Raw genomic sequence first — 229962 nt, 5'->3', positions numbered from 1 at the left:
GCACGGCTACTTCGCGCAATGACGCCAGCCGCAGAACAGCTGGTCCCAAGCGGTACTCGCGCGCGGCCCCGACCTGTTCTACAAATCCCTTCCGCTGCAGTTCGGTGAGCAAACGATAGGTGGTCGCCTTGTTGAGCCCAGCCAGTCGCGCCATGTCGCTCAACCCGATCAGCGGTTGTGCGTTGGAAAACTGCTCAAGCAATGACAATGCCTTGGCTACGGTTCCCACGTGGTGTTTCCCTTCTTGGCGCAACAACAGAAGTCAAAGGTGCAAGGGTTTCCTGCATAACCTAAGAAAACCGTTGCAGAGTTTCACACAATCTGTCAAGAAAAATAAACCAGTGGTTTGAATATCAAACCAAATGAATTTGCGGGAGGGGCGCTGCCAGACTAGTTCGCACTGGCCCCAACCAGGGAAGGGGTCTGTCAGTCATTTGGCGCAAAGACCGCGCCATCTAAACGTTGGTGGCCCTAATGGATTGCTCATCACGCCCCTCAACTTGGAGACGTGAACCGCGCCGAGGAGCCACGCTAAATCAAATGACCCTGAAAATGAGCGGGGCAATCCAACAATTCGCGACAATCGCTCCGAGCCCCATTTCGGATACGGCAGACGCATGCAATGTTGGTCGGCCCATGAGATCGAACGATGATGGACTTACAAACCTTGCCGCACACCTTCAGTGTGTAGCCATTTATTCCACGATATCAGTGGCGCTGGCGACCCCGGCAGGATTCGAACCTGCAACCTGCCCCTTAGGAGGGGGCTGCTCTATCCAGTTGAGCCACGGGGCCGCGCGCCGCCTTCATAGCGCCGGTTTCAGCCCCTGTCACCGGCAAGACGAATATCGAACCCCGAAAAACCACACACCGGCGCGCAACGCGCCCTGCGCCACGCTGGCAACTTGAACCAATGGCCTGCTTCGGGCTAACTGTGAGCGTAAACATACCGGGATCGTACCATTGACCAGCCCTTCCAACCGCCCGCTCACCCTACGCGACGTCTCTGAGGCTTCCGGCGTGTCCGAAATGACCGTGAGCCGGGTGCTACGCAACCGAGGAGACGTATCTGACGCCACCCGCGAGAAGGTTCTACAGGCGGCCAAGCGGCTAGGCTATGTGCCGAACAAGATCGCCGGTGCGCTGGCAAGCCAACGTGTCAACCTTGTCGCAGTGATCATCCCGTCAATGTCCAACATGGTGTTTCCCGAGGTGATGACCGGGATCAGCCGAACGTTGGAAGACACTGATTTGCAGCCGGTGGTCGGCATCACCGACTACCTTCCCGAAAAGGAAGAGAAGGTTCTTTACGAAATGCTGTCCTGGCGGCCATCCGGCGTGATCATTGCCGGGCTGGAGCACTCCGACGCGGCGCGCGCCATGCTTCAGGCCAGCGGAATTCCCGTGGTTGAGATCATGGACGTCGATGGCGATCCTGTCGACGCAATGGTCGGCATTTCGCATCGCACCGCCGGGCGTGAAATGGGAGAAGCCATCGCCAGGGCAGGATACAAGCGCATCGCTTTCCTTGGCACCAAAATGCCACTCGATCACCGCGCCCGCAAAAGATTCGAAGGCTTCACCCAGGCGCTCGCCAAGGCCGGGATCGAGATCGCCGATCAGGAGTTCTATTCCGGAGGCTCGGCGCTGGCCAAGGGCCGCGAAATGACCGAAACGGTTCTGAAACGCACACCGGACCTGGATTTTATCTACTATTCGAATGACATGATCGGCGCCGGTGGCCTGCTTTTCCTGCTGGAAAACGGGGTCAATATCCCAGCTGATGTGGGGCTCGCGGGGTTCAACGGGGTCGAACTTTTGCAGGGTCTGCCGATGCAGCTTGCCACGATGGACGCCTGCCGCTTTGAAATCGGCCGGAAAGCCGCGGAAATCATTCTTGAGCGCAGCCGCCGTGAAAACGGCGACGGCGCCCCGGAACATATCGAGCTAGCACCGACTCTGTCGATTGGCGACACGTTGCGAACATAAACCCAGCCACCCCGAGTTTATAAAACTCTACCATTAAGGTGCCGGTAATTTCTGGCTGCTATCGCTTGCCTCGGGTGAGTTAAAAAGGTGGTGGATATGAGCGCGCAAAGCAATGCCGCGCCAGTCATCATCAAGAGAAAGAAAGTCATCAGCGGCGGGAGGCATCATGGCGGTGCCTGGAAAGCTGCTTACGCCGACTTCGTGACGGCGATGATGGCCTTCTTTCTTCTGATGTGGCTGTTGAACGCGACAACCGAGAAGCAACGCAAGGGCGTGGCCGATTATTTCAGTCCGACCGTACCGATCAACCGTGTATCGGGCGGCGGTGAAGGGGCATTTGGTGGCGAAAGCGTCTTCTCCGAGAAAACCCTGCCCCAGAACGGCACCGGGGCGTCCAACAGGCGCCCGACCGAGGCCAACCAGGCCCGCGGCGAAACCGGTGTTGGCGACAAGGGTCAGGATGCGTCTCGTGGCGATTGCGACGCCGAGGCCTTCGAGCTTGTCGAAGAGATGCTGCTGGGACGTGGTGGCGAAAGCATGGCCACCGAAGAGGCATTGAAGCACATCATAACCCGCGTAACCGACGAAGGCCTGGTGATTGAGCTGTTCGATCTGGATGACGTGCCGCTGTTCGACCCCGACACCACCACGCCAACGCAGTTGCTGCACGATCTGGCCGGGATGCTGGCACGGGTCATCCCGCTGGTCGAGAACAAGGTGGCCATTGGCGGGCACACACGGTCCCAGCCCGTGGTTCTGGCCAACAATCCTATCTGGGACCTGTCCTCGGCCCGTGCCAATGCAATGCGCCTACTGCTCGAGAAACACGGTTTGGACAACGAACGGGTGCGCCGCGTCACCGGACACGCCGACAACAAACCTCAGGCGCGCAACCCGATGGACGTCCGCAACAACCGTATTGAGGTGATCCTTCTGCGAGAGCCATGATGAAAGTCTGATAGATTTTATACGTTAGCGCGCTGTTAAGCGGCAACCTTTATGTCTGTGTCCGACTTGATGGTTGATGCAGCAGAAAGGCGTATCCATGACGATTTCATCTTCGCTTAATGCCGGGGTGGCGGGACTTACCGCCAATGCCACAAGACTGGCGACAATTTCGGACAATATAGCGAACTCGGCCACTTTCGGCTACAAACGGGTCGAGGCGGATTTCCACTCGATGGTCATTTCGTCGATGGGCGGCACCTACTCCGCCGGGGGCGTGCGCACCACCACCCAACGCCTGATCGATCAGCGTGGCGCACTTGTGGCGACGTCGAACCCGACCGACCTTGCCGTGCGGGGGCGCGGCATGCTCCCGGTGGCGGCGATTTCCGAAGTGAATGCCGGCAACGGCAACCCGTAAATGATGCTATCGACCACCGGGTCGTTCCGCACCAACGAAGAGGGTTACCTCGTCTCCGAGGCCGGGCTTGTCCTTATGGGCTGGCCGGCGCTGCCCGATGGTACGGTGCCGACCTTTCCGCGTGATACCTCGGACGGGCTGGAACCGGTACAGATCAACGTCAACCAGTTTTCGGGTGAACCGACCACGGCCATCAACCTGGGCGTCAACCTGCCCGCGACCGAGACCGAGGCCGGAGCCGCTGGCACCACCTCGGAACTGTCGATCGAGTATTTCGACAACCTCGGCACATCCGAGAACATCACGGTCGAGTTTGCCCCGACCGTACCCGCCACCGGATCGTCCAACGAATGGACGATGACGCTTTACGACTCGGCCACTCCCAGCACGGTGATCGGCGAATACACCCTCACTTTCGATGACAGCCGCACGTCGGGCGGCACGCTTCTTTCGGTCACGGCCGTCAGCGGCGGCGCCTATGATCCGGTCACGGGCGCATTGGTCGTCAACGTCGCTGGCGGCCCGATGGAAATCAATATCGGCATGCTTGGCGCGGCCGACGGGCTGACCCAGCTCAGCGACAGTTTCGCCCCGGTTTCGATTTCCAAGGATGGTTACCCCGTCGGCAACATGACCTCGGTCGAAGTGGACGCAAACGGCTTTGTCCACGCCTTCTTTGACACCGGCGTGACGCGCACGATCTACCAAATCCCGTTGGTCGACCTACCCAACCCCAATGGGCTGGTCACCCTCGATCAGCAGACCTATCTGCCCTCGCCGGAAAGCGGATCCTATTTCCTCTGGGATGCCGGTGACGGTCCGACCGGTGACATCGTGTCCTTTGCCCGCGAGGAATCGACCACCGACGTGGCCGGCGAGCTGACCAACATGATCGAAACTCAGCGCGCATATTCGTCGAACGCCAAGGTGATCCAGACCGTGGACGAGATGTTGCAGGAAACCACCAACATCAAACGCTAACGTGACGCGGGGCTTTGTCCCTGCATCCTGATTTTGACCCCAGAAAGGATCGCGCATGTCTCTCTCCGGCGCAATGTCGAATGCCCTTTCCGGGCTGACTGCAGCCTCGCGTTCCGCGCAGGTCACGGCCTCGAACCTCGCCAATGTCATGACCGAAGGCTATGGTCGGCGCGAGCTGGAAGTCGGCGCGCGTATCCTCGGTGGAAATGGTGGGGTCACGGTCAACGGCATTGCCCGGCACGTCAATTCCGGTCTGATCGCCGAGCGGCGTCTGGCCGGAGCCGATCAGGCGGGAACCGCCCGGCTGTCGGACTATTTCACCCGGCTCGAAGCCTTAGTCGGCACCCCCCCGAGGGCGATTCCCTTTCCGCCCGGATCGCCGATTTCGAGGCCAGTCTGGTATCTGCAGCCAGCCGCCCGGACCTGGGCCCGCGCCTCGACCAGGTTTTCACCGAGGCCTCAGAACTCGCAAAGACATTCAAATCCGCTTCCGACGGCATCCAGGCGATGCGCAGCGAGGCTGATCGGGAAATCGCCGCCACAGTCGAACAGCTTAACGCTGCGCTTGGCCAGGTGCGCGACCTTAATGTCCATATCTCCCATGCCATCATCAACGGCCACGAAACCTCGGCCATGGAAGATCAGCGCCAAGTGCTGATCAACGAGATTTCAGAGATTGTCCCGGTTAAGGAGTACCAACGCGACCTTGGTGCGATAGCTCTGTTTTCGCCCGGTGGCGCCATTCTGCTTGACGGCAACGCCGCGCAAATCGACTTTACCGCCACCAACGTGATCGCCCCGCACATGACCCTTGCCGGCGGCCACCTGTCCGACTTGAGCATCGCTGGGCGTCCTGTTGATACGGCAAGCGGCACCAGCCCGATCCGAGGCGGCAAATTGGCTGCTCTCTTTGCCATTCGTGACGAACACGCCGTAGGCACCCAATCACAGCTTGATGCCGTTGCACGCGATCTCGTTGAGCGGTTCCAGGATGCCGGGTTGGACGCCACCCGCGCTCCGGGCGCGGCGGGGCTTTTTACCGACGGCGGCGGGCCATTCACAGCCGTCAACGAAACCGGCCTGTCCGGGCGCCTGGCCGTCAACGCCGCGATCGATCCGGTATTGAGAGGAGCCACGTGGCGCCTGCGGGACGGGCTCGGTGCAGCGGTGCCGGGACCCGTGGGACACTCGCAGTTGCTGCAGGATATGCAAACAGCCCTGACCGCGCCTCGCATCCCGGCATCAGGCAATTTCGGGCCGACAGCTCAGAGCACCACCGACCTGCATGCAACCTTCCTTGGCCAAATCGGCAGCGCCCGCGAGGTCAATGATCAGGTGGTCGGTTTTGCCGCGGCACGATACGACGCTGTCAACACGCGGGTGCTGGAGGACGGTGTCGACTCGGATCAGGAGATGCAGCGCCTGTTGCTAATCGAGCAGGCCTACGCCGCCAACGCGCGAATGATGCAGGTGGTCGACGAAATGATGGACGCTTTGATGAGGATCTGACCCATGCCCCTTTACTCTATCGGCGATCTTGCCAGCAGCTTCCTGCTGCGGCGCCAGAACGTGCATCTCAACTCGGAACTCGGCCGCCTGAGCCAGGAAATGGCCAGCGGTGTCGCCGCCGACATCCCCCGTCATCTTGATGGCAATTACAGTTACCTTGGCGATCTCGAACGCGATCTGCTTGTAAACGAAGGCTACACGACCGCTGCGACCGAGGCGGCGCTCTTTATCAGTGCGATGCAAACCACCCTCGACCGGGTGCAGCAAACCGCTACAACCCTGTCGTCGGATCTGATCCTTTCCGGCAATACAACCCTGCCCGAAGCGATGCAGACCGCCTCGAACAACGCGGCTGACCAGTTGCAATCGCTCTTGTCAGCGCTCAACACCAATGTCGCCGGGCGAGCGCTGTTCTCGGGTGCGGCCACCGACAGCTCCAGCTTTTCCTCAGCCAACGCCTTCCTTGCCAACCTTAAAACCGCCGTAGCGGGTGAGGTCACGCTCTCCGGCATCCTGACCGTAATTGACTCTTGGTTCGATGCGCCCGGCGGTGGGTTCGAAACCAATGGCTATCTCGGTGCCACCATCGATCTTAGCCCGTTTCCGGTGGGCACAGGCGAAACCCTCAACCTTGATCTTCGCGGTGACAACCAGACCATCCGCGACCTGCTGAAAAACACAGCCATCGCCGCAATTGCCGCCGACTCAACACTAGGCTATTCCTCCGAACTTCAGGGCATGTTGCTGGTCGAGGCTGGCGAAAACTTGATGACCTCGCAGGGCGAACTGACGGGCATCCGCGCCGATCTTGGCTATGCCGAAGCCAGAATCGAGGAAAGCCGCACCCGTCTCTCGGCAGAAAAGACCAGCCTTGAAATGGCACGAGGCGAGCTTCTGGGCGTTGACCTCTACGACACCGCGACCCAGCTCGAGAATGTCCAGTTTCAACTCGAAAGCCTCTACACCGCCACCGCACGCCTGTCGCAACTTTCCCTGGTGGAGTATCTGTGATGGCCAAACTCTTCACCGCCTTCCTTATCACGTCCTTGATCGCCCCATTTGCCGCCATGGCCAATTCGGTGCGGATCAAGGATCTTGTCGGGTTCGACGGCGTCCGGTCGAACGACCTCGTCGGTTACGGTCTGGTGGTCGGCCTCAACGGCACCGGCGACGGCATCCGCAACGCACCCTTTACCGAGGAAATCATGTCCAACATCCTCGAACGGTTGGGGGTAAACATCACCGGCGAACAGTTTCGCCCAAAGAACGTGGCCGCCGTCTTTGCCACCTCTACGTTGCCACCCTTTTCCCGCGCCGGAAGCAAGGTCGACGTAACGGTATCCGCCATCGGTGACGCCAAAAGCCTCCTGGGCGGCACATTGATCATGACACCACTCAACGCCGCCGACGGGCAGATCTATGCCGTGGCCCAGGGTACCATCATCGCCGGGGGTGCCGCCGCCCGGGGCGACGCTGGGGGCGTGGTTCAGGGCGTGCCAACCTCCGGCGTCATCCCCGCCGGGGCCCGGGTCGAGCGCGAGATCGAGTTCGACCTCAGCTCTCTTCAATCCCTGCGCCTGGCCCTGCGCGAACCCGATTTCACCACCGCCGCGCGGATCGAACAGCAAATCAACCGCGACTTCGGCCGCCGCGTTGCCTTGATGCTCGATTCCGGAACCGTACAGCTCGATATCGCAGGCACCCGCATGCGTTCCCCCGCCCACGCGCTGGGCCGGATCGAGAACATCCTGGTGCAACCCGAACGCAAGGCCCGCGTCGTGGTCGACCAACGCTCCGGCACCATCGTGATGGGCGAGGACGTGCGCATTTCCCGCGTGGCCGTCAGCCAAGGTGGTCTGACTCTGCGCATTCAGGAAAACCCTGTCGCCGTACAGCCCAACCCGTTTTCCGAAGGTCAAACCGTTGTCGTTCCTCGCACCCGGGTCGCCATCGAAGAAGACGCCGGCATCAGCCTGGCCGAGGTCCATCCCGGCACCACGCTCTCCGAAGTGATTGCAGGGCTCAACGCGCTGGGCGTTGCACCACGCGATATGATCGACATCCTAAAAAGCATCAAGGCTGCAGGCGCACTACACGCGGATTTCGTCGTGCACTAAGGTCAGCCGTCGACCAATTCGCCGGACGGGATGATTGGAAAAAACTCCCCGCTCGACCAAAGCCCGAACCAGCTTTGACCGTCGTGTTGAGCATGCGCCCCGATATCGACCAGTCGATAGAAACTCTTGCGATCGATCAGTGCTTCCAACCGGTCACGTACCAGCACGTAGGGCGATGGTTCGCCAGTTTCCGCATCGCGCACCACGCGAATCGGTGCCTCCGGCCCGGCAACTGTCACATCGCCCACATTGGTGTGAAAGCTCAAGACTTGGTTCTCCACCTCGCCTTCCACATCGAAATCCACCGCCACAAAAGGCACGTCGTCCACCGTGATGCCAACTTTCTCCACCGGCGTCACAAGGAAATACTCATCCCCATCTTTGCGCAAAATCGTTGAAAACAACCGCACCAATTCCGGTCGTCCTATCGGCGTTCCAAGGTAAAACCAAGTGCCATCGCGGGCGATCCGCATATCCAACGCCCCGCAGTATTCGGGGTCCCAAAGATGCACCGGCGGCAGGCCCTTACCTTTAGATACTGCCTTGGCCGCGGCGGCGATTCCTTCAGCCGAGGACTTCACGTTCATTTGTCCGCTCATTGCTTTTGCCATTCCCGTCCATAACGCTACACTTGGGCCAAGGCGTAACGCAACTCAAGGAGCATTGCCATGACCGACAGCACCGATCTCGTGGCCGAAATCGAAGAGCTGGAAGCCAAACTGGCGCAGGCCAAGGCCTCGATCACTAGGCGTTTTGTTGGTCAGGAAACGGTGGTCGACCTGGCACTGTCCGCCCTTCTTTGCGGCGGTCATGCCCTTTTGATCGGCCTGCCCGGCTTAGGCAAGACGCGCCTAGTTGAAACCCTGTCCACGGTTATGGGGCTTGATGCCAACCGTGTTCAATTCACGCCTGACCTGATGCCTGCTGACATTCTCGGCTCCGAGGTGCTGGAAACCGGCAGCGATGGCAGCCGCACCTTCAAGTTCATTCCCGGCCCGGTCTTCTGTCAGCTGCTAATGGCGGACGAAATCAACCGAGCCAGCCCGCGCACGCAATCGGCGCTGCTGCAGGCGATGCAGGAACGCCAAGTCACCGTTGCTGGGCAGGACCGCCCCCTTGATGCGCCCTTCCATGTGCTTGCCACCCAAAACCCGATCGAGCAGGAAGGCACTTACCCCCTGCCCGAAGCCCAGCTTGACCGATTCCTCGTGCGGATTGATGTCGATTACCCCGATCGCGCCACCGAAAAAGAAATCCTGATTTCCACCACCGGCGTGGCCGAGAACAAGGCCCGCAACGTGTTTACCCCCGCCGAGTTAGTTGCGGCGCAAACTCTGCTCCGCCGCATGCCGGTGGGTGACGCGGTGATCGAGCAGATCCTCGACCTGGTACGCGCCTTCCGCCCCGAAAGCCCAAATGCCAGCGAAGCCATCCGCGAACTGGTCGCCTGGGGCCCCGGCCCACGTGCAGCGCAGGCGCTAATGCTCACCGTGCGGGCACGCGCAATGCTGCAGGGCCGCCTTGCGCCTGATACCGATGACGTGATCGCCATGTCAAAACCGGTGCTTTCCCACCGCATGGCGCTCAACTTTGCAGCCCGCGCGCGCGGTGAAAACCTGTCCCATCTGATCGACACCACAACCGCTGCCATCCTGCACCAGGAGGCCGCCGCGTGAAAACAACCCCCTCTGCGTTGCGAGCAAGGGCCGAGGCCAAGGCCGCGCATTTCCCGCCGCTTCTGGCCCGGGCCGAACAACTGGCCGGTGCCGTCCTGTTGGGTGAACACGGTCGGCGGCGCGCAGGGCTAGGCGATGACTTCTGGCAATACCGTCCGATGCAACCCGGAGATTCGCGCCGCATGGTGGATTGGCGGCGCTCGGCCCGCTCGGACGCGCAATTCGTTCGCCAGAAGGAATGGCAAATCGCTCAAAGCGTTCAAATCTGGGTCGATCAGGCCGCCTCGATGCGGTTTTCCAGCGCATCGGATACCCCCGAGAAGGCCGACCGTGCAAGGATTTTGGCCCTGTCACTAGCGATCCTTCTTATCCGAGGCGGAGAGCGCGTTGGCCTGACTGGAGATACCCTGCCGCCCCGCCGAGGCGAGGTCCAGATCGATCGTCTTGCAACCGCACTTTCGAGTGACCACCCCGACGATTACGCAATCCCAGATTCGCGCGGCCTTCTGCCCCATGCCCGCGCACTGTTTGTCTCGGACTTTCTCGGCCACATCGATGGCGTCACCGCTGCCCTGACCAAGGCCGCAGATCGCGGCATCACCGGCGTCCTTTTTCAAATTCTCGACCCGGGTGAAGAGGCTTTTCCTTATCAAGGTCGCACCATTTTCCACAGCGTCGGCGGCACGCTCGCCCACGAAACACTCAAGGCCGGGGACCTGCGCAACCGTTATCTTGACCGGTTGGCCGCCCGCAAAGATACCCTGACCAATCTGGCCCGCGCTACCGGCTGGCGATACCATTGCCACCACACTGGCGACAGCGCCCAATCGGCGCTGCTCTGGCTTTATCGCGCTCTAGACGGAGATGCCGGATGACGCTGGGACCCATTGCATTCACCACCCCATGGTTGCTGGGCGTCCTGATCGCACTGCCACTTCTTTGGTTGCTTCTGCGTGCCATCCCCCCGGCCCCGATCAAACGCATCTTCCCGGCGGTGGTTTTGCTTCTGGGCCTGCGCGATGATGACAGCATCTCGGATCGCACCCCTTGGTGGCTGCTCCTGTTGCGCATGTTGGCTGTTGCCGCGCTGATCATCGGGCTTGCCGGGCCTGTGCTGAACCCGGCCGAGCGCCGTGCTCCTTCAACTGACCCGCTGTTGATCGTCATGGATGCCAGCTGGGCCAGTGCCCGCAACTGGGACGACAGGCTTGCCATGCTCGACAGCATCCTGGCCGAGGCCGGGCGCAATGCCCGCCCAGTTGCGTTGTCCCGACTAACCCAACCCGAGGTGCCGCAATTTCAATCCGCCGCCGACTGGCGCAAACGCCTTGCCGGGCTGAACCCTGCAGCCTGGACCCCGACAGATGCGATGATGCAGGGCTTTGCCGGAATGCTGCCCACCGACAACCGTTTCGAGACCCTGTGGATGTCCGACGGGCTTGCACATGAGGGCCGCGACACCCTGCTGCGATCCCTCGAATCCCATGGAGCCGTCTCGGTCGTTCAAGCCCTGACCCCGGTTGTGGCTCTCGAGCCCATGCGCTTTGCCGATGGCACAGTTCAGATCACCGTCCGCCGTGATCAGACCGCGACACCACAGGACATCACCGTGCAGGCCCATGGCCGCGACCCAACGGGCACGATCCGCGTTCTGGCCGAGCTGCCCCTCACCTTCCCCTCTGGTGCCGATGCCATCGAAGGCAATCTGACCCTTCAGGCCGAGCTGCGCGGCCGGTTGACCAGCGCCACGATCAAGGGCCACGACAGCGCCGGTGCCGTAGCGCTTACCGATGACAGCCTGCGCCGCCGTGAGGTCGCCCTGATCTCGGGCCGTGAAAACCGCGAGGGGCTCGAACTTCTGTCGCCACTGCACTACCTGCGTCAGGCACTGGCGCCCAATGCCGACTTGCTCGAGGGGCAAATCGAAGAAGTGCTGCCTGCCAACCCGGATGCCGTCGTGTTGGCCGATATCGCCACACTATCGCCCACCGAGGAAAAAGCACTTAGCGAATGGATCGACAAGGGCGGCCTGCTGCTACGCTTTGCCGGTCCCCGCCTTGCCGCCAGCGAAATCAGCCGTCGCGACGAACACCCGCTGATGCCGGTCCGCCTGCGTGTCGGAGGCCGCAGTGTCGGCGGCGCAATGAGTTGGGGCGCTCCGAAATCCCTTGCCCCTTTCGACAAAGACTCCCCCTTCTTCGGCTTGCCCGTACCCGTCGACGTGCGAGTCACGGCGCAGGTCATGGCCCAACCCGACCCGACTCTGGCCTCTCGCGTAATCGCAACGCTGTCAGACGGCACCCCGATGGTGACCCGCAAGCGGATTGGCCTTGGTCAAGTCGTCCTGTTCCACGTCACCGCAAATGCCGAATGGTCATCCCTGCCCCTTTCGGGGCTCTACATGTCGATGCTGGAACGGCTCTCGGTTGCCACCGCCATCACCACCCCGTCGATCGAGGAAATGGCCGGCACTGTCTGGCAGCCCCTGCGCATTCTCGACGGCTTCGGCACACTGGTACAAGGCGATGATCTGCCCGGCGTCTCAGGTGAAGAACTGTCGCAGGCTCCGCTTGGCCCGACGCTTCTGCCGGGTCTTTATGCTAGTGATGATCGCCAGATCGCTCGCAACACCTTGCGCCCGGGTGATGCACTCACGACGGCAGTATGGCCTACACGCATCCCGCAAATCGGGTTCACTACGGCAAAAGAGACACAGCTTGGCGGCTGGCTCCTGGCCTTGGCGCTTGGGTTGATTACGCTTGATATTCTGGCCTCCCTGGTGCTGACAGGCCGCCTGACCGCCCCTCGCGCCGCCTCGGCAGCAGGTTGTCTCATCACCTTACTCATGCTCCCGACCGACGGCCAAACCAATGATGTCCGCGCCGTCGACGCCACCGCCGAGGTAACGCTGGCCCATGTCCTGACCGGCAACAAACTAATCGACGACACTGCCCGTGCCGGGCTCTTCGGCCTGTCGGAAACGCTGTTCTTCCGCACCTCGGTCGAACCATCTGAACCGATGAGCATCAATCTTGAGACCGACGAGCTGGCATTTTTCCCGCTTCTCTACTGGCCCATCACTCTGGATCAACAACGCCCATCCGAAGCGGCCTACGACAAACTCAACCGCTACCTGCGCGGCGGCGGCATGATCCTGTTTGACACCCGCGATGGCGATATAGCCGGTTTCGGCGCCTCCAGCCCAAATGGTCGCAAACTGCAACAACTGGCCGCGCCGCTCGATATTCCTGCGCTCGAACCTGTGCCCGGCGACCACGTGTTGACCCGCACCTTCTACCTGCTTCGGGAATTTCCCGGTCGCCACTCAGGTCGCGATGTCTGGGTCGAGGCGGCCCCACCGGACGCCGAGAAGATCGAAGGCATGCCCTTCCGCAATCTCAACGACAACGTCACTCCGGTGATCATTGGCGGCAATGACTGGGCCGCAGCCTGGGCCATGGACCGGCGCGGGCAGCCCATTTTCCCGGTCGGTCGCGGTTTGGGTGGAGAACGCCAGCGCGAGCTGGCCTACCGTTTCGGCGTGAACCTCGTGATGCATGTACTGACCGGCAACTACAAATCCGACCAGGTCCACGTGCCAGCCCTACTGGAAAGGCTGGGGCAATGAGTTCGACACTCCTGTTCGATCCCCTTCTGCCCTCACCCGTACTTGGCGCCCTGATTGCGTTAGCCCTGCTCGGCACGGCGTTCGCCTTCTGGCGCGGCCTCTCCGGCTGGGCGCTGCGCGGGCTAGCGGCCCTCGTGATCCTGTTGACACTATCCGGTCCAGTCTGGCAACGCGAAGACCGCGCGACCCTGCCCGATATCGCCATCATGATCGTCGATCAAAGCGCCAGCCAAGGTCTGGCCGACCGCAGCGCCACTACTGAACAGGCAGCGGCCAACCTCGCCACCCGAATAACCGACCTGCCCGATACCGAACTGCGCCGCATCGACCTGCCCGATGGCGCCGGTGATACCGGCACCCGCGCCATGACGGCCCTCTCAGACGCGCTTGCGAACGAGCCGCGTGGGCGCATCTCCGGCCTGTTCCTGATCTCGGACGGGCGCGTGCATGACATCGAAAACGCGCCCGAGCTGCCTGCGCCCCTGCACCTTCTGATGACCGGTAAGCCCAGCGATTGGGACCGCCGGCTGATCGTCGAAAACGCGCCCTCGTATGCCATTCTGGGCGAGGAGTTTGTACTCACCCTTCGGATCGATGATCAGGGCAACGTACCCGAAGGCCTTGATCAGACTCCACTCGAAATCGCTGTCGACGGCGCTGAACCGATGATGTTCCACATCCCGGTCGGCAAACCGGTAGAGCTGCCCGTGACCCTGCCCCATGGCGGGCGCAACATCCTGCAATTCAGCGTGCCGGAAGCCGATGGAGAACTGACCACCCGCAATAACACCGCGCTGGTTCAGATCAACGGCGTGCGCGACCGGTTGCGGGTTCTGCTGGTCTCGGGCGAACCGCACCCGGGCGGGCGCACATGGCGCAACCTGCTGAAATCCGACAGTTCCGTCGACCTCGTGCATTTCACCATTCTGCGCCCGCCTGAGAAACAGGACGGTGTCCCGGTCAGTGAACTGTCGCTCATTGCTTTCCCTACCCGCGAACTGTTCCTGGAAAAGGTCAACGATTTCGACCTGATTGTTTTTGACCGTTACAAGCGGCGCGGCATCCTGCCGTCGCTTTATCTCGACAACGTCAAGGCTTATGCCGAGACGGGCGGCGCCATCCTGATTGCCGCCGGTCCAGATTTCGCCTCTGCCGACAGCCTATATCGCACACCGCTGGGCGACATCATCCCGGCCAATCCCACCGCCCGGGTGATCGAACAGGGCTTCCTTCCAACCGTCACCGACTTGGGCGAACGCCACCCGGTCACTGCCGGTCTGCGCTCGAATGAAGAGGACGCGGACTGGGGCCGCTGGATGCGCCAGATCGAGGTCACGCCTGACACTGGTGATGTGGTGATGTCCGGCCATGAGGGCACACCTCTTCTGGTGTTGAACCGGGTCGGCGAGGGTCGCGTGGCGCTACTGGCCTCGGATCACGCCTGGCTTTGGAGCCGCGGCTACGAGGGTGGCGGTCCACAACTCGAACTGCTGCGCAGACTGGCTCACTGGATGATGAAGGAACCCGAGCTCGAGGAAGAGGCGCTCTGGGCCGAACCAACCGGCCAGACCCTGCGCATCATCCGTCGAAGCCTGTCGCAAGAGGTTGGCAATGTAACTGTCACCACGCCTTCGGGCGAAACCGCTGAGCTGCCACTTAAGGAGGTCGAACCCGGTCAATTTGAGGTACTGTACGACGGCGCGGAAATCGGCCTCTACCGGCTTGCCAATGACGACAAACAGGCTGTGATTGGCCTTGGGCCCGCGGCCCCGCGCGAGTTTGTGGAAACCGTGGCCTCAGATGCGGTCCTTGCGCCGGTGATTGCCCCATCGCGCGGAGGCACGGCGTCATTGCATGACGGCATCCCAACGCTTCGCCATGTGCGCGCCGGACGCCCTGCCTCCGGTCGGGGTTGGCTTGGCCTTACCCCACGTGGCGCGTTCGAAACCACCGGCATTTCACAAACGGCCCTTCTTCCTGAATGGCTGGCCCTTTTCTTGTCGGCAGGTCTTTTAGTTGGCGCTTGGCTGCGCGAGGGTCGACGATAGCCCGCTAAAAATAGCTGCGCACCAGGTTACTTGCGATCAGACTCCAACCATCGGCAATCACGAAAAACGACAGTTTGAATGGCAATGACACAATGGCCGGAGGAACCATCATCATTCCCATCGACATCAGGATCGCTGCCACAACAAGGTCGATGATCAAGAAGGGCAGAAAGACCAGGAACCCAATCTGAAACGCGCGGGCTATCTCAGACAATAGGAAACTTGGCACCAAAACCGAAAGGGGCGCCTCCGGGCTCGGGGTCAGCTCGGTCACATCCGGACGCAGAGCTGCCATCGATGCAAATGTCTCCGGATCCAACCGCAATGCCATGAAGGTGCGGAAGGGCTCGACAATGCGCAGGAACGCTTCGTCGACCCCAATCTGCTCGGCCAGCATTGGCGCCACGCCTTGTTCCCACGCGACCAAAAACACCGGCTCCATCACGTAATATGTAAGGAACAGCGCCAAACTCACAATCAACATGTTTGGCGGTGACTGCTGCAACCCGATCGCCTGACGCAGGATCGACAGCACAGTTACGATGAACGGAAAACAGGTCACCATGATCGCTATGATTTGATATTCCTTTGGTCATTGGGCGCTTTGCACCCGTTGCACATCCCGCCCACTCTCCGGACGGATCCAAAGTCGTTCTGACAAGTGCAGCCCCGGATCGCCCCGTTGCCACGCCACCCAGGTTTTCCGGATGCAGGCTCACTCTTGGCGGACATGTCCTAACGAAGTGCTAAATTCACAGGTCAAACTAACCGGTATTTGATCCATTTTGCCCACATTTCGCGCTTTGTCCTGTGCCATCCCTGCACCCCGACATATGCGGGTCAAGATAAACGGCTCCCCCCGGCAAAGAAGGGGCACCCCCTAACCCATCGCCCATCAATCAAGCACGTTTCTCGACCTTAGGCTCGGCCAGACTTTCAATCGTGGTCTTGCGTCCACTTTCGTCATAGGTGTCCAACGATCGCCGGATCCGATGCAATGCGCTCATCCGGCTGGCTACGCTGCGGATCCCCTGCAACGCGCTGTCCAACAGCGCCTGATTACGCAGAACCTTAACCTGCAGCGCATTCAGCGGCTCACCCCCGGCGTCCTCGCATTCATTCAGTCGCTCGATTAGCGCCTCTTTTTCCTCCAGCTGGGTGACCAGATGCTCCAGATCCCCCTCCAAAAGCGCCTGCCGTTCCCGGTCAAGCAGCTTGTCCGGTGCTTCGATCGTCAGTTGGGAAAACTCAGAACGCATTTTCTTTCTCCTTCAGGGCTTGATACAGCGACTCGGCCAACCCGATACCGCCTGCCTTGACCATTTCCTCGGCCTGGGCCTGTCGCAGGAACGAAGCAAACTGCTCTTCCCCGGCTCCGCCGCCAAACGCCCCACGCGCCTTGCCCAGCCCGGCAGCCTTCATCATTTCCGCTAGGAAACTCGCCTCCATCTGCTGGGCAGCGTGACGCAGGGCACGATCCTTCTGGGTGGACTTAGCGGGTGGAGTCGCCACCTTGTCAGCACCACCCAGAGGTGGCAAAGGTGAAAATTCGGTCACAGGATTGCCTCCAATTCTTGGGACTTTCCCTTTTTTGCGCAGATACGGGTAAAGATTCTCTAACCAAGTTCAGAGAGATTGAGGCCACCGGAAGAACTCCTGAGGCCGAAATGGAAACTGCCCCCCCGCTCTTTTCGCTTGATCGTACCATCACACCCGTATCAGGGCTGGCAGACGGCGCCAATTGGCCCACAGCCGCAAGCCATGACACGGCCGAGGCCTCCTTGGTCGACGCCTCGCGTGGCGGGACATTTTCTCATCAAGCATTTTCAAGAGTTTTCGACTTGCTCGCGACTAGGCCCGCCACCGGATCGGACGGCCAAATCAACATGGCCACAGCTCAAGATATGCGCTCCAATCCCCTTGCATTTGCCGAGTTCTTGGCCGCACTTCCGCCCGACATCGCCAACGCGTTGTCTGATGCCAATGCGGATGCGAGCGCACTTTCCGAAATCATGACCCGGCTGATTTATGGTTCTCAGTCCGACGGCACCGATGTGATGCCTTCAACGTCCGAACTGCCGCAGCGCGCGCCAACCACTACGCCGACTGCAGGGCCACTTCACGACTGGGCGGGTGCATTCTCAACCATTCCCACCGCCCCGGTCGACATCGGCGCTGCGGATGAGGACACAATTCACGCACAGACCAGGACAGATGCCGACATATCGATAGATCGCTTCGTCACCGATCACACCGCAATTCGCACCGTGCCGGAAACCGTGGTCGATGGCCGCCCACATCATGCCACGGCAAACGACGTCACCCCTGCCTTCACGCCCGTCGAAATGGCCACCGGCGTAACCAACGTTCCGTCTCCACCTTCCGTACCTAGCAATGACAGCGGACCTGATGCCGGTTTTTCGGTTTTTGCATTGTTTTCGGGCCCAACGACGCCACCCCGCGGCGATGGCACCACAACCGAAGCGGTTGATAACCGCACGCAAACTCGAATTGAGCACGCACCGCCAAGTCCAACACCGTCCAACGATGGACGCAGTGCACGTCCAGGCCCCAATAATCCCGTCAGTCCGCCGCTGACATCTGGTGGACGCGCGCTGACCCTTATGTTTTCAGAGGCCCCAGCTTCCACAGCACACGTCACCAAGTCCGGCGCGCCCAACAGCCCGAATCCGTTTCCCAACACCCACCAAACTGCCGCGCCCCGGTCCAGCGCCAATCTCGACCTTGAGGTGAGCAAAACAAACGTTCCTGCGCCCTCCCCGCCCACCGGCTCACGTCCCAACACGGCCTTTCCACTAATGCCGGACCTACACCATTCACCCGGCATGCGAGCCAAGCCGGATCGGCAGCGCCTTGCACCTGCTGCAACCGTCGTCGCGCCAGGCCACAATTTCGAACCAGTTCCACCCAGTTTCGATGATCCCTCCCTGCCAGTGGTCCCGCGATCGACACCCATTCGATCCGGACTTCAATCCACCGCCTTGCCCGGCCCCCCTTCACCACATCAGGTTACGCCAACCTTCACGGTTGCCACCATGGGCACCCCTGTTCAAATCCTGATGCCGGGTCTCAATGAACAGCCTGGGCGCGACCATGTCGCGGCAATCCCCAAGACCGCGCTATCACCCGAGCTTGCCGCAACCGAAGCCGTTCATTCCGTCGGACCGACCCTTTTTTCACCTGCCACACCGGCCAAAGCCCCGTTGGCCGTGCAAATCGCCCAGCAGATCGTAACTGCAATACCGCATCCGAACGGGCAACCGATCGAACTTCGCCTCAACCCCGAAGAACTCGGGCGGGTCAACCTGTCACTCTTGCAATCCGACACCGCAATCACCGTCACCATCCTGGCCGAGCGCGGTGAAACACTCGACCTTTTGCGCCGTCACATTGCCCTTCTCGAGCGCGAGTTCCGCGACATCGGCTTTGAAAAAATCCAGTTCACCTTCGGCTCTTCGGACCACAGCAACACGAACCCGGAGGCAGAGCACGGCGATGATCACCCCGGAAACCCGACTACCGTCGACGCAGAAACTGACGAAGGGCTCGACCACACCACCTTGTCCGTGTCCGAGGGACTCGATCTGCGCCTCTGACCTCCCGGATTGAAACGAAAGGCCCCACCCATGGTTGACTCAGTCCAATCTATCGCATCGGCGACGGCCGGCGCCGCCGCCCAGAACGTCGCCGCAGAAAATGCCCGCAGCTCCTCCAATCAGGTAATCAGCTCAGATTTTCAGACCTTCCTCGAAATGCTAACGGCCCAGATGACCAATCAGGACCCGCTTAACCCGATCGACAGTTCAGATTACGCCGTGCAGCTTGCTACCTTCTCGTCGGTCGAACAGCAGGTCCTGACCAACGACCTGTTGAACGCCATGATCGCCCAGATGTCGCAGTCCGGGATAAGCGAGCTTGCGGGCTGGGTCGGTATGGAAGCGCGAAGCTCCGCCCCGGTCCATTTCGACGGCATCCCGCTGACTCTGTCCCCATTGCCCGCACTCTTGGCCGACGAAAGCTGGCTTGTCGTGCGCGACCAAACCGGCGCCGAAGTCAGCCGTAACGAGATCGGCACCTCAGGCGGCGATATCCAATGGGCCGGAACCGACAGCAATGGCAATCTTCTACCGAGCGGAGTTTATTCCATCGAGGTTGAAAACCATGCCAATGGATCTTTGCTTGGCTCGACACCGGTTGAACACTACGCCCACGTGACCGAGGCGCAGAACATCAACGGCCAGCTTCTTCTGGTTCTGGACGGTGTCGTGCCCGTGCTGGCGGCAGACATCAACGCCCTACGCGAACCGCTCTGATCCGGCCTAATCACAGCCGGGCGGCCGGTTTGAAACCCTTTGCCTGCTCGCGTACCTCGAATGGGATCCCGCCGTTGGAAAGGGCCGCTATCCTGGTGCAAGCAGCCCTATACCTCAAGATTCGAAAATGATCGACGACGCTGCAACGTTAACGGCATTGCTGGTCGAGGCCGGGATAGCCCAGCCAACGACCTGGAGATCAAGCTTTTTTCCCCAACGCCCGACAACCCGCTCTTTTCCAATGACCCCGCGGCCGAGGCTCGCCTTCTCAACCACCTGACCGGCACCGGCCTTGCACCGCGGCTACACGAAACGCTGGCAACGCCGCTCGGCTCGGTCGTGCTCTACACTCATGTCGCCGGATCGTCCTGGCGCAGCTACCCTGCCCCGGTTGGACGGGTTCTGGCTCGGCTGCACCGACACCCTGCTCCACCCGACCTCGACCTTGCACCATACGATAGCCGGGCGTTGCTTGCGCAGGGCCTCGACATTCTCGACCGGCGCCCGAATATTTCTGTTACCGAGCGATTGCGCAATCTGACGCCCAGCAGCGCGACCGCACCTTCGCGCATAGCCGCTCTGCTGCACGGCGACGTGGTTCCAGGCAACGTGATCCAATCTCCAATCGGGGACATTACACTGATTGACTGGCAATGTCCTGCTGTGGGCGCTCCGGTTCATGATCTTGCTATCTTCCTGTCGCCCGCAATGCAGCATGTGTATCGCGATACGCCGCTATCACAGGCGGAAGCAGTTCCTTTCTGAACGCTTATGGATGCACTGCAACCCTCGACCGTTACTGCGCGTTGGCGCTATGGTTTCACTGGCGCATGGCCGCCTATTGCCTGTGGCGAAGCGAACGTCGTGCGCCCGATTACCACACCGCTTTCGAGCTGGAGTGCGCCTGTATCAGCCCGGATTAGACACGCGGGTGGCACCCGGCCGCCCGCGTTTCAATCCCGATTCGATACCCGCGCCCCACGCAATAGGCTGTTCTGAACCGCAGACCTCCGCCTAGACCAGAAGCTTGTTGCAACCCCGCAACATTACCACATCTTTGGCGTTTTCTCGCCGATTGCAGCGGCACCCAGGGTTCATTTTTTTATTTAAACTCAAATAGTTATATAAAAATGCCCGCAGGACCAGCACAGGCATTGGATTTTGGCGGTTTTTTCGCGATCCCTGTTCCAACGCTGCCAAATCTATGTAATATTGGGAGTGGTCGCGCCGATTTCGGTCGGCTTAACTGTGGTTTGGAGAACAATTATGAAAAAGCTTTCGACCCTAGCAGCAGCTGCTGCTCTGGCCGCAGCAACCGCCGCACCGGTTGCCGCAGAAAATGATCCGTTTGTTTCGACCCAAGGTGGCTTGGGCGGCGCTGGCGCAGCAGTAATTGGCGCCGTGGCTGTCCTTATTTTCGTCAGCGCCTCGGACGGCACCTGATCACATCACTGGTCTCTGACCGGCTTGATCAGAAAGAAAAGAACCGGCGGACGCATGGCGGTCGCCGGTTTTTCTTTGGTTGAACTTCTTCATTCCGGGAAACGCGCGCAACTGGCTGGGCAACGCGCGTGCACGCCTCATTACCTGTGAGTCTGGAACACAATATAGCCGTTCGCTGGCCCCAACCATTGCCGCGACTGCAAAACCCGACCCCGGCCATCCACCAGATAGCTGTTGGTAAAGCTCGCATCACTTCCCGAACAGTTCTCGGTCATTTCTGTCGTGTTGACATTTTGCATCGTGGCATTGGTCACTTTCTTCCGACCGCCACGTGTTACCTGACAGTCAGCCACCGTCTCGACCGTCTGGTTCTCCCCGTTCAAATGACGCAGCACATGTTGGCCGCTGCCGGCTTTGCGCGCTTGGATCAACGACGCAATTTCACCGACCGACGATGACATGATGTCATTGCCCAACCCCCGCGTCGCCGTAATCATCCCTCCCGCCATGGTGATCGAGCGCCGTCCGCCGCCACCCCAGGTCTTGTAGGCACCGTTGGTCTCGATATGGACCATGACGGCATTGGCCTCACGATCAGGCATCGCAACAAACGCAACCGGAAGATCGGTATTGGCGAGCGCCGCCTGAATACCGGCCGCAGCCTGTTCTGGCGACATCGGCCCGGCTTGCACCGTCTCTCCCTTCACCCTTTGGGTCAGGGACTTCAGGAAAAGGTTCTCGTCCGTCTTGTTGCCGCATCCGGACAACCCGGCGACCCCGGCAATGGCGGCAAGAGCCGTTAACCCGCGCTTCACGCTCATCTCCAGAACCTCCCCCAGGTTTTCGCCATCTCAGGATGGTGCGCATCCCGCACAGCCTCATATAGCCGCCCGTTGACATTCAGCCGCGCGCCACCGTTTCGTGACAACGATTGCAACACGATCTTGTTTTTCTTACGCGTCGCCGACCCTATCGAACTGCTCAGCGGGATGGTGATGCGAATACCCTTGTCAAAGGATCCCTCGCCGAACGCTGCCGCCGAAACATTTGTCTTGGTCACATAGGCCCCGACGCGCCAGCCATTGTTGAACTCGCGGTCAACGGCAACCGTCGCCCCCCAATCCCCGGCAAGGTAACGGCCAACGTTCATTTCGCCGTGGAACCCGTTGCCAAAGTCATAGTAGGCCGAAACGTGACCGTTCCATTCGGGGATCAACCCGGCATAGCTGGTGATGCCCGTCGCCGGGTCGGTGATGAAACTGTGGCGTGTCTTCAGGCCAAGCCCCATGCTGTATTCACGCGGCCGAACATAGTTCAACTCGGCCCCAAAGGCCAAGCGGCTCGACGCCGGTTTCCACAGCACTTCTCCGGATGCCCCAGCATACATCGACTCAAGATAGCCCACCGTAACACGGGTATACCAATCCGGCCCCAAGCGGCCGTATTTCGCGATGGTCAGATGCTCGATCTTCGGATCGTTGCCCGCCGCATAGAGACGGCCATCCGACCGCACCGCCGGCAGTGTTCCAACCCCGGCCCCTGATCGGCCCGAGGGTGCCGCATCCAGGTTCCCGGTCAACTTGACACTGGCCGCCCCGGAAACAACCCAGCCCGGCGCGAAGTGGTAATCGGCGCTCAGCTTCAGCCCCACGTCCAGCTTTACCGGATTGTCGGGATCGAACACGCCCAGCTTGCCATAGGGCCCCAAGCTCCAACTTAGCCGCGGATAGGCGCCATCGACCGGGGCAACCCCGTCCCATGCCCCGGCGCCGCTGCTAAACACAGCACGCTGCAGGATATCGTGTGCCGGCGCATTTTCGAGCGCCTCGACATCGCTGCGTTTCAGCGTCACGGCCCCAGTCGGCATCCCTTGATAGGTCTGAACGACGGTGAATTCTTCGACGGATGCAGGCAGGTTCCGCGTCAATGCCCGCGCGGTGCGACCCACCGCCTGAGATTCGATATCGTAGCGGGTGTTGCGCATGACCACCCGAACACTTCGACCATCCAGCTTCATGCCTTCCAGCATGATGCCCTCTTTGGCCAGCGCATTGGCCACGTCGCTCTGCACCATCGCAGGTTTGCCCGGCAAGTCGGTCCAGCCCAGATCGCTTGCCGAATTCCGCGGCCGCACCGCAACCGGCAGAGGGGCGGCCTCCGAACCACCCGGCACCGCCGCACCCTTGAGATCGGTTGCAAGGGTCAGTTTCAGGCCGAATGTCGAGCCATACATGTAGGACGCACCCAGCGCGATGCGCGGGCTGATCTTGTAATCGGCTCCAAAATTCCAAGGGCTTTTGCGGGTAAACATGTTTGCGCCTGCATCCTGTACCGGCCCGCCGACAATCGCCCCGCGTTCTTCACTGTAATTGTCGGTCGAATACTCGGCCTTGAAACTCAACCGGTCATTTACCTGATAGCTCACACCTCCAAAAGCCGACATCGGCCCCTTGAACCAACGATCGGTGCGCAGATTGCCGCCCGCGCCGATGATGCCGATCCCCGGACGTGTGCCTGTGGTAGCGAAACTATTGAAACTGCCCATCCGGCCCCAGCCGACACCACCGGTCACCCGCAAACGCGAACCGATGGATTTGGTGGCCACGACGTATTCGGCTGAATAGAGACCCGTTCCGATGAAATCACGCATCCCGATTGCCACGGCAGGGCGGTACGTGCCCTCTTTCAGCACCTGGTATTTCAGGTCGAAGCTGCGGTCATAATAGCTCGAATTCGGATAAGGGGTCGGCCCGAACCTCCCGGGACGATAATTTTTCAATGCCGAGTACCGAAACGCGCCGGTCAGGCGCGGCAACAGCTGAAAGGTCAGCGTCGTCTTTGTGGTGCCGCCAAAATGCGAAAGGGTCGTGCTCAACTCTCCATCGGGCGCCACTTCGGCCGTGGGCATATCGATCAACCCGCCGGGCAGTCCGTACATGTTCTTGGAGTAGCTCAAGGTCGGTTCTGCCCCGACTGCCCCTGCACCAAGTATACTGGCTCCGATCACTGCCGCCGTGAAACGCATCCGCATGTTGAAATCCTGCCGCTCAAGTGCCTTTTGGCGCACTCTAAGGGGTTTGCCGCAAAAAGCCTAGAGGCTCTTGCCGCGTGCCGTGAACCGGCGGGATATGTCGCAAATTTGCCAATTCGGCGGTCAAAGAACAACTGCCAACGCCACGGCACCGCTCCCTGCAACCAACCCGCCCAGGAACATCAGCGCCCACATCTTGCGGTGCCCCCCCCGGTTGTGCGGCGCTTCTATCTCGCTTTGCCGGATGAGCGCCGCCTCGACCAACCCTGGCAGACGCGGTCCGAACCGCGCCATTACCGCGGCAGTCTTTGCCAAATCCCGCAACACCGCACGCGGCCCAATCGAAGTTTTGATGTAATCTTCGACGATCGGGTGGGCCACATCCCAGATATTGAGCTGCGGGCTCAGCGAACGCGCCACCCCTTCCACAACCACCATGGTGCGCTGTAAAAGGATCAGCTCGGTTCGCGTCTCCATTCCGAATCGTTCCGTGACTTCAAAGAGATAGCTCAACAGCCGCCCCATACTGATGTGGCTGGCATCCATCCCGAAAATAGGCTCCCCGACGGCACGCAACGCGCGGGCAAACTCGTCTACATCGCGGTCGGCAGGCACGTATCCGGCCTCGAAATGCACCTCGGCGACGCGTTTGTAATCGCGCTGGATGAACCCGAACAGAATCTCGGCATAAACCCGACGGGTGTATTCGTCGATGTAGCCCATGATGCCGAAATCATAGGCAATGATATCCCCGTTGGCGGCCACCTTCAGGTTGCCCTGGTGCATATCCGCGTGGAAAAACCCGTCGCGCAGCGCGTGGGACAGGAATAGCTGCAATACCCGCTCGCCCAGACGTGTGCGATCATGCCCCGCCGCGTCCAGCGCATCATTGTCGCCCAGCGGAACACCCTCGGCCCAGCCCATGGTCATCACCCGGCGCCCGGAATAAGCCCATTTCACATCCGGAAGGCGGAAGCCCTCATCCCCCACCGTATTGGCGGCAAATTCGCTGGCCGAGGCGCTTTCCAACCGCAGATCCAGCTCGCCCTTCACCACGCCCTCAAAATGGGCGATCACATCGCGCGGGCGCAGCCGCCGCGACGCCGGGCTCAGGAACTCGATCACGTCCGCCGCAAAATAGAACGCATCGACATCGCGCTGAAACGCCTTCTCGATCCCGGGGCGCAGCACCTTGACCGCCACCTCTTCCCCGGTTTCCTTCAGCCGCGCCTTGTGCACCTGAGCAATCGAGGCCGCCGCCACTGGCTCGCTGAATTCGTCGAACACGTCACGCACCTGCACATCCAGCGCATCGCGCACGCTATCCTTGGCCACATCGATGGGGAAAGGTGGCAACTTGTCCTGCAACACCCGCAACTGCACCGCCAACTCGTCGCCAACCACATCAGGCCGCGTACTCAGTACTTGGCCAAACTTGATATAAGCCGGTCCCAGCGCGGTCAGCGCCCGTGTCGCCGGCGGCATCGACGTGTCGCCCTTCATCCCCAGCCATTGAAACGGCCAGACCACGCCCCGCACCACCATGCGCAGCAGTCGCGGCGCCTCATAGGCGTCCAGAATGACTTTCATCGCCCCGGTCCGCTCCAGTGTCGCTCCGGTCCGGATCAACCGGATGATGTTGTGAGGCCCTCTCACAGCTTCCAACCCGAATGCAGACAGGCAATGCCCATCGTCAGGTTGCGGTACTTCGCCTGCTCGAACCCGGCCTGTTTCACCATGGTCAGAAAGGTCTCCTGATCTGGGAATTTCCGAATGGATTCAACAAGATATTGATAACTGTCGCGATCGTTGGCAATCATCTGCCCCATCTGCGGGATGATGTTGAAGGAATAGAGGTCATAAACCTTCTGCATCATCTCATTCGGGATCTGACTGAATTCCAGCACCATCAGCCGACCGCCGGGTTTCAGCACGCGGTAGGCCTCGTTCAGGGCGTCCTGTGGCCGGGTCACGTTCCGAATGCCAAAGCTGATCGTGTAGACATCGAACGTATTGTCCGCAAACGGCAGCGCCATCGCGTCGCCGACCACCCAATCGAGGCTACTCGCCATCTGATCGGCTTCCGCCCGCTTGCGTCCTTCGACCAACATCGGCTCGGTCAGGTCACAGACGGTCGCATGCCCATGGCCCGCGCGCTTGAGGAACTTGAACGAAATGTCCCCGGTGCCGCCTGCCACATCCAAGAGCTTCTGCCCGGGCCGTGGCGCCAGCCAATCCATCATCGCCTCTTTCCAGATGCGGTGGATGCCCATGCTCATCACGTCGTTCATCACGTCGTATTTGCTGGCAACCGAGCCGAACACCCCCTGCACCTTCCCGGCCTTCTGATCCTCGGGAATATCCTGAAATCCGAAATGGGTGGTTTTCTCGGTCATCTCATCTTGCCTTTGGGCTGTCCAAGGCACCTTATAGACCTCTCAACGGGCGACACAATGCGCCCTTTGTGCACGAGGATTGACACCAAATGCCTGAACTCCCCGAGGTTGAAACCGTCCGCCGTGGTCTAGCCCCGTCCATGGAGGGTGCCACGATCGCCCAAGCGCAAGTCAACCGCCCCGATCTGCGTTGGCCCTTCCCCGACAACTTCGCCCAACGTCTCACCGGGCGGCACGTGACCCAACTTCGCCGCCGTTCGAAATACATCCTCGCCGATCTCGACGGGAACGAATCCCTTCTGATCCATCTGGGCATGTCGGGCCGCATGACCGTCTCGGGCGACCCTCTGGGGCAATTTGTCCATGACCACCCGGCAAAGGAAAAACACGATCATGTCATTCTCGACATGGGTAACGGCGCCCGGATCACCTTCAACGATCCCCGCCGCTTTGGCGCGATGGACCTGATCGCCACGGACCAGAGTGAAACCCACCCGCTTCTTGCCAAACTCGGCCCCGAACCGCTGGGCAATACCTTTAGCGAATCCTACCTGGTCGACGCCCTCAAGGCTAAGAATACCCCGATCAAATCGGCCCTGCTGGATCAGCGTATCATCGCCGGTCTGGGCAACATCTATGTATGCGAGGCGCTCTACCGCGCCCATATTGCGCCCACCCGCAAAGCGGGCCGGATTTCCGCCGCCCGCATCGCTACCCTTGTGCCGATCATCCGCGAGGTGCTGCAACAGGCCATTGCGGCGGGCGGCTCCTCCCTCAAGGACTTCCGACAGGCCAGCGGTGAGCTGGGCTATTTCCAGCACAATTTCGACGTCTACGACCGGGAAAACCAACCGTGCAAAACCCCCGGTTGCACCGGCACGATTCGGCGAATCGTCCAAGCCGGACGCTCAACTTTCCACTGTTCGCAATGCCAAAGATAACTTGATCCGTACGGCCCAAATGGTAAGGAATCGGGCCTGAGATAAACAAGCGAAAGCGACCCCAATGGCCTATGAGACGATCATCGTCGAAGTAGAAGACCACATCTGCCTCATCAAACTGAACCGCCCCGATGCCCTGAACGCGCTGAATGACCAGCTCCTAGCCGAACTGGCCGACGCAATGACCGACGCCCAGAAGAACGACAAGGTACGCTGCATCGTGCTGACCGGCTCGGACAAGGCCTTTGCCGCCGGCGCAGACATCAAGATGATGAGCGAGAAAAGCTTTGTCGACGTCTTCACCGAAGACCTCTTCACCCCGGAAACCGAGGCCATCATGCGCGTCCGCAAACCGATCATCGGCGCGGTGGCGGGCTATGCCCTGGGCGGTGGTTGCGAATTGGCGATGCATTGCGACTTCCTGATTGCCGCCGACACCGCCAAATTCGGCCAGCCCGAGGTTAACCTGGGCGTCATGGCCGGCATCGGCGGAACGCAGCGCCTGACGCGCGCCATCGGCAAGGCCAAGGCGATGGACATGAACCTCACGGGCCGTTTCATGGACGCCGAAGAGGCCGAACGTGCCGGACTGGTCAGCCGCATCGTTCCTGCCAAGGAATTGATGAAGGAAACCATGACCGCTGCCGCCAAGATTGCCGAGAAATCCATGATCACCGTGATGGCAATCAAGGAATCGGTCAACAAATCCTACGAAATGACCCTGCGCGAAGGCCTAATGTACGAACGCCGCGTGTTTCACTCGCTGTTCGCGACCGAGGATCAAAAAGAAGGGATGGCCGCCTTCATGGAAAAACGCGAGGCCCAGTTCCGCGACCGCTGAAACCGAGAACCACTGCGGACCAAACGCCCGGCCTGTCCAACAGCGCCGGGCTTTTTTGTTCGCGAAACAGAGGCTGTCATTTGAGCACGCGCAGGCCGCCGCGCAATCTGGGCAGATCGACATCTTTCGATCGCAATCGTTCCAAATCGGTCTCGTCCAGCATATCCCAAATCTCGGATCGCAGACGCCGACTCAGCGCCCGTCGTTTGTCCTGATCGGTCTCGGACAACAATGTGTCGATCCGTCTTTGCACCTCATCGCTGCTCACAACACACCCGTTCGCATAAAACCCTCATACTACCGCCAGTTGACCACGCCGGGGACATGTGTCAAAGCTGACACCCGGAAATACACATATGTAGATTTTTTGAAATGAGTGTCGGCAACAACATTCTCAAAGCCTGCAAGGCGCGCGGCCTTTCGCTATCGCGGGCCTGCACACTGGCCGACCTGCGCTATTCCACATTGCATTCGCAAATCGCCAACGGGCGAGAAATCCCCTTTACCACCATCGACAAACTGTCGCTCGCGCTGAACATGCCGCTGGGGTATTTTTCAGCCCACGAACCGGCCATCCGGATCGAACCGGCGGTGAACGCATCCGAGGACCAGGTCGAATTCGCAAAAGAACTGGCAAGCCAGGTTCAACAGGAAACAACCGCCTTGTCGGATTGGGGATTCCAGATCGGGCTCGAAGAAGTGCTTGATTGGCTTTTGTCCACCGGCAACCGCCTTGTGAAACACGACTGGCTTATCGAAAAGGTCGACCTGTTCTACCCAGTCAAAAAGGGCGACACCATGCTGCACCCCTATAGGATCGGGTCGCAAAGCCTTGCCGCACGGTATTTCAGCCTGCTGGAGACAAAGGACTACAACGAAGTCGTCGGCAAGTTCGACCGGGACTTTCTGGACGGCCTGATCGAAGCCCACCTCGACGCCTCGAAGCGGCGCTATGCCATTACTGACGTGATGATCAACGAAACCGTGGATGGCGCGCGCATCACCGGCACCTACCGGCGCCTTTTGGCTCCCGTCACCGACGAACACGGCCAGAAATTTATGCTACTTTTCTCAAAACTTGCTCAATTCACCGCACGTTAGGAAGTGCTCGAAATCCCGTGCATTCACCCCGACCAAAAAATGATCCGACGCCCGCCCGCGCGGCTCTGGATCGGCCCATTTCACCGCCTGAGGCAGACGGTAGGTAAAGGCGTAGTAATCGGCAAACCGCGCCTGTTCGCGCGGCACGAACGCATAGATCCAGTCGAAATCGGGCCATGTCATTTTCATCAGGATCAGTGAAAGCCTGGCAAAGGCGGTCAGCACCCGCCGACTCCCACGTGCAGCTTCCGAAAAGAACAGCTCTCCCACATAGATCAGCTTGCCGTTCATCACTTCGGTTGCCGCCGGTGACACCCATTCGATCGCGGTCTGACCTCCGCCATATTGCCCACGCGCGGTCCGGATCATGAACTTGTCGAACCGCTCGCCCCGCAGATCCTGGCATTGCGCCGCCAATCCACCGACTCGCTCACCATCCTTCATCAGGAACGCCCAGAACGCCTGCCCCTTGGTGAAATCGTTGCGCAGATTTTCAAAAGGTGGGCTCTGAAACGGCTTGCCGAACTCAAACACCTTGTCGGGGATCGTGTCGAAATCATCCTCGGCCACGCAGTCGTAACCAAGATCGTTCAGCGTCTTCAGAATCTTCGCCGATTGAATGATGAGATCGTTTTGTATCATCCACTACCCCGGTCCTGCCCGGGCAAACCGCTATCACAGCCCGTTGGCGCATTTCCAGTTCATCGGCAACTCACCGCCAAAACCCCGCCCGCATGCGGCAAAAATGACTCGGATCACCTCGGCAACCGGCAAGAATCGCATTGCAATTCTCTGCCAAACCCCTATTAAGCGCGCCAGACATGCGCGTGATGCCCGCTTAAGGCTTGAGTTTACCCGTGACCCACGGGGCCCGATTGGGGAGGTTGCGCGCAATTTGTGAAACGAACCAGATGAAAGGGCCATCACCATGGCAAACTCGCCCCAGGCCAAGAAACGCGCACGTCAGAACGAACGCCGCGCCGCCGTCAACAAAGCACGCCGCTCGCGCATCCGGACTTTCCTGCGCAACGTCGAAGAAGCCATCGAATCGGGTGACAAGGACGCCGCCGCCAACGCGCTGCGCGCCGCCCAGCCTGAACTGATGCGCGGTGTGAACAAAGGCATCTTCCACAAGAACACCGCAGCGCGCAAAATGTCGCGCCTGTCGGCCCGGGTCAAAGCACTCGGCTGAATCGATTCTCGGATATGAACTGCAAATGGGGCGCCCGGCACCGGGCGTCCCGTTTTTGTTTTGACCCCTTATTTCCTTAGCTTTTAAGGGGTTCAGAGATTCTCTTTCGGAAAAAACCGAGTCAAGCGCGAAGTTTCGTTGAACCGGCCCGCGGGCTGTTGCTAATTTGCTTCCTGCGAGTCACATCGACTTGGGGGGACAAGCCAGCATCCAGGCTCATCCAACCTCGGCAAACCGAGGTGGTATAGACACGACGCATTGAAAGCTCGGGCTTTCGACTTGTCCTACTTGAATATTGCGCGTTGGCGCCGAATTGCAGGTCCGTTTCTGGGGAGTTTCGGAGGTTTTTGCAACTAGGCGCAATCGCTCTGACAGACCCATACCGGGATCTTCGCGCGCCGCTCTTGGCGGCGTCCGGGATGCTTATGGCCTGTCGTTGTGACCTGCCGCAACCGGGTTGGCAACCGGATGTGTGTGACGCCGACGTTTGGGACTTTTATTACGAGATCGGGGATCAGATGACGCAGAATCAATGGGCGCAGGTGCGACAAGCACTTCTCGAAACACTCGGGAAAAACAGCTTCAAAACCTGGATCGAGCCCCTTGAATTTGCCGGCATCGAAGACGGCGTTGCCACTATTCATGTTCCGACCAGTTTCCTAGGCAACTACGTGCGCCAAAATTTCGGCGACGTGATCCTGTATCAGCTGGGGGCTTTCGATGCCGCCGTGCGCCGAGTTCGCTTCACCGTCCCCGCCCATGGCGAGACCCGCAAGGCCACCGCCCCCAAACCCGCCGCAGGAAATCCCGCACCCGTACACCCGGCCACCACAGCCGGTGGCGCGCAGGCGCCGACGCCAGCGCGTTCCGATATTCTTCCGGCGGCTCCTCTTGATCCGCGCTTTACCTTCGACAGCTTCGTCGTCGGCAAACCGAACGAACTGGCCCACGCCGCGGCCAAGCGCGTCGCCGAGGGCGGCCCGGTCACCTTCAACCCGCTTTTCCTGTATGGCGGCGTCGGCCTTGGTAAGACCCACCTGATGCACGCCATCGCCCACGAGCTCCAGGCGCGTCGCCCCGATCTCAACGTGCTCTACCTGTCGGCGGAACAGTTCATGTACCGCTTTGTCCAGGCCTTGCGCGAACGCAAGATGATGGATTTCAAGGAACTTTTCCGTGCCGTCGACGTGCTGATGGTCGATGATGTGCAATTCATCGCCGGCAAGGACAGCACGCAGGAAGAGTTCTTCCACACCTTCAACGCCCTGGTCGACCAGAACCGCCAGATTGTCATCTCGGCCGACCGCGCGCCCGGTGAAATCAAGGACCTTGAAAACCGCATCAAAAGCCGCCTGCAATGCGGCCTCGTCGTAGATCTGCACCCCACCGACTACGAACTGCGCCTCGGCATCCTGCAATCCAAGGCCGAAGCCCAGCACGCCCAATATCCGAACCTTGAACTGGCTGATGGCGTACTTGAATTCCTGGCGCTGCGGATTTCGACCAATGTCCGCGTGCTCGAGGGCGCGCTGACCCGTCTCTTCGCCTTCGCCTCGCTCGTGGGTCGCGAAATCACGCTGGAACTGGCCCAGGACTGCCTGGCCGATATTCTGCGTGCGTCGGAACGCAAGATCTCGATCGAAGAGATCCAGAAAACCGTGTCCGAGCATTACAATATCCGCCTTTCCGAACTGATCGGCCCGAAACGTGTGCGCAACTTTGCCCGCCCGCGCCAGGTCGCAATGTACCTGTGCAAACAGTTGACCTCGCGCTCTTTGCCCGAGATCGGACGCCGCTTTGGCGGGCGTGACCACACCACCGTGATGCACGGTGTCCGCCGGATCGAAGAGCTGCGTATTAAGGATGCCCAAATCGAGGAAGACATCGAAATCCTGCGTCGCACGCTCGAGGCCTGAACCCGCACTTCCGCCCGCTCTCGGCAGATTGCAAAAGGCAATCACCTGTCGCGGCAACGCTTTTCAGGTGGCCTCGCGGTGCAACGCCTTGACCTCGCCTTCAATAGGCCCGAAAACTCAAAAAAAACTTGTGCCAATGGGGGAAACCGCTAGGGTTCCCCTCCCGGCTACGCATCACAAGGGAATGAGGGCATGAAATTCTCGATCGAACGCGGCGCACTCTTGAAGGCCGTCGCCCAGGCGCAATCGGTTGTCGAACGCCGCAACACCATTCCGATTCTAGCCAACGTGCTGGTCGAAGCCGAAGGCAGCGACGTGCATTTCCGCGCCACCGATCTTGACATCGAAGTGGTCGATAAGGCCCCAGCCCAGGTCGAACGCGCCGGCGCCACAACCGTTTCCGCGGTCACCCTGCATGAGATTGTCCGCAAACTGCCCGACGGCGCTCTGGTGACACTCACCGATGACGGCGCTTCAGGCCGCCTCTCGGTCGAGGCCGGCCGGTCGCATTTCAACCTTGCCACCCTGCCAAAAGAAGATTTTCCGGTAATGGCAAGTTCGGAATACAGTTCTAATTTCTCGGCCCCCGCGCCGATGCTCCGACGCCTGTTCGACAAATCGAAATTTGCAATTTCAACTGAAGAAACAAGGTATTACCTCAACGGCGTCTACATGCATATCTCGGACGCCGATGGAGGCAAAGTGCTGCGCTGCGTCGCCACCGACGGCCATCGCCTGGCCCGGATCGACGCCGACCTGCCCGACGGTGCCTCAGACATGCCCGGCGTGATTGTACCGCGCAAGACCGTCGGCGAGCTGCGCAAGCTTCTTGATGATGATGAAACCCAGATCGCTGTCTCCGTTTCGGAAACCAAGGTCCGCTTTGCCACCCCCGACATTACGCTCACCTCCAAGGTGATCGACGGCACCTTCCCCGACTACACCCGCGTCATTCCCTCGGGCAATACCCGCCGCCTAGAAGTCGACGCCGCCGAGTTTGCCCAGGCCGTCGACCGCGTCGCTACCGTCTCTTCGGAACGCTCCCGTGCCGTCAAACTATCGCTTGATGAAGATAAGCTGACCCTCTCGGTTAACGCACCCGACAGCGGCGCCGCCGAGGAAGAACTGGCGGTGGCCTATGGCGACGAACGTCTCGACATCGGCTTCAACGCCAAGTACCTGTTGGAAATCGCCAGCCAGGTCGACCGCGAAAACGCCGTCTTCATGTTCAACTCCTCCGGCGACCCGACCCTCATGCGCGAAGGCAATGACACCTCCGCTGTCTACGTCGTCATGCCGATGCGGGTGTGAGCGCGACGTCGCCCCGCGAAATCCGCCCAGCCCCTTCATTTGACCCAAAATACCTCGGGGGCGTGGGGGCTGGCCCCCACGCTTGCCACCGAACCGCTCGCCGAGGGCCCTATTCTTGACCCTCGCCCTCACCCATCTCTCCCTGTCGCATTTCCGTTCGCACAAACGGGCCGAATTCAATGTCGATGCCCGCCCCGTGGCGATCTACGGCCCTAACGGCGCCGGCAAGACCAACATCCTCGAAGCCGTTTCGCTATTCTCCCCCGGCCGCGGACTGCGCCGCGCCAGCGCCCAGGACATGGCCCGCCGCCCGGAATCCCTGGGTTGGAAACTGACCGGCCACCTGACCTCCCTGCACCAGATCCACGAGGTCGAAACCTACTCCGAAGGTGGCAACGCACGGCAGGTCAAGATCGACGGAAAAACCGCTCCGCAAACGTCCTTGGCCCGCATTGCTCGGGTGCTCTGGTTGATCCCGTCCATGGACCGTCTTTGGATCGAAGGCACGGATGGCCGCCGCCGCTTTCTCGACCGAATGACGCTCAGCTTCTTCCCGGATCACGCGGAACACAGCCTTGCCTATGAAAAGGCCATGCGCCAGCGCAACCAATTGCTCAAGGACATGGTCCGCGATGCCCATTGGTACACCGCGCTGGAACGGCAGATGGCCACATCCGGCGCCAGCATTCACGCAAACCGCCTTGCCGCCCTCACCCGCCTGGCCCAGGCTCAGTCAGAGGCCCAAACCGCCTTCCCCGCCGCCAACCTGGAACTGACCCAGACCGAAGGTTGCATGCCCGAATCCGAAGACGATCTTCACGATGCCCTGTCAGAGTCCCGATTCCGCGATCTGGCTGCAGGACGCACATTGGTCGGGCCGCACCGAACGGATATGTATGGTGTGTTCGCTGCCAAGGGTGTCCCCGCCCGCGACTGCTCCACTGGCGAGCAAAAGGCCCTTCTCGTCTCGCTGATCCTGTCCAACGCCCGCGCGCTGGCCCAGGATTTCGGCGCCCCACCCCTGCTGCTGCTGGACGAAGTCGCGGCCCATCTCGACGCCACCCGCCGCTCCGCACTCTACGACGAAATCTGCGCTTTGGGCGTCCAAGCCTGGATGACAGGCACCGGACCGGAACTCTTTGCCGAGCTGGGTGAACGGGCACAGTATCTTGAAGTCACGGAAAATGATGGAACAAGTCGGGTGCAAACAATTACCCCAACCGCATCCACATCACCCTGAACACCCCGGGCAAGCCCGCCCGGCGCAGGGCAATCGCCTGCCAGACCACAATCGCGCCACAGACCAACAAAACCGGCGCAAACAACTCTATCGCGAACATGTAGTTCCTACGCCCCAACAATAGCGCAAACCAGAACACTAACCCGGCCACGCTCACCACCACCTCGATCGGGTTCCACAATACCTCATCCGCCAACCACCACGGTGGATTGATCTCTTCTTCACCCGATGATTGGTTTGCCGGTAACGGCGGTGCGGCCAAATCGCTGGCCACCAGCATGTTGCGCATATCCGACCCTCCGTTGTCTCTCTGAAAATCCTGCCCTCAACCCATGAAGTACCGGTGAATCCTTCAAGGTAGAATCAAGGTATTTATCAACAACTCGAACCATCGCCCGCCGCCACAAAATATGGTGTCTGCACGTGACATTCCCCCCCGGAAAATGTAGAAACAGGGAGGAAAAACACAAACGAGACGCGCATGTCCGACAACGAGCAGACAAACTCCGAATACGGGGCGGATTCCATCAAAGTTCTCAAAGGGTTAGAGGCGGTTCGCAAGCGCCCTGGCATGTATATCGGCGACACCGATGACGGCTCGGGCCTGCACCACATGGTCTACGAGGTGGTCGATAACGGCATCGACGAGGCGCTGGCCAATCACGCTGACCATGTTTCGGTGACAATACTCGCCGACAACTCGGTTGCGGTCTACGATAATGGCCGCGGTATTCCTGTCGATCTCCACCCAGAAGAAGGCGTCAGCGCGGCCGAGGTCATCATGACCCAGCTCCACGCCGGGGGTAAGTTCGACAGCAATTCCTACAAGGTCTCCGGCGGTCTGCACGGCGTCGGCGTCTCTGTCGTAAACGCGCTTTCTGTCTGGCTTGAACTGCGCATCTGGCGCGATGGCAAGGAACATTTTGCCAAGTTCGAACATGGCGAAACGTCCGAGCACCTGCGCGTTGTCGGCGATGCAAATGGCCGCAAGGGCACCGAGGTCCGTTTCCTCGCCTCGACCGACACGTTTTCGAACCTCGAATATTCCTTCGAGACTCTGGAAAAACGTCTGCGCGAACTGGCCTTCCTGAATTCCGGCGTCCGCATTATCCTGCGCGACGAACGCCCCGCCGAAGCCTTGCAAACCGAGCTGTTCTACGAAGGCGGCGTAAAGGAATTCGTCAAATATATCGACCGGCATAAAACGCCGGTGATGGCAGAACCGATCTACGTGAAGGGCGAAAAGGACGACATCGGCGTCGAGGTCGCAATGTGGTGGAACGACAGCTACCACGAAACCGTGCTGCCCTTTACCAACAACATCCCGCAGCGTGACGGCGGCACCCACATGGCCGGTTTCCGTGGCGCGTTGACCCGCACCATCGGCAAATACGCCCAGGAAAGCGGCATCGCCAAGAAAGAAAAGGTCAACTTCACCGGTGATGATGCGCGCGAAGGCCTTTCCTGCGTGCTTTCCGTCAAGGTACCCGATCCGAAATTCAGTTCGCAAACCAAGGATAAACTGGTTTCTTCCGAGGTCCGTCCCGCTGTCGAAAGCCTGGTTGGCGAAAAACTCTCGGAATGGTTCGAGGAAAACCCGAACGAAGCCAAAATGATCGTGGGCAAGATCATCGAAGCCGCCTTGGCGCGCGAGGCCGCGCGCAAGGCCCGCGAACTTACCCGCCGCAAGACCGCGATGGACGTGAACTTCCTCGCCGGCAAACTCAAGGACTGTTCGGAAAAGGACCCGGCGCAAACCGAAGTCTTCCTTGTCGAGGGTGACTCCGCCGGTGGCTCTGCCCAAACCGGACGCGACCGCCGCACCCAGGCGATCCTGCCCCTGCGCGGCAAGATCCTGAACGTCGAACGCGCGCGGTTCGACAAGATGCTTTCCAGTCAGGAAATCGGCAACCTGGTGATGGCGCTTGGCACCGGCATCGGTCGCGATGAATTCAACATCGGCAAGCTGCGCTACCACAAGATCGTCATCATGACCGATGCGGACGTCGACGGTGCCCACATCCGGACCCTACTTCTGACCTTCTTCTACCGCCAGATGCCGGAACTCATTGAAAACGGCTACCTCTACATCGCCCAGCCGCCGCTCTACAAGGTGGCCCGCGGCAGGTCCGAGGTCTATCTCAAGGACCAGGCCGCGCTGGACGATTACCTGATCCACCAAGGTATCGAAGGTGCAATCCTGAAACTCGGCTCTGGTATGGAAATGGCCGGGCAGGACCTTGCCCGCGTGGTCGAAGAGGCCCGCCAACTCAAACGCGTTCTCGAGGCCTTTCCAACCCATTACCCGCGCCACATCCTGGAACAGGCCGCAATCGCCGGTGCCTTTGTCCCGGGTGCGGTAGACAGCGATCTCCAAGGCGTTGCCGACACGGTGGCCAAGCGCCTCGACCAGATCGCGGTGGAATACGAACGCGGCTGGCAGGGCCGGATCACCCAGGATCACGGCATCCGGCTGGCCCGCATCCTGCGCGGTGTCGAAGAGGTCCGCACCCTCGACGGCCCGATGCTGCGCTCGGGCGAGGCCCGAAAAACTGGCAGCTTCACCGCCTCCCTGCAAGAAGTCTATGACCAGCCGGCCACTCTTGTGCGCAAGGAACGTGAACAGCTCATCCATGGGCCTTTGGACCTCTTGGCAGCCATCCTGCAAGAGGGCGAAAAGGGTCTCACCCTGCAACGCTACAAGGGCTTGGGTGAAATGAACCCAGATCAGCTCTGGGAAACCACGCTCGATCCGGATGCGCGTACCCTGCTGCAGGTGAAAATCGACGACATGGTTGAGGCCGATGACCTCTTCACCAAACTGATGGGAGACGTGGTCGAACCGAGGCGCGAGTTTATCCAGAAAAACGCGCTCAGCGTGGAAAACCTCGACTTCTGATCAAATCCACGGCGGCACGAAGCACGTTGCGCCGCCCGAAAGCGGCGCAGGCCGGGTCTCTTGCTCGGGCGCAGCCCCCCTTTGGGCGTGCGTCTCGCCTTCCGCGGAACCGTTTCCCATGACTGAAAAGCAAAAAGCGTGCTGCCGCGCGGTTGTTCTTCGGCGCCAGATCAATACCAGCTTGGCGTCCATGTCATGCGCGTCCTTGGCGGATGTCGCGCGCATGCCGTTCTTTTCAAGAAAGCGCGATACACTCTCTCGAATTTCTTTGTGGTCATCGACCACCAGGATATGCGGTACCTCGGACATGTTTTTCCTTTTTAATCAGTGCCGTTTCAATAGGTCAGGGCCTTTTTTGTCACCAATTGTATCAACTCACGGGTCTTGCGACAGATCATTACAAATCGCTCCGTACAGACCGTTCAAATTCGGATTTTCATACCAAACTGAAAGTCATCGAAACCAAACACGTGAGGAAACAATGAAAAATATCTCCGTTCTTGCCGCCACTATCTTTCTCTCGACTACTTCGGCTGGCATGGCACTTGCCGATGCAAACCATGGTCATGGCGCCAACGCTCGCAAGGCCGAGCCGGGCATGGCGATGAATGGTGGCGGGCATGACATGATGCAGATGATGATGCGGATGCACGCCGGCATGATGGGTGGCAGTGGCATGGGCATGGTGGGTATGATGATGGGCAATGCCGGCATGCCGGGAATGTCCGGTCGGATGGGGCCAATGATGAGCAAATTCGATGCTGATGGGGACGGTGCGATCACATCGGAAGAAGCACACGGGCAACTTCAGGCGATGCATTCCAGCTTTGATGCGAACGGCGACGGCACGCTGTCGATCGAAGAATTCGAGACGCTGCACAGCGCCATGATCCGTGATGCCATGGTCGATCGCTTCCAGCATTTGGATGCCGACGGTGACGGTAAAGTGACCGCCGGGGAAATGACCGCTCCGGCCGACAGGATGGAGCGCGCCGCAATGATGCGCGGTGACATGAAGCCAGGTGCAATGATGGGTGGCGCTGACATGAGCAACGGCGAAAACTGATCCGCGCAAACGCGGTGTCCTCCTGCCCTGATCCAGCGTCTCCTCCTCTCGCTTGATCAGGGCAATTTGTTATCTGGAGTAACACAATGAGCTACACCTATGACCGGCTATTGGCCGGCGTTCACATTGATGACGCGGATATGCGCGTTCGTGAATCACTGAAGGAGAAGGGCTTTGGAGTTCTGACCGAAATCGATGTGAAGGAGACAATGAAAACAAAGATCGACGTGGATATGGATGGCTATCGCATTCTCGGGGCATGCAACCCGAATATGGCGCATCAGGCCCTCGGTATTGAGGCGCGGATCGGAGCCATGCTGCCCTGCAACGTGATCCTGCGAAGCCTTGAAGGCGGAACCGAAATCAGCGCCATCGACCCGGTCGCATCAATGGCCGCGGTTGAAAATCGTGATCTTCACGCGGTTGCCGGAAAGGTGCGCAAAATGCTGATTGAAGCCGTCGACAAAGCTTAGTTGATGAATTGAAGGAATCTCGCAATGGAATTTGATCGCCGGCAGGTCCTTGCGATGTCGGTTGCTTTCCCTGCTCAGGCATTTGCGACAACTGCGCTGGCACAAAGCCGTGAAGTCTGGTCTGCCATGCAGGCCCATGAAGCCTTGTTGGAAGACCGGCTCAGGCTGTTGGATATCCGGTCTCGCGAAGAATGGCAGGAGACCGGAGTGACTCGAGACGTAGGGTTGGTCAGCATGCATGAGAGCCGCTTCCCGGAGCGTTTGTTTGCAACTCGACGACTGGCGGAAGGTCGTGCCGTTGCCCTGATCTGTGCGACCGGTGGCCGATCCGGTGCCGTTATGCAGGCACTGTGGCAAGCAGGGCATGCTGGATTTGTAGATGTATCGGAAGTAATGCTGGGAAATCGTCTCGGCCCAGGCTGGATCGCCACGGGCCTTCCGGTCATAACAATGAGCGAAGCACCGGTCCTTCTGCCTGCCGCCCTCCTCTGATTTGAGTCAGGAGGCTACGAACTGCTAAGTTGAGAGAGTGAATCACTGATCCGGGCAACGCGTTGACCGAGCGAATTCGACCGATCCTGCCTTTACTGGCCCTTGTCGCTCTTGGAGCCCTTTTTGTAGCATGGGCGCCAAAGCAGGTCAGTCGATTTGATCGCGAAGCGGTCGGCCAACTTGTCTCAGACGCAGGCTACACAGGCCCGGTTCTCATAGTTCTCTTGATGATGATAGCAGTGGTCGCAAGCCCGATCCCGAGCGCCCCGATCGCGTTAACCGCCGGGCCTGCTCAGTGCAAAGGGGGTAAGTTTTTAATGCCGATTGACACGCAGCGACCAGTCTTAGTGTTCTGCCGATCCAAAAGCCGCATCAAAACAGCAAAACTGGCGCGCGTAAGAGGTGGTTGTTGCTGAGCCCGATGCTGCGCCACAAGCCATTTCTGCATCAAGTCTAGAGGCTTTCGCCTAGTCACCGTGTAGCCTTGCAGATGTCTTCCGCCCAATTCAGTTGGCGAGGCCTTCCACCCGGCCAACCGCCAGGTCGATTTTGTTGACCAGTTCGTCCACCTGAGTTTCCGTCATGATGAACGGAGGTGCCAGCAAAACATGATCCCCATGCTTGCCATCACGCGTACCGCTCATTGGATAGCACACCAGCCCGGCATCGAAGGCAGCGGATTTGATCCGCGCAGCAAGCTTGTCCTGGGGATTGAACGGACGCTTTGTCTCGCGGTCCTGCACGACTTCCAGCCCAACAAACAAACCACGCCCGCGAATGTCGCCAATATGGGGATGCTGCGAAAACCGCGCGCTCAGCGCGGAAAACAACTGCCCCGAGCGTTCGCGCACAGCATCCAGCAGACCCCGGTCAAGGATCGCATTGACTACGGCTACCCCCGCGGCGCAGGCAACCGGGTGCCCCATATAGGTGTGGCCATGCTGAAAGAACCCGGACCCGGCACCGATCACGTCATAGATCGTCTTTGAGCACAGCATCGCGCCGATCGGCTGATACCCGGCCCCCAACCCCTTGGCAATACACAGAATATCCGGCGCCACCCCTTCGGCCTCACAGGCAAAAAGATGGCCCGTCCGGCCCATGCCGCACATCACTTCGTCAAGGATCAGCAGCACGCCGTACTTGTCACAGATTTCACGGATCCGTTTGAAATACCCCTCGACGGCCGGTACCGCCCCCATGGTTGCACCGACCACAGGTTCGGCGACAAAGGCCATGACCTCGTCCGCACCAAGGCGCAGGATTTCATCCTCCAACTCCTGTGCGATCCGCTGACCATAGGCCTCGGCCGTCTCTTCCTCCTTGCGGTCAACATATTCATAGCAAGGGGAAATGTGGCTTACGTTGACGAGAATCGGTTCGAACTGGGCGCGCCGCCACTGGTTACCACCCGTTGCAAGCGCACCCAGCGTATTGCCGTGATAGCTTTGCCGCCGTGCGATGATATGGCGGCGCTGCGGCTGGCCGTTCTCGATATGGTATTGGCGGGCTAGTTTGAGCGCGGCCTCTATCGCTTCCGACCCGCCGGAAACAAAATAGACACGGTCAAGACCGGCGGGCGCGTGCTTGATCAACAGTTCGGCCAGTTCTTCCGCCGGGTCGCTGGTGAAAAACCCGGTATGTGCAAAAGCAAGCTTGGCAGCCTGGTCCTGAATTGCCGCAATCACTTCGCCATCCCCATGCCCCAGGCACGACACCGCAGCGCCGCCCGAGCCATCGAAGTAGCGTTTTCCAGTGTCGTCAATGATGTAACAGCCTTCGCTTGCGACGGCTTTGACCGGCGGCGTGTGAATCTGGCGGGGAAAAACGTGGCTCATGGGCTGACCTGTCTGGGATGGAAACCGATTTTGTCTGCTGCCTCGACGAGGCTCGCGACCGAGGTTGCGTTGTCCGGGAAAGGGATGCCGTTCGGGGCAAGGCGGTTGTTTTCGAATCCGATCCTGACGTTGCCGCCCGCATCAAGCGCAGCCAACAGGCAGGCCTGTTCGTTACGGCCAAAGGCGCAGGCCATCCAATTGAGATCGCTCTTCGGCATGGCATCGAGAAACGGGTCCAGATCATGGGGGAGCGAGGTTTGATCGGCAGAGTGCCTGCCCAGCACGAACAGTACGCGCCGCGACTGCTCCGGAATTTCCCGGCGGTCGAAATGGCCAAGCAAGGCGGTCAAATCGTCCGGGCTGTAGACGATATGTTGAACGTCCACGCCTTTGGCTGCGGCCCGGTGATAGGTCGCACTCAGGCCGTGTGATTCCCGCGCGATTTCCCGAAGCGCGACGCTAGCATCTCCTGTCGGCGCGGCTTCAAGGCAATTGCGTTGCGCCGCAACAGCGAACTTGTCCACGGCCTCGGTCGAGAATTGTACGCGCATCGACGAGCGGACACCGATCTTGTTGGCAAGGGCTCGATAGTTTTCCGGGTCGAGCGAATGGGAACCCGTCCGATCACGAACATGAGCATGCACCGCATTCGCGCCAGCCGCCTCACAGGCCAGTGCCGTTTTAGCGGTCTCATCGATGGTGATCGGGACCGCCGGGTGATCCGCCCGTGACAGGCGCGCACCATTCGGGGCCACCATCAGGTCGAATGCGTCGCTCATGACTTCGGCTCCTCGAAAAGCCCGCGCAGGAAAACTCGGGTTCCATCAAGCGCCGCAATTACAACTCCTGTCAATTCTGCTAGAAAAAAACAAATGTTTTGAAAACTTGCGGCGAATCATATGGATCCAACACTCAAGATCAAGATCATCGTCAGCCTCAAGGAACAGATGAAGTCGCTGTCACCGCAAATGCGCACAGCCGCGAAATACGTGATCGACCACCCCACGGATTTCGGCCTGGACTCCATTCGAGACACGGCGAGAAAAACCGGGGTAAGCACCTATGTATTCGTGCAACTCTCGAAAACAATGGGATTTACCGGCTATCGGGAAATGCGGCAGCCCTTTCGAAACGCCCTAGTGGATAGCCCTTCCATTCAAGAGCATAGCGAGCGTTTCGAAGATCAGATGGGCCAAGGCAAAGACGGTCGTATCTATGCGGATGCTGCACGAAACGCTTTGTCGATTGTCACCCGATCACTTGAACGGCAACAACTTGAAGAGCTCGTCAACATAGCCGACATGCTGATCTCGGCCCGGTCGGTTTACCTGACGGCGGTCAGATCAAGCTACGCTGTTGCCTACTACTTCCATTATGTCGGGCGCATGGCGCTGCCATCGCTTCAACTGATTCCGCGGCATATGAACAGCGCGATTGACGACTTGAACGATGCCCAGACCGGTGACGTATTAATCGCGATAACTGTCACACCCTATTCGATCGAAACGATCAAGGCGTGCGAGTTTGCCCGCAAACGCGGAGTTAAACTGTTGTTAATAAGCGATTCTGAAATCGTTTTTCCCCATCTCGATCCCGACCACACGCTGGTTTCCTCAGTTCTCAGTACGCATAATTTCGGGTGCTTCTCAGGCATGATGGCGGCGATCGAAGTGCTTCTGTCGATCTTGATGGACCGTGGCGGAGATGCCGCTCAGGCGCGAATCAGAACCTACGAAAAACTCCGGATCGAGAACAACGCCTACTGGGTCGCACCAAAAAAACATTAGTTTTATCGTGACATCGCCAACAAGTTTTAAGACGCTCTTTCCACCAAGGGTGCTGAGTGTGTGCACCGCATTAAATGGGAGAGCTCTATGAAACATATGAAAAAAATTGGCGGTGTCGTCGTCGCAGCAGCGATGGGTTTCGCTGGCGCCGCAGCGGCACAACAGCAGTTCATCTCGATCGGCACCGGCGGGGTGACCGGCGTCTACTATCCGACCGGTGGTGCGATCTGCCGGCTGGTCAACAAATCGCGCAAGGAACATGGTATTCGCTGTGCCGTGGAAAGCACCGGCGGCTCGGTCTACAACATCAACACGATAAAGGCCGGTGAGCTTGAATTCGGCGTGGCCCAGTCCGACTGGCAGTACCACGCGTTCAACGGCACCTCGAAATTCGCCGACAACCCATTCCCGGAAGTCCGCGCCATGTTCTCGGTCCATCCCGAGCCGTTCACGCTGATCGTTCGCGCCGATAGCGGTGTCGACTCCTTCGAAGGGCTGAAGGGCAAGCGGGTGAATGTCGGCAACCCGGGTTCGGGTCAGCGCGCGACCATGGAAGTGGTCATGGAAGCGTTCGGCATGGGCATGGACAGCTTTGCGCTTGCTACCGAGTACAAAGGCTCGGAAATGGCCAAGCAGATCTGCGACGACAATATCGACGCCATGATCTACACCATCGGTCACCCGGCCGCTGCGATCAAGGAAGCCACCACCACCTGTGACGTGAAACTCGTTTCGGTGACCGGCGCGGCGATCGACAAGCTGGTTGCGGACAACCCGTTCTACCGGACAGCTGTCATCCCTGGCGGCATGTATGCAGGCACCGACGGCGACACCACGACCTTCGGTGTGGGCGCAACCTTTGTCACCTCGGCGGACGTTCCGGAAGAGGTCGCCTATACCGTGGCCAAGGCCGTGATGGCAAACCTGGATGACTTCCGCGGCCTGCACCCGGCCTTTGCCAATCTCAACGCTGCCGAAATGATCAAGGACGGCCTGTCGGCGCCTCTGCACCCCGGTGCCGAGCGTGCCTATAAAGAATTGGGCCTGATGGAATAATCAGGAACGCATGAACCCGGTCAGCGCGGCCCAGTGCTGCGCTGACCTTTTTGTATATCGAGTACAGCACGCATCCAGGGGGGAGACAGGATGAGCGAGACAGAAGTCAAAAGCGCCGAGGATATGGTCGCCGAGGCCGACACAGGCGCGCGACAGGCCGGACCATTTGCCACGAAACTTGTCTTTGCGCTGTGCATCGCGTGGTCCCTGTTCCAACTTTACATCGCATCCAAACTTCCGGGCGTAGTCGCCCAGGCAACCGGGGTCGGCATATTTGCCAATATCGTGGCCCAGGCCCGCTATGTTCACCTGGCCTTTGCTCTGGTTCTGGCCACGCTTGCCTTTCCGATTTTCGGGCACCGCAACCGTATCCCGATCTATGACTGGATCCTGGTAATCCTCGGCGCATCGGCCTGTCTCTATCTTGTCGTGTTCCGGTTCGAAATCGCGGATCGCCCCGGACTTTGGACAACAACCGACATCGTCATGTCCGGCATCGGCATGGCCACCCTGATGATCGCGGTGTTCCGTTCGCTGGGCCTGCCGCTGGTGATCATCGGCTCGCTGTTCCTCGCCCTGGCGTTCTTCGGCGGCTATTCCGAGTGGATTGGCAGCATCACCAACTATGGCGGTGCATCGTTCAGCAAGGCCATGGGCCACTACTGGATGCAGACCGAAGGCGTCTTTGGCGTCGCCCTGGGCGTGTCCACCACGATGATCTTCCTCTTCGTCCTCTTTGGCGCGCTGCTGGAAAAGGCCGGCGGCGGCAACTGGTTTATCAAGGTCGCCATCGCCCTGCTTGGCGCCCTGCGCGGCGGTCCGGCCAAGGCGTCGGTCCTGTCATCGATGATGACCGGGATGATCTCGGGCTCATCCATCGCCAACACCGTTACCACCGGCACGTTCACCATCCCGCTGATGAAACGCATCGGCTTCTCACCGGAAAAGGCCGGTGCGGTCGAGGTGGCCTCGTCCACCAATGGTCAGCTGACACCGCCCGTCATGGGGGCCGCGGCCTTCCTGATGGTGGAATATGTCAACATTCCCTATATCGAGGTGGTCAAACACGCCTTCCTTCCGGCGGTGATTTCCTACATCGCACTGCTTTACATCGTGCACCTGGAAAGCCTGAAAATGGGGCTTCAGGGCCTCAAGAAGCCCGGCCGCCACATCGGCGTGGTGATGATCCTGTTCCTGATGATCTCGGGCTTCCTGGGCATGGCGGCAATCACCTTCATCGTCATCGCGATCCGCGCCATGTTGGAACCGATGATGCCCGGAGCGACCGTCTATCCCGCACTGGTGATGCTGGGGGCGGCCTATATCGGGCTGCTCTACGTGGCGTCCCGGTTCCCGGACATCGAGGTCGACGACCCCAATGCCAAGGCGGTGACGGCCCCACGCCTGACCCCGACCTTCCTGGGCGGTGCCTATTTCGCCCTGCCGATCTTTGTCCTGGTCTGGAACCTGATGGTGCGGACCGAGCACCTTGACCGTCTGTCACCGGCGCTGTCCGCATTCTGGGCCACCATCGCGATGATCATCGTCGCGCTGACGCACCACCCGATCAAGGCCGCCTTCCGTGGCGAAAGCGAAGTGGCGAACCAGATGAAGGCGGGCTTCCGCGAGTTTGTTGCAGGTCTTGAAGGCGGCGCCCGCAACATGATCGGCATCGGTGTCGCAACTGGTGCCGCCGGCATCATCGTTGGTACCATTTCTCTGACTGGGGCGCATCAAATCATCGGACAAGTGATCGAGGTGATCTCGGGCGGCAACCTGATCATCCTGCTTCTGCTGGTGGCGGTTCTGTCGCTGATCCTGGGCATGGGCCTGCCGACCACGGCGAACTACATCGTCGTGTCCTCGCTGATGGCACCGGTGATCGTAACGGTGGGGGCGCAATCGGGGCTGATCGTACCGTTGATCGCAGTGCACATGTTCGTGTTCTATTTCGGCATCCTGGCGGATGACACGCCCCCCGTGGGGCTTGCCGCCTATGCTGCGGCGGCGATTTCACGCGGCGACCCAATCAAGACCGGCCTTGTCGGGTTCAGCTATGACATCCGCACCGCGCTGTTGCCATTCATGTTCATCTTCAACACCGATCTGTTGCTGATCAATGTCGGCCCAGCCAAGGCGGTTCTCGTGTTCTTTGTCTCGCTGATCGCAATGCTGGTGTTCGCGGCTGTGACGCAGGGCTATTTCATCGCCAAATCCCGCAGATGGGAAAGCGCTGTGTTGATGGTGGTCGTGTTCATGCTGTTCCGGCCTGATTTCTTCCTCGATCAATGGCAGGACAAATACACCGAAGTCACCGGCCCTGCCGCGCTGACGGCGGTGGAAGAGCTGCCCACCGGCGGCAGCGCGCGCCTGACGATTTCGGCACCCGATTTCGATACCGGAATTGTTGGATCGACCACCGTTGTCCTCTCACCCGAGGCCGAAGGAAGCGGGATCGAGCGGCTGAGCGCTGCCGGATTGGGCGTGACCGAAACCAACGGCATCCTGGCGTTGGAAGAACCCTTCCCCGGCACGCCTTACTTCGAAAAGCTGGCCAATGATTACGATTTCTACGGTGATGAACCGGCCCAGATCGTTTCGGTGGCCATCGAAAATGAGCGAATGGCGAAGGAAGTCTTCTTCATCCCCGCCCTCGTGATTCTTTTGCTGATCGTTCTCTTGCAGCGTCGGCGTGCAACGCAACCTCCGTTCTGAGGAGACCTGAGATGTTCAAGAAAATCCTGATCCCCGTCGATGTGATGGATGAAGAGGACACCCAAAAGCTGCTCACCACCGCCAAGGCGTTGACCGAAAACTGGGAGTGCGATCGCCACGTGGTAACGGTTACCCCGAACATGGGCATGGCAATCGTCGGGTCGTACTTTGACGCCAATTTCGAGGCCGAAAGCCGTAAAGCGGCCGCTGAACAGCTTTCGGCGGCGATCGTACAGTCAGGCCTGGACGCCACGCAACATGTGCTGACCGGGACGGTGTATGATCGGGTGATCGAATTGGCCGCATCCCTTAAGGCCGACCTGATCCTTATCAGCGCCCAGCAACCGGACCTGCGTGATTACCTCCTTGGTTCGAACGCGGCTCGCATCGTACGCCATTCGAAACAGTCGGTGCTTGTCTTGCGAGGATAGCTCCGGTGTTGGGTTCCTTGATCGGCTTCTAAGTTACACTCGGCAAGGGTACGCGTGGTTAACTGTGATTGCTTCAATGGTTGTCAGGGGGGTGACTACGGGCTTCCGCCACAAGGCAGCTGATGCCGGTCAAGGTCAGGCTGTGCAAGAAGTCTTCCAGGTCTTTCATTTCTTCGACACTCAGCTCCAGCGGACGGGTACGCAGGTCCTGATCCGGGTGGTTTTCTCCACCGCGATTGTAGAACTCGATCACGTCCGCCAGCGTCGTCAAACCACCGTCATCCACAAATGGCCGGGTCACTGCCACATTGCGCAGTGAGGGTGTCCGAAACCTCCAGTGGTCGTCGGGGTTTTCCGTCACTTCGTAGCGTCCAAGATCAGCCTCATGTTTCTGTCCCGCCGCGGCAATCTGGGAAAACACGATTTCGTGGGACGCCCCCGGCGCCGCCAGAACCTGCATCGTCGACGGCGGTGTTTGTCGCAACGTCTCACGCTGCCAGCCATAGCCGGTGTCGTGAATTTCCATTTCGGTGAACAGCGCAGCAGAATCGCCAACCGAATGGCATCCGACGCAGTCTGCCCTACCGCCAAATAGCTCAAAGCCGTGTTTTTTGCGCTGGGCTCAGCGCGTCCTGATTGCCGCCATGATCCTCCCCAACTGAAGTGATCCAGCCCTATAGTTCGGAAACAGAGGATTTGGAACTCACCCCGTTTCTGGCCCGGCCTTCATGCGACCATTCGGGTTTCGTTCAGTTGGGCGGCAAATTCTCTCGGCATCAAGCTTCTGAGCGAAGAATGCAATCCGGGATCTTATGTCAGACCGGATTCGATCCGGTCAAACAGCCACAGCACCGCCTGATCACCATCAGTCCTGCGGTGGCGATAAAGAAACGTTTCCAGCGGCGGCACGACAACGGGTAGTGTCTTGCAGACAAGCTGTTGGGTCATGGCCCATTTGCTGGGCACGGTCATCAGGTAATCGGTGGCATGCAACAGCGACACCGCCGAAACATAGTTTTGAAGCCGAAGCGCAATCGCGCGGCGGCGCCCTTCTCGTCTCAGAACCGCATCAATCGCGGCCCCGCCGTCGCGCCGCCCGGACACATGGATATGGGCGAAATTCAGGTAGTCGTCCAACGTCAGCGAGACCTGCGCCAGCGGGTGGTCGGGCCGCATCGCACAGACGAAGGAATCGACAGAATACGGCACGCGGACAAGGCCACTTGCCTCCGGTAGGGCGATATCGACGGCGATATCAATCGCCCCCGCGGACAGTGCCGGAAGGATATTTTTTCGTTCCACGCGGAAGCTACGAAAGGACAGGTTCGGAACGACGCGGCCTTGCGTTCCAAGGAACGCGAACACCGTCACATCCAGCAGATCGATCACCGACAGGCGGAACACCCGCTTTGACCGGGTCGCGTCAAACCGCGAGGTTGCCTGGGCCGAGATCGTTAACAGCCGCAACGCCTCGCCGACACTGTCGCGGATGCTCTCCGCATAAGCCGTTGGACGCATGCCGGTCTGGGTTTTGACAAACAGCGGATCATCCAGCGCCTTGCGCAATCGCGCCAGCGCGTTGCTGACGGTTGGTTGCGTCAGCGACAGGCTTTCGGCCGCGCGGGTCAGGTTGCGCTCGGTGTATATCCTGTCGAAAACCACGAACAGGTTCAGGTCAAGTTGTGTCAATCTTTCTATCATTTTCAGCATCAATATAAGACATTCCAACTATCAAGTTCATAAATGATATTGTGCCTGCTAGCAAAGGGATGTTGCTTGATCTCGGCGCACCACGCGATGCCTCACTTCCGACCGCGACGCCGACGGCCTCAGATACCGAAAGGACACCGACATGCATTTCGCCTATTCCCAACGCTGCGAAGAAATGCGGCACAAGGTTCAATCCTTCATGGACGACCACATCCTGCCACGTATCGGCCAGCATAATCAGGAAATCCACGATGGTGCTTTCCCGGTATCCTTCATGGAGGACCTCAAGGCTCTGGCGCGCGAAGAGGGGCTGTGGAACATGTTCCTGCCGGCGCTGCGCGACGATGAACCGGGTCAGGCGCTGAGCAATCTTGACTATGCGCCGCTGGCCGAGATCATGGGCCGCGTGCCGTGGTCGTCCGAAGTGTTCAACTGCAACGCGCCCGATACCGGCAACATGGAACTGCTGCACATGTTCGCCACGCCCGCGCAACGGGAACAGTGGTTGAACCCGCTGTTGAATGGCGAAATTCGATCGGCCTTTGCGATGACCGAACCCGATGTCGCCTCGTCGGATGCCACCAACATCACCACCTTGATCCGCCGTGATGGCGATGATTACGTGATCAACGGGCGCAAGTGGTTCATCACCAACGCGTGCCACCCAAATTGCAAGGTCTTCATCCTGATGGGCAAAACCGATCCGGACGGCCCGAAGCACAAACAGCAAAGCATGGTGATCGTGCCCCGCGACACCGCTGGCGTCGAGATCGTGCGCAACCCCACGGTTTTGAACCACCACGCGCCCGAAGGCCACGCCGAGATCGTGTTCCGCGACGTGCGGGTGCCGGTCGAAAACCTACTGGGCGAGGAAGGTTCCGGCTTTGCTCTGGCCCAGGCACGGCTGGGACCGGGCCGCGTCCACCATTGCATGCGCTCGATCGGGGCGGCAGAACTGGCGCTCGAGCTGATGATCGAGCGGGTGAAAGAACGCAAGACCTTCGGCAAGTTCCTGTCCGAACAGGGCGTCATCCGCGAATGGATTGCCAAGTCGCGACTCGAGATCGAACAGGCACGCTTGCTGGTTCTGAAAACAGCCTGGATGATCGACGAGGTGGGCGCCCAGGCGGCGCGCAAGGAAATCTCGATGATCAAGGTCGTGGCGCCCCAGCTCCACACCCGGATCACCGACCGCGCAATGCAGGCTTTTGGCGCCATGGGGTTGACCCCTGATACCCCGCTGGCTGACCATTATACTTGGGGCCGCGCCCTGCGTTTTGCCGATGGCCCGGACGAAGTGCACCTGCAATCCATCGCCAAGCTGGAAATCCGCGGGCACCAGGCCGCAACATCGCTGAATCACCTGACACCGCCAGCGCGTTAACGCGCTCTCAGTTTCAACTTCGGCATCGGTTGGGATGGCTGGACCGGCTCAAACCCGGCAGCGTGCCAACCGAACCGGTCATCGCGAGAAGCTGATCACATCACGCTCGGTCACAAGCATATCCAGCGGTTGATCGGTGGACTCCAACGGCAGGTCTTCCGCCTCCTGCGCCCCGTAAGCAAAGCCAATCGCCAGAGTCGGGCGTCGGTCGCGCAACCGCTCAAGCGTGCGGTCATAAAAGCCGCCGCCATAACCCAACCGCCCGCCTGCGCGATCAAATGCCACCAACGGCACGATCACTATTTCGGGATCGAAGAAATCATCCACTTCCGGCACTTTCGCCCCGAACGGCCCGTTGCGCAGGGCGCATCCCGGCTCCCAGCGGGAAAACTCAAGCGGCTGACCTTCGCCCCGGATCACCGGTACCCCTACCGGCCCATGCGCGGCGGCTTCCTCCATTGCCGCCAGCGGGCTGATCTCGGTGCGGATCGGCATATACCCTGCAAGCGGCACACCGCGATACCCGGCCAGAACCTCGCTCAGCACGCCTGCGCGCCCTGGACCATGCGTCTCGTGCGCCGCCTTGCGTCGAGCAAAAGCAGCCTTGCGCGCCGCTTGTTTTACTTCCGTCAAACCCATGCCGCCACCGTAGGCCGGGTTTCAACCCGGCACCTTTCCAAACTCACAGCAACATAACCGCCGCCAACCCTAGGAAGGCAAAAAAGCCAACAACATCCGTCACCGTCGTGACAAACGCCCCCGACGCCAACGCCGGGTCGACCCCCAGCTTCTCCAGCGCCACCGGGATGACCGTGCCCGCCAACCCGGCCACCACCAGGTTCACCACCATGGCGATGCCGATCACCACCCCCAACATGGGCGAGCCGAACCAGATCACGCCAACGATCCCCATCACCACGGCGAAAATGACCCCGTTGACCAGCCCCACCAGCACTTCGCGTCGGATCACCCGCCAGACGTTCGATCCGGTAAGGTCCTTGGTGGCAATCGCGCGCACCGCCACGGTTAGGCTTTGCGTCCCCGCATTGCCGCCCATCGAGGCCACGATCGGCATCAGCACGGCCAGAGCCACAAACCCTGCGATCACGTCCTCGAACATCGCGATCACCAGCGAGGCCAGCACCGCCGTCACAAGGTTCACCGCCAACCATGGAATGCGCTGCCTTGTGGTGTCGATCACCCGGTCGGTCAGACTGCCTTCGCCCACACCAGCCAGGCGCAGGATGTCCTCTTCGTGCTCTTCGTCCAGAACCACCATCGCGTCATCAATGGTGATCACCCCGACAAGGCGTTCGTTCTCATCCACCACCGGGGCGGAAATCAGGTGATACTGGTTGAACGCATAGGCCACGTCTTCCTCGTCCTGATCGACGGGGATCGGCTGAAAACTGTCCTCGGTAATGTCGTGCAGCGGTTTTTCCCGTGCGCTTGCCATCAATTTGCCCAGGGTCGCGTACCCGGTGGGCCGGTGTTTCGGATCGACAAGGATCACGTGATAGAACTGTTCCGGCAGGCTCTCAGTGCCACGCAGGAAATCAATTGCCTGGCCGACGTTCCAATGCTCGGGCGCGCTGACCACCTCGCGCTGCATCAAACGGCCGGCAGAATCCTCTGGATAGGACAGCGCCTGTTCGACAACCACCCGGTCGGCGTCGTCCAGAACCTCGAGAATCGCTTCCTGCTGCGGCTCTTCCATGTCCTCGACCAGGTCGACAACATCGTCGCTTTCCAGTTCGCGCACGGCTTCGGCCAGAACCTCAGGCCGCAATGCCTCGATCACGTCTTCCCGGATCGACTCGTCCAGTTCCGACAGGATGTCCCCGTCGAACTCGACCCCGTACAGTTCGATCAGCCGACGCCGATCAAACTCGTTGATCTGCTCCAGAAGGTCGGCAATATCAGCCGGGTGCATCGGCTCCATAAGCCCGACCAACCGGTCGCGGTCGCCCACATCCACAGCATAGAGAACCGCCGCCACGTCGCGCCGGTTCAACTCGTAAACCTCGTCTTCAGAAGAAGTTTCGGGGGCGGTCTGATCGTCTGGCAGCAGGTCGTGATCGCTCATGCCGAGTCCCCCTTGATTGGTCTGCGCGACCATACGAGAGATGCAGCCGGAAAAACAATGGGCCGCAGGGGAAAATCCCGTAGGTGCGCCTAACAGCCGCCTTTAGATGTGCCCAGAACCATGACCCAGATATTGCCCGCCTGCCGGATCACACCGATCTCGCGCGCCTTGCGCAGCAGCATGTTCTTACGGTGCCCCTTGGACGTGGTCCAGGATTGCATCACCGCCTGAGGACTGCGCTGCCCCTTGGCGATATTCTCGGCAATCAGGCAAAACTTGTAACCCTGCCGTTTGGCCCGTTTGCCCACGCTCGACCCGTCAGAACCCGTGTGAGAAAAGATCCCCTTTTTCGCCATGTCACGCCCATGCACTTCGGCCACGGCCTCCAGCACCGGCGACACCGCCAACGGCCCCAGCCCGTTTTGCGCCCGGAACTGGTTGGTCAGTGTCACGACTTCACGTACCGGCTCGGCCCCCGCCGCGCCTGCCACAAAGATCAAACCCGCAATCAATGCTCTCATTAAATACTCTCCGCCAATCTCGCAGCCAGTTTGTTTTGCCGCGCGATCACGCCCGGCAGATCAACCGTCACCACGCGCCCATCCTGCACCACGCGCCGCCCTTCGACCAGCAAATCCCGCACCCGGGTCGGCCCCGCCAGGAGTATCGCCGCCGGGTCCCAGCTACCTGCACTCTCAATCCCGTTCACATCCCAAATTGCAACATCCGCCCGCTTGCCAACCGCGACCTGCCCACAATCGGGCCGGTTCAGCACCTCGGCCCCCCCGCGCGTGGCAATCTCCAAAGCTTCGCGCGCACTCATTGCGTCGGCCCCGTTGGCCACCCGCTGAAGAAGCATGGCTTGCCGTGCCTCGGCAACCAGGTTACCCGCGTCATTGCTGGCCGATCCGTCCACGCCCAGCCCTACCGGTACACCCGCATCGCGCATTTCGCGCAACGGCGCGATGCCGCTGCCCAGACGGCAATTCGAACACGGGCAATGCGCCACCCCGGTCCCGGATCGGGCAAACAGATCGATCTCCTTGCCATCAAGTTTCACGCAATGGGCATGCCACACGTCCTCACCGGTCCAACCCAGATCTTCGGCATATTGGCCCGGGCGACAGCCAAACATCTCTTTGCTGTATGTGATGTCCTCGTCATTCTCGGCCAGATGGGTGTGCAGCATCACGCCCTTGTCCCGCGCCAATACCGCCGCGTCGCGCATCAGCTCGCGACTGACCGAAAACGGCGAACAGGGCGCAACGCCGACCCGCACCATCGACCCGTCGCTGACATCGTGATGTGTATCGATCACTCGGATGCAATCCTCCAAGATTGCCGCCTCTTTCTCGACCAGCGAATCCGGCGGCAGTCCGCCATCACTTTCGCCGATGCTCATTGCCCCGCGCGTCGGGTGAAACCGCAGCCCAACCTCGCGCGCTGCCGCAATCGTATCGTCCAGTCGTGCCCCGTTCGGAAAAAGATACAGATGATCCGAACTGGTGGTGCAACCAGACAGCGCCAGCTCTGCCAGCCCCACCTGGGCCGAGACGAACATCTCTTCCGGTCCCATCCGTGCCCAGATCGGGTAAAGCGTCTGCAACCAGCCAAAGAGCAACGCATCCTGCCCACCCGGCACAGCCCGGGTCATGCTTTGATACAAATGGTGGTGCGTGTTCACCAATCCCGGTGTCACCACACAGCCCCCGGCCTCGATAACCTCGCCGGTGGTCGCCATGTCATGCCCCACACCGGCAATCACTCCGTCGCGGATCAGTATGTCTGCCCCGCGCAATTCCTCGCGAGTATCGTTCATGGTCAGGATGTGATCGGCATTGCGGATCAGGGTCTCGGGCATCTCAGCTCTCCAAAAGCTGCTATACCCCCCTCATCTCAGGATCGCCTGTGCGGTGGAAAAGGGGCTCAAGACCCGCACATAGGATCCAGTATCCCCAAGCCCCGCACTCAATCAAGTGGCATGGTCTTTAAAATTGCCAGCGCCGCCGCGTGCTGCTCGGGTCCCGCCGCCGCAACGGCGCGGCCCCCTTCATGTACCGGTCCGCCGCGCCAGTCGGTCACGATCCCACCCGCCGCCTCGATCACCGCAATCGGCGCCTGGATGTCATAGTTCGACAGCCCCGCCTCGATCACCAGGTCGATCTGTCCTGCCGCCAGCAAGGCATAGGCGTAACAATCCATACCATAACGCGTCAGTCGCACCGCCTGCGACACTGCCTCGAAGGCGCGTCTTTCCGGCCCGGTTCCGACTTCGGGAAAGGTCGAAAACAGGAAGGATTGGTCCAAGGGTCTCCCTGCCCGCGTCCGCAACGTCCTCTCACCCTGTGGCCCGGTCATTCGCGCTTCGCCGAATCCGCCCCAGAACCGCTCACCGATATAAGGCTGGTCGATCATGCCGAATTTTGGCCCCTGATCATCAGACAGGGCAATCAGCACACCCCAAGTTGGCGTTCCCGCCAGGAAGGCACGGGTTCCATCGATCGGGTCCAGCACCCAGGTCAGCCCACTGCTGCCCGGCTGTTCACCGTATTCCTCACCGATAATCCCGTCGCCCGGGCGCTGCTCGGCCAACACGTCGCGCATTGCCGCCTCGGCAGCGCGATCGCCTTCGGTGACGGGGTCGAACCCTCCGTCGAACACCTTGTCGCCCTTGTCTTCCGCCGCCAGCCCTTCGGCCCGGAAAAACGGCAAAACCGCCCGGCGGGCCGCATCGGCCATCGCATGGGCGGTTTTGGAAATGTCGTCGCTATCGAGCCCGGTCATGCGCCGTTCCTCCGCTGGTCCCCATTCGCAGAGGTATCCCGGCGCGCAGCCAGTCTCAAGCCCGTGTCAAAACCTGCCTCGGGTTCCCCCTCAGGCGACGTCCGACAGGACCCTGGCCAGATCGAACAGGCGCCGACGCTGGTTTTCCGGGATGGCATAATAGGACCGCACCAGATCAAGGGCTTCCTTATCGCCCATCAGGTCGGCGGGAACCGCGTCACCCTGGGCCGCCTCGGGCGCTGTATCCAGCCCTTCGAAGAAAAAGCTGACCGGCACGTCGAGTGCTTCGGAAATATCCCAAAGCCGCGATGCGCTAACCCGGTTTGCACCGGTTTCGTATTTCTGAATCTGCTGGAACTTGATACCGACCTGCTCGGCCAGCTGCTGCTGCGTCATGCCCACCAGCCAGCGGCGGTGGCGAATGCGTTTTCCAACATGAACATCTACGGGATGTGCCATAGAAAGACTCCTTGTAACCTTTGTTCTTTATCAAGCACTAAACTGCTCGCTTCCCCTGCAAGCCGTCTGTGCTTGTCGTCGCTGCCATGCTTCTGAGTGTAACAAAGGCTTGGTTAAATCTAGCATTTCAACACGTGATGCTGAAGTGAAATTACACTTAAAAGGCGATTTAATCACCCGACGAGTCAATCAATGCGGGCTCAACCCTCGGTAAAACAAGGAAAATCGTCTCTCTCGGGCACTTTCGGCTTTGACCTGCAAAAAAATCTGCGGCTATCAAAGACCTCCACATATATGGATTTTTCATGCTCACTTACACTGTTCCCGCTGCCGGAGAGGCGCCAAAACTGACACAACTTGAACAACCCGACCCTAGGGAAGGTGAGGTTCTCGTGCGAATCGCCGCCTGCGGATTGAACTTTGCAGACCTCTTGATGATCGCCGGAAAATACCAAGACACACCCAAGGCCCCTTTCACTTTGGGCATGGAAGTGGCCGGCACGGTCGAAGCGCTTGGCCCCGGAGTCGATGGTCCGCCGGTGGGGAGCCCCGTGGCGGTTTTCGGCGGGCAGGGTGGCCTTGCGGAATTTGGCCGTTTTCCCGCCGACCGGGTAATTCCTCTCGCCGCGGGCATCGATCCGGCCCAAGCGGCGGCGTTGCAGATCGCCTATGGCACCAGCCACGTAGCACTGGATCACAAGGCGCGGCTGCAACCTGGCGAAACCCTGCTGGTACTGGGTGCCGCCGGAGGCGTCGGCCTGACCGCGGTCGAAGTCGGCAAGCTGATGGGCGCTCGGGTCATCGCCTGTGCCCGAGGCCGGGAAAAGCTTGAAATCGCGGAGAAAGCGGGGGCCGATCATCTGATCGACGCAAAAACCCAGGACATCCGTGAAACGGTCAAGGCGCTGGGCGGGGCCGATGTTGTCTATGATCCAGTGGGCGGAGATCAGTTCACCGCTGCCTTCCGCGCCTGCAACCCCGAGGCCCGCATCCTGGTGATCGGTTTCGCCTCGGGTGACGTGCCGCCGATCCCGGCCAATCACCTGATGGTCAAAAACATCGACGTGTTGGGGTTCTACTGGGGCGGGTACCTGAAATTTCGCCCCAACGTCATCACCGACAGCCTTGCAACCCTGTTTGGCTGGCTGGCCGAGGGCCGGATCAAACCGCATATCAGCCACAAGCTGCCGCTGAGCCAAGTCGAAGAGGGCCTGGCCCTGCTACGAGAGCGCAAGTCCACCGGCAAGGTGGTGATTACGCCGACTTGACCAGGGCCGGTCCCGCTGCCTGCGCCCCGCCATAGCCCTGCCGGATCAGGTCCGACAGCTGGCGCATGACCTCGTCGCGGTTCATTGCGCCATATAAATTGATCTGCTGCACTCCCAGATCGGGTAGCGCCCCGCCCGGTGCGATCGCCTCCAGGTGCGGTGGAATACTGTCCTCCAACAGTGCCCCCACCGCCAGATCGGCACTAACCAACGCCTCGACCGCCCGGTCCTCGTCTGATTCCACAGCCATTTCCCACGCGATCCCCATCTCGTCCAGCTTGCGCGTCACGATGGGCCGGAAAATGCAGAATTTGCAAAATGCCAGCCGAAGCGGCCGCTTGCGCCATTCCTGCCCGTCATGCGCCCCGACCCAGCGCAGCGGCATCTCGGTCAGAGTTTCCCCCCCCGGTCCGGCGCTTTCCTCGGTGGTCAGAATGAGATCGATACTGCCCTTGCTCAGCCGTTCCAGCAAGCTCACCGTGCTGGACGAAATCAGTTGCACCTTCACCCGCGGATAGGCGGTGTTGAATGCTTTCAGCACCCGCGGGATCACCGGATAGACCACGTCATGCGGCACACCCAGGATGATCTCACCCTCGTAAAGGTCTTCGGTCAGACGTTCGACCACCTCGTCATTCATCGCCACCATGCGGCGGGCATAGGTCAGAAGCTGGTCGCCGCTTGATGTGAGGGCGATCTTGCGCCCGGTCCTGTCCAACAGGTCAATCCCCAACAACTCTTCCAGACGTTTGAGCTGCATCGAAACCGCCGATTGCGTCAGGTTCAGCATCCCCGCCGCCCGTGTCACGCCGCCATGATCGGCCACAGCCACAAACGACCTCAACGTCGTCAGATCCAGATTTCGCATATCCAACTCTCTCCCTGTCCCGCCACATCATCACGATAATTGATGTTAGGCACATCAAACATTCATTTTCAACATACAATGGCCAACGGTATATATCAACATATCAAATGAATCGAGGCTAACTCATCAAGATTGGAGAAGACGATGTCCAGAACTCATGCAATGTCCCGCGACGCAATCCGGCTGAACCGGCCTGTTCTCCTTGCAGCACGGTTTTCGACCCTTCTGTCGCTGCGCCGCCAGCGCTCCCGCCTGGCGCGGCTTGATGCAAAAGCGCTGGCCGATATCGGCCTCACCCGCGACGAGGCCATGACCGAAGCCAAACGTCCGATCTGGGACGTTCCGGCCACTTGGCGCTATTGAACGGCACTCAAAACTCAGTTTCCGGCCATATCCTCCCGGTTGTCCTTGAAAAAGACAGAAACATACCCGATATTTTCATCGAAGACCCCGGCGCACCCCGCGCCGGGGACCAAATGATGTAACTTCGGAGGAATTCGATGGCAGAGTTCGACACGGTCCGCGCCGGTATTGGTGCCCGCGCGTCCGAGATTGATGCCGGGCTTCGCGCCCACATGAACAAGGTCTACGGCACCATGTCCGTAGGCATGCTGATCACCGCCTTGGCCGCTTGGGCCATTGCCGGTCTGGCAACCACAACCGATCCGGCAAATGCGGTCGGCCAAATGGCCAATGGCACAATGCTGACCTCGTTCGGTGCGGCAATCTATACCTCGGCCCTGCGCTGGGTGGTGATGCTGGCACCTCTGGGCATGATCTTTGCCTTTGGCGCCGTGACCAACCGCCTGTCGGCAGGCGGCGCACAGCTGTTCTTCTGGGTCTTTGCCGCGCTGATCGGCGTCTCGCTCAGCTCCATCTTCATCTTCTACACGACCTTCTCGATCGTGCAGACCTTCCTGGTGACGGCCATCGCATTCGCCGGCCTGTCGCTCTGGGGCTACACCACCAAGAAGGACATCTCGGGTTGGGGCAGCTTCCTGATCATGGGCGTCATTGGCCTTCTGGTGGCGATGATCATCAACTGGTTCCTGCAAAGCCCGGCGATGATGTACGCGATCTCGATGATCGGTGTTCTGATCTTTGCCGGTCTCACCGCCTATGACACCCAGAACATCAAGAACAACTACCTGGCCCATGCCCACCACGGTGACCAGGAGTGGCTTGACAAGTCCGCCATCCATGGCGCGCTGAACCTCTATCTCGACTTCCTGAACATGTTCCAGTTCCTGCTCATGTTCCTCGGAAGCCAGGAATAGAGGACACAAAAAATCCAATACGAAAGGGCCGGTCACAACGACCGGCCCTTTTTTGTTGTCCCGCCTGCGAAATCTCTACCGGGGAATGCCAGTTTCGAAACTCGCCTTTTTGGTGTATACTGCCAGCATTACAATACCCTTTTGACACCAGACATTAAACAGGAGGATACCCCATGCCCGGGCTTCACGTCCTTATTGAAATCGAAGACGACAACGCCGGTGCGCTCGAAGCGTTTTCCGAAGCCACCAAGTCCAGCGCCGAGGCCGAACGGCAAGCGTCGCGCATTCTCGCCGACATCGGCGGCGAGGGAATTGAATTCGAGGAAGGCTTCACACCGGTGCCAATGTTTTCCGCCCCGGAGGCGCCCTTGCCGGAAGGTTTTGCGCTGGAAATGAGCCCAGGAGAAGCCAAAAGACGCCCCACAGGCCAGACCGTGGTGCTCCCGGCAGAGGTCAGCAGATCCCGCCTTGATGACTTGCAGTCCCGTGACGGGGTCAAGGTCTGGCCGAATTCCGCGCTTACCCTGTACGGTCACGATGCAGCGATCGACGATGCGCGCTCGGATGGCGGGGTTGATTGTCGCCCGTTCCGCGACCCGGTCGAGATTGACACGATCCGCGCTATGCTGGCGGTGGATGCGTTGTGGGACGACGGCTTTCGCGGCCAGAACATCGTCGTCGGCATTCTCGACGAAGGTGTCAGCGGACAGCACTACCCGGTAATCGGCGGGTTTGCCCGCCCGGAAGCCGGGCTTCAGCCCGGATCCGCCGCCGTGACCAGCCATGGGTCGATGTGCGCCGCCGACGTTCTGGTCGCCGCCCCTGCGGCGCGACTCTATGATTACCCTTTCCTGGGCATCCCGCGGTCCGGTGGTGCGATCCAGATGTTCCAGGCCGTGCTCGATCAATGGAACACCGATGGGACCCCACAGATCACCAATAATTCCTACGGGTTCGTGGGCATCCCCGATCCGGCGCAATTCCCCGATCACGAGGTCAACAACATCAACCACCCGGTGCATCGCAAGGTGCGTGAAGTCGTGACCGCCGGGGTCGCCTGTTTCTTTGCCGCCGGTAATTGCGGCGAAAACTGCCCGTCCGGCAATTGCCATCCCTCCGGCATCGGCCCGGGCCTGTCGATCCATGCCTCCAACAGCCTCGAAGAGGTCATCACGGTCGCAGCCGTCAATTCGCGTCACGAACGGGTCGGCTATTCCAGCCAGGGCCCCGGCAGGTTCGAACAGGTCAAACCCGATGTTGCAAGCTATACCCATTTCCTGGGGAATTACGGACCGGGCCGTCCAGCCGGCACCGCGGTCAGTGCGTTCGACAGCGGCACGTCAGCGGCCACGCCGGTCGCCGCAGGTGTCGCCGCCGCATTGCTTTCGGCGATCCCAACGTCAACCCCGCTGCAGATCAAGGATGCACTGATCAGCTCGGCGATTGACATTGGCAGTACCGTCGGCTGGGATCCGAACCATGGACATGGCGTGATCAACGCCGCCGCGGCGCTGGCCGCTCTCGAACGTTCTGGCGCCCTAGTCGGCTAACCGAAAACCAGCGCCCAACACAGGAAAGGGTCGACGACACTGTGCAATGGCTGATCACCTTCGGGCCTGACATCTGCTTTGCCGACCTTTCGGCCATGCTGGCGGCGTGCGACGTCGCGCCGCCAGCCGAGGCCCATTTGATCCCTTTTGACGACGGCTCCGCCACGGTCGAGATCACCGCAACAGAGGAACAGGCCGCCTGCCTGAAAGGGCAGACTGGCCTGCAGATTTTTCCGTCGTCTGAAATGTCACCTTATTGATCGGCTGCCCCGTCACGACAGCCGCTTGCGCATCTCGACCGCTGGAAAATACAGCCCCGGCTCCAGCCGTATGTCGATTTCCGCCTCCCCCTCGAACCCGAGGCTGCGATAGAATGGTATTGCCGTCAGGGTGCTGAGACAACTCAACAGCCCGATCCCGACTTCACGCGCCTGCTCCATGGCCGATAGCATCAGCTCCCGCGCCACACCCGTGCGCAAGCTGCCCGGGTCACAGGCCACGTGCCGCACGTGGCCTACCCTGTGCACTTCCCCGCCATAAGGATTCACCCGGCTCCACCCGCCAGCCGCCACGATTCGCCCGTCCCGCAGTGCGACCATGTAACCGGGCGAGCCCAGCAATTCGGGCCGTGGCCGCGTCAGGATCGGCAAGGCTCTCTGCAATAGGGTATCGCAATAATCCCCGCTCAGAAGCTGAGCGTAGGACCGGGTCAATACCTGCCCCACGGCGTGGGCATCGCGGGCACGGGCGGGTCTGATCTGCAGCTCTGGCATGGTGTGAACCTTTCTTCAGGGGTTTCCGCCCCCGATCCGTTCACGCCTGTTTGCCAAAGAAAAAGCCGCGTCCCGGACCGGGGCGCGGCTTTGTCGTTTGTCTCAAGGGGCGATCTTACTTGATCTTGCCTTCCTTGTACTCGACGTGCTTCCGCGCCACGGGGTCGTATTTGCGTACGACCATCTTTTCGGTCATGGTGCGTGCGTTTTTCTTGGTCACGTAGAAATGGCCTGTGCCCGCGGACGAGTTCAGGCGGATCTTGATGGTGGTCGGCTTGGCCATGTCACTTCTCCTGCAGCAGGCGGATTACGCCCGCGAAATTCTCATAGAAGCCTGCCTTTTAAGGATTGCGCCCCTCGAGTCAACCGGCATTCGTGCAATTGCAGTAAAAACAGGCGTCCCGCCGCCACTAGACCACGATCCGGCCCAGCGCCTCGGCCAGCATGTCCCAGACCTTGCGCACCCGCGGCGTATGGCGAAGCCCCTCATGGGCGGCCAACCACACCGGCAGCGATGGAATCGGAAAGCCCAGGTCGATCTCCAGCATCTCCGGATCGGCGCGCGCGACCATCGACTGCCCGAAGCCGATACCACAGCCCGCCCGCACCAGCTCCCAATAAACTGTCTGGTCGTCGCAGCGTACCGGGAAATCCTCACGACTCACGTCGACCCCGGCCTGCCGCATTCCCCGCACGATCAGTTCGCTGCGGTCATATCCGACAATGTCATGCCCGGCCAAATCACCTGTCCCGTCCGGCAAGCCGCGGTGATCAGCATAAGCTTTCGAGGCAAACAGCCCCAGTTTGATCTCACCCAGATACCGCGCCACCACCTCCAGCTGCTCGGGCCGGTACATCCGCACCGCGATATCCGCCTCGCGATAAAGCAGGTTCTCTGTCACATCCGTCGGCACCAGTTCCACCGCAACCTCGGGCAGCTCGATCCGCATCCGCGCGATCACCGGTGGCAACACATGGTGACACACCATTTCGCTCGCCGTGATCCTGACCGTGCCCTGCAGGTCCCCTTCTTGGCCCGCAGCAAACATTGCGATCTCGCGCATCGCCTCACGCATCGCCCGCGCAGGAGTCAGCAATGCCTCCCCCGCCTCGGTCAGCTCGAATCCCCGCGGGTGCCGCCGGAACAGGGCAAACCCCAAACGTTCTTCGATCGCCTTGATCTGCCGCCCCAGCGTCGGCTGGCTGCTGCCAATCTGCCGTGCCGCCGCGCTCAGCGAGCCGGTTTCAGCCACCGCCAGATAGGCTTGTACCAGCGACCAGTCGAGTTTTCCGATATCAAAATCCATTCATTATTGAATAGCAGAAAGCAAAATTCAGGCAATTCTCATTCGCATCCGGATTTCCGATACTCGAGGTAGAAATTCGAAACACGAAGCCCCACAGGAGGCAAACATGACCAAAACAGCTCTTATCCTCGGCGGTTCCGGCCGGTTCGGACGCCATATGACCCTGGCCCTCGACGCTGCTGGCTGGACCACACATCAATTCGATCGCAAATCCGACAATCTCACCACCGCGGCGCAAGGCGTGAATGTGATCGTCAACGGTTGGAACCCGTCTTACGAACACTGGCAGGTTCAGGTCCCCAAACTGACGCAACAGGTGATCGACGCTGCACAAGCCTCGGGCGCCAGTGTGATCCTGCCCGGCAATGTCTACAATTTCGGCGCCGATGCGCCCGAACTTCTGACCCCCGAAACACCGCAAGCGGCGCAGAACCCGCTTGGCCGCATCCGTATCGCCATGGAGCAGGCCTATCGCGCCTCGGGCGTCCCCATAATCATTCTGCGCGCCGGAGATTTCATCGACACCCAACCCACTGGCATCTGGTTTGACCGGGTGCTGACTGCGAAACTGCACAAGGGGGTGTTCACCTATATGGGTCGCTGGGATGCGCCCCATGCCTGGGCCTATCTGCCCGACCTGGCCCGCGCAGGTGTCATGCTGCTGGAGCAACGCGACCGGCTTGACACCTTCACCGATGTCACCTTTCCGGGCTATACCCTGACCGGTCACGACATGGCCCAGGCCTTTGAACGGGTACTGAATCGCCCGCTTGTACAGGCCAACTTCAACTGGACTCTGTTCCACCTGCTGAGGCCGTTCTGGCGGCTGATGCGCCACGTGTTCGAAATGCGTTACCTGTGGAGCAAACCACACCGCCTGGATGGCGCGCGATTGAACACATTGCTGCCCGGGTTTACCCCCACCCCGCTTGAAGAAGCCCTGCGCAGCGCCTTACCAGCCAACGTCAACCCAAACCAGCCGGTGGCGGCTGGCACGGGCGGCAAGATCATGGCCTGACTGTCCGGGCGCGGGCCAATAAACCCCCGCGCCCAGAACCTCCAGATCGGAGGAGGGCAGCACGTAATCCACTCGCAGGTTCCCCGGCCCACCCTCGCCCTCTCCCGGCCAGTCCACCGTGTCCAGCCCCGGCGAACCCTCATGCTCGGGGTCGGCTGCGGCCTCACCCCCCGCGCTCCCGGGGCGTGGATCCTGCAGCCGCTTGTCACCCAGCAACCCCTGTATCGCCGATTTCATCCCCTCCCCGTCCATCGGGTCCAGGTTGGCGTCGCCCAAAATCGCAAACGGCCGGTTCACGCCCCCCTCGAAACGCCCGTCCAGCAAATGCCGCCACAGCATGATCTCATCGTGGTTGCGCTTGCCATTGCGATCCTCGGGTCCGTCAAACACCGGTGGCGTGGCGTGAAACACCATCAGGCTCAGCGCCCGCCGCCCCACATCCGCCTCGATCACCCAATGCCCGACCGAAGACAGGCGCTGCACCGCCCGCGCATCTGCGGACGGAAAGGGCTGGCCGTTCTTCACCGGCAACTGCGCCCAATCCTGTTCACCCCAGACTAGCCCGCTCAAGTCGCGCAGGCCCTTCAACGGATAGCGCGACAGCACCGCCATACCACCTTCCCCGGCGAACCGGCCCCAGCCATGGGCATCGCCCGGTCCACCCAACCGCCCGTCACCATCCAGGTCCAATCCACTGGCCCAACCGCGATTGGGCCGCGCGGCATGACGATAGGGCAACTCGTGCCCCTTGGCCGCCACGCGTGCGGCAAAGGCCTCGATGGTCATCAGATGAAGGTCGTAGTCAATGCCGTTGAGCAACAGGACATCAGGCGCCACGCGCGCTATCACTTCCGCCGCCGCCTCGGCCTGCGCATCGCCGCGCGCAATGTCCCGCAACAGCAACCCCGGCCCCTTGCGGGACAGTTCGACATTATAAGTGGCGAGTCTAAGCGTCTCGGCCCCCGCGACCCCAACCCATGGGACCGCGATCAACAGGCCAGAAAACAAGGCCGTGATCAGGCGTGTTGCAGGTTTTCGTCCTTGGCCTTGGCATAGGCGCGCATCCGCTTCTCCTCGATGAGGTCGGCAACGCGGCTCATTGCTATGCCGCGCATGATCATGCTTGCCGGCAGGAAGGCCCATGCGCTCATCGTCCAGATCAAGGTCTGCGGATTGTCCATCGACACCGGATCAATCAAGTCCGACGCCGCCTTCATCACCGCCGGGATCAAGAATGGCAGCAAAATCCCTAACACAATGTTAAGGCCCGCATCACGCTTGAGCCGCGCCAGCACATCGCCACCGGCGGTGGGGTCGAAAAGCGGCAGGTTGATCCACACATTGAACGCCCCGCGCCGCGTCGGCCAGCCGAGAAGCCGCACCATGGTCACGAAGATAAAAAGCGACAAAAGTGACATCATGTAGGACACGCCCGCCGCCATCCTGACCGAAACTACGACCGACGGCTCGCTGTCTTCCGGCAACATCAGCACGACAAGGCGCACCGGCGAATAGGGAAAATCGATCGCATTACCCAGAAGCAGGCCAAAGCTGGTGGCCAATTCGGACACGTTTGTCGGCTCCGTCTTGCCGGCACAGATCAGTGACAACACTGCCACCGTCGCGAACAGCGCAACAAATCTCAGACGATTGAATGGCGGGGCAAAGCGGAATTCTATGAACGAAGGGTATTCGCTGTAGTATTCAACGAAAACCATGAGGAAGGCGATGATCGCGACCAGAACGACGATCTGGGCGGTATCGGCGGTGACATCGGGCAGCATCAAGGACGGCATTGCGATCAGCAAAGCCATCAGCGCCGCGCGCACAAACGCACTTGTCAATTGGGATACCACTGCCCCATTCCCTTCAAACTGGCCAGCTCCGGTACTTTGCCGGGCCTTTTTTCCAACTTGATGCCGCGAGGTGTCACGGCCTGCCTCATTCTTGCCCAATTTTTGCCTTCTTTCGCTTTCCGGCTCAAGTCATGGTTAACAAGACTTCAGTTTTCCGACCTTTTGAGGGAGCGAGTGGTGCGGGAATGCATCAATTTTGGTGCAAAAAAAAGGCGAAGTCTCAAGGACCTACAAGATATAGTGGATGTAGCGCATGAGGTCGCAACGCAATTCCAAATCTGACGCACACCAGCGTCACACTGGTTAATGAGGCAAAACAACAAAGGCCGCCGAGTCCCCGGCGGCCTTATTTGGTAGATTATGACGGGCTCAGACCCAGGGGCGGCTGTTGGCCATCCCGGACTCGAACGCGTCGATCGAAGCGGCTTTCTCCAACGTCTGACCGATGTCATCCAGCCCATTCAGCAGGCAATGTTTGCGGTGCGGATCAACATCAAAGCTGATCTCGCCGCCATCCGGCCCGGTGATGGTCTGGCTTTCAAGGTCCACGGTGATCACCGCATTGGCCCCGCGCGATGCATCATCCATCAGCTTATCGACGTCTTCCTGCGGCAGCACGATCGGCAGGATGCCGTTCTTGAAGCAGTTGTTGAAGAAGATGTCGGCAAAGCTGGTCGAGATCACACAGCTGATACCGAAATCCTTGATCGCCCACGGCGCGTGCTCACGCGACGAGCCACAGCCGAAATTGTCGCCCGCCACCAGGATCTGCGCCTCGCGATAAGCCGGCTGGTTCAGCACGAAATCTGGCTTTTCGCTGCCGTCCCGCTCGAACCGCATCTCGTCAAACAGGTTCGCGCCCAGACCCGACCGCTTGATTGTTTTCAGGAACACCTTGGGGATGATCATGTCGGTGTCGATATTCACCAGCGGCATCGGCGCCGCGATCCCGGTGAGTTTTTCGAATTTGTCCATTTTCTTTTCCTTTCCCGGGTTACATCAAGTCACGCACATCGGTCAGATGGCCGGTCACGGCCGCCGCGGCTGCCATTGCCGGGCTGACAAGATGGGTGCGCCCGCGATATCCTTGGCGACCCTCGAAGTTGCGGTTGCTGGTCGAGGCACAGCGTTCCTCTTCGGCCAACTGATCCGGGTTCATCGCCAGGCACATCGAGCACCCCGCCATGCGCCACTCGAACCCGGCTTCCTTGAAGATGTCGGCAAGGCCCTCTTCCTCGGCCTGCGCCTTCACCAGGCCCGACCCGGGCACGACCATGGCGCGGATGCCGTCCTTGATCTTCTTGCCCTTCAGGATTTCGGCAGCTGCGCGCAGGTCCTCGATCCGGCCATTGGTGCAGGAGCCGATAAAGACGGTGTCGATTTCGATATCGGTCAGTTTCTGACCGGCCTCCAGCCCCATGTATTCGATGGCACGCTTGGCCGCTTCGACTTTGCCGCCTTCGAAATCCTCGGGGTGGGGCACGGTGGCGGTGATCGGCAGAACGTCCTCGGGGCTGGTGCCCCAGGTCACGACCGGCTGAATGTCTTCGCCCTTCAGCGTGACCACCAGATCGAACTCGGCACCTTCATCGGTATAGAGCGTCTTCCACCACTCCATCGCCTGTTCCCACTGCCCTGCCTTGGGCGCATGCGGACGACCCTTGATGTATTCAAAGGTCTTCTCGTCCGGCGCAATCAGGCCAGCGCGCGCACCGCCTTCGATCGCCATGTTGCAGACCGTCATGCGGCCCTCCATCGACAGGTCGCGGATCGCTTCGCCGCAATACTCGATGACATAGCCGGTGCCGCCCGCGGTGCCGGTGGCGCCGATCACGGCGAGGGTGATGTCCTTGGCCGTCACGCCGGGCTTCAGCTTGCCGGTGATCTCGACCTTCATGTTCTTTGATTTCTTCTGGATCAGCGTCTGGGTCGCCAGAACATGTTCCACTTCCGATGTCCCAATCCCGTGGGCCAACGCGCCAAACGCACCGTGCGTGGCTGTATGCGAGTCACCGCACACAACGGTCATGCCCGGCAGGGTCCAACCCTGTTCGGGCCCGACAATATGCACGATCCCCTGGCGCACGTCGCTTACCGGGTAATAGTGAATACCGAAATCCTTGGCATTCTTGTCCAGAGCTTCCACCTGAATACGGCTTTCCTCGGTCATCTGCGCCGGGTCTTCGCGGCCTGCCGTGGTGGGCACGTTGTGGTCCGGCACGGCGATGGTCTTGTCCGGGGCCCGCACAGAGCGGCCTGCCATGCGCAGCCCCTCAAAGGCCTGCGGGCTGGTGACTTCGTGCACCAGGTGACGGTCGATATAGAGAAGGCAGGTGCCATCTTCGGCCTCGTGGGCCACATGGGCATCCCAGATCTTGTCATAGAGTGTTTTGGGGGACATCGGTCCTCTCCCGTTTTGTTCATGAAGTCAGTCGTGAAATGGATATGGGCCGCCTTATAGGCGTGCCAGAACCGAGCGCGCCTCACCGTAGAAGCGTTCATTCAACCGCGCGCGGTCATCCATGTCGAAAAATCGAGTCATGGTGGGGAGATACTATCAAGGCCTCTGTCAAACAAGGGCCGAGACGCGCAAAGCCAACGCATCTGCAGACTGGGTCACTATCGTTCGGCCCGTAAAAACGATGCCAAGCGACAATGCCAGATGCCAATCTCTATTCCATTACCTGCTTTCTTGCCCGCTGCTGAACCCTTGTCCAAACGGCCGGGCCATGCCACGGTATCTCTCAGATGAGCACCGATCCGACAGAAACCACACTGGAACAGGCCGGCACGGCCACCGCCGAGGCCGAAGCCGAACAGGCACAAGCACCGGACGTTCAGGAGGTGGCATTTTCGCTGGCTGAACGGGCCCAGGATTTCTTTGAAAGCCTGCTGCGTCCCTGGGTCGCTTACCAGTTTCTCATCGCCTTCGGCCTCGTTATTATTTCTTGGCTTTTGGCCCGGGTGGTCCGGCCCCGTATACGCGACTGGATGCGCTCGCGCGAGAACTGGCCGCGCTGGCGTTATCGCTACCTGTTGCTGTTGGAACGGCGGTTGGCGCTGATTTTCTTTATTGCGCTGATCTGGCCGACGATCTGGATCATGCTGGAAACCATGCGCTGGCGCTCGCGCGTTTATGTGCTCGAAGTGATCGGCAACCTCGCCATGGCCTGGCTGCTGATCGCGATCATCTCACGGCTGATCTCTAATTCTTTCCTGCGCACCGTTGTCCGCTATGCCGGCTGGACCTGGGTGACACTGTCGATCCTCGGCCTGACGGACGAGGCCCGCACCCTGCTCGACAGCGCGGCGGTCGACCTTGGCAACCTGCATTTATCGCTCTGGGTTCTGGTCCAGGCGATCTTTACCCTCGGCGTTCTGTTTGCCCTGGCGCGGTTCCTGTCAAAAACCACCGCCACTGGCCTGCGAAAGAACGAGGATATCAGCCCCTCAATGCAGGTGCTGGCGCTCAAGTTCTTCCAGGTCCTGCTCTACGGTGCCGCCGTCTTCATCGGGTTGAAGGCCATAGGGGTCGACCTCACCGGACTTGCGGTGCTCTCAGGCGCCATTGGTGTCGGCCTCGGTTTCGGCCTGCAAAAAGTGGTGTCGAACCTGGTCTCCGGGGTGATCATCCTCTTGGACAAGTCGATCAAGCCTGGTGACGTGATCTCTTTGGGCGAAACCTTCGGCTGGATCGACACGCTGGGCGCGCGTTACACTTCAGTGGTGACACGGGATGGCAAGGAATTCCTGATCCCGAACGAAGACCTGATCACCGGCCAGGTGGTCAACTGGTCCCACACCAATGATTTCGTCCGCCTCGATATCTTCTTTGGCACTGCCTATGGCGACGACCCCCACAAGGTCCGCGCCATCGCTATCGAAGCGGCCAAAAGCGTCAGCCGGGTACTGACCCACAAGCCGCCTGTCTGTCACATTGTCAGTTTCGGCGACAGCTCTGTCGACTATATCCTGCGCTTCTGGATCACCGACCCGACCGGCGGGCTGACCAATATCCGAGGCAATGTCTACCTCGCGCTCTGGGACGCGTTCCAGGCAAATGACATCTCCATCCCCTTCCCCCAGCGCGAGGTCAAAATACTGGAGAAATCGGAAACCAAGTAACAACGCCACTCCGGCCGCAACCCAGCGGGTACGCCCGGAGCGATCTACCTAATAGTTGTCCAACTCTTCCGACGCCTTCTGGTGCCCCAATTTAGCCGCCCTTTTCAAGTAGACGAGGTATTCTGTCTGGCTCGGCGGCCCGCCCACGCCGTCACGATGCATTTCAGCCAACCGATACGCACTGGGAGCAGAACCCGCCGCCCAGGCCCGACTATAGTAGTGTCTCGCACGCTCAGGGTCAGGCGTTCCCGTCGCGCTGCCATCTTCCAGTAGCTCTGCATAGGTTTTATTGGCTGGCGCGTAGTAATATGCATCTGCCATCGACTTTAACAAAGACGGTGCTAAAAAAAAGTTCAGCAGGTGTTCATAGCTGCCCGGAACGTTGCCCTTCTTCGATGCCGCCGAAAACAGCTCCATGGCGTAATCAACATCATCAAGGCCGTAGAGCTTTTCTATATGGAGTATCCCGAGATGGGTCTTGGCCATTGCATAGCCCATTTCCGACGCCTGGGTCAGATAGACAACGCTTCTCTCGGAGCCGGCGCGGTCAAGCGCGCGCCCCAGCCGATAGTAGTTTTCCGCTGATTTGTCACCACCATTGATCGCATTGACGCAGGCTTCAATCGCAACCTCGGCATTTAGCTCGCCCCATTCCACACCTTTCTGCCAATTGCGGTGATAGGCTTCGACAGGCAGTTCCCAACGGTGCGCGGCCTCTGCCCGGCAAATCTCGCTCCAAGTGTCCCTTGGTAACGGTTTACCCCATGCCGCCGCGCGCTCGGCCCGCTCGATGCTTTTGCGCGATCCCTTGAGCGGAAAGACAACCGTTTCGCCATTCATGGAAACCTCCAGGGTCGAGCCCGCTTTCAGCATCTCTGCTTCTTCGGCTTCCATCTTGAAAACATATGCCCACCCCTCAAAGCCCTCCAGCTCCACGATGTCCAAAGCTGAATCGGAAAAATAGGCCGCTTCCCTGCGGCCATCGGCATACACGACCGTGTAATTCAAAACCGAAGCTGCGGGATCCGGAAACAGGCCAACAATGCCAATCCAGTCCTGATCCGCGCGCGTCACCTGTACGGCTGCAAACTTCGTATTACTTTTCGCCACCAACGCGTAGGGTTCTGACGTATAGAAGAAATCGTGAAATAGTTCATTGTAGTAAAACTTCCAGACACCAGTCTGCTGCGCGGCTGCCGCCATCCCCCAAAATGCCACGCAAACCAGCAGAACCGCCCTCAACAACCCCTTAGCACGAGTTTTCATCCCTGTTTCTCCCGATCGCCTATCTGGGCGATCGTTAATAAATTCCTGAAACACCACTGACCAAAAAATCGTCATACATATCTCTGGTCCACGATTGCAAATTTGCGCGCAATTTGTCGAAGGTTTTCGTGCCGTGATGCCGCCGTCGCGGAAACACCCCACGCGGATTACCCCTGAAACAAGACCCAAAGACACGCCGCAAAAAAACAGCCGACAAAAAATCTGCGTCCTTGCTCCCATCACCTCAGTATGAAGACATGGAGCAACCAGACTAATCCAACCCCAACTCCTCTTTCGCCTTTTCATTCCCCAGATCGGCGGCATGGCGCAGATACTCCAGGTAAAGCTTCGGGTTCGGTTGGGTCCCGACCCCATCGCGATACATCTCGGCCAGCCGGAAGGCACTTGCACTGTGTTCGCTGTCGGCGGCCATTGCGTAATACTGCAGCGCGAGGTCGTAATCTGGCACTCCGTGCGCCTCGCCGCTTTCCAGGCGTTGGGCAAACAACCACTGAGACAACGTGTATCCGTTGTCCGCATTGGCGCGCATCAGGCGCAGGCCCGACAGACGCTCCTGGTTGTCGCTGCTCGCAGTCAGGATTTTCGACATCTGGTGGCTCGCGGGACGATATCCGCTCTCGGACGCCGCCCGGATCATCCAGCGACCATATTCCTTGTTGTCCAGCCCATAGTCCCCCTCCCAATAGAGCAGACCCAGGTGGTACGTCGCCGGCATATAGCCATCGTCTGACGCCTTACGCAGAACGTTCAGGGTTCCCCGGTCCTTCCCCTTGTCCATCGCCCGGCCCTGTAAATAGCGTATCTGCGGTGATACAGCGCCCAGCGCGATGGCCTGGCTACAGGCCTTTGTCGCCGCTTCGGCATCCAGGTCACCCCAGCCCACACCTGGCCCGGTGGTGTTGTCATCCCAGGGATGCCCGGCAAGAGAAATGCAGTCGCGCCTCCACTTATCCTTGTCGGACGCCGCCGCCTTCGCAACCTTCAACCGCTTGGCGGCCTCCTCCGCCGCGGTTATCGCCTTGCGTGATCCTTTCATCGGAAAATCTCTGGCAATTCCGCCGGCCACAACCCGCCAGCTTGCTGCCGCCTTCAAAAGCTCGCGATCCTTGTCACCGACAAGGAAGATATAGGCATAGCCGGTCTCACCTTCTTCCTGATGCGAGACAAACTCTCCTTCACCCATTTCGCGGGTGAACTGGCTCCCGTCGGTCAGCGTGATGGTAGATTTCAGCGTTTCGGCCGGTGCCCCGGTCCGGAAAAATCCGACAACCGCAATGGCCCGTTTCGGTGCAATGTTCACAGCCGCAAACAGGCCATCGTCGACGACGACGATCCCGTGCGGGTCATTGGTCGTGATCATCAGATGCCCGTCATTGTGGCGAAACTGCCAGACCCCGAACTCGAATGCAGACGCCTGACCAACCATGAAGACCAACGCCACCGCATACGTCACTAATCGTTGCACCACCACGCCCATGGCACTCCCCTGTTCTGTTCCCTCCTGCAGTGACCCGCACTCGTCCGGCCGCCGCGTATCCCCGATGCCCGATTACAACACGGCGCAGTCGGTTTTGTCACGCCTTGCCGCCCGGGGTTGAACCTTCCGTTGAGAATTCACATTTGCGGTGCTAATCTGAAACCGTGCCCGGCACCGGGGCTTTTGATCGGTGCGTAGCAAAGGAGGACACTGTCCTGTCAACGCATGTTGATGCGGCCACGGCCGCGGCCAATGGCAAAGCGAACACCGCAATGCCCAAAAGCGTAACCAGCGAAGAGCTGCTTGCGCTGATCCTCACCTCGCTTGATGACGACAAGGCCGAAGACGTCGTGCAGATCGACCTGCGCGGCAAGTCCTCGATTGGCGATTACATGGTGATCTGCTCGGGCCGGTCCACCCGGCAGGTGGTGGCGATCGCCGAAAAGCTGACCGACAAGCTCAAGCAGGAACTCGGGCGCCTCAGCAAGATCGAAGGCAAGGATGGCGGCGACTGGGTGCTGATCGACACCGGCGATATCATCGTTCACGTCTTCCGCCCCGAAGTGCGCGAGTTCTACCAGCTCGAAAAGATGTGGCTGCCCCCGGCCGAGGCTGCGGCGATTGCCACGCAAAGCCACGCACCCGGTTGATGCGGGTGACAATCTGCGCCGTGGGCCGGTTGCGCACCGGCCCGGAGAAGGCGCTGATCGACGACTACCAGACACGGTTCGACCGGAGCGGGCGCGGACTCGGTCTCGGCCCGCTCACTCTGACCGAGGTCGACGACCGCAAAGGCGGCGGTATGGCCGGCGAGGCCGCCCTGTTGGAGCGCGCCCTGCCGAAAAACGCCCGCATCGTCGCGCTCGATGAACGTGGCAAACTGATGACCTCGCCCGACTTTGCCGCCAAACTCGCTGATTTCCGCGATGATGGCACCTCCGACCTCGCCTTCCTGATCGGCGGCGCCGACGGTATCGACCCATCCTTGCGCGCCCGCGCCGACCTGTCGCTCAGTTTCGGCAAGATGGTCTGGCCTCACATGCTGGCCCGCGTCATGCTCACCGAACAGCTCTACCGCGCCGCTTCGATCCTCGCCGGAAGCCCCTATCACCGCGCCTGACCCAGCGGAGAGCTACGCACGCAGTCCAGTATCCGTTCGGGCCACGGAGGCCTTGGGGGCCAGCCCCCAAACCCCCGGAGTATTTCGACCAAGAAAGAAACCCGGACTCAGGACTCTTTCTTGATCCAAATACTCACTCACACGTTCACATTGTCCGCAAACATCAATAGCTCCATCACCCCAATTGCCGCCCTCGCGCGTCGGATTCGGGTGGGTGGGAGACGCGTGAGGGCGGTAATCCCCCGGTTGCCCCCGACCGCCGCAGGGCTTACATGCTCCGTGAGCACCAAAGGACCAAAGCTATGAGCATCCCCAAACCCGTCGTTCTGTGCATTCTCGATGGCTGGGGCCTGCGCAACGATCCTGCCGACAACGCCCCCGCACAGGCCAATACCCCTGCCTTCGACCGGCTGATGTCGACATGTCCCCACAACCGCCTGATCACCCACGGGCCGGATGTCGGTCTGCCCTCCGGCCAGATGGGCAATTCTGAAGTTGGTCATACGAATATCGGCGCGGGGCGCGTGGTGGCGATGGACCTGGGCCAGATTGATCTCGCGATCGAGGATGGCGCCTTCGCCAGCAATGACACTCTCGCCGACTTCGTCGCCCGGCTGAAACAATCCGGCGGAACCGCCCATCTCGCAGGCCTCGCCTCGCCCGGCGGGGTGCATTCGCACCAATCCCACATCGCCGAGGCCGCCCGTGTCATCGCCAGCGCCGGTGTGCCGATCGCGATCCACGCCATCACCGATGGCCGCGACGTCGCACCGGAATCCGCCGCCGAGCAAGTGGCCGATCTGATCGCAGAACTCCCGAAAACCGCGAAAATCGCCACCGTTATCGGCCGCTACTACGCCATGGACCGTGACAACCGGTGGGAGCGGGTGTCGACAGCCTTTGACGCGATCATCCACGGCAAATCCGAACAGCACAGCGCGCAAACCCCGGTCGATACCATCACCGGCTTTTACGCCAAGGACCTTACCGATGAATTCCTGCCTGCCACCGTGCTCGGAGACTACGCGGGCGTTCAGGACGGCGACGGCCTGTTCTTCATCAACTTCCGCGCCGACCGCGCCCGCGAGATCCTCGCCGCCATCGGCGACCCTGAATTTGATGCGTTCGACACCGGCACCCGCCCCAAGCTTGCCGCGCTGATGGGCATGGTCGAATATTCCGACCGTCACAACGACTACATGACCACGGTCTTCCCGGCCCGCGACATCGTCAACACACTGGGCGAGTGGGTCGCCAAACAGGGCCGGACACAGTTCCGCCTGGCCGAGACCGAGAAATACCCCCACGTTACCTTCTTCCTGAACGGTGGCGTTGAAACCCCTTACCCCGGCGAAGACCGCTACATGGCTCCCTCGCCCAAGGTGGCCACCTATGACCTGCAACCGGAAATGAGCGCCGGTGAAGTCTCCGATAATTTCGTCAAAGCGATTGAGAGCGGCATGTATGACCTGATCGTCACCAACTACGCCAACCCCGACATGGTCGGCCATACCGGTGATCTGAAGTCCGCGATCCTGGCTTGCGAGGCCGTTGATCAGGGCCTTGGACGGGTCATGGAGGCCCTCGAAAAGGCCGGCGGCGCGATGCTGGTCACCGCCGATCACGGCAATTGCGAAACCATGGTCGACCCCGACACCGGCGGGCCCCACACGGCCCACACCACCAACCCGGTGCCGGTGGCGCTGTTCGGTGGCCGCGAAGGGGCAGAACTCACCGCCGGGCGGCTCTCCGACCTCGCCCCGACTCTGTTAGACCTGATGGGGCTGGAGCAACCACCGGAAATGACCGGAAAGAGCCTGCTGAAATGATCCTGCGCGCTGCCCTCCTGGGACTTCTGCTGTCGGCGGCCCCGCTGGTGGCACAAGGCGATGCGGGCGACGCGGCGCGCAAGGCGGCCGTTCGTCTCGACAAGGCCACGCAGGAATTGGACCGTGCCGAATCCGCCCGCGACCGGGTCAAGGCGCTGTCCGAGACCATCCGCGCGTTTGAGGACGGGCTCGCCGCCATGCGTGACGGGCTGCGCCAAGCCTCGATCCGCGAACAGGCCCTCAGCCGCGAACTGCGCGCCCGCGAGGATGAAATCGCCCAGCTTCTGGGCGTGCTGCAATCAGCCGGCGACCAGACCAAGCCGACGCTGCTGTTGCACCCGTCCGGCCCCACCGGCACGGCGCGCGCCGGCATGATCCTGACAGACGTCACCCCGGCGCTCAATGAACGCGTTGCCGAATTGCGCGCCAAGCTAGAAGAGGTCACAACCCTGCGCAAATTGCAGGACAGCGCTGCCGAAACCCTGCAAGGCGGTCTCACCGGCGTGCAATCGGCCCGTACCGCCCTGTCCCAGGCCGTAGCCGACCGCAAGCCCCTGCCCCAGCGCTTTACCGAGGACCCGGTCAAAACCGCGCTGCTGATCTCCTCGACCGAAACCCTCGAAGGCTTCGCATCGGGCCTCAGCCAGATCGCGGTGGACGAGGCAACAGGCTCCCTCCCTGACATCTCGCACCGCAAGGGTGCGCTTGCCCTGCCGGTTCAGGGCCGTCTGTTGCGCGGCTTCATGGGATCGGATGCGGCGGGCATCACGCGGCCAGGCATCATCGTTGCCACCCGCCCCCGTGCATTGGTCAGCACCCCGGCGGCGGCCACGATCCGCTATCACGGGCCGCTGCTCGACTACGGAAACGTGATGATCCTTGAACCGCAATCGGGCTTGCTCTTCGTGGTGGCCGGGCTTGATGTGGTCTATGGTCAGATCGGTCAGGTGCTGCCCGCGGGCTCTCCCATCGGGTTGATGGGCGGGCAGGATCCCGAAATCGGCGAGATTCTGACGCAGAGCAGCGAAGGGGCTGGTCACGACCGCACGGAAACGCTCTATATAGAGGTAAGAGAGAACAATACGCCAACTGACCCCGCCGTGTGGTTCAGTATTGCCAAGGATGAATAGAACATGAAGAAAGCCCTCATCGCCGCCTTTGTCGGCACCGTCTCCGGCGCCGTCATCACCACCCAGGTGGCCGCGCCGCTTCTGGCGCAAGAGGCCGCCAAGACGACGAATGTCTATCAGCAGCTTGACCTCTTTGGGGACATCTTCGAACGCATCCGCGCCCAGTATGTCGAGGAAGTGGACGAAGCCGACCTGATTGAGGCCGCCATCGACGGCATGCTGACCTCGCTTGATCCGCATTCCAGCTACCTGTCGCCCGACGACGCCGCCGACATGCGGGTTCAGACGCGGGGCGAGTTCGGTGGTCTGGGCATCGAGGTGACCCAGGAAGACGGTTTTGTAAAAGTCGTCTCGCCGATCGACGGTACGCCGGCGGACGAAGCCGGGGTTGAAGCCGGTGATTTCATCACCCACGTCGACGGAGACTCGCTCCTTGGTCTGACACTGGACAAGGCGGTCGATTTGATGCGCGGTCCGGTGGGCTCTGAAATCATCATCACCATCGCCCGCGAGGGCGTCGACGAACCCTTCGACATCTCGATCATTCGCGACACGATCAAGCTGACGGCGGTACGTACCCGCACCGAGGGCGAAACCGTGGTGCTGCGCGTGACCACCTTCAACGACCAGACCTATCCCAACCTCAAGGACGGCATCGCCAAGCAGATCGAAGAGGCCGGCGGCATCGACAGCGTCAACGGCTTCATCCTCGATCTGCGTAACAACCCCGGCGGCCTCCTGACCCAGGCGATTAAGGTCTCGGATGCCTTCCTTGAAAGCGGCGAAATCGTCTCGACCCGGGGCCGAAACCCCGCCGATGGCGACCGCTACAATGCACAGGAGGGAGACCTGGCACTGGGCAAACCGCTGGTGGTGCTGATCAATGGTGGCTCGGCCTCGGCCTCCGAAATCGTTGCCGGTGCGCTTCAGGATCACCGCCGTGCCATCGTTGTCGGCACCCGCAGTTTCGGCAAGGGATCGGTCCAGACGGTGATGCCGCTGCGGGGCGAAGGGGCGATGCGCCTGACCACCGCGCGCTATTACACGCCCTCGGGCCGCTCGATCCAGGCGCTGGGCATTTCGCCCGACATCGTGGTCGAGCAACCCCGCCGTGACCCGTCTGCGAACAACGAGGACGAGGAAAAGAGCGCCGCTCATCAGTCGCGCTCCGAGGCCGACCTACGCGGCGCGCTGTCGAACGACTCGCTCTCCGAGGACGAAATCCGCCAGATCGAGGAAGACCGTGCCAAGGCCGAAGCCGCCGCCAAGCTGCGCGAGGACGACTATCAACTGGCCTATGCCATCGACATCCTCAAGGGGCTGTTGGCGCTGGGTGGGAAGAACTAATTGCCGGGACAACACAGCAAAACATGAACAGGGGCCGTGGCAATCGCCGCGGCCCTAATTCTTTACGGTTGAACTCGGTTGAAGCCTTCTTCCTGTTGTCGAGGCTTAGCCGCGTGATCACCAGACCGTGGGATGGTGACCTAACACCAGTTTGAATCGCTTTATTCCCGAGAAACCCGCACTAACCCTCCGCGATGCATTGTCCTCTCGAAATCACCAGCCCTGCGGGCGGTCTGGTGATCACACGGCGGCGCTACGCGCCTTGATTCCGTGCGGGCTCTGTTTGGCAATCCTTGCTCAAAGTCAAAACTACCATCCTCTGCGCAACCATCACGATTTGAACCCCTGACTTAGATGGATTCACCACAACCCTCTTTTCCCCGATGCCCGGCCCCATTACCTATGAACTGCAAGACAACCCAAACCCATAGGCCAACCCATGACCCCCGAAGACATCGCCCGCCTGCCCTATCGCCGCAATGTCGGCGTAATGCTTGCCAACCCCGCAGGCCATGTCTTTGTCGGCCAGCGCATCGACAATGACCAGGCTGCCTGGCAGATGCCGCAAGGCGGGATCGACAAGGGCGAAGACCCGCGCGCAGCCGCACTTCGCGAGCTGACCGAAGAGACCGGCGTGACGCCTGACCTGGTGACGGTCGAGGCTGAGACCGAAGGCTGGCTGGCCTATGACCTGCCCCATGACGTGGTGCCGCGTATCTGGAAGGGCCGTTATCGCGGGCAGGAACAGAAATGGTTCCTGCTGCGGTTTCATGGCACGGATAACCAGGTGCGGCTCGATGCCGACGACCATCAGGAGTTCTCGCAGTGGCGCTGGCTCTCACCCCAGGAACTGGTCGCCAATATCGTACCCTTTAAACGCGCGGTCTATCAGCAGGTTCTGGCCCAGTTCGGGGACCGGTTGTGATCCGCGCAATCCTCTTGTCGCTTGGCCTTCTGGCCCTGCCAGGCGTCGCGCTGGCTCTGTCCTGCGCCCGGCCCGACATGGCGCGCAGCTTCCAGTTTGCTGATGACGCGGAAGGAACCTATCACCTCCTGCTCGGTGAAATCGAATACACCGAAAGTAAACTGCTCGCGCCGACCGAACCAGAGACCCTCAAAGCCCGGCTACGCGCCCGCGGCATCACCCGCACCGGCTTCTCAGCCTGGATAGACCGCGATGTCACCGTCAACATCACCTGCGCCGGTCCGTGGTGCGGGTCCGTTCCCGAGAACGAACGTCTGCTGATCTTCCTGCGCCAGGACGGAGCGGATTGGGTCATCGACGCGCCGCCTTGCGGTGGCTTCGTCTTTGTCGATCCCGGACAGGCTGAAATGCGCATCTTGCGCAGCTGTTTATCGGGTGGTTCTTGCAAACCTCGCTATCGTTAAGCCCCGCCAAACGGTTACACCGCTGCGGCGTCGCCAGGGGGACTCACTTCGCCCGGTTTCCCACCTCAACCGATGGCTTCGACCAGAGATGGCAATTCCCCCAGGTCGACCAGTTCGGCATAGCGCGACACCCCCACCGGCGGCTCGGCCTTTTCCAACTCCCACTCGATCCCGTGAGGAATGAACACGCCCCATCCCCCGGCCTCGATGGCTGGCAACACATCCGATTTCATTGAATTGCCCACCATCATCGCGTGGCCCGGCCCGTCGCCATGTCGCGCAAAGGCGGCGCGATAGGTCTCGGGTGTCTTATCCGACACGATCTCTACTGCATCGAACAGCTCGCCCAACCCCGATTGCGCCAGCTTGCGCTCCTGATCCAGAAGATCGCCCTTGGTGATCAGCACCAGCTGATACTCCGCCGCCAGCACCTCGACCGCCTCGCGGGCATGGGACAACAGTTCGATCGGGTGACGCAACATTTCCTGCCCGGCCGAAATGATCTCGTGAATGACCGACCCGGGAACCCGGTCAGAGGTCACCTCGAGCGCGGTTTCGATCATCGACAGCATGAACCCCTTGATACCGAATCCGTAATGGCCAAGGTTGCGCCGCTCTGCCTCGAGCAGCCGTTCGGAAAGGTGATCGGGGTCGGCATAGTCCCGCAACAGCGCGCCGAATCGCTCCTGGGTGATTTGGAAAAACCGCTCGTTATGCCAAAGCGTGTCATCCGCATCGAAACCAATTGTTGTCAAATTCCGTGCCATTCTGGTCCCCCCTGCCCCTCTGTGCGAATGCGCCCTCTTTTCTCGGCTGCCCCAGAGGTTATATAGAACGACGCGGGCATTGAACCCGCAATGATGCGAAACACGAGTGTGACAGGCATGACCGAGTGGGCCCCGACATTATCGGACGACCAGGAAGGTGACGGCGACGCGGCCGTCATCGTGCAGACCCGTCCGAAAACCAAACGCCCACCGCTCTACAAGGTTCTGCTTCTCAATGACGATTACACGCCGATGGAATTCGTCGTGCATGTGCTGGAACGCTATTTCGGCATGACCCATGCGCAGGCCTTTGAAATCATGCTGACCGTGCACAAGAAAGGCGTCGCCGTTGTCGGTGTGTTCAGCCACGAGATCGCCGAGACCAAGGTGGCCCAGGTGATGGACGCCGCACGGCAGAACCAGCACCCGCTGCAATGCACCATGGAACGGGAGTGAGGGCTTTGCGGCCCGCCTTTTCATGACCCTGCGACTGACCCACCTTCTGGAAAGCGGCGGCGGCGTCCTGCCGGAAAGCGGCGAGATTGTCGTGTTTGGCCCGGTTACCGTCACCGACCTTGCCCCGCTGCCCCGCGAACGACTGCGCCTGATCTGCCGGGAGAAGCCCCAGTTCGACCGTCTCAAAGCCGCGGGCTTCGACGTGTTGGAAACCCCACCTGACCATGCCGCCCTCTCGATCGTGTTTCTGCCGCGTGCCAAGAAACAGGCGCGCGCCGTGATCGCCCGGGCGATGGAGAAGTCGGACGCCGTCATCATCGACGGCCAGAAAACCGATGGGATCGACAGCGTGTTGCGCGAAATGCGCAAACGCACAACCTGTTCCCAGCCCTATTCCAAAGCCCACGGCAAGATCTTCACCGCGCAACCCGCCAATGGGGTTTTCGAGGATTGGACCGAAGGTGGCGCACCGAAACAGATCGTCGACGGGTTCACCACCGTGGCCGGTGTCTTTTCGGCCGACGGGATCGACCCGGCCTCGCGGCTTTTGGCGGCGGCCCTGCCCGACCGATTGAAGGGCCGGGTGGCGGATTTCGGTGCTGGCTGGGGCTACTTGTCCGCGGAGATTCTCAAACATCCGGGTATCGACACGCTCGACTTGGTCGAGGCCGACAATGCCGCGCTGGACTGCGCCCGCATAAACATCACCGATCCGCGCGCCCACTTTCACTGGGCCGATGCCACCAGCTGGAAATCCGAAAAGCCGCTCGATGCGGTCATCATGAACCCTCCCTTCCACGAGGGCCGCAAGGGCGTGCCCGAGCTGGGCCGCGATTTCATCCGCAATGCGGCGCGGAACCTTTCCCCCTCGGGCCGGCTCTACATGGTCGCCAACCGGCACCTGCCCTACGAGGCCGCCCTGCGTGAGAGTTTCCGCGAGGTTGAAGAACTGCCCAGCGACAACCGGTTCAAACTTTTTGCCGCATCTCGCCCATCGCGCGTTGCCCAGCCTCGCCCAAATCGCTGATTTGGCATAACCTCACCTTCAGAATCATGACCAGGGGTGTCCCATGACGCTTTCGATTACCGGCAAAACCGCGATTGTCACCGGCGCGGCCAACGGCGTTGGGCGCGCGATTGCCCGCCATTTCGCCGACAAGGGCGCCAACGTGATGTGCGCCGACATGGACGAGGACGGGCTCGCCCGCGAAGTCATGGACAAGGACGATGGCAGCGCGATTCAATGCTTCACCGGCGACCTGCGTGAAAAGCTGACGCTGGCCAACCTTCTGTCGGCCACGATCGACGCCTTCGACCGTGTTGACGTGCTGGTTAATGCCTCGCGACAGGTGGTGTATTCGGACGCGCTCAATCCCGATGATGATGCGGTTGTCGAATTGTTGAACCAGAACCTGATGACGTCGCTGCGCCTGTCCCAGATGGTTGCCAAGCGGATGATCAAACAGGCCGAAGGGCAGGAAGAAGGCCCCGTCGGATCAATCATCAATCTCAGCTCGATCCTGTCGACCCGGGCCCACCCGGACCTGATGGCGGTGTCGATCTCGAACGCCGCGCTGGAACAGATGACGCGTTCACTGGCGGTCACGCTGGCAGACGAACGCATTCGAGTGAACGCCGTCGCCATGGGTTCGGTGATGAGCGCAAGCATGCAGGAACGGCTCAAGGCCCATCCCGATTACCGCCACGTGATCGAATCCGGCACGCCTTTGGGCCGCATCGCCAGCGCCTCGGAGCTGGCCGAAACCATGCAGTTTTTGGCCTCGGACGGATCGGGCTTCATGACCGGCCAGGTACTGGTGGTGGATGGCGGGCGCACGCTGCTGGACCCGGTATCGGCCCCCGCTCACTGAACCAGCGCATTGATGAACGACAGGACAACCAAGGAAAGACGCGACAGATGACCCAGGACATGCAAATCGAAAAAGACCGCGCCAGCGCATGGTTCCGTCAGCTGCGCGACGATATTGTCGCCGCCTTCGCGGGGCTTGAGGACAAGCTCGTAGATGGCCCCATGGCCGACAACGAACCGGGTCGGTTCGAAGTGACCGAAACCAAACGCGCCAGCGACGACGGTTCGGATGCAGGCGGTGGGCTGATGAGCGTGATGCGCGGTGGCCGCGTGTTCGAAAAAGTCGGCGTCAACGTCTCCACCGTCTACGGCAACCTCGGCGAACGGGCACAGGCCGCGATGATGGCACGCAAGGGAATGCCCGGAATGAAGGACGATCCGCGCTTCTGGGCCAGCGGCATCAGCCTAGTTGCCCACATGCAGAACCCGCATTCCCCGGCCGTGCACATGAACACCCGCATGTTCTGGACACCGCATGGCTGGTGGTTCGGCGGCGGGTCGGACTTGAACCCCTGTATCGAATATGATGACGACACGGCGCATTTCCACTTTACGCAAAAGACCCATTGCGATCGTCACGACGAAACCTACTACTCGCGGTTCAAATCCTGGGCCGATGAATACTTCTATGTCCCGCACCGGGGCCGTGCCCGTGGCGTTGGCGGCATCTTCCTCGATGACCACAACACCGGCGACTGGGAGGGTGATTTCGCCTTCATTCAGGACGTTGGCCGCGCCTTCCTGCCCGCCTTCGTTCCGATCACTGAAAAGCGCATGACCACGCCGTGGGATGACGCCGACAAAGACGCGCAACTGATCCACCGGGGTCTCTATGCCGAATACAACCTGGTCTATGATCGGGGCACCAAGTTCGGCCTTGAAACCGGCCATGACGCCAACGCCGTATTGATGAGCTTGCCGCCGCTGGCCAAATGGGTGTGATCGAAGCCGTGTATCACCCGGGACAGGTCATCACAGTCAATGACCGGATGCAGCGCGACTATACCTATTCCCTGGCCGCGCCGGCCGGTCAGGATTTCGATCCCGGTTTCACACCGCATCACACCCCGCGTGAGATGCTGGAAATGGGCGTGTTCGAGGGCAAGTATTGCACCGATTGCACAGATGAACTGCCCGAGGACTGGTTCACCAACGCCAAACTCTCGTCTACGCCCGATTCCGCACTGAACTATTTCGGCGTCAAAAGCCGCCAACCCCTGTCGATTTGGCGCGACAAGGGCTGGATCATCGGCGACGACCCGCGCGGCTGGTTCCAATGGTATTGCCGCTATTACCTCGGTCGCCGCGACGCAGGCGTCGACGCAAAACAAATCAAACGCTGGCGCGCTTTCGCCCGGCACGCTGCGCAGATACGAAAAAACTGCAATCCGGGCGATATCTTCTGCCGCCCGCGACAACGGCAGGGACTTCTGCAATGGGCATATGACCCGCTCATCTAGGGGAGAGACTCTCATGAAAATTGCCATCGTCACTGGCGCCGCCCGCGGCATTGGCCTTGCCACCACCAAGCTGATGTTGGCTCAGGGCTGGCACGTTGCCATGATCGATCGCGACGCTCCGGAATTGGCCAAAGCCAGCGACGGGCTGGAAAACGCCCTGCCCATTGTCTGCGATGTAAGCCAACCGGATCAGGTTGCCTCCATGGTCGACCAGGTCTCCAACACCTATGGGCAGCTCGACGCGCTGGTCAATAACGCCGGTGTGGCCGAGTTCGGACCGATGGCGGATTGCGACTTCACCATGTGGCGCAGGGTGATGGAGACCAACCTCGATGGTATCTTCCTGACCAGCCAGGCCTGCGCCGACATGCTGAAATCCGCCAAGGGATCAATCGTCAATATCGGCTCGATCAGCGGATTGCGCGCCTCGACCCTTAGGGTGGCATATGGCACCTCCAAAGCCGCAGTGATCCAGTTGACCAAGCAACAGGCGGCGGAACTCGGCGAATGGGGCGTGCGCGCCAATTGCGTCTGCCCCGGCCCGGTGCGCACCAAACTCGCGATGGCCGTGCACACGCAAGAGATCATCGACGCCTATCACGACGCGATCCCGCTCAACCGCTATGGCAGCGAGGGCGAGATCGCCGAGGTGATCATGTTCCTGTGCTCGGACAAGGCGTCCTACGTCACCGGTCAGGTGATCGCCTCGGACGGTGGCTTCGACAGCACCGGCGTCGGCCTGCCCGCGCTTCGGAACTGAAGGTCAACGCTGACGCAGGAAGTCCTGGTAGACGTTCATGTTGGAAAACCGCGTGTAGCCGAAGTTCGTGTCGCCATAGATCGTGCCATCCGGCAGAATCGCATAGGTGAAGCGCCCGATCTTGCCAGTCGATGTCACGCGCGGCAACGGCACCGGAAGCACGCTGAACCGCCCGGGGTTGGCGCGTGGGTCAAGCTGCGTCAGACTGGCACCGGGCATCGGCAAAGGCTGAACACCAGAAAGCTGCGGATTAGGCCGCGCCGCCCCCGGAATTTCAATCGGCGTCGCGCTCGTGCGCCCGGTGCCGATACCACCTACGATGGCCGCCCCGGGGATCTCAATCGGAGTCGCGCCCACCGATGGCGGCAACCGAACCTGATCGGCCCACGCGGCTGTGGCCATAAGCCCCGCAACAAGGGCTGTAAGAACGGTACGATACGTCATTTTACCCTCCTTTTCCCTGACCTGCCCGCATCAGGATTATACCGTAACCCACGCGAACACGCCTTGCGCAGGCGCAAGGTTGGGAATCAGGAGTGAAAGGTGAAGGACTGGCTTACGTGCGGTTTTCTCGCACCGTATCAATCATCAGCTGCACATTCTCCGGGTCCGCATCCGGCGTGATGCCGTGGCCGAGGTTGAAGATATGCGGGCCTTTGGAAAACGCCTCGACGATGTGGCGGGTCTCATCCACCAGCGCCTGCCCACCCGTCACCATATGCGAAGACGCCAGGTTGCCCTGCACACAGCCATCGACCTGCACATTGGCCGCCGCCCATTCCGGCGTCACAGAATTGTCCAGCGCCACGCAATCCGCGCCAGTCGCCTTGGCAAACCCGATATAGCCATCACCCGCTTCGCGCGGGAATGCGATGATCGGAATGCCGGGATGGCGTGCTTTCAGCGCCGCAATAATCCGTTTCGCCGGTTCCAGCGCGTATTTGGTGAAATCCTCACCCTTCAGCGACCCCGCCCAGCTGTCGAACAGCTTGACGCATTCCGCGCCCGCCTCGATCTGCATCGACAGATAATCAATCGTCGCCTCGGTGATCCGCTCCAGCACGGCCTCGAACAACGGCCGGTTTTCGTCCTTGAGCGCATGCGCCGGCCCCTGGTCCGGCGTGCCGCGCCCGGCAATCATGTAGGTCGCCACGGTCCACGGCGCCCCGGCAAAACCGATCAGTGTGGTTTCAGATGGCAATTCGCGGCTCAGGATGCGCACGGTTTCGTACACCGGGTTCAGCACCTCGTGAATATCACTGACCGGTTTCAGCTTATCGAAATCCGCCTGCTGCGTGATTGTCGACAACCGCGGCCCTTCGCCGGTGACAAACCACAGATCCGCGCCCAGCGCCTGGGGCACCAGCAGGATATCGGCAAACAGGATCGCCGCGTCGAATCCGTAGCGGCGGATCGGCTGCAAGGTCACTTCAGCGGCCAGTTCCGGGTTGTAGCACAGCGACAGGAAATCCCCCGCCTGCGCCCGCGTGGCACGATATTCCGGCAAATACCGCCCCGCCTGCCGCATCATCCAGATCGGCGGCGTCGACAGCGTTTCGCCTGCCAATGCGCGGAGAATCTTTTTCTGCTCGGCCATGTGACGTCCTTTCCTGTTCAAAAGGTACGTCTCTTCCCACGCGCTGGATGTCAAGCCTCGGCCTCGGATAACGGCGTATCCGCCGCAACGGTTTCCTGTTCGGCCCACAGTTTGCGCAGCATAGACCCCTGCCCGACAAACTGCCCCGCCCCAGACCGACAGTCAAAGATCCGGTCAGTGCGAAAATGCCGGAACCCGGCACGCAACTCACACCATGCTGCCAGCATGGTGCAGTTGAGGTGGTAGATCACCACGATCGGCCGCACCGTGCGGCTGCTCATCTCGCCCATCTCGTCCTGATAGCGCAGCACCAGTTTTTCCTCGTCCCGGATCGCCTGTCGCAACCGCGCGATCGAAACACAGCCCTGATCCGGATCATCCGTCGGTGCCCCCCATGGCGCCACGTAAAGCCAATCCGCTGGGCCATGCAACGCATCGACCTTGGCACAGACCCGTTTGGCGGCACGCTGCAAGGCGCTGTCCCCGGTCCGTGCCAGCATCGACAGGCCCACACGCAGCGCCTCGGCCTCTTCCGCGTCGAAATTCAGCGGTGGCAGATCATAGCCGCCACGCAGAACATATCCCAGCCCCGCCGCCCCTTCGACCGGCACCCGCATCGCCTGCAACGCGGCAATGTCGCGATAGATCGTGCGCGGTGATACTTCCAGCTCCTCGGCCAACACATCGGCGGTGCTGGGACCCCGGGCGGCGCGCAGCAACTGGATCAATTCAAACAGGCGGTCGGAACGGGGCATAAAAAATCCTTTATCACTCCTGACACTCTAGCACGCCCTCCTGACAACAGGGTGTCAGGAGGGATCTGTTTTTATTGGGCCAAACACGAAGGAGAAGACGGATGGCCTACTACGATCAGATCACCATGATGCGCCTTGGACTGGGCCGTTGGAGCGGCCATGGTCGGGCCGGCACGCCTGAACGCCGCCGCTGGCAGGGGCGCAAGCGTCAGGCTGCCACGTCACAGGTGCTTGAAAGAGGCAAGCGGCAGGACTAAAGCGGTGGCATGACACATGCACTGCCAGCCCCCGCCTCGCCCCTGAAAATCGGAACCCGCGGTTCGCCGCTGGCGTTGGCGCAAGCCCACGAAACCCGCGCGCGGCTTGGCCGAGCGTTCGACCTGCCCGAAAGCGCGTTCGAGATCATGGTGATCAAGACCACCGGCGACGACGCGGCCTTGATCGCCAAGGACCGCCCGTTGAAAGAAATCGGCGGCAAAGGACTCTTTACCAAGGAGATCGAGGAACAGCTGCTGTCGGGCGGGATCGATATCGCGGTGCATTCGATGAAGGACATGCCGGTAGATCAGCCCGCTGGCCTGCTGCTCGATTGCTACCTGCCGCGCGAAGATGTGCGTGATGCCTTCGTGTCCCCCTCCGTAAACGGTCTTGCGGACCTGCCGCAAGGCGCGGTTGTCGGAACCTCCAGCCTGCGTCGCCGGGCGCAACTGTTGGTGAAACGCCCCGACCTGCAGGTGGTCGAATTCCGCGGCAATGTGCAAACCCGACTGAAGAAACTTGATGACGGCGTGGCAAGCTGCACCTTCCTCGCCATGGCCGGTCTCAAGCGACTGGGCCGCGATGACGTGCCCGCCACGCCCATCGCCCCCGAAGACATGCTGCCTGCCGTGGCCCAGGGTGCCATTGGCATCGAACGCCGTGAAAACGACCACCGCGTCGCCGACTTGCTCGCCGCGATTCACGACCGCCAGACGGGCGAACGCCTCGCCGCAGAACGCGCTTTCCTGTCCGCGCTCGATGGGTCTTGCGAAACTCCGATCGCGGGCCTGGCCGAGTTGGACGGTGATACTTTGCGCCTGCGTGGCGAGATCCTGCGCCCCGATGGCAGCGAATGCCTGAACGACGAGGTTGCCGGCAGTGTTGCCGACGGTGCCGAAATGGGCCGCGCCATGGCTGCGCGTCTTCTGGCGCAGGCGGGTGAAGGGTTCTTCGACTGGCGGGCATGATCACCCGGACACATATCAAGGGCGACGCCCCTTCAACCGCGGTCTACTCCCCCTGCGAGCGGTTTCGCTACAGCCTGACCCGCACCTGGGACCCGGACGGTAAACGCGCGCTTTTCATCATGCTCAACCCCTCCAGGGCGACCGAGGTCCAGAACGACCCCACGGTCGAGCGTTGCGAGCGCCGCGCCCGCACGCTGGGTTTCGGGGCCTTCCGCGTGACCAACATTTTCGCCTGGCGCGAAACTGACCCAAAAAAGATGCGCGCCGCCACTGACCCTGTAGGCCCGCAAAATGATACCATGATTGCCGAGGCCTGCCCCTGGGCCGATCAGATCATCGCCGGTTGGGGCGCTCATGGTGAACATCGGGACCGTGGCGCTACGGTCGAAGCTCTGTTGCGCCAGACCGGCCAGCCGATCTATCACCTCGGCCTCACCAAGGCTGGTCACCCGCGCCATCCGCTTTATATTGCCTATGCACAACAACCTCAGCGGTGGTTCTGATGAGTAGCGACGAAACCCACGACGATCCCCAACTGCACGCGATCAACCGCCTGACGCAAGAGGTCGAGCGGCTCAACACCCATCGCTTTGTCACCATGTACAACTCGCGCTGGCGGCTGATCGCGTTCTCGCTGTTTCGCGGGCTCGCCTTCGGCCTGGGCTCGGTCCTGGGGGCCACGATCCTGGTGTCGATCCTGGGCTGGTGGATCGCCCAGTTCGAATTCATCCCGATCATCGGAGACTGGGCTGCGCGGCTCGTCCAGGAAATCGAGAGCGCCCAGTAGGCTCGGTAAAATGCCTGCGAAAGCTGGTGGTCTGGTTTCGCCATTCCTTAACCCTCCGTGGGTATTGCTTTTGAACTTTGGGTGACAAGGGCGCATATGGCCCGATGCCTTTCGTGGAGCGAAAGCGATGCTGTTTCTTGCCGGTTTGATGGGGATGATCCTGGTCGGGACCACGGTGTTCGTCGGCTTTGAAGGCGCTGACGGGGGCGAAGACGAGCCCGACACAATGGCGGACGCCGCCCTCGACAGCACGGGCGACATTACCCCGCTACATGAAATTCTCGCCGGTGACTACTTGGGCGCGCCCCTGCCCAGCGGTGACGGATCGGAACCCATCGGTAGTGATGTGCCGGTGGGCGATTGGGAGGGCGACGGGCAAGACGGCGGCGAAGACGCCATACAGAACGGAGAAACCGACAATTGGGTCGAGGTCGTGGAGCAGACCTCCGAAGTCATTGATTTCGACCTGGCCGAAGACACGCTGGTGTTGGCCTATGACGGCGCCCCCGGCGCGGACCCGCCGACGCTCGGCCTCGAACCGGATGGCGAGGACCCGGACCTGACCCATGTCCTTCTCAATGGCCATGTGGTCATGTCGCTGCATGACGCGTCCGGGATCACCACTGATGACATTCAGCTTGTACCCGAGGCCTCGATCGACGCCCTGCTGTCCGACGTGGCCGCCTAGACAACGGCAGTTTCTGCTTTTCTTTCCGGCAAAACCCTCTTATATGCGCGCATCTGGTCGGGTCCTGCCCGGCCAATCTCCCATAGGACCCTGCTGGACGACATCCCGGCTTGTGCCCTTAACCCTTTGATCAAAGGAGACCCCGATGTCGATTACTGCTGAAGACAAAGCCCGCGTGATGAAAGAATACGGCACCAAGGACGGCGACACCGGTTCGCCCGAAGTCCAGGTTGCCATCCTCAGCTCGCGCATCGCCACGCTGACCGAGCACTTCAAGACCCACAAGAAGGACAACCACGGCCGCCGTGGCCTTCTGAAAATGGTTGCCCAGCGTCGTAAACTTCTGGACTACCTGAAAGGCAAGGATGAGGCCCGTTACCAGGACCTGATCAAACGCCTCGGCCTGCGCCGCTAAGAGTTTCGTTCCTTTAGGAACATTGAACGCCCGCTCGATTTCGAGCGGGCGTTTCTTTTTTCCGGGTGGTCGCGTGTTTCGGACCAATTCCTGTCCGCTCGGCGTCAATCGTCGCGGTCGTCGTCGCCGTCCGGGTCCTTTGGCAGCTTGTGCGCAATGCCCTTGTGGCATTCGATGCAGGTTTTGCCGTCCTCGATCCCTTCCTGCATCTTTTCGCGCGCCCGACGAGACTGGTTTTCGAAATCCATGGCATGGTAGGAATGGCAGTTGCGGCATTCGCGGCTGTCATTTGCCAGCATCGTGTCCCAGACCCGGTTTGCCATCTCCCAACGGTGTGCTTCGAATTTCTCTTTCGTGTTCACTTTTCCAGTAATTTTTCCCCAAAGCTCGCCGGTCGCCTGAAACTTTCGGAGCACTTTAGGACCCCACGGCTTTGGCACGTGGCAATCCGAACAGGTGGCACGAACACCAGAGGGGTTATTGTAATGAGTCGTTTTCTTGTATTCTTCGTAAACGAACTGGCGCATTTCGTGGCAGGAGGTGCAAAAGCCCAACGTGTTGGTGGCTTCCATCGCCGTGTGTAATCCCCCCCAGAAAATGACCCCGACAAACACGCCGACCATGAGAATCGCCCCCCACGCAAAACGCGCCGTCGGAACCCAAAACCAACGCCAGAAACTTTTGAACCATCGCATTCGCTTGACCTCAAGAAGGGTCGCACCCACCCGTTCAACAGAACCGGGTGGGTGCGCTGGTTTCTATCGGGTTACTCCGCCTTCGGCAGGGTCTGCATATACGCGAGAATGTCGGTCGAGACCTGCGGACCAAAAGCCCGTAGCGCTGGCATATCCTCGGCGGGCTGGCCATTCATGATCTTTTGAATGATTTCCCACGGGTTCTTGTTCGACAGGCTCCCAAGAGTGGTGCCCATGTCCTTGGGTTCGCTGCCGTCCTTGCCGTGGCAATTGGCACAGACCGTATTGTAGTAGGCCTCGCCCTTTGCCGCGTCACCATTTGCCACCTTGGTTTCACGGTTGATGAAATCGTCAATCGGGAAATATCCCTTTGTGACAAAGTTCGCCAGGTCGACATAGTCCTGTTCGTCCATCTTGCCGCCAAAACCATGTGTACTGTCTTTGATCGCGGCAATGACCGTTTCATTTGCGGCACCAGCCATGTGTTGCAGTCCCGGAATGCCGGTTTTGTACGATCCCGACGCATAGGCACCATCCTTGCCCATCACATCCCAGCCATGGCACGCCTTGCAGCGTTGCGTTGCATCACCCTTTTTCTTTGTATTGCTGGCCGGCCAAGCCGGGTGGGTTTCCTCGGGCTTGGGTGCTTTAATAACTTTGTACCATTTGTCATAAAGCCGTCCCCCACGTGCGATGGAGGAATCCAATTCGTCGGCCTTGACTGGCCCGACCGATGCCGGGAGACCAGCGATTAGGGCGGCGCAGACAACAAGCGCGGGCGACGTCGAAAACCGGAAGAACATTTGAATAAGCATATCAGACTCTCCTGAGTTAACGGGCAGTTCGGTGCGACAATAGTATACAACCAAAATGAAATCCGATTGATGTAGCGCATTGACAGGTGTCGGGGCCCTGCACCGGGTCTATCATGAAAGCACAATTCGGCACCGAGTACCCTGGAACATCGCTTCTTTCCAAACCTTTCAAACTCCTCTATAGCCGCATCCATCTGAGACGTGACGCTCTGACCCCGGCGCATGTAAGGATAGAGGGGTCGGCGGCAATGGGGCCGCCACTGAAATGGGAGACCCGCAGGGGCGGGAGTGCTCCCGAATAGGATACGATACATGTTCAACGTAACAACGAAATCGATGGAGTGGGGCGAAGAGACCCTCACTCTGGAAACCGGCAAGGTTGCCCGTCAGGCAGATGGTTCGGTCATCGCCACATTGGGCGAAACCAGCGTCATGGCCAACGTGACCTTTGCCCGGAGCCAAAAACCGGGGCAGGACTTCTTCCCGCTCACGGTTCACTACAACGAAAAATACTATGCCGCCGGTAAAATCCCGGGCGGTTTCTTCAAGCGCGAAGCGCGGCCGACCGAGAAAGAGACGCTGACTAGCCGTCTGATCGACCGTCCGATCCGCCCGCTGTTCGTGCCCGGCTTCAAGAACGAAGTCCTGGTGATCTGCACCGTGCTCAGCCACGACCTGGTCAATGACCCCGACATCGTGGCGATGATCGCCGCCAGCGCCGCGCTGACCCTGTCGGGCGCGCCCTTCATGGGCCCGATTGCCGCCGCGCGCGTCGGTTTCGAGGATGGCGAATACATCCTGAACCCCGAGGTCGACGACATGCACGACCTGCGCAACAACCCCGATCAACGCCTTGATCTGGTTGTGGCCGGCACCAAAGACGCCGTGATGATGGTGGAATCAGAAGCTTACGAGCTGTCCGAGGCTGAAATGCTGGGCGCCGTGAAATTCGCCCACGACTCGATCCAACCGGTGATCGACCTGATCATCGAACTGGCCGAAGAAGCCGCGAAAGAGCCCTTCGACTTCCAGCCGCCGGATTACAGCGATCTTTACGAAGCTGTGAAAAAGGCCGGTGAAAAGGACATGCGCGCCGCATTCGGCAACACCGACAAGCAAGAGCGCGTTGCCGCCGTTGCCGCCGCCCGCGAAGTCATCATGGGTGCGTTGACCGAGGAACAACTCGAAGACGCCAACCTCGGCTCGGCAATGAAGAAACTCGAAGCCGGCATCCTGCGCGGCGACGTTGTCAAAACCGGCAAGCGGATCGATGGTCGTGACACCACCACCGTGCGCCCGATTAACTGTGAAACCGGCCTTCTGCCGCGGACCCACGGTTCGGCACTGTTCACCCGTGGGGAAACTCAGGGTCTCGTCGTGACCACGCTCGGCACTGGCGACGACGAACAGTTCATCGACGCCCTGCATGGCAACTTCAAATCGAACTTCCTGCTGCACTACAACTTCCCGCCCTACTCGGTTGGCGAAGTTGGCCGCTTCGGCTTCACCGGCCGCCGTGAAATCGGCCATGGTAAGCTGGCATGGCGCGCCCTGCAGGCGGTTCTGCCCTCGGCAACCGATTTCCCCTACACTCTGCGTCTGGTGTCGGAAATCACGGAATCGAACGGTTCCTCGTCGATGGCTTCGGTCTGCGGTGGTTCGCTGTCGATGATGGACGCCGGCGTTCCGCTGAAATCGGCCGTGGCCGGTATCGCCATGGGCCTGATCCTCGAAGACGACGGCTCCTACGCGATTCTGACCGACATCCTGGGTGACGAAGATCACCTTGGCGACATGGACTTCAAGGTGGCGGGCACCGAAGACGGTATCACCTCGCTGCAGATGGACATCAAGGTGGCCGGCATCACGCCGGAAATCATGGAAAAAGCCCTGGCCCAGGCCAAGGATGCGCGCCTGCACATCCTGGGTGAGATGAACAACGCGCTTTCGGGTGCGGGCGACTTCTCGATCCACGCACCGCGTATCGAGACCATGAACATCCCCACCGACAAGATCCGCGAAGTGATCGGCTCAGGCGGCAAGGTCATCCGCGAAATCGTCGAAGTGTCGGGCGCCAAGGTCGACATCAACGACGACGGCGTGATCAAGATCGCCTCGCCCAACGGCGAAGCCATCCAGAAGGCCTATGACATGATCCACGCGATCGTGGCCGAGCCGGAAGAAGGTGCCATCTACAAGGGCACTGTCGTGAAGATCGTCGATTTCGGCGCCTTCGTGAACTTCTTCGGCAAGCGCGACGGCCTGGTGCACGTCAGCCAGATCGAAAACCGCCGCCTGAACCATCCGTCGGATGTGCTTAAGGAAGGTCAGGAAGTCTGGGTCAAACTGCTCGGCTTTGATGATCGCGGCAAGGTTCGCCTGTCGATGAAAGTGGTCGACCAGGAAACCGGCGAAGAAGCACCGCGCGAAGAGAAGAAGAAAAAGGACGACGATTGATCGTCTGATCCTTTAAGCTTTTGACAGGCCCCGGCGGAAACGCCGGGGCTTTTTCCTTTTGTTGGATGGCCGTTTTGAGCCCTGGGCAGACTTCATCTTGCACCGAATTCAACGGCAAAGAACGACATTTCATGGATGGACCTTCAACGCATACCGGCCAAAGATCCGCCCTGTCGCGCAATACTGAACGTTAGGGGCGTATCATGAAGTAGTCTTGGTCACTGAGCTCCATGAGCCGGATAACGCCACCGGGAACGACCCGGGCATTGGGCACTATTTCAATTTGTTTGCCCGCCTTCTTGCTCATCCCCTTGATCGTGTTTCCACATGCGGAGAGCGTAACGTTGGGCACGCTATCGGTGAAGCTCTTGATACGATCCAGGACCGGAGACGTGTCCGGACGAAGCAAGTGAAGACCGGCGTTGTAGGCCACGATCTCGATTTCATAGTCCTCGCCGCGAGACAGGAAGAATTTGGACATGTTCGTCGCGTTGTTGAGAGCCTTGTTAAAGGTTCCGGGGTTGTTATCGCTGATCTGGATCGCAATCCGATGAACTTCGTGTGCCGGAGCATCGTCATGTGCCGAAACCGGCGTGATGAAAGACGTGGCCAACATGGCCAATGCTGCAAAGAGTGTGCGTTTGATTTTCATTTTTTCCTCCCACGTGTCTCTGATTTAGATCGAAACCCGGCACACCCGTGGTACAGGATTCTGAATGGTAAGAAACTAAGGCGTTGCAAATTCAACCTGAGACACAAGGTGATTTCGAACCGCCCACACCATTAAAAGGTTCCAAGCGTGTCGAAGGGAAACCCGTGGTTTGGCTTCGCCCCGAAACGCTTTTTCGGAGTAGCGTAACCCTGCACCGAGCGAGTGCATTCACACAATATAATATTTTGTGATGATCAGGAGATCGCCTAATGGATGTGGTTCGCGCGAAAAGGCCCAAGCCTCGTGAAAGGTCATCTCGGTGCGGCCAAACCCGAGTTGTCCGGCCGTGTCCGCTTGGCAATCTATCAGCTTGACGCAAGTTCCATCCCGGTCAGCGGGGCAAGCTGGTCCCAAGCACAATTGTTCCTATAGTGGCTTTGTCCGCGTAGATGACCTTCGGTATGGCGCAAACAACAGTTTTTTCCCACTGATTTCGGGCGACCCTCCCAGCAAGCTTTCACCAGTTTTGTTTTGTGAGAGGGACACCCCATGAAAAAACCAATTGCCGAGTTCATCGGCACCTTCACCCTGGTCCTGTTCGGGTGCGGTGCTGCCGTGCTGGCCGGGGCCGATATCGGTCTCACCGGCATCAGCTTTGCTTTTGGTCTTGCGCTCATCGCCATGGCCTACGGCATTGGCCCGGTCTCGGGTTGTCACATCAACCCCGCTGTCACCCTTGGCGTCATGGCCTCGGGCCGGATGGGCGCGGGCGAGGGGCTCAGCTACATCATCGCCCAGACCGCAGGTGGCATCGCCGGGGCCTTCATCCTGTTGATGATCGCGGGCGGTACAGCCGACTACACACTCGCTGAAAACGGGCTCGGTCAGAATGGTTGGGGCGCAGGATACCTTAGCGAATACACCATGGCTTCGGCCTTCCTGTTTGAACTGGTCGCAACCTTCCTCTTTGTCGTGGTGATCCTTGGGTCCACCGGCGCAGGCGCACCCTCGGCCATGGCCGGGCTCGCCATCGGGTTGACCCTGGTGGTGATCCATCTTGTGGGCATCAACGTTACCGGCGTGTCAGTCAACCCGGCCCGCTCTGTCGGCCCGGCGCTCTTTGTTGGCGGCACGGCGATCAGCCAAATCTGGCTCTTCATCTCGGCCCCGGTCATCGGCGCTCTGGCGGCCGGTTTACTGTTCAAGATGGGCGTCTTCAGCCCCGACCCGGCAGCGTGAAAACCGGTGCGCTGCTGGCTCGATTTCAGCGGCATATTCCCGCCGAAGTAGGTGCGGCCACAAAAAACTCGCGTCCTGATGCAGGTTTTGGATTTTTCCCCCTTATTTTAACCAAACGGTCTACTAAATCGCTCATGACGTTAACGTAAACGTCATGCAGGACAGGCACTGGCGGCAGGGCACCAAGACATTTCCACCGCTGCGGCTTGAAACCCCACTCACGGGGGAAGGTCCGAAAGCGATCGGACCTGGCAGGGGTCTTGTCGGGATGGACAAGATCCCTGCTCTATATGATAGTCTCTCTCCCTCCCCCGCCCCCGGCCGACAATACGTCCAGATCGGGGGCGGGGCACCTTCCCTCAAGCGCAATCTTCCGCGGCGTTTTCCGCCCGTCACCTTGCGGCTGACAGACGGTAATGACACTGTGTCGCGAATCTGAACGGAGTGGGCGATCAGCCCGGGGAAATAAGGGGATCAGACAGATGATCGAGAAGCGTCAATTCTATATCAGCGGCCAGTGGGTCGATCCGATCGAGGGCCACGACCACAAGGTTATCGATCCGTCCACAGAAGAAGCGGTGGCCGTGATCTCCCTAGGTGGCCAGGCCGATACCGACGCCGCCGTGGCCGCCGCCAAGGCGGCCTTCCCCGCCTGGATGACCACCCCCAAGGAAGAACGCATCGCCCTGCTGGAAAAGCTGATTGGCGTCTACAAGGCGCGCGCTGGCGATATGGCCGAGGCGATCTCGATGGAGATGGGCGCGCCGATCGATATGGCAAAAACCCAGCAATGGGGCGCAGGCTTTGGCCATCTCAAGAATTTCGTGCGTGCGGCCAAGGATTTCGACATGATCCGCCCGCTGGGTGATCATGCCCCCAATGACCGGATCATCCACGAACCAGTTGGTGTGGCCGCGCTGATCACGCCGTGGAACTGGCCGATGAACCAGATCACGCTCAAGGTCGGTGCCGCCGCCGTGGCCGGCTGTACGATGATCCTGAAACCGTCCGAGGAAACCCCGCTCGATGCCATGCTGTTCGCCGAGATGATGGACGAGGCCGGGTTCCCGCCCGGCGTCTTCAACCTCGTCAACGGTGACGGTATCGGCGTTGGCAGCCAGCTGACCGCGCACCCGGACGTCGACATGGTCTCTTTCACTGGTTCGACACGCGCCGGTATCCTGATCTCGAAATCGGCAGCCGACAGCCTGAAAAAGGTTCACCTCGAACTCGGTGGCAAGGGTGCCAATGTGGTGTTTGCCGATGCCGATGAAAAGGCCGTCAAACGCGGCGTCTTGCACTGTATGAACAATACCGGACAAAGCTGCAACGCCCCCACCCGGATGCTGGTTCAACGCGAGCGTTACGACGCTGCTGTCGAAGAAGCCGCCGCCGCGGCCTCGTCGATCCAGGTCGGCAATGCCCATGACGAAGGCCGCCATATCGGCCCGGTGGTAAACGAGGTCCAGTGGAACAAGATCCAGGATCTGATCCAGGTCGGCATCGACGAAGGTGCCAAACTGATCGCCGGGGGCACCGGACGCCCCGAGGGCCTGAACAAGGGCTTCTATGTCCGCCCCACGGTCTTTGCCGACGTCAACAACGACATGCGCATCGCCCGCGAGGAAATTTTTGGCCCGGTGCTCACGATCATCCCGTTCGACACCGAGGAAGAGGCGGTCGAGATCGCCAACGACACGCCCTATGGCCTCACCAACTATGTCCAAACCCAGGACGGTGCCCGCCTCAACCGCATGGCCCGTTCGTTGCGCTCGGGCATGGTTGAAATGAACGGCCAGCCGCGCGGCGCGGGCTCGCCCTTTGGCGGCATGAAACAGTCCGGCAATGGCCGCGAAGGTGGCGTCTGGGGCATCGAAGACTTCCTCGAAGTCAAGGCCGTGTCGGGCTGGTCGAACGAAAACGACTGATCTTTGATGGACTTTCAAGACGATCCGGGGCTATGACGGCCCCGGATTTCTTATTTCCGGACCCCTCGCATGCCCACGCCCCCCGAAACGCTGACCTTCGTGCCGGAGACGGTGCACAAGCGCGATGTGTTTTCCGAAACCATCTCGGGGCATTTGGCCGAAGACCCCGACTTCAAGGTGGTGCTGCGCAAACTGGACGGCGTGCCGTGGTGGGCCAAACCCATCGCGAGTTTCCTAGCCCGCAAGGAAATCCGGGGCCTGCGCACCGTTGAGGGCATCGAGGGCGTCCCGAAACTGCTGCGCGTCGATGGCGAAGGCCTCTTGCGCAGCTGGTCTCACGGCACCCCACTGCAACTGGCCAAGCCTGACACGGCGGACTGGTACAAGGACGCCAAGCGCCTGTTGCGGGAAATGCGCGCCCGTGGCGTCACCCATAACGACATCGCCAAGCCACAGAACTGGCTGCGCAGCCCCGATGGCCGCGCCGCGGTGATCGACTTCCAACTGGCCAGCGTGCATCGCCGCAAGGGCAAACTGTTCCGCACCATGGCCCGCGAAGACCTGCGCCACCTCCTGAAGCAAAAACGCAACTTCGCCCCGCACCTGCTGACCGCCAGTGAAAAGCGCATGCTGGCGCGCAAATCCCTGCCGACGCGGATCTGGATGGCCACCGGCAAGCGGCTTTACAATTTCATCACCCGCAGCCTGATGAGCTGGTCCGATGGTGAAGGCACCGAGGATCGGATCGCCCGCGATGGCGATGCCGTGCGTGCCGCGCTTCAAGGCGCAGGCGAGGTCGCGCTTTTCACCTATGCCCTGCCCGCCAAGGGCGTCGGCATCTACGCCTTTGTCGAATGTGATCTGGACCATGCGTCGGTCCGCGCCATGGTCCCCGAAGACAAAGCCGAACTGGTGCAACCGGTCACAGCCCTGCCCCGCCGCTCAGATGGCAGTTTGCGCGAGGATGCCCTGCAACTGGTCGCCACCAACCGGCTCGATGAGCTGGAACTGATGATGGATAACGAACCGGACCTGACCCCGATCCTGAAACCGATCATCGCCGGGCGGCAGAACCTCACCGACCGGATTTTGAAACCCTGAACCCCATTTGCGGGCAGAATCGCCCGTGGCCCTGTCGGGATTTGAGTATTTTTGCCAAGAAAGAGGGGCGGGCGGGGCTTCACATTTACACTCTCAAACATATATTGCATTTCGAATGTGAATTGATGGAGGCTCAGATGGCCCAATCCATGAAACTGACCTGCCTTGATTGCGGCCAGGTCAACCGGGTCCCGGCCGAGAAACTCGACGGGGCGAAATGTGGCACCTGCGGCACCAAGATGGTGTCGTCCAAAGCGGTCGAAGTCGACTTTGCCACCCTGCAAAAGGCCGCGCGCAACGACGATCTTCCCCTCGTGGTGGATTTCTGGGCCCCGTGGTGCGGCCCCTGCCGGATGATGGCACCCGAGTTCTCCAAGGCGGCAACCACGCTCGCAGGCAAGGCCCGGCTGGTGAAGCTCAATACCGAGGAATATCCGCAGGCCGGTCAGAAATACGGCATCCGTGGCATCCCGACCATGGCCGGGTTCAAATCAGGTCGCGAGAAGGCCCGCCAATCCGGCGCGATGCAAGCCCCTGCCATCGTCAACTGGGTGCAGGGCGCGGTTTAAGCACCGGCATCCAATAGCGGGCGCAGCAACGCCATCGGATGCGCCTTGAGCGAGAACCGGGTCGAGACGTAATCCTCGACCACTTCTTCGCCAAGGCTCATCCGCGGCAGGCTCACCTCGGGCTCATTGATGGCCTCCCCATCCATATCCAACGCAAACAAGGGCAGCGCCTCGGCGGTCGGGATCGCCTTGGCCGCCCATAGTGCCTCGCGCCTGCTCATCCCCAGCGCGGCGAACACATCCGCCTCGGCCAGCCGGGCAATGACAAAGGGCGGCAGCCCCGCCCGCCGCCACAGGTCCTCGACCGAGCGGTATCCATTGCCCCGCGCCGCCGAGACCCACCCGGCGTCCTCTTGCTTCAGCCCCTTGATCTGCCGGAACCCCAGCCGCAGCGCCAATCCCCCCTTGCCATCGGGTTCCATCACGTTGTCCCAGTAACTCTCCTGCACACAGATCGGCCGTACCTCGACCCCGTGTTCACGGGCATCGCGGATGATCTGGGCCGGCGCATAAAACCCCATCGGTTGCGAGTTCAGCAAAGCACAGGCAAACAGGCCGGGGTGGTGGCATTTGATCCAGGCGCTGGCGTAGGCCAACAGGGCAAAACTCGCCGCGTGGCTTTCGGGAAACCCATAGGATCCAAACCCCTCGATCTGGGAAAAGCACCGCTCGGCAAAATCGTCATCATAGCCGTTGTCGCGCATCCCCTTGATAAACCGCGTGCGAAAATCACTCACCGTGCCGTGCTTCTTGAACGTCGCCAGCGAACGGCGCAGCCGGTCTGCCTCGGTCGGCGTGAACCCCGCCCCGATGATGGCAATCTGCATCGCCTGTTCCTGGAACAGCGGCACCCCCAGCGTCTTGCCCAGCACCTCGCCCAAGGCATCCGAGGGAAACTCCACCTTCTCCTCGCCATTCCTGCGCCGAATGAACGGATGCACCATATCCCCCTGGATCGGGCCGGGCCGGATGATCGCCACCTCGATCACCAGGTCATAAAAGGTCCTTGGCCGCATCCTTGGAAGGAAATTCATCTGCGCCCGGCTTTCCACCTGGAACACCCCGATCGCATCGGCCCGGCACAGCATGTCATAGACGCGGGAATCTTCCACCGGAAGCGACGCCAGCGTGTGATCCAGCCCCAGATGCTGCCGCATCAGATCCAGCGCCTTGCGAATACAGGTCAGCATGCCAAGCGACAGAACATCGACCTTCAGAATGCCCAGCGTGTCGATATCATCCTTGTCCCAGCAGATGACCGTGCGGTCCTCCATCGTCGCGTTTTCAATCGGCACCAGCTCATCCAGCCGCCCCTCGGTCATGATGAACCCGCCGACATGCTGGCTCAGGTGGCGGGGAAAGCCGTTGATCTCGTGCACCAGAGCCATGGTCTGCGCCAGCCGCCGGTCAGTGGGGTCCAGCCCGATCTCGCGCATCCGCTGGTGCTCCATCTTGGGATCGGCATAGAATCCCCATAGCTGCGAGGCCATGGCTGCAATCGTATCCTCGGACAGCCCCATCGCCCGGCCCACCTCGCGAATGGCCCGCTTGCCGCGATAATGCACCACCGTCGCACACAGCCCCGCGCGATGCCGCCCGTAACGCTCGTAAATATGCTGGATCACCTCTTCGCGGCGTTCATGCTCGAAATCCACGTCGATATCGGGCGGCTCGTCCCGCGCCTCGGATACAAAGCGCTCGAACACCATGGTGCCGATCTCTGGGCTGACTTCGGTCACGCCCAACGCATAGCAAGTCACCGAATTGGCCGCCGATCCCCGCCCCTGGCATAGGATGTCGCGTCCCCGGGCGAAATCCACAACGTCATGCACGGTCAGGAAATAGGGCTCGTATTTCAGCTTGGCGATCAGTGCCAACTCATGCTCCAGCATGCCCCTGACCCGCTCGGGCACCGATCCCGGATAACGCGCCCGCAACCCCTTGACCGCCAATCGTCGCAGCCGCTCGGTCGGGGTCTCGTTCTCGGCCACCTCCGAGGGATATTCGTACCGCAGCTCATCCAGTGAAAACGCCAACCGCTCCGCCAATGCCCCCGCCCGGTGCACCGCGCCCTCGAACCCGCGAAACAGCCGCAGCATTTCCGCCTCCGAGCGCAGCCGCTGTTCCGCATTGGGCAACGCCTCATGCCCCAGCCGATCCACCCGCGTCTTCAACCGGATCGCTGTCATCACGTCGCGCAACCGCCGTCGCCGCCCGCGATGCATGATCGGCAACCCCGAGGCCAGCGTCGGCAGACCCATCTCTCCGGCCCGCTTGCTCAACGCTTTGAATCGCGCCTGATCCCGCCCGTCATAACGCGGCGCCAGGACCAGGTGCATCCTTCCGGCAAACCGCTTGGCCAACCGCTCTTCGAGATGCCAATCGCGCCCCTCTGGCGGCAGCAACAGGAACTGCAACCCGTCGTGATGCGCCCTCAGATCGTCCAGATGCAGCAGGCAGGCCCCCTTCTCGGCCCTCAGCCGCCCCTTGCTGATCAGGCGGCACAGGCTGGCCCAGCCCTTCCGGTTCTCCGGTAGAGCCACCATCCGGACCCCCTCGACAAACTCCAGCCGCGCCGCCGGGATCAGACGCGGCAACACCGGCTCTATCGGTGGCGGACAGCCTTCCGGTGCGGGCGGCCCGATCAATCCATCCTGCGCCTCGATTTCCTGTCGCTCCTGCACCTCACGCGACATCGCCCGCGCCGCCGTATGCGCCCGCACGATCCCGGCCACCGTGTTCACATCGGCAATCGCCAGCGCATCCAGCCCCAGCCGGGCGGCCTGGTGCATATATTCCTCCGGGTGTGACGCCCCGGTTAGGAAGGTGAAATTCGATATGGCGCAGAGTTCGGTAAACATGATCGACTCAGGAGTATATTCACGTTTTGTTCTTTTTGCGAGAGTGCTGATTGAGCAAGCCAAGAAATTGAAATCGTCGTCCTCTCCAAGCACTGACTTGACCCACTCCGATCTCAAATGAAAAATTGGACACTCAAGCACAGGCCAAAAAAACTGGTCGAACGCCAGCCATCTGGACGAAGTGCTTCCTACGCTCAAGTGACATTAAACCGGTTTTGTGCTACCGTATTTCATGGGTTCAAACACAAAAACCGCAGCCGATGAAATGCGCCAAAGAATATTTGGCGGAAGTCGGCTGCAGTTGGACAACCTCTCCAAAGAAGAATTGGTGGCACTCGAACCGCTGCTTACGTCGGGCGAAGCAGAGATCATCAACGAGGCCTGCAAACCATTCGTCGTTCGAAAACTTCCCAAGTGGTAATCTTGCCCCAAGGGGCAGGGGCCAAGGGTACATACGAACCCCTAAAGCCTTTCGAGAAAAAGACGCTGGTTACGTTTCGTTAAGGTTAACCGCCTAACTTAAAAGATGCGGCACCGGCGAAACCACCGATGGCCGCCCAAGTAAGAAACGTGCCCCGAGGGCATCCCGTAAGCATCGGCAAAGGCCGACCGGCGGGGTCCCGAAAACGGGACAACGGCAAGGGTCTTCGTGACGAAGACACACGGGCGCCAGAACGGCGCAAGGCCCTTGCCACTTCCTATGCTCCTGACAAAGCCAAGTAAGGTGCCCATTCACTGCGCACCATACCCGGTTCCAATCCTATCCCACCGCCCGGTGCATTAACTCCCGGTGTTATTAACTTAAGAAGGAAAAAACGCCCGACGGATACCCGACAGAAAGCAGACCGATGCCAGCCCCTGTTCGCACCCATCGCACGGAGCCATTAACCCTTTATGTCAGCGTTCGCCGCACCGCATCCTGCCAAGCGGCGTAGCGCCGGGTGCGGACGTCCTCTGGCATCTCCGGTTCGAACCGGCGTTGCAGTGCCCAGGATGCGGCAAACTCTTGTTTATCCCGATAGATTCCGGCGCGCATCCCCGCCAGCCACGCCGCGCCCAATGCTGTGGTTTCCACAACCGACGGGCGGTCCACCGGGGCGGCAAGGATGTCCGACAGGAACTGCATCGACCAATCGCTGTTCACCATACCACCATCGACCCTCAGAACCGTCTCCCCGGCCCCCTCCGGCCAATCCGCCCGCATCGCCCTCAACAGATCAAGTGTTTGAAATCCCACACTTTCCAACGCCGCCTTTGCCAACTCTTCCCGACCCGTACCCCGGGTTAATCCAAACACCGCACCCCGACACTCCGCGTCCCAGTAAGGCGCCCCAAGCCCGGTGAAGGCGGGCACCATTATGACCTCCTGCTCGGGGTCCGCCGCCGCGGCTAGCGCCGCCGTCTCACTGGCCTCGTCGATGATCCTGAGCCCGTCGCGCAGCCACTGCACCACCGCGCCGGCGACAAAGATCGACCCTTCCAGCGCGTAGGTTGTCGCCCCATCCAGCCGATAAGCAATTGTTCCCAATAGCTTGTTTTGCGACTGAACCAGCGTGCCCCCGGTGTTGAGCAGGGCAAAGCATCCCGTACCATAGGTCGATTTCATCATCCCCGGCTCAAAACAGGCCTGCCCGATCGTCGCCGCCTGTTGATCTCCTGCCACCCCCAGGATCGGCAGTTCCGCATCCAGGATATCCCCCGCCGTCACCCCGAAATCATCTGCGCAATCCCTGACCTCCGGCAGCATGCCCATCGGGATGCTCAACAACGCGCAAATCTCGCTATCCCATTGCCCGTCCACGATATTATACAGCATCGTGCGCGCCGCGTTTGTCGCATCCGTGGCATGCACCCGACCATCCGTCAGTTGCCAGATCAGCCAACTATCGACGGTGCCGAACACCAGCTCGCCAGCCTCGGCCCGTGCCCGCGCCCCGTCGACATGGTCCAATATCCAGGCCAGTTTCGTGCCCGAGAAATATGGGTCCAGCAGTAACCCGGTGCGGCCACGGATCATCGGTTCGTGCCCCGCCTCACGCAGCGTCCTGCAGTGATCCGCCGTGCGCCGATCCTGCCAGACGATCGCATTGTAAACCGGTGCCCCGGTCTTGCGATCCCAGACCAGCGTTGTCTCGCGCTGGTTGGTGATCCCGATCCCGGCAATGTCGCTGGCAGAAATCCCAGCCGTCTCAATCGATTGTCGGCAGGACCGCAGAACAGTGCCCCACAGGTCCGCCGGATCGTGTTCAACCCAACCCGAGCGCGGAAAATGCTGGGCAAATTCCTCCTGTCCCGTGGCCACCACCGCCATATCCGCGTCGAAAATGATGGCCCGGCTGGATGTCGTGCCCTGGTCGATGGCAAGGATATGTCCCATACCGTGCGCTCCCTTTAACCTTTGCCCACGATCTTCTGTTCAACTGCCCCCCGTTGCAAGCCTCACCTGCGACCATGCTGCACTTGCACAATAAAGTACGCGGACGTACGGTCGCCGCATGAAAAAGCAACGTCTTTCGCCGGATCTCTGGATCGAGGCCGGGCTGAACGCCCTGGAAAAACACGGCCCTGCTGCACTTGGCGCCGAGCCCCTGGCCCGTCAGATCGGCGCAACGAAGGGATCATTTTACTGGCACTTCAAGGACTTGCCGGATTATCATGCCCAACTTGCTGGCACGTGGAAGCGCCGCGCCGCAGGGGCACTGGTCGACGCGCTCGAGGCCACAGGCCCTGTCGCAGACCGATTGGCGATGATCGCCGCACCCATCCCGGCCGAACCGGAAATGCGGGTCTGGGCCCGGAGCAATGTTTCTGCATCTGCACAATTGACCGAAATCGATCACTTGCGGCTTGACGCCACTGCCGCCCTGTTGCGTGATTTCGGCATCTCCAATCCGGATCTCGCCCGTGCACTCTATGCCGCCAGTGTCGGTATGGCCGCCCTGCCCGGCAACGGCGACAACGCCACCGCGCTGGAAACCCTTGTCGATCTTGTTCTGGCCCTTAGATGATACGCCTTGCCCTGGTCCTGGCGCTGCTCGCCCAACCCATCATGGCCCACAAGAACCACAGCCCCTATGATGCACCCGACCGGCTTTGGCAGCTTGTCGAACTGAACGGAAAACCCTTTACCGACAGGGCCCTGCTGCGCTTCCCGCGGCCCGGGCGGATCGAGGGGCAGGCCCCCTGCAATCGCTTTGTCGGCACGATGCGGAGCGCCTACCCGTGGTTCAAGGCTGAAGAGATCGCCGCCACGCGTATGGCCTGCCCAGCGCTGCAGGCCGAAACTCTGTTTCTGCAATCACTCGGAAAAATGACAACTGCCGAGATTGGCGAAAACGAACTCTCCCTGCGTGGTGAGGATGGGCAGGTCATGCGGTTCACCCCTGCGAAACCCGACGAGTGAACAGGTCCACGAACCGCTGCCGCGCCTCGGGCAGGGGCCGGTGCACCAGTTCTTGCGCCAGTTTGTGTCGCAGGAAATACCCCGTTGTTTCAAACCCTTGCGCAACTTCCTCGTCCGGTGCTTCGCCCTGTCCCAGCATTACGCCAGGCAAAGGCAACAACCGGTCGGCCCATTCCCCGGCCCCCGCATCGGACACCGCCCGCCCCGATTTGGGCGATACGTAACACAGACCCTCGCGCGCGCCTGTCACCGCGCATTCCGACAGGTCCACCCCGAACCCCATCTCGTCCAGCAAAGCCATTTCCCAGCGCAGATAGGCCAGCGGCCATACCTCATCCTCGCCCAGCAAATCCAACAGGGGTTCTGTCCGGTGATAAAACCGCCCATGCGCCTCGCGCTCGGGCAGGCAGAAACTCAACAGCCCCGCCACCGCATTCAGCCCCGCCAGCGCCAATCTCGAACCCATCACCTGTGCCGCGCGCGACCGTATCGGTTCCACCTGGAACGTACCGATATGATCCTCAAGCCGCGCCCGCCAGGTCACATCCAACTGTGCGCCGGGCTGCAGGACCGGCGCAATCTTGCGGCTGGTCCCGCCGCGCACCACGCCCGCATGACGCCCGTGATGTTCGGTGAAAACCTCGATGATGGCGCTGGTCTCGCCATGGCGCCTGAGCGCCAGCAATATCCCGTGATCCCGCCATTCCATGACGACAGGTTAGCCCGTGTACTGCCCGGCGAACAGGCTTGAAATCTTCAGACCTTCACGATCCCTTGCGCAACCCATTCGTCAAATATTGCCAATGCCTTGGCAGAAAAACCGGCGTCGTTGATATGGGTGTCCAACTCATGCAGGGTGACGTTGCCTGGGCAGCTGTGACGGATCCCGTCGCAGAACGCCGCCAGCCCATCGGCATCATGCAGGTCGGCACCCTCGCGGTCCCATTCGTTGCAACCCTGAAGCGGCAACAGAAACTCGACCGGTCCCTTGGCGCCGGACAGCTTTTCACAGATCACCCCGGCCACCTCGCGCCGTTCGTCCGTGTCGATCACCGCCGAGGTCAACAGTCGGTTATGCGCATGGATCGGTCTGCCCGCCAACCGCGCAGGCGGGTCCATCCAGCCGACAAAATCCACCAGGTCATAACACCCTGGTGCCACAAGTTGCGGAATCCCCTTGGCGCCCGCGTTGGTCATCCGGTCCGATCCGGCGGTGATGCCCGAGCCGAAGTGGTGGTTCACCACCTCCTGCGGGGCAAAGTCGAAAACGCAGGCAAAGGCCCCCTCGGCGGCCAACCCTTCAAATGCTCGCCCACCCATGCCGGTAGCATGGAACACGGCCACTTCAAAGCCGCGCTCTTCCAGCGCCGGCTTCAGCGTAACCATATAGCGCAGCACGGTTTTTCCAAAGGATGTCATGCCGATCAAGGGCTTGTCGAAGCTCGGTTTCTCTACCGCCCGCGCCGCGCCCAGAACTGCGCCCGCAGCCTGACTGAGCGACGCCTTGCAGATCGAATTCAATCCATAAAGCCCCCCGGCCCAGAGGATCATCTGGATATCCGGCGCCAGCCGCTCGGGCGGCAGCATGTGGGAAAACGACACGGTCGAGACCACGTACTTCGGCACGCCCAAGGGCAGCGCGGCGCAGACATCCAGCGCCAGGTCGGTCCCCATCGAACCACCCAACAGGATCACCCCATCCACTTTGCCTTCACGATAGAGCCGCAACGCCAGCAATGCTGCCCCGTCCGCCATGATTTGCATGGCGTGGTTTTCGTCGCCGCTGTCGATGGCGGCCTGGATGCTCGACCCACCTTCTTCGGCAACATCATGCTTGGAGTAGTTGGTCGGTTGAGACGGATCTCCCAATACACTCACATCCATCGACAACACCTTGCCGCCCTGTCCTTCGATACAGCTTGTCAAGTAACCAAGTTCATCATCCTTGGTGTCGTACGTGCCGACAACCAATATGGTTTTTGCGTCCGTCAAGTTCTCTCTCCTCATCTCCCAAGCCATCGCCGCGCCAGTGTCGCCGCGGTCGCTATGGCCCGTTCCGATCTTTCCTTTGCCCCCGGTTCGCCCAGTCGATCCATGATCCAACCGGGATAAGTCAGCGCCCGCAGCAATATGAACAGGTCCAGCTGGTCGAGTCTGACCTTGCGCCGCGTGGCATAGCCCTCACACAGCGCCGCGCGCAGCTCGGCATAGTCAGAGGCATCCTCATAGCGCATCAAAAAGGTCGCCAATTCGAAATCGCGAAAGCCAAACCCGCCATCGTCAAAATCGATAAACGACAGGCGCGTGCCATCGAACAGCATGTTTTCACTCAGCAAATCGGCATGGATCAGCCCGAAATCGGCATGTGGTTCAGTCGCCGCCAACGCCGCATCCGCATGTTGCCGCACCTCCAGCAACAACGCGCGCTCGGCATCGCTCAAATGCGGATGATCCCAGAACCGCCCCCACAGCGGTGCCTCGCCCAACAGCCCCGCACGATCCCAGCTTGGCCGGGTAAACCCTTGCGGCCGCACCCATTCATCGCTCAACCCATGCATCAGGGCCATCTGCGCCCCCAGCTTGTGGCAAAAGTCAGCCCGGTCCGTCACCCCGCGCAATTCACCGGCCTTACCCAAGGGTTTTCCGGGTAGCCATTTCAGCATATCTATCAGGTACTTGCCCTGGGCTTGGATCAACGCTCCGTCCTCGGCAGGGATCGGGCCGGGCACGCTCAGCCCGCCCCGGGCCAGCATGTCCATCCATTGCAACTCGGACGTCAGCTGCGCCGCGTCGCGATACCCGGGCCGGTGAAATCTCAGCGCCAGATACCCTTCGGGCGATGTGACGCGAAACACGACGTTTTCACGCTGCGCCGCCAATTCGACATGCGCATGCCCCAGGCCCCAAAGACCCGCCGCTTCTCTCGCCAGATCAAGCAAGCGGCACCTCCGACAAAGCCTGGTCGACGGCCTTTAACATCCTGTCGGCGTCCCCGCGAGAAAACACCATCGGCGGGCGGATTTTCAGCACGTTGTAATGGATGCCGAGAAAGTTCATCAGCACCCCTTTTTGGCGCACCGCGTTGGCGACCTGTTTGGTGAACGCCGTCGCCGGGGTTTTGGCATCACGATCCAGCACCAGTTCGGCCCCAAGGAACAGGCCCGAGCCACGCACATCGCCGATACATTCATGGCGTGAGGCCAAGTCACGCAGCCCCTCACGGACATAATCCCCCACGACGCGGGCGTTTTCCTGCAATCCCTCCTCGCGGATCACGTCCAACGTGGCCTGCGCCGCCGCCATGCTCACCGGGTTCCCACCGAAGGTATTGAAATAGCGAAAGGTTTTCCGAAACGCCTCCATTACGGATCGCGAGGTCACAACCCCCGCCACCGGATGCCCGTTGCCCATCGGTTTGCCCAGTGTGGCAATCTCGGGCAGGAAACCGGCTTTTTCGTGTCCCCAGAAATGCGTGCCCAAGCGGCCAAAGCCCGGCTGCACCTCGTCGGCGATGACCATGCCACCAGCCGCACGCACCGCCTCGACGGCAGGCACGACCCAACCCGAGGGCAAGTCGGGAAACCCTTCATTGGCGAAGAACGGGCAAATCAGCAGCGCCGACACCCCGTGGCCCCGCTCTTCCAACCTGGAAATTGCGGCCTTTACATGTCCGGCCCAATCCTCGGACGACATTGGCCGGTAACTGTCCGGTGCAGGCACGAACTCGATATTGTCCCAACGGTTGGGCGGCGGGTTTGTGCTGCTCAACTGGCTCACCGCATCGGTATTTCCGTGGTAGGTATGATCGGTGACAATCACGCCGGTTTGACCCGTCATCGCGCGGGCCATACGCAAGGCTATGTCATTTGCCTCGGACCCGGTGCAGGTGAACATCATCGCATTTAGCGGATCGGCAAATGTGCTGGTCAGGTCCTCGGCATAGTCGACGATCCCGTCATGCAGGTACCGCGTATGGGTGTTGAGCATCGCCGCCTGCGCACAGATTGCGTCGACCACCTTGGTGTGGCAATGGCCCACATGCGGAACATTGTTGTAGCAATCGAGATACTCGCGTCCCTCTGCATCCCAAAGCCTCGTGCCTGCGCCGCGTACAAGATGCAACGGTTCGTCATAAAACGTGGTCATACGCGGCCCCAATAGGCGCTCGCGGCGCTCAAGCAAAGCCTCTGTCATCGCTCTCCCCTTTTGCACATCATCGGCCCACATACGCCGATTCTTCGTACCAAAAACCGTGGCGCGCTCACAACTGGATCCAGGCCGTTTTCAGGTCCAGATACTTCTCTATCGCATGCATCGACTTGTCATGGCCATTGCCCGACTGTTTAACCCCGCCCAGCGGCACCGTGTTGTCCGAGCCACCATAGGTGTTCACGTGCACTATCCCTGAACGTATCCCCGCCACCATCTTGTGTGTGCGGCTGAGGCTTCCTGTCCAGACCCCGGCAGAGAGCCCGTAATCCGTGCCATTGGCCAAGGCGATGGCCTCCTCGTCGCTGTCAAATGCGGTCACGGCCAGAACCGGACCGAACACCTCTTCCCGGAACACCCGGTCGTCGGGCTTCACCCCGGTCAGAACCGTGGGTTCCATGTAATAGCCCCCGGTGCTTTCCAGGATACGCCCCCCGCCCAGCGCCAATTCGGCCCCTTGCGCCGTGGCGTCCGAAACAAATCCAAGGTTGCCCTCCAGCTGTACCATGGAATTGACCGCGCCAATCTGCGAGGTCAAATCCAACGGGTCGCCCACCTTGAACGCGGCAGCATGCCGGGACAAGGCGTCGACAAATTCGTCATGAATCGACCGCTCGACCAGCAGCCGCGATCCGGCGACACAGACCTGCCCCGAATTGCGGAAGATTCCCGCCGCTGACACCGCCGCCGCTTTCTCGAGGTCCGGCGCATCCGCGAATACAATGTTCGGGCTCTTGCCACCCAACTCCAGATAGACCCGTTTCAGATTGGACGCCGCCGAGTATTCCAGCAGCCGTCGCCCCACTCCGCCTGACCCGGTAAAGACCAGCACGTCCACGTCCATCGACATGGCAATCGCCTCGCCGGTCACCGACCCCTGCCCTGTTACCACATTCAACACCCCGTCGGGCAGACCTGCCTCGGCGCAGATCTCGGCCAAGTTCAACAGCGACAGCGAAGCCGTTTCCGCCGGCTTCAGCACCACTGAATTGCCCGTCGCCAGCGCCGGGGCCAGTTTCCACGCTCCGATCATCAGAGGGAAGTTCCACGGCACAATCGCCCCTACAACCCCCACTGGCGTTTTGTGCACCAACCCCAAGACATCCGGTGACGTCGGCGCAACCTCGCCGTAAATCTTGTCCACGGCCTCAGCGTAATAGCGGAACGTCCCCGCCGCCGACCCCGCTTCGGCCTTGATGGCCATGTTGAACTCGGTGCCGTTGTCGCGCACGCCCAGCACGGTCAGTTCGATCGCGCGCTCTTCGATTAGATCAGCAATCCGGTGCAGCACCTTCTTGCGCCCGGCTGGCGCCATTTTCGACCACCGCCCATCCTCGAACGCCTGGCGCGCCGCTGCAACGGCACGGTTCACATCAGCGGCGCTGGCCCGTTCGGCCGTAGTCAGAACCTGACCGTCGATCGGCGAGACCACCTCAAGCGGTTCGCCTTCGCCATCCACCCACTTGCCGTCGATAAACAGTTTTTGCTCAGCGATGGCTTTTTCCCGCAATGCATTGATACGCTCTTGAACGGTCATTTCCTGTCCTTTGAATTTCGCCGGCTGCTACACACGCGCGCGTTGGTATTCAATCGTCAATCGGTTCATTAAATGAACCTTTGGTTCTAAAATAGACTGACAGAGGCAACCCAACACTGTCAACTCCTTTAACAAGTGAAATTCCTGCCCCCATGCCGACACAAGCTCCAAACCCGGGTCATTCATGTGGGCGTCTTGGCCAAGGCTCAGAGCTGCAACGATGTGCGGATAATCCTTGCCGCAGTTGTCGCTTGCCTGTCCGCGGCTGCCGGGTAGTCCACAACAAGACCGGTGCAAAGGGGAATTCAACCTTTCGGTTGAGCGAGTTTCCGCCAATACCCGAAAAGGTATGGCATTCCCAACCTCACAAACTCTCGGTTTCGTGCGACACTCGAAGGCAGAACAACACATTTTGTTTCGCGCAGTTTTCGCGCACGAGGCGAGCAGCTCTGACTTTTCATCAACAGGAGCTGACAATGAAACTTGCAAGACCTTTACTTTTATCTACTGCCACCGCCGCCGCACTGGCACTTGTATCACCAACGCTGGCACACCAAGCCACCCGGCCAATTGAACTCAGCCACAAGATCGAACAATTCCGCGGCGACCCGGCCGATGGCATCACGCTTGCGATCGCCCTGGCCAATTCGGCCGAAGTCGGCAGCCCATTGATGCGCGTCACCGTCGAACTGCTGGGCGAGACGATCTTTGCCAACCAGACCATCGACGAAAGGCGCGAGGAAATCTCTCGTGATGCAAAAGAATTTGCCTACACACTCAAACCCGAAAAGCCGGGCCGTTATCGCGTCACCTTCCTGCTCGAAGGGAGCAGTGGCGAGAAAGAAGGCTTCTCGGCCAAGCTGACGCGCTATGTCGACATCAGTGAAAACGGAGACGTCCGCATCCGCGACCGCAAGATGAAACAGCGAGATGAACGCGACGCGCGTCACATGCGGTTCGAGGACCATCTGCGCGCCAATCCGGATGATCCCGATCTGCGGCTTCTCGACGGCGACGCGATCCGCCTGCCTGACATCATGCAGGATCTGGTCAAGCCGCACGAACGCCAGGGGCTTGTCGTGCGCCCATCGGGTCTGGATGAGATGGAGAAACGCTATCTTCTGCAAAACGAGGAAAAGTCATGGTCGCCCGAGGACCCGATCACCGTGCGCGGACGGCTTACCTTCGTTGATTTCGACGGCACCGTGCGACCGCTGGTGAATGCCACCGTCAAGGTCTATGACGACGATTTCGGATTTGACGAGCATCTGCGCACCACGATCACCGACTGGAGCGGCAACTGGTCAGTCTCGGTCAACAACGATGACGGCTGGCTGCAGGATGGCCGCGACATCTACTACAAGTTCGAAACCAACAATTCGCGCTTCCGGGTTCAGGATTGCGACGGCATCGACAGCACCTATCGCTGGAAATCATCCACCCATGACGACCTCAGCGAAGGCACCGACCTGAACTTCGGATCAGAAACCGCCGGGTCCGATGCCGACACGCTGATTGTCTTCAACTTCCTCAACACCGCCTGGAATCACTCCACCACCGTGGGCGACCGCGATCCCGGTTTCGTCGACACCTGTTACCCGGTCGATGACGGCACCCACTGGGACAGGTTCTGGGAAGAGATCGACTACGAGGAACAGTTCATCGATGGCCCCAACGTGTTCCACCACGAATATGCTCATGCGATCATGTGGTACGGTTATGGTGACGATAACCCTTCGCCGGGCGGGTCGCACAGCTTCAACGACGTGACCCAGCACGCCGGTCTGGCATGGTCGGAAGGCTGGGCCAACGCCTTCCAGCATTCGATAAGGCCCGATGGCGTCTTCAACTGGAACGAGGGCAGCCCGGGGCGCAACCTGGAGAACTTCTCCAGTTCCAACCGCGATGGCAATCGCACAGAAGGCCGCGTCGCTGCCGCTCTGATCGACATGCTCGACAGTGCCAACGACGACAATGGCGGTAACCAAGACCGTGGCCGCGACGATTATGGCGACGACAACACCGCCAATCGCGTGACCCTGGCAACCATGCTCAATCAAACGCTTTGGGGGTCGTATCATGACGACTTCGAGGACTACTGGGCATCGCTCTCTGGTAATCTCAGCGGTTCTTCGCGCTCGGATGCTCAGGAAATCATGTACTATAACTGGGTCAACGTGCCCGAGCCTGTCTCCTGCGTCGCCTCCAAAGTCGCCGCTGCGGTTTCGGAAAAACCCGAGAAAATGCTCTCAGACCTGCGCCAATTCCGCGATCTGGGTATGGTCGAGTTTTCCGGCGGCCGCCAGATGATCCAGGCCTACTATGAGAACTCGCCGGAACTGGCGCTGCTCATCCTCAATCAGCCCGTCCTGCAACGCGAGGCCTTCGCCATTGCCAGCCGCTTTGCCGAGTTCGGCGCCGTGCTTGGCAACCGCGAACAGTTGCACAAATTCGCAGGCTCAGGCGGCACGCTGATCGACGCGAAGATGGCCGAGCGGATCGACGCCTTCATCGCCCAGCTCCGGCGTGAGGCCAGCCCGGAACTTCAGGTCGAGCTTGACCGTGTCAGCGTGGTGATGCGCCAGATCTCCGGCCTGGACTATGTCGCGTTGCAGGCCAAGATTGCCGAAAATGCCAGCAAGCGGCAAAAACTCCCGCTGCGCCAGCTGCGCCAAATGGAGTTGAACCCGGCCTCGCAGAAAGCCAGCGAGTCCCGCAGGCTGCGCGAGCTGCTCAACCCGGTGAAGCCACCGCGCGATCTGGAGTAATTTGAAGCCCGAACCAACAAAGCCCCGGGGGCCATGCCTCCGGGGTCTTCCGTTCAAAGCCGCTTGAGCAGTGCCAATGTCGGCCAGGCATCCGCCGGCATCCCCAACTTCTTTTGCACGTCCTGCACCGCCGCCCGTGTCCCCGCGCCCAGGATGCCGTCGATCTTGCCGACGTCATAACCGCGTTGTGCCAGTTTCTTCTGCAGCTGTTTCATCTGCGCGCCTGACAGCCCCTTGTCGGGCTTGCCCGGATTGAACACCGGCCCACCTTCCAGCCGATTGGCAAAGTACGCCGCGGTCAGAACATAGGTGAAGCTCTGATTCCACTCGAAATAAACCCGAAAATTCGGATAGGCGATAAAGGCTGGACCCTTGCGCCCCTGCGGCAGGATGATCGACGCTGGCAGATGCTCAGCCAATTGCCCGTGACGCGGTTTCACCCCCAGTTTGGCCCAATCGCTGGCCTTCATCTGCGTGTTCAGCCCGGTCTTGGACCAGTCTAAATTAGACGGCGCCGCCACCTCCTGCAGCCAGGGCTCACCGGCACGCCAACCGAGGTGCTGCAGCATCTTACCGCCCGACATCAAAGCATCCGGCACCGAGGTCTTCAGCCGCACCTTACCGTCGCCATCACCGTCAACCCCGTTGTCAATGATGTCCTTGGGCAGCATCTGCACCATGCCGATTTCCCCGGCCCAGGCGCCCGTGGTCCGGGTGGGCGAGAAGTCCCCGCGTTCATACAACTCCAGCGCCGAGAAAATCTGCGGTCGGAACAGGTGCGGACGGCGACAATCATGCGCCAGCGTCACCAGGGCATTGAGCGTGTTGAAATTGCCCTGGAACCCGCCGTAATCCGTCTCGAACGCCCAGAATGCCAGCAGCACGCCACGTGACACGCCGTAACGCGCCTCGACCGCATCGAACACCCGGTTATGTTGCTTGGCCTTCGAGCGTCCTGTGTTGAGACGACCCGAGCTGATCAATCGCCGCGCAAAAGTGGTGAAATCCATCTGGAACACACCCTGCGCCCGGTCGGCCTTGAGCACCTTCTTGTCGATCCGTGCCGAGGCAAAGAACTTGTCCACCGAGGCGGATGCATGGCCCATCGCCACAGCCTCTTTCTTCAATCCTTTGACGAAACTTGAGAAATTGCCACCACAAGAAGTTTGGGCGAAGGCCGCATTTGCCCCGGCCACCAGGGCCGCGGCGATCAGAATCAAGCGCATTGTTACACCTACCGTCGATATCGTTCCGAAAAAGGTTAACAGCTTCCAAGCCTCATACCAGTGCGAAAACCCACATCATCATCGCCACGCCCAGCAGTCCGGCCCAGACCTGCCACAGCGCCCGGCAGGCCGCCTCGATCTCGCGTGGTCCGCTGTCACGATTACCGCTGCCATTAACCCAGGCAAAGTCCCGCATCTCGCCCTCATAGGATCGCGGCCCTGATAGCGCCACGTCCAGCACCCGCGCCAGCGCGGCCTCAGGCCAGCCCGCGTTGGGCGAACGGTGCTGGCGCGCCTCTCTGACAATCTCGCGCCAATCGTCCCATCGGCGATGGATCAGCACCATCAAGAGCGCAGTCAGCCGTGCCGGAATCAGGTTCAAAAGGTCATCAAACCGCGCCGCGGCCCAACCAAACGCTTCATGTCGCTCGGTGCGATAGCCGATCATGCTGTCGGCGGTATTGGTGATCTTGTAAACCAAGAGCCCCGGCAACCCCGCCACCATGAACCAGAAGACCGGCGCGAGCACTCCGTCACTGAAGTTCTCGGCCGCGCTTTCGATCGCCGCCCGCGACACCGCCGCCTGATCCAGTTCGCCCGTGTCACGGCCCACAATCATCGCCACTGCGCGGCGCCCGTCGGCCAGCGACATGCGCAGGCCTTGCGACACTGCCTGCACGTGATCCACCAGCGATTTCTGCGCCAGCAGCACTGCTACGACCAGCGCCTCAACCACCCAACCCAGCGCCGACAGCATCCAACCCAGCACCGCAGATGCGATCACCAGCACCAACAGCACCATCACGCCCTTAATCTGTCGCATCTCGCCGCCGTTGAACCGGGTATCGCACCAGCCCACGGCCTGCCCCATCAGCACCGCCGGATGCGGCACCCGGCTCCAGATCACCCGGGGTTCACCGAAAATGGCGTCCAGCAGCATACCAAGCACAAGGCTCATCTGCGTCCTCCGCAGGGCGGGTTTTGACTCCACCGCTCTCTCACAACGCTGTCTCCAATCGCTCCCAACCTTCCGGCCCAGGCAATCCCAACCGCACCCAGCGCTCGGAATAGGGGAAAATTCGGCTCCAGGTATGTTGCCTAGCCAGCCGCCCCTGAAACGCCGCAGCGTCGCCCACGTCATAAAGTCGAAACAGCGTGGTGCCCCCAACCAGCTTTCCATGTGGTTCCATCAACCGATCCAATCGCATGGCGTCACGCTCCAGCCGCTCTCGCGTCGCCTCGGCCCAGGCCTCATCCTCCAGCGCCCGCGCTCCGATCTCCAGCGCCGGACCGGACACGGCCCATGGCCCAAGCCTCTCGCCCAATCGGGTAATTTCCTCCCGGCCACCAATTGCAAAGCCCAACCGCACCCCGGCCAGCCCCCAGAACTTCCCAAAACTCTTAAGCACGACCCGCCCCGGCCCAGCCTGTGCTATCAATGACTGGGAAGGCATCACATCAGCAAAACTCTCGTCGATTATCATAACCGGCGCTGTCAAATCCGCTGCCCCATAACATCGACCATCTGGGTTATTGGGATGCACGATCACCCGCGCGCCGGTTTCTGAAACGGCGGCCTGAACCACGTCCCATCCGGCCGTGCGAAATGCGGCTTCATGCTCATTGTAGGTGGGTCCTTCAATGCAGACCCGGCCCTGCGGCCACAGCCCCGGCAGTGCCGCGATCGGCGCCGAAGCCCCAGCCGCTGCGACGATCTCAACCCCCTCCGGCACATCCCAAAATGTCCGCGCCGCCGCCAGCAACCGCTCCAGTGCCCCATGATCAGGCAAAGCGGTCCAGGCCTCTGCCGAGACCTCGCCCACCGGATAGGGCACCGGGTTGATCCCCGTGCTCAGGTCAATCCAATCACTGCGCGCGCCGCCCCAACGGGCAACGGCGGCGTCGATCCCACCGCCATGATCACGCCCGTTCATTCGGCCTCCGGTACGGGCACGTGGCGAGACACAAAATGCCCCTTCACCCCCTGCGGCCATTCCCGGAATGGCACCTGCCCGGTCTCGCTTGCCCCGTGCAGCACGGCATAATCGACGATCGCCTGAGCGTCTTCATCACGCGCCGCGAACCGGCCCAGCGAATAACCGATCTTGCCCGCCCCCTGAACGATGATGTTGCAGGCCCGGTCACAGCCCATGGTGCAGGACACCCGTCGCGTCCGCACGCCGCGGTCCTCGGCCATCGCCTCGATCTTCTCGGCCAGCGCCTCGCCATCTGTGACCTTTGCGGTCTCGGCATCCCAGCCCTCGGTCTTGCAGGTGTCGCAGATCGTGATCCAACTTGTCATTCTTCACCGCCTGTTTCGCATGATTGCTATTCGTGCTGCTCTTGAAGCGGATTTCCGCACCCGAAACAAGCAGGGCCTCGCCGACGTTAACCATTTGTTCACAATTCCGAGGCACTCCGATGGTAAAGAAAACCTAACCGGCTAACCGGGCACACCAGGGATCAAAGGGGGTCAGGCCCGCTCGCGGGCCGGAAGCGGATGAAAACGCTCATCGTTGAAAGCACACAGGAGCTGGGAGAGCTTTGGCAACGCCATCTGGAGCGGCAGGGCATTGAAACCTGTCTCTGCCAGGGACAGACCGACGCGGTGGTCGCGCTGCAGAAATCCGATTTCGACATTCTGGTTGTCGATATTGTGCTCGAAGACGGCAGCGCGATGGCGGTGGCAGATTTCGCCAGCTACCGCCAACCCGATGCCAAGGTGATCTTCGTCACCAACACTACCTTCTTTTCTGATGGCTCGATTTTTCGTCACTGCCCCAACGCCTGCGCCTTTCTGCAATCCGATACCCCGCCCGAGGATCTGGCGGCGATGGCGCACCATTACGGCTCGTCCCACAACTGTCCCTCCTCCTGAACATGTCGCAAAGCGCCTAACGCACGGCGGATTGGGAATTGCACCCCCCGCCCCCGCGCCCTATACCGCCCGGTGACGAAGCCCGACAGGGCCGGACAGGTGTGCAGACGGAACTCGACCCAACCCGGGGAGCTGCGTTTGCGTCGTCAGAGGCAAGGCCACGTACGCCTTGCGTCGCGTTTCGGCTTTTCGGGTCATTCTTGATCAGGATCGGGGGTCCGAAATGCGCATCTTCACACCGCTCACTGCCACGGCACTGGCCGCTCTTGCGCCCGCTACAATGGCACAAGCCCATCCCGGCCACCTGATCGAGGCCGCGGGCCATGACCACTGGCTCGGTGCGGCGGCCATCGGTGCCGCCATTGCCATCGGGCTGTGGAACGCCACCAAGACGCGCAAGGACAAGGACGCGCAGGCGGACGCCGATGACGGCGCCGAAGACACCGAAACCGATATCGACGCCGAACCGCAGGAGGCCTGATCTCATGCCCATAACTGACCAGTCCAACCCAACCGAAAAAATTGGCGTCATGATCTGCGGCCACGGTTCGCGCTCGCAAGAGGCGGTGGACGAGTTTTCGGTGCTGGCCGAGAAACTCCCCGCCCTGTTACCCCAAGGCTGGGAATGCGAATACGGCTATCTCGAATTTGCCAATCCGGTGATCCGCGACGGCCTCGACAAACTGCGCGAAAATGGCTGCGACCGCATCCTCGCCGTACCCGGCATGCTGTTTGCCGCAATGCACACCAAGAACGACATCCCCACGGTTCTGAACACATACGCCACAAAGCACGGCCTCACCGTCACTTATGGCCGCGAACTAGGGGTTGACCCCAAGATGATCGCCGCTGCCGGGGCCCGTGTGCAAGAGGCCGTCGAAGCCGCCAACGCCACCCACGGCGACGTACCGCTCGAGGAAACCTGCCTTGTAGTTATCGGTCGCGGTGCGTCCGACCCGGACGCCAACGGCAACGTCGCCAAGGTTGCACGCCTCCTGCAAGAGGGTCTGGGTTTTGGCTGGCTCGAAGTCGGCTATTCCGGCGTTACCTTCCCGCTGGTCGAACCCTGCCTGACCCATGCCGCGAAACTGGGTTACAAGCGCATCGTTGTCTTCCCTTATTTCCTGTTCACCGGCATCCTGATCGACAGGATCTACGGCTTCACCGACAAGGTCGCGGCCATGAATCCAGACATCCAGTTCGTCAAGGCGGGTTATCTCAACGATCATCCCAAGGTTCTTGAAACCTTCGCCGAACGCGTCACCGAACAGGTCGGCGCCATGCCGCCGCCCAATTGCGGCACCTGCGCCTATCGCGAACAGGTGCTGGCTCTGGAAAATGGAGAACATACCCACATTCACGCCGCTGACCGCGCCGCGCACCCCGCCTATGGCGACACCCCGCCGCCCACATGCGTGATGTGTAAATACCGTACACAGGTTCTGGGCTTCGAGGCCGAGGTCGGCGCAGTGCAGGAAAGCCATCACCATCATGTCGAAGGCCAGGGCGCCAACGCTCCGGGCTCCAACGTTGCCGATTGCAATCTCTGCGACACGTTCTGCACCGGCGAATGCCGCCTCGACATGGGCCACCACCATCACCACGACCATGACCATGACCATGACCATGACCATCATGATCACGGGCACGACCACCACCATCACCACCACGCGGAATACCCCCACGCCAAACACCCGCATGGCCCCGAAAGCGCCCGAAGCCACAAACACTGACCCCGCCCTTCTTCTTGCCAGAAATATCCCGGGGGTTTGGGGGCTGGCCCCAATTCCACCCCTCCCCACCAACCCAAAGGCCAACCAATTTGCGCCCCTACGAGAAAAATCCCAGCGCCATCTACGCCGAAAGCTTCGCCACCGTCCGTCGCGAAGCCCGGCTCGATCGCTTCCCTCCTGGCCTGGAACAAATGGCAATTCGCCTGATCCACGCCTGCGGCATGGTCGAGATCGCCGACCGGCTGGCCTTCTCCCTGCTCGCCTATGACGCGGGCCACACGGCGTTGCAAAACGGTGCCCCGATCCTGTGCGATTGCGAAATGGTCGGCGCCGGTATCATCCGTCGCTACCTGCCTGCGGATAATGAGGTGATCGTAACCCTCAACGACCCGAAAACGCCCTCGATAGCCGCCGGGATCGGCAACACCCGCTCAGCTGCGGCCGTGGAACTCTGGGCCGATCACCTTGACGGTGCCGTGGTCGCCATCGGCAACGCCCCGACAGCCCTCTTCCACCTTCTGGAACTTCTCGACCAGGGTGCCCCGAAACCCGCGGTGATCCTCGGTTTCCCCGTCGGCTTTGTCGGCGCCGCCGAATCCAAAGCCGAACTCGCCGCCAACCCGCGCGGCTGTGATTTCGTCGCCCTGCGTGGCCGCCGCGGTGGCTCGGCCATCGCCTCTGCCGCCGTCAACGCGCTGGCGGCAGGGTTGCCTGAGGAAAAATCATGACCCAACCCTGGCTCCATATCATCGGCATCGGCGAAGACGGGCTTGACGGTCTCACACCCGCCACCCGTGCCGTAGTCGAGGCCGCCGAGATCATCATCGGCGGCGACCGTCACCACAGCCTTTCTGACAGCATCACCGCCGAACGTGTCGCCTGGCCCTCACCCTTCGACGCGCTGATCGACCGGCTCACCGACTACAAGGGCAAGCGCGTTGTCATCCTCGCCACCGGCGATCCCCTGTGGTTCTCGGTCGGAGCCCGCATCGGGCGCAGCATCGACCCAAGCGAGATCACCTACCACCCCCAACTCTCGGCCTTCCAACTCGCCTCCGCCCGCATGGGTTGGTCGATGGCCGATCTCGAAACCCTCACCGTGCATGGCCGCCCGGTCGAGCAGATGATCGCCTTCATCCAGCCCGACGCCCGTCTGCTAATCCTGACCACGGGCGATGAAACACCGGGCCAGATCGCCCGCTTCCTCACCGAACGCGGCTTCGGCAAATCCAACATGACCGTTCTGGCCAACATGGGCGGGGACAAAGAACAACGTTTCGACGGCACCGCCGAGGATTGGAACCACGAGGTCCCGGCTTTCAACACGCTCGCCGTAGACTGCATCGCCGCGCCGGATGCCGCGCTTCTGCCCCGTGTCCCCGGCCTTCCGGACGAGATGTTCCAATCCGACGGCACTATGACAAAACAAGAAGTCCGCGCCGCCACCCTGGCCAAACTTATGCCGATGCGCGGCGCGCTTTTGTGGGACATCGGCACAGGCTGCGGCTCGGTCGCCATCGAATGGATGCGCGGCGCGCGTTACACCCGTGCAATCGGCATCGAGCCGAGGCCTGACCGCCGCGCCCTCGCCGCCGCCAACGCGCTCGCCCTTGGCACCCCGCAACTCAAACTGATCGACGGCACTGTCCCTGCCGCACTTGGCGACCTTCCCGCCCCCGACGCCATCTTCATCGGTGGCGGATTAAGCGAAGAGGTCTTCGACGCCGCCTGGGCCGCCCTGCGCCCGCTGGGCCGCCTCGTTGCCAACGCCGTGACACTGGAATCCGAGGCCACCCTGGTCGCGCTTCACAAGAAACATGGCGGCCAACTGGTCAAACTCGCCGTGTCCCGTGCCGAACCGCTGGGCCCGCGCACGGGTTGGAAACCATTGATGGCAGTTACGCAATGGAGCCTGGTGAAGCGATGACAGCGCAGGGCACACTTTTCGGCATTGGCCTCGGCCCGGGCGACCCCGAGCTTATGACACTCAAAGCCGCGCGCCTGATTGCAACGTGCCCGGTTGTGGCTTACCCGGCCCTACCCGGCACAGACAGCTTTGCCCGTTCCATCGCGGCGGAAAACTTCCCCGATGGTGTGCACGAGATTCGCCTCGATATCCCCATGACGCCCGAACGCCGCCCGGCGCAAGAAGCCTATGACAAAGGGGCCGCACGCATAGCCGAGGCTCTGGACATTGGTCAGGACGTTGCCTTTCTCTGCGAAGGCGACCCATTCTTCTATGGCTCTTTCATGTATGTTCACGCACGCTTGTCGGGCATCCACAAAGTCGAGGTCATCCCCGGCGTCTCCTCGGTCATGGCCTCGGCCGCACGCCTGTCGCTGCCGCTGACCGCTCGCAACGAAGTCTTCACCGTTCTGCCCGCACCGCTCGACAACGACACAATACGCCCCCGCATGGAATCGTCAGACAGTTTCGCCATCATGAAACTTGGCCGCCACATGCACCGCATCCGCGCGCTTCTGGACGACATTGGCCTGAGCGAGCACGCTCACTATGTCGAACGCGCCACGCTGGGCAACGAACGCATGATGCCTCTTTCCGAAGCCCCGAAAACCGCCCCCTATTTCTCCATGATCCTTGTCACGAAAGGTGCCGATCCATGGCTGTGACACCTGTCATCCTCTGCCTCAACTCTGCTGGCGAGCCGCTTGCCCATCGCCTTGGCCAGTTCCTCGGCGCGCCGGTGCATGGCCGCGAAAACCGGGTGGAAAAGGCCGATGCCTATTTTCCCAACGCTTTGGATCATGCCCGCGACCTGTTCGCGGCCGGCACCCCTATCATCGGCGTCTGCGCCTCCGGCATCCTGATCCGCGCCGTGGCGCCGCTGCTGGCGGACAAGACCACGGAACCGCCTGTCCTTTCCGTATCGGACGATGGCAAAGTCGTCATCCCGTTGCTGGGAGGCCATCGCGGTGCCAACCGTTTGGCCGCCCGAATCGCGTCAGAGATCGACGCCACCCCCGCCGTCACCACTGCCGGGGACATCGCCCTTGGTGTCGCTTTGGACGAACCGCCCCTTGGCTACCGCCTTGCCAACCCGCAACACGCCAAACCGGTCATGTCAGCCCTTCTCAATGGTGCAGGCCTATCAATCACCGGAGAAAACATCTTCGGCCTTGACGCCACCGGCACCGATATCGACCTCACCGTCAGCGAGACGCCGACCGAGGGGAGCGGCGAGCGGCTCGTCTACCACCCGCAGAAATATGCTCTCGGCCTCGGTTGCGCCCGCAACGCTGACTCTGACGAAATGTGGGAGCTCGTCCAAACCACCCTAGCCGATAACAACATCGCCGCCGGCGCCGTCGCCTGCATCGCCTCCATCGACCTCAAGGCCGACGAACCGGCAATGAACGCGATCGCCCGCCGCCTGGGTGTGCCCTTCCGCCTATTCACAGCCGAAGAACTCGACGCCCAAACCCCCAACCTCGCCAACCCGTCCGACGTGGTCTTTCAAGAGGTCGGCACCCATGGCGTCTCCGAGGCCGCCGCGCTGGCCATTGGTGGCTCGCTCACTGTGACCAAACAGAAAACCGCCAACTGCACCTGCGCCCTCACCCGCGCGGACACCCCAATCTCCGATATGAATGGCCGCCCTCGTGGCCGCCTCTCGGTTGTCGGTATCGGCCCCGGTCAGGCCTCGTGGCGCACGCCCGAGGTCTCGCGCCTCGTCGCTGATGCCGAGGAACTGGTCGGCTACGGTCTCTATATCGACCTGCTCGGCCCGCTGGCGGCGGGCAAGAAACGTTCCGACTTCCCGCTTGGCGGCGAAGAGGCCCGCTGCCGCTATGCCCTCGAACAGGCCGCGCTTGGCAAGAACGTCGCGCTGGTCTGCTCGGGCGACGCAGGCATCTACGCCATGGGCGCGCTCGTGTTCGAACTGCTGGACCGTGGCCCCGACGAACAGGGCGTCTCCGACGCCGCCCACCGGGTCGAGGTGGTCTGCTCGCCGGGTGTTTCCGCCCTGCAAGGTGCCGCCGCCCGTGCCGGTGCGCCACTGGGTCATGACTTCTGCACCATCTCGCTTTCGGACCTGTTGACCCCGCGCGACGATATCATCCGCCGCCTGCATGCCGCGGCTGAAGGCGACTTTGTCATCGCCTTCTACAACCCGGTCAGCAAAACCCGCCGGACCCTGCTGGCCGAGGCCCGCGACATCCTCTTGCAACACCGCCCCGCCGACACCCCGGTCATGCTGGCCTCCAACCTTGGCCGCCCGACCGAGAACGTTCGCTACCGCCGCCTCGACCAGCTCGAAGTTGACGAAGTCGACATGCTCACCGTGGTGCTGATCGGCTCGTCAAACTCCCGCCTTGCCCAACTGGGCGAAGGCCCCCGCATGTTCACGCCGCGCGGTTATGCCCGCAAGATCGACGGCGACCTCGCTCAAGGAGCTTCCAAATGACCGTCTTTTTCATCGGCGCAGGTCCCGGCGACCCCGAACTTCTGACGCTGAAGGCCCAGCGCATCATCTCGGAATGCCCGGTCTGTCTCTTTGCTGGCTCGCTGGTCCCCGAACAGGTGGTCGCCTGCGCGCCGGATGACGCCCTCGTCATGGACACTGCCCCGATGACGCTGGACGAAACCCACGCTGAAATCGCCAAAGCCCACGCCAAGGGCCAAAACGTTGCACGCGTCCACTCGGGCGATCCGTCGCTTTACGGCGCCATCGCCGAACAGATCCGCCGCCTCAAGGTGGACGGTATCGATTACCAGATCGTCCCTGGCGTCCCGGCCTATGCCGCCGCCGCCGCAGCCATCGGCCAGGAACTGACCATCCCCGAGATTGCCCAGTCGATCGTTCTGACCCGGATGTCGATGCAATCCACCTCGATGCCAGCCGGGGAAACACTGGAAAACTTCGGACGTACCGGCGCCACGCTCGCCATCCACCTTGCGATCAGAAACATGCGCGAGATCGAGCGCCAGCTGGAACCCCATTACGGCCTCGATTGTCCTGTCGTGGTTGCCTATCGCGTCGGCTGGCCGGATCAGGAGATCATCCGCGGCACCCTGGGCGATATCCGCAAGAAGGTGCGCGCGGCCAAGATCACCCGCACCGCGCTCATTCTTTTGGGCCCGGCCTTGAGCGAATCGCACGAGTTTGCCGATTCCGCGCTTTATGATCCGGCCAAGCCCCATGTACTTCGCCCGGTCCTTGGGGTCGACTTGGTCGAGGACCACAACACATAGAGTGACCCTACGGAAACGCATTGTTTCATCAGACCTTTACTTGACTGTTAACTTTCTCAAGGCAGACTGATCCCAACGGACCACTGGGGCCCGGGTCACACCGGGAAAGGGTTGATGAACGATATTCTTCCGAAGGAAGTGCGCGAAGGACTCGCGCAGGCACGCAAAATGGCGGCACGCAAGAGCGCGCGGATGCGCGTTCAGGTGGGTGAAGAGAGCTTCCCCGTCCTGCGCATCTGGGACACCGGATTTGCGCTGGATGCAGACAACGCGCCGCACATGCGCGGGCTTGTCGACCTATATGAAGGCCCGCGCCACAGCGCCCAATGCCTGGTAATCACCTCCGCTCAGGAAGGCGATGAGATGCGTTACGAGTTCAAACGCAATTCTGTCCACCACGACAGTGCGCCGTTGGACTTTGTGCGCAGGAAAGACGCACCAGTCGCGCTAATTGGTCAGGACTGACCGCGCGCCACATCACTGAAGATCTGCAAAGGCCCTGGCCACCCGCGCCACCGCCTCTTCGACAACTGAACGCGGCGTAGCCAGGTTGAACCGCAGGAAACTCTCGCCCCCGGTGCCAAAGGTCGGCCCGTGGTTCACCGCGATCCTGGCATCCTTCTCGACCCGCCGGGTGAACTCGGCCATATCCATCCCGGTGCCCTCAAAGTCCACCCAAGCCAGGTAAGTCGATTCCAAATTCATCGACTTCAACCCCGGCACCGCGTTGATGCCTTGGTCAAAAAGTTTCCGATTGCCGTTAAGATACGCGATCAGTTCATCGACCCATGCTGCCCCCTCAGGCGAATAGGCCGCCTCGGCCATGTAAAGCCCGAACGAGTTCGGCGACAGGCCAAGCCCCATCATCCGCTCCGCGAACTGCACCCTGAGCGTTTCATCCGCGATAATCACGTTGCCGACGTGCGACCCTGCAATGTTGAAGGTCTTGGTCGTCGCCGTCATCATCACCAGCCGATCCTCGATCCCCTCGATCAAGGACATCGGCGTATGCGTGTGCCCCGGCATCACCAGATCATGGTGAATCTCATCCGACACCAGGATCAGATCATGCTTCTTGGCGAAATCCGCCACCTGTTCCAACTCGGCCCGGCTCCACACCCGCCCCCCGGGGTTATGGGGCGAGCACAGAACAACCATCTTCTCCGAACCGTCCAGGATCGCGTCGTAATTGTCGAAATCCATTTCATATCGGCCATCGCGAATCACCATCGGGCATTCCACCACCCGGCGGTTATTGGCTTTGATGACCTTGGCAAAGGCGTGATAAACCGGCGTGAAGAGCACCACCCCATCGCCCGGATCGGTCCAAGTATCGACGCACATCGCCGTCCCGTTGACCAGCCCGTGAGTGGTGAAAATCCAGTCACGTTCCACGGCCCAGCCATGGCGCTCCTGCATCCACCAGCGGATCGCATCGCGGTATGGCGCATCATCGCCGTAATAGCCGTAAACCCCATGATCCAGCATCCCCTGCAGCGCCTTCTGCACGCATTCTGGCGGGCGGAAATCCATATCCGCCACCCACATCGCGATTCCATCCTCGGCCGGCACGTCATAGATCTTCTCCATCATGTCCCATTTCACCGAATGGGTGCCGTGGCGGTCGATGATCTCGTCGAAATTCATGCGGGCTCTCCTATTCACACCGGCGGTAACGCTACCTGATTGAACCCTGTGTGCAAGCCCCCGATCACAGCCATATTGCACCCACGCGCCCCATCCCCTAAATCACCTCCATGATCAAACCTATCCTCATCCACCCTGATCCGCGCCTGAAAAAGGTCTGCGATGCCGTGCCCGACCTTTCGGACGATCTGCGCAAGCTGGCCGATGACATGCTGGAAACCATGTATGACGCGCCCGGCATTGGTCTTGCCGCGCCACAGATCGGTGTGACCCAACGCCTGATTGTTCTCGATTGCATCAAGGAAGAGGGTGAAAGCCCGCGCCCGCTGATCATGTTCAACCCCGAAGTGACCGCCAGTTCGGACGAGATCAGCACCTACGAGGAAGGCTGCCTCTCGATCCCCGATCAATATGCCGAGGTCAAACGTCCGGCCGAAGTAACGGTCAAATGGATCGACCGCGGCGGCAACGAGCAACAAGAGGATTTCGATGGCCTCTGGGCCACCTGCGTCCAACACGAGATCGATCATTTGAATGGCAAGCTGTTCATCGACTATCTCTCGGCAATGAAGCGCCAGATGATCACCCGCAAGATGCAAAAGCTGAAGCGGGAAAAGGCCCGCGCCTGAACCGATGGCTGTCCTGCCCATCCTCAAATGGCCCGACCCGCGCCTCTCGCAACCATGCGAGCCGGTGGGTTCCGAGGATCTGCGCCCGCTGATCGCCGACATGTTCGAGACCATGTACACCGCGCCGGGTCGTGGCCTTGCCGCACCACAGATCGGTGTGATGAAACGACTTTTCGTTATGGATGCCACCTGGAAAGACGGCGAGAAATCCCCGCTGGCGATGGTCGATCCGTTCATCATGGCCGCCGAACGCATCCCCGTCACAATGGACGAGGCGTGCCTGTCGATCCCCGGCGTCACGGTTCCTGTCGAGCGTCACAAGGCCATCACCCTGCAATGGACCGATGAAACCGGCGACATTCACATGGGCGATTTCGACGGTGCCGAGGCCCGTATCATCCAGCACGAATTTGACCACCTGAACGGTATGGTCCATTTCGACCGAATCTCGCCCGATCTGCGCGCGACGTTGGAAACCCCTTACCTCGAGGCCCTCACATGACCGTCCGCCCCTGCCTGCCATGGCCCGACAAACGCCTGCGTACCGCCGCTGAACCGGTGAGCGAAATCACCGACGAAACTCGCGCCATCTGGGAGGATATGATCGACACGATGGAGGCCATGCCCGGTGTTGGCCTTGCTGCCAACCAGATCGGTGTCCTGCTGCGCCTCGCCGTGGTCGATGCCTCCGACACCCGTGATCAGGTCATCCGCATGGCCAACCCCGAGATCATCGACGCCTCCGCCATCCTGCGCGAACATGACGAGGCCAGCCCCAACCTCCCCGGTGTCTCGGCCAAGATCAAACGCCCGCGCGGAGTCACCGTGCGTTTCCTCAACGAAAATGGCGAGATCGACCGCAAGGACTTGGTCGGCCTCTGGGCCACGTCCGTGCAGCACCAGATCGACCATCTGAACGGCAAGATGTATTTCGACCACCTTTCCAAGCTGAAACGCGATATGCTGATCAAACGCGCCCGCAAACTCAAATAACCCCCCCGGCCTCTTCCTTTTGCCAGAAATATCCCGGGGGTGTGGGGGCTGGCCCCCGCGCCTGCCACCGCCAAACACGAAGGACCAGAAACCAATGCGCATCATCTTCATGGGCAGCCCCGATTTCTCGGTCCCGGTCCTCGACGCCTTGGTGCGTGCCGGCCACGACATCGCTGCGGTTTACTGCCAGCCGCCCCGCCCCGCGGGCCGCGGCAAGAAAGACCGCCCCACCCCGGTCCATGCCCGCGCCCTGGAACTGGGCCTGCCTGTCCGCCACCCGGCCTCGCTGAAATCCACCGAGGAACAGGCGGATTTCGCCGCGCTCAATGCCGACATCGCCGTTGTGGTCGCTTACGGGCTGATCCTGCCCAAACCCATTCTCGAGGCCCCGAAACACGGCTGCCTCAACATCCACGCCTCTCTCTTGCCACGCTGGCGCGGCGCGGCCCCAATCCACCGCGCGATCATGGCAGGCGACGCAGAAACCGGCATCTGCATCATGCAGATGGACGAAGGGCTCGACACGGGCGATGTGCTCTTGCGCCGCGCCACTCCCATTGGTGAGGTCGAAACCACGGTAGAATTGCACGACCGTCTCTCTCAAATTGGCGCCGACCTGATTGTCGAGGCACTTGACCAGGTCGGCAGCCTCACGCCGGTCCCCCAGCCCGAAGACGGCGTCACCTACGCCGCCAAGATTGACAAAACCGAGGCCCGCATCGACTGGACTCACCCGGCGAAGGAAATCGACCGACACATCCGCGGGCTTTCCCCCTTCCCCGGCGCATGGTGCACGCTTGACGGCGACCGGTTAAAGCTGCTGGGCTCCGCCCTCGCAGACGGTTCCGGCTCGCCCGGCACAGCCCTTGACGATGCGCTGACAATTGCCTGTGGTGACGGCGCCATCCGCATCACCCGCTTGCAAAAGGCGGGCTCCAAGGCGCAGGATGCAGATGACTTCCTGCGCGGCACCCAATTGCCGCGCGGTACGCAACTGGGCTGAAACCCCAAGGAGAACCGCCATGTTCCTCACCCTGATGGGCAGCGTCGTGATCGCGGGCATCGTCGGTTATGCCTCGGAACGCTCGGGCTTCACCCGCAACGGTTACTTGCCTTCGATCATCATCTGCGTCGGTGGTGCCTTCCTGTTCTATTTCCTCCGGATCATGTTCGGCATCGGTTTCGGCAGCCCAGGACTTGATGCCGTCATCTCATCCATTGGTGCGCTGGTGATCGTGCCCACCCATTACCGCAACCGCTGAAATTAGGAGACGCTACATGGGAATCGTCTGGCTCATCATCGTGGGTGCCGCCGCGGGCTTCCTCGCCACCCGTTTCATGGACATGGAAACCAACGTGATCACCACGGTCGCCATCGGCATCGGTGGAGCACTGATGGGTGGACTTTTATTGGGCTTACTTAAGGGGCTTCTCGGCATGGCCGCCGGGTTTGTCGGCGCCCTGCTGGGCGCGGTCCTGTTGATCTGGATCTGGCAGACCTATTTCAGCTGATCGCGGATCAGCTTTTTGGCGGTCGTGCCCGATACACCGGCAGTTTCCAACCAAAGGCCATCGATCCCGCCCGCAAAGCCCAGGTCACAACCCCACAGCCGACCAGCGCAGCGGCAACGGCCCCGGCCATGGCGCTCACCACCAGCGCCGTACCCGCCCCGGCCAGCGCAGCCGTGGCATAAAGCTCACCCTGCTTCAGAACCAGCGGCACCTCGCCGACAACAACATCACGCAACAGCCCGCCCATGCAGCCGGTAACCATCCCCATGATCAGAACAACCGCCGCGTTCTGCCCGGTTTCCATGGCAAGGCTTACCCCCGCGGGCACCGCCACGGCCAAGGCGAAACTGTCCAGCCAAAGCAACCAGCGATAACGACTTTCCATCAGGTGCGCGGTGAAAAACACCACCACCGCCGCAAGCGCGGCAATCAGGATGTAAGTTGGCTCCCCGACCCAGAACACCGGGTTGCGGTCCAGCAGCACGTCGCGCACCGTGCCCCCGCCCACCGCCGTCAGGCACGCGACAAAGGCAAATCCCACGATGTCCAACTGTGCCCGGCTCGCAACAAGTGCACCCGTCAGCGCAAAGATCAGCACCGAGACATAATCAAGCGCCGCAACTGCGCTCAATTTTCCTCTTCCTTGAACGGCTTCATCCCCGCTCGCGCCAACTCGTCCGCGCGCTCGTTTTCGGGGTGTCCCGCATGGCCCTTGACCCATTCCCAGGTCACGTCATGACGTGCCTGCGCCTCGTCCAGCCGCTGCCACAGGTCGACATTCTTCACCGGCTTTTTGTTCGAGGTTCGCCAGCCGTTCTTCTTCCAGCCAAAGATCCACCCGGTCACGCCATTCTTCACGTAAGCCGAATCCGTCACGATGGTCAGGCTTGAGGACCTTTCCAGCACCTCCAGCGCATTGATCGCCGCCAGCAATTCCATGCGGTTGTTGGTGGTCTCGGACTCACCACCCTGCAATTCGCGCTCCTTAACCACATGTTCGCCATCCATGGCGCGCATCAACACGCCCCAGCCGCCCGGCCCCGGATTGCCGCTGCACGCCCCGTCAGTGTAGGCAAACAAATCAGCCATAACAGAGCACCGTCATGAAAGGCGACTCCTCACCCGAAAGCCCGGGCCCGTTACCGAACCGCTTCTTGCCGATACGAAACCCGGCCTCTTCAAGATACCGCACCAACTCGTCCTCACCGTAATAGCCATAATAGCGACCGATCTTGTCCGGCCCTTCACCCTCACCCAACTTCATGCCGATATGGAACACCATGCCCGGTTTGCCTGCCTTGCGGATACGGTTCAACAACCCCGGAAAAGCAGCTTTCGGCGCATGCAGCAGGCTGAAATTGGCCCATATGCCATCATAGACCGCTTCCGCCTCCAGCTCGTCGAACCGCGCCTGTTTCACCGTAACCCCCGGCTGGTTGGCGGCCTTTTTCACCATCTCGACGCTGGCATCCCAAGCCTCGACCTGCAGGCCCTGCTCCGCCATCCATCTTGCATAAAACCCCGGCCCACAGCCCAGGTCCAGCACCCGCCCGCCGCCGGGCAAGGCGGCCACAAACCCTTCCAGCTCGGCCTTCTCATAGAGTTTCTCGTTCAGCTTGCTGTATTCCGCGACCCTCTCGTCATAGACCGCAATTGTCCGCTCGTCGCTCATGCTCTCTCCAATGCCAGCCGTCCGGCCAGGGCCGCGAAAATCCCGGCAAATCCGCGATTGATCCAGGCCATAAGCCTTGCATTCCCAAGGATCAGGACCCGCGCCTGGGCCGCGAACATTCCGTAGGCGACGAAGACCACGAATGTCAGCCCCATGAACACCGCGCCCAGCGCGACCATTTCCTGCGTCGCCGTCTCGGGCACGCCGGACAGAAACGGCGGCAACAGCGCCAGGAAGAAAATCGACAGTTTCGGGTTCAGCACGTTGATCATCACCCCGCGCCACGCGACCCGCCATCCCGGCTGCTTCGTCCGATCCGATTGCACCGCCAGCGCACCACCCTCCTTCAGCGCCTGCCAGGCCAACCACATCAGGTAAGCCACCCCGGCGAACTTCATCACCTGATACAGAACCGCCGAAGAGTGCAGCACCGCAGCCAGCCCAAGAACTGCCGCCGCCAGCGCCGGCACGATGCCAAAGGTGCAACCCAACGCTGCCCAAAACGCCGCGCGCCGCCCCTGCCCGAGCCCGGTTGCCAACGTATAGATCACCCCGGTGCCCGGCACCAACACCACCACCATGGCCGTGATCAGAAACTGCAATGACATCTGCTCATCTCCCTATACCAGCGCCACCCCTAACACGACGATCAGGCTGACCGCCACGGTGAAGGGCAGCCGAACCACCATCCACCAGCGCGGCACAACCTCGGCCCGCTGCGCGATGAATTCCAGTCCTATCCCGGCCCAAACGCCCAGAAGCAGAACCATGACAGAGGGCCCGGCGATCGCAACCACCGCCAGTCCAATGGCGACATAACCCGGCCAACCGAATTCGATCAGCCCGGTTCTGACCACCAGCATGAACACCAATGCCGACTGACCAAATAGAACAACACGCAGCAGATATTCCATCCCCTGCACCCCGTCCTTCGCCACGATCAACGGATATCCCCCCACGTCGGGATCACCCATGTCTGCCCAGATCACGCCCGTCGCCACCAGGAAGTTCCAGACAAAGGCCAAGAGCAACAGCAGGCTCAGCGTTATGACCCATCCCCTTGCCCCGTTCACGCCTGCTCCCGCAGCACCCGCGGCACCTTGAACTCGACGGCTTCCTTGGCGGTTTCCACCTCTTCGATGGTCACGTCGAACCGGCCCTGCAAGGCAGCGATGACTTCTTCCACCAACAATTCCGGCGCCGAGGCCCCGGCGGTGATGCCGACCGAGCGAACGCCCTCCAGCGCATCCCAGTCAATATCCGTTGCCCTCTGCACAAGCTGCGAATACCCGCACCCGGCCCGCGCCGCGACCTCGACCAGCCGCCGCGAATTGGACGAGTTCGGCGCCCCCACCACGAAAATTGCATCCGCGTGTTCGGCAATCGCCTTCACCGCCGCCTGCCGGTTGGTGGTGGCGTAACAGATGTCTTCCTTGTGAGGCCCCTTTATGGCCGGGAACCGTTCCTGCAAGGCCGCGACAATATCGACCGTATCATCCACCGACAGGGTCGTCTGGGTGACGTAAGCCAACTGTTCCGGATCGCGCACGGCCACCTTGGCCACATCCTCGACTGTCTCGACCAACAGCACTTCACCCTCGGGCAACTGCCCCATGGTGCCAATCGTCTCGGGGTGGCCGGTATGGCCGATCATGATGATCTGCAAGCCACCCTCCGAGTGTCGCTCGGCCTCGATATGCACCTTGCTGACCAGCGGGCAGGTCGCATCGACATAGACCATTTCCCGGCGGCTCGCCTCGGCGGGCACGGACTTTGGCACGCCGTGGGCGGAAAAGATCACCGGCCGGTCATCGGGGCAATCGCTGAGTTCCTCGACAAACACCGCCCCCTTGGCGCGCAAATCATCGACCACGTATTTGTTGTGCACGATCTCGTGGCGGACATAGACCGGCGCACCCCATTTCTCGATCGCCATCTCGACGATCTTGATCGCCCGGTCGACACCGGCGCAGAACCCGCGCGGCGCGGCAAGGTAAAGGGTCAGAGGCGGGTTCGTCATGTCATGTCTCCTTCGCGTCCTTGGCTATGCCACAAGTTCCATCCCGTCCAGAGGTTGCTGCGACCAGTGGCATGGAAAACCCCGTTGACCTTGCCCCACAGGAACCCGGCATTCAAACCGTCCGGCTTGACGAAAGGGCTCCCAATGCGCCGCAATACGATCCTTCTTGCCATCGGCGTCTGTGCCGTATTTGGCGCAATCGGCCTTTTCGCCCTGCACATGTCCTCAACCTCGGTCCGGGCCTCTGGTCTTATGCCCTACCAGGACGCGCGCGCGATTGAACTCGGTAAAACACTCTACGAAGAGTATTGCGCCTCCTGCCACAGCACCAACCTGGAAGGCGAGCCCAACTGGCGCGACCGTGACGACGACGGCTACCTGCCCGCTCCGCCGCATGACCCCTCGGGCCACACATGGCACCACCCTGATCAACAGCTCTTCATGATCACCAAATATGGAACCGAAAAGATGGTCGGCGATGGGTACAAGTCCCGGATGATCGGGTTCAAGGACAGCCTCAGTGATACCGAGATCCTGTCCGCGCTCGCCTATATTAAATCGACCTGGCCACCCGGCATCATCGCGCGCCACAACAAGATCAACGGCAACTGATTCCAACTCGAAATGCAGAAAGGCCGGGGCATCCCCTCCCCGGCCTTTCCAATTCTCTCGTCGCTGCGATCAGCTCTCGTCAGCCATCGCCGGTTCGCGATCGGGCATCGGGTCACGCGGCGGGCGGCCGATAACCTCTTTCAACTCATCCAGTTCGATGAAGTTGTCAGCCTGGCGACGCAGTTCGTCCGCGATCATCGGCGGCTGGCTGCGGATGGTCGACACGACCGACACGCGCACGCCCTGACGCTGCAGGCTTTCGACCAGCGGCCGGAAATCCCCGTCACCCGAAAACAGGACGATATGATCGACCCGCGGGGCCAGTTCCATGGCATCAACACACAGCTCGATATCCATGTTGCCCTTGACCTTCCGACGGCCCTGGCTGTCGGTGTATTCCTTGGCCGGCTTCGTCACCATCGAGAACCCGTTATAATGCAGCCAGTCCACCAACGGGCGGATCGGCGAATACTCGTCGTTTTCTAGCAATGCGGTGTAATAGAACGCGCGCAACAGCTTGCCCCGACGCATGAATTCGTGGCGCAGAAGCTTATAGTCGATGTCAAAACCCAATGCCTTGGCCGCGGCATACAGGTTCGATCCATCGATGAACAGCGCCAGCCGTTCGTCTTTGTAAAACATAAATTGTCCTTCCGATTGTGTTCGACCTGTCCGTGAGTGAAAAATGATCGGTCGAACGATCAGCAACAAATATTAGTATTCCTTGAGCGTTTCAAGTGATTACAACACCCCGAAAGCATAAGGAATGTGTCAACATGGATCAAGTTGCCTACGTAGCGCTGGGGGCAAACGAACCTTCACCTGTTGGCGAGCCAGCCGTGACCCTGCAAGCGGCGCTCGATGCCCTAGACGCGGCCCGGGGGCTGCGCCTGCGACAAGCCAGCCGCCTTTATGCCACTCCGGCTTTTCCGGCAGGAAGCGGTCCGGACTTCGCCAATGCCGTCGCTGCCTTCGAGTGTTCGCTCGAGCCGAGCGATCTTCTGACCCTGCTGCATCGGGTTGAGGCCGATTTCGCCCGAATACGCGATTCGCGCTGGGCTGCGCGCAGCCTGGACCTCGACTTGCTGGCCTATGGCGATCGGGTCACGCCTTCCGCTGCAATCTGGCAACACTGGCACGACCTGCCGCTCTCCGAACAGGCGCAAAAAGCCCCTAACCATCTGATTCTACCGCATCCCCGGCTTCAGGATCGCGCCTTTGTCCTTGTCCCTCTGGCCGAGATCGCCCCTGATTGGATCCATCCGATCCTGGGCCGCACCGTCGCCCAGATGCGCGATGCCCTGCCTGAATCCGATCTTGTTGACGTCAAACCTCTGTGAAACCGCGCAATTCATGGGGTTTGCGGGCATTCCGGCCTTGTCTTTCGGCTGAACCCGCTCTAAATACGGCCATTCCTGATTTGAACTCACCCCGAGGTATCCCATGGCCCGCGTAACCGTAGAAGATTGCGTCGACAAGGTTCCCAACCGTTTCGATCTGGTGATGCTTGCCGCTCACCGTGCGCGTGAAATCTCCGCAGGCGGGGCAATCACCGTGGATCGCGACAACGACAAGAACCCGGTTGTGGCGCTGCGGGAAATCGCTGATGAAACTCAGTCGGCAGACGAGTTGCGTGAGCGCCTGATCGAATCGAATCAAACCCAGATCGAGGTGGACGAGCCCGAAGATGACGCCATGGCGCTTCTGATGGGGGCCGAGCAGGACAAGCCGGACGAGGACGATGTCTCGGAAGAGCAACTCCTGCGCGCGCTGATGGAAGCACAGGGCCAGGGCTGACCCCACGCCCCTAGGGAAAAGGTGCGGAGTGAATGATCGCCGTCGATGACCTGATCGCCCGCGTCCGCGCCTACAACCCCAAATCCAACGATGCCAAGCTGCGCGAGGCCTATGCCTTTGGCCTTGCCGCGCATGACGGACAGTTCCGCCACTCGGGTGAACCCTATTTCTCCCATCCGGTCGAAGTCGCGGCCATCCTCGCCAATCAGCGGCTTGATGACGCCACCATCATCACCGCACTTCTGCACGACACGATTGAAGACACCGGTGCCTCCTATTCAGAGATCGAACGCCTGTTTGGCCGCGAGATCGCCGATCTGGTTGACGGCGTGACCAAGCTGACCAACCTGCAGCTCTCTTCGACCGAAACCAAACAGGCCGAGAACTTCCGCAAGCTGTTCATTGCCATGTCGCGTGACATGCGGGTGATCCTGGTCAAGCTGGCCGACCGCCTGCACAACATGCGCACGATCAAAGCGATGCGCCCGGACAAGCAGGAACAGAAAAGCCGCGAAACCATGGACATCTATGCGCCACTCGCCGGTCGCATGGGGATGCAATGGATGCGGGATGAGCTTGAAGACCTGGCCTTCAAAGTGCTGAACCCCGAAGGGCGCAACTCGATCATGCGCCGCTTCGTGACCTTGCAAAAGGAAACCGGCGACGTGGTTGAACACATCACCGGCGACATGAAATCCGTTCTGACCAAGGCCGAACTTGATGCCGTTGTCCTGGGCCGCGCCAAGAAACCGTTTTCGATCTGGCGTAAGATGCAGGAAAAGGAACTCTCCTTCTCGCGCCTGTCAGACATCTATGGCTTCCGCGTTCTGACCCAGAGCGAGGAAGACTGTTACCAGGCACTGGGTGTGATCCATCGTAGATGGCGCGCCGTGCCGGGCCGGTTCAAGGATTATATCTCGCAGCCCAAATCCAACGGTTACCGCTCGATCCACACCACCGTTTCGGGGCGCAACGGCCGCCGGGTCGAGGTCCAGATCAGAACCCACCAGATGCACGACGTGGCCGAATCAGGGGTTGCCGCCCACTGGTCCTATCGCGACGGTGTACGCTCGGAAAACCCCTTTGCGGTTGACCCGGCCAAATGGGTCGCGGGCCTCACAGAACGGTTCCAGGATGACGAGGATCACGAGGATTTCCTCGAGGCCGTTAAACTGGAAATGTACGCCGACCAGGTGTTCTGCTTCACCCCCAAGGGCGAAGTGGTGAAATTACCGCGCGGCGCCACGCCGATCGACTTTGCCTATGCCATCCACACCCGCATCGGTGATGCCTGCGTCGGCGCCAAGATCGACGGTATGCGGGTGCCGCTCTGGACCCGGATCAAGAATGGACAGTCGGTCGACATCATAACCGCCGAAGGCCAGACACCGCAGGCCACCTGGCTTGACATTGCAACCACCGGCAAGGCCAAAACCGCCATTCGCCGCGCACTGCGCGAGGTCGACCGCGACCGGTTCATCAAGCTGGGTCGCGAATTGTCACGCGCCGGGTTCGAACATGTCGGCAAGAAATCCACCGACAAGGCGCTCGACACTGCAGCCAAGATGCTGCGCCTCAAGGACCGCAACGAGCTTCTGGCCCGTCTGGGCAGCGCCGAACTGACCACCCAGCGCGTAATCGAAACCCTCTACCCCGACCTGTCTGGCGAGGAGATGGTCGAGGTCAGCTCGGAACGCGCCGTCATCGGCCTTTCCGCCGATCAATCCATGCACCGCGCGCCGTGTTGCCAGCCGCTCCCGGGCGAGCGTATCGTCGGCATCACCTATCGCGGTCGCGGCGTGGTGGTGCATGCCATCGACTGCACCAATCTCGACAACTACGAAGATCAGCCGGAACGCTGGCTCGACCTGCACTGGCAGCCTGGCACCCACGCGCCGATCTATACCGTGTCACTTGATCTCACCATCGGCAACGATGCCGGCGTTCTGGGCCGCGTCTGCACCCTTGTGGGCGAGCAGAAGGCCAATATCTCGGACCTGAAATTCCTCGACCAGAAACCCGACTTTTATCGATTGCTGCTAGACGTCGAACTACGTGACGCCAAACATTTGCACCAACTCGTTTCTGTACTTGAAGCCGAAAGCGATGTGGCCGATATCAATCGTCATCGCGACCCGGCTCGTGCTGGCCAGAACAACGGCCAGAACGGGTCAAACGCGGATAGGTAAATCAGGAATGTCGGCGCCTATGGGCGCCAAACTGGGGGGAAGACCATTGGTCTTCAAAAGACGCGACAAACGGCCGATCTGGAAGAGCTTGATCGAGTTCTTCTACCCCCGCGGCGGGTGGTTGCGCGCCGCGCGCTACGTCCGCCACCGCCTGCACCGCCTGCCCGATCCACCGCACAAGATCAGCCGTGGCATCTGGGCCGGAGTCTTTACCGCCTTCACACCTTTCTACGGCTTGCATTTCGTCGTTGCCGCCATCGTCGCATTCGTCATGCAGGGCAATCTCCTGGCCGCGCTCCTGGCGACATTCTTCGGCAATCCGCTCACCTATGTGCCCATCGCCGTGGTGTCTCTCAAAACCGGCCACTGGCTTTTGGGGACCGAGTTCGATCCCGATCATGCCGGGCGGTCACTGGGCGGAAAGTTTGCCGACGCCGGGCACGATCTCTGGCACAATATCCAGGCCAAGTTCACCGGTGCCGATCCGGACTGGTCGAACCTGCGCGTGTTCTTTGACGAAGTCTTCTATCCCTACATGATCGGCGGCATCATCCCCGGCATCGTGGCCGCCTCTGTCTGCTACTACCTCGCCGTTCCGGTAATCCGCGTTTATCAGAACCGCCGCAAGGGGCGCCTTAAATCCAAGCTCGAAGCCATCAAACAGAAGCGTGCCGCAGCCAAGGGCGAACACCCGGACGGCTGACAGGTTTCTGGATCACGAGATGATCTCGAACTTCTCCACATCGACCAATCCCCGGTCGGTGATTTTCAACGCCGGGATCACCGGCAGCGCCAAAAACGCCAGTTGCAAGAACGGCTCTTCCAGCGTCACGCCCAAGGACTTCGCCGCATCACGCAGCATAACCAACTCATCGCGCACCACTTCAAACGGCTCAAGGCTCATCAGCCCGGCCACAGGCAGCGCCAACTCGGCCAGAACCTCACCATCGCGCACCACCACAAAACCGCCCTCGATCTCCTGCAACCGGTTCGAGGCCATCGCCATGTCATCGTAATCCACCCCTACAACCGCGATATTGTGATGATCGTGGCAGACGGTCGAACCTATCGCCCCGGCCTGAAGCCCGAAGCCTTTCACGAACCCCGTGGCCATGTTGCCGTTCTTGCCATGGCGCTCCTGCACCGCGATCTTTACAAGGTCACGCGCCACATCCGGACTCTTGTCGCCATCTTCGATGGTAATGTCTTCGTGCAGATGCTCGGTGATGATCTTACCCTCGATGATCCCGATCACATCGGTCTCTTCGCGGTTGCCCCCGGTGCGAAAATCCTGCGGTCCGACACGCCGCGCCTTCACCGAGGCGCGGCCGACAGGCGCGACGAGGGTCCGTTCCGCAAATGCCGCCTCATTCAGAACGACTCCGCCCGCCATCACCATCTGCGCATGACAGCCTTCCAGACTGTCCACCGCGACAATATCCGCCCGTTTCCCCGGTGCGATCTGCCCGCGATCCTTTAACCCGAACGCTTCGGCACCCGACAGGCTCGCCGCTCGATAGGCCGCGCGCGGACTGACGCCCAACCCGATCAGCGTCCGGATCATGTAATCCAGATGCCCATGCTCGGCGATATCCAACGGGTTCCTATCATCAGTGCACAGGCACATGTAGGCGCTGGTGAACTCATCCAGCAAAGGCGCGAGCGCATGAAGATCCTTGGAAACCGACCCTTCCCGGATCAATACCCGCATGCCCCGTTGAAGCTTTTCGCGGGCCTCTTCCGCAGTTGTCGCCTCATGCTCGGTTCTGATCCCCGCCGCAACATAGGCATTCAGATCAAGCCCCGACAATTGCGGGGCATGCCCGTCTATATGCCGACCCTCGAACGCCCTGAGCTTTGCCATCGCCCCGGGATCACGAAAGATCACGCCGGGGAAATTCATGAATTCGGCCAGCCCGATCACCCGCGGATGGTCCTTCAGCAGCGCCAATTCCTCAGCCCCGATTTCGGCCCCCGAGGTCTCCATATCCGTCGATGGCACGCAGGAGCTCAGCTGCACCTTGATGTCCATCAACGTATGGGCCGTGGCCTCGAGAAAATACTTGATCCCCGGCACACCGATCACATTGGCAATCTCATGCGGGTCGCAAATCGCCGTCGTGACCCCACACCGGCCGACACATCGGTCGAATTCGTAGGGCGTGATCAGCGAGCTTTCCACATGCATATGCGTGTCGATGAACCCCGGCACCAGCGTCAGGCCGGAAACGTCGACGACCGTGCGCCCTTCGTATTCCGCGCCGAGACCCGCGATTTTCCCGCCAAAAACCGCGACATCCCCGTCAATAAAGTCGCCCGTGACAACGTCAAACACCCGCCCCCCGCGCAACACGACATCGGCGGGTTCCTCGCTCCGCGCAACGGCAATCAGCCTTTCCAAATCTTTCATTTCATCGGTTCTCCGGCCACATAGGTCTGCACCACGGCCCGATCATCGCCCAATATCATCAGCAGGAACAGTTCTTCTGCCAATGTTTCCACCGTCTCGGCCCGCAATCGCATCTCCGCCGTCGCCCTCGCATCCAGCACGACGATATCCGCATCCGACCCTTCATCCAGCGTGCCGATCCGGTCCTCCAGACCAAGTGCCACCGCATTGCCACGCGTGATCCAGTGAAACGCCTCATAGGGATGTTTCTGTTGGCGCTGCAATTGCAGCACCTTATAGCCCTCGTTCATGCTCTGAAGCATCGAATAGCTGGTTCCACCACCCACATCCGTTGCAATCGCCCCTTTGATGCCCCGCTTCCGCAGCCCGGCATCATCATACAAACCACTGCCCAGGAAAAGGTTCGAGGTCGGACAGAACACCGGCTTCGCCCCGGTGTCCGCTACCAAACCGATCTCGCGATCCGTCATGTGAATGCAATGCCCCAACAGCGCGTTTTCCCGCAGCAACCCATATTGCTCGTACACCCCCATGTAATCCGGCGCGTCCGGAAACAGCTCCGCCGCCAGCGCGATCTCGTTTTGGTTCTCGTCGACATGGGTCTGGACGAAACACTCGGGGTGCTCTGCTGCCAAAGCCTGCGTTGCCTCAAGTTGCTCGGCGGTCGAGGTAATCGCAAAGCGCGGCGTGATCGCATAATGCGCCCGCCCACGTCCGTGCCATTTCTCGATCAGCGCCTTGCTCTCGTCATAGCCCCTCTGCGGCGTATCGCACAGCCCCTGAGGGGCACCGCGATCCATCATCACCTTACCGCCGATCATGCACATATTTCGCTGCTCGGCCTCTCCGAAATAGGCTTCCACGCTTTCCGGATGCACCGTGCAATAGGACGCCGCCGTCGTCGTGCCATGGGCGGCGAGAAGATCGAAATACGCCCCCGCCATCCGCGCGGCATAACTAGGGTCGGCATATTTCATTTCCGCCGGGAAGGTATAATTCTCAAGCCAATCAAGCAGTTGTTCGCCCCAGCTTGCCACCACCTGCACCTGCGGAAAATGGATATGCGCATCGATGAACCCCGCCATCAGAAGATGTGGTCGGTGGTCCACTTCCTCTTCGGCCAACCCTTTCAGGTCGCAATACTCCCCGCGTCGTTCGATCACCCCGTCACGGAGCAAAAGCGCCCCGTCCTCGATATAGGTAAACGCGCTTTCATCCCCAGCCTGCGGTTCAGCATGAAAGCTCAACACCCGACCGCGCAACAGTTTTGCTGTCATGTCACCGCCTCCATACGGTCACGTACTGTGGTCGCATCCGCAAAGGCCTGCATCAGTTCCGCAACGACAAAAGCGGCGATTACCTCTGGCCGCTTGTCGCCCAGCCCGGCCTTCCCCATCGGGCAGGTCAGCACCCCCGCGTTCACCTCCGGATCGTGTTCACGCAACCACCGCTCGAATCGGGCGCGTTTCGTCGCCGAACCAATCATACCGACATAGGTCGCATCGCCGCGCTTCAACGCCTCTGCCGCCAGCAGAAAGTCCAATGCATGATCGTGCGTGGCGATCACTACACCAGCACCATACGCATTCGTATGGATTTCGTTCTCCGGCAACGCCGTCAGGCACTTGTCTGCGCAGTCCGCCATCGCCAGTTCTTCGGATCGACTATCCACCAACCGCGCCCGCACAGGGAGTGGCGCCAATGCCCGTATCAGCGCCCGCCCGACATGCCCGGCCCCGAAAACCAGCACCTGCGGCATTTCCTCGGCCGTCCGTGTAATCTGCTCAAGAGTCTCCGCCCGGCTCTTCGCACCCATTCTTTCCAACATCAGGACAACGCGCCCACCACAGCATTGACCAATCTCCGGTCCCAGCGGCACATCCATCTCCGCCCACAGCTCGCCTGTTTTCAACATCGCTCGCGCCTGATCCAATGCCATGTATTCCAGCTGCCCACCACCAATCGTCCCGGCCATACTGGATATCGAGACAAACATCTCCGCCCCAACCTCACGCGGCGAAGAGCCCTCGGTCCGGGCAATCATGACCCGGACAACCTCCTGATATGAAGAGAGAAACTCGAAAACACTCATTGCGATGCCCGCATCCGCTCCACCGCCATTAACACTCTCTCGGGTGTCGCGGGCGCATCAAGACGCGGACATTCCCGGTAATCCGCAATGCTTGCGACTGCCATCGACAGCGCCTCCAGCACCGACATCGCTAACATGAAAGGCGGTTCCCCCACGGCCTTGGAGCGTTTGATCGTGCGTTCGGGGTTCACCGACCATTCCGCCAATTCGACATTGAACTCTCTTGGCCGGTCGGATGCCAATGGTATTTTGTAAGTTGACGGCGCATGCGTTTGCAGCCGTCCGGAGCTGTCCCACCACAATTCTTCTGTGGTCAGCCAGCCCATTCCCTGGACAAACGCACCTTCCACCTGCCCCTTGTCCAACGCAGGGTTAAGCGATTTGCCCACGTCATGCAGGATATCGACCCGCTCGACCCGGTATTCCCCGGTCAGCGTATCGACCGCTACCTCCGACACCGACGCGCCATAGGCGTAGTAGAAAAACGGCCGTCCCTGGCCGGTTGCCCGATCCCAGTGAATATCCGGCGTCTTGTAGAACCCCGCCGCCGACAATTGCACCCGCGCCATATAGGCGGACTTGATGAAATCCGCCCAGGGGATTTCGTCTTCCCCAAGCCGAACGGCCCCCGGCAGGAACGTCACCTGATCTGCCTCAACCCCCTTGCTTTCGCACGCAAATTCCACCAATCGCGCCTTGATCTGCTCGCAGGCATTCAATGCCGCCATCCCGTTCAGATCCGATCCTGAAGATGCCGCAGTTGCCGAAGTATTTGGCACCTTCTCTGTCGTCGTTTTGGTTACCTTGACCATATCCACGTCCACCGCAAAGGCATCCGCAACCACCTGTGCGACCTTGGTGTTCAATCCCTGGCCCATCTCGGTGCCGCCGTGATTCAACATGATCGACCCGTCATTATAAACGTGCACCAATGCACCGGCCTGATTGAACCATGTCGCGGTAAAGGAAATCCCAAATTTCACCGGGGTCAGCGAAATTCCCTTGCGAATGATCCCGCCCGCGGCATTGTGCTCAAGGATCGCGTTCCGACGTGCCTGGTAGTCGCTGCTCGTTTCCAGCTCACCTACTATACGGTCAAGTATGTTATCAGTAACCTGCTGGTGATAAGGTGTCACGTCGCGCCCCTCGGCGTAGAAATTCACCTTGCGGATCTCCAGCGGATCACGACCCAGCGCATAGGCGATTTCCTCGATGAGCCGCTCGCCCATTACCATGCCCTGCGGCCCACCGAAGCCGCGAAACGCCGTGTTGGACACGGTGTGTGTCTTCAGGGGGCGCGATTGCAGACGCACCTCCGGAAAAAAATAGGCATTGTCGGCATGAAAAAGTGCCCGGTCTGTCACAGGCCCGGACAGATCCGCGGAAAAACCACAGCGCGCGGCCAGTTCCGCGTCCACCGCTTCTATCCGGCCGTCGTCGTCAAACCCAACCGTATAACGGCATTGAAAATCATGCCTTTTCCCGGTCGACGCCATGTCCTGATCCCGATCAGGCCGAATCTTCACCGGCCTGTTCCAGCGTTTCGCGGCAATCGCCGCGACACAGGCAAACAGGTTCATCTGGCTTTCCTTGCCGCCAAACCCGCCGCCCATCCGGCGTACGTTCACCACCACCGAATGGCTGGCCACGCCCAGCGCATGAGCCACCATATGCTGCGCCTCGCTGGGATGCTGGGTCGAACAATGCACGACCACGTCCTCATCCTCGCCCGGAATTGCAAACGCGATATGACCCTCGAGATAAAGATGCTCCTGCCCGCCAATTTCCATACGCGCTCGTATGGTATTGCTGGCCCGTGACATCCCGGCATCCACATCCCCGCGCTTCAGGGTCAGGGGATCGGTCACGTTTGGCATTCCCTGGTCCAGAGCTTCCCCCACGCTCACCACAGGTTCGAGCGGCTCGATTTCGACCCGCGCCAATGTCGCTGCCCATCGTGCAGCCTCGCGACTTTTGCCAATCACCGCAAACAGTGCCTGACCATGAAACTCGATCAGTTCTTCCGGGAAAATCGGTTCATCGCCGGCGCCAACGGCGCTGATCTGGTTCGCACCGGGAACATCCGCAGCGGTCAGAACGCCGACAACCCCCTCTGCCGCTAACACCGGCGCAAGGTCCATCGACACGATCCGTCCATGCGCCACGTCCGACACACCCAGATAGGCATGCAACGTGCCCGCTGGTTCGGGAATGTCGTCGCAATATTCCGCCCGCCCTGTCACGTGTTTTTCGGCACTTTCATGTGCCAGCGACTGATGCACCCCACCCCGGATCATGCCCAAACCCTCGCCTGTTCACCGGCACCAAGTTCAGCCCAAAACCGGCGGAACAGGTTCTGCGCTACCAGCATGCGGTAATCGGCCGAAGCTCGCCAATCGCTCAACGGTTCAAAGTCCCGAACCACGGCTTTCGCCGCTGCCTCAAAAGCCGCCTGACTGAACTCTGCGCCGATAAGCGCGGCCTCGGCCTGTTCCGCGCGTTTCGGCACCCCGGCCATGCCACCAAACGCCACCCGGGCATTCGCAATGTGGCCATTCGCAACCGTCACGGCGAGTCCGGCAGCAACCGACGAAATATCTTCGTCACGCCGTTTCGAGACTTTCCACGCCGCATGCAGCACATCCGGCTCCGGTTTCGGCACCACGATTGCCTCAACAAATTCCCCGGCCTGACGATCCTGCTTGCCATAATCAATGAAGAAATCCTCCAGCGGCATCTCACGCTGTTCTTTTCCACGCCGCAATGCAACCCGTGCGCCCAAGGCAATCAGCACCGGCGGCATGTCCCCGATGGGTGAGCCATTGGCGATATTCCCGCCGATGGTCCCCATGTTGCGCACCTGCCAGCCGGCAATTCGGGCCAGATACTCGGATAAATGCGGGAAATGCCGCTCCAGAACCGGTATGGCATCGGAATAGCTCACTCCGGCCCCGACCCGGATTGCATCACCGCCATCGTCAATCCCCTGCAATCCGTCGAGATGGCCAATGAACAGCGCCGGGCCGATGTCGCGCAGGAACTTGGTCACCCAAAGCCCTACATCCGTGGCACCGGCCACCACGATGGCCTCCGGTTGTTCGGCATAAAGTGCCGCGAAGTCACCGACATCGCCAGGCAATACCGCATCACCCAATTCCACCCGGGCCCGGTCGCGCATTGCCTCCAACGCCGCGAGCACCCCGGCACGCTCCTGCACCAGCGGGTCCGCCTCTGGCAACCCGTGTTCCGCCGCAGCCATCGCCGCACGGACGATCGGTTCATACCCGGTGCAGCGACAAAGGTTGCCTTGCAACGCCTGTTCTACTTTGGCTTCCGAAGGCTGTGGCTCCTCCATCCACAGCGCATAAAGGGCCATGACAATCCCCGGCGTACAAAACCCGCATTGGCTACCGTGATGCTCAACAAGCGCCGCCTGCACTGCGTTCAACCCCCCGTCGGGGCCGCGCAGATGCTCCACCGTCACCACGTGACAGCCATCCACAGTCGCCAGGAACCGAATACAGGCATTCACCGGCTCATATCGCAGCACGCCGTCGCGTAACCGCCCCACCAGTACGGTACAGGCGCCGCAATCGCCTTCGGCACAGCCCTCCTTGGTCCCGGTCAGCCGCTTTTTCAGCCGCAGGAAATCCAACAGCGTGTCACAGGCCCGAACCTTGTCCAGCCGCTGTTCCTCGCCATTCAAAAGAAATCGGATGTGGTTGCGCGTTTCCATTCCACCCTCGCTAGGTTCCATCGAACTCCATTCACTCGACGCTGGCAAGCGTGACCGCCCCGGCAGCCCGATACCACTGCGCGATTACCGCGCGCTCTTCCGGCTCCATCCAGCTCACATTGGCCGGCGGCATCGCCCGGCTCACGCCCGCCTGCAGATAAATCTCTTGCGCGCGCTCTGCGACCTGCGCCTCGGTCTCCAAAATCACGCCCTTGGGCGCGTGATAAACCCCGTCATATCCGGTCTCGGCGGCGTGGCACATCGAACAGCGCCCCAACACAATGTCATAGACATCTTCGAAGCCTTCAGCCTGTGCAAACCGCTGGGCGCTCGCGCTCATCGCTGCCTCTTCCTCACCCTCTTCGCCGGTGCCCAAAGACGACAGCCAAACAATGCCCAGGAACAACGCCGCCGTCACCGCCCAGGTCCACCATTTCATGCCTTTGCGCCCATGCATCGAGTTGAAGAAATGCCGGATCGTCACCCCCATCAGAAACACCAGCGCCGCAATCACCCAGTTATATTGGGTCGCAAAGGCCAGCGGGTAATGGTTCGAAAGCATCAGAAATATCACCGGCAATGTCAGGTAATTGTTATGGGTCGAGCGCAGCTTGGCGATCTTGCCGTACTTCGCATCCGGCACCCGACCCGCCTTCAAGTCAGCAACCACGATCCGCTGATTGGGCATGATGATAAAGAACACGTTCGCCGTCATGATCGTCGCGGTGAACGCGCCAAGATGCAGCATCATCGCCCGCCCGGTGAAGATCTGGTTGTAACCCCAGCCCATCACCACCAGCAGCACGAACAGCAACAGCATCAGAACCGTCGGCTTGTCCCCCAGCGGGCTCTTGCACAGGACATCGTAAACCAGCCAGCCGATGGTCAGCGATGCCGCCGAGATCAGCACCCCCTGCCACAGCACAAGCTCCGCCTTGTGCTGATCAATCAAATAAAGCTCGCCACCAACCCAATAGACAACCGCCAACAGCGCAGCCCCCGACAGCCAGGTCGAATAGCTCTCCCATTTGAACCATGTCAGGTGCTCGGGCATGGCTTCGGGTGCGACCAGGTATTTGCGCACGTGGTAGAACCCACCGCCATGCACCTGCCATTCCTCGCCATCGGCGCCGCGCAAATCCCCCTCGCGCCGCAACCCCAAGTCCAGCGCGATGAAATAAAACGACGACCCGATCCAGGCAATGGCCGTGATCACATGCACCCAGCGGATGGCGAACCCCACCCAATCCCACAGGATTGCCGCCTCAAACATGTCCCAAACTCCTTTTTCAACCGCACCAGCGTACGGAAAGTCGATTTTTCCTTGAACCACCGGAAAAAGCCCAGCACTTTCAAATAAACCAGAATAATGACAGGCCTGCATGTCCTATCTCGAGAATATCCGAACCTTCGTACGTGTCTATGAGTTGGGCTCGATGTCTGCTGCCGCGCGCGACTTGCGGATATCCCCCGCCGTCGCCTCGTCGCGGATCTCCCAGCTCGAGGATCATCTCAATGCGCGGCTCTTTCAACGCACCACGCGGCAACTCAACGCGACCGAACAGGGCCGCATCTTCTATGCTGGCGCCAGCCACATCCTCGATGCCGTGGCCGAGGCCGAGGCCGCCGTGGGCCAGGTTACTCGCGATCCCCGCGGCACGATCTATGCCGCCGCGCCTTTGGGCCTTGGCCGCCGCCTGATCGCCCCCGCCGTGCCCGATTTCAAATCCGACTACCCGCTGATCAATGTCCGCCTGCGCCTTTCCGACCGCAAGCTCGACATCACTGCCGAGGGGCTGGATGTGGTCTTTTTCCTCGGCACCCCAGAGGACAGCTCGCTACGCATCCGCAAGATCGCCGATTGCGCGCGCTTGCTCTGCGCCGCGCCCGCCTACCTCTCACGTGCAGGCACACCTCAGACGCCACAGGACCTCATTGCCGATCACGACTGCCTTAACCTGCGCTACCCCGGCGCCCCCGAGTTCCAATGGCCGCTGCAAACGCCCGAGGGCGTCAAACGCTTCGCCGTCAGCGGCCCGTTTGAGTCCGACGACGGCGACGTGCTGACCAACTGGGCGCTCTCGGGTCAGGGCATCATCCTCAAGCCCATTTTCGAAGTGGCCGATCACCTGGCCTCGGGCGCCCTTGTCCCGATTCTGACCGATACGCCCCCCATCCCGGTCCAGCTTGCCGCGCTCTACACCCATCGGCGCAAGCAGGACGCCAAGGTCCGCCTGTTTCTTGACTTTATGGCGAAGCGTATCGTCACGGCTCTCAACACGCCCCCATCCGGGGACACCGGATAGGGTTTCGACGGGTTATTTCGTGCAAAACACGTTTCCCGATGCCGCCTTCCCCGAGTGTGTCGGGGATTATTCTGCCAAAACCTTTGCCGGCGGCCATGTTTGCGACGCGGTGCTGGGTAACCGGGTGTTGCGTCATCGCGCAGATGGGCCTGAAGACTGTTTCTAGGACCACGCCCGACGCCAAACCGCCACTCGCCTTGATTCTGCAACTCGCAGCATACCGACCAGCCTGAACCCAGTACCTACCGCCATATCCGCGAGCATCGCATCACCGAATGGCCAGTGGGGTTCCTGACGCCTCCCAAACGATCCGCCCACCGCCACGGTCGAAGACACGCCCATTGTTGAGAAACTAACTGCCGCGATAGGTCGAATAGCCGAACGGCGATAACAACAGCGGCACGTGGTAGTGGCTGGCCTCGCTCATCCCGAACCGGATCGGCACCTCATCGAGGAACAGCGGCTCATCCCCCGCCTGCCCTGTCGCCCGCAGATAGTCCCCGGCCCGGAACACCAGCTCATACTGCCCCACGGCAAATTCGCCGTCCGGCAGGATTTGCTCGTCGGTGCGCCCATCGTCGTTGGTCACCAGCGCCCGCAGCAGCACCCGCTCGCCGGCATCCAACCGATAAAGCGCAATCTCCAACCCCTCCGCCGGGCAGCCCCTTGCGGTGTCCAGAACATGCGTTGTCAGAAACCCTGCCATCTCAAACCCTCCATCTTGGCGGCGATCATGCCCGCATTACGCGCCACACCCAAGCCCCGCCGCACAAAATCACTTTCAACAAATCCAAGAAGGCCAAAAGCCCCTCTTTCTTGGCCCAAATACTCATTCCCCGGCCACCTTGTGCGATCCACCCTAGGTTCAGCCACAAGCCGCCTCGGAGGAGCGGGGAGGGCGCGCGTGAGCGACGCCGAGGCGGCAGCTCTCATGCCATCAACCGCGCCACGTCCAGCATCCGGTTGGAAAACCCCCATTCATTATCATACCAGCCGAACACGCGCAGTAGCCCGCCCACCGACACGGATGTCTCCCGCCCACTCATCACGATCGACTCGGGCCGCATGCGCAGATCAGTCGAGACCAGCGGCATGGTGATCCAGCCAAAGACGCCACTCTCCGCTGCCGCCTGCTGAAGCACAGTATTAACCGCCGCCACGCTCACCGGTGCCCGCGTCTGCACCGTCAGGTCGATGGCCGAAACACTGGCCGTCGGCACCCGCACCGCCCGCGCTTCGATCCGCCCCGCCATGCCCGGAAGCACTTCGCCAATCAGATGCGCCGCGCTGGTGGTTGTCGGAACCATCGACAGCGCCGCCGCCCGGCTGCGCACAAGGTTGTCGCGCGGTTTGTCAATCGTCGGCTGGCTCCCGGTATAGCAATGCACCGTGGTCATGTGGCCACTCTCCACCCCCCAATGGGCATCCAAAAGCCCCGCCAACGGCGCCAGAGCATTGGTGGTGCAACTCGCATTCGACACCACCCGATGATCCCCCAGGTCGCCTTCGTTCGCGCCCAGCACCACGGTCAGATCGGCCACCTCCGACGGCCCGGAAATCAGTACCTTCCTCGCACCCGCTTCCAGCCCCCGTTCCACATCCGCCCGGTTCCCCGCCGCACCTGTGCATTCCAACAGCACATCGACGCCAGCCAATTCGACCTCGCGAATATCGTCCGCGCGGAAAAACGGAATCCGCACCCCGTCCACGATCAGCACCGCATCCTCATGGGACACTTTCCCCGGATAGGGCCCGAACACGCTGTCATAGGCAAAAAGATAGGCACAGCTCTCGAGCGCCGCGATATCGTTGATCGCCACCAGTTCAAATCCCTCGCTCCCACGCGTGCCCATCAGCATGCGCAGAATCGAGCGGCCAATCCGGCCAAACCCGTTGATGGCAATCCGTATCGGTTGATCCGCCATGATCACACCCTCTTAGGTCACACAACCTGACCTTTAGACAGGCGCATTCCTCCCGACCAGTGCCAATTCGCCCCGCCCCCATCAGTCCAGCGTAGGGTGTGTGGTTCCGGCCATCAGGCCGGGTTCACCTACCTTCCCCAAGAACCCGTGCCACCACATCCGGCAAATCGCTCATCAGATCACAGATCGCTGCCGCCCCGGACCATTCCTCAGGCCGCCCATAGCCCCAACGCACGGCAACAGCCGTCATTCCCACGGACCGCGCCGCATCCATGTCGTGATGCCGGTCGCCCACCATGACTGATTGTCCTGCCTCGGCCCCGGTCACCTCCAACGCATGGGCCAGCAACTCGCTCTTGTCATTGCGCGTCCCATCCAGTTCGGGTCCGAACTCGTGCGTCATAAACCGCGAAAGCCCGAAATGCTCGGTGATCCGCGTCGCATAGGCATGCGGCTTGGCTGTCGCCAAATACAACAAGTGCCCCGCGTCCCGTAGCGCAGCCAACGCCGCTTCGACCCCGGCATAGAGTTCATTCTCAAAAAGCCCCACATCCGTATAGCGCGCCCGGTAGTGCCGCAGCGCCACCTGCACGTCCTCAACCCCCAGCCGGGCAAAGCTGTCCACCAGCGCCGGACCGATCACCCAATCCAACTCGCCCGGATCAGGCGCCTCGATCCCCAGCACTTCCAACGCATGCAGAAAGGACCGGATGATCCCCGGCCGGGAATCGGTCAGCGTTCCGTCAAGATCCAGAAAGACATGTGCCATCCGGTATCAACCGTCGAAAAACGGCGTCATCTGCGCCACGATCACCGCGTTTTCCTTGAGCGCCCGATCCATCAGCGCCCGCTCATCGTCGGAGATGTCATGCCCCTCGTCCAGCCGCTCGTCCAGCGTGCCATATCCGGTCACATCCAGTGGCGCCGTGTCCGCCTGTTTCAGAATCGCCACCGTCTCGCGCACCGCCTCGGCCTCGTCCACGCCGCTGGCATAGACCATCAGCGCCGCGCCGGTTGCCCCCGTGGGCAGCCCGTCACCCTCCTTGCGCCCGATCTGTACCAACAACGTATAGACCTGCTGTTTCGAGACCTTCCCCGATTTTGCCATCGCGATGCCCTTCCATCTGAAACCTGGTTCCCCATGCCGCAACATGCCGCAAAGGTCCAGACTAGGCATCCCGCACCCGCCTGTGTAAACCTCTCTGCACGGCAGATGGGGATACATGCCATGAAAACACGCACTGCACTTGTCTTGCAGGGGGTTGTCACCCTGTTTTTGGCACTGGTCCTACCAGCCGCCAGCACGGCACAAAGCCTGACCTTCGCAACCGTCGACCGGCCACCCTTTTCAACCCAAACACCAAAGGGGTTCCGAGGTTTCTCCGTTGAACTGATGCAGGACATTGCCGCCGAGATGGGCCGCGAGATTCAGTTCCAGCGGGTCACGCAATTTTCCGACATGTTCGATGCCATCGCACAGGGCAAGGTCGACGGCGCCATCGCCAATATCTCGATCACCGCGGCGCGCGAAACCGCAATGGATTTCTCGCACCCGATCTTCGAAAGCGGCGTCCAAATCATGGTGCCGCTGGACGGCGGCAACGGCAGCAGCCTGCTGCGCGCGCTGTTCGCCCGTGACCTGATCTTGGCGCTTCTGGCCGCCGGCGCGCTGCTGTTCGGTGGCGGCATGCTGATGTGGCTGTTCGAGCGCAACCGCCAACCCTATTTTGATCGCCCCGCTGGTGACGCGCTGTTCCCGTCCTTCTGGTGGGCGCTGAACCTCGTGGTCAATGGCGGCTTCGAGGAACGGGCGCCCCAGTCCCGTCCGGGCCGCGTGTTCGCGGTTCTGCTGGTGATATCATCCCTCTTCATCGTGTCGATCTTCGTCGCCCGGATCACCGCAGCCATGACGATCGAGGCGATCTCGGGGAACATCGACAACCTTTCCGACCTCGACGGCCGCAAGGTGGCCTCGACCACCGGCTCCACCGCGTCGGCCTTTCTCGACAGCCGCGGCATCGGGCATCAGCAATTTGGCAATCTGCAGGACATGCTGCGCACCTTCGAAGAGGGCAAGCTGGATGCCGTGGTCTTCGACGGCCCGATCCTGGCCTGGTATGTGCGCAACGACGGTGCCGCCTTCGGACGGCTGGTGCCGCGCAATTTCAAACCCGAGAATTATGGCATCGCTCTACCCTCGGACAGCCCGCTGACCGAGGAAATCAACCGTGCACTGCTGAACCTGCGGGAAACAGGCCGCTACGACGCGCTGCGCATCCGTTACTTCGGCGCTTCGAACTGATTCAGCGGCGCGGGATTACGGACAGCGCACCAGCATATCGGTAAACCCATCCTCGATGATCGCGATGCCGTCCTGTGTCGTCATCAACATCATCCGCCGGGAATAGGTCTCGCCTTCCCCGCTGCATTCGGCATCATAAAGCGTTGCCGCCATGCCGCGTATGCTGATCGGGTTGGTCAGGGCGCAATTGCTTTCAACCCCGACAAGCCTGCCATCGCGTACCGCCAGCGCACCGCCATCCATCCCAACCGTGCGACAATCCCAGCTTTCGGCGCCGGGATAATCTGGGCGATAGATCCCGTCATAAGGCCCCGCCGCGGCAGCTGTCCCTGCCAGCAGGCACAGTGTAAAAACCACACCCCGCCGCATCAATCGCGCAGCAGCTCGTTGATCGAGGTTTTCGAGCGGGTTTGTGCATCCACCCGCTTCACGATCACGGCGCAGTAAAGGTTCACACCGTTCTTGCTCGGCATCGACCCTGCGACGACGACCGAACCGCTGGGTACTTCGCCATACATGACCTCACCGGTATCGCGATCGACGATCTTGGTCGATTGGCCGATGAACACGCCCATGCCCAGAACAGAGCCCTCACGCACGATACAGCCTTCCACGACTTCCGAACGTGCGCCGATGAAACAGTTGTCCTCGATGATTGTCGGCCCGGCCTGCATCGGCTCCAGCACGCCGCCTATGCCCACGCCGCCGCTGAGGTGCACGTTCTTGCCGATCTGGGCACAGCTGCCCACCGTGGCCCAGGTGTCCACCATGGTGCCCTCGTCGACATAAGCACCCAAGTTGACGAAAGACGGCATCAATACCACGCCCGGCGCGATGAAAGCGCTCTTGCGGACGACACAGTTCGGCACCGCGCGGAACCCCGCCGCCTGCCACTGGTTATCACCCCAGCCCTTGAACTTGCTATCGACCTTGTCCCACCAGCCACCGGCCTGCGGCCCGCCGTCCTGCCGTTCCATGTCCTTCAGACGGAAGCCAAGCAGCACGGCTTTCTTGGCCCACTGGTTCACATGCCAGTTGCCGTCCTCCTGACGCTCGGCCACCCGCAGGCTGCCGCTATCGAGCGCGTTCAGAGTGTCTTCGATCGCCTCACGGGTTTCCCCTGTGGTGGCGGACGTAATGGCATCGCGGTTGTCCCACGCGGCCTCGATGGCGGTTTCAAGTGCTGCATTCGACATTTCGGGCGTCTCCCATTAATCCCTCGGTTCGCGCCGCTATAGCGGCAAGCCCCGCCGTGATCAATGCGGCCCGCTGTCATTTGCCCCGCCCTACACCTCACCCCGGCCAAACGGATCGCCGCCCCGGCGCTCTTTCTTTGCCCAAATACTCAAACCCGCGCTCACAAACACCACCCGGCTTTCAATTCGAACACCCCCATTGCCGCCCGAAGGCGCCGGGGTAGGGTGGGTGGGAGGCGCCTGAGGGCGGCAATCACCCCAAGGGATCGGGCGCTACATTGGCCCCGCAGACCAACACCGCCACCCGCTCACCCGGTGCCGGCACGTAAGCCCTGCTCATCAACGCCGCCAGCGCCGTCGCACCCGCTGGCTCCACCAATTGCCGCCGCTCGCGCCACAAGGCATCGCGCGCCGCGATGATCGCCTCATCCGTCACGGTCACTGATCGGTGCAGATGTTTCTCGGCCAGCCCATGACAAATACTCCCAATCCGCCGCGCCCCCAGCGCATTGGCGGCCACACCCGACACCTCCACATCCACCGGCGCCCCCACTTCAAGTGCCGCATTGAGCGCACAAGAGGTCTCGGGTTCCACCGCCACGATCTTGCGCACCCCCTGCAACCACGCCAGCGCCCCGGCAATGAGCCCACCGCCGCCCACGGCGATCAGCACCGTATCCGCCTGCAACCCCTGTTCTTCCCACTCGGCCATGCAGGTCCCCTGCCCCGCCACGGTCGGCACCGCGTCATAGGCATGGATCTGCATCGCCCCGGTGTCTTGTTCATGCGCCTCGGCCCCCGCCAGCGCATTGGCGTACTCGCCAGCCACGACGCTCAACTCGGCCCCGGTAGAGCGGATGAGACCAATCTTCGTCGGCCCCGCCATTTCCGGAACAAAAATATGCGCCGGGATCCCCAAGGCATGGGCCGCATAAGCCACCGCTGCGCCGTGATTGCCGCCTGACGCCGCGACCACGCCGCCCTCGGGCACATCGCTGCTGAGCAGTGTGTTGAACGCCCCCCGCGCTTTGAAACTACCGGTATGCTGCATCTGCTCCAGCTTCATCTCGACCGGATAGTCTAGGCCAAACCCCGTGACCTCCAGAACCGGGGTTTTCACCACATGCCCCCGGACCCGTGCCCTTGCCGCCTCAATCTCGCTCAACCAATCCATGCCTCACGCTCCCGTCACTGGCGTCCGAAGGTCAAACCCTATAGGCGTGGGAAAAACGTGCAAGCAGGGAAACCACATGAAAGATGATCGTCTCAGCCCGTTCCGCGATGCCCATACCGACCGCGAAGCGGCAGAAGCCATCCCCGACACGCCGCAAACCCGCGCACCGGCCTACCGCCTCGCCTTCGCCGACGAGGAATTCCTCTGCCGGGACGAGTTGCGCCCGGTACGTCTGCAACTGGAACTTCTGAAACCTCAGATGATCCTCGATGAGCGCGGCATCGAAAGCACCGTCGTGCTGTTTGGCGGCGCCCGCATCCCGGAACCTGCCAACAAAAAGAGCGCCCGCACCAAGACGCTGGCTGAACTGTCGGAATACTACGACGTTGCACGCGAGTTTTCGCGGCTGATGACCGCCAAGTCGATGGAAACCTATGGCAAGGAATACGTCATCTGCACAGGTGGCGGCCCGGGCGTGATGGAGGCCGGCAACCGCGGCGCCATGGACGCGGGCGGCGCCTCGATCGGGCTCAATATCGTGCTGCCGCACGAACAGGCGCCAAACGAATATGTCACCCCCGATCTGTGCTTCAACTTCCACTATTTCGCCATTCGCAAGATGCATTTCCTGATGCGCGCCCGCGCCGTCTGTGTCTTCCCCGGCGGCTTTGGCACGCTGGACGAAACCTTCGAATCCCTGACCCTGATTCAGACCGGCCGGATGAAACGGGTGCCGTTCCTGCTGTTTGGTCGCGCCTTCTGGGAAAAAATCATCAACTGGGACGCCCTGGCCGAGGCCGGTACGATCTCGGACGAGGATCTCAACCTCTTCCGCTTTGTCGACACCGCCGAAGAAGCGGTCGAGATCATCGAGAATTTCGACCCTGAGCCGTGCCGCGACGACCTCCCGGGAAGGTGATTTACTGGAAAACCACCGCCTGTGGTATCCTTCTTCCATAGCGAACAGGGAGGATCACATGCCGAAGTTCATGTTCATCTACCACGGCGGCGGGCGCCCCGAGACCGAAGAAGAGGGCAAACGCGTGATGGCGGCCTGGATGTCCTGGCTCGAAGGAATCGGTGGCGACTTGGTCGATGGTGGCAACCCGGCAGGCATGTCGAAAACCGTCACGGCCTCGGGTGTCGAAGACAATGGCGGCGCCAACCCGGTGTCAGGCTACACGTTGGTCAACGCCGCCGACATTGACGCGGCCTGCGCCATCGCCCAAGGCTGCCCTATCCTCGAAAACGGGGCCGGGACGGTGGAAGTCGCCGAAGCAATGGAGATGTGAGACCGGCCGCATCTTGGCGACAGTTGCAAGGATTTGCGCCGCCTGGCAGCGTCGCCAAGGGGCCTCGCTACGCTCGGCCCCGCATGGTATCTGGTAGTGCCGCGCTCGCGCGCGGCGGTTCTGCATCGTCACGTTCGAATTGAAACCGAACGCCACGCTTCACCGTCGAATTGGAGTATTTTCGCAAGAAAGAGACATGATTCCCTGTGCTCTTTCTTGACCCAAATACTCATTTCCCCCTCTCCATCTGAATATCGGTCAGCAGTTGGATCACTGCGCCCCAAAGCCGCGCGGGGAGGGCACTTTCGGTGCTTGCCGAGCAAACACCTGTCGTCAGTGGGGTGGGAGCGCGGCTCTGGGGCGCATGTCGCTTTGAATTTCAAACGCCCGCAAATGCAGCCCCGGGCCGGACATATGCCGCATCGATCCCCCGGCAATTGGTGATCGGCGCATTGAGAAACTTCTGCGCCGCCGGATGGTCTGCATCCAGAACGCCCAATTCGACCAGCATCGATGCAATCGCACACTCCGCGCCGCGGGTCTGACCATCGACGATCTTGAGCGCCACGCCCAATCCCAGCTCGGGCAGGATCGCAGCAAAATATCCTTCCGCCCCTGTTTTCAGCGCTACCTTACTGTCCATCGCCCGCATCAGCTCGGTACAAGAGCGACCTTCACCGGCCACCAGCTCCGGATGCGCGACCATTGCCTGTCGCAGCCGCACCGCAGCCCGGTCGCGCACAGACCCGTCACCGGCGTTCGCATAGAAGGCCATCGCCCGCGCCATCCCCTTCAGCGAAGTGGCGAAATTCGGGGCCGAGCAGCCGTCGATGGCAAAACCGGGGCTGTCTTCGCCAGAGACATCCTCGAAAGCCTCTTTCACAGCCAGCTGTACCGGGTGATCGGCCTCGATATACTCCGGTCCTGCACCCAGATGCCGGGTCAGGGTCAGGAACCCCGCATGCTTGCCTGAGCAATTGTTATGCACCTGGTCCGGGCCATGGCCGCAGATCACGCATTTCTCCTGCTCCTTGTCGCGCGGCACATGGCCGCCACACCGCAGATCGTCGTCGCCAAGCCCCAGGTTGTCGAGCCATGTCCGCACCCTATCCACATGGATCGACGCACCGTTATGCGAGGCACAGGCCAGCGCCAGATGTTCGGAGGTCAGCCCCGCCGCATCCGCCGCGCCGCTTTCCACCAGCGGCAGCGCCTGGATCATCTTGCAACTGGAGCGTGGCAACACCACCAGATCGGGATCGCCCCAGGCCTGCACCACCTCACCCTGGGCGTTACAGACCACCGCATGCCCCATATGCACGCATTCCAGGAAATCCCCGCGCCAGACCTGCGCCATTTCTACCGGTGCCGTCATGTTCACTCTTCCTTCAAACTTACGCGAAATTTCGCCAATTCCTCTTCCGTCCATGGCAGATTTCAGTCTAATGTAGCAATGTCGAGTGAAAATATCGGCCCGTGAACCAAAGAAGGCGGAATCGCCACGGTGCAGCGGCCGCAAGTTTGAGGCAAAAAGACAGCTGGAGGCTGTGAATATGGTATCACGTATTGCGCTAACCTGTGCCGGGGCATTCCTCGCTCTGGCCCCGACCCTGTCGGCAACATCCGTATCCGCGCAAGAAACCAGCACCAATCAGGTTGCAGCGAAAACCGATTGGTCCGTGTTCGAAGACAAGAACCCCCGCGAATGCTGGGCCGTGTCCTCGCCCAAGGAAACCGTCAACACCAAGGAAGGCCGTGTCGTGGCCGTGCGCCGCTCGGACATCCTGTTGATGGCCTTCTTCCGTCCCGGGGCGGGCGTATCGGGCCAGATCACCTTTACCGGTGGCTACCCCTTCGCGTCGGGGTCCACCGTCAACCTATCGGTTGATGGCAATTCCTATGAGCTCTACGCCGAAGGCGAATGGGCCTGGCCGGCCTCGCCCGCTGATGATGCCAAGATCCTGACGGCAATGAAACGCGGCTCCAAGGCCATCCTGACCGCACGCTCGTCGCGCGGCACCAAGACCAAGGATACATTCTCGCTCTCCGGCTTTACCGCTGCTGTCGAAGATGCCGAGAAGCGCTGCAAGTAAACCTGCAGACCAATTAACGCCGCCCCGCTCTCGGGGCGGCGTGATTGTTATCATCTCTCACACGACCTTCCCGAGCCCGACATGCGGGCGCTGATTGTTCAGGTGCCGTTCGAGGCCGATATCCTGGTCTGTTCCGAGGGGCTCAGTTTCTGGGGCGGGGTCGACCCCGAGACCGGTCGGATCATCGATGCCCATCACCCCCAGCATGGCCAGTCTCTCGCCGGCAAGGCGGTGATGATGCCCACCAGCCGGGGCTCGTGCTCGGGCAGCGGCGTCCTGTTGGAACTGGCAATGAACCGGCTGGCGCCGGCGGCTCTGATCTTTCGCGAGGACGAGGACATCCTGACCCTCGGCGCCGTCCTCGCTACCGAGATGTTCGATCACGCGGTGGCCGTTCTGCGCCTGCCACCCGCCGATTACGACCGCCTCGCCCGGCAACCCCGCGCCACGCTGTGCGGCACGCGGCTGATGGCCGGCACCGTGTCGATGAGCCTGCCGCTGCTGTCGGATGCCGAACTGGACCTTACGACCGAGGAACGCGCCATGCTGGAGGGGGCGCAGGGACCGGCCGTGCAACTGGCGATGCAGACCTTGTGCAAAATGGCCGTTGTTCAGCGCGCCACGCGACTGATCCCGGTGTCGCGGGGCCATATCGACGGCTGCATCTATGCCGCCCCAGCCTACCTGAGCTTTGCCCGCAAGATGGCCGACATGGGCGCGCGGGTGGCCATCCCGACGACCACGAATGCGATTTCTGTCGATTTCGACAATTGGCAGGCCCAAGGCGTGCCTTCCTTCTTCGGTCACCCCGCCAGCCAACTGGCCCAGACCTATGTCGACATGGGCGTTCAGGACAATTTCACCTGCGCGCCTTATCAGGCCGATAACCGTCCGGCCGAAGGCGAAGACATCGGCTGGTCCGAATCGAACGCGGTGATCTACGCCAATTCTGTTCTCGGCGCACGTAGTGCCAAACACCCCGATTTCCTTGACCTCTTCATCGCCCTCACTGGCCGCGCCCCGCAATCGGGCGTCTATCTCGAGGAAAACCGCGTGGCCCAGGTGGTGATCTCAGTCGACCTGCCCGAACACTACGACGACGCGCTTTGGCCGATGCTCGGCTGGCTCGCCGGGCAGGCCGCGCCGGATCGTATCCCGCTGCTCACCGGGCTGGAAAATACAACTCCCAGCGCCGACGACCTGCGCGCCCTCTGTGCTGCTTTCGGCACTACCTCGGCCGCACCGATGCTGCACGTGGCCGGGATCACCCCCGAGGCCAACCTGCCGCCAGACCCGGACGCGGCGCATATCCTACTCACCCGTGATGACCTCGTCCGATCCTGGCAGGCCTTCAATCAAGGCCCTGCCACGATCGACCTCGTCGCCCTCGGCAGTCCGCATTTCTCACTCGAGGAAACCCGCGCTTTTGCCCATTTGATGCAATCGCGAACCCGTCACCCCAAGACCGGGATCATCATCACGCTTGGCCGCGACACCAAATCCACCGCCAAGGCCGAGGGCCTCATCTCCCAGCTGGAATCCGCGGGTGTCACCATCGTTTCCGATCTCTGCTGGTGCTCGATTTCCGAACCGGTTCTGCCCCGGGCAGCCAAAACCCTGATGACCAATTCCGGCAAATACGCCCACTATGCCCCCGGCCTTTCCGGCCGGGCCGTTCGCTTCGGCAGCCTCGCCGACTGCGCCCGTGCCGCTGAAACCGGTCATGCCGAAGACACGCTGCCGGGCTGGCTGTCAGCCTAACCCGCCACCGCATCCACAAATCCCGTCACCACCGGATGCCGCCGCCCCTTCAGTGCCGCACGTTCGGGCTGAAACGCCGTGCCCAGGTAGAACCGTTTCCCCGCAAGCGCCATCGCCCGAACCGCCCCGTCCGGGTCCCGCGCCGCCACCTTGAAATCGCTACCCTCGAAAACTCCCTCATGCTCTGGGTTCAGGCCGAAACTGCAGCGATAGGTTTCCTGCAGCGCGTCCTCGCCACAGAGCCGCGCAATCAACCCTCCCGGCTCGGGCAGCACCGGGTCGTCTTCGTCAATCAGGGCGCAGACCAGGGACGACACCATCGGCATTTCACATTCCGGGTCGATCTCGGTGATTCCGGCCTTTTGATGCCCGAGAACGTTACGGGCGTATTCCACAACAGCATGCTGGTACCCCCCGCAGGTGCCGAGAAACGGCATGTCATGCACGCGCAGGTACCGGATCGCCTCTAGCGCGTTGTCGAAACTGGCGTAGGGGCTCGCCGGCACCACCCAGCCCGCGTCATACGCCCCCAGAACCGATGGGTCCTCTAACCCCTTGGTCCCCAGCCACTCCCCTGTGACCTCGACACCGCGGGCCTGCGACTCCATCTGCAACGCCACCGGGATCGCCCGATGCGCTGCCACCTCCGCTGAGTAATCGCCAATCAATGCAATTCGCATCGCGCATCCTTTCCAGCGTCACTGCCCAGCTTGCCCCGACCCGGCCGCATGACACAACGAAAAACGGCCCCCCGTTTACCGGAGGGCCGCTTCTGAATTCAGATCGAACCGGGCGTATGCTTACTGGATCTTCCAGGCGTCCAGGTCAAACATCTGCAGCATCGGGGCATAGCTGTCGGCTTCTACGAACCATGCCAGGCGCGGCGTGTACCAGTCCAGTTCCAGCATGTCCGTTACCGGCTCATAAAAGGTCGGGTTGATCAGCGACTCACCCCATTTGACATACTTGTCAGGGTTCAGGTGATTGGCAGCCGATTTCCAGACTTCTTCGTTAAGCGGTGCCAAGGCCCACTTGACCATGCCTTCCGGGTTCGTGATCGCCAGGCTGGCTTCCATCCAGGTGGCCGGCTTGAAAGCGCTTTCCATCCAGGTGTCCCACATCACCGGCTCCATAGCGCATTTCGCCATCACATGCACGGTGTGCGGATCGTTGACCGCGTCCATCAGCTTGAAAAGCTTTTCCGGATCGTTCAGCGTCTCGGCCATCACCACCACATTGGTAAAGGCATCGACCTGTTCACGGATAGCTTCGAAATCGGCGGCTTCGACGCCGTTGCAGTTCCCGTAGTATTCAGCGGCCTTTTCGAATTTCTCGGCACCTTCGTTATCGGTGTCCTGGGCCCATGCGCCGGTTACGGCAATTGCCATGGCACCCGCCGTGGCAATGGATTTGATCAGGGTTTTCATCGCGTCTTCCTCCAACAAAACATTATATTCGATTATTCATATATTTTTCTATCGACATATGTGTGCGATTGTCGCAGGCGTTGACGCTGGGTAAGGCCCTGAATCCAAACCGGGATTGCCAACCGCACTGCGACAGGTGCCCCGCACGCACTGCCCATAGCTCAGAAATACTCGGGGTTTTGGAGGAAAGGCGATTCCCTTGAAGCTGCAGACAGGCTTCAGGCCAGCTAAATTACATCAGCCACCCCAAAACCCCAGGCGCTGCGGCTATTGGTTGCTGCGGCTATTGGTTCACGCAGGCGCAATGCTGAATCTGGCCTTTCGCCGTAGTCGGCAACCTCAGATGCCGGAACCAGCCGGTGCGATAGACAATCTCGTCATAACCGTCACCTTCTTCCCCCTCGGCAACCTCTTCGGTCACCGGCGTCGTGACCTTTTCGACCGGCACGACATAGGGCGCACCACCGTTCAGCCACTTCGCATTCATCTCCATCATGCCATCGCGGAACGTCCAGGTGCCCTCATAAGGCCGCTTGGCATAGACATAACGGAACGTGCCATCCTTGTGGAAACTGAACAGGCCCTCCATGGCCACAACGGGCTTGCCCGCCTCGTCGCGGTCCATCATCCGGGTCCAGTGCACGACATAACTTGGTTCGGCCTGGCATAGCTCGTGCCGTTCAACCGTTGCGCTGGTCTCCAGATTCCAGGTTTCCTCGTAAAGCGCAGCCATCACGTCGCCTGCGCGACGTATCACCTCGCTGCGTTCCTGATCATATTGATGGACGAACTTCGCCTCTTCTTCCTCGTCGCCGTCATCTTCTTCGTAGTCCGCACCAACGAAGGGGTCACAAATATCGACTTTTAGCCCGGGTATGTCTTCGGCCCATCCCGGGGTCGCAACACCCACCATCCCCACAGTCATCATCAAACAGGGCAAAACAAACAATGGATTTCGCATTTCAATATCCTCTTCGCGTCGGCAAAACTCAACCGACGCCGAACGGTACCACACTATCGGCCCTCCTGACATGCGCGACGTCAAAATCACGGTGGATTGCAACACCCGTGGATTTTGCTATTTCCCGCGAACCGATTATATAAAGGTCCCTTCAAAGGACGCTGCACATGCCCACCGATACACCGATCAACCCCGATGTCACTGCCCTGCCCCGCCAACCCAGGCGTGAGGACGGCAAGATCAACCTCATCGGCCTCACCCGCGAGGGGCTGCGCGACCACCTGATCGCTGCTGGCACCCCCGAGAAACAGGCGCGCATGCGAGTAAACCAGATCTGGCAGTGGATCTATCAGAAAGGCATTTCCGATTTCGGCGAGATGACCAACCTCGCCAAACCCTACCGCGCGCTTCTGGACGAGAACTTTGTTATCGAACGCCCCGAAGTGATCACCAAGCAGGTCTCGGCCGACGGAACCCGCAAATACCTGGTGCGTATCGCAGGCGGGCACGAGGTTGAAATCGTCTATATCCCCGAAACCGACCGCGGCACGCTCTGCGTCTCGTCTCAGGTCGGCTGCACCCTGACCTGCTCCTTCTGCCATACAGGCACCCAGAAACTGGTCCGTAACCTGACCGCCGGCGAAATCGTCGGTCAGATCATGGTCGCCCGTGATGATCTGGATGAATGGACCCAGCCCGGCGAAGGTTCCGATGCCCGCCCCCGGCTTGTGTCAAATATCGTCCTCATGGGCATGGGCGAGCCGCTTTACAATTTCGAAAACGTCCGCGACGCGATGAAGATCGCCATGGACCCCGAGGGCATCTCGCTCTCACGCCGTCGCATCACCCTGTCGACCTCGGGCGTTGTCCCTGAAATTGCCCGCACGGCCGACGAAATCGGCTGCCAACTCGCCATCTCGTTCCACGCCACCACGGACGAGGTCCGCGACAAGCTGGTGCCGATCAACAAACGCTGGAACATCGCAGAACTGCTCGAGGCCTTGCGCACCTATCCCAAGGCCAGCAATTCGGAACGCATCACGTTTGAATACGTCATGCTCAAGGACGTGAATGACAGCGACGAAGATGCCCGCCGCCTGATCAAACTGATCAAGGGCATCCCGGCCAAGATCAACCTGATCCCGTTCAACGAATGGCCCGGCTCTCCTTACGAGCGGTCCGACTGGGAGCGGATCGAAAGCTTCGCCAACATCATCTACAAGGCGGGCTACGCCTCGCCCATTCGCACCCCGCGCGGCGAAGACATCATGGCAGCCTGTGGCCAGTTGAAATCGGCCACCGAACGGGCTCGGAAATCGCGGGCACAGATCGCTGCGGAAACGGGGTTGTAAGAGCAAGCCGCGAGATCACCAAACCGCGGGATGGTGACCCAATGCTTGTTTGGGCCGCTTAATCCCGGTTAAATCCGTACTAGCTGACAGCGTCACGCTGCCCTCTCAAAATCACCAGCCGTGCGGGCGGTCTGGTGATCTCGCGGCGGCCTGCGGCCTTGATTCCGCTCGGGTTCTACTTGGCAAATGTCAGCCCATCCCGGGACGCGGCGACAGGTGCACTCCGGCAATCGTACAGCGCACCGACCCGCCAGCCATTTCAATCGTCGGAATGTCTAGCGGCACCAACCGCGCCGTCTCTTCAATCGCTTCCTTCTGGGCCTCGCTCAGCGATGAAAACGCCGTCTCCGACAACGCCAATATCCGCCCCTTGCCCCCCTGCAACTCTATCGCATTCCCGGCAAACCCGGCAATCTGATCCTCGCTCAGATCAACCACCACGCGCCCCGACAGTTCCAACCGCTGCATCACCTCGGCCCGTCGCGCCGGGTCGGTGATCATCGAAGCACCGATCAACGCAAACCCGGTCCCGATGCACATCAGCACATTGGTATGATAGACCGGCACCCCGTCAGCATCCGCTGCAGCAAACGCCATCGGCTCGTAATTGAAATGCGTACAAAACCGCTCCAGCGCAATCGGACTGGTCCGGTGGCTTTCCACCGCATAGGCCACCCGGTCGATATGATCGAGCACCATCGCCCCGGTGCCTTCAAGGTAAAGCCCGTCCGCCTCCAGCCCCGAGTAATCAATGATATCCTGCACCCGGTAGTCCCGCTTGAGCATCTCGATCACATCCGCCCGCCGCTCCAACCGCCGGTTCTCGGGCTTCATCGGGTAGATCGCCACATGGCCCCCGGCATGGGTCGAAAACCAGTTGTTCGGAAACACGCTGTCCGGCGTCTCGCGACCCTCATCCTCGAACAGATGCACCCGCACGCCCTGCGCGCGCAACACCTCTGCCGCCCTTGTGATCTCGTCATACGCCGCCTTGGCATCCGCCGGGTGATCCGCCTGATAAGCATTATCCGCCGCCGTCTGGGCATTCACCCGGAAATGATGCGGCCGCACCATCACAACCGAGGCCGGCGCCTGAACCGACATCGCCTGATGCATCATCTCACCGCCTCCCCTGCGCGCTCAACCATGCCAAACAGGTCGCGCGGATCATCCGGGTCCGCCAGCATGTCCAGCTTCTGATAAATCCCCGTGCCCTCAAGCTGATCACGCACGTAGCGCAGGGCCGAGAAATCCTCGATGGCAAACCCGACCCCGTCAAACAGGGTGATCTGCCGCCGGTCCCGCCGCCCCTGGCGCGCACCGCTCAAAACCTGCCACAGCTCGGTGACTTCGAAATCCTCACCCACCTGCTGGATTTCTCCCTCGACCCGCGTCTGAGGCGTGTATTCCACGAACACGTCCGAGCGATACAGAATGTCCTTGTGCAACTCGGTCTTGCCCGGGCAATCCCCGCCAATCGCATTGATATGCACCCCTGCCCCGACCATGTTGTCGGTCAGGATCGTGGCATATTGCTTGTCGGCGGTGCAGGTGGTGATCACCTGCGCGCCTTCAATTGCCTCTTCCGGCGACCCACAGGATACAACATTCATCCGCCCTTCAAGGTTCCCCGCCGCGCGAGCTGTGGCGCTCGGGTCGATGTCATACATCCGTACCGTCTCGATCCCGCAAATCGCCTTCAGTGCCAGCGCCTGGAACTCGGATTGCGCCCCGTTGCCGATCATCGCCATGGTCTTCGCCGCCTTGGGCGCAAGCACCTTGGTCGCAAAAGCCGACATCGCCGCCGTGCGCAGCGCCGTCAGCACCGTCATTTCCGAGAGCAGAACCGGGTAACCGGTATAGACATCCGCCAACAGACCGAACGCCGTCACCGTCTGCAACCCTTCGCGCGTGTTCTTCGGATGCCCGTTCACATATTTGAACCCGTAGGTCTCGCCATCGGATGTCGGCATCAGCTCGATCACCCCCTCCTGCGAATGGCTCGCCACACGCGGGGTCTTGTCGAACGCCTGCCAACGGCGGAAGTCCTCTTCGAGATTGGTGCAGATCCCCGCCATCATCTCTTCCACCCCTATGTGGTGGACAAGGCGCATCATGTTCTCGACCGACACAAACGGCACATAAGCAAGCTCTGAGGGGGCGATTGACATGGCTCGGGTCTCCTGTTCCAGCACCCCGCGATCCTGCCCCTGCAAGAATTGCCGAAAAATTCCCAACTTGCCTGCATTTCCACCAGTATCTATACAATATGCCTACTGGAGCCACGCAAATTGACAGACTCGAAACATATCTTTGACGATCTCGACCGCCGTCTCATCGCCCAGCTTCGCGCCGACGGCCGTGCGCCCGTGTCAAAACTGGCCACCGTGCTGGGCGTCTCGCGCACCACCGTGCAATCGCGGCTCGACCGGCTTCTGAACTCGGGCGCGCTGCTGGGTTTCACAGTCCGCGTGCGCGAAGACCACGCAGACAACACCATCCGCGCCGTGATGATGATCGAAGTGGTCGGCAAATCCACCAGCCAGGTGATCCGCCGCCTGCGCGGGTTGTCAGAACTGCACCGGCTGCACACCACCAACGGCAAATGGGATCTGGTGGCAGAACTCCAGACCGACAGCTTAGAGGGTTTCGACCGTGTCCTGCGCGAGGTCCGCTCAATCGACGGCATCTCCAACAGCGAAACCAGCCTGCTGCTGACAACCGTCTGATCCCCTCAAATCGGGCGATCCCGCCACAATCCACCCCGAAAAGACCGCATTGTTGCTGAAATCCTGCCTTTGCCCCGCATCATCGTCAAACCGTCAACAGTTTGTTGCGAAAGGTAGGACAATGAAACACGAGCAACTTGACCCAGAAATGACCGCAGAGATTTGCGAAATCGTATTGCGCGAACGCAGCATGTCGCTTAGCGAACGCGAATGGAAATTCCGCCTGCGCGGCTATGGCTACGCCATCAAGGACACCGACCACGGTCAGGTGATCACCTCGCTTCTCAAGAAGACCGAGCTCTGCACCCTGCCCGAAATCACGTCCGACGACGACGACCGGCGCGCCGCCTGAGACAAACCGTAGGCCGGGCCTCATGCCCGGCATCGGCACCTCACGTGCGCCGCAGCCCCAGTATCTCGCGCGCCTGCGCCACGCTGGCCACGGGTCGCTCATACTTGTCACACAGCGCCACCGCGCGCTCGACCAGCGCCGCGTTGCTGGGTGCCAGGTGGTCACGATCCAGCCGAATATTATCCTCCAGCCCGGTGCGCGTATGGCCACCGGCGGCGATACACCATTCATTCACCTCAATCTGGTGCCGGCCCACGCCTGCGGCGCACCACTCAGCGTCCGGTGCCAGCCGCTGCATCGTCTTGACGTAGTAGTCGAACACGTCCTTGTCGGCAGGCATGGCGTTCTTCACCCCCATGACAAACTGCACGTAAAGTTTGCCCGGCAGGATCCCGGCCTCATGCATCCGCACCGCCTGGTGAATGTGCGAAAGATCAAACGCCTCGATCTCCGGCGTGATCTCGTATTTCGTCATCTCGCCCGCCAGCCACGCCACCAGGTCCGGCGGGTTCTCGTAAACCCGCGTCGGGAAATTATTCGACCCCACCGTCAGGCTCGCCATGTCGGGCCTGAGCGGCAGCATCCCGCCGCGCTCGCCCCCGGCGCCAGACCGGCCTCCAGTCGAAAACTGCACGATCATCCCCGCACAATGCGCCTCGATCCCCTCTTTCAGCTGCGCAAACCGTTCAGGGTCGCTCGTCGTCGTCCCGTCATCCAGCCGCACGTGACAATGGGCAATGCTCGCGCCCGCCTCGAATGCCGCCTGGGTGCTCTCCACCTGCTCCGCCACGGTAATCGGCACCGCCGGATTGTCCGCCTTGGTCGGCACCGATCCGGTAATCGCCACGCAGATAATACAAGGCTTGCCCATTGCACCTTCCCCCTCTTCCTCTTGCCACAAATATCCCGGGGGTGCGGGGGCTGGCCCCCGCTCCGACCCTCTCAACTCGGCACACCTCAGGATAAGAACACCGGTGCTTGACCACCGCAACCCGTAGGGTGGGTTTTCAACCCACCGTCACCCGGCGAAGTCACTCTTGGGATAGCCCTGCAAGTAGAGCAGCGCAGTCAGATCGCCGAAATTCACCCGCAGGTCACACTGCGCGGCCACGCTTGGCTTGGCATGCAGCGCCACACCCGATCCGGCCCGCCCCAGCATGCCCAGATCGTTGGCCCCGTCGCCCACGGCCATCACATCGGCTTCTTCGATGCCTAGCCGCGCGGAAATCTCTTCCAATGCCTGCACTTTGGCCTCGCGACCAAGGATCGGGCGGCCAACCTCACCGGTCAGAACGCCACCTTCAACACTCAGCGTGTTGGCCCGGTTCTCATCAAACCCCAGCACTGCCGCCACCTTCGCGGTAAACGCCGTGAACCCGCCCGACACCAGCGCCGCATAAGCCCCGTTGCTGCGCATCGTGGCCAGCAATTCACGCCCGCCCGGCGTCAGCTCGATGCGCTCCTCCAGAACCTTGCCGATCACACCTTCGGGCAAGTCTTTCAACAGCCCGACCCGCTCGATCAACGCCCCTTCGAAATCCAGCTCGCCATTCATCGCCCGCGCCGTGATCTCCTTCACATGCGCCCCGACACCCGCCTCTTCGGCCAACTCGTCGATGCATTCCTGCCGGATCATCGTCGAATCCATATCCGCCAGCAGCATCTTCTTCCTGCGCCCCGCTTCGGGCTGCACCGCCATGTCCACGCCCATCCCCTGCAGGTCGCCCCAGACCTCCCAGAAATTGCCCGGCACGGCCTCGACGGCAAACTCCGCCGCCTCGTTCATGGCCAGCCAGCGGGCTTCACTCCCACCCCAGGCATTGCGCAGCGAATCGACCAGCGCCTGTGCCAGTTTCGGGTCAGCAGGAGAGGTTAACAAAGTGACGATATGCATTTACGAAGTTTCCGATCGTAGCCATTTGACGCCGCAAACCGGCGTTTTGCGTCCCCATACCGACATTTCTGCACTTGCGAAAGACCTCTCTCCCCCGTAATTCCGGCGGTGGGACACCTCTCCCCAACGAGAGGCGCTTATCTGGAAGGGTAGCACAAATGGCTATGCAAGAACCGGCGACGCGGCCGGCTAACCCGCGTTTTTCCTCTGGCCCCTGCGCCAAAATCCCCACATTCGAATTGTCCAAACTCTCAGACGCCGCCCTGGGCCGGTCGCACCGTGCCGCTGTTGGCAAGGCCAAGCTCAAGGCCGCCATCGAAGGCACGCGTGAGGTTCTGGGCATCCCCGCCGATTACAAGATCGGCATCGTGCCCGCCTCGGACACCGGCGCCGTCGAAATGGCACTGTGGTCGCTGCTCGGTGCCCGTGGCGTCGAAATGCTGGCCTGGGAGTCTTTCGGTTCCGGCTGGGTCACCGATGTTGTGAAACAACTCAAGCTCGACGCCATCGCCAAAACGGCCGACTACGGCGAACTGCCCGATCTGGCCTCGGTCGATTTTGCCAATGACGTTGTCTTCACCTGGAACGGCACCACCTCGGGCGTGCGCGTCCCCAACGGTGACTGGATTGCCGAGGACCGCGAAGGCCTGACCATCTGCGACGCCACCTCGGCGGCTTTCGCCCAGGACCTGCCCTGGGACAAGCTCGACGTCACAACCTTCTCCTGGCAGAAGGTGCTGGGTGGCGAAGCAGCCCACGGCATGCTGATCCTCAGCCCCCGCGCGGTGGAACGGCTCGAATCCTACACCCCGCCCTGGCCGCTGCCGAAAATCTTCCGCCTGACCAAGGCGGGCAAGCTGATCGAAGGCATCTTCACCGGTGCCACCATCAACACGCCCTCGATGCTCGCGGTTGAGGACTATCTCGTCGCCCTCGACTGGGCCCGCTCGGTTGGCGGCCTCAAGGGCATGATGGCCCGCGCCAATGCCAATACCAAGGCGGTGGCGGATTTTGTCGAATTACATGACTGGATCGATTTCCTCGCTCATGACCCGGCAACCCTGTCCAACACCTCGGTGTGCCTGAAGTTCACCGATGATCGCATCACCGACGGCGCAGCTTTCGCAAAATCCGTTGCCAAACGTCTCGAAGACGCTGGCGTGGCTTACGACATCGGCGCCTATCGCGATGCCCCCGCAGGTCTGCGCATCTGGTGCGGCGGCACGGTCGAAACCTCCGACGTTGCAGCGCTGATGCCCTGGGTCGAAGCCGCCTTCAACGCCGAAATCAACGCCTGAGGTGCGTGCAAGCACACACCCTACAAATCCAGCGTAAGGTGCGTGATTTCACGCACCTTACGCCGCCCCTACATTCATCAAAGGACCAAACCCATGGCCCCCAAAGTACTCGTCTCCGACAAACTCAGCGAAACCGCCGTTCAGATCTTCCGCGATCGCGGCATCGACGTCGATTTCCAGCCCGACCTTGGCAAGGACAAGGACAAGCTGGCCGAGGTCATCGGCCAATATGACGGTCTCGCCATCCGCTCGGCCACCAAGGTGACCGAAAAGATCCTCGCCAATGCCGACAATCTCAAGGTCATCGCCCGCGCCGGTATCGGTACCGACAATATCGACAAGGACGCCGCGTCGAAAAAAGGCGTGATCGTGATGAACACGCCGTTCGGCAACATGATCACCACCGCCGAACATGCGATCGCCATGATGTTCGCCGTGGCCCGCCAAATCCCCGAAGCCAGCGCGTCCACCCACGCCGGCAAATGGGAAAAGTCCAAATTCATGGGCACCGAGCTGACCAACAAAACCCTCGGCGTCATCGGCGCCGGTAACATCGGCGGCATCGTTTGCGACCGGGCCCGCGGGTTGAAGATGAAGGTCATCGCCTACGATCCCTTCCTCAGCGAAGAAAAGGCCGACTCGATGGGCGTCGAAAAGGTCGAACTTGACGACCTGCTGGCGCGTGCCGACTTCATTACCCTGCACGTCCCCTTCACCGAGGCCACGAAGAATATCCTGTCCCGTGAAAACCTCGAGAAAACCAAGAAAGGCGTGCGCATCATCAACTGCGCCCGTGGCGGTCTTGTCGACGAAGAGGCGCTGTCCGAACTGCTGAAATCCGGCCACGTCGCCGGCGCCGCTTTCGACGTCTTCGCCGTCGAACCCGCGACCGAAAACGCGCTCTTCAACCTGCCCAATGTGGTCTGCACCCCGCACCTGGGCGCCGCCACCACCGAGGCCCAGGAAAACGTTGCCCTGCAAGTGGCCGAACAGATGTCCGACTACCTCTTGACCGGCGCCGTCACCAACGCGCTCAACATGCCTTCGGTCACCGCCGAAGAGGCCAAGGTCATGGGCCCGTGGATCAAGCTTGCCGATCACCTCGGTGCCTTCATCGGCCAGCTGACGGACGAGCCGATCAAGGCGATCAACATCCTTTACGATGGTGTGGCCAGCAACATGAACCTCGAGGCGCTGAACTGCGCCGCCGTGTCGGGCATCATGAAATCGGTCAACCCGGACGTGAACATGGTCTCGGCCCCGGTGATCGCCAAGGATCGCGGCATCCAGATCAGCACCACCAGCCAGGACAAATCCGGCGCGTTTGACGGCTATATCAAGCTCACGGTTGTCACCGACAAGCGGGAACGCTCCATCGGCGGCACCGTGTTCAGCGATGGCAAACCGCGCTTCATCCAGATCAAGGGCATCAACATCGACGCCGAAATCGGCGCCCACATGGTCTATACCACCAACGAGGACATCCCCGGCATCATCGGCACCCTGGGCGCCACCATGGGCGAAAACGGCGTCAACATCGCCAACTTTACCCTGGGCCGTAACGCACCCGGCGGCGACGCCATCGCGCTCTTGTACGTCGACAAACTGGTTGATCCGGCGGTTTTGGAGAAACTCAACGCCACCGGCATGTTCCAGCAGGTCAAAATGCTGGAATTCGACGTCGCCTGAGCCGAACCGCACTGAACAAGGAAACGGCGCCGCTCCTTTCGGGGTGGCGCCTTTTTCATGTCAGTCACATCGGCTGGAGAAGAACTTCGCCGTCACTCCGCGTGCGCAACGCGCGCCCCAGCTCAGCGGCACGGCCTTGACATCCGAGACAGTCACGTTGATCACCGCATCCGCGCCAAGCTAGGCAGCCTCTTTCCGCAGCGCAGTAAGTACCGCCTCTTTCGTTGGGTTGGGATGAAATGCCGTCAGCTTGTTAACGGTGATGTCCAACGCCTTCACTTCTGTAAACGGCTTGTCCGGCGCACCGGCAAAAACCGCGACACCCGCCGGTGCGACCGGAACCTCTGAGGCTTCTGCAGGTTTGACCTTGCCGGTCGTGTACTGTCCTTCCGGGCTGACATCACGGCCCGCCAACAGCACGGCCTCGATCACTCGCCGCAAGATTTCGCGCGCAGCCACACCTTTCAGTTGAAAACATACTTCCGTTGCTCGCATTTGGATAGAAACGGCCACTAGAGGGCACAACCAACAAACAATGATGGTTCGCGCCAGCCCGCCCAATCAGCGCACAATCGCGTCGAATTCGCCCAGCATAGGATTTTCACTTGCCTTGGCGGGCTGGTGCTTTATCCCCCCTTCTAAAGCTTTTTGAAATCAAGCCTGACCATGCTTGCTGCCGAAGATGCTTCCAACCACGGCAAGACAAACAGGCACATGACACTTTCCACTGAACGCACTCCGGATCACCCGGTCATGCCCGCAGCCCGCGATTGGGTCAAAACCCTGTCACTCTATCGAGATCCCAACCCGTTACGGAGTGTGACCGAGCTTGCCATCACCGCTGGGCCGTTCCTTGCGCTTTGGGGCCTCGCCTGGTGGGCCATGTCCATCAGCTATTGGCTCACCTTTGCGATCTCGGCCCTCAACGCCGCCTTTCTTCTGCGTCTCTTCGCGATCCAGCACGATTGTGGCCACGGGGCCTTCTTCAAAAGCCGCCATCTTTCCGATTGGGTCGGTCGCACCATCGGAATTCTGACCCTAACCCCCTATGACGTCTGGCAACGCACCCACGCGGTGCATCACGGCAGTCATGGCAACCTCGACAAACGCGGCATGGGCGACATCCACACTCTGACCGTGGCGGAATACCGCGCGCTGTCCTCCTGGGGACGCTTGCAATACCGGCTCTACCGCCATCCGCTTGTCCTGTTCGGTCTTGGACCGTCCTACCTATTCCTGCTGCAACAGCGCCTGCCGGTCGGGCTGATGCATCAATCGCGCTACTGGGTCAGCGCAATTGCCACCAACGCTGCCATCCTCATCGCCCTTTCGCTGATCTTGTATTTCGGCGGGCTGGCAGCAATCCTGCTGATCTTCCTGCCCTCGACCCTGATCGCCGCCACGGCCGGAATGTGGCTGTTCTTCGTTCAGCACCAGTTTGAAAACACCCGGTGGAACACCGCCGAAGACTGGCAACTGCACGACGCTGCGCTCCATGGCAGCTCATACTACGTACTGCCCTCGGTGATCCGCTGGTTCAGCGCCAACATCGGCATTCACCACGTCCACCATCTCTATAGCCGCATCCCGTTCTATCGCCTGACCGAGGTGTTGCGCGACCATGACGAACTGGCCCAGATCAACCGCATGACAATCCGCCAAAGCTTCGCCAATGCGCGGCTGCACTTGTGGGATGAGAAATCGCAACGCATGCTGTCTTTCGGCCAGGAACGCGCCCTGCCCTGAGCCGGGCCGCGTATGGCTCTGCGGGAACATTGGCCAAGCAGAGCCCCGCACGGAATCACGGCTCATCCTCAACGTCCGCTCCAGGCCAAAACCTGCCGCTCTCTCGACTGTTGCGCCAAACTGCCCCTTCGCCCTAGGCTGCGCCTGTAAAGAGGACAGCACGCGATGGCCCCGACACCGCCCACCGACAATACCATCACCATCCCCGACTTGGTGCGTGATCCCTACCCGATCTTTCGCCGCCTGCGCGCCGAGGCCCCGGTGTGTCGCGTCCCCGCCCTTGGCCGGACCCTCCTGACCAAAGCTGCCGACACCAAATACGTCAAGGACACGCCCGCGCTCTTTTCCGCCGATGACCCCGGCACCCCGATGAAACGTGCCTTTCATGCCCATACCCTGATGCGCAAGGACGGGGCGGCGCATCTGCGCGAACGGGGTGCCATGGCACCGGCCTACGCTCCTCGCAACATCCGCGACCATTGGACCGGTATCTATCATGACATCGCCGAAACCTACGTGTCACGCCTGCCGCGCGGTGCAACCATAGATCTGTTCAGCGCACTCGCCGCCCCCTTTTCCGCCCGCTGCCTGACCCACCTTCTGGGCATCGAAAGCGCCACGGACGACCAGATGATCCACTGGTCACAATCGCTGATCGATGGCGCTGGCAATTTCGGCTGGGACCCGGAACCCTTTGCCATTGTCGACGCCGCCCATGACGATATGAACGCGCTTTTCGACCGCGAGACCGAACGCCACCTTGTCGAACAGGGCCCCTCGGCGCTTTCGGCCATGGTCAACGCCGACGACCCGATCGAACTCAGCCAAATCCGCGCCAACGTGAAAATCGCCATCGGCGGCGGCATCAACGAACCGCGCGATGCGCTCTGCACCATTCTGTTCGGTCTGCTGACCAATCCCGATCACATCGCCGCGGTGCGCGAAGACCCGAAATGGTTTGCCGAGGCCTTCGAAGAAGGCGTCCGCTGGGTCGCGCCGATCCAGGCCAGCTCGCGCCGCGCCCTCGAAGATACCGAGATCCGCGGGTACTTCATCGCCAGGGACGAGATCGTGATGACCTCTCAGGCCAGCGCCGGCCGATGCGAAGACGTTCATGACAACGGCGAGGTCTACGACCTCTTCCGTCCGAAAAAGACCCACCAGAGCTTTGGTACCGGGCCGCATTTCTGCCAGGGCACGCATATCGCCCGGATGATGCTGGTGAACCTCATCCTGCCGATGCTGTTCGACCGCTTCCCCAACCTGTCACTACCCGACCCCGCCGCCGTCGTATGGCGCGGCTTCGGCTTTCGCGGTCCACTGAACCTGCCGGTGACGCTGAACTGATCCCGGCAGGCTCCAGGCTGGATTACGCGGTTCGCCGGGCGTTCATCAGAACCGTGACGAGGAAAATCGCCATCGAGGCCAGCGTCAGAAATGATCCGACCTTGGCCAGCGTCTCACCTGTTTCGCGTATCGCCTGAACGATCCCCGGGACCATGATCACCAACCCGGCCAGCGCCACGACATAATGCACCTTGGCCAACATCGCCTCGGCCGCCGCCGGTGTCAGATGGTAATAAACCCCGAAAAGCGCCATCGTCACCCACCCAACAAGGTTCAAGTGCGCATGCGCGCCCCCCAACGCATGATCGCCACTGGCCGACATCTGAATGCCCCAGATCATCCCAAGCGTCACCGCCACGGTGGCGGTTACAAAGAAATACAAAGCTACACCTTTCATATATTCACCCTCCCATTTCCTGTTTTTTTCGTCCGCTCAATGGCGGACCGGTAAAGTGCAATTGGTATTTTTCGGCCACCGCCTCCACGGCCTCCATGTCACGCGGAAGCACGTATTGGCCTTCGGCCATTTCACGAAAAAACTCTTCAAATCCACCCGGCGACACGATGGTCAACATCCTTGCTGGAGCGCCATCACAAACGCGGAAGGCATGTTCGGCCCCTCGTTCGACAAAAACTGTCGCACCAGGGCCTTGAACTGTTCGCGCGCCTTCCAACCAGAATTCCACATCTCCGGACAGAACGACAAATGCTTCGTCGGCATCTCCATGCTTGTGGATAGCCGGTCCATGCCCGGCCTCGGTCACGCTTTCGAAGATCGCGATCCGTCCGTCGGTTTCCGCCGCCCCCAACTTGAACAGATAGGCCGTACCCATCCATTCCAATGTATCAGGTCCAAGAATATGCATGTCAGCCTCCGTCCGGTGCTCTTTCTCCGGCTACCTGGTCAGGGTGGCAGACAAAAATTCATATGGAAAATTTGTTGTTTGTATTCTTAGAATAAACATTATGAATTTCAAAACACTCGACTTGAACCTCCTCCGCGTGTTGGACGCCCTGCTGCAAGAAGGCTCAACCGTGGGCGCGGCCCGCCGCATTGGCCTCACCCAACCTGCCGTTTCGGCGGCGCTTGCCCGGCTGCGGGATGCGCTGGACGATCCGCTGCTGACCCGGCTGGGCCGCGCGCTGGAACCGACCCAGTTTGCCCTCGACCTGAAGCAGCCCCTTCACGACAAGCTTGCCGAAATCGAAAACCTTCTGTCGGCCCCGTCCCGGTTCGACCCTAAAACCGCCCAGCTGGATTTTCGCATCGCCGGAAGCGATTTCTTTGCCGAGCTTCTGATGCCGGATCTTGCCCGCCACCTTGCGGCCAATGCCCCAGGTATCCGCGTCCAACTGGTCAATCTCGTGCCGGATGACTACGTCGAGACCCTCGAACAGTTCGAAATTGAAATGGCGCTGATCCCGCGTGTCGATTTTCCCCCATGGGCCGAAAGCCGGGATGTCATCCGCTCCACCTTCTCGCTGATTGCGCGCGCGGGTCACCCCCGGCTGGCACAGGCAGGGCTGTCGCCCGGCGACACCATCCCGATTGACCTGTATTGCGACCTCGGCCACGTGCTTTTCTCGCCCGAGGGCCGGACCACCGGAATGGGCGATGACGCATTGGCTGCAGTTGGGCGCGACAGGCAGGTGGTCATGACCATGCCGGTGTTTTCCGGGGTCTATAACGCGGTCGCCGAAAGCGATCTCATCGCCCTCTTGCCGACCCAGCTGGCCAACCGCGTCGCACCCAGGCTGGGCCTGTCGCTTTACCAGGCGCCGATGCCGCTCCCAACACCAACACTGTGCATGATGTGGCATCGCCGCGCCACCTCCAGCCCCGCCCACGCCTGGCTCAGGGATCAAATCGCCGTCATTCTCGCACCGATCACCTGCCTTCCCCTTCCCGTCGCAAACGGCTAAATCTGCCGGGAACAATGACGAACCCCATGACCCAGCCAATCTATGCCATAGGTGATATCCACGGCCAGCACGACATGCTGCTCGACGCCCTCACCCGGATCGAGGCCGATGGTGGCGCAGACGCCCGCGTCGTGATTCTCGGAGACCTGGTTGATCGCGGGCCCGACAGCCGCGCCGTGATCGACACGCTGATCGCCGGAATCGGTCAGGGCCGCGACTGGATCGTGCTCCTGGGCAATCACGACCGGCTGTTTCTCGACTATGTCGAGACCGGCAATCCCGACCACCCTCTAATCCGCTCGCGAACGGCGCGCGCCTCGGGCCAGGGCTGGTTGCACGAGATCATGGGCGGCCCAACCACGCTGGCCTCCTACGGGGTCGACCTCACGCTCACCGGCGATGAGCTCTGGGCCGCGACCCGCGCCGCCGTGCCGCATTTCCATACCGATTTCCTCAAGGCCTGCCCGCTCTACCATCTCGAACCCGGGCTCCTCTTTGTCCATGCTGGCATCGACCCCCGCCTGCCGCTGGAATGGCAGACCGAGGAACATCTCCTGTGGATCCGCGATCGGTTCCTCGAGCATTCCGAGCCGTTCAACTGGCTGGTGGTCCACGGCCACAGCTCGATCGAACTGCCCCGCCACTATGGCAACCGCGTCAACCTCGACAGCGGCGCCGGCTTCGACCGCCCGCTGACCACCGCCGTTCTGGACCAGGGCCGCGTCTGGGTTCTGGAACCCCATGGCCGTATCCCGCTCGATCCGTGACGCCGCCCGTGGGGTGTGCGGTTCCGGCCACCCGGGCCGGAACCGCACCGATTGTCAAATCCCAAGACTTCGTCACACCACCGCCCCTTGCGTCAACAAACGCCCGCACCACAACGCCGCCTGAAAAAACGCCCGACAGATAGCCGACAGGTGCCAGACCGAATCCAGCCCTGTTACCGACCTGCCACAGCGTCAAAGGTTAATCGTTGCGCACCGCGCCTGTCACCGCCGCCGCCCCCAGCGCGGTGATGATCCATCCGGCGGCCTTGGCAAACCAGCGGATCCACCATCCCGCCTGCCCCCAGGGACTGCGTGACGTGGACGGCGCCCAGGCGCTCTCTTGCCCAAGGTTCACAATCGGGATCACGATGTCGGCGGCATAGGCAAAGCCTTGAAAAGTCTCCCAATCCTGCCCTGCCTGCCCTTTCTGGCTCCAGAACGCGGCCGGATTTTCCGGATGGCTTTCCGTCGCCGCAACCCATCCTTTTGACACCAAAATCGGCGCCGCATTTGGCGTTATGTCGCCCGCCGCCCAGATCTTCTGAAAAAACACCCCCAGCGCCAGAATTAAAACCACCGCCAGCGCCAGAACCCGCCCCGGCCGGTATCCATATCCCACCGCCCAGCGCATCACCGAATCGGCGGCCCAGACCACCCCACGCCGCGCCGGGTTCCTCATCGCCCGCCGGTTCTCCAACCGCAGGATTTTTTCTTTACGCATCAGAACGGTACGGGCATCCACCCGGTGCCCCATATGCTGCAAAACCCGCGCCAACTGCTCATAAGGCTGCGCAGTGAACTCGGTATCCTCGGGTCGCCGTTCCAACCACGCCAATCGTACCTTCAAATCCGTCTCCGCATGGCGCGAAAAGTCGTCATAAGTGAACCCATCGAGCCGGATCGGATAGGATGCGCCGGGCCCTTCCGGCTCATCCCGGAATCGCGCCACATGGGTCCCGGCCAACGACACGATACCTTGGGTTATCTGGTTGTCCTTGAAGTATAAAATCCCGCCGATCTGCGCCCGGGCCAGCGACAGAACATTGTCTGCCCCGTGTTCCTCGGACCCTTGAAACACCCCACCGATCACGTCCGCCTTTGCTGCAAGCGCGCAATTGGTGATGAACAGGTCATGCCCCACAACAGTTGAGGCCATGAACACTGCCCCATCCGCCGCCAGCGTTGTCTCGCCGTTGGAATAGGGATAATTGCCAAGGAAAACCGACCCCTCCACTCGCATCGACGGGGCAAAAACCGCGTCCTGCCCGGGGCTTGTAATCTCCAGGTCGCAAAGCTGCAGATCCCCGGCAATCCTAGCCCCAGCCAGCCCTATTTCACCGTTGACCACGGTGCCCGCCCGCAAAAACAGCGCCCCATCCAGCCGGACGTGATCCCCGGCAATCCCGGCCATGTCACAACCCGAAAAGAACAGCCCCCTAAGTCGCGCATTCACCATCTCGACCGGCGCGGGCAAACGGCACGCGGTCAGCGACAGGTCATAGGTGACATCCACGCCCTGCAGATCCAGCGGCCCGTCAATCCACGCCCCGCGCAGGCGCAACCCCTTGTCATGCAGGTGTAAATCCGGATCCCCTCTGGTCAGCAACATGCGGATCAACCCGGCCCTGACCGTAACCGCGCTGCTCTCTTCCTCGGGCAGCTCGCCATCCCCGATGGTAATGCGTCCGCCCGCCGTACACCCGGAAATCAGCTTTTCTTCGGCCGCGGACAGGGGCTGATACTCTTTCAATCGCATGCTCCATGGCTGGCATACTCGTGACGCTGGGGCAAGTCTCGGGTCCCCCCTTTTCGCCGCGGCCCGCGCCCCGTATGCTGCATTAGCGAAATTTTCATCATCTCGGGGCAAAACTCATGACGGATATCGTAATTCTCGACGGCGCGCGCACCGCCATTGGCACATTCGGCGGATCGCTTGCCGCCACACCTCCGGCGCAACTCGGCGCGATTGCAGCGCGCGAAGCAATGGCGCGATCCGGGGTCGAGGGTGGCCAGATCGGTCATGTCACCTTTGGCCACGTGATCAACACCGAACCGCGCGACATGTACCTGTCGCGCGTGGCGGCCATGGATGCGGGCATTCCGGACACCACTCCAGCGATGAACGTGAACCGTCTCTGCGGGTCCGGCGCGCAGGCAATTGTGTCGGTGATCCAGTCGCTGATGCTGAACGACGCCGATTTCGGCCTTGCCGGCGGTGCCGAGTCTATGAGCCGCTCGCCCTATATCGTGCCGCAGCAACGCTTCGGTCAGAAGATGGGTGACATCAAGACGCTCGACATGATGCTCGGCGCGTTGAACTGCCCCTTCGGCACCGGGCACATGGGGGTCACGGCAGAAAACGTTGCCGCCGAACATGACATCAGCCGCGAAGCACAAGATGCCTTTGCCATGGAAAGCCAGGTCCGCGCCGCCCGGGCCATCGAAGAGGGGCGTTTCAAGGACCAGATCGTTCCGGTCGAGGTCAAGGTCAAGCGTGACCTCGTGCCCTTCGAAGTTGATGAACATCCCAAGGCCACGTCGCCCGAGGCGCTCGCCGGTCTGCGCACCGTATTCCAGAAAGACGGCACCGTAACGGCAGGCAACGCCAGCGGCATCAATGACGGCGCCGCCGCACTGGTCCTTGCTCGTGCAGAGGCTGCGGAACAAGCTGGCCTCAAACCCCGCGCCCGGGTGTTGGGCTATGCCCATGCCGGTGTCCGGCCTGAGGTCATGGGCATCGGCCCGATCCCGGCGGTCGAGAACCTTTTGGCAAAAACAGGTATGAAAATCAGTGACTTCGACGTAATCGAATCCAACGAGGCCTTCGCCGCCCAAGCGCTTGCAGTCAACAAGGGGCTGGGTATTGATCCCGCCAAGGTCAATCCCAACGGCGGCGCCATTGCCCTTGGCCACCCGGTCGGGGCGACAGGCGCTATCATCACCATCAAGGCGCTCTACGAATTGGCTCGCGTGGGTGGATCCAAGGCGCTGATCACCATGTGCATTGGCGGCGGTCAGGGCATTGCGCTGGCCATCGAGGCACTTTGAAACGCGAGGGGTAAGTCGCTCCAACGCGGCTTACTTCACCTCAATGTCTGCACTGTCCGAGCGTCCTCTCGCGTCAATCACCGACAGGCTAACAAACCCCTTTTCACGCCACGGCAAGGCGATCTCGCGCCGGTTTGCACCCGTCACCACCGGCGCGCCATCGGCCAGCACGGTAAAGGGCGGTTGTCCCTCACGGATCTTCACCACCAGCGGCACGTCCTCTTCCAACGGTAGAAACGCCCCGTCAGGCGGGAACGCGAGAACCGGCGCATCCTGCGGTGCCTCGAACACGGCGTTGCGCCCCCGGAAGCGTTGCAGGGGTTGCGGCAACATCGCGTTCGACACGATCAACGTTTCCGGCGGCGGTGGCGGCAGATCTTCCAATTCCGGTTTCACACGCTGAAAGATTTCGGTCAGGATCGGTGCGGCCAGGTCACCGCCAAAGGCCCCCGGCACCGGCGTGCCATCCGCCCGGCCCAACCAGACAGCCGCCACATGTTGTCCATCAAACCCCACGGCCCAAGCATCACGGTGGCCATATGAGGTGCCCGTTTTGAAGGCAAGCTTGCCCTCACCCTTGCCCCCCGGCGGGGTCAGGCTGGCCAACACATGCGCCACCTGCCAGGCCGCCGAACGGCTGACCACGCGCTGCCTAGCCCTTGAAACGGAATCGGATTTCCATGTCAGTTCAACGGCTTCCCCGCCGCTGGCCAACCCGGCATACAACTGCATCAAATCCTGCATCCTGAGGCCCACGCCGCCAAGGGCAACCGCCAATCCCGCCTTGCCGCCCGGTACCACTGCGCGCACTCCGGCCCGGCGCAGCCCGGCCATGAAGCGGGCCGGGCCAATTTCGTCCATCAGCAAAACCACCGGGATATTCAGCGACAGTCGCAGAGCCTCGGCAATGCGCAGCTCGCCGCGAAAACCGCCGTCAAAGTTCTGCGGCTGATAAGCACCAAAAGCCACCGGACGGTCATCGATGATCGTCTCGGGATGCGCCAGCCCCCGGTCGAACGCCATCGCATAGATCAGCGGCTTCAACGTCGATCCCGGTGAACGCAACGCCTGGGTCATGTCGACAAACCCCTGCCGTGCGCTGGCCGTGCCATAGCTGGCCGACCCGATCGAAGCGATAATTTCACCGCTTTGATGATCCGCCACCATCATCGCTATCGACAGCTGGTCCGGCAGGCCGCGCAAACTCTCGCCCGCCAAGTCTTCCAACGCCCGCTGCACCCCGGCATCTAAGGTAAGATCATGGCGCAGCGCCAAGGGCTCCGACGCCCGCACACGGTCGGTCAGATGCGGAGCCAGCGCCGGGAAGGCGCGGCGCGCCCGCGGTACCGGCTCTTTCACCGCGGTGTCATAAGCCTCCTGCCCGATCACCCCGCCGTCATACATCCGCGCCAACACCCGATTGCGGGCCGCGCGCGCCGCTTTCCAGTTGCGGTCCGGTCGCCGCATCTCGGGCGATTGCGGCAGCGCCACCAGCAAAGCCGCCTGCGCCGGAGTTAACCGCTTGGGTTCCTTACCAAACCAGGCAAAGGTCGCCGCCCGCACCCCTTCCAGATTACCGCCATAAGGCGCATGGGTCAGGTACAGCGCCAGGATTTCATCCTTGGATAACCGCCGCTCCAGCGCCATCGCGAGCCGCATCTGCCGGAGTTTACCGGCAACCTTGCCGGTGCCGCTATCCTCGAGCAGCCGCGCCACCTGCATGGTCAGGGTTGAACCCCCCGAGACCACCTTGCCATTCCACAGCGCCTGCCCAACAGCGCGGGTCATCGCCCAAAGATCCACCCCGCCATGATGGTGAAACCGCTTGTCCTCGTAGGCCACCAGCATATCAAGATAATCCGGGTCAACCTGTCCGGCCCGCGCACCCAACCGCCAGCGTCCATCGCGCAAGGTATAGACCCGCAGCAAATCACCGCCGCGGTCACGCATCTCGACCGAGGTTTCCGCCAGCAACACCGGCAACTCGGTCGCGGCGACCCAGTCGTCAACCGCGTCGCGTATGACCGCCCCGGCAAACAGCAGCGCGGCCAGCGTTATCAGGGGCCAGGCCCGCATCTCACCTCACTCGGAAATGCTGAACCGGCCCGTCGCGCTTTGGGCACGGTATTGCGGACGATACATATCCTCGACCTGCGCTGCCGGGTGATGGAACTCACCGGGCGACACCGCCCGCACGATATAGGCCAGCTGGAACGGCTTGTCCTTGCGCCAGTCGACGGCAGCAAGGAACCGGTCCGAGCGGAACTCGGCATGGTCCGCATGTTGCGGCTTGAGCCAATCGAGCGCCTGGATATCGCCCGAACGCAGCAGGTTCGGATTGTCGATCTCAAACCCGGCCGGCAGCGGATCATCCACCATCAGCCGCGCCTCACCCTTCTCGAACGGGGTCACCTTCAGGGCCACGACATAGCGGTCCCCGACCTTGGGCGACAGCGTCTCGATCATCTCGCCCTCCATGGTGTAATAGACCCGGTCGATACGATAGCCGTAGCCACCAGCGGGCGGTGCCACTTGCGGTACGCCGAAGGTGGTCAGGGTCACGTCGGTATCGCGTCCGCTTTCATTGCGGATGCCCACACCATAGCCAAGCGTCTCCTCTTCCAGCAGCTTGACCAACGGCCCCTCGACTGGCTGACCGTTCATGGTCAGCCCGGCAATCGACGGATCCACGACCAGCGCACGCGCCGCCATCAGGGTCCAGACGCTTTCCTGCGTGGAACGGCGCCCGACGGCTCCACCGATCCGCGCCGCCAGCGCCTCGCGATCCACCGCATTCGACCCGGCCTCGACGGCCAGCGTCAGAACGCCTGCCGCATCACGCAGGTTGGTGCCATAGTCGGCCCGCCAGACCTGACGTTCCTTGGCCGTCTGGCGCCCGATCATGCTGCCCGCGCGGGCAAACATCCGGTCGGCGCGGGTCTGATCGCCATACATCGCCAGCGCCGCGCCCACCTGCGCCACGCCCAGCGCGGTTGAAAACGCCTCGGCTTTTTCGTCGGAATAGTAACGCAAATCTGCCATCGCCGCAGCGCCCTCGCGGGCCAGCACCAACAATGCATAGGCCAAGGCGCTGCCACCCTCGTCAAAGTCGGGATGGTAATTCACCCGGTTGCGCAGGTTGTCCATCGCCATGCGGAAGGCAATCTGCGGCACCTCATAGCCTTCGGCCTTGGCCCGGCTCAGGAAGTCGCTGACATAGGCATCCAGCCACAGATCACCCGAAGATGGATACCACAGCCCGAAACCGCCACTGCTGGCCTGCCGGGCAAGCACCCGTTCGATGGCCTGATCGATCCGCTCATCCACCTTGTCGCGTGCCCCAAGGCCCAGCGCCTTGGCCACCGGGCCAAAGTAAAGGAGTGGCATCGCCACCGAAGTCACCTGTTCGGTACAGCCATAGGGATAGCGATCCAGCGCACTCAGAAGCCCCGGCGCATCCAGCTTGGCCAATGGCCCGGCAGACACCACCGCCGATCCGGTGCCCGGCTTCATATCCGAGAACACATTGTGATCCAGCTTGAACGTGCCGCCAGCGGCCAGGTTGAACCGTTGGGTTACGGCGATGACTGGGTCATTCATCCGGACCGGCATCACCAGGTTCTTGGTCAGTTGCTTGCCATCCGGCGTGGTCAGCGCCACGCGCAGGCTGTGGTCGCCCACGTCGCCAGCGGTGATCGGGATCGAGAAGATGGCCTTTTCCTGCTCGCCCAGCGTCACACCCGAAGGCACATTGCCGCTCAGGCTCACGCCTTGCGCGGTCACATCCAGACCCATCCGGCCCGTCGGACCTTCGGCATGGACGATCTCTAGCAGAAGTCGCGAACTGTCTCCCGGCGACAAGTAGCGCGGCAGGCTCGCCGTCACCACCACCGGATCACGGACCAACACATCGGCCTCTGCCTCGCCCACAGCATCCTTGCTCCAGGCCACGGCCATCAGCCGCACGGTGCCGTTGAACTCGGGCATGTCAAAGACCACCTCGGCCCGACCGTTGCGTGCAACCCGCACGGGCCCGCTGAAATACGCCACCAACTCTTCGGTTGGCGGGGGCGATTGCATCCCGGCCTCGCTTTGGGCGTCGCCGCCCGAACGGACAGCCCCCATCGACCCGGACATGCCATCGATCAGGCGACCATAAACATCACGTATATCCATGCCCAACCGGCGTTGTCCGAAATAGTGCTCGGACGGATCGGGGCTTTGGAACCCTGTGAGGTTCAGAATGCCGACATCCACCGCAGCCACGGTCACATATGCCTCTGTTCCGTGTTCAAGCCCATCGACTTGCACCGCCGCTATCATTGGCCCCCGCGGGGCCGATTGCTCGGGCGCATCGAATGACACGTTCAACTGCTTTGCCCCCGGATCAATTCTGGCATGGGCCAATCCCATCGACCGCGCCGGGTTCTGCCCGGCGGCCACATCCATGGGCCGGATGACCGAGGCGGTTACATAAGCCCCTGCGCCCCAATCGTCGGTCACATCCAGCGGGATCAGGTTTTCACCCTTCACCACCTCGACCGCCTTCATCGCAATCAGCCGGTTCGACATCACCGTCACCAGCGCCGTACCCGCATAGCGCGGCACGATCCGCAGGCGCGCGGTATCGCCGCTCTTGTAGTCCGGTCGGTCGAGCGACAGCTCCAGAACATCGGGCGTCTTGGTCGTGTCCGCCGGCACATACCAGCCGGCATAGAAGTCTGCCGAGCTGGCAATGCCCTCGCCATCGGGGCGTTCGACAACCAATTCGTAGCTGCCCCAATCGACCTTGCCCGACACCTCAACCGGCGTTGATCCCAGCATCACTTCCCCGCTCGCCACCGGCTTGCGGGTGGTGATCACCTCCCAATTCCAATCGCCGTATTCCTTGTACCACTGATACCGGCGATTGACCCGATTAAGCGTCCATTTGGCTGGCATCGCGACAGGTTTCAAATCGGGGCTCAGTGCGATCACCTGGAAGTGCGCTTCGGTGCCTTCCTCGACCACGTCCTCAAACATCGGCTTGATGCCGATCACCGGCCCATCGGGTGCCACGGCTTGAGTGATCCGGCGTTCCACCGGACGACCCGAGCCCTCGGACACACGGGTGATGATCTCAACCTCAAGCGGGCGATCCTTGGCGGGTGCCCCCGGCAAGTCTACCCCGGCAACCGCAACACCGGTCGGCCCGGTGCGGCCCCCATCGAAATAGCCACGACGCGGACCGATTTGCGTGTCATGACGGCCAAAGACATAGCCCGGCCAATCAGCCACACTGCGCTTGGCCCGCAGTATCGTGTCACCCTCGACCGGCAGGTCGCTACCCGGTGCTCCGAACAGGTAGTTCGCAGTCACGGTCAGATCCGTCATCGTGCCGGGACGCAATGGCGTTGTTGGCAGTTTCAGCTCGAAATCAATCCGCTCGGGCAGGAAATCCTCGACCAGAACGGTCTGGCTGGCCAGCGCCGGCTGATCCACATCCGCCTTGATATCCAACCGCCATGTGCCACGCGGCACCGCGTTGCCCACCGGCATGTTGAACACATGCCCCCCGGCAACGCTGGTCCCCGAGAAATGGCGCGCATATTCCACGCCATCAGGCCGAGTCAGGATCGCCGTCAGTGGCAGATCGTCGATTGCCGTTGCCACCCCATCACGCGCCAGCACGGTTGCATTGATCACTTCCCCGGCACGATAAGCGCCCCGGTCGGTGGTCAGGAACACGTCGATCGGCCCCGCAGGCGCACGGCCTTCGACACCTCGATCCGACAAGTCAAACGCCGGATCAGCCAGTGACAGGAAGGCCATGTCGGTTTCGCCATCCTCGACCACGATCAACCCCGGCTCGGCACCCTTGCGGCCACGGGTCAACCCGCCATCAAACCTGGCATAGCCCTGGTCGTCGGTCATCGCCGTGCCCAGCACCCGGTTTGACCGCGACACCAATGTCGCCTTCACCCCGGCCCGAGCCTGGGCATCGCCCAGCGAACGCACAAAGACATGCAGCCCGTCCGCCCCGCTCATCGTCGTCAGGCCCAGATCGGTCAGCACGAACCACTGCGTCGCGCCTTCGCTGTCATATTCATCCTCACCCGGAATCGTCGCGGTCAGCGCATAAACACCCGGATCGAGATCCTTGATCAGGTCCCCCACCGGCAGGCGGGTGGTCATGTCTCGGTTGATTGCGTTTTCCACCTGGCCCTTGCCAGTCCAAACCTCTTCGCCAATCTCCCCAGCAAAGTTACGCGAATTCCAATAGCTGATCCGCTTGCCGAAATAGTTCTCCTGGATCGAGCGCAGCACGTTGCGGTCGCTGATCCGACGCAGCTTCAGGTCCACCTCGCTCAGGTTCACCGTCTGTACCGGCACAGCGGCATCGGCGGCCTTGGGCAACACATAGGCCCGCCCGGCAAAATGCACAGAAGGTGACCGGTCACGCACATAAAAGCGCAATTCCACGTCCTTGATCAGCTTCTCACCATCCTGCGCTGGCAGGCCTTCGCGGAAGGTTACCGTGTAACGCTCCCCGTGGGTTGCCCCACCGATGCAGATGCGTTTGCCTTCAGCCTCGACCGACATACGCTGATCCGGCAATTTTACGTAAGGCGTGTAATCCACACCGGTTTTCATCAGCCGCTCCGAGAAAGTCGCACAAACCCGCGGCTCGGCCTTGTCGCTTTCAACATTGTGTTCGGTAATGCGGAAGCCCCACTTGGCGATTGCCTTGTCCAGCCGTGCGGTCAGCTCCTCGCGCGGCTGGATACTCTCGGCCAAGCGCAGAACCGGAATCGTATCACGCCCCCGATCCATCCGTTCCAGCGCATCCGTCATCACCGAAAGCGCATTGACCCGCTGCGCGTCATTCAGCGCCCGCAGATACCCGTTCGTGGCCGCCTGCATCCCGCGATTGGCGTATTTCCACTGGTCATTCGACTTGGCCGCCTTGATCGCCAGCGACAGGCGGCCATATTCAACCCACTGATCGCTGCGATCTGTCTCGGCGACCGCAGCTCCGGTCCAGCGCATCGCGTTCAGCATATCACCTTGGCTGCGACGGCTTTCGGCGGCATCCAAAATCGCTTCGACCGAGTAATTTCCACCCGGATGCAGCGGCCCAATGCCACGCGCCTGGCTTAGCGCCGCCGACAGGTCGCGATCTGACAACACCCGGTCCAGATCATCGCCCCGCGCCTGCACCACCCGCGCAATCGCCGGATCAAGCGTCAGAACCTCGGCCGACACGGCGCCCTCATAGGGCTGCCGGTCGCTGATGCTTGATTTCGGGAAACAGGAATTCGAGCGCGAATTGAAGGTGAACGCCTTGCAATTCGGATCGCTGAGACAGGCATTCCTGCACGATTTCCTGTTCGTATCGAACAGGGCCTGCAGGTCCGATCCGTAGAAATCCACGTCCTTTGTCACCACCAGGCGACGATCAGGCACGTAATCTTCAGCAAACACTGGCAAAACCAGACCAAGAACAAAGGCGAAAGCGGCAACAAAGCGGCGCATGAAATCCTCCTGTCTGAATGCCCCGATGGTGGCACGACTAAACCGGTTAGGCAACGATTCCCCGGGGTGCGGAATTCCTGACCCCACACTTTCCCACCTTAAGCGAATTTTCACCATAACCACCCATGATCACGGGAACTTTGCGGACAGGTCGGAGACCGGGGATGAATCTCGCCAGCAAACTCGCGGAAGAGCGCCGGATGCGCCTCGCCGCGGAAAGATTGCTTGAACAGAAACAGGCGGAATTGTTTGCGGCCAACCGCAAGCTCGGCCAACACGCGCGCAAGCTCTCGAATGAAATTGTCGAGACCCGGGCCCAAGTCAAAACCGTCCGCGACGAAAACGAAAAGGTCAAATCCGACCTCACCGTCGCCCACCACAAGGTCGAGATCGCCCATCAGAAGGTGGAAATCGCCGAGCGCCGGCTTTGGCATTCGATCGAAACCATCCGTGACGGGTTCGCCTTTTTCGACGCCGACAACCACATGATCGCGGCCAACAAAGCCTATCTCGCCTTGTTTGACGGGCTGGAAGAGGTCGGGCCGGGCGTGTCCTACCCCCGCATCCTACAATTTCTGGTCGAAGAAGGCGTTGTCGATATCGGCGATACCGCCCCGGCAGATTGGCGCAGCTCGATGCTCAAACGCTGGCAACAACCCGCGCCCCCACCCACGGTCTGGCGGCTGTGGAACGGTGAATATTACAAACTGATTGACCAGCGCAGCCACGGCGGTGACGTGGTCTCGCTGGCGCTCAATATCTCTGACACGGTACGCTATGAGAAAGAGCTAAAGGATGCCCGCACCCGGGCCGAGGACGCCGCCCGCGCCAAGGCCGCCTTCCTCGCCAACATGAGCCATGAAATTCGCACACCAATGAACGGCGTTGTCGGCATGTCCGAATTGCTGCGCGACACGACGCTGGACGACGAACAACAGCTCTATGTCGACACGATCAAGAACTCGGGCGAGGCACTCTTGGTCATTATCAACGACATTCTCGACTATTCCAAGATTGAGGCAGACAAGCTTGTCCTGCGCCCGGAACCCTTTGATCTCGAGCGCACGATCCATGAAATCGTCATGCTGCTCCAGCCCGCCGCGCGCGACAAGGGCATCGACCTGGCCGTCGATTTCGATCTCTTCCTACCCACCACCTTCACCGGAGATCGTGGCCGAATCCGCCAGATCCTGACCAATCTGATGGGCAACGCGGTGAAGTTCACCCTGTCCGGCCATGTCCTGATCCGCGTGGTCGGTGTACAGCGCGAAAACAGCTCCGATACCGACCTGCATATCAGCATTGAAGACACCGGCATCGGCATCGCCAAGGAAAAACTTGCCCACATCTTTGGTGAGTTCAATCAGGTCGAAGACGACCGCAATCGTAAGTTCGAAGGCACTGGCCTGGGTCTGGCCATCAGCCGCAAGCTGATCACACTGATGGGCGGTGAGATCTGGGTCGACAGTGAAGAGGGCAAGGGCTCGTGTTTCGGTTTCCGCATCTCGCTGCGGGCCGACGACACAAAATCCATCCATCCCCCCAGCCTGCCCAAGGTGATGCGCCGCGCCATGGTTGTCGATAGCCTCGAAGTTAACCGCATCATCCTCGCAAAACAGCTTGAAACCTTGGGGATGGCGACCGTCTCCTACCCCAGCGCCGGTGAGGCGCTGAAACAGATCGATGGCAGCATCGACCTGCTGGTCACCGATCATACCATGCCTGACATGGACGGTTTCGAACTGGCGACCGAACTTCGAAAACGCGGCCATGAGCTACCGATCATGGTCCTATCGTCATCGGTCAACTTCGCGGAAAAGGACCCCGCCATCGGCCTGGTTCAGGCCCTGCTGCAAAAGCCCACCCCGCGCAGCGAGCTATTCGCCCGGCTGCAAGACATCGGCGTTGGTCTGTCCCTTGCCGCCTTACCTGACGACCCCGCCCCGCTGGCTCAGGGCACCCCCAAGCGCGCAATGCGGGTTCTGGCGGCCGAGGACAACCGCACCAACCAGCTGGTTTTCCGCAAGATGGTCAAAACCCTCGATATCGACCTGCAATTTGCCTCGAATGGGCTCGAAGCGATCGAACTCTTTCAATCCTACGATCCCGACCTGATCTTCATGGATATCTCTATGCCCAAAATGGACGGCAAAGAAGCCACTGGCGAAATTCGCGCCCTTGAAGGCAACGGTGGCAAACATGTGCCCATCGTAGCACTCACCGCGCACGCCATGGACAGCGACCGCGATGCGATCCTCGCCGCAGGGCTGGATCACTACCTTACCAAGCCGCTGCGCAAGGCCGAGATTTTCGCGGTGATCGGCGAAAACTGTCCGGACGCTGCCCGCCCGATTGCACACGAAGAGACGGCGGCCCAATCTGCGTAGGGTGGGCTTTTAATCCTCCGCGCCTTCATCCCGCAAGAACACCCAGGAATCCCCTTCCGACATATCAGGCTGATAATCATACCCCGCCATATCGAATTTCTTGATCTCGTCCGGATCCTGCAGCCGGTTCTGAATGATAAACCGCGCCATCGACCCGCGCGCTTTCTTGGCAAAGAAGCTCACGATCTTGGGCTGACCGCCCCGCATTTCCTTGAAGACCGGGGTGATCACCCGCAGCTTCAGCGCGTCCCGATCCACCGCCCCGAAATACTCTTCGCTCGCGCAATTAATAAGCACATGCGCACCCAGTAACGCGCCTTGATCATTCAAAGCCTCGGCAATCTGGCTACCCCAGTATTCGTAAAGGTTCTTTCCGCGTGGGTTCTTCAGACGCGATCCCATCTCCATCCGGTGCGGCTCAATCGCGTCGGTGGGCCGTAAAATGCCATACATCCCCGACAGAATGCGCAGATGCTGCGCCGCCCAGTCCATTTCATCGGGTTCCAGCGACTTCGCCTCAAGCCCGGCATAAGTGTCACCATCAAAGATCAGCGCCGCCGCGCCGCGCTCCATCTTGCCGAAATCGCGATAGCGGTCGTAATTCAGCTTTGACAGTTTCTCGCTGATCTTCATCAGCTTGCCGATCTCGCCCATCGACATTCCGCGCGCCACCCCGGCCAGAGCCTCGGCCTGGTCCTGAAACATCGGCTCGGTCAGCTCGAATTTTGCCACCGGGTTTTCGTTCAGCCGCTTGGCTGGTGAAACAACGATCAACATGTCCTGCTCCCCATTTTCGCCGGTATGATTTATCCCGCGTCGCGCAGAACGTCCAGAAAGGCCGCGCCGAACCGCTCGGCCCGCCGGTCGCCCAAGAGCCTCGTCATCGCCCCCGCGTCCGAAGGTCGCATCTCAGCTACCTTCGCCAAAAGCGATGCGGTACAGCTCATCGGTTTGGCCGTACCATCCTCACCCCGAGCCAAATCGGCCTGCGCCTTCAAGAGTTGGTCATAGACACCCCCCGCCGCCCGTCCGGCCAGTTTCCGGCGACTGGGATGCACCTCCGCCACCTCACCGGCGATAACCTCAAGAAATTCACGGCCATAGCGTTCCAGCTTCTTGGCCCCAACCCCGGAAATCCCGGCCATGTCATCCAGGCTCGTCGGGCGCTTTTCGGCCATCTCGATCAGGGTGCGGTCGTTGAACACCACATAGGCCGGCACCGCCTGCTGCTCGGCCAGCGCCCGCCGCTTGGCCTTCAAGGCCGACAAGAGCGGCGCATCCTCGTCCGAAACCAGCGCCTTTACCGCCGGACGGCGTGGGGCAGATTTGATCACGTCCTTACGCAATGTGATCGCCTCATCACCCTTCAGGATAGGATGCGCGGCCTCGGTCATCTTTAGCGCACCGTGGCGTTCAGGGTCCGGGCGGCACAGGTCATGCCCCATCATCTGCCGGAAAACCGCCTGCCACTGGGGCCGCGAATACTCTTTTCCTACCGCGTAGGTCGGCAGCTCGGAATGCCCGCGTTGCCGCACCTTGTCGGTCTCGACCCCCATCAGGATATCGATCAGATGCCCCGACCCGAACCATTCCCCGGTGCGAAGCATCGCCGACAACGCCATGCGCACGGGCTGCGTCCCATCGAACGTCTCTACCGGTCGTGAACAGATGTCGCAATTGCCGCAGGCTTCGGCCTCTTCCCCGAAATACCCCAGCAAGACCTTGCGCCGGCATTCCAACGCCTCGGCCAGTCCCAACAGCGCATTCAATCGCCCATGGTCTGCGACCCGTCGTTCAGGCGGAGCCAACCCCTCGTCGATCTGAGAGCGGCGCAACCGAATGTCCTCGGGTCCGTACAAAGTCAGCGTATCGGCAGGCGCTCCATCGCGCCCGGCCCGGCCAATCTCCTGATAATAGGCTTCGATCGACTTTGGCAGGTCCGCATGCGCCACCCAGCGAATGTCGGGCTTGTCCACCCCCATGCCAAAGGCCACGGTCGCCACTACGATCAGCCCGTCCTCGGTGTTGAAGCGGTGCTCCACATGGCGACGGTCGCCGGCCTCCATCCCGCCGTGATAGTAGCAGGCATTGTGCCCTTCCTGCCGCAACGCGTGCGCCAACCCTTCGGTCTTGGATCGCGTGCCACAATAGACGATACCGGACTGCCCCTTGCGCGCCTCGGCAAAGCTCAGGATCTGTTTGCGCGGCCCATTCTTGGCCTCAAAGGCCAGGTGAATGTTGGGTCGGTCGAACCCGTGCAGGAACACCTCCGGGGCCTGCCCGTCAAACAGCCGCGCTACGATCTCCTCGCGCGTCTCGGCATCCGCCGTCGCTGTGAACGCCGCCAGCGGCACGTTCAAAGCCTGGCGCAGTTCGCCAATCCGCAGGTAATCAGGTCGAAAATCATGTCCCCATTGGCTGACGCAATGCGCCTCGTCCACGGCAATCATCCCCACGCCAATGCGCCGCAACATGCCCAGCGCCGACCCCGCCGCCAATCGTTCGGGAGCGATATAGAGAAGCTTCAGCCTCCCTGCCTCAAGCGCGTCCCACACTGCATCGGTTTCTTCCGGCGTGTTGCCGCTGGTCAATGCCCCGGCCTCGACCCCCACGGCCCGCAAGCTTCGCACCTGATCGCGCATCAGCGCAATCAAGGGCGATATCACCACCGTGACCCCCTCGCGCATCAGCGCTGGCAATTGAAAACAAAGCGACTTACCGCCACCGGTCGGCATGATTGCCAGCACGTTACGGCCCTCGGCCACCGCACTGACAATATCCTCCTGCCCGGGTCGAAACGCATCGAACCCGAATACATCGCTCAAAAGCGTGGCAGCGCTTGGCATGGACGTCCTGTTAGTGGCTTATCTGCTCTTAACTGGAACAATCACATTTTAAGAAAAGGTGAACAAGTCCTGCTTAACGCAGCAACAGCTCGGGCAGAATGAAGTCACGCAGCGAGATGATGATGATGAACGCCACCAGCGGTGCCAGGTCCAGCGGGCGGGTATCGGGCAAAACCCGACGGATCGGCTGATAGATCGGCTCGAGCAACCGATTAAGCCCGAACCAAAGCTGGTTCACGAAGGGCTGATGCAGGTTCAGGACCTGAAAGTTGATCAGCCAGCTCATGATGATATGGGCCAGCATGATGAAAAAGGCGACGTTCAGGATCAACGCCAGCGGCCCGTAGATTGCCATCATTCGTCAGGTTCCGTTGCTTATCGGTATCTTCACTGCCCCCTCAGGTAAGCGCCCGCCCGGCAAAGGGCAAGGGTGGGATCACAATCTAATCCTTGCCAGAAAAGGGTTAATCCGGTCTAACTTATTGCAGCAAATGAGGGACAATCAAAAATGAGTACAATCTCCCCGCGCAAGCGGATTTGGGGCTGGTGGTTTTTTGACTGGGCATCACAACCCTATAACACCTTGATGCTGACCTTCATTTTTGGCCCCTATTTCGCCAGGACCGTGACCGAGATGCTTGTCGGTTCAGGCATGGAAATCGGCGCGGCAAAGGCACAGGCACAGGCCTATTGGGGCTACGGGCTGACCGTGTCCGGCATCCTGATTGCCATCCTTGCACCGATCCTTGGGGCCTTCGCCGACAGCACAGGGCGACGCATGCCCTGGGTCTGGTTCTTTTCTATTCTCTACGTGTTTGGCTCGGCAGCTCTTTGGTACACCGCCCCGGATCAATTTGACGTCACTCGCACGCTGATCCTGTTCGGTATCGGGCTGATTGGGATGGAATTCGCCACGATCTTTACAAACTCGATGTTGCCGACGCTGGGTGATCGACACGAAATCGGCCGAATTTCCGGGTCGGGATGGGCCTTTGGCTATATTGGTGGCGTTGTCGCGCTGGTGATCATGCTGCTGCTGTTCCAGGCCGGTGAAAACGGCAAGACCATGCTGGGCATTGCACCGATCCTGGGCCTGGACCCGGCCACGGGCGCGGACACCCGCGCCGTCGCCCCTCTGACCGCAATCTGGTACGCGGTCTTCATGATCCCGTTCTTCCTTTGGGTGCGTGACATTCAAGACCCGGACCATATCCCCTATCACTTCGGTAAGGCATTGAAAGATCTCGGCTCCACGTTGCGCGGCCTACCCAACCACGGCAGCCTGTTAGCCTATCTCGGCTCGTCGATGTTCTATCGCGATGCGTTGAACGGCATGTATACATTCGGTGGCATCTATGCGTCGGGCGTTCTGAACTGGCCGATCATGAAGATCGGCATTTTCGGCATTATCGCCGCGCTGACCGGCGCGCTCTTCGCATGGATCGGCGGTAAGGCAGACAAGGCATTCGGGCCCAAGCCAGTGATCACGACCTGTATTTTGATCCTGCTCGGAACCGCCATCGCCATCATCATGATTTCCCCGGACAGCGTGTTTGGCATGGCCGTCGAACCGGGCTCGTCCCTACCGGACATTGCCTTCTTTGTCTGTGGTGGTCTCATCGGCGCGGCCGGGGGCGCAATCCAGTCGGCAAGCCGCACGATGATGGTCTGGCAGTCCAACCCCGAGCGTATGACCGAGGCTTTTGGCCTTTATGCGCTGTCGGGCAAGGCCACGACGTTCCTTGCACCAATGTTGATCGCTATCACCTCTGACATAAGCGGAAGTCAGCGGATCGGAATCATTCCCGTCGCAGGCCTCTTCCTTGTTGGCCTGATCCTGCTAGTCTGGGTCAAAGCCGACGGAGATCACACCAAATGGTCCGATACCTAGTAGCGCTTGTTCTAAGCCTCGTCGTTACAACGCCGGTCGCCACGGCAGAAAAACTTGCCAAGCAACAGTTCGGGGCCAAGAAATCGGCCTCGGCCCAGAAACCGGCCCCCTTCGGCAGCTATTCCAAGGGGTGTATCGCCGGGGCCGAGCGCCTGCCTGAAACCGGCCCGACCTGGCAGGCCATGCGCCTGTCGCGCAACCGCAACTGGGGCCACCCGGAAACCATCGACTTCATCAAGAAACTTTCGGCTTTCGCCGCCCGCCAAACGGGATGGAAGGGCCTCTATATCGGCGACATCTCCCAACCCCGTGGTGGACCGATGCTCACGGGCCACCGCAGCCATCAGATCGGGCTTGATATCGACATCTGGATGCTGCCGCCCAAACGGCTCGACCTGTCCCGCAAACAGCGCGAAAACATTTCCTCGATTTCACTGCGTCGTTCCAAGGGGGCCTATGTCAACGAAAACTGGACCCGCCAGCATTTCGAGGTCATGAAGGCCGCCGCCAAGGACAAACGCACGGCCCGGATCTTCGTCTTCCCCGGCGCCAAGGTGCAGATGTGCAAAATGGAGAAAGGCAACCGCAAATGGCTGCGCAAGATCCGGCCATGGTGGGGGCACCATTACCATTTCCATGTCCGCCTGAAATGCCCCAAGGGGATGCGCGGCTGCGTCAACCAAGATGCCCCACCAGCCGGCGATGGCTGCAAAGACGCGGAACAATGGGTGCAGGACATCATCAATCCCCCACCTCCCGATCCCAACGCGCAACCACGCAAGAAACGCCGGGAAATTGTGCTGGCCGACCTGCCCAAACAGTGCAGCGGCGTCCTGCGCTCGCGCTAAGGGCACCTGACGGAAAAGCTTGCCAAGCGGCTCCGGCCCCTCTATACGCCGCCCGTTCGCCATGCTGGCGAGCCATGTCGCCGCAACCATGTCAAAACGGGCTAAACCTATGACACGCTATCTTCCTGGCATCCTTGCCATGGCCGCCATTGTCGTGGCCTCCAATATCCTGGTGCAGTTCCTGCTCCTCGACGGCCTCCTCACCTGGGGTGCCTTCACCTATCCGCTGGCCTTCCTCGTCACCGACATCATGAACCGCGTCTATGGCGTGGGGCCTGCCCGCCGGGTGGTCTTTGCCGGGTTCATCACCGGCATCGCCTGTTCGCTGATCGGATCGCAGATCATGCTGCAGGGCGATGGCTATGAATATGCCGCCGTGCCGCTGCGCATTGCCATCGGCTCGGGCACCGCCTTCCTGATCGCGCAACTTACTGATGTTGCAGTGTTTAATCGCTTCCGCGGGGGTCGTTGGTGGCGCGCACCGCTGGTCTCGACCCTTGTCGGCTCGGCGCTTGATACCGCGCTGTTCTTCACCATCGCGTTTTCGGCCTCGATCTCGTTTGGCGCCAACGCCGACGCCACGATCAACTGGGCCTGGGGACCTGCCCCCTTCATGACCGTGGGGTCCGAGGCGCCGCTCTGGGTCACGCTGGCCTTTGCCGACTGGCTGGTGAAGCTTGCCATAGCCCTGATGGCACTTGTGCCCTTCCGCATCATCGTGGGGGTTCTTGCCCCCCGCACCACATGATTTTGTTGACATATGAATCGGCTGTGCCAATCTGGGCTCAGGCGAAACAAACGAAAGGAGGTGCTTCTGTGTCTATTGGGATCATGGAGAAATGCGTTGGGACAGTTTGGGAGACGCGGACCTGAGGCAACCCTCGGGTAAATGAATACCCCAAATTGGTGCACACCTAACCTTGCACCTCCTTAAATTCCGAGGGGCCGTCCATCGTCTGGACGGCCCTTTTCGTTCGAAACCGAAGCATGCGCCTGCCCGGGTGGGCGCGAATGCGCCCGCCATGGGGCGGGCGGGCGCATGCCGGGCCGCAAGCTACCCGGCGTTGACGTGGCAAACCGAACCCAAATCACTTACCTTGGCGTCATCATGCCGTTGCACATCACAGACGAAATCGAAATTGCCGACTGGGAACTGACCGAGAGCTTCGTCCGCGCCTCGGGCCCCGGCGGGCAGCATGTGAACAAGACCTCCTCGGCGGTCGAGCTTCGCTTCGAGGCCGCCCGCTCCCCCGCGCTCCCCGCCCCGGTGAAATCCCGTTTGAAACGCCTCGCAGGCCGCCGCTGGACCAAGGACGGGGCTTTGATCATCCAATGCGACGAAACCCGCCATCAAAGCCGCAACCGCGAGATCGCCCGCGACCGGCTGGCCGAGCTGATCCGCCGGGCGTTGGTCAAACCCAAACGCCGGATACCGACGAAACCGACGCGCGGGTCCAAGGAACGTCGGCTGAAGGCAAAGAAGGAGCGTGGCGAGGTGAAGAAGTTGCGGGGCAAACTGTAGGGTGGGCATTCTGCCCACCATTCGACCGTTTATTGGTGGGCAGAATGCCCACCCTACGATCAGCTACAAGTCAAACTTGAACATCAAAAAAACCTAACCGTTGTAGAGATAGGATTGCAGTTTCCCAGACAAGGCCGATTCAATCACTCTAGCTCCTCTAGCTTCCACCAAATACGAGATGCCGTTGTTTTCCTCGAGCCAGTTTTCGTAACCCACAACTTTCGGCCCTCCCAGATTGATGGCAAATTCATGTCCGTGAATTGAGAAAACTAAGTAGGTCTCGGGAACCTTCGTGAGCAACAGATCATACCCAAATCCAAATTGAACCCATTCAGACGTTTCCGGGTGTTTCATTAGGGTTTCTTCTGGGAAGTATTGCCGGTAGTGAAAAGGCCACTTTTCATAACTGTAACCAAAGCGAGCATACTCGCGGATACTGTCATAATGATCAGTGTGCAGAATCTCCAAACACTCGAGGTAGTTCATCCCCAAAATAAAGCGCCTACAAATCGCTTCGAACGCCATTTTAGCCAAGAAACGAGACATCGCCTTCTCAGGCGGGATGAACTCATTTGAAAACCTGAGTAGCGTTGGAGCACCGGTTAAATCGTTGAATCTTCTAAATCGCTCAATTTCCTCATGTTGGCTTTCTCGCTCAGGCCTGATTTCGGGAGTATTGGTTTTCTTGTCCAGCCGCAAACCTACTTGGAACTCAGTTCCAAACAAGTCGCCTTTCCAAAAGGGCATTTTGCCTTTCTTGTTAGGAGTTTGATATCGCGCTCGAAGATTGCGAAATGACTCATGACTGAGCAAAGGGCCTTCAACGCTACTAGCAAAATAGTTGTTGCATTTGTCACAAACCACGCCTTTTGGCAGATTGTGCCTCTCGCTTTTGTTCCCAAGGGCCTCGGGCACTATGTGCTCCACACTCTTCGAGAGAGAACTGTTCTCTTTGCAAAATAGACAAATCATGTCCTGCCAGACCTAAACCACAACCTCCATCCGTTCCTGCTCACCCACCCCGAACACCCGTTTATACCGCTCGATCTGCGCGGCGGGCCCCATCGCCTTGTTGGGGTTGTCCGAGAGCTTGACCGTCGGGCGGCCATTGGCGGCGACGGCTTTGCAGACGAGGCTGAACGGGGCGAGCGCGTCCCCGCCCGTCAGGCCCCGGAAATCATTGGTCAAAAGCGTGCCCCAGCCAAACGAGACCTTGGCGCGGCCATGGAATTGGGAATGCAGCTCGATAATCTTGTCCACGTCGAGCCCATCGGAGAAGATGATCAGCTTGTCACGCGGGTCCTCACCGCGGGATTTCCACCAGTCAATCGCCACCTCGGCCCCGGTCGCCGGGTCGCCTGAGTCAATGCGGATGCCGGTCCAGCCCGCCAGCCAGTCGGGCGCACGATCAAGGAACCCGCGCGTGCCATAGGTGTCGGGCAGGATGATGCGCAGGTTGCCGTCATGTTCGCGGTGCCAGTCGGCCAGCACGTCATAGGGGGCCTGGGCCAGCGCGGCATCATCCTCGGCCAGCGCGGAATAGACCATGGGCAGTTCGTGGGCGTTGGTGCCAATTGCCTCGATATCGCGGTGCATGGCGATGCGGCAGTTCGAGGTGCCGACGAACTTGTCGCCCAGCCCTTCGATCATCGCCTGTACGCACCAGTCCTGCCAGAGATAGGAATGCCGCCGCCGCGTGCCGAAATCGGCGATGCGCAGCCCGTCGATGCCGCGCAGTTTCTCGACCTTTTCCCAGAGCTTGGTCATGGCGCGGGCATAGAGCACCTGAAGCTCGAACTTGCGCATGTTGTTGAGCACGGCGCGGCCGCGCAGCTCCATCAGCACGGCGAGCGCGGGGATTTCCCACAACATGACCTCGTGCCATTTGCCCTCGAAGGTCAGCTCGTACTGACCGTCGTGTTTTTCCAATTGGTAGTCCGGTAACGACATGCTCTCGAACCATTGCATGAAGTCCGGGTGGAACATCTGGCGCTTGCCATAAAAGGTGTTGCCGCGCAGGAAGGTCGACTCGCCGCGCGAAAGCGACAGCGAGCGGATGTGGTCAAGCTGCTCGCGCAGTTCGCCCTCGTCGATCAGCTCGGCCAGGCGGACGTTTTTCGAGCGGTTGATCAGCGAGAAGGTGACGGTTTCATCGGGTTTATTGTGGAACACCGACTGGCACATCAACAGCTTGTAGAAATCATTGTCGATCAGCGACCGCACGATCGGGTCGATCTTCCATTTGTGGTTCCACACGCGGGTTGCGATATCCAAGGCCCTGCCCTCTCGATGGCTGCGAAGCCCGTATTATGCCGATTTACCCTGCGTCTTAAAGGGGAATCACGCCCCCCTTGCGCCGGGGTTTGACAGGGCATGAAGCAGGTCGCTTTTGCGCAGCGGCTTGGTCAGGAACCCGTCCATGCCTGCACTGAGGCAGACCGCCTTGTCGCTGGCAAATGCATTGGCGGTAAGCGCGATGATCCGCGGCCGAGTGGCGTGCGATTTGCGGATCACGCGTGTTGCCGCCAGCCCGTCCATCACAGGCATCGCCATGTCCATCAGCACGATGTCGGGATCATGCTCGGCCACCATATCAACGGCCTGTTTGCCGTTGTCGGCAAAATGCAGGCTCAGCGGCTGATCCTTGAGGTATTTCTTCAACAGAAGCTGGTTGGTCTTGTTGTCCTCAGCCACCAGCACCGTTTTGCCCTCAAGGGCGTCCGGTGCCCCGCAATCGCGTGGGACCGTCTCTTCCAACTCGGAGCTGGCCTTGGCAAATAGCACCGTCACGGTAAAGCACGAGCCCTCGCCGTGGAATGAGCTGACCTCGATATCGCCGCCCATCTCGCGCGCCAGCAGACGGGAAATGGCAAGCCCCAGCCCGGTGCCACCGAACTCGCGCGTGGTGGCGGCATCGGCCTGAGCAAATTCCTCGAACACCTGTTCCAGCCGGCCTTCGGGGATGCCGATTCCGGTGTCCTTCACCGCGAAACTCAATCGGTGACCATCCTGGCCGGTGTGGCAGGACATGCTGACCGTTACCCCCCCTTGGGACGTGAACTTGACGGCATTGCCGATGATGTTGATCAGGATCTGTCGCAGCCGTCCGTCATCGCCCAGCACCCGCTCGGGCAGCGCGGTCTGCGCCACCACGTCGACATAAAGCCCCTTCTTGCGCGCCTCGGGGGTCAGAAGCATCACCGCCTCATCCACCGGCGCCAGCAGGGTGAACTCCACCGCGTGGGTGGCCGGTTTGCCCGCCGCCAGTTTCGAGAAATCCAGAATGTCATTGATGATCGTCAACAGCGCCTCGCCCGAACGGCGGATGGTTTCGACATAATGCCGGTTCTCGCGGCTCAGATCGGCCTCGCTCAGCAGGTCCGCCATTCCGATAATGCCGTTCATCGGTGTGCGAATCTCGTGGCTCATCGCTGCCAGGAACTGGGCCTTGGCCTCTTCGCCCTTCTCGGCGTCCTCTTTAGCCTGGGCCAGTTGCGACTCGCGCATCTTGATATCAGTGATGTCGCGCTCAATCGCGATCGAAAACTCTATGTTACCAGTGGCATCACGCACTGGCACCAAGTTGACACCCATCCAAATTCGCCGCCCATCCTTGGTCTGGTTCAGGACCTGGCTGCGATGGGGCTGCCCTTCGATCACCGCGCGTCCGATTGCGTCGCTCACGTCCTTCTCGGTTTCAGGCGCGTTCAAAAGGTCGGGCGGACATTCGCCAATGGCCTCTTCCCGGGTATAACCCGTGATCCGGGTGAACCCCTCGTTGACCCAGACGATCCGGCCATCGGGGCCGGACATGATCACGCTGTCGTTGGCATGCTGCGCCACAAGCGCCAGCGAGCGGGTTTCCTTTTCCTTGGCTTCCAGTTCGTGATTGGCGCGGGCAAGCTCCACCCCGTAAATGAACAATTCACGGGCACGATCATGCTGGTTTGTTGCACTGGCCAGGGTGGAGCGAACGAAAACAGAAAAGATGTAGGACATGATCAGGGCCGCGACGAAATCAAACACGGCAAATTTCTGCGCACCCGGCAACCACAGGAAGCCGATCAGGAACAGCACCGGCACCGTCCCCCCCAACACGATCAGACGGGCGAAACCCGCCCGGCGGTGAAACGGCAGCACCACGGCGGCATTGGTCGATGCGCCAAGAAGGAAGGTCAATGCAAAGACAGAGATTGGAAACTCGTCCGTCCCGAACCAGGCAATACCGACACCTATTGCCGTGGTCAGCGCCTGGAATGCCGCCGTCACGGTCGATATCCAGGCAGTCGATGCAAATCTACCCGGCCGCGCCAGGCGTCTGGGCACGCCCCGGAGATAGAGACAATCCACTGCCTCGCCGGTCAGTCCGATCATGCCGGCAATCACCCCCACCTGTGGCGACACCAGGATGGCCAGACCGACCACCCCCAGCACCGTCATGATTTGCCGCCACCAGAACAATCGGACGCGGGCACGCGCATAGCGCTCCAACAGGCCCGCCGGGCTATTTCGCGCATCGAATTCTGCGAGTTGTCGCTCGATTTCCTGTACATCTGCAGCCATGATCGTGCGGGCCCTTGGGTTCGCTCGGCTACCGGCCTAACGCCCAAGGGTTAAGGTCCGGCAAATCCCGTCGCGCCACAGCCCCGCATTTCCAATCAAATTGCCAACGTGCCGGGATCAGTCCAGGAAGACCCCGGCCTCGGTCATGCCTGCCTCGGCTACCGCCAACGAGCCATCAAGATCGATAGCCCGGCACAACGCGCGCGCCACCGTTACCTGGAAGCCCAACTTTGCCGCGTCCACTGCCGAGAAGCTGACGCAGAAATCCGTGGCCAACCCGACAAAGGTCAGCGAACTAATTCCACGGCTGTGCAACCAGCCTTCAAGCCCGGTCGGCGTGACATGGTCATTCTCGAAAAACGCCGAGTAACTGTCGACGGCCGGGTTCATCCCCTTGCGTTGGATCATCGTTGCCCGGTCGACGATCAGGTCGCGGTGGAAATGCGCGCCATGGCTGCCCTGAACACAGTGGTCGGGCCACAGCACTTGGGTCCCATAGGGCATTTCGGTGGTCCCGAACGGCGCCTTGCCCTCGTGGCTGCTGGCGAACGAGGAATGCCCGGCAGGATGCCAATCCTGGGTCAGCACGACGGTGTCGAATTCGCCCATCAACGCGTTGATCCCCGGCACGATCTCGTCCCCGCCGGCCACGGCCAGCGCCCCGCCGGGGCAGAAATCATTCTGTACGTCAATCACTATCAGAGCTTTCGTCATGCCACACCTCCAAGCAATTCGGCCCCGACACTGACCGTCCGGTCGAACGCGGTCAACCACTTCGGCTTACCGATCCGGCCCGTTGGTCATCTGCAGTACCATCAGCGCCGCGTCGATTCCTCTTACCATGCCACCCGGTGCATAAGGCCCATAGCTGTTGCCCTTGACACGGAACCGAACCTCGACTTGGCCGCCAGGAGCATCACGAAAATTGAACCGGTAATAACTGGTCTGGCTTTCCAGGCTGTTGGCAATCACACTCTGCAACCCGGCACGTGTCATCCGCCCGTCGAAATCGCGCCCCCAGTTGATATCCACGTCGATCCGCGACTTGCCCGCCTCGGGCCCCTCTCCCACTTTCGCCAATCCCTCGACCGTCAGATCAAGAGGTTGCAGATAGGGGTAGTCATAATAGTTGCTCGCGATCTTGAGGATCACCGCCGGCAGCGCCAGAAGGACCACGATCAGGATCGGACGCAGTATACTGTTTGTGCCGCCCATGTCTGCGCCCTCGGCCTCTGGATTGACGGCGCATTGTCCCACGTCCGGCCTGACAAAGGGTTAAGCACGCGCCACCGCATGACGCCCGGTTTTCCTTCCTCCCTCCTGGCTTTGGTGGTTTACTCGGCCTCAGAGAGCATTTGGACATCAAGGGGAGTTACCATGACCAGATTGAACCGCCGCCACGCGCTTGGCCTGATGGGGGCTGCTGCCGCCTCGTCGCTTGCAGCGCCTGCCATCGCGATGAACAAGAAGATCACCGTCGGCGCGCTGCGCTTCACTTCGCATTCCGCCAGCTTCATCGGGGTCGAGCGTAGCTATTTCGCCGAAGCCGGCCTCGATGTTGAGTTGAAATTCTTCCAGGCGGCCCAGCCGATGGCCGTAGCGATTGCCAGCGGTGACGTCGATTATGCCGTGACCGCCATTTCCGGTGGCCTGATCTCGCTTGCGGACAAGGGCGCGATCAAGGTGATCGGCGGTTGTCTATCCGAAGAACCCGGCATCGACGGGCAGAAGATTCTCGCCAGCGACGCTGCCTTCCAGGCCGGGCTGACCTCGCCCAAGATGCTGGACGGAAAAAGCTATGGCATGACCACTGCAGGCAGCTCGTTCCACTATATGGGCAGCAAAGTCGCCGCCGCAGAAGGCGTAACCGCCAAGTTCAAACCGCTGCAAAAGGTCGGCGCCATCATCGGTGCACTGAAATCCGGCCAGATCGACGCCTGGTCGATCGTACCCCATATCGCCAAACCGCTGGCAAAGTCGGGTAAGGTCCACATCATCGGCAATATCTCGGACTACCTACCTAACTATCAGGTCACGACCGTTTTTACCTCGGCCAAGAATGCCGCGGAAGAAAGTGACATGACCTCCGGTTTCCTTGCCGGTTTCTCCAAGGGGGTCGAGGATTACAACACCACCATGATCGACAAGGCCCATGGCGACGATGGCGTCAACGCGATGGTCGATCTGATCCACAAATATGTCTACACCGACCGACCCCGCGAAAAGGCGGCCCCGTCGATCATCAATGGCACCATGCGGCTCAATCCCGGCGCGGCGCTCAACACCGCTTCGGTCAGTGATCAGCTGGAATGGTTCAAGTCCGAAGGGCTGGTGGACGCTGGTATCACGATGGATACCCTGGTCGACACGTCCTACGTCAAGACGATGGGTTAACGGCGGGCTAACCGCTCGGCCCGACCTCACGGCCGGGCTCGCAATATCAAGGGCCGCGATGGAACTGCGACTGGAAAACGTCTGCCATGCCTATGGCGAGACCGAAGTCCTGCGGGACATCACCCTGACCGTCCCGCGCGGCCGGATCGTCTGTATCGTCGGGCCCTCGGGCTGTGGCAAGTCGACGCTTTTGCGGATGATGGGCGGGCTGGAGCGCCCCGACCGGGGCGAGGTGCTGCAAGTCGGCGCACCGCCCCAGGGGTGCCTCAACCCTCTTACCTACGTGTTTCAGGATTTCGCCCTGCTGCCCTGGCGCAGCGTCGAAGGCAATGTCGCACTGGCGCTTGAAGACCACCGGACTGGCCGCGCCCGTCAGGCCGAGATCATCTCTGATGTTCTGTCCCGCACCAACCTGACCGAATTCGCGCGCGCCCTGCCCCGGCAGCTTTCGGGCGGAATGAAACAGCGTGTCGCCATCGCCCGTGCCCTGGCGGTGAACCCCGCCGTGATGCTGCTGGATGAACCGCTTTCAGCGCTTGATGCCCAGACGCGGGCCCTCCTCATGGATGACCTTGTCGGCCTATGGACGCGCGCACCTTTTACCGCCGTCTATGTCACCCACAACCTGGCCGAGGCCGTGCGTCTGGGCCACCAGATCGTCGTCCTGTCCCGCCGCCCCGGCCAAATCCGTGAAGTGGTTGAAATCGACGCTCCGCTCGAAGCGCGCGACAATGCCGATCCAGCGCTCGAAGCCAAACGTGAACACCTCTGGACCCTGATGCGGGACGAGGCCCGTGCCGCTGATGCGGAGCTCTCCCATGTCTGACCCCAACACACGCCCCGTTCCCTTTCGCGGCGGCGGATTTGCCCCGCGCCCGCGCCGAGGCATCGGCCTGATCGTCTTTATCGCCCTGATCGCCCTGGCCGAAATCGGCACAAGAACCGGTTGGATCACGGCTTTGACTCTGCCCCGTCCCTCGGACGTGCTCGCCACATTTGGCGAGCTGTGGAATTCGGGGCTGTTGTTCAAACACCTGCAACCTTCGCTGACCCGTTTGATAGTTGGGGCCACTCTCGGTGCCTCGGTCGGCATTTCAGTGGGCGTTTTGATCGCGCTGTTTTCCTATATCCGCGCAGGGCTTGTCCCGCTTGTGGCTGCCCTGTTCCCGATCCCCAAAATCGCGCTTCTGCCGCTGTTCGTGATCTGGTTCGGCATTGATGAAGGATCAAAATACGCCCTCATTGCCTTTGGTACCTTCACACCTACCGTTGTCGCCACCTATGGCGCAGTCGACAATGTTGACCGGGGGCTGATCCGCATGGGTCAGAGTTTCGGCCTGACGTGGTTCTCCATCGTTCGCAAAATCGTCCTGCCCGGCGCCATGCCCGGCATCCTGTCGGGGCTACGAGTCAGCCTGGCAATTGCTATCATCCTTCTGGTCGCCGCCGAGATGCTGGGCGCGGAATACGGCATCGGCGCCTATATTCTCGAGGCCGGATCGCTTTATGATCTGGAACGGCTCTTTGCCGGGGTCGTGATCCTGTCGATCCTCGGAGTGCTGGTTTCCGCTGGCATCACCCGGGTCGAAAAACGCGTGCTACGCTGGCGAGGGTGAACCGGGGTTGGGTTGCGTCGGACACAGTCGGTTCTGGCCCGATCCGGGCTTTCGAATTGCTTACGCAATCCGACAAGGTGCAAAATGCCATGCATTTTGTCGCCGAGTTTTCGGCTGGGGGGGGGGCGCTGCCCCCCAGACCCCCCGGGATATTTCTGGCAAAAGGAAGAGGTAGGGCGGGGTGTTTGAATGACCCTTGAGGCAAACCCCATCAGTTAATGATCAGATATTGTCGTTGATCGTCGTCCCCAGCCCGATCGCCGTGCCGAGCAGCGACATGATCGTGCGGACCGCGGTCACCGGGCTCTCGGTTGCCAGCACCGTATCGCGCGGATTGATCTCGAACTTGCGCGCGGCAAAAAGCCCGTCCGCCGTGGTCAGATCGAAGGTAAAGACCACCTGTTGCATCTCGGGGCCCTTGCCGTCGCGCCGTACCTGCTTGGCCGTGTAGTCGCGCAGCACCAGCACCCCCTTGGGATTGGCGCGGCTGTCCGACAACCCGCCGATGATCGACAGCACCTCAAGCGCGGTCAGCTGTTCCTTTTCGAAGTGCACCAATTCCTCGCGCCCGGTGGCGCCCAGCGCGGTGAAATAGCGTTGATCCTCTTCCACCAACACCTTGTCATTGCCGCGGATCACCACGTTTTTCGACGCATTGGCAAACAGGTCGTCGGCCCGGACTTCGTAGGTCTTGCCGCTGCGGATCAAGCGCACCAGCGGATTGCGCAGCTTGTTCGAAATGCCGCCACCGCGGGCAATCAGGCTCAGGATCGTGATGTTGCGCCCTTCCAGCGGATAGGCTCCCGGTTTGGCCACCCCGCTGACAAGATCGGCCGAGTTGCTTTGCCCGGACCGATGCGACAACTGCACCTGCGCGTCGGGCGACACCGGCAAAAGTGCCTCCTGGATCTTTTCCCGAGCGGCCTGGGGCGACAATCCGTTGATCCGCATATCCTGGACATAGGGCACGAAAATATCGCCCGTCGGTGACACCACCAGGCCCCGCATCTCGACCACCTTGTCGCCGTTCGGGGTCAGGAGCGAGTTTTCCTGGCTGTCCCAGATCACCAGATCGACCACATCTCCCGGCCGGATCAGGGTTCCCGCCGGTCCCCGGCTGCCGCTCAACCAACGATATCCGCCGGCCCACCCGGTCGCAGGCCATTTGCGCAGCGCCGCCACATTGGCGCGCGTCACTTCGACCACCTGGAAGGATGGCGCGTCCTTGTCCTGTTCCTTGAGAATTTCCTTGACCATACCGGCACCACGCGGAAGCGTGCACCCGGCCAGGAACACCATGGCTGCCAAAAGCAGAAAACGTTTTGTTACCACCTGCACAACCGCCCCCTGACAGCCAATATGACGTGTTGTATTGCCTATAACACGCTATATGCGGGGGTGGTAAACTAAAAATTCCTATCGACCGGGGGACCGTTGCAAAATGCCTAAATCGCAGCACAAACGACACGTTCTCGTGCTCGGCGCCAGCGGCAAGATCGGCCGAATGCTGCACCGTTGGTGGCAGGCCAACCCGCCGACGGTTATTGCACCCCTTTGGCAATACAGGGAAAATCCAGAACAGGGTGGCGTGATCTGGTGGCCGGGTAGCACGGCGCCGCAGGAGCTACCGGCAATTTCCGCCGTGGTGGCGTTGTGGGGGGTGACGCCCGGTGAAGGCCGTGATCTGGCGAAAAACAGCCCACTGGCACGCGCCGCCATCGACCTTGCCACGACGCTCGGAGCCGACCGCGTTCTGCATTGTTCGACCGCGGCGGTCTACACTCCCGCATCCGGAGCGCTGAAGGAAAGCGACGCAGGCGTCGCGCCAAACCCTTACGGCGCGGCCAAACTGGACATGGAAAACACCATTGTCGAACACAATCGGCACCGCCCCGGCGCTCCGGCCAACACGGTTCTCAGGATCGGCAACGTCAGCGGTGCCGACAGCCTGTTCGCCGCCATGACATCGACCCCCAACCGGGTCACGCTCGACCGGTTCGCCACCGGTCACGGGCCGATGCGCAGCTATATCTCTCCGGTCTCATTGGCCCGGGTGATCGAGGCTCTGGTCACCTGCCCGCTCGATCAGCTTCCTGCCGTTCTCAACGTCGCAACACCGAACCCGGTCGCGATGGAGGCCATCGCCCGCGCCTGCGGTCGGGATGTCACCTGGAAACCAGCCCCGGACAGCGCCGCACCCATGGTCTGGCTCGACACCACCGAACTTGACCGTATCATCCATCTCGAGGATGAAACGCCGGAACAGATCGCCACCTATTGGACCATGTTGAAAGATCCCGAATGACCCCGCAGAAACGCCTGTTCGACCTGGTCCTGGCTCTGGTGCTGATCCTGTTGTTGTCGCCGGTCATCGTGATCATCGCGTTGCTGATCTTGATCCGGGACGGTCGCCCGGTCTTCTACGTCTCGGAACGGATGAAAGCCGTGGGGCAGCCCTTCATGCTGTGGAAATTCCGCACCATGCGCACGGTGGCGCGGGACAGTGGCGTCTCGGGCGGCGACAAGACCGACCGGATCACCGCCAATGGCCGGTTCCTGCGCCGTACCCGGCTCGATGAACTGCCCCAACTCTTGAACATCCTGCGCGGCGACATCAGCTTTGTCGGTCCGCGCCCGCCATTGCGACGTTATGTCGAGGACTTCCCAGACCTCTATGGCCCCGTCCTGCAATCGCGCCCCGGCGTCACCGGACTGGCCACGCTGATCTATCACCGCACCGAAGAACGCCTTCTGGCCGCGTGCAGCACCGCGGAAGAGACCGAAGCGGTCTATCGCAACCGCTGTGTTCCGGCCAAGGCCAGGCTCGACATGATCTATGCCCGAAACCAAAGCGTCTGTTTCGATGCCGTGCTGATGCTGGCCACGGTGTTCCGCCGCCTGCCGCTGCGCCGACGTAACAACTGACATCCGGGCGCGTTGCATTCGTTGATTTTTTCGTTGCCCGGACGCGCGAACTTGAGGCTTCGACCGTAACCGCCGCGGATCAGTTGCGCGGGAACTGGATCACGGTTTGCGTCTGACCCAACACGGGATCAACCGGTTCACGAAGCGCGGCGATCAACAACTCCGGAACTTTGGCCGCAACCTTGCCAGCGGCCCCGTGGTAATAACACAGCTCGCAGTCTACGGCCTCGTGAATGCCGCGTGTCGACGCCCGCTCGAGCCCCATCCAGGCAACCACCGGAATATCGCTCAGACTGGGATCGACGACGATCCAGTCATGCGGCTGCAGGATGAGTTCAAGCCTGGCCAAATCCGGCAGCGGCAGGCGCAAAAGCGCGCCGCGACGCTTGAGCGCCCGTTGCGCCGCGTTGAAACATCTGGCGTCGACCTTCGAGGGCCATGCAGAGTACACGGGGATTTCTTTGTGCCGGGTGTACATGGGGACACTATGGTCCAAACTGACGCAGTCAGGCAAGTCGGCGTTGAAATCCGTCTATCTCAAGGGAGTTGGAACCACCAATACGGCCCGCGTCCCGGGGCCTCTCAACATCCGACTGATTGCAGCGCCGCTTCAGGTGTCGTCGGCCAGTTCCGCCTCACCATCCCACCCGGCGGCGCGGGCCTGTGCCACGGCAGCGTTGTGGATTTCATCGAACCGCTCGCGCAGGTCCGGCGGCAGGTTGCTGACGAGGAACCCATGTTTTTCCCACTCGGCATTCACCTTGCGCCACAGGTCTTCGATCCCCGCAGCCAGCCAGCCTTCGCAGGTCTCGGTCTCGGGGATAAACCCAAATACCCAGGCATCGCGTATGATCTTGCCGGTATCGGTCATGCCCCCTTTGAGGTCATTCTGGATACCTACATAACGTCTTGTGTCCGACATGGCCTAACTCGTGAGGGATGCGAAAAGTGTAGGAAGCTTTTCGGGCAAACGGTCGACATGGTCAACGATCGTATAGTTGTTTTCGCCGAAAATCCGCTTCACGTAATTGTCCGCATTGGGATCAAGCGTCAGGCAATAGGTGTAGACGCCCCTGGCCCAAAGCTCTTCCACCGCCTTTTTCGTGTCATGGCGCAGGTGCTGCGGATCGCGCTCGTCGATGTCCGCCGGTTCACCGTCGGTGACCAGGATGACCAGCTTTCGCCGTTCGGGTTGTTTCAACAGACCCGCCCCGGCATGACGCAGTGCCGCGCCCATCCGGGTGGAGAGCCCACCTTCCATACCGTCGAGCCGCGCCTTGGCTTCGTCATCAAACCGCTGGTTGAAATCCTTGAAACGCCAGTAATGCACATCATGACGCCCATCCGAGGCAAAGCCGTGGATCGCAAACGGGTCGCCAATGCCATTAATGGCCGTCCCCACCAGCGCCGCCGCCTCCCGGGTCAGCTCCAGAACGGTTTTCTCGGATCCGTCCATCGTGTCATTGGTGCTTTCCGAAAGATCGAGCAGCACGGTCACGGCCAGGTCCCGTGAATTGATCACGTTGCGCATCGTGATACGCGGGCTGGGTTGCTCGCCCATGCGGATCGCCACCATGGCATCCACCGCAGCGTTCAGGTCGATCTCGTCACCATCTTCCATGCCGCGCTGCCGCGTCACGCCCGCCGGGGTCAGAAGGTCGATGATCTGCCGGATGCGATAGGCAATCGACTTGTTCTCGGCCAGGATATCTTCCACCACGTCCGGATCACCCATCTTGGGGCGGCGCTCATAGACGGTCGCCCAATCCGGACGGAACAGCTGAACCTGATAGTCCCACTCCTGATAGTGATAAGGTGCCGAAATCGGCTCCTTGCCCCACATATCGTTGAAGGATTCGGTCGCTTCGCCCGCATCTTCGTAGGGCATGAAATTGTCCGAGCAGACCCAGATTTCCTGGGCATCATCCCCAGCCAGTTCCGCATCGACCTCGTGCGCCATTTCCAGAACGCTGACATGTTTGCGCACCTGGCGCTGGCTGGCTGGAATGTATTCTGCCCCGTGGCTGTCCCAGTCGAACTCCTCGAATTCCCAGACAAAGCGGTTGTCATCGCGATAGGGAACGCGGATCGAGTTGAGAATGCGCAAACTCGGCACGTCACGGCGGGACCCGAAGACATGAAACAGCTCCATCCCGAGGTCCCAGGAAAACTGATTGTCCGTGGCGCGGTCAGCGATCTCGGCATGGAACCGGTTGGCCAGCGTATCCAGTCCCTCGTCGCCGGTTTCGACCGTCGGATCATTCAGCCGATGGGCAAAGCGTTCCACCGCCTCGACTGTTTCGTGTTCCAGCGATTGGTCATAGCGCAAGGCGAGGAACCGGCCCCAAAGCTTTCCCAACCCCGGAAAGTCCTTTGCCGCACAGTATTCCACCCGCGCGTCCTCGATCACGCCGATAAAGAACATATGTGCCGGGCTTAGCTGTTCGGCCGAAATCGGAGCGGTGGTGTATTGCATATGCGCGGCCTGGTGGGCGCACATGGCACGATAGAGCTCCAGCCCTTCAATTCCGCCAATCGGATCCACCGCATCGGGCAAGTGCAGCACGTAATGTTCGAGATAGGGTTTGAACCCTTCGTAATCTGCCGCCGTCGGTCGCAGGAAGAAATCCCGCCCCCAGAGGGCACGAAGATAGAAATTCAACTTGCGCTGGGTGTCGATGAACAGGGTGCCACGGCGTTCCTTTTGCAGCACCTTCTTGCTGTCTGCACTTTCCAGCGCGAAATACTTCACAAGGTTCTGGAAGTCGCGGCGATAGGCCTCGGCTCCGAAATTCGCCCAGCGGCGCAGGCCGGAGAGGGTGAGTTTCGACAGAAGCTCGTCGATATTCGTGAGCATTGGGCGCAAACCGCGCGCGGCCTTGGCGGACAGTTGGTGGATCAACCCCAGATAGCCGCGTAGAAGTTCCGGATCACCCAACCGTCGCGAGGCAGTCGGCAGCGAGCTGAAAAGAAGGGCGATGACTTCGCCACTGGTCATCGACGACAGTTTCATCGCGGCACCAACACAGTCGCGGATCACGTCCTCGCCGCATTCCTTCACCACGGGCGGCATGTTTTCCAGGAAGCTCAGAACCACGTCGTAGCCACGGCCCAGGTTGCACAGCCCCTTGGCCCCTTCCATGTAATCGGACAGACCCGCAGGCGACATCACCCGGGCAGCATCGTGGAAAGTGGCCTCGAGCGTGTCGAACACCTCTTCCGGCGCCTTGGCGAAACAGTCGCGATAGTCCTCGATATTGACGCTCATCCCGGTCTCTCCGCATGCGCCGCCGCAGGGCAGCGCCCTTCGCGCCCGCGTGGGCGCACTTCCTCCTTCAGACGAAGAACGTCTCGACGGCTGCCTGCAGGGTCTGGCGCATGTCCGGATCGTCGGTCAGCGGCGTGACCAGGGTCATCTGGCAGGCAGCCAGCGGGTCAACCCCCTCGGCAATCATCTGGCCAGCATAGACCATCAGGCGGGTCGAAATCCCTTCATCAAGACCGTGACCCTTAAGGTTCCGGGTGCGCTGTGCCACCTGGACCAGCTTCATCGCGGTTTCGGCATCCACACCGGTTTCGCGGGCAACGATCTCGGATTCCATCTCGGCCTCGGGATAGTCGAAATCCAGTGCGCCAAAGCGCTGCTTGGTCGACTGTTTGAGGTCCTTCATCAATGACTGGTAGCCGGGATTGTAGGAGATCACGAGCTGGAAATCGGGATGCGCGTCAACGATTTCCCCTTTCTTGTCCAGGGGAAGCTGGCGGCGGTGGTCGGTGATCGGGTGGATCACCACGGTGGTGTCCTGGCGCGCCTCGACGATCTCGTCGAGGTAACAGATCGCGCCGATCCGCGCGGCGGTGGTCAGCGGTCCATCCTGCCACTTGGTACCGTCCTTATCCAGAAGGAAGCGGCCAACCAGATCACTGGCGGTCATGTCCTCGTTACAGGCGACGGTGATGAGCGGACGGCCGAGTTTCCAGGCCATGTATTCGACGAACCGGGATTTGCCACAGCCGGTCGGGCCTTTGAGCATGACAGGCATCCGGCGCGCATAGGCCGCTTCATAAAGCGCCTCTTCGTTGCCCGTAACCTTGTAGAAGGGTTCGTCCTTGATGCGGAACTGGTTGGCATCATGCTTGGTCATCGCTGATCACCTCGGATCTGTTTTTCATCTTTCCGGAAATACTCCGGGGGATGCGGGGGGCAGCGCCCCCCGCGTCGGTCGGGCCACGCGAAGCGGCCCGAAACCTGGCTCACACGGCCTTGCCGCGATACACGATCATCTCGGTGCCTTTCGACTGGGCGTAGTTGTCGAACCCAATCAGCTTCACGTGGTTCTTCGGGTGCGCCTTGTGGCAGGCTTCCGCCTCGTTCAGGATCCGGTCAACATCGGTTTCCCCGAACATCGGCAGTTTCCACATGTACCAGAAATTCGACGTGGCGTTCTCCGGTTCGCTGTGCTCGATGGCAGGGTTCCAGCCTTTCGAGACGATGTATTGCACCTGTTCGCGGATCTGCTTGTCGTTCATCTCGGGCAGATACGAGAAGGTTTCGAATTTGCGGCTCGAAGTGTCGCTCAAGCTCGATTTGTAGTCTTGCACGTCGCTCATGACGGTGCTCCTTGCATTTGATGTCTGATCCGGCCCCGGATCGTGCCCGGGGCCACGGGGTTTTCAGAGAAATCAGCGGTGCTGCACGTCGAGCTTGTCGACGGTGTCGAACTCGAACTTGATCTCTTTCCAGGTTTCCATCGCCATGCTGAGTTCCGGCGAATGCTTGGCGGCGTTGACAAGGATGTCCTTGCCTTCCTTCTCCAGCTCGCGGCCTTGGTTGCGGGCTTCGACACAGGCCTCGACCGCCACACGGTTGGCCGCGGCACCGGCCGCGTTGCCCCAAGGGTGGCCCAATGTGCCACCACCGAACTGCAGACACGAATCGTCGCCAAAGATGTTTACCAGCGCCGGCATGTGCCAGACGTGGATGCCACCGGAAGCTACAGGCATGACGCCCGGCATCGCGCCCCAGTCCTGGTCGAACATGATCCCACGGGTGCGATCTTCCTTGATGTAGCTGTCGCGCATCAGGTCGATCCAGCCCAGCGTTGCCTCGCGGTCGCCTTCCAGTTTGCCGACAACGGTGCCCGAGTGCAGGTGGTCACCACCCGACAGGCGCAGCATCTTGGTCAGTACACGGAAGTGGATACCGTGGTTCGGGTTGCGGTCCAGAACGGCGTGCATTGCACGGTGAATGTGCAGCAGCATGCCATTGTCACGACACCAGTTGGCCAGGCCCGTGTTGGCGGTGAAGCCGCCGGTCAGGTAATCGTGCATGATGATCGGCGCGCCGATTTCCTTGGCGTATTCGGCCCGCTTGTACATCTCTTCCGGGGTCGGCGCCGTCACGTTCAGATAGTGGCCCTTGCGCTCACCTGTTTCTGCCTCAGCCTTGTTGATGGCTTCCATGACAAAGTCGAAACGTTGACGCCAGCGCATAAAGGGCTGCGAGTTTACGTTCTCGTCATCCTTGGTGAAGTCGAGACCACCGCGCAGACCTTCATAGCAAGCCCGGCCATAGTTCTTGGCCGACAGGCCCAGCTTGGGCTTGATGGTACAACCCAACAGCGGGCGACCGTACTTGTTCAGGATGTCGCGTTCGACCTGGATGCCGTTGGGCGGGCCGCCACAGGTCATCACATAGGCGTGCGGCACGCGGATGTCTTCCAGACGCAGGGCCCGAACAGCCTTGAAGCCGAACACGTTACCAACGAGCGAGGTCAGGATGTTCACCACCGAACCTTCTTCGAACAGGTCGATCGGGTAAGCGATGAAGGCATAGAAGCTGTCGTCGCTGCCCGGAACGTCTTCGATCGCGTAGGCGCGACCCTTGTAGTAGTCCAGATCGGTCAGCAGGTCGGTCCAAACGGTCGTCCAGGTGCCGGTCGAGCTTTCGGCGGCGACGGCGGCTGCAGCTTCTTCGCGTGGCACGCCTTCTTGGGGGATAACCTTGAAGCAAGCAAGGAAATCAGTGTCTTTCGGGGTATAATCGGGCATCCAATAGGTTTCCCGGTATTCCTTCACCCCAGCGCTATATGTCTTGGCCATTTTCGTATTGCTCCTCACAGATACGGTTTCGCAAAGTCCCGACCCGGGGCCTTTTCGACCGGGTTGGGCGCTCCTCCACCATTTGGGGTAATTGACCTCGACGATATAGAACACTAAATTGTTTTTATGATCATGATAGATATTCCTTTATGTGTGACGGGGTGTCGCGGATGATACCGCCAACATTGCAGCAAATGCGCCTGTTTGCCGCGGTTGCTCGGCACAAAAGCTTCACCCGCGCCGCCCACGAGGTCAATTTGACGCAGCCGTCGGTTTCGATGCAGGTCAAGTCTCTGGAAGAGAAAATCGGCCTTCCCCTGACCGAACAGGTGGGCAAGACACTGCACCTGACCGGTGCCGGAGAAGAGGTTTATGCTGCATGCCTCGATGTGCTCGAACGCCTGGGCGAGATGGAAACCGCCATTGACGATCTCAAGGGCGAGGTAGCCGGACCGCTGAACGTCACCGTGGTCAGCTCGGCCAAATACTTCCTGCCACATCTTCTGGGCAGTTTCGTGCGCCGCTATCCCAAGGTCGAACCGCGGTTGCAGATCACCAACCGGGCCGAGCTTCTCGACCGGCTCAGCCGCAACGCCGATGACTTCTACGTCATGGGGCTGGCACCGGAAGAGTTCGCGGTGCTGCGCGAACCCTTTCTGGAAAACGTCATCGTCCCCGTGGCCCGCCCGGACCACCCGCTGGCCGGAAAGACCGGCATCACGCTCGCCGAACTGGCCGAGGTGCCCGCGATTGGCCGTGAAAGCGGATCGGGCACACGGGGCGCGGTGGAACGGCTGTTCTCCGAACACGGCATCGAACATCGCTATCACTTCCTGCTGGACGACGCCGAGGCGATCAAGCAGGGGGTGATCGGCGGGCTTGGGATTGCCTTCCTGTCGCTTCACGCCCTCAGGCTCGAACTTGACCGCGGCACCCTGGTGGTGCTTGACGTCCAAGGCTTCCCGCTGCGCCGCCGCTGGTACGCGGTCCACCGGCAAGGCAAGCGGCTGTCCAAGGCTGCAACCGTCTTCCTCAACTACCTGCTGGAAGAGGGCGAGGAGGAGGTGGCGCATCTGCTGACCATCCCGGACGAAACACCAGCAGCAGACGACCGTCAGCCCACCTAGGCCCGCCCGAAACACGCGTATTTAAACCTTGCAACGCAGGTCTCGCTCCCTAGACTTGCGCGACCCCGCTTGAGGGGCAATCGAACGGGCAGAAAGCAGGGTTGTCATGGCGCGCTCCTATCGCAGGGATATCGACGGGCTGCGTGCCATCGCTATTCTGGGCGTGGTCATCGACCATGCCGGGTTCACCTTCCTTGGTGGCGGCTTTGCCGGGGTCGATGTGTTCTTCGTCATTTCCGGCTACCTGATCGGCGGTCACATCTTCGAGGATCTTGCCGCTGGTAAGTTCACGTTCAAGCGGTTCTATGCCCGCCGGTTCCGGCGCATCTATCCCGCGCTTGTCGCCGTTCTGCTGGTGACACTGATCGCCGGCTGGTTCGTCATGCTGCCCTATGATTACCGCTACATGGGCGGCGCGGCGTTCACGGCGCTTCTGTCGCTGTCGAACGTGTGGTTCCTGCAGACCATCGACTACTTCCGCCCCGAAGCGGCGCATGATCCGCTTGTCCACACCTGGAGCCTGGGCGTTGAAGAGCAGTTCTATCTGATCGTGCCGTTGCTGCTCGTGATGCTGTGGCGCTGGCGGCGCGGGATCACTGGACCGTTTCTTGTCGCCCTCATCTCGCTCAGCCTGGGCATCGCCATCTTCACCAGCGGCGAATACCGGATGGAGGCGTTCTATCTGCTGCACACACGGGCGTGGGAGCTGTTCGGCGGGGTTCTGGTGGCATGGCTGGCCTTTCGCGGGTGGAACGTGCCGCGTCCACTTCGAACCCCGCTCAGCCTGCTCGGTCTGGTGCTGATCCTCGCCGGGTTGATCCTTATGCCGCATCACACACCCTGGCCCGGGGTCTGGACTCTTCCGACCGTGGTTGGAACCGCGCTGATCCTGCTGGCCGGGCGCGACGGGCTGCCGGTGTCGCGGCTGCTTGCGATACCGCCAATGCGGTTCATCGGGTTGATCAGCTATTCGCTGTACCTGTGGCACCAGCCGGTGTTCAGCCTGCTGGCCCAGGGCGGTCATTGGCCGGACACCCTCGCCGGCATTCTGCTGGTCCTTGCGGCCCTGATCGGGATTGCCGCACTCAGCTGGCGCTTTGTCGAACAGCCGTTTCGCCGCGGCGCGCAGCTTGCCCGCCCGCGCAAGCTGGTCCTGGCCGGGGTCATGACGGCCATCATCGCCGTCGCCCTTGGCGGACATATCTCCCGCGGCTATCCGGACCGTATTCCGGCGCAGGTGGCCGCGGTCATCGCCTATGACCAGAGCATCGCCCCCAGCTATCGCCGCTGCATCTACACCCGCGAAGAGGTGCCGGCGCTGGACCTTGACACCAGTTGCACCTTCGGCGTCGGCGCCCCACCCTCGGTCGTGATCTGGGGCGACAGCCACGCCGCGCGGATTTCCGAACCCCTGGGCAACGCGCTTGGCGAACACGGCCTTGGCCTGCGCCAGTTGACGCTTTCCAGCTGCCAACCGGCGGCAGGGCTGATCAACACCGGTCAGACCCGTGCCGCGCAATGTCCCGCGTTCAACGACATGGTGCTGAACTACCTTAATGCCCATCCCGAGATCACCGATGTAGTGATGTTCGCCACCTGGAACAGCTTCATCTTCGCCACCAGCGGCCCCGACATGCTGGGCCAGGACCGCGAAGACGACTTCTATTCCGTTCCCCTCGGACAGCCCGAACCGGCCACACGCGACGCCCGGCTTGCTGCGTTCACCGACGCACTGGCCAACACGCTGAAGGCGCTGGGCGATCAACGCAACATCACACTCGTGATGGCCCTGCCGCGCCCCGATATCTCGATCCCGCGCCATTTCGCAAAGTCGCTCTGGCGTGGCACAGCGGTGCCCGACGGGGCTGGCTTTGACCGCGCATATGCCGAAATTCTGGCCACCCAGGCCCGTGCGGTATTCGCAGACGCAATTGAACAAAGCGGCCTGCCATCTGGCCGGATCCACCTAATCGACCCCTACGATGCGCTATGTGATGATCAAAGCTGCGCGCTCATTCGCGACGGCGTCTTACTCTATTCGGACGGCAATCATCCGACCTTGGAAGGCGTGGCCGAAATCCTGCCCGCGATCGTTTCCGCGGTCGTGGACTAAGTCGCAATCCTGTGTAACCGATTTGCCGATAGGTCGATCCCCAAGCCTAGGAGGACACCGGAAGCTCCTCGCGTGACAGCACAATCATCGCGTATTGCTTCTGCTCCAACCCGCCCTCCAGTTTCTGCAGCTCGAACTTCTCCAGGATCTTGCGGCCGCGAAACAGAACGCTCAGCGTGTTCAGCAGCTTTGCCAGCCGCTCGGACCTGCGGGCCATCGGTGCGGAATCCACCATCGTGTAGCAATGCGCATAACCCTCGTCCTGCAACAGCTTCATCGGTTCGGTGGTGCCATCCTTGATCTCCTGCGGGAGAACTTCGAGCACGACAACCGGGCTGCTGGCGTTCAGCGTTTCGCGCGCGCCTTCCAGAACGTCCAATTCGTGGCCTTCCACGTCGATCTTCATGAAGGCGACCTGTGATTTCTCATCCTCCGACAAGACATCATCCAGCCGCTTGAGGTGGAACTCGGTGGTAAACTCGCCTTCGCGGTCGATGCTGATCGAGGCTGCTCCGACGCTTGCGGAATTGTAGCTCGCAATTGCCGTGCCCTCGGCCGAGGACAGGCCATAATTCCGGGGTTCGATGTTGTCGAACAGCATCGCATTGGCTTCCAGCAGCTTGAGGGCGCGCAGGTTTGGTTCGAACGCGATTGTCCGGTCGAAGAACGGAGCAAAAAACGCACTGTGGTTACCGACATTCGCGCCGATATCGAGGCAGAGTTTGCGACTCGTCAGCCTGGGAAAGACGTGGTTTTCAAGGCATTCCAGCAAGGCCAGTTCGTAAAACCCGTCACAGACCATGTGGCGGCCGATCAGATCATAGTTGAACAGGGCAAGCGGTGGGCGATGCCCGCGCATTTCCTTATGCACGCTTTTCAGGGTTTCCTTGGCGAGGAATCTTTGTACTTCACCCAATTGTCTGCCTCCTTTCGGGAGAACGTTGTCCTTCTCGGCCGACGTTTTCCGGGGCACACAATGACACTCCGGGTCCCGTGACCAGCCTGCACCATGTATTCAATCTTTTGGCCCTGCCGCAATACCGCTCGCATGCTCTAATCAGTCGCGGTTGAGACCGAACATGCCGGACAGCCCTCCGACCGAGGCAAAGGCGCGATCCAGCGCGCGGCCCAACAGGACGGCCCCGGCGGGGGTCAGGTGCTCGCTATCCTGGGACAGAAGATAGCCGTCCTGGTCGATCTGCGGGCACATGCCGCCCGCATCGCACAGTAATCCGATTGGGTCGATGAACTGAACCTCGCCGATCTCGCCCAGGGCGCTGTTGATCGTCAGGTAGTGGTTGTCGCTTTGGGCGCGAAAAGCGGACCGCTCTGGCACCGACAATCGCAGGAAATCCCGCATCGGGACTTCCCCGAAGTTCTTCTGGCCGACCAGGTAGATCGGGGCCTGCGTCTTTTGGCGCAGGCTTTCGACGGTTTTTCCGACATAAGGCACGTGCCACGCTTCCCAGCGGGACGACAGCAGCAGGACGTCGGCGCCAGAGATCGCCTCCAACATTTCGGCGCTTTGGTACCGGTCGGCCCGCGGGCAATGGCCGGACTGCAAGATATCCTGCAATTCGGCGTCGTCAGCGGGTGACAGAAAAAACGGGGCGCAATCATAGGGGATGTACCAGTGTGACATGTCCAGACGCGCCAGCACATTTGCCTCGTTTAGGACATTCAGAAAGTCGCGGGCGTAGCTGTCACCAATCACGACAACCTTTGGCGCTGTCCCGGCCTCATCAAATCTCCGGCGCAGATAGGGTGGCCCGATGTCGCGCTGATAGGCGTTCGCATCACTTCGGGTAACGGCAAGAAGACGGCGGTCGATGTCACTATACGGCGCCAGCGGAAGTGACGAGAAAAAGCCAAGCATCGCAACGGCAACCAGCGCCGCCAGAGACGCAAAGAACCCGGTCTTGCGTTTGAAAATCGCGACAAAGGCAGACGCGTCACGGCGGCGGAACGGCTGTTCGACAAACCACCAGCTTGCCCATGACAGGGCAAGAACCAGTGCAACCGCCGGCAAGGCGATCCACCCGTTTTTCGGATCAAACCCAAGCACGCGGAAAAAGACGAATACCGGCTGATGCCAAAGATAGGCACTGAAACTGATCAGGCCGACGCCGCGAAGAGGCGCAAACTGCAACACCTGGGCAACGCGCCCATCTGCCCTGGCATAAATTAGAACCAGCGCGGTGCCGCCAGTGGGCAACAGGGTGTAAACCGACGGAAACGGCGTGACCTCGGTGTAGAGAAAAAAGCTTGCAATGACGGCGATTAATCCCGCCCCGGCCAAGGCATCCACTGCCGGAACCCCGCGCCTGACGAGAAGAGCAGAGAGTGAACCGAGCAGGATTTCCCAGAACCTCGAGGGCGAGAAAAAGTAGTTTGCCCGCGGCTCGTTGCGCCAGCCCCACTCGCTGACCGCGAATGACGCTGCAATCAGCAGTACTGTCATCAGCCAGAGGCCGCGCCGGCCAAACCACCGAAACGACAGGTAGGCAATCAGTGGAAAGAGCAAATAGAACTGCTCTTCGATGGCCAGACTCCAGGTGTGCAGCAATGGCAGAAAGTGTGACGACGGCGCAAAATAATCCGTCAGATCCAGGAAAAAGGCGTTCGACAGGAAGAAGATCGAGAAGAACAGGCTGCCCGAGAAGTCCTTGATTTCCGACGGCGACAGAAGCGCCCAGGCAAACGGCGTCGTGACGGTCAGAACCAGGAACAATGCTGGCAAAATCCGCCGGGCGCGGCGTAGGTAGAATGCCTTGAAACTGAACCGGTCGCGTTCCAGATCGCGCAGGATGATCCCGGTGATCAGGAACCCGGAGATGACAAAGAAGACATCAACTCCAGCGTAACCACCAGGCAGCACGCCGAGTCCGGTATGGGCAATGATCACGGCCAGCACGGCAATCGCGCGCAAACCGTCAATCTCATGTCTGTACACCATTCGTGACGCCTGATCTTCCTCAACAGAACTTGGCAACTCAATGCCGCCGGTTCATTCGCATTCAACGACCGCCCGGCAACGTCGGGCGAACCCATGCGGATCACCTACCTTTTGTTTAGCCGTGATGCCATGTGTGACGTCAACCACAACCTTTGTCACGACCGCGTAACGGCAAGTCCCTAGCGCGGCAGTTCTGACAGAGCCTGTTCGATCCGTCCGATCAGGTCGAAAGCCCGTCCGACATAGGCCGATCCTTCGTGCGACAGGTGGCCCTTGTCGCGATAGAGCAAAACGCCGTCCTTCGACGCACGGCATCGTCCTTCCGTGCAGAACAGCTCTTCCAGCATGATCACCGCATAATCGTCTCTCAATCGGTTCAGAAAAGACCGTGTTGCGCGATAGTGCGGCTCCACGTCTTCCAGATCGAAATCGCAACGCGCCAGGGGGGCACCGAATGATACCGCACTCGCCAGGCACAGCCCGAGATTCTTGCCGGTAGTGGGCGGCGGTGATACGAACGCCACCTGCTTGCCCAAAGATTCCAGATCCCGGATCGTGGCCGTCAACGCCGAGAACACGGTTTCCTCGGTTGAACCCCCACCATGTGCGCCGTCATACCGGCGCGCGCCATCACGCAACATGTGCAGCGGTGACGCCAACACCACGATGCGGATCGACGGAGTCCGGGCAATATACGCGATTACTTCTTGTTTGAATTTACGGCACCTTTCCACATGCTCTGCGGAATAGCGCGGCGCAGTCTTGGTGATGCCCAGCACCGGCGCACATTGCGACAAGGTATGCTGGATCAGCTTAACATTTGGCCGGCTGGAGCGCAGCGCATCGACCAGATGCATCGCGTAGCTGTCACCCCAAACCACGATTTCCGGCGCGTCTGACGTCCTGCAGTCGTCTGCCAACGTGAACGTCCCGTCGCAAACCCGGCCAAACCCCCTGTTGGGTCTGATTTTTTCATCAACTCCAAGCGCGGCAAAAGAAACTCCGACCGGCGCACGGCGCTCCGGAAGCCCGTCTGCCATGCCCCAAAGCCCGATGCCAAGAAAACCCAAAATGCCAATACCGCTGAACAGGAAGACCCCGCTCCGCGAAATCGCCCTTGGTCCGGAACGCCTTCGAAACGGCGTCTCAACCCAGCGCCAGGTCGCATAGGCCAGAACAAGCGTGAGCAGCGAAAGGCCAGCCGTCGTTGCGGCCCCCATCTCGCCGAACAGACGTAGCCGGGCAAAGGCCAACAAAGGCTGGTGCCAAAGATACGCGCTGTAACTGATCAGCCCGATCCCGACCAACGGACGGAGCGAAAGAAACGCAGCGGTTTTCGTGCCCTCGATGCCGAACAGAATGATAAGTGCTGTCCCGGCAACCGGAACCAGCGTGTACACTGAAGGGAAAGGTGTTTGCGCGTCAAACCCCAGCACCGAGCCGAGTATCAGTCCCAAACCGATCGCGGCCAGGATACCGTTGCCAAGCGGGGCACCGCGCCGATGCAATATAAAGGCGCATAGTGATCCGACCAGGAGTTCCCAGAAGCGCGAAAACGAGAAAAAGAAGTTCTCGTCGGGTTTGTTGCGCCAGCCCCATTCACTCACCGCCAGAGACGCAAGCAAGCACAAGGTGAGGATGCCAACCTGAACCTCCCAGCGTTGCCGGCGCATCGCGATCAGCAGCAAGGGAAATAGCAGGTAGTACTGTTCTTCGAACGACAGCGACCACATGTGCAGCAACGGGGTCAGTTCAGCGTCAGTTGCGAAGTAATCGGTCCATTCAAGAAAATGGATGTTCGCGATGAAAATCGACGTGGCCCCAAGCGAGCGGGAGAAGTCCTTGAAATATGTCGGCAGCATCCAGAAATAGGCGACCATCCAAACCGCCGCCAGCACGACAAACAGCGTTGGCAGAATGCGCCGTGCCCGCCGTTCGTAAAACGCGATGATCGATTGCCGACCTTCGGCAATCTCGCCCAGCAGGATCAACGTGATAAGATACCCGCTGATCACGAAAAACACGTCGACCCCGACATAACCGCCGGTGAGAAAAGGAAAGTGGGCGTGGAACGCAATGACGGGCAAAATCGCGACCGCGCGAAGCCCATCGATTTCCGAGCGATACTTCATGGTGAATCAACAAAAAAATCTATGTCACAACCCCCCAAAGGCCGTTCTCCAAAGCTATCGCCTCGAACCCGTCGCGACAACCCGAACCTCGATGGAAGACCTGCGACAATTGTAGCGACGGACAAAGGAAACCCGCATCACGCAGGCTTTGCTTTTAACGCGCCAGAACCAGGATGCGCCGCGCGATATCCGTACTGAACCCGCGCATTTTAACAAATTCTTCGAACCCGGTCGTCGGCAGTTCCCTGCCGCGCCACAACTTGTCGACTTCTACCGCAATCTTCTCAGGGGTGTCGGCCACGTGGCACAGACCGATATCCGCAAGATACTGGTAATCCGTCGCCAAAAAGGCGGGGATCGCACCGGACACGATCTGCCGCTGATGCAGAATCGGCTCATATGGGTTGTGCCCGACCCCGCCAAACAGCGTGTGCCCCATGAACGCCGCAAAACAGATTTCCAACCAGACCCCGAACTCGCCATAACTGTCGGCCAAAAAGATGGTATCGGTTGCTCCGGGCATCCCCTCATGTGATCGGCGTGGTAGATCGTGCCCAAGCCCTTTTGCAACCGCATGAATTGCAGCGGCTTCTTCTTTCCAACGCGGGGCAAGCAGAAGCTTCAAGCCGGGGATTTTCGCCGCCGCAATGTCATGGGCGCGGATCAACGTCTCGATCTCGTTTTCTGCCACCGACGCGCCAAAGAACACCGGGCTGTCGCCCCAGACCGCGCGGATGTCTTTCAAAACATCCGGTTTCACCTGCAGCTGGTCCGCGTCCAGTTTGAGGTTCGGCGCATAGATCACGTCGCAATCCTCGCGCGTCCATTTCTTCGCTTCGGCTTCGCCACCAGCCGAAAACACATGCAACAGGTCAAGATGCGCCATCACCCAGCGTCCCAGCGCGGGAAGCTTGCCGATCGAGCGGCCCAGCCGCCCGTTGAACTGACCATTGACCAGCGTCATCGGCACGTTGCGGCGGCGCAGGATATCGATCGTGTTGGGCCACAATTCGCTTTCGCCGAAAACCGCAAGGGACGGGCGCCAATGCTTGACGAAACGTACCACTGCGCGGCGACCATCATGCGGCGTCAACAACAATAACACCTGCGCGCGCTCGGCGAATTTGCGAAAGATCCCCTGCGCCGCAACTGTCCGTGTGGTCACCAGGAACACGAGATCGGGATCCAACTCGTGAAGTTTCTCCATCAGCGCCAAGTTGGCGGCCGAATCCCCGGGTCCGATGGATTGCAGCCACACGACCCGGCCGTCTGGGCGGGCGGGCAGCACCCCGGCGATACGTTCGCGGGCTCGCTCGGCGCTTTCTTCGCTTGGGTGGGTTTTGGCCCGCCGCTTGACCAGGGAAACGATCAACCACTCCGGCAGGGCCCAGGTCAGCAGAAAATAGACCCGCAAAAGCAACCGTTCGCGAAACCGCATTGCCTTCCAGCGAGCTTTCACCACCCGGTTGATGTTTTCTTTGCGCTGACCAGCCATGCTCCTGACCACAGGTCGTCTTTGGACTATGCCAAGTTTTCCGCCAATTCCGAGTGGTTTGCAATCGCGCCCGAAAGAATTACGGTAAACGCATCTATGCATTCACATGTTTTTGCGGAATTATGTGCACACCGGTTCTTCGTAACAATCGGTCGCACGTAAAAGGAAACTCATCCCTATGGCAGGAAAAACCATTGCCCTGATTCCCGCCCGTCTGGAAAGCTCCCGCCTGCCCAACAAACCGCTCAAAAAGATTTGCGGTCTGCCGATGATCGTCCACGTGGCCGCGCGCGCCATGCTGTCATCAAAAGTCGATCAGGTCGTGGTTTGCACCGACTCGATCGAAATCCTGATGGTCTGTGACTCCTACGGCATTGATGTTTGCATGACCCGCTCCAGCCACCAGAACGGCACCGAACGCATCGCCGAAGCCGCCGAGACCCTGGGCCTGACCGACGAAGACGTCATCGTAGATGTTCAGGGCGACGAACCTTTCGTGCTGCCGCAGTATATCGAACAGGTGGCCGCCTTTACCCGCGCCCATTCCTTCGGCTGCGTCGTCCCGCACCAGTTCATGGAACAGATGGGCAATCTCAACCGGGTCAAGGTCGTCAGTTACCGGGACCGGATCATTTATTTCTCGCGCGCCGACGTGCCGTGCTACTTTGGCCAGATTCAGCAGCCACTGAAAAAACACCTGTCGATCATCGGCTTCCGCCTTTCCGCGCTCAGAACATTCGCCGCCAACGCGCCCACCCCGCTGGAAGAGGCCGAGCGAATCGAATTGATGCGCCTGATCGAATTGGGCGAACCCGTTGGCACATTCCTGCAAGAGGGCACATCCCTGTCCGTCGACACGCCGGAAGACTATGAACTGGCTTGCCGGATCATGGAGCGCGACGCTCTCTTCAAGGACACGATCGAGCGAAAGGTGTTGCCATGAAACCGATCAAACATGTCTCCTTCGATCTCGACGGCACGCTAATCAATTCCTTCGCGACCATGAAAATTGCGTGGGAGGCCGCAACAGACGAGCTCAACATCAATTGTGGCTTCGAAGAATACCGCCGCTACGTCGGCCTCCCCTTCCCAAAAATCCTACAGATGCTCGGGCTTTCGAACTCGTTGATCGAGCTTAATGAACTCTATTTCGCCGGGACCCGGCGCCTGTATGATCAGATCCCGGTGATAGACGGCGCCAATGAACTGATTGATCAATGTCGGGCTCAAGGGCTTGGCACATCGATCATCACCTCGAAACCGCGCAAAAACTCGGAGATGATCCTGGAAAAGTTCGGGTTCGCTGTCGACAAGCTGATCTGTGGCGACGACCTGACCAAGGGCAAGCCCGATCCGATGGCCGGGATACTGTTGTGTGAAGAGTTCTCTGTGGATCCGGAGCAGGTGCTCTATGTTGGAGATGCGATCTTTGACTTTCAATTCGCGTTGAACGCCGGCATGCAGTTTGTCATGTTCGCAGACCATGGCGAAAACCGTCTGCCCGGCAACATGCTCAATCCCGTTGAAACTGTGGATGAGTTGAAACAGATCAGCCGTTACTTGTAATCCGTAGCCCTGGGCGCCGGTAAGGCAGCCTGAAGACCTCCTCTTTCTGTCTGCGCGGGTTTTCGGTTTGATTCCCGTTCGGGTTTTTGCCCTGTCGGGCACACAGGTTTTGCGCCAGTCTGCACGAATGGCCTAAAACATTGAATTTTTGGGATTAACTTGGTTGCGGGGGTAGGATTTGAACCTACGACCTTCAGGTTATGAGCCTGACGAGCTACCGGGCTGCTCCACCCCGCGCCAAGTCTGCACGTGTTACTCCAACCCGTCGGGAGCCGCAAGGGCCGCTTAGAGAAAACTTCGATTATTCGACAGAGATTTTTGCTTGTGTTCGACAATCACTGAAACGGACAGAACAGACGGCAACCAAGGGACGTCAATCACGCGGCAAACCAGGTTGAATGGGGAATAATCAGCTCGCGAGAGTCCCAGATAAACAATTCCAGGGAGAATGAATTCCCGATATCCAAGTTAAAGTAGCTCCCTGCAACGGGGTTCGGGCTCATTTTCCCGCTTGCACCCGCCCGTCGCGGTTAGATTTCTGACAAAGTGAACTGCAAACACAAAAAAAACGCGCTCGAAAGCGCGTCTTTTTGATCATGTCATCGTTAGAGAGACATCAATCAGAGGCATTATTAGGTTTGGCAATGACCTACTCTCCCACGCCTTAAGACGCAGTACCATCGGCGCTACAGTGCTTAACTGCCGGGTTCGGGATGGGACCGGGTGTTTCACTTGCGCTATGATCACCAAACCAAAAAATACCTCTGAAATCCAAGTCGCGTACGCTGTTTAAGTGTATGCTTTTGTCCGTAAGAGCTAAACCTAGCTTTTACTGGATCAAATCAAGCCTATCGGACGATTAGTACCAGTCAACTGAACGCATTGCTGCGCTTACATCTCTGGCCTATTGACGAGGTGGTCTACCTCGGTCCTCAGGGATACCTTGTTTTGAGGGGGGCTTCCCGCTTAGATGCCTTCAGCGGTTATCCTGTCCGATCATAGCTACCCAGCACTGCTCCTGGCGGAACAACTGGTACACCAGTGGATCGTTCACCCCGGTCCTCTCGTACTAGGGGCAACTCCTCTCAAGTATCCTACACCCACGGCAGATAGGGACCGAACTGTCTCACGACGTTCTAAACCCAGCTCACGTACCTCTTTAAACGGCGAACAGCCGTACCCTTGGGACCTGCTCCAGCCCCAGGATGAGATGAGCCGACATCGAGGTGCCAAACACTGCCGTCGATATGGACTCTTGGGCAGTATCAGCCTGTTATCCCCGGCGTACCTTTTATCCGTTGAGCGATGGCCCTTCCACTCGGGACCACCGGATCACTATGGCCGTCTTTCGACTCTGCTCGACTTGTCAGTCTCGCAGTCAGGCTGGCTTCTGCCATTGCACTCAACGAGCGATTTCCGACCGCTCTGAGCCAACCTTCGCGCGCCTCCGTTACGCTTTAGGAGGCGACCGCCCCAGTCAAACTACCCGCCACACAGGGTCCCGGATCCGGATAACGGACCGCGGTTAGACATCAAGCAGAGCAAGGGTGGTATCTCAAGGGTGGCTCCACAATAACTAGCGTTACTGCTTCAAAGCCCACCACCTATCCTGCACATGCTCGGCCTAATGCCAATGTGAAGCTGTAGTAAAGGTGCACGGGGTCTTTCCGTCTAACCGCGGGAAGCCTGCATCTTGACAGGCAATTCAATTTCGCTGAGTCTATGTTGGAGACAGCGGGGAAGTCGTTACGCCATTCGTGCAGGTCGGAACTTACCCGACAAGGAATTTCGCTACCTTAGGACCGTTATAGTTACGGCCGCCGTTTACCTGGGCTTCAATTCAGAGCTCTCACCCCTCCTTTTAACCTTCAGGCACCGGGCAGGCGTCAGACCCTATACGTCGTCTTGCGACTTCGCAGAGCCCTGTGTTTTTAGTAAACAGTCGCCACCCCCTGGTTTGTGCCCCCAGCCCCTAGTTGCCTAGGAACCGGGCCTCCTTCTCGCGAACTTACGGAGGTATTTTGCCGAGTTCCTTCAACATAGTTCTCTCAAGCGCCTTGGTATACTCTACCTATCCACCTGTGTCGGTTTAGGGTACGGTCTGATAGTGGGGCTATTTCCAGGAACCGCTCAGCAGCCCTTCCA

The 229962-nt window shown here is 60.7% G+C and carries 217 protein-coding genes, 2 tRNA genes, 2 rRNA genes and 4 pseudogenes (2 of these 225 only partly in view); 116 read left to right on the top strand and 109 right to left on the bottom strand.

All coding sequences use genetic code 11. The features are described 5' to 3' along the window. Together RXV86_RS19785 and RXV86_RS19780 are read right to left on the bottom strand one after the other, a co-directional pair. A protein-coding gene (locus RXV86_RS19785; protein ID WP_316302252.1) for an IclR family transcriptional regulator crosses the window boundary here: on the bottom strand, positions 1–229 show its 5' end (the start). The gene continues 542 nt to the left of window position 1, outside the view; only the first 229 of its 771 coding nucleotides appear in the window; the start codon lies at positions 227–229; its stop codon lies beyond the left edge, outside the window. A gap of 489 nt (positions 230–718) precedes the next feature. Further along, positions 719–795, bottom strand: a tRNA-Arg gene (locus RXV86_RS19780). Positions 796–963: 168 nt separating this feature from the next. Between RXV86_RS19780 and RXV86_RS19775 the strand changes: the two genes are divergently transcribed. From RXV86_RS19775 to RXV86_RS19750, 7 genes and pseudogenes are all read left to right on the top strand, one after another. Beyond that, the gene (locus tag RXV86_RS19775; RefSeq protein WP_316302251.1) at positions 964–1989 is read left to right on the top strand and encodes a LacI family DNA-binding transcriptional regulator; all 1026 of its coding nucleotides are present in this window, start codon (positions 964–966) and stop codon (positions 1987–1989) included. 96 nt (positions 1990–2085) lie between these two features. Beyond that, complete coding sequence (locus tag RXV86_RS19770; protein ID WP_316302250.1) at positions 2086–2937, top strand: flagellar motor protein MotB; 852 nt, start codon at positions 2086–2088, stop codon at positions 2935–2937. Positions 2938–3034: 97 nt separating this feature from the next. Next, positions 3035–4336 (top strand): annotated as a pseudogene (locus RXV86_RS19765) (flagellar hook protein FlgE). 55 nt (positions 4337–4391) lie between these two features. Next, positions 4392–4457: pseudogene (locus tag RXV86_RS22090) on the top strand (hypothetical protein); the annotation flags it as partial. A 386-nt stretch (positions 4458–4843) separates the two neighbouring features. Then, positions 4844–5845, top strand: coding sequence for a flagellar basal body rod C-terminal domain-containing protein (locus RXV86_RS19760; protein WP_316302249.1), 1002 nt, complete (start codon positions 4844–4846; stop codon positions 5843–5845). 3 nt (positions 5846–5848) lie between these two features. Then, positions 5849–6856, top strand: a complete 1008-nt coding sequence (locus RXV86_RS19755) for a flagellin (protein WP_316302248.1) — start codon at positions 5849–5851, stop codon at positions 6854–6856. Between the two features lie 56 nt (positions 6857–6912). Further along, positions 6913–7962: a flagellar basal body P-ring protein FlgI gene (locus RXV86_RS19750; protein ID WP_316302305.1), complete on the top strand. Its 1050-nt coding sequence runs from the start codon at positions 6913–6915 to the stop codon at positions 7960–7962. Positions 7963–7964: 2 nt separating this feature from the next. On the opposite strand, the gene RXV86_RS19745 is transcribed toward RXV86_RS19750, so the two are convergent. Further along, positions 7965–8549: a DUF1285 domain-containing protein gene (locus tag RXV86_RS19745; RefSeq protein WP_316302247.1), complete on the bottom strand. Its 585-nt coding sequence runs from the start codon at positions 8547–8549 to the stop codon at positions 7965–7967. An 81-nt stretch (positions 8550–8630) separates the two neighbouring features. Between RXV86_RS19745 and RXV86_RS19740 the strand changes: the two genes are divergently transcribed. From RXV86_RS19740 to RXV86_RS19725, 4 genes are read left to right on the top strand one after another with little or no spacing between them, the layout of a single operon-like run. Further along, positions 8631–9638 (top strand): MoxR family ATPase, encoded by a 1008-nt coding sequence (locus RXV86_RS19740; RefSeq protein WP_316302246.1) that lies wholly within the window; start codon positions 8631–8633, stop codon positions 9636–9638. Continuing rightward, positions 9635–10513, top strand: a complete 879-nt coding sequence (locus RXV86_RS19735) for a DUF58 domain-containing protein (protein WP_316302245.1) — start codon at positions 9635–9637, stop codon at positions 10511–10513. Before RXV86_RS19740 ends, RXV86_RS19735 begins: the two co-directional genes overlap by 4 nt. Continuing rightward, the gene (locus RXV86_RS19730; RefSeq protein ID WP_316302244.1) at positions 10510–13266 is read left to right on the top strand and encodes a DUF4159 domain-containing protein; all 2757 of its coding nucleotides are present in this window, start codon (positions 10510–10512) and stop codon (positions 13264–13266) included. The genes RXV86_RS19735 and RXV86_RS19730 overlap by 4 nt, the downstream gene beginning before the upstream one ends. Next, positions 13263–15314 carry a hypothetical protein gene (locus tag RXV86_RS19725; protein WP_316302243.1) on the top strand — a complete coding sequence of 684 codons (2052 nt, stop codon included), beginning with the start codon at positions 13263–13265 and terminating at the stop codon, positions 15312–15314. Before RXV86_RS19730 ends, RXV86_RS19725 begins: the two co-directional genes overlap by 4 nt. A 4-nt stretch (positions 15315–15318) precedes the next feature. Here the strand turns inward: RXV86_RS19725 and fliP are convergent. From fliP to RXV86_RS19710, 3 genes and pseudogenes are all read right to left on the bottom strand, one after another. Further along, positions 15319–15888 (bottom strand): annotated as a pseudogene (gene fliP / locus RXV86_RS19720) (flagellar type III secretion system pore protein FliP); the annotation flags it as partial. Between the two features lie 325 nt (positions 15889–16213). Beyond that, positions 16214–16573: a flagellar biosynthesis protein FlgN gene (locus RXV86_RS19715; protein WP_316302242.1), complete on the bottom strand. Its 360-nt coding sequence runs from the start codon at positions 16571–16573 to the stop codon at positions 16214–16216. Further along, the gene (locus RXV86_RS19710; protein WP_316302304.1) at positions 16563–16844 is read right to left on the bottom strand and encodes a rod-binding protein; all 282 of its coding nucleotides are present in this window, start codon (positions 16842–16844) and stop codon (positions 16563–16565) included. The genes RXV86_RS19715 and RXV86_RS19710 overlap by 11 nt, the downstream gene beginning before the upstream one ends. Positions 16845–16888: 44 nt before the next feature. Here RXV86_RS19710 and RXV86_RS19705 point away from each other — a divergent pair, with 44 nt between their 5' ends. The 4 genes from RXV86_RS19705 to RXV86_RS19690 all read left to right on the top strand — a co-directional run bounded on the left by RXV86_RS19705 (position 16889) and on the right by RXV86_RS19690 (position 21091). Continuing rightward, positions 16889–18931 (top strand): flagellar hook-length control protein FliK, encoded by a 2043-nt coding sequence (locus tag RXV86_RS19705; RefSeq protein ID WP_316302241.1) that lies wholly within the window; start codon positions 16889–16891, stop codon positions 18929–18931. A gap of 30 nt (positions 18932–18961) precedes the next feature. After that, positions 18962–19648 (top strand): flagellar hook capping FlgD N-terminal domain-containing protein, encoded by a 687-nt coding sequence (locus RXV86_RS19700; protein WP_316302240.1) that lies wholly within the window; start codon positions 18962–18964, stop codon positions 19646–19648. A 60-nt stretch (positions 19649–19708) separates the two neighbouring features. Then, a complete protein-coding gene (locus tag RXV86_RS19695; protein WP_316302239.1) occupies positions 19709–20413 on the top strand; it encodes an aminoglycoside phosphotransferase family protein in 705 nt (234 codons plus the stop codon). A gap of 501 nt (positions 20414–20914) precedes the next feature. Beyond that, a complete protein-coding gene (locus RXV86_RS19690) occupies positions 20915–21091 on the top strand; it encodes a hypothetical protein (RefSeq protein ID WP_316302238.1) in 177 nt (58 codons plus the stop codon). Between the two features lie 140 nt (positions 21092–21231). Here RXV86_RS19690 and RXV86_RS19685 read toward each other — a convergent pair whose 3' ends face one another. The 4 genes from RXV86_RS19685 to ubiE all read right to left on the bottom strand — a co-directional run bounded on the left by RXV86_RS19685 (position 21232) and on the right by ubiE (position 26518). After that, positions 21232–21912 (bottom strand): YjbF family lipoprotein, encoded by a 681-nt coding sequence (locus RXV86_RS19685; protein ID WP_316302237.1) that lies wholly within the window; start codon positions 21910–21912, stop codon positions 21232–21234. Beyond that, complete coding sequence (locus RXV86_RS19680) at positions 21909–24122, bottom strand: YjbH domain-containing protein (protein ID WP_316302236.1); 2214 nt, start codon at positions 24120–24122, stop codon at positions 21909–21911. The genes RXV86_RS19685 and RXV86_RS19680 overlap by 4 nt, the downstream gene beginning before the upstream one ends. 123 nt (positions 24123–24245) lie before the next feature. Then, entirely contained in the window at positions 24246–25778 is a 1533-nt protein-coding gene (ubiB, locus tag RXV86_RS19675) for a 2-polyprenylphenol 6-hydroxylase (RefSeq protein WP_316302235.1), read from the bottom strand. Beyond that, positions 25775–26518 carry a bifunctional demethylmenaquinone methyltransferase/2-methoxy-6-polyprenyl-1,4-benzoquinol methylase UbiE gene (gene ubiE / locus RXV86_RS19670; RefSeq protein WP_316302234.1) on the bottom strand — a complete coding sequence of 248 codons (744 nt, stop codon included), beginning with the start codon at positions 26516–26518 and terminating at the stop codon, positions 25775–25777. Before ubiE ends, ubiB begins: the two co-directional genes overlap by 4 nt. Before the next feature lie 89 nt (positions 26519–26607). On the opposite strand from ubiE, the gene mutM reads away from it, so the two are divergent. Together mutM and RXV86_RS19660 are read left to right on the top strand one after the other, a co-directional pair. Continuing rightward, positions 26608–27459, top strand: a complete 852-nt coding sequence (mutM, locus tag RXV86_RS19665) for a bifunctional DNA-formamidopyrimidine glycosylase/DNA-(apurinic or apyrimidinic site) lyase (RefSeq protein WP_316302233.1) — start codon at positions 26608–26610, stop codon at positions 27457–27459. Between the two features lie 64 nt (positions 27460–27523). Continuing rightward, entirely contained in the window at positions 27524–28300 is a 777-nt protein-coding gene (locus RXV86_RS19660; RefSeq protein WP_316302232.1) for an enoyl-CoA hydratase, read from the top strand. Positions 28301–28376: 76 nt separating this feature from the next. Here the strand turns inward: RXV86_RS19660 and RXV86_RS19655 are convergent, their stop codons facing one another. Beyond that, positions 28377–28568 carry a hypothetical protein gene (locus RXV86_RS19655; protein ID WP_316302231.1) on the bottom strand — a complete coding sequence of 64 codons (192 nt, stop codon included), beginning with the start codon at positions 28566–28568 and terminating at the stop codon, positions 28377–28379. Between the two features lie 104 nt (positions 28569–28672). Between RXV86_RS19655 and RXV86_RS19650 the strand changes: the two genes are divergently transcribed. Continuing rightward, the gene (locus tag RXV86_RS19650) at positions 28673–29401 is read left to right on the top strand and encodes a helix-turn-helix transcriptional regulator (RefSeq protein ID WP_316302230.1); all 729 of its coding nucleotides are present in this window, start codon (positions 28673–28675) and stop codon (positions 29399–29401) included. Here RXV86_RS19650 and RXV86_RS19645 read toward each other — a convergent pair. Then, positions 29372–30043, bottom strand: coding sequence for a hypothetical protein (locus tag RXV86_RS19645; protein WP_316302229.1), 672 nt, complete (start codon positions 30041–30043; stop codon positions 29372–29374). The two genes, RXV86_RS19650 and RXV86_RS19645, sit on opposite strands and share 30 nt — an antisense overlap. A gap of 286 nt (positions 30044–30329) precedes the next feature. Here RXV86_RS19645 and rpsT point away from each other — a divergent pair, with 286 nt between their 5' ends. From rpsT to recF, 4 genes are all read left to right on the top strand, one after another. Continuing rightward, complete coding sequence (gene rpsT, locus RXV86_RS19640) at positions 30330–30593, top strand: 30S ribosomal protein S20 (RefSeq protein WP_316302228.1); 264 nt, start codon at positions 30330–30332, stop codon at positions 30591–30593. Positions 30594–31111: 518 nt separating this feature from the next. Beyond that, positions 31112–32509 (top strand): chromosomal replication initiator protein DnaA, encoded by a 1398-nt coding sequence (dnaA, locus tag RXV86_RS19635; protein WP_316302227.1) that lies wholly within the window; start codon positions 31112–31114, stop codon positions 32507–32509. 192 nt (positions 32510–32701) lie between these two features. Then, positions 32702–33820 carry a DNA polymerase III subunit beta gene (dnaN, locus tag RXV86_RS19630; protein ID WP_316302225.1) on the top strand — a complete coding sequence of 373 codons (1119 nt, stop codon included), beginning with the start codon at positions 32702–32704 and terminating at the stop codon, positions 33818–33820. Positions 33821–33935: 115 nt separating this feature from the next. After that, complete coding sequence (gene recF / locus RXV86_RS19625; RefSeq protein WP_316302223.1) at positions 33936–35060, top strand: DNA replication/repair protein RecF; 1125 nt, start codon at positions 33936–33938, stop codon at positions 35058–35060. On the opposite strand, the gene RXV86_RS19620 is transcribed toward recF, so the two are convergent. Beyond that, positions 35032–35349 carry a hypothetical protein gene (locus RXV86_RS19620; RefSeq protein ID WP_316302220.1) on the bottom strand — a complete coding sequence of 106 codons (318 nt, stop codon included), beginning with the start codon at positions 35347–35349 and terminating at the stop codon, positions 35032–35034. The genes recF and RXV86_RS19620 overlap by 29 nt on opposite strands. Before the next feature lie 192 nt (positions 35350–35541). On the opposite strand from RXV86_RS19620, the gene gyrB reads away from it, so the two are divergent. Further along, positions 35542–37959: a DNA topoisomerase (ATP-hydrolyzing) subunit B gene (gene gyrB / locus RXV86_RS19615; protein WP_316302218.1), complete on the top strand. Its 2418-nt coding sequence runs from the start codon at positions 35542–35544 to the stop codon at positions 37957–37959. A 177-nt stretch (positions 37960–38136) separates the two neighbouring features. Here the strand turns inward: gyrB and RXV86_RS19610 are convergent. Beyond that, positions 38137–38268, bottom strand: a pseudogene (locus RXV86_RS19610) (DNA-binding response regulator); the annotation flags it as partial. A 172-nt stretch (positions 38269–38440) separates the two neighbouring features. Here RXV86_RS19610 and RXV86_RS19605 point away from each other — a divergent pair. The 3 genes from RXV86_RS19605 to RXV86_RS19595 all read left to right on the top strand — a co-directional run bounded on the left by RXV86_RS19605 (position 38441) and on the right by RXV86_RS19595 (position 39990). Further along, on the top strand, positions 38441–39025 hold the full coding sequence (locus tag RXV86_RS19605) for a calcium-binding protein (protein WP_316302215.1): 585 nt from the start codon (positions 38441–38443) through the stop codon (positions 39023–39025). Between the two features lie 86 nt (positions 39026–39111). After that, positions 39112–39498 (top strand): DUF302 domain-containing protein, encoded by a 387-nt coding sequence (locus tag RXV86_RS19600; RefSeq protein ID WP_316302213.1) that lies wholly within the window; start codon positions 39112–39114, stop codon positions 39496–39498. Positions 39499–39522: 24 nt separating this feature from the next. After that, positions 39523–39990, top strand: coding sequence for a rhodanese-like domain-containing protein (locus tag RXV86_RS19595; protein WP_316302211.1), 468 nt, complete (start codon positions 39523–39525; stop codon positions 39988–39990). A 506-nt stretch (positions 39991–40496) separates the two neighbouring features. On the opposite strand, the gene RXV86_RS19590 is transcribed toward RXV86_RS19595, so the two are convergent. Together RXV86_RS19590 and RXV86_RS19585 are read right to left on the bottom strand one after the other, a co-directional pair. Then, entirely contained in the window at positions 40497–41828 is a 1332-nt protein-coding gene (locus tag RXV86_RS19590) for an aspartate aminotransferase family protein (protein WP_316302208.1), read from the bottom strand. After that, the gene (locus RXV86_RS19585) at positions 41825–42607 is read right to left on the bottom strand and encodes a 3-keto-5-aminohexanoate cleavage protein (RefSeq protein WP_316302205.1); all 783 of its coding nucleotides are present in this window, start codon (positions 42605–42607) and stop codon (positions 41825–41827) included. The genes RXV86_RS19590 and RXV86_RS19585 overlap by 4 nt, the downstream gene beginning before the upstream one ends. 120 nt (positions 42608–42727) lie before the next feature. On the opposite strand from RXV86_RS19585, the gene RXV86_RS19580 reads away from it, so the two are divergent. The 4 genes from RXV86_RS19580 to RXV86_RS19565 all read left to right on the top strand — a co-directional run bounded on the left by RXV86_RS19580 (position 42728) and on the right by RXV86_RS19565 (position 47817). Then, positions 42728–43615 (top strand): MurR/RpiR family transcriptional regulator, encoded by an 888-nt coding sequence (locus RXV86_RS19580; protein ID WP_316302202.1) that lies wholly within the window; start codon positions 42728–42730, stop codon positions 43613–43615. A gap of 96 nt (positions 43616–43711) precedes the next feature. Next, on the top strand, positions 43712–44671 hold the full coding sequence (locus tag RXV86_RS19575) for a TAXI family TRAP transporter solute-binding subunit (protein ID WP_316302303.1): 960 nt from the start codon (positions 43712–43714) through the stop codon (positions 44669–44671). 90 nt (positions 44672–44761) lie between these two features. Continuing rightward, positions 44762–47386 carry a TRAP transporter permease gene (locus tag RXV86_RS19570; protein ID WP_316302201.1) on the top strand — a complete coding sequence of 875 codons (2625 nt, stop codon included), beginning with the start codon at positions 44762–44764 and terminating at the stop codon, positions 47384–47386. Between the two features lie 11 nt (positions 47387–47397). Further along, complete coding sequence (locus RXV86_RS19565) at positions 47398–47817, top strand: universal stress protein (protein WP_316302198.1); 420 nt, start codon at positions 47398–47400, stop codon at positions 47815–47817. A gap of 73 nt (positions 47818–47890) precedes the next feature. Here RXV86_RS19565 and RXV86_RS19560 read toward each other — a convergent pair whose 3' ends face one another. Together RXV86_RS19560 and RXV86_RS19555 are read right to left on the bottom strand one after the other, a co-directional pair. Then, complete coding sequence (locus RXV86_RS19560) at positions 47891–48343, bottom strand: hypothetical protein (protein ID WP_316302196.1); 453 nt, start codon at positions 48341–48343, stop codon at positions 47891–47893. A gap of 284 nt (positions 48344–48627) precedes the next feature. Further along, positions 48628–49506 carry a LysR family transcriptional regulator gene (locus tag RXV86_RS19555; RefSeq protein ID WP_316302194.1) on the bottom strand — a complete coding sequence of 293 codons (879 nt, stop codon included), beginning with the start codon at positions 49504–49506 and terminating at the stop codon, positions 48628–48630. Between the two features lie 163 nt (positions 49507–49669). On the opposite strand from RXV86_RS19555, the gene RXV86_RS19550 reads away from it, so the two are divergent. Beyond that, positions 49670–50911, top strand: a complete 1242-nt coding sequence (locus RXV86_RS19550) for an acyl-CoA dehydrogenase family protein (RefSeq protein ID WP_316302192.1) — start codon at positions 49670–49672, stop codon at positions 50909–50911. Between the two features lie 78 nt (positions 50912–50989). Here RXV86_RS19550 and RXV86_RS19545 read toward each other — a convergent pair whose 3' ends face one another. The 6 genes from RXV86_RS19545 to RXV86_RS19520 form a co-directional block, all read right to left on the bottom strand. Then, the gene (locus tag RXV86_RS19545; protein WP_316302190.1) at positions 50990–51550 is read right to left on the bottom strand and encodes a 5-formyltetrahydrofolate cyclo-ligase; all 561 of its coding nucleotides are present in this window, start codon (positions 51548–51550) and stop codon (positions 50990–50992) included. Positions 51551–51593: 43 nt separating this feature from the next. Next, complete coding sequence (gene mgtE, locus RXV86_RS19540; protein WP_316302188.1) at positions 51594–52997, bottom strand: magnesium transporter; 1404 nt, start codon at positions 52995–52997, stop codon at positions 51594–51596. A gap of 89 nt (positions 52998–53086) precedes the next feature. Further along, on the bottom strand, positions 53087–53518 hold the full coding sequence (locus tag RXV86_RS19535) for a CAP domain-containing protein (RefSeq protein WP_316302186.1): 432 nt from the start codon (positions 53516–53518) through the stop codon (positions 53087–53089). Next, on the bottom strand, positions 53518–54858 hold the full coding sequence (locus tag RXV86_RS19530; protein WP_316302183.1) for an 8-oxoguanine deaminase: 1341 nt from the start codon (positions 54856–54858) through the stop codon (positions 53518–53520). Before RXV86_RS19530 ends, RXV86_RS19535 begins: the two co-directional genes overlap by 1 nt. A 107-nt stretch (positions 54859–54965) precedes the next feature. Then, positions 54966–55781 carry a histidinol-phosphatase gene (gene hisN, locus RXV86_RS19525; protein WP_316302181.1) on the bottom strand — a complete coding sequence of 272 codons (816 nt, stop codon included), beginning with the start codon at positions 55779–55781 and terminating at the stop codon, positions 54966–54968. Positions 55782–55871: 90 nt separating this feature from the next. Further along, entirely contained in the window at positions 55872–56240 is a 369-nt protein-coding gene (locus RXV86_RS19520) for a helix-turn-helix transcriptional regulator (protein WP_316302179.1), read from the bottom strand. Positions 56241–56545: 305 nt separating this feature from the next. Between RXV86_RS19520 and RXV86_RS19515 the strand changes: the two genes are divergently transcribed. Then, entirely contained in the window at positions 56546–57508 is a 963-nt protein-coding gene (locus RXV86_RS19515) for an NADPH:quinone oxidoreductase family protein (protein ID WP_316302178.1), read from the top strand. On the opposite strand, the gene RXV86_RS19510 is transcribed toward RXV86_RS19515, so the two are convergent. Continuing rightward, complete coding sequence (locus RXV86_RS19510; protein WP_316302177.1) at positions 57495–58376, bottom strand: LysR family transcriptional regulator; 882 nt, start codon at positions 58374–58376, stop codon at positions 57495–57497. The two genes, RXV86_RS19515 and RXV86_RS19510, sit on opposite strands and share 14 nt — an antisense overlap. Positions 58377–58520: 144 nt before the next feature. Here RXV86_RS19510 and RXV86_RS19505 point away from each other — a divergent pair, with 144 nt between their 5' ends. The 4 genes from RXV86_RS19505 to RXV86_RS19490 all read left to right on the top strand — a co-directional run bounded on the left by RXV86_RS19505 (position 58521) and on the right by RXV86_RS19490 (position 61463). After that, on the top strand, positions 58521–58739 hold the full coding sequence (locus RXV86_RS19505; protein ID WP_316302174.1) for a DUF1127 domain-containing protein: 219 nt from the start codon (positions 58521–58523) through the stop codon (positions 58737–58739). A gap of 137 nt (positions 58740–58876) precedes the next feature. Next, positions 58877–59653 carry a Bax inhibitor-1/YccA family protein gene (locus RXV86_RS19500; RefSeq protein WP_316302172.1) on the top strand — a complete coding sequence of 259 codons (777 nt, stop codon included), beginning with the start codon at positions 58877–58879 and terminating at the stop codon, positions 59651–59653. Between the two features lie 173 nt (positions 59654–59826). Next, complete coding sequence (locus tag RXV86_RS19495) at positions 59827–61203, top strand: S8 family serine peptidase (protein ID WP_316302170.1); 1377 nt, start codon at positions 59827–59829, stop codon at positions 61201–61203. 41 nt (positions 61204–61244) lie between these two features. Continuing rightward, positions 61245–61463: a hypothetical protein gene (locus tag RXV86_RS19490; protein WP_316302168.1), complete on the top strand. Its 219-nt coding sequence runs from the start codon at positions 61245–61247 to the stop codon at positions 61461–61463. Between the two features lie 12 nt (positions 61464–61475). Here RXV86_RS19490 and RXV86_RS19485 read toward each other — a convergent pair whose 3' ends face one another. The 3 genes from RXV86_RS19485 to RXV86_RS19475 form a co-directional block, all read right to left on the bottom strand. Beyond that, positions 61476–61976, bottom strand: coding sequence for a GNAT family N-acetyltransferase (locus tag RXV86_RS19485; protein WP_316302167.1), 501 nt, complete (start codon positions 61974–61976; stop codon positions 61476–61478). A gap of 115 nt (positions 61977–62091) precedes the next feature. Then, the gene (gene rpmG / locus RXV86_RS19480) at positions 62092–62259 is read right to left on the bottom strand and encodes a 50S ribosomal protein L33 (protein WP_011454349.1); all 168 of its coding nucleotides are present in this window, start codon (positions 62257–62259) and stop codon (positions 62092–62094) included. A gap of 127 nt (positions 62260–62386) precedes the next feature. Continuing rightward, positions 62387–63283 (bottom strand): LysR family transcriptional regulator, encoded by an 897-nt coding sequence (locus tag RXV86_RS19475; protein WP_316302158.1) that lies wholly within the window; start codon positions 63281–63283, stop codon positions 62387–62389. 106 nt (positions 63284–63389) lie between these two features. On the opposite strand from RXV86_RS19475, the gene RXV86_RS19470 reads away from it, so the two are divergent. Further along, on the top strand, positions 63390–64301 hold the full coding sequence (locus tag RXV86_RS19470) for an epimerase (RefSeq protein WP_316302156.1): 912 nt from the start codon (positions 63390–63392) through the stop codon (positions 64299–64301). Here RXV86_RS19470 and RXV86_RS19465 read toward each other — a convergent pair. The 4 genes from RXV86_RS19465 to leuC form a co-directional block, all read right to left on the bottom strand. Then, positions 64236–65294 carry an endonuclease/exonuclease/phosphatase family protein gene (locus RXV86_RS19465; RefSeq protein WP_316302154.1) on the bottom strand — a complete coding sequence of 353 codons (1059 nt, stop codon included), beginning with the start codon at positions 65292–65294 and terminating at the stop codon, positions 64236–64238. The two genes, RXV86_RS19470 and RXV86_RS19465, sit on opposite strands and share 66 nt — an antisense overlap. Positions 65295–65317: 23 nt before the next feature. Beyond that, on the bottom strand, positions 65318–66115 hold the full coding sequence (locus RXV86_RS19460) for a hypothetical protein (RefSeq protein ID WP_316302152.1): 798 nt from the start codon (positions 66113–66115) through the stop codon (positions 65318–65320). 411 nt (positions 66116–66526) lie between these two features. Then, complete coding sequence (leuD, locus tag RXV86_RS19455) at positions 66527–67132, bottom strand: 3-isopropylmalate dehydratase small subunit (RefSeq protein WP_316302150.1); 606 nt, start codon at positions 67130–67132, stop codon at positions 66527–66529. A 19-nt stretch (positions 67133–67151) separates the two neighbouring features. After that, the gene (gene leuC, locus RXV86_RS19450; RefSeq protein ID WP_316302148.1) at positions 67152–68558 is read right to left on the bottom strand and encodes a 3-isopropylmalate dehydratase large subunit; all 1407 of its coding nucleotides are present in this window, start codon (positions 68556–68558) and stop codon (positions 67152–67154) included. 347 nt (positions 68559–68905) lie between these two features. Between leuC and RXV86_RS19445 the strand changes: the two genes are divergently transcribed. Further along, positions 68906–70282 carry a mechanosensitive ion channel domain-containing protein gene (locus tag RXV86_RS19445; protein ID WP_316302146.1) on the top strand — a complete coding sequence of 459 codons (1377 nt, stop codon included), beginning with the start codon at positions 68906–68908 and terminating at the stop codon, positions 70280–70282. Between the two features lie 48 nt (positions 70283–70330). Here the strand turns inward: RXV86_RS19445 and RXV86_RS19440 are convergent, their stop codons facing one another. Further along, positions 70331–71548, bottom strand: coding sequence for a hypothetical protein (locus RXV86_RS19440; RefSeq protein ID WP_316302145.1), 1218 nt, complete (start codon positions 71546–71548; stop codon positions 70331–70333). Between the two features lie 271 nt (positions 71549–71819). After that, positions 71820–73046: a tetratricopeptide repeat protein gene (locus RXV86_RS19435; RefSeq protein WP_316302144.1), complete on the bottom strand. Its 1227-nt coding sequence runs from the start codon at positions 73044–73046 to the stop codon at positions 71820–71822. 164 nt (positions 73047–73210) lie between these two features. On the opposite strand from RXV86_RS19435, the gene rsfS reads away from it, so the two are divergent. From rsfS to RXV86_RS19400, 7 genes are all read left to right on the top strand, one after another. Then, positions 73211–73696 carry a ribosome silencing factor gene (gene rsfS, locus RXV86_RS19430; protein ID WP_316302142.1) on the top strand — a complete coding sequence of 162 codons (486 nt, stop codon included), beginning with the start codon at positions 73211–73213 and terminating at the stop codon, positions 73694–73696. Continuing rightward, on the top strand, positions 73696–74166 hold the full coding sequence (gene rlmH, locus RXV86_RS19425) for a 23S rRNA (pseudouridine(1915)-N(3))-methyltransferase RlmH (RefSeq protein ID WP_316302140.1): 471 nt from the start codon (positions 73696–73698) through the stop codon (positions 74164–74166). Before rsfS ends, rlmH begins: the two co-directional genes overlap by 1 nt. Before the next feature lie 302 nt (positions 74167–74468). Next, positions 74469–75995 (top strand): 2,3-bisphosphoglycerate-independent phosphoglycerate mutase, encoded by a 1527-nt coding sequence (gene gpmI / locus RXV86_RS19420; protein WP_316302138.1) that lies wholly within the window; start codon positions 74469–74471, stop codon positions 75993–75995. After that, positions 75992–77125 (top strand): peptidoglycan DD-metalloendopeptidase family protein, encoded by a 1134-nt coding sequence (locus RXV86_RS19415; protein ID WP_316302136.1) that lies wholly within the window; start codon positions 75992–75994, stop codon positions 77123–77125. The genes gpmI and RXV86_RS19415 overlap by 4 nt, the downstream gene beginning before the upstream one ends. Positions 77126–77128: 3 nt before the next feature. Then, on the top strand, positions 77129–78472 hold the full coding sequence (locus RXV86_RS19410; RefSeq protein ID WP_316302134.1) for a S41 family peptidase: 1344 nt from the start codon (positions 77129–77131) through the stop codon (positions 78470–78472). Positions 78473–78911: 439 nt separating this feature from the next. After that, the gene (locus RXV86_RS19405) at positions 78912–79397 is read left to right on the top strand and encodes an RNA pyrophosphohydrolase (protein WP_316302132.1); all 486 of its coding nucleotides are present in this window, start codon (positions 78912–78914) and stop codon (positions 79395–79397) included. Continuing rightward, positions 79394–79861 (top strand): hypothetical protein, encoded by a 468-nt coding sequence (locus tag RXV86_RS19400; protein WP_316302130.1) that lies wholly within the window; start codon positions 79394–79396, stop codon positions 79859–79861. The genes RXV86_RS19405 and RXV86_RS19400 overlap by 4 nt, the downstream gene beginning before the upstream one ends. Positions 79862–79926: 65 nt before the next feature. On the opposite strand, the gene RXV86_RS19395 is transcribed toward RXV86_RS19400, so the two are convergent. Further along, on the bottom strand, positions 79927–80628 hold the full coding sequence (locus RXV86_RS19395; RefSeq protein ID WP_316302129.1) for an HAD family hydrolase: 702 nt from the start codon (positions 80626–80628) through the stop codon (positions 79927–79929). 117 nt (positions 80629–80745) lie between these two features. On the opposite strand from RXV86_RS19395, the gene clpS reads away from it, so the two are divergent. From clpS to RXV86_RS19365, 6 genes are read left to right on the top strand one after another with little or no spacing between them, the layout of a single operon-like run. Next, positions 80746–81084, top strand: a complete 339-nt coding sequence (gene clpS / locus RXV86_RS19390) for an ATP-dependent Clp protease adapter ClpS (protein WP_316302128.1) — start codon at positions 80746–80748, stop codon at positions 81082–81084. 22 nt (positions 81085–81106) lie between these two features. Further along, positions 81107–82111, top strand: a complete 1005-nt coding sequence (locus RXV86_RS19385; protein ID WP_316302126.1) for a class I SAM-dependent methyltransferase — start codon at positions 81107–81109, stop codon at positions 82109–82111. A 43-nt stretch (positions 82112–82154) separates the two neighbouring features. Then, complete coding sequence (locus RXV86_RS19380; protein ID WP_316302124.1) at positions 82155–82955, top strand: SDR family oxidoreductase; 801 nt, start codon at positions 82155–82157, stop codon at positions 82953–82955. A 47-nt stretch (positions 82956–83002) separates the two neighbouring features. Beyond that, entirely contained in the window at positions 83003–83896 is an 894-nt protein-coding gene (hemF, locus tag RXV86_RS19375) for an oxygen-dependent coproporphyrinogen oxidase (RefSeq protein ID WP_316302122.1), read from the top strand. Further along, on the top strand, positions 83887–84414 hold the full coding sequence (locus RXV86_RS19370) for a hypothetical protein (protein WP_316302120.1): 528 nt from the start codon (positions 83887–83889) through the stop codon (positions 84412–84414). The genes hemF and RXV86_RS19370 overlap by 10 nt, the downstream gene beginning before the upstream one ends. Positions 84415–84427: 13 nt before the next feature. Beyond that, complete coding sequence (locus RXV86_RS19365; RefSeq protein ID WP_316302118.1) at positions 84428–85174, top strand: SDR family oxidoreductase; 747 nt, start codon at positions 84428–84430, stop codon at positions 85172–85174. A 3-nt stretch (positions 85175–85177) separates the two neighbouring features. Here RXV86_RS19365 and RXV86_RS19360 read toward each other — a convergent pair whose 3' ends face one another. From RXV86_RS19360 to RXV86_RS19350, 3 genes are all read right to left on the bottom strand, one after another. Then, complete coding sequence (locus RXV86_RS19360; RefSeq protein ID WP_316302117.1) at positions 85178–85618, bottom strand: hypothetical protein; 441 nt, start codon at positions 85616–85618, stop codon at positions 85178–85180. A 112-nt stretch (positions 85619–85730) separates the two neighbouring features. Beyond that, a complete protein-coding gene (gene hemE, locus RXV86_RS19355; RefSeq protein WP_316302116.1) occupies positions 85731–86771 on the bottom strand; it encodes a uroporphyrinogen decarboxylase in 1041 nt (346 codons plus the stop codon). A 50-nt stretch (positions 86772–86821) separates the two neighbouring features. After that, a complete protein-coding gene (locus tag RXV86_RS19350; protein WP_316302114.1) occupies positions 86822–87526 on the bottom strand; it encodes a YafY family protein in 705 nt (234 codons plus the stop codon). A gap of 101 nt (positions 87527–87627) precedes the next feature. Here RXV86_RS19350 and RXV86_RS19345 point away from each other — a divergent pair, with 101 nt between their 5' ends. The 6 genes from RXV86_RS19345 to rpsO all read left to right on the top strand — a co-directional run bounded on the left by RXV86_RS19345 (position 87628) and on the right by rpsO (position 90642). Continuing rightward, positions 87628–87783, top strand: a complete 156-nt coding sequence (locus RXV86_RS19345) for a hypothetical protein (protein ID WP_316302112.1) — start codon at positions 87628–87630, stop codon at positions 87781–87783. 9 nt (positions 87784–87792) lie between these two features. Further along, a complete protein-coding gene (gene hemC, locus RXV86_RS19340; protein ID WP_316302110.1) occupies positions 87793–88752 on the top strand; it encodes a hydroxymethylbilane synthase in 960 nt (319 codons plus the stop codon). Beyond that, the gene (locus RXV86_RS19335) at positions 88749–89255 is read left to right on the top strand and encodes a DUF1643 domain-containing protein (RefSeq protein ID WP_316302109.1); all 507 of its coding nucleotides are present in this window, start codon (positions 88749–88751) and stop codon (positions 89253–89255) included. Before hemC ends, RXV86_RS19335 begins: the two co-directional genes overlap by 4 nt. Next, positions 89255–89539, top strand: a complete 285-nt coding sequence (locus RXV86_RS19330) for a DUF5665 domain-containing protein (protein ID WP_316302107.1) — start codon at positions 89255–89257, stop codon at positions 89537–89539. The genes RXV86_RS19335 and RXV86_RS19330 overlap by 1 nt, the downstream gene beginning before the upstream one ends. Positions 89540–89666: 127 nt before the next feature. Further along, on the top strand, positions 89667–90227 hold the full coding sequence (locus tag RXV86_RS19325; RefSeq protein ID WP_316302106.1) for a hypothetical protein: 561 nt from the start codon (positions 89667–89669) through the stop codon (positions 90225–90227). A 145-nt stretch (positions 90228–90372) separates the two neighbouring features. Then, a complete protein-coding gene (gene rpsO / locus RXV86_RS19320; protein WP_316302105.1) occupies positions 90373–90642 on the top strand; it encodes a 30S ribosomal protein S15 in 270 nt (89 codons plus the stop codon). A 104-nt stretch (positions 90643–90746) separates the two neighbouring features. On the opposite strand, the gene RXV86_RS19315 is transcribed toward rpsO, so the two are convergent. Together RXV86_RS19315 and RXV86_RS19310 are read right to left on the bottom strand one after the other, a co-directional pair. Next, a complete protein-coding gene (locus tag RXV86_RS19315) occupies positions 90747–91337 on the bottom strand; it encodes a NapC/NirT family cytochrome c (RefSeq protein WP_316302103.1) in 591 nt (196 codons plus the stop codon). Positions 91338–91408: 71 nt separating this feature from the next. Then, positions 91409–92152 (bottom strand): c-type cytochrome, encoded by a 744-nt coding sequence (locus RXV86_RS19310; protein WP_316302101.1) that lies wholly within the window; start codon positions 92150–92152, stop codon positions 91409–91411. Positions 92153–92464: 312 nt separating this feature from the next. On the opposite strand from RXV86_RS19310, the gene pnp reads away from it, so the two are divergent. After that, a complete protein-coding gene (pnp, locus tag RXV86_RS19305; protein ID WP_316302098.1) occupies positions 92465–94609 on the top strand; it encodes a polyribonucleotide nucleotidyltransferase in 2145 nt (714 codons plus the stop codon). A gap of 190 nt (positions 94610–94799) precedes the next feature. Here the strand turns inward: pnp and RXV86_RS19300 are convergent, their stop codons facing one another. Then, on the bottom strand, positions 94800–95261 hold the full coding sequence (locus RXV86_RS19300) for a hypothetical protein (protein ID WP_316302097.1): 462 nt from the start codon (positions 95259–95261) through the stop codon (positions 94800–94802). A 549-nt stretch (positions 95262–95810) separates the two neighbouring features. Between RXV86_RS19300 and RXV86_RS19295 the strand changes: the two genes are divergently transcribed. The 4 genes from RXV86_RS19295 (at position 95811) to trxC (ending at position 100098) form a co-directional block, all read left to right on the top strand. Further along, positions 95811–96500 carry an aquaporin gene (locus RXV86_RS19295; RefSeq protein ID WP_316302095.1) on the top strand — a complete coding sequence of 230 codons (690 nt, stop codon included), beginning with the start codon at positions 95811–95813 and terminating at the stop codon, positions 96498–96500. A 482-nt stretch (positions 96501–96982) separates the two neighbouring features. After that, positions 96983–98428 carry an aldehyde dehydrogenase family protein gene (locus RXV86_RS19290; RefSeq protein WP_316302094.1) on the top strand — a complete coding sequence of 482 codons (1446 nt, stop codon included), beginning with the start codon at positions 96983–96985 and terminating at the stop codon, positions 98426–98428. A gap of 69 nt (positions 98429–98497) precedes the next feature. Then, positions 98498–99529 (top strand): serine/threonine protein kinase, encoded by a 1032-nt coding sequence (locus RXV86_RS19285; RefSeq protein ID WP_316302093.1) that lies wholly within the window; start codon positions 98498–98500, stop codon positions 99527–99529. 137 nt (positions 99530–99666) lie between these two features. Further along, complete coding sequence (gene trxC, locus RXV86_RS19280; protein WP_316302092.1) at positions 99667–100098, top strand: thioredoxin TrxC; 432 nt, start codon at positions 99667–99669, stop codon at positions 100096–100098. Here the strand turns inward: trxC and RXV86_RS19275 are convergent. After that, positions 100095–102959 carry an error-prone DNA polymerase gene (locus tag RXV86_RS19275; protein ID WP_316302090.1) on the bottom strand — a complete coding sequence of 955 codons (2865 nt, stop codon included), beginning with the start codon at positions 102957–102959 and terminating at the stop codon, positions 100095–100097. The genes trxC and RXV86_RS19275 overlap by 4 nt on opposite strands. A gap of 232 nt (positions 102960–103191) precedes the next feature. Between RXV86_RS19275 and RXV86_RS19270 the strand changes: the two genes are divergently transcribed. After that, on the top strand, positions 103192–103380 hold the full coding sequence (locus RXV86_RS19270; protein ID WP_316302088.1) for a hypothetical protein: 189 nt from the start codon (positions 103192–103194) through the stop codon (positions 103378–103380). 471 nt (positions 103381–103851) lie between these two features. Here RXV86_RS19270 and glpK read toward each other — a convergent pair whose 3' ends face one another. Beyond that, the gene (gene glpK, locus RXV86_RS19265) at positions 103852–105336 is read right to left on the bottom strand and encodes a glycerol kinase GlpK (RefSeq protein ID WP_316302086.1); all 1485 of its coding nucleotides are present in this window, start codon (positions 105334–105336) and stop codon (positions 103852–103854) included. A 118-nt stretch (positions 105337–105454) separates the two neighbouring features. On the opposite strand from glpK, the gene RXV86_RS19260 reads away from it, so the two are divergent. Together RXV86_RS19260 and RXV86_RS19255 are read left to right on the top strand one after the other, a co-directional pair. Beyond that, entirely contained in the window at positions 105455–105967 is a 513-nt protein-coding gene (locus RXV86_RS19260) for a TetR family transcriptional regulator (RefSeq protein ID WP_316302084.1), read from the top strand. Then, complete coding sequence (locus tag RXV86_RS19255) at positions 105964–106362, top strand: META domain-containing protein (protein ID WP_316302083.1); 399 nt, start codon at positions 105964–105966, stop codon at positions 106360–106362. Before RXV86_RS19260 ends, RXV86_RS19255 begins: the two co-directional genes overlap by 4 nt. Here RXV86_RS19255 and recO read toward each other — a convergent pair. From recO to RXV86_RS19230, 5 genes are all read right to left on the bottom strand, one after another. Then, positions 106337–107071 carry a DNA repair protein RecO gene (recO, locus tag RXV86_RS19250; protein ID WP_316302081.1) on the bottom strand — a complete coding sequence of 245 codons (735 nt, stop codon included), beginning with the start codon at positions 107069–107071 and terminating at the stop codon, positions 106337–106339. The two genes, RXV86_RS19255 and recO, sit on opposite strands and share 26 nt — an antisense overlap. Positions 107072–107118: 47 nt before the next feature. Beyond that, positions 107119–108354 carry a Tm-1-like ATP-binding domain-containing protein gene (locus RXV86_RS19245; protein ID WP_316302080.1) on the bottom strand — a complete coding sequence of 412 codons (1236 nt, stop codon included), beginning with the start codon at positions 108352–108354 and terminating at the stop codon, positions 107119–107121. 11 nt (positions 108355–108365) lie between these two features. Next, positions 108366–109301: a phosphotransferase gene (locus tag RXV86_RS19240; RefSeq protein ID WP_316302078.1), complete on the bottom strand. Its 936-nt coding sequence runs from the start codon at positions 109299–109301 to the stop codon at positions 108366–108368. Further along, entirely contained in the window at positions 109294–110556 is a 1263-nt protein-coding gene (locus RXV86_RS19235) for an aminotransferase class III-fold pyridoxal phosphate-dependent enzyme (protein WP_316302076.1), read from the bottom strand. The genes RXV86_RS19240 and RXV86_RS19235 overlap by 8 nt, the downstream gene beginning before the upstream one ends. Before the next feature lie 67 nt (positions 110557–110623). Beyond that, positions 110624–112108, bottom strand: coding sequence for an aldehyde dehydrogenase (locus tag RXV86_RS19230; RefSeq protein ID WP_316302074.1), 1485 nt, complete (start codon positions 112106–112108; stop codon positions 110624–110626). Between the two features lie 476 nt (positions 112109–112584). Here RXV86_RS19230 and RXV86_RS19225 point away from each other — a divergent pair, with 476 nt between their 5' ends. Next, on the top strand, positions 112585–114876 hold the full coding sequence (locus RXV86_RS19225) for a hypothetical protein (RefSeq protein WP_316302072.1): 2292 nt from the start codon (positions 112585–112587) through the stop codon (positions 114874–114876). A gap of 53 nt (positions 114877–114929) precedes the next feature. Here RXV86_RS19225 and RXV86_RS19220 read toward each other — a convergent pair whose 3' ends face one another. The 4 genes from RXV86_RS19220 to RXV86_RS19205 are packed head-to-tail and all read right to left on the bottom strand — an operon-like array spanning position 114930 to position 118404. Then, positions 114930–116102 carry a lytic murein transglycosylase gene (locus tag RXV86_RS19220; protein ID WP_316302070.1) on the bottom strand — a complete coding sequence of 391 codons (1173 nt, stop codon included), beginning with the start codon at positions 116100–116102 and terminating at the stop codon, positions 114930–114932. 52 nt (positions 116103–116154) lie between these two features. Further along, positions 116155–117060, bottom strand: coding sequence for an adenosylcobinamide-phosphate synthase CbiB (gene cbiB, locus RXV86_RS19215; RefSeq protein WP_316302069.1), 906 nt, complete (start codon positions 117058–117060; stop codon positions 116155–116157). Between the two features lie 40 nt (positions 117061–117100). After that, a complete protein-coding gene (locus RXV86_RS19210) occupies positions 117101–118036 on the bottom strand; it encodes a threonine-phosphate decarboxylase (RefSeq protein ID WP_316302067.1) in 936 nt (311 codons plus the stop codon). Continuing rightward, positions 118033–118404, bottom strand: a complete 372-nt coding sequence (locus RXV86_RS19205) for a DUF1636 domain-containing protein (RefSeq protein ID WP_316302065.1) — start codon at positions 118402–118404, stop codon at positions 118033–118035. The genes RXV86_RS19210 and RXV86_RS19205 overlap by 4 nt, the downstream gene beginning before the upstream one ends. 198 nt (positions 118405–118602) lie before the next feature. On the opposite strand from RXV86_RS19205, the gene RXV86_RS19200 reads away from it, so the two are divergent. From RXV86_RS19200 to RXV86_RS19160, 9 genes are all read left to right on the top strand, one after another. After that, positions 118603–118980, top strand: coding sequence for a hypothetical protein (locus RXV86_RS19200; RefSeq protein ID WP_316302064.1), 378 nt, complete (start codon positions 118603–118605; stop codon positions 118978–118980). A 223-nt stretch (positions 118981–119203) separates the two neighbouring features. Next, positions 119204–119461, top strand: coding sequence for a DUF6732 family protein (locus RXV86_RS19195; RefSeq protein ID WP_316302063.1), 258 nt, complete (start codon positions 119204–119206; stop codon positions 119459–119461). A gap of 4 nt (positions 119462–119465) precedes the next feature. Then, a complete protein-coding gene (locus RXV86_RS19190) occupies positions 119466–120713 on the top strand; it encodes a sirohydrochlorin chelatase (RefSeq protein ID WP_316302061.1) in 1248 nt (415 codons plus the stop codon). An 89-nt stretch (positions 120714–120802) separates the two neighbouring features. Continuing rightward, a complete protein-coding gene (locus tag RXV86_RS19185) occupies positions 120803–121441 on the top strand; it encodes a precorrin-8X methylmutase (RefSeq protein WP_316302059.1) in 639 nt (212 codons plus the stop codon). Continuing rightward, positions 121438–122640: a precorrin-6y C5,15-methyltransferase (decarboxylating) subunit CbiE gene (gene cbiE / locus RXV86_RS19180; RefSeq protein ID WP_316302056.1), complete on the top strand. Its 1203-nt coding sequence runs from the start codon at positions 121438–121440 to the stop codon at positions 122638–122640. The genes RXV86_RS19185 and cbiE overlap by 4 nt, the downstream gene beginning before the upstream one ends. Next, entirely contained in the window at positions 122637–123344 is a 708-nt protein-coding gene (gene cobI / locus RXV86_RS19175; protein WP_316302054.1) for a precorrin-2 C(20)-methyltransferase, read from the top strand. Before cbiE ends, cobI begins: the two co-directional genes overlap by 4 nt. Further along, complete coding sequence (gene cobJ, locus RXV86_RS19170; protein ID WP_316302053.1) at positions 123335–125140, top strand: precorrin-3B C(17)-methyltransferase; 1806 nt, start codon at positions 123335–123337, stop codon at positions 125138–125140. The genes cobI and cobJ overlap by 10 nt, the downstream gene beginning before the upstream one ends. Beyond that, positions 125137–125928, top strand: a complete 792-nt coding sequence (cobM, locus tag RXV86_RS19165; protein WP_316302052.1) for a precorrin-4 C(11)-methyltransferase — start codon at positions 125137–125139, stop codon at positions 125926–125928. Before cobJ ends, cobM begins: the two co-directional genes overlap by 4 nt. Positions 125929–126042: 114 nt before the next feature. Beyond that, positions 126043–126393 carry a hypothetical protein gene (locus tag RXV86_RS19160; RefSeq protein ID WP_316302050.1) on the top strand — a complete coding sequence of 117 codons (351 nt, stop codon included), beginning with the start codon at positions 126043–126045 and terminating at the stop codon, positions 126391–126393. A gap of 12 nt (positions 126394–126405) precedes the next feature. Here the strand turns inward: RXV86_RS19160 and RXV86_RS19155 are convergent, their stop codons facing one another. Next, positions 126406–127575 carry a MalY/PatB family protein gene (locus tag RXV86_RS19155; protein ID WP_316302048.1) on the bottom strand — a complete coding sequence of 390 codons (1170 nt, stop codon included), beginning with the start codon at positions 127573–127575 and terminating at the stop codon, positions 126406–126408. Positions 127576–127685: 110 nt separating this feature from the next. On the opposite strand from RXV86_RS19155, the gene def (RXV86_RS19150) reads away from it, so the two are divergent. From def (RXV86_RS19150) to RXV86_RS19125, 6 genes are all read left to right on the top strand, one after another. Next, on the top strand, positions 127686–128204 hold the full coding sequence (def, locus tag RXV86_RS19150) for a peptide deformylase (RefSeq protein WP_316302047.1): 519 nt from the start codon (positions 127686–127688) through the stop codon (positions 128202–128204). A gap of 4 nt (positions 128205–128208) precedes the next feature. Continuing rightward, positions 128209–128706, top strand: a complete 498-nt coding sequence (gene def / locus RXV86_RS19145; protein WP_316302046.1) for a peptide deformylase — start codon at positions 128209–128211, stop codon at positions 128704–128706. Next, positions 128703–129197 carry a peptide deformylase gene (gene def / locus RXV86_RS19140; RefSeq protein WP_316302044.1) on the top strand — a complete coding sequence of 165 codons (495 nt, stop codon included), beginning with the start codon at positions 128703–128705 and terminating at the stop codon, positions 129195–129197. The genes def (RXV86_RS19145) and def (RXV86_RS19140) overlap by 4 nt, the downstream gene beginning before the upstream one ends. Before the next feature lie 94 nt (positions 129198–129291). Further along, complete coding sequence (gene fmt, locus RXV86_RS19135; protein WP_316302042.1) at positions 129292–130200, top strand: methionyl-tRNA formyltransferase; 909 nt, start codon at positions 129292–129294, stop codon at positions 130198–130200. A gap of 19 nt (positions 130201–130219) precedes the next feature. Then, positions 130220–130459, top strand: coding sequence for a hypothetical protein (locus RXV86_RS19130; RefSeq protein WP_316302040.1), 240 nt, complete (start codon positions 130220–130222; stop codon positions 130457–130459). A gap of 16 nt (positions 130460–130475) precedes the next feature. Beyond that, positions 130476–130709: a GlsB/YeaQ/YmgE family stress response membrane protein gene (locus RXV86_RS19125; protein ID WP_316302039.1), complete on the top strand. Its 234-nt coding sequence runs from the start codon at positions 130476–130478 to the stop codon at positions 130707–130709. 7 nt (positions 130710–130716) lie between these two features. Here the strand turns inward: RXV86_RS19125 and RXV86_RS19120 are convergent, their stop codons facing one another. The 6 genes from RXV86_RS19120 to ispH are packed head-to-tail and all read right to left on the bottom strand — an operon-like array spanning position 130717 to position 134401. Then, entirely contained in the window at positions 130717–131340 is a 624-nt protein-coding gene (locus RXV86_RS19120; protein WP_316302038.1) for a trimeric intracellular cation channel family protein, read from the bottom strand. Beyond that, positions 131337–131798: a ribonuclease HI gene (gene rnhA, locus RXV86_RS19115; protein WP_316302037.1), complete on the bottom strand. Its 462-nt coding sequence runs from the start codon at positions 131796–131798 to the stop codon at positions 131337–131339. Before rnhA ends, RXV86_RS19120 begins: the two co-directional genes overlap by 4 nt. Then, positions 131791–132381, bottom strand: a complete 591-nt coding sequence (locus RXV86_RS19110; RefSeq protein ID WP_316302036.1) for a class I SAM-dependent methyltransferase — start codon at positions 132379–132381, stop codon at positions 131791–131793. Before RXV86_RS19110 ends, rnhA begins: the two co-directional genes overlap by 8 nt. Next, complete coding sequence (locus tag RXV86_RS19105; RefSeq protein ID WP_316302034.1) at positions 132378–132989, bottom strand: LysE family translocator; 612 nt, start codon at positions 132987–132989, stop codon at positions 132378–132380. Before RXV86_RS19105 ends, RXV86_RS19110 begins: the two co-directional genes overlap by 4 nt. Before the next feature lie 12 nt (positions 132990–133001). Then, positions 133002–133454, bottom strand: coding sequence for a hypothetical protein (locus tag RXV86_RS19100; RefSeq protein WP_316302032.1), 453 nt, complete (start codon positions 133452–133454; stop codon positions 133002–133004). After that, positions 133451–134401: a 4-hydroxy-3-methylbut-2-enyl diphosphate reductase gene (ispH, locus tag RXV86_RS19095; RefSeq protein WP_316302030.1), complete on the bottom strand. Its 951-nt coding sequence runs from the start codon at positions 134399–134401 to the stop codon at positions 133451–133453. Before ispH ends, RXV86_RS19100 begins: the two co-directional genes overlap by 4 nt. Positions 134402–134527: 126 nt before the next feature. Between ispH and RXV86_RS19090 the strand changes: the two genes are divergently transcribed. Further along, on the top strand, positions 134528–135013 hold the full coding sequence (locus RXV86_RS19090) for a c-type cytochrome (protein ID WP_316302028.1): 486 nt from the start codon (positions 134528–134530) through the stop codon (positions 135011–135013). Positions 135014–135082: 69 nt separating this feature from the next. Here the strand turns inward: RXV86_RS19090 and RXV86_RS19085 are convergent, their stop codons facing one another. Beyond that, on the bottom strand, positions 135083–135655 hold the full coding sequence (locus RXV86_RS19085; protein ID WP_316302026.1) for an NYN domain-containing protein: 573 nt from the start codon (positions 135653–135655) through the stop codon (positions 135083–135085). A 134-nt stretch (positions 135656–135789) separates the two neighbouring features. On the opposite strand from RXV86_RS19085, the gene folK reads away from it, so the two are divergent. The 4 genes from folK to RXV86_RS19065 all read left to right on the top strand — a co-directional run bounded on the left by folK (position 135790) and on the right by RXV86_RS19065 (position 139702). Next, the gene (gene folK / locus RXV86_RS19080; protein ID WP_316302025.1) at positions 135790–136353 is read left to right on the top strand and encodes a 2-amino-4-hydroxy-6-hydroxymethyldihydropteridine diphosphokinase; all 564 of its coding nucleotides are present in this window, start codon (positions 135790–135792) and stop codon (positions 136351–136353) included. A 103-nt stretch (positions 136354–136456) separates the two neighbouring features. After that, on the top strand, positions 136457–136810 hold the full coding sequence (gene rpoZ, locus RXV86_RS19075) for a DNA-directed RNA polymerase subunit omega (protein WP_316302023.1): 354 nt from the start codon (positions 136457–136459) through the stop codon (positions 136808–136810). 32 nt (positions 136811–136842) lie between these two features. Next, positions 136843–138999, top strand: coding sequence for a bifunctional (p)ppGpp synthetase/guanosine-3',5'-bis(diphosphate) 3'-pyrophosphohydrolase (locus tag RXV86_RS19070; protein WP_316302022.1), 2157 nt, complete (start codon positions 136843–136845; stop codon positions 138997–138999). 46 nt (positions 139000–139045) lie between these two features. Next, entirely contained in the window at positions 139046–139702 is a 657-nt protein-coding gene (locus RXV86_RS19065) for a DUF2062 domain-containing protein (RefSeq protein WP_316302020.1), read from the top strand. A 12-nt stretch (positions 139703–139714) separates the two neighbouring features. Here RXV86_RS19065 and ade read toward each other — a convergent pair whose 3' ends face one another. From ade to RXV86_RS19035, 6 genes are read right to left on the bottom strand one after another with little or no spacing between them, the layout of a single operon-like run. After that, the gene (ade, locus tag RXV86_RS19060) at positions 139715–141409 is read right to left on the bottom strand and encodes an adenine deaminase (RefSeq protein WP_316302018.1); all 1695 of its coding nucleotides are present in this window, start codon (positions 141407–141409) and stop codon (positions 139715–139717) included. Then, entirely contained in the window at positions 141406–142686 is a 1281-nt protein-coding gene (gene guaD, locus RXV86_RS19055; RefSeq protein WP_316302016.1) for a guanine deaminase, read from the bottom strand. The genes ade and guaD overlap by 4 nt, the downstream gene beginning before the upstream one ends. Next, the gene (gene xdhC, locus RXV86_RS19050) at positions 142683–143501 is read right to left on the bottom strand and encodes a xanthine dehydrogenase accessory protein XdhC (RefSeq protein WP_316302014.1); all 819 of its coding nucleotides are present in this window, start codon (positions 143499–143501) and stop codon (positions 142683–142685) included. The genes guaD and xdhC overlap by 4 nt, the downstream gene beginning before the upstream one ends. Further along, positions 143498–145798 (bottom strand): xanthine dehydrogenase molybdopterin binding subunit, encoded by a 2301-nt coding sequence (xdhB, locus tag RXV86_RS19045; protein WP_316302012.1) that lies wholly within the window; start codon positions 145796–145798, stop codon positions 143498–143500. The genes xdhC and xdhB overlap by 4 nt, the downstream gene beginning before the upstream one ends. After that, the gene (xdhA, locus tag RXV86_RS19040; RefSeq protein ID WP_316302302.1) at positions 145795–147237 is read right to left on the bottom strand and encodes a xanthine dehydrogenase small subunit; all 1443 of its coding nucleotides are present in this window, start codon (positions 147235–147237) and stop codon (positions 145795–145797) included. Before xdhA ends, xdhB begins: the two co-directional genes overlap by 4 nt. 31 nt (positions 147238–147268) lie before the next feature. Further along, positions 147269–148510, bottom strand: coding sequence for a urate hydroxylase PuuD (locus tag RXV86_RS19035; protein ID WP_316302011.1), 1242 nt, complete (start codon positions 148508–148510; stop codon positions 147269–147271). A 109-nt stretch (positions 148511–148619) separates the two neighbouring features. On the opposite strand from RXV86_RS19035, the gene RXV86_RS19030 reads away from it, so the two are divergent. Continuing rightward, the gene (locus RXV86_RS19030; RefSeq protein ID WP_316302009.1) at positions 148620–149543 is read left to right on the top strand and encodes a LysR family transcriptional regulator; all 924 of its coding nucleotides are present in this window, start codon (positions 148620–148622) and stop codon (positions 149541–149543) included. A gap of 352 nt (positions 149544–149895) precedes the next feature. On the opposite strand, the gene uraH is transcribed toward RXV86_RS19030, so the two are convergent. From uraH to RXV86_RS19010, 4 genes are all read right to left on the bottom strand, one after another. Then, a complete protein-coding gene (uraH, locus tag RXV86_RS19025) occupies positions 149896–150249 on the bottom strand; it encodes a hydroxyisourate hydrolase (protein ID WP_316302008.1) in 354 nt (117 codons plus the stop codon). Between the two features lie 223 nt (positions 150250–150472). Beyond that, complete coding sequence (locus RXV86_RS19020; protein ID WP_316302007.1) at positions 150473–151468, bottom strand: glyceraldehyde 3-phosphate dehydrogenase NAD-binding domain-containing protein; 996 nt, start codon at positions 151466–151468, stop codon at positions 150473–150475. Positions 151469–151592: 124 nt separating this feature from the next. Then, positions 151593–152237 (bottom strand): HAD hydrolase-like protein, encoded by a 645-nt coding sequence (locus RXV86_RS19015; RefSeq protein WP_316302005.1) that lies wholly within the window; start codon positions 152235–152237, stop codon positions 151593–151595. A gap of 6 nt (positions 152238–152243) precedes the next feature. Continuing rightward, positions 152244–152576 (bottom strand): hypothetical protein, encoded by a 333-nt coding sequence (locus RXV86_RS19010; protein ID WP_316302003.1) that lies wholly within the window; start codon positions 152574–152576, stop codon positions 152244–152246. A 120-nt stretch (positions 152577–152696) separates the two neighbouring features. Between RXV86_RS19010 and RXV86_RS19005 the strand changes: the two genes are divergently transcribed. After that, a complete protein-coding gene (locus RXV86_RS19005) occupies positions 152697–153770 on the top strand; it encodes a transporter substrate-binding domain-containing protein (protein WP_316302001.1) in 1074 nt (357 codons plus the stop codon). Positions 153771–153785: 15 nt separating this feature from the next. Here RXV86_RS19005 and RXV86_RS19000 read toward each other — a convergent pair whose 3' ends face one another. The 3 genes from RXV86_RS19000 to RXV86_RS18990 form a co-directional block, all read right to left on the bottom strand. Next, positions 153786–154127 carry a hypothetical protein gene (locus RXV86_RS19000; RefSeq protein WP_316302000.1) on the bottom strand — a complete coding sequence of 114 codons (342 nt, stop codon included), beginning with the start codon at positions 154125–154127 and terminating at the stop codon, positions 153786–153788. A gap of 11 nt (positions 154128–154138) precedes the next feature. Then, positions 154139–154966, bottom strand: coding sequence for a 2,3,4,5-tetrahydropyridine-2,6-dicarboxylate N-succinyltransferase (gene dapD / locus RXV86_RS18995; protein ID WP_316301998.1), 828 nt, complete (start codon positions 154964–154966; stop codon positions 154139–154141). A gap of 253 nt (positions 154967–155219) precedes the next feature. Further along, positions 155220–156140, bottom strand: coding sequence for a threonine/serine dehydratase (locus tag RXV86_RS18990; protein ID WP_316301997.1), 921 nt, complete (start codon positions 156138–156140; stop codon positions 155220–155222). 76 nt (positions 156141–156216) lie between these two features. On the opposite strand from RXV86_RS18990, the gene RXV86_RS18985 reads away from it, so the two are divergent. Both RXV86_RS18985 and RXV86_RS18980 read left to right on the top strand, forming a co-directional pair. Then, complete coding sequence (locus RXV86_RS18985; RefSeq protein ID WP_316301996.1) at positions 156217–157059, top strand: TIGR00730 family Rossman fold protein; 843 nt, start codon at positions 156217–156219, stop codon at positions 157057–157059. Between the two features lie 58 nt (positions 157060–157117). Further along, positions 157118–157432 (top strand): hypothetical protein, encoded by a 315-nt coding sequence (locus RXV86_RS18980; RefSeq protein WP_316301994.1) that lies wholly within the window; start codon positions 157118–157120, stop codon positions 157430–157432. Positions 157433–157811: 379 nt separating this feature from the next. On the opposite strand, the gene RXV86_RS18975 is transcribed toward RXV86_RS18980, so the two are convergent. After that, positions 157812–158807, bottom strand: coding sequence for an asparaginase (locus tag RXV86_RS18975; protein WP_316301992.1), 996 nt, complete (start codon positions 158805–158807; stop codon positions 157812–157814). 178 nt (positions 158808–158985) lie between these two features. Here RXV86_RS18975 and RXV86_RS18970 point away from each other — a divergent pair, with 178 nt between their 5' ends. Then, positions 158986–159525 (top strand): invasion associated locus B family protein, encoded by a 540-nt coding sequence (locus RXV86_RS18970; protein ID WP_316301989.1) that lies wholly within the window; start codon positions 158986–158988, stop codon positions 159523–159525. Between the two features lie 81 nt (positions 159526–159606). Next, positions 159607–161286: an aconitase X gene (locus RXV86_RS18965; protein ID WP_316301988.1), complete on the top strand. Its 1680-nt coding sequence runs from the start codon at positions 159607–159609 to the stop codon at positions 161284–161286. Here the strand turns inward: RXV86_RS18965 and RXV86_RS18960 are convergent. The 3 genes from RXV86_RS18960 to RXV86_RS18950 form a co-directional block, all read right to left on the bottom strand. Then, positions 161283–161966, bottom strand: a complete 684-nt coding sequence (locus tag RXV86_RS18960; RefSeq protein ID WP_316301987.1) for a hypothetical protein — start codon at positions 161964–161966, stop codon at positions 161283–161285. The genes RXV86_RS18965 and RXV86_RS18960 overlap by 4 nt on opposite strands. A 120-nt stretch (positions 161967–162086) precedes the next feature. Then, complete coding sequence (locus tag RXV86_RS18955; protein WP_316301985.1) at positions 162087–162713, bottom strand: hypothetical protein; 627 nt, start codon at positions 162711–162713, stop codon at positions 162087–162089. A gap of 283 nt (positions 162714–162996) precedes the next feature. After that, positions 162997–163638, bottom strand: coding sequence for a hypothetical protein (locus tag RXV86_RS18950; RefSeq protein ID WP_316301983.1), 642 nt, complete (start codon positions 163636–163638; stop codon positions 162997–162999). A 203-nt stretch (positions 163639–163841) separates the two neighbouring features. Between RXV86_RS18950 and rlmN the strand changes: the two genes are divergently transcribed. Beyond that, positions 163842–165026, top strand: coding sequence for a 23S rRNA (adenine(2503)-C(2))-methyltransferase RlmN (gene rlmN / locus RXV86_RS18945; RefSeq protein ID WP_316301981.1), 1185 nt, complete (start codon positions 163842–163844; stop codon positions 165024–165026). Positions 165027–165215: 189 nt separating this feature from the next. Here rlmN and ctlX read toward each other — a convergent pair whose 3' ends face one another. Further along, a complete protein-coding gene (gene ctlX / locus RXV86_RS18940) occupies positions 165216–166142 on the bottom strand; it encodes a citrulline utilization hydrolase CtlX (protein WP_316302301.1) in 927 nt (308 codons plus the stop codon). Next, a complete protein-coding gene (locus RXV86_RS18935) occupies positions 166142–167197 on the bottom strand; it encodes an ornithine cyclodeaminase (RefSeq protein WP_316301979.1) in 1056 nt (351 codons plus the stop codon). The genes ctlX and RXV86_RS18935 overlap by 1 nt, the downstream gene beginning before the upstream one ends. A 120-nt stretch (positions 167198–167317) precedes the next feature. Here RXV86_RS18935 and RXV86_RS18930 point away from each other — a divergent pair, with 120 nt between their 5' ends. Both RXV86_RS18930 and RXV86_RS18925 read left to right on the top strand, forming a co-directional pair. Then, a complete protein-coding gene (locus RXV86_RS18930; protein WP_316301976.1) occupies positions 167318–167755 on the top strand; it encodes an Lrp/AsnC family transcriptional regulator in 438 nt (145 codons plus the stop codon). Between the two features lie 121 nt (positions 167756–167876). Beyond that, positions 167877–168107 (top strand): hypothetical protein, encoded by a 231-nt coding sequence (locus RXV86_RS18925; protein ID WP_316301975.1) that lies wholly within the window; start codon positions 167877–167879, stop codon positions 168105–168107. A gap of 40 nt (positions 168108–168147) precedes the next feature. On the opposite strand, the gene RXV86_RS18920 is transcribed toward RXV86_RS18925, so the two are convergent. Further along, positions 168148–168978 (bottom strand): 3-keto-5-aminohexanoate cleavage protein, encoded by an 831-nt coding sequence (locus RXV86_RS18920; protein WP_316301974.1) that lies wholly within the window; start codon positions 168976–168978, stop codon positions 168148–168150. Between the two features lie 147 nt (positions 168979–169125). Continuing rightward, a complete protein-coding gene (serB, locus tag RXV86_RS18915) occupies positions 169126–170001 on the bottom strand; it encodes a phosphoserine phosphatase SerB (RefSeq protein WP_316301973.1) in 876 nt (291 codons plus the stop codon). A gap of 158 nt (positions 170002–170159) precedes the next feature. On the opposite strand from serB, the gene RXV86_RS18910 reads away from it, so the two are divergent. Both RXV86_RS18910 and serA read left to right on the top strand, forming a co-directional pair. After that, entirely contained in the window at positions 170160–171299 is a 1140-nt protein-coding gene (locus RXV86_RS18910) for a phosphoserine transaminase (RefSeq protein WP_316301971.1), read from the top strand. A gap of 93 nt (positions 171300–171392) precedes the next feature. Continuing rightward, complete coding sequence (serA, locus tag RXV86_RS18905) at positions 171393–172988, top strand: phosphoglycerate dehydrogenase (RefSeq protein ID WP_316301969.1); 1596 nt, start codon at positions 171393–171395, stop codon at positions 172986–172988. Between the two features lie 180 nt (positions 172989–173168). Here the strand turns inward: serA and RXV86_RS18900 are convergent, their stop codons facing one another. Further along, on the bottom strand, positions 173169–173447 hold the full coding sequence (locus RXV86_RS18900; protein WP_316301967.1) for a hypothetical protein: 279 nt from the start codon (positions 173445–173447) through the stop codon (positions 173169–173171). 255 nt (positions 173448–173702) lie between these two features. On the opposite strand from RXV86_RS18900, the gene RXV86_RS18895 reads away from it, so the two are divergent. Both RXV86_RS18895 and RXV86_RS18890 read left to right on the top strand, forming a co-directional pair. Further along, positions 173703–174734: a fatty acid desaturase gene (locus RXV86_RS18895; protein ID WP_316301966.1), complete on the top strand. Its 1032-nt coding sequence runs from the start codon at positions 173703–173705 to the stop codon at positions 174732–174734. Between the two features lie 165 nt (positions 174735–174899). Then, a complete protein-coding gene (locus RXV86_RS18890) occupies positions 174900–176081 on the top strand; it encodes a cytochrome P450 (RefSeq protein WP_316301963.1) in 1182 nt (393 codons plus the stop codon). Between the two features lie 22 nt (positions 176082–176103). Here the strand turns inward: RXV86_RS18890 and RXV86_RS18885 are convergent, their stop codons facing one another. Together RXV86_RS18885 and RXV86_RS18880 are read right to left on the bottom strand one after the other, a co-directional pair. Next, positions 176104–176478: a hypothetical protein gene (locus tag RXV86_RS18885; protein WP_316301962.1), complete on the bottom strand. Its 375-nt coding sequence runs from the start codon at positions 176476–176478 to the stop codon at positions 176104–176106. 4 nt (positions 176479–176482) lie between these two features. After that, on the bottom strand, positions 176483–176947 hold the full coding sequence (locus RXV86_RS18880; protein WP_316301960.1) for a cupin domain-containing protein: 465 nt from the start codon (positions 176945–176947) through the stop codon (positions 176483–176485). Positions 176948–177068: 121 nt separating this feature from the next. On the opposite strand from RXV86_RS18880, the gene RXV86_RS18875 reads away from it, so the two are divergent. Together RXV86_RS18875 and RXV86_RS18870 are read left to right on the top strand one after the other, a co-directional pair. After that, complete coding sequence (locus RXV86_RS18875; RefSeq protein ID WP_316301958.1) at positions 177069–178004, top strand: LysR family transcriptional regulator; 936 nt, start codon at positions 177069–177071, stop codon at positions 178002–178004. Between the two features lie 26 nt (positions 178005–178030). After that, positions 178031–178771 carry a metallophosphoesterase gene (locus RXV86_RS18870; protein WP_316301956.1) on the top strand — a complete coding sequence of 247 codons (741 nt, stop codon included), beginning with the start codon at positions 178031–178033 and terminating at the stop codon, positions 178769–178771. 199 nt (positions 178772–178970) lie between these two features. On the opposite strand, the gene RXV86_RS18865 is transcribed toward RXV86_RS18870, so the two are convergent. Next, positions 178971–180527, bottom strand: coding sequence for a hypothetical protein (locus RXV86_RS18865; protein WP_316301955.1), 1557 nt, complete (start codon positions 180525–180527; stop codon positions 178971–178973). A gap of 116 nt (positions 180528–180643) precedes the next feature. Between RXV86_RS18865 and RXV86_RS18860 the strand changes: the two genes are divergently transcribed. Beyond that, positions 180644–181819, top strand: coding sequence for an acetyl-CoA C-acyltransferase family protein (locus RXV86_RS18860; protein ID WP_316301953.1), 1176 nt, complete (start codon positions 180644–180646; stop codon positions 181817–181819). 30 nt (positions 181820–181849) lie between these two features. Here the strand turns inward: RXV86_RS18860 and pbpC are convergent, their stop codons facing one another. Both pbpC and RXV86_RS18850 read right to left on the bottom strand, forming a co-directional pair. Next, on the bottom strand, positions 181850–183895 hold the full coding sequence (gene pbpC, locus RXV86_RS18855; RefSeq protein WP_316301951.1) for a penicillin-binding protein 1C: 2046 nt from the start codon (positions 183893–183895) through the stop codon (positions 181850–181852). A gap of 6 nt (positions 183896–183901) precedes the next feature. Continuing rightward, the gene (locus RXV86_RS18850) at positions 183902–189334 is read right to left on the bottom strand and encodes an alpha-2-macroglobulin family protein (RefSeq protein ID WP_316301950.1); all 5433 of its coding nucleotides are present in this window, start codon (positions 189332–189334) and stop codon (positions 183902–183904) included. A 164-nt stretch (positions 189335–189498) separates the two neighbouring features. On the opposite strand from RXV86_RS18850, the gene RXV86_RS18845 reads away from it, so the two are divergent. Further along, entirely contained in the window at positions 189499–191721 is a 2223-nt protein-coding gene (locus tag RXV86_RS18845; RefSeq protein ID WP_316301948.1) for a response regulator, read from the top strand. A 9-nt stretch (positions 191722–191730) separates the two neighbouring features. Here the strand turns inward: RXV86_RS18845 and yaaA are convergent, their stop codons facing one another. From yaaA to RXV86_RS18830, 3 genes are all read right to left on the bottom strand, one after another. Next, positions 191731–192498, bottom strand: coding sequence for a peroxide stress protein YaaA (gene yaaA / locus RXV86_RS18840; protein WP_316301947.1), 768 nt, complete (start codon positions 192496–192498; stop codon positions 191731–191733). Positions 192499–192527: 29 nt separating this feature from the next. Continuing rightward, positions 192528–194567, bottom strand: coding sequence for a DNA helicase RecQ (recQ, locus tag RXV86_RS18835; protein ID WP_316301946.1), 2040 nt, complete (start codon positions 194565–194567; stop codon positions 192528–192530). A 73-nt stretch (positions 194568–194640) separates the two neighbouring features. After that, positions 194641–194925, bottom strand: a complete 285-nt coding sequence (locus RXV86_RS18830; protein ID WP_316301944.1) for a YggT family protein — start codon at positions 194923–194925, stop codon at positions 194641–194643. A gap of 150 nt (positions 194926–195075) precedes the next feature. Here RXV86_RS18830 and RXV86_RS18825 point away from each other — a divergent pair, with 150 nt between their 5' ends. From RXV86_RS18825 to arfB, 4 genes are all read left to right on the top strand, one after another. Continuing rightward, positions 195076–196458 carry an MFS transporter gene (locus tag RXV86_RS18825; protein WP_316301942.1) on the top strand — a complete coding sequence of 461 codons (1383 nt, stop codon included), beginning with the start codon at positions 195076–195078 and terminating at the stop codon, positions 196456–196458. Then, positions 196443–197306: a penicillin-insensitive murein endopeptidase gene (mepA, locus tag RXV86_RS18820; protein ID WP_316301941.1), complete on the top strand. Its 864-nt coding sequence runs from the start codon at positions 196443–196445 to the stop codon at positions 197304–197306. The genes RXV86_RS18825 and mepA overlap by 16 nt, the downstream gene beginning before the upstream one ends. Positions 197307–197415: 109 nt before the next feature. Further along, the gene (locus RXV86_RS18815) at positions 197416–198054 is read left to right on the top strand and encodes a queuosine precursor transporter (RefSeq protein ID WP_316301940.1); all 639 of its coding nucleotides are present in this window, start codon (positions 197416–197418) and stop codon (positions 198052–198054) included. Between the two features lie 360 nt (positions 198055–198414). Next, a complete protein-coding gene (gene arfB, locus RXV86_RS18810) occupies positions 198415–198828 on the top strand; it encodes an alternative ribosome rescue aminoacyl-tRNA hydrolase ArfB (protein WP_316302300.1) in 414 nt (137 codons plus the stop codon). 93 nt (positions 198829–198921) lie between these two features. On the opposite strand, the gene RXV86_RS18805 is transcribed toward arfB, so the two are convergent. The 5 genes from RXV86_RS18805 to RXV86_RS18785 form a co-directional block, all read right to left on the bottom strand. Then, positions 198922–199800 (bottom strand): HNH endonuclease, encoded by an 879-nt coding sequence (locus RXV86_RS18805; RefSeq protein ID WP_316301939.1) that lies wholly within the window; start codon positions 199798–199800, stop codon positions 198922–198924. Between the two features lie 12 nt (positions 199801–199812). Next, positions 199813–201102: a nicotinate phosphoribosyltransferase gene (gene pncB / locus RXV86_RS18800; RefSeq protein ID WP_316301937.1), complete on the bottom strand. Its 1290-nt coding sequence runs from the start codon at positions 201100–201102 to the stop codon at positions 199813–199815. A 66-nt stretch (positions 201103–201168) separates the two neighbouring features. Next, entirely contained in the window at positions 201169–203391 is a 2223-nt protein-coding gene (locus tag RXV86_RS18795) for an ATP-binding protein (protein WP_316301935.1), read from the bottom strand. Positions 203392–203508: 117 nt separating this feature from the next. Then, positions 203509–204105: a bifunctional nicotinamidase/pyrazinamidase gene (gene pncA / locus RXV86_RS18790; RefSeq protein ID WP_316301933.1), complete on the bottom strand. Its 597-nt coding sequence runs from the start codon at positions 204103–204105 to the stop codon at positions 203509–203511. A 66-nt stretch (positions 204106–204171) separates the two neighbouring features. Then, the gene (locus RXV86_RS18785) at positions 204172–204606 is read right to left on the bottom strand and encodes a hypothetical protein (RefSeq protein ID WP_316301931.1); all 435 of its coding nucleotides are present in this window, start codon (positions 204604–204606) and stop codon (positions 204172–204174) included. 162 nt (positions 204607–204768) lie between these two features. Between RXV86_RS18785 and RXV86_RS18780 the strand changes: the two genes are divergently transcribed. Genes RXV86_RS18780 through RXV86_RS18770 form a run of 3 tightly spaced genes read left to right on the top strand, consistent with a single transcriptional unit; the run spans position 204769 to position 207401 of the window. Beyond that, positions 204769–205785: an ABC transporter substrate-binding protein gene (locus RXV86_RS18780; protein WP_316301929.1), complete on the top strand. Its 1017-nt coding sequence runs from the start codon at positions 204769–204771 to the stop codon at positions 205783–205785. A 58-nt stretch (positions 205786–205843) separates the two neighbouring features. Beyond that, positions 205844–206611, top strand: coding sequence for an ABC transporter ATP-binding protein (locus RXV86_RS18775; protein ID WP_316301927.1), 768 nt, complete (start codon positions 205844–205846; stop codon positions 206609–206611). Then, positions 206604–207401: an ABC transporter permease gene (locus RXV86_RS18770; RefSeq protein WP_316301925.1), complete on the top strand. Its 798-nt coding sequence runs from the start codon at positions 206604–206606 to the stop codon at positions 207399–207401. The genes RXV86_RS18775 and RXV86_RS18770 overlap by 8 nt, the downstream gene beginning before the upstream one ends. A gap of 222 nt (positions 207402–207623) precedes the next feature. Here RXV86_RS18770 and RXV86_RS18765 read toward each other — a convergent pair whose 3' ends face one another. Further along, positions 207624–208739, bottom strand: a complete 1116-nt coding sequence (locus RXV86_RS18765) for a polysaccharide biosynthesis/export family protein (protein WP_316301923.1) — start codon at positions 208737–208739, stop codon at positions 207624–207626. Positions 208740–208842: 103 nt separating this feature from the next. On the opposite strand from RXV86_RS18765, the gene RXV86_RS18760 reads away from it, so the two are divergent. After that, positions 208843–209706 carry an NAD-dependent epimerase/dehydratase family protein gene (locus RXV86_RS18760; RefSeq protein WP_316301921.1) on the top strand — a complete coding sequence of 288 codons (864 nt, stop codon included), beginning with the start codon at positions 208843–208845 and terminating at the stop codon, positions 209704–209706. Then, positions 209703–210326, top strand: coding sequence for a sugar transferase (locus tag RXV86_RS18755; protein WP_316301920.1), 624 nt, complete (start codon positions 209703–209705; stop codon positions 210324–210326). The genes RXV86_RS18760 and RXV86_RS18755 overlap by 4 nt, the downstream gene beginning before the upstream one ends. A gap of 79 nt (positions 210327–210405) precedes the next feature. On the opposite strand, the gene RXV86_RS18750 is transcribed toward RXV86_RS18755, so the two are convergent. From RXV86_RS18750 to RXV86_RS18725, 6 genes are all read right to left on the bottom strand, one after another. Next, the gene (locus RXV86_RS18750; protein ID WP_316301919.1) at positions 210406–210777 is read right to left on the bottom strand and encodes a hypothetical protein; all 372 of its coding nucleotides are present in this window, start codon (positions 210775–210777) and stop codon (positions 210406–210408) included. A gap of 159 nt (positions 210778–210936) precedes the next feature. Further along, entirely contained in the window at positions 210937–211248 is a 312-nt protein-coding gene (locus RXV86_RS18745; protein ID WP_316301917.1) for a hypothetical protein, read from the bottom strand. 3 nt (positions 211249–211251) lie between these two features. Then, on the bottom strand, positions 211252–213594 hold the full coding sequence (locus RXV86_RS18740; protein WP_316301916.1) for a VWA domain-containing protein: 2343 nt from the start codon (positions 213592–213594) through the stop codon (positions 211252–211254). 67 nt (positions 213595–213661) lie between these two features. Further along, entirely contained in the window at positions 213662–214471 is an 810-nt protein-coding gene (locus RXV86_RS18735) for a CbbQ/NirQ/NorQ/GpvN family protein (RefSeq protein ID WP_316301914.1), read from the bottom strand. A gap of 109 nt (positions 214472–214580) precedes the next feature. Continuing rightward, entirely contained in the window at positions 214581–214937 is a 357-nt protein-coding gene (locus RXV86_RS18730; RefSeq protein ID WP_316301912.1) for a ribulose bisphosphate carboxylase small subunit, read from the bottom strand. 72 nt (positions 214938–215009) lie between these two features. Next, positions 215010–216428: a form I ribulose bisphosphate carboxylase large subunit gene (locus RXV86_RS18725; RefSeq protein ID WP_316301910.1), complete on the bottom strand. Its 1419-nt coding sequence runs from the start codon at positions 216426–216428 to the stop codon at positions 215010–215012. A gap of 170 nt (positions 216429–216598) precedes the next feature. Between RXV86_RS18725 and RXV86_RS18720 the strand changes: the two genes are divergently transcribed. After that, positions 216599–217555, top strand: coding sequence for a LysR family transcriptional regulator (locus tag RXV86_RS18720; RefSeq protein ID WP_316301908.1), 957 nt, complete (start codon positions 216599–216601; stop codon positions 217553–217555). Positions 217556–217661: 106 nt separating this feature from the next. Continuing rightward, on the top strand, positions 217662–219668 hold the full coding sequence (locus RXV86_RS18715; protein ID WP_316301907.1) for an acyltransferase family protein: 2007 nt from the start codon (positions 217662–217664) through the stop codon (positions 219666–219668). A 46-nt stretch (positions 219669–219714) separates the two neighbouring features. On the opposite strand, the gene RXV86_RS18710 is transcribed toward RXV86_RS18715, so the two are convergent. From RXV86_RS18710 to RXV86_RS18695, 4 genes are all read right to left on the bottom strand, one after another. Further along, positions 219715–220584, bottom strand: coding sequence for an FkbM family methyltransferase (locus RXV86_RS18710; protein WP_316301905.1), 870 nt, complete (start codon positions 220582–220584; stop codon positions 219715–219717). Between the two features lie 141 nt (positions 220585–220725). Next, entirely contained in the window at positions 220726–222624 is a 1899-nt protein-coding gene (locus RXV86_RS18705) for an acyltransferase family protein (RefSeq protein ID WP_316301904.1), read from the bottom strand. Between the two features lie 179 nt (positions 222625–222803). Continuing rightward, positions 222804–224756 carry an acyltransferase family protein gene (locus RXV86_RS18700; protein WP_316301902.1) on the bottom strand — a complete coding sequence of 651 codons (1953 nt, stop codon included), beginning with the start codon at positions 224754–224756 and terminating at the stop codon, positions 222804–222806. A gap of 154 nt (positions 224757–224910) precedes the next feature. Next, positions 224911–226251, bottom strand: coding sequence for a glycosyltransferase N-terminal domain-containing protein (locus RXV86_RS18695; RefSeq protein WP_316301899.1), 1341 nt, complete (start codon positions 226249–226251; stop codon positions 224911–224913). Between the two features lie 178 nt (positions 226252–226429). Here RXV86_RS18695 and kdsB point away from each other — a divergent pair, with 178 nt between their 5' ends. Then, positions 226430–227194, top strand: coding sequence for a 3-deoxy-manno-octulosonate cytidylyltransferase (gene kdsB, locus RXV86_RS18690; RefSeq protein ID WP_316301897.1), 765 nt, complete (start codon positions 226430–226432; stop codon positions 227192–227194). Further along, positions 227191–227817 carry an HAD family hydrolase gene (locus RXV86_RS18685; RefSeq protein WP_316301896.1) on the top strand — a complete coding sequence of 209 codons (627 nt, stop codon included), beginning with the start codon at positions 227191–227193 and terminating at the stop codon, positions 227815–227817. Before kdsB ends, RXV86_RS18685 begins: the two co-directional genes overlap by 4 nt. A gap of 160 nt (positions 227818–227977) precedes the next feature. Here the strand turns inward: RXV86_RS18685 and RXV86_RS18680 are convergent. The 3 genes from RXV86_RS18680 to RXV86_RS18670 all read right to left on the bottom strand — a co-directional run. After that, positions 227978–228054 (bottom strand) — tRNA-Met (locus tag RXV86_RS18680). Positions 228055–228453: 399 nt separating this feature from the next. After that, positions 228454–228568 (bottom strand): 5S ribosomal RNA (gene rrf, locus RXV86_RS18675). A gap of 87 nt (positions 228569–228655) precedes the next feature. Continuing rightward, positions 228656–229962, bottom strand: a 23S ribosomal RNA gene (locus RXV86_RS18670); it runs 2117 nt beyond the window's last position.

This window comes from Aliisedimentitalea sp. MJ-SS2, assembly GCF_032586155.1.
Classification (GTDB): domain Bacteria; phylum Pseudomonadota; class Alphaproteobacteria; order Rhodobacterales; family Rhodobacteraceae; genus JAWHTC01.
Note: the sequence above shows the minus strand (reverse complement) of the source record. Positions and strands in the feature narration are given on the sequence as shown.

Coding starts and splice junctions, on each gene's coding strand:
- RXV86_RS18825 (WP_316301942.1), top strand. CDS start 195,076: ATGAGTACAATCTCCCCGCGCAAGCGGATTTGGGGCTGGTGGTTTTTT.
- def (WP_316302044.1), top strand. CDS start 128,703: ATGACCGTCCGCCCCTGCCTGCCATGGCCCGACAAACGCCTGCGTACC.
- RXV86_RS19300 (WP_316302097.1), bottom strand. CDS start 95,261: ATGAAAATCAAACGCACACTCTTTGCAGCATTGGCCATGTTGGCCACG.
- RXV86_RS18880 (WP_316301960.1), bottom strand. CDS start 176,947: ATGCATATTCTTGGACCTGATACATTGGAATGGATGGGTACGGCCTAT.
- clpS (WP_316302128.1), top strand. CDS start 80,746: ATGACCGAGTGGGCCCCGACATTATCGGACGACCAGGAAGGTGACGGC.
- RXV86_RS18925 (WP_316301975.1), top strand. CDS start 167,877: ATGAAACACGAGCAACTTGACCCAGAAATGACCGCAGAGATTTGCGAA.
- RXV86_RS19210 (WP_316302067.1), bottom strand. CDS start 118,036: ATGAACGGGCGTGATCATGGCGGTGGGATCGACGCCGCCGTTGCCCGT.
- RXV86_RS19105 (WP_316302034.1), bottom strand. CDS start 132,989: ATGTCATTGCAGTTTCTGATCACGGCCATGGTGGTGGTGTTGGTGCCG.
- RXV86_RS19130 (WP_316302040.1), top strand. CDS start 130,220: ATGTTCCTCACCCTGATGGGCAGCGTCGTGATCGCGGGCATCGTCGGT.
- RXV86_RS19520 (WP_316302179.1), bottom strand. CDS start 56,240: ATGGCACATCCCGTAGATGTTCATGTTGGAAAACGCATTCGCCACCGC.
- RXV86_RS18805 (WP_316301939.1), bottom strand. CDS start 199,800: ATGATTTGTCTATTTTGCAAAGAGAACAGTTCTCTCTCGAAGAGTGTG.
- RXV86_RS19440 (WP_316302145.1), bottom strand. CDS start 71,548: ATGAAAACTCGTGCTAAGGGGTTGTTGAGGGCGGTTCTGCTGGTTTGC.
- RXV86_RS18865 (WP_316301955.1), bottom strand. CDS start 180,527: ATGCGATTGAAAGAGTATCAGCCCCTGTCCGCGGCCGAAGAAAAGCTG.
- RXV86_RS19275 (WP_316302090.1), bottom strand. CDS start 102,959: ATGTTTACCGAACTCTGCGCCATATCGAATTTCACCTTCCTAACCGGG.
- mepA (WP_316301941.1), top strand. CDS start 196,443: ATGGTCCGATACCTAGTAGCGCTTGTTCTAAGCCTCGTCGTTACAACG.
- RXV86_RS19650 (WP_316302230.1), top strand. CDS start 28,673: ATGAGTGTCGGCAACAACATTCTCAAAGCCTGCAAGGCGCGCGGCCTT.
- RXV86_RS19085 (WP_316302026.1), bottom strand. CDS start 135,655: ATGTTTTACAAAGACGAACGGCTGGCGCTGTTCATCGATGGATCGAAC.
- xdhA (WP_316302302.1), bottom strand. CDS start 147,237: ATGGAAACGCGCAACCACATCCGATTTCTTTTGAATGGCGAGGAACAG.
- hemF (WP_316302122.1), top strand. CDS start 83,003: ATGACCCAGGACATGCAAATCGAAAAAGACCGCGCCAGCGCATGGTTC.
- RXV86_RS19535 (WP_316302186.1), bottom strand. CDS start 53,518: ATGAGAGCATTGATTGCGGGTTTGATCTTTGTGGCAGGCGCGGCGGGG.
- fmt (WP_316302042.1), top strand. CDS start 129,292: ATGCGCATCATCTTCATGGGCAGCCCCGATTTCTCGGTCCCGGTCCTC.
- RXV86_RS18830 (WP_316301944.1), bottom strand. CDS start 194,925: ATGATGGCAATCTACGGGCCGCTGGCGTTGATCCTGAACGTCGCCTTT.
- cobJ (WP_316302053.1), top strand. CDS start 123,335: ATGGCTGTGACACCTGTCATCCTCTGCCTCAACTCTGCTGGCGAGCCG.
- RXV86_RS18970 (WP_316301989.1), top strand. CDS start 158,986: ATGGTATCACGTATTGCGCTAACCTGTGCCGGGGCATTCCTCGCTCTG.
- rnhA (WP_316302037.1), bottom strand. CDS start 131,798: ATGGCTGATTTGTTTGCCTACACTGACGGGGCGTGCAGCGGCAATCCG.
- ubiE (WP_316302234.1), bottom strand. CDS start 26,518: ATGACCGAGAAAACCACCCATTTCGGATTTCAGGATATTCCCGAGGAT.
- RXV86_RS19605 (WP_316302215.1), top strand. CDS start 38,441: ATGAAAAATATCTCCGTTCTTGCCGCCACTATCTTTCTCTCGACTACT.
- RXV86_RS19690 (WP_316302238.1), top strand. CDS start 20,915: ATGAAAAAGCTTTCGACCCTAGCAGCAGCTGCTGCTCTGGCCGCAGCA.
- guaD (WP_316302016.1), bottom strand. CDS start 142,686: ATGACAGCAAAACTGTTGCGCGGTCGGGTGTTGAGCTTTCATGCTGAA.
- xdhB (WP_316302012.1), bottom strand. CDS start 145,798: ATGATCCGGGGTGGGGTGCATCAGTCGCTGGCACATGAAAGTGCCGAA.
- RXV86_RS19580 (WP_316302202.1), top strand. CDS start 42,728: ATGGATCCAACACTCAAGATCAAGATCATCGTCAGCCTCAAGGAACAG.
- kdsB (WP_316301897.1), top strand. CDS start 226,430: ATGGCAGGAAAAACCATTGCCCTGATTCCCGCCCGTCTGGAAAGCTCC.
- RXV86_RS19445 (WP_316302146.1), top strand. CDS start 68,906: ATGAGCACCGATCCGACAGAAACCACACTGGAACAGGCCGGCACGGCC.
- RXV86_RS19255 (WP_316302083.1), top strand. CDS start 105,964: ATGATACGCCTTGCCCTGGTCCTGGCGCTGCTCGCCCAACCCATCATG.
- RXV86_RS18695 (WP_316301899.1), bottom strand. CDS start 226,251: ATGGCTGGTCAGCGCAAAGAAAACATCAACCGGGTGGTGAAAGCTCGC.
- RXV86_RS18760 (WP_316301921.1), top strand. CDS start 208,843: ATGCCTAAATCGCAGCACAAACGACACGTTCTCGTGCTCGGCGCCAGC.
- RXV86_RS19485 (WP_316302167.1), bottom strand. CDS start 61,976: ATGCCAGAGCTGCAGATCAGACCCGCCCGTGCCCGCGATGCCCACGCC.
- serA (WP_316301969.1), top strand. CDS start 171,393: ATGGCCCCCAAAGTACTCGTCTCCGACAAACTCAGCGAAACCGCCGTT.
- leuC (WP_316302148.1), bottom strand. CDS start 68,558: ATGTCCCCCAAAACACTCTATGACAAGATCTGGGATGCCCATGTGGCC.
- RXV86_RS18980 (WP_316301994.1), top strand. CDS start 157,118: ATGCCGAAGTTCATGTTCATCTACCACGGCGGCGGGCGCCCCGAGACC.
- RXV86_RS18785 (WP_316301931.1), bottom strand. CDS start 204,606: ATGGGCGGCACAAACAGTATACTGCGTCCGATCCTGATCGTGGTCCTT.
- RXV86_RS18890 (WP_316301963.1), top strand. CDS start 174,900: ATGGCCCCGACACCGCCCACCGACAATACCATCACCATCCCCGACTTG.
- RXV86_RS18965 (WP_316301988.1), top strand. CDS start 159,607: ATGCGGGCGCTGATTGTTCAGGTGCCGTTCGAGGCCGATATCCTGGTC.
- rlmH (WP_316302140.1), top strand. CDS start 73,696: ATGCGGGTGACAATCTGCGCCGTGGGCCGGTTGCGCACCGGCCCGGAG.
- rpoZ (WP_316302023.1), top strand. CDS start 136,457: ATGGCCCGCGTAACCGTAGAAGATTGCGTCGACAAGGTTCCCAACCGT.
- RXV86_RS18700 (WP_316301902.1), bottom strand. CDS start 224,756: ATGAAGTATCGCTCGGAAATCGATGGGCTTCGCGCGGTCGCGATTTTG.
- RXV86_RS19235 (WP_316302076.1), bottom strand. CDS start 110,556: ATGACAGAGGCTTTGCTTGAGCGCCGCGAGCGCCTATTGGGGCCGCGT.
- dnaN (WP_316302225.1), top strand. CDS start 32,702: ATGAAATTCTCGATCGAACGCGGCGCACTCTTGAAGGCCGTCGCCCAG.
- RXV86_RS19370 (WP_316302120.1), top strand. CDS start 83,887: ATGGGTGTGATCGAAGCCGTGTATCACCCGGGACAGGTCATCACAGTC.
- hemE (WP_316302116.1), bottom strand. CDS start 86,771: ATGGCCGAGCAGAAAAAGATTCTCCGCGCATTGGCAGGCGAAACGCTG.
- RXV86_RS19530 (WP_316302183.1), bottom strand. CDS start 54,858: ATGCCCGAGACCCTGATCCGCAATGCCGATCACATCCTGACCATGAAC.
- RXV86_RS19435 (WP_316302144.1), bottom strand. CDS start 73,046: ATGGGCGTGGTGGTGCAACGATTAGTGACGTATGCGGTGGCGTTGGTC.
- RXV86_RS19230 (WP_316302074.1), bottom strand. CDS start 112,108: ATGACCGTTCAAGAGCGTATCAATGCATTGCGGGAAAAAGCCATCGCT.
- glpK (WP_316302086.1), bottom strand. CDS start 105,336: ATGGGACATATCCTTGCCATCGACCAGGGCACGACATCCAGCCGGGCC.
- RXV86_RS19315 (WP_316302103.1), bottom strand. CDS start 91,337: ATGCGATGGTTCAAAAGTTTCTGGCGTTGGTTTTGGGTTCCGACGGCG.
- ispH (WP_316302030.1), bottom strand. CDS start 134,401: ATGACGAACCCGCCTCTGACCCTTTACCTTGCCGCGCCGCGCGGGTTC.
- recQ (WP_316301946.1), bottom strand. CDS start 194,567: ATGCCAAGCGCTGCCACGCTTTTGAGCGATGTATTCGGGTTCGATGCG.
- RXV86_RS19730 (WP_316302244.1), top strand. CDS start 10,510: ATGACGCTGGGACCCATTGCATTCACCACCCCATGGTTGCTGGGCGTC.
- RXV86_RS19565 (WP_316302198.1), top strand. CDS start 47,398: ATGTTCAAGAAAATCCTGATCCCCGTCGATGTGATGGATGAAGAGGAC.
- RXV86_RS19005 (WP_316302001.1), top strand. CDS start 152,697: ATGAAAACACGCACTGCACTTGTCTTGCAGGGGGTTGTCACCCTGTTT.
- RXV86_RS18715 (WP_316301907.1), top strand. CDS start 217,662: ATGGCGCGCTCCTATCGCAGGGATATCGACGGGCTGCGTGCCATCGCT.
- RXV86_RS19010 (WP_316302003.1), bottom strand. CDS start 152,576: ATGGCAAAATCGGGGAAGGTCTCGAAACAGCAGGTCTATACGTTGTTG.
- pncA (WP_316301933.1), bottom strand. CDS start 204,105: ATGACGAAAGCTCTGATAGTGATTGACGTACAGAATGATTTCTGCCCC.
- yaaA (WP_316301947.1), bottom strand. CDS start 192,498: ATGTTGATCGTTGTTTCACCAGCCAAGCGGCTGAACGAAAACCCGGTG.
- RXV86_RS19695 (WP_316302239.1), top strand. CDS start 19,709: ATGGGATCCCGCCGTTGGAAAGGGCCGCTATCCTGGTGCAAGCAGCCC.
- RXV86_RS19575 (WP_316302303.1), top strand. CDS start 43,712: ATGAAAAAAATTGGCGGTGTCGTCGTCGCAGCAGCGATGGGTTTCGCT.
- RXV86_RS19160 (WP_316302050.1), top strand. CDS start 126,043: ATGAACGATATTCTTCCGAAGGAAGTGCGCGAAGGACTCGCGCAGGCA.
- RXV86_RS19685 (WP_316302237.1), bottom strand. CDS start 21,912: ATGAGCGTGAAGCGCGGGTTAACGGCTCTTGCCGCCATTGCCGGGGTC.
- RXV86_RS19260 (WP_316302084.1), top strand. CDS start 105,455: ATGAAAAAGCAACGTCTTTCGCCGGATCTCTGGATCGAGGCCGGGCTG.
- RXV86_RS19330 (WP_316302107.1), top strand. CDS start 89,255: ATGAGTAGCGACGAAACCCACGACGATCCCCAACTGCACGCGATCAAC.
- RXV86_RS19740 (WP_316302246.1), top strand. CDS start 8,631: ATGACCGACAGCACCGATCTCGTGGCCGAAATCGAAGAGCTGGAAGCC.
- RXV86_RS19570 (WP_316302201.1), top strand. CDS start 44,762: ATGAGCGAGACAGAAGTCAAAAGCGCCGAGGATATGGTCGCCGAGGCC.
- RXV86_RS19620 (WP_316302220.1), bottom strand. CDS start 35,349: ATGCGCAACATGCTGGTGGCCAGCGATTTGGCCGCACCGCCGTTACCG.
- recO (WP_316302081.1), bottom strand. CDS start 107,071: ATGGAATGGCGGGATCACGGGATATTGCTGGCGCTCAGGCGCCATGGC.
- RXV86_RS19350 (WP_316302114.1), bottom strand. CDS start 87,526: ATGCCCCGTTCCGACCGCCTGTTTGAATTGATCCAGTTGCTGCGCGCC.
- RXV86_RS18860 (WP_316301953.1), top strand. CDS start 180,644: ATGACGGATATCGTAATTCTCGACGGCGCGCGCACCGCCATTGGCACA.
- RXV86_RS19385 (WP_316302126.1), top strand. CDS start 81,107: ATGACCCTGCGACTGACCCACCTTCTGGAAAGCGGCGGCGGCGTCCTG.
- cobI (WP_316302054.1), top strand. CDS start 122,637: ATGACAGCGCAGGGCACACTTTTCGGCATTGGCCTCGGCCCGGGCGAC.
- RXV86_RS18985 (WP_316301996.1), top strand. CDS start 156,217: ATGAAAGATGATCGTCTCAGCCCGTTCCGCGATGCCCATACCGACCGC.
- uraH (WP_316302008.1), bottom strand. CDS start 150,249: ATGGCAGGGTTTCTGACAACGCATGTTCTGGACACCGCAAGGGGCTGC.
- RXV86_RS19155 (WP_316302048.1), bottom strand. CDS start 127,575: ATGAATTTCGACGAGATCATCGACCGCCACGGCACCCATTCGGTGAAA.
- RXV86_RS19335 (WP_316302109.1), top strand. CDS start 88,749: ATGATCACCCGGACACATATCAAGGGCGACGCCCCTTCAACCGCGGTC.
- pbpC (WP_316301951.1), bottom strand. CDS start 183,895: ATGCGGGCCTGGCCCCTGATAACGCTGGCCGCGCTGCTGTTTGCCGGG.
- RXV86_RS19755 (WP_316302248.1), top strand. CDS start 5,849: ATGCCCCTTTACTCTATCGGCGATCTTGCCAGCAGCTTCCTGCTGCGG.
- RXV86_RS18885 (WP_316301962.1), bottom strand. CDS start 176,478: ATGAAAGGTGTAGCTTTGTATTTCTTTGTAACCGCCACCGTGGCGGTG.
- hisN (WP_316302181.1), bottom strand. CDS start 55,781: ATGACCGGGCTCGATAGCGACGACATTTCCAAAACCGCCCATGCGATG.
- cbiB (WP_316302069.1), bottom strand. CDS start 117,060: ATGAGCCTTGTGCTTGGTATGCTGCTGGACGCCATTTTCGGTGAACCC.
- RXV86_RS18920 (WP_316301974.1), bottom strand. CDS start 168,978: ATGGGCAAGCCTTGTATTATCTGCGTGGCGATTACCGGATCGGTGCCG.
- RXV86_RS19365 (WP_316302118.1), top strand. CDS start 84,428: ATGAAAATTGCCATCGTCACTGGCGCCGCCCGCGGCATTGGCCTTGCC.
- RXV86_RS18910 (WP_316301971.1), top strand. CDS start 170,160: ATGGCTATGCAAGAACCGGCGACGCGGCCGGCTAACCCGCGTTTTTCC.
- RXV86_RS19395 (WP_316302129.1), bottom strand. CDS start 80,628: ATGGCACGGAATTTGACAACAATTGGTTTCGATGCGGATGACACGCTT.
- RXV86_RS19770 (WP_316302250.1), top strand. CDS start 2,086: ATGAGCGCGCAAAGCAATGCCGCGCCAGTCATCATCAAGAGAAAGAAA.
- RXV86_RS19510 (WP_316302177.1), bottom strand. CDS start 58,376: ATGCGAAATCTGGATCTGACGACGTTGAGGTCGTTTGTGGCTGTGGCC.
- ade (WP_316302018.1), bottom strand. CDS start 141,409: ATGAAAGATTTGGAAAGGCTGATTGCCGTTGCGCGGAGCGAGGAACCC.
- def (WP_316302047.1), top strand. CDS start 127,686: ATGATCAAACCTATCCTCATCCACCCTGATCCGCGCCTGAAAAAGGTC.
- mutM (WP_316302233.1), top strand. CDS start 26,608: ATGCCTGAACTCCCCGAGGTTGAAACCGTCCGCCGTGGTCTAGCCCCG.
- dapD (WP_316301998.1), bottom strand. CDS start 154,966: ATGTCGAATGCAGCACTTGAAACCGCCATCGAGGCCGCGTGGGACAAC.
- rpsT (WP_316302228.1), top strand. CDS start 30,330: ATGGCAAACTCGCCCCAGGCCAAGAAACGCGCACGTCAGAACGAACGC.
- RXV86_RS19285 (WP_316302093.1), top strand. CDS start 98,498: ATGCCCACGCCCCCCGAAACGCTGACCTTCGTGCCGGAGACGGTGCAC.
- RXV86_RS19645 (WP_316302229.1), bottom strand. CDS start 30,043: ATGATACAAAACGATCTCATCATTCAATCGGCGAAGATTCTGAAGACG.
- RXV86_RS19550 (WP_316302192.1), top strand. CDS start 49,670: ATGCATTTCGCCTATTCCCAACGCTGCGAAGAAATGCGGCACAAGGTT.
- xdhC (WP_316302014.1), bottom strand. CDS start 143,501: ATGAGTGTTTTCGAGTTTCTCTCTTCATATCAGGAGGTTGTCCGGGTC.
- RXV86_RS19190 (WP_316302061.1), top strand. CDS start 119,466: ATGCCCATAACTGACCAGTCCAACCCAACCGAAAAAATTGGCGTCATG.
- RXV86_RS18770 (WP_316301925.1), top strand. CDS start 206,604: ATGTCTGACCCCAACACACGCCCCGTTCCCTTTCGCGGCGGCGGATTT.
- RXV86_RS19680 (WP_316302236.1), bottom strand. CDS start 24,122: ATGCGGATGCGTTTCACGGCGGCAGTGATCGGAGCCAGTATACTTGGT.
- RXV86_RS18950 (WP_316301983.1), bottom strand. CDS start 163,638: ATGACTGTGGGGATGGTGGGTGTTGCGACCCCGGGATGGGCCGAAGAC.
- pnp (WP_316302098.1), top strand. CDS start 92,465: ATGTTCAACGTAACAACGAAATCGATGGAGTGGGGCGAAGAGACCCTC.
- serB (WP_316301973.1), bottom strand. CDS start 170,001: ATGCATATCGTCACTTTGTTAACCTCTCCTGCTGACCCGAAACTGGCA.
- RXV86_RS19415 (WP_316302136.1), top strand. CDS start 75,992: ATGATCCTGCGCGCTGCCCTCCTGGGACTTCTGCTGTCGGCGGCCCCG.
- RXV86_RS19200 (WP_316302064.1), top strand. CDS start 118,603: ATGAAAACGCTCATCGTTGAAAGCACACAGGAGCTGGGAGAGCTTTGG.
- RXV86_RS19460 (WP_316302152.1), bottom strand. CDS start 66,115: ATGGCTTTGCTGATCGCAATGCCGTCCTTGATGCTGCCCGATGTCACC.
- RXV86_RS18960 (WP_316301987.1), bottom strand. CDS start 161,966: ATGCGAATTGCATTGATTGGCGATTACTCAGCGGAGGTGGCAGCGCAT.
- RXV86_RS19125 (WP_316302039.1), top strand. CDS start 130,476: ATGGGAATCGTCTGGCTCATCATCGTGGGTGCCGCCGCGGGCTTCCTC.
- RXV86_RS18775 (WP_316301927.1), top strand. CDS start 205,844: ATGGAACTGCGACTGGAAAACGTCTGCCATGCCTATGGCGAGACCGAA.
- RXV86_RS19500 (WP_316302172.1), top strand. CDS start 58,877: ATGGCAGAGTTCGACACGGTCCGCGCCGGTATTGGTGCCCGCGCGTCC.
- cobM (WP_316302052.1), top strand. CDS start 125,137: ATGACCGTCTTTTTCATCGGCGCAGGTCCCGGCGACCCCGAACTTCTG.
- RXV86_RS19600 (WP_316302213.1), top strand. CDS start 39,112: ATGAGCTACACCTATGACCGGCTATTGGCCGGCGTTCACATTGATGAC.
- RXV86_RS19225 (WP_316302072.1), top strand. CDS start 112,585: ATGAAACTTGCAAGACCTTTACTTTTATCTACTGCCACCGCCGCCGCA.
- RXV86_RS19270 (WP_316302088.1), top strand. CDS start 103,192: ATGGGTTCAAACACAAAAACCGCAGCCGATGAAATGCGCCAAAGAATA.
- RXV86_RS19505 (WP_316302174.1), top strand. CDS start 58,521: ATGTCCAGAACTCATGCAATGTCCCGCGACGCAATCCGGCTGAACCGG.
- RXV86_RS19595 (WP_316302211.1), top strand. CDS start 39,523: ATGGAATTTGATCGCCGGCAGGTCCTTGCGATGTCGGTTGCTTTCCCT.
- RXV86_RS18780 (WP_316301929.1), top strand. CDS start 204,769: ATGACCAGATTGAACCGCCGCCACGCGCTTGGCCTGATGGGGGCTGCT.
- ctlX (WP_316302301.1), bottom strand. CDS start 166,142: ATGCATCAGGCGATGTCGGTTCAGGCGCCGGCCTCGGTTGTGATGGTG.
- RXV86_RS19745 (WP_316302247.1), bottom strand. CDS start 8,549: ATGAACGTGAAGTCCTCGGCTGAAGGAATCGCCGCCGCGGCCAAGGCA.
- mgtE (WP_316302188.1), bottom strand. CDS start 52,997: ATGAGCGATCACGACCTGCTGCCAGACGATCAGACCGCCCCCGAAACT.
- RXV86_RS19475 (WP_316302158.1), bottom strand. CDS start 63,283: ATGGATTTTGATATCGGAAAACTCGACTGGTCGCTGGTACAAGCCTAT.
- RXV86_RS19700 (WP_316302240.1), top strand. CDS start 18,962: ATGGTTGACTCAGTCCAATCTATCGCATCGGCGACGGCCGGCGCCGCC.
- gpmI (WP_316302138.1), top strand. CDS start 74,469: ATGAGCATCCCCAAACCCGTCGTTCTGTGCATTCTCGATGGCTGGGGC.
- RXV86_RS19560 (WP_316302196.1), bottom strand. CDS start 48,343: ATGGAAATTCACGACACCGGCTATGGCTGGCAGCGTGAGACGTTGCGA.
- RXV86_RS18730 (WP_316301912.1), bottom strand. CDS start 214,937: ATGAGCGACGTGCAAGACTACAAATCGAGCTTGAGCGACACTTCGAGC.
- RXV86_RS19585 (WP_316302205.1), bottom strand. CDS start 42,607: ATGAGCGACGCATTCGACCTGATGGTGGCCCCGAATGGTGCGCGCCTG.
- RXV86_RS19410 (WP_316302134.1), top strand. CDS start 77,129: ATGAAGAAAGCCCTCATCGCCGCCTTTGTCGGCACCGTCTCCGGCGCC.
- RXV86_RS19760 (WP_316302249.1), top strand. CDS start 4,844: ATGCGCAGCGAGGCTGATCGGGAAATCGCCGCCACAGTCGAACAGCTT.
- RXV86_RS19545 (WP_316302190.1), bottom strand. CDS start 51,550: ATGGGTTTGACGGAAGTAAAACAAGCGGCGCGCAAGGCTGCTTTTGCT.
- trxC (WP_316302092.1), top strand. CDS start 99,667: ATGGCCCAATCCATGAAACTGACCTGCCTTGATTGCGGCCAGGTCAAC.
- RXV86_RS19015 (WP_316302005.1), bottom strand. CDS start 152,237: ATGGCACATGTCTTTCTGGATCTTGACGGAACGCTGACCGATTCCCGG.
- RXV86_RS18745 (WP_316301917.1), bottom strand. CDS start 211,248: ATGTCGGACACAAGACGTTATGTAGGTATCCAGAATGACCTCAAAGGG.
- RXV86_RS19220 (WP_316302070.1), bottom strand. CDS start 116,102: ATGCGCTTGATTCTGATCGCCGCGGCCCTGGTGGCCGGGGCAAATGCG.
- RXV86_RS19035 (WP_316302011.1), bottom strand. CDS start 148,510: ATGTTTGAGGCGGCAATCCTGTGGGATTGGGTGGGGTTCGCCATCCGC.
- RXV86_RS19110 (WP_316302036.1), bottom strand. CDS start 132,381: ATGAGCGACGAGCGGACAATTGCGGTCTATGACGAGAGGGTCGCGGAA.
- RXV86_RS18720 (WP_316301908.1), top strand. CDS start 216,599: ATGATACCGCCAACATTGCAGCAAATGCGCCTGTTTGCCGCGGTTGCT.
- RXV86_RS18850 (WP_316301950.1), bottom strand. CDS start 189,334: ATGCGCCGCTTTGTTGCCGCTTTCGCCTTTGTTCTTGGTCTGGTTTTG.
- RXV86_RS19360 (WP_316302117.1), bottom strand. CDS start 85,618: ATGACGTATCGTACCGTTCTTACAGCCCTTGTTGCGGGGCTTATGGCC.
- hemC (WP_316302110.1), top strand. CDS start 87,793: ATGACACATGCACTGCCAGCCCCCGCCTCGCCCCTGAAAATCGGAACC.
- RXV86_RS18685 (WP_316301896.1), top strand. CDS start 227,191: ATGAAACCGATCAAACATGTCTCCTTCGATCTCGACGGCACGCTAATC.
- rpsO (WP_316302105.1), top strand. CDS start 90,373: ATGTCGATTACTGCTGAAGACAAAGCCCGCGTGATGAAAGAATACGGC.
- RXV86_RS18845 (WP_316301948.1), top strand. CDS start 189,499: ATGAATCTCGCCAGCAAACTCGCGGAAGAGCGCCGGATGCGCCTCGCC.
- RXV86_RS18705 (WP_316301904.1), bottom strand. CDS start 222,624: ATGGTGTACAGACATGAGATTGACGGTTTGCGCGCGATTGCCGTGCTG.
- rpmG (WP_011454349.1), bottom strand. CDS start 62,259: ATGGCCAAGCCGACCACCATCAAGATCCGCCTGAACTCGTCCGCGGGC.
- RXV86_RS18895 (WP_316301966.1), top strand. CDS start 173,703: ATGACACTTTCCACTGAACGCACTCCGGATCACCCGGTCATGCCCGCA.
- rlmN (WP_316301981.1), top strand. CDS start 163,842: ATGCCCACCGATACACCGATCAACCCCGATGTCACTGCCCTGCCCCGC.
- RXV86_RS19030 (WP_316302009.1), top strand. CDS start 148,620: ATGTCCTATCTCGAGAATATCCGAACCTTCGTACGTGTCTATGAGTTG.
- RXV86_RS19750 (WP_316302305.1), top strand. CDS start 6,913: ATGGCCAATTCGGTGCGGATCAAGGATCTTGTCGGGTTCGACGGCGTC.
- RXV86_RS19195 (WP_316302063.1), top strand. CDS start 119,204: ATGCGCATCTTCACACCGCTCACTGCCACGGCACTGGCCGCTCTTGCG.
- RXV86_RS18815 (WP_316301940.1), top strand. CDS start 197,416: ATGACACGCTATCTTCCTGGCATCCTTGCCATGGCCGCCATTGTCGTG.
- RXV86_RS19345 (WP_316302112.1), top strand. CDS start 87,628: ATGGCCTACTACGATCAGATCACCATGATGCGCCTTGGACTGGGCCGT.
- RXV86_RS19515 (WP_316302178.1), top strand. CDS start 56,546: ATGCTCACTTACACTGTTCCCGCTGCCGGAGAGGCGCCAAAACTGACA.
- RXV86_RS19070 (WP_316302022.1), top strand. CDS start 136,843: ATGATCGCCGTCGATGACCTGATCGCCCGCGTCCGCGCCTACAACCCC.
- RXV86_RS18975 (WP_316301992.1), bottom strand. CDS start 158,807: ATGACGGCACCGGTAGAAATGGCGCAGGTCTGGCGCGGGGATTTCCTG.
- def (WP_316302046.1), top strand. CDS start 128,209: ATGGCTGTCCTGCCCATCCTCAAATGGCCCGACCCGCGCCTCTCGCAA.
- RXV86_RS19290 (WP_316302094.1), top strand. CDS start 96,983: ATGATCGAGAAGCGTCAATTCTATATCAGCGGCCAGTGGGTCGATCCG.
- RXV86_RS19405 (WP_316302132.1), top strand. CDS start 78,912: ATGACCCCCGAAGACATCGCCCGCCTGCCCTATCGCCGCAATGTCGGC.
- RXV86_RS19715 (WP_316302242.1), bottom strand. CDS start 16,573: ATGCGTTCTGAGTTTTCCCAACTGACGATCGAAGCACCGGACAAGCTG.
- RXV86_RS18870 (WP_316301956.1), top strand. CDS start 178,031: ATGACCCAGCCAATCTATGCCATAGGTGATATCCACGGCCAGCACGAC.
- RXV86_RS18735 (WP_316301914.1), bottom strand. CDS start 214,471: ATGACCAAGCATGATGCCAACCAGTTCCGCATCAAGGACGAACCCTTC.
- RXV86_RS19020 (WP_316302007.1), bottom strand. CDS start 151,468: ATGGCGGATCAACCGATACGGATTGCCATCAACGGGTTTGGCCGGATT.
- RXV86_RS18795 (WP_316301935.1), bottom strand. CDS start 203,391: ATGGCTGCAGATGTACAGGAAATCGAGCGACAACTCGCAGAATTCGAT.
- RXV86_RS19495 (WP_316302170.1), top strand. CDS start 59,827: ATGCCCGGGCTTCACGTCCTTATTGAAATCGAAGACGACAACGCCGGT.
- RXV86_RS18955 (WP_316301985.1), bottom strand. CDS start 162,713: ATGAAAACCCTGATCAAATCCATTGCCACGGCGGGTGCCATGGCAATT.
- RXV86_RS19380 (WP_316302124.1), top strand. CDS start 82,155: ATGACGCTTTCGATTACCGGCAAAACCGCGATTGTCACCGGCGCGGCC.
- RXV86_RS19590 (WP_316302208.1), bottom strand. CDS start 41,828: ATGAGCCACGTTTTTCCCCGCCAGATTCACACGCCGCCGGTCAAAGCC.
- dnaA (WP_316302227.1), top strand. CDS start 31,112: ATGACGCAGAATCAATGGGCGCAGGTGCGACAAGCACTTCTCGAAACA.
- RXV86_RS18935 (WP_316301979.1), bottom strand. CDS start 167,197: ATGTCAATCGCCCCCTCAGAGCTTGCTTATGTGCCGTTTGTGTCGGTC.
- RXV86_RS19295 (WP_316302095.1), top strand. CDS start 95,811: ATGAAAAAACCAATTGCCGAGTTCATCGGCACCTTCACCCTGGTCCTG.
- cbiE (WP_316302056.1), top strand. CDS start 121,438: ATGACCCAACCCTGGCTCCATATCATCGGCATCGGCGAAGACGGGCTT.
- RXV86_RS18990 (WP_316301997.1), bottom strand. CDS start 156,140: ATGGATTGGTTGAGCGAGATTGAGGCGGCAAGGGCACGGGTCCGGGGG.
- RXV86_RS18755 (WP_316301920.1), top strand. CDS start 209,703: ATGACCCCGCAGAAACGCCTGTTCGACCTGGTCCTGGCTCTGGTGCTG.
- leuD (WP_316302150.1), bottom strand. CDS start 67,132: ATGGACAAATTCGAAAAACTCACCGGGATCGCGGCGCCGATGCCGCTG.
- RXV86_RS19725 (WP_316302243.1), top strand. CDS start 13,263: ATGAGTTCGACACTCCTGTTCGATCCCCTTCTGCCCTCACCCGTACTT.
- RXV86_RS19310 (WP_316302101.1), bottom strand. CDS start 92,152: ATGCTTATTCAAATGTTCTTCCGGTTTTCGACGTCGCCCGCGCTTGTT.
- RXV86_RS18725 (WP_316301910.1), bottom strand. CDS start 216,428: ATGGCCAAGACATATAGCGCTGGGGTGAAGGAATACCGGGAAACCTAT.
- folK (WP_316302025.1), top strand. CDS start 135,790: ATGGATCAAGTTGCCTACGTAGCGCTGGGGGCAAACGAACCTTCACCT.
- RXV86_RS19205 (WP_316302065.1), bottom strand. CDS start 118,404: ATGACAAGTTGGATCACGATCTGCGACACCTGCAAGACCGAGGGCTGG.
- gyrB (WP_316302218.1), top strand. CDS start 35,542: ATGTCCGACAACGAGCAGACAAACTCCGAATACGGGGCGGATTCCATC.
- RXV86_RS19470 (WP_316302156.1), top strand. CDS start 63,390: ATGACCAAAACAGCTCTTATCCTCGGCGGTTCCGGCCGGTTCGGACGC.
- RXV86_RS19325 (WP_316302106.1), top strand. CDS start 89,667: ATGCTGTTTCTTGCCGGTTTGATGGGGATGATCCTGGTCGGGACCACG.
- arfB (WP_316302300.1), top strand. CDS start 198,415: ATGCCGTTGCACATCACAGACGAAATCGAAATTGCCGACTGGGAACTG.
- RXV86_RS18740 (WP_316301916.1), bottom strand. CDS start 213,594: ATGAGCGTCAATATCGAGGACTATCGCGACTGTTTCGCCAAGGCGCCG.
- RXV86_RS19660 (WP_316302232.1), top strand. CDS start 27,524: ATGGCCTATGAGACGATCATCGTCGAAGTAGAAGACCACATCTGCCTC.